The sequence below is a fragment of the Clostridium fessum genome (assembly GCF_003024715.1).
Taxonomy (GTDB): domain Bacteria; phylum Bacillota; class Clostridia; order Lachnospirales; family Lachnospiraceae; genus Otoolea; species Otoolea fessa.
Window position 1 is genome coordinate 919,106 of record NZ_PYLO01000001.1, and the last position, 167,971, is coordinate 1,087,076.

The 167,971-nt window shown below is 48.6% G+C and carries 140 protein-coding genes, 6 tRNA genes, 1 rRNA gene, 1 pseudogene and 2 riboswitches (1 of these 150 only partly in view); of the genes and pseudogenes, 26 read left to right on the plus strand and 122 right to left on the minus strand.

The genetic code is table 11. The features are described from left to right. The 19 genes from C7U56_RS04315 to C7U56_RS04405 all read right to left on the minus strand — a co-directional run. Window positions 1-419: the 5' end (the start) of an LCP family protein gene (locus C7U56_RS04315; protein WP_107000284.1), read on the minus strand. The gene continues 610 nt to the left of window position 1, outside the view; the window shows 419 of its 1,029 coding nt (coding positions 1-419); its start codon is at window positions 417-419; the stop codon falls past the left edge of the window. After that, window positions 416-1,135: a CpsD/CapB family tyrosine-protein kinase gene (locus C7U56_RS04320; protein WP_107000285.1), complete on the minus strand. Its 720-nt coding sequence runs from the start codon at window positions 1,133-1,135 to the stop codon at window positions 416-418. The genes C7U56_RS04315 and C7U56_RS04320 overlap by 4 nt, the downstream gene beginning before the upstream one ends. A 6-nt stretch (window positions 1,136-1,141) precedes the next feature. Then, on the minus strand, window positions 1,142-1,930 hold the full coding sequence (locus tag C7U56_RS04325) for a YveK family protein (RefSeq protein WP_107000286.1): 789 nt from the start codon (window positions 1,928-1,930) through the stop codon (window positions 1,142-1,144). A 153-nt stretch (window positions 1,931-2,083) separates the two neighbouring features. Continuing rightward, window positions 2,084-2,860 (minus strand): CpsB/CapC family capsule biosynthesis tyrosine phosphatase, encoded by a 777-nt coding sequence (locus C7U56_RS04330; RefSeq protein WP_107000287.1) that lies wholly within the window; start codon window positions 2,858-2,860, stop codon window positions 2,084-2,086. 83 nt (window positions 2,861-2,943) lie between these two features. Next, complete coding sequence (locus tag C7U56_RS04335; protein ID WP_146143906.1) at window positions 2,944-3,720, minus strand: AP2/ERF family transcription factor; 777 nt, start codon at window positions 3,718-3,720, stop codon at window positions 2,944-2,946. 675 nt (window positions 3,721-4,395) lie between these two features. Then, a complete protein-coding gene (recN, locus tag C7U56_RS04340) occupies window positions 4,396-6,063 on the minus strand; it encodes a DNA repair protein RecN (protein WP_107000289.1) in 1,668 nt (555 codons plus the stop codon). A gap of 59 nt (window positions 6,064-6,122) precedes the next feature. Beyond that, window positions 6,123-6,572, minus strand: coding sequence for an arginine repressor (argR, locus tag C7U56_RS04345; protein WP_022359930.1), 450 nt, complete (start codon window positions 6,570-6,572; stop codon window positions 6,123-6,125). 14 nt (window positions 6,573-6,586) lie between these two features. Then, entirely contained in the window at window positions 6,587-7,456 is an 870-nt protein-coding gene (locus C7U56_RS04350; protein ID WP_107000290.1) for an NAD(+)/NADH kinase, read from the minus strand. Further along, window positions 7,453-8,301, minus strand: coding sequence for a TlyA family RNA methyltransferase (locus C7U56_RS04355; RefSeq protein ID WP_107000291.1), 849 nt, complete (start codon window positions 8,299-8,301; stop codon window positions 7,453-7,455). The genes C7U56_RS04350 and C7U56_RS04355 overlap by 4 nt, the downstream gene beginning before the upstream one ends. A 42-nt stretch (window positions 8,302-8,343) precedes the next feature. Then, the gene (dxs, locus tag C7U56_RS04360; RefSeq protein WP_107000292.1) at window positions 8,344-10,224 is read right to left on the minus strand and encodes a 1-deoxy-D-xylulose-5-phosphate synthase; all 1,881 of its coding nucleotides are present in this window, start codon (window positions 10,222-10,224) and stop codon (window positions 8,344-8,346) included. Between the two features lie 61 nt (window positions 10,225-10,285). After that, a complete protein-coding gene (locus C7U56_RS04365; protein WP_107000450.1) occupies window positions 10,286-11,176 on the minus strand; it encodes a polyprenyl synthetase family protein in 891 nt (296 codons plus the stop codon). Window positions 11,177-11,181: 5 nt separating this feature from the next. Then, window positions 11,182-11,391, minus strand: coding sequence for an exodeoxyribonuclease VII small subunit (gene xseB / locus C7U56_RS04370; RefSeq protein WP_107000293.1), 210 nt, complete (start codon window positions 11,389-11,391; stop codon window positions 11,182-11,184). Between the two features lie 109 nt (window positions 11,392-11,500). After that, complete coding sequence (gene xseA, locus C7U56_RS04375; RefSeq protein ID WP_107000294.1) at window positions 11,501-12,712, minus strand: exodeoxyribonuclease VII large subunit; 1,212 nt, start codon at window positions 12,710-12,712, stop codon at window positions 11,501-11,503. A gap of 3 nt (window positions 12,713-12,715) precedes the next feature. Further along, entirely contained in the window at window positions 12,716-13,159 is a 444-nt protein-coding gene (gene nusB / locus C7U56_RS04380) for a transcription antitermination factor NusB (protein WP_107000295.1), read from the minus strand. Between the two features lie 429 nt (window positions 13,160-13,588). Then, window positions 13,589-15,043 (minus strand): IMP dehydrogenase, encoded by a 1,455-nt coding sequence (gene guaB, locus C7U56_RS04385; RefSeq protein ID WP_022359938.1) that lies wholly within the window; start codon window positions 15,041-15,043, stop codon window positions 13,589-13,591. Between the two features lie 381 nt (window positions 15,044-15,424). Next, a complete protein-coding gene (groL, locus tag C7U56_RS04390) occupies window positions 15,425-17,050 on the minus strand; it encodes a chaperonin GroEL (protein WP_107000296.1) in 1,626 nt (541 codons plus the stop codon). Between the two features lie 74 nt (window positions 17,051-17,124). Next, the gene (locus C7U56_RS04395; RefSeq protein ID WP_022359940.1) at window positions 17,125-17,409 is read right to left on the minus strand and encodes a co-chaperone GroES; all 285 of its coding nucleotides are present in this window, start codon (window positions 17,407-17,409) and stop codon (window positions 17,125-17,127) included. A 184-nt stretch (window positions 17,410-17,593) separates the two neighbouring features. Beyond that, window positions 17,594-17,950: an Hpt domain-containing protein gene (locus C7U56_RS04400; protein WP_107000297.1), complete on the minus strand. Its 357-nt coding sequence runs from the start codon at window positions 17,948-17,950 to the stop codon at window positions 17,594-17,596. Between the two features lie 12 nt (window positions 17,951-17,962). Next, complete coding sequence (locus C7U56_RS04405) at window positions 17,963-20,077, minus strand: diguanylate cyclase (protein ID WP_333490942.1); 2,115 nt, start codon at window positions 20,075-20,077, stop codon at window positions 17,963-17,965. A 240-nt stretch (window positions 20,078-20,317) separates the two neighbouring features. Here C7U56_RS04405 and C7U56_RS04410 point away from each other — a divergent pair, with 240 nt between their 5' ends. Genes C7U56_RS04410 through C7U56_RS04420 form a run of 3 tightly spaced genes read left to right on the plus strand, consistent with a single transcriptional unit; the run spans window position 20,318 to window position 22,252 of the window. After that, entirely contained in the window at window positions 20,318-20,776 is a 459-nt protein-coding gene (locus C7U56_RS04410; RefSeq protein ID WP_107000298.1) for a hypothetical protein, read from the plus strand. Between the two features lie 18 nt (window positions 20,777-20,794). Next, entirely contained in the window at window positions 20,795-21,559 is a 765-nt protein-coding gene (locus tag C7U56_RS04415; protein WP_107000299.1) for an IclR family transcriptional regulator, read from the plus strand. A gap of 15 nt (window positions 21,560-21,574) precedes the next feature. Next, window positions 21,575-22,252, plus strand: a complete 678-nt coding sequence (locus tag C7U56_RS04420) for a choline-binding protein (protein WP_107000300.1) — start codon at window positions 21,575-21,577, stop codon at window positions 22,250-22,252. 102 nt (window positions 22,253-22,354) lie between these two features. On the opposite strand, the gene hgdB is transcribed toward C7U56_RS04420, so the two are convergent. From hgdB to C7U56_RS04525, 21 genes are all read right to left on the minus strand, one after another. Continuing rightward, window positions 22,355-23,506 (minus strand): (R)-2-hydroxyglutaryl-CoA dehydratase subunit beta, encoded by a 1,152-nt coding sequence (gene hgdB, locus C7U56_RS04425; RefSeq protein WP_107000301.1) that lies wholly within the window; start codon window positions 23,504-23,506, stop codon window positions 22,355-22,357. Window positions 23,507-23,508: 2 nt separating this feature from the next. Beyond that, on the minus strand, window positions 23,509-24,948 hold the full coding sequence (gene hgdA, locus C7U56_RS04430) for a (R)-2-hydroxyglutaryl-CoA dehydratase subunit alpha (protein WP_107000302.1): 1,440 nt from the start codon (window positions 24,946-24,948) through the stop codon (window positions 23,509-23,511). 34 nt (window positions 24,949-24,982) lie between these two features. Next, window positions 24,983-25,777 carry a (R)-2-hydroxyglutaryl-CoA dehydratase activase HgdC gene (gene hgdC, locus C7U56_RS04435; protein ID WP_107000303.1) on the minus strand — a complete coding sequence of 265 codons (795 nt, stop codon included), beginning with the start codon at window positions 25,775-25,777 and terminating at the stop codon, window positions 24,983-24,985. Window positions 25,778-26,213: 436 nt separating this feature from the next. Continuing rightward, window positions 26,214-27,980, minus strand: a complete 1,767-nt coding sequence (locus C7U56_RS04440) for an acyl-CoA carboxylase subunit beta (RefSeq protein ID WP_107000304.1) — start codon at window positions 27,978-27,980, stop codon at window positions 26,214-26,216. 145 nt (window positions 27,981-28,125) lie between these two features. Further along, window positions 28,126-28,935, minus strand: a complete 810-nt coding sequence (gene gctB, locus C7U56_RS04445) for a glutaconate CoA-transferase subunit B (protein ID WP_107000305.1) — start codon at window positions 28,933-28,935, stop codon at window positions 28,126-28,128. Window positions 28,936-28,956: 21 nt separating this feature from the next. Beyond that, window positions 28,957-30,057, minus strand: coding sequence for a CoA transferase subunit A (locus C7U56_RS04450; RefSeq protein WP_022359951.1), 1,101 nt, complete (start codon window positions 30,055-30,057; stop codon window positions 28,957-28,959). Between the two features lie 141 nt (window positions 30,058-30,198). Next, window positions 30,199-31,338 (minus strand): sodium ion-translocating decarboxylase subunit beta, encoded by a 1,140-nt coding sequence (locus C7U56_RS04455; protein ID WP_022359952.1) that lies wholly within the window; start codon window positions 31,336-31,338, stop codon window positions 30,199-30,201. Window positions 31,339-31,349: 11 nt separating this feature from the next. Continuing rightward, window positions 31,350-31,796, minus strand: a complete 447-nt coding sequence (locus C7U56_RS04460) for a biotin/lipoyl-containing protein (RefSeq protein ID WP_107000307.1) — start codon at window positions 31,794-31,796, stop codon at window positions 31,350-31,352. A 183-nt stretch (window positions 31,797-31,979) separates the two neighbouring features. After that, complete coding sequence (locus C7U56_RS04465) at window positions 31,980-32,408, minus strand: biotin/lipoyl-containing protein (protein ID WP_107000308.1); 429 nt, start codon at window positions 32,406-32,408, stop codon at window positions 31,980-31,982. 46 nt (window positions 32,409-32,454) lie between these two features. After that, window positions 32,455-32,751: an OadG family protein gene (locus C7U56_RS04470; protein ID WP_022359955.1), complete on the minus strand. Its 297-nt coding sequence runs from the start codon at window positions 32,749-32,751 to the stop codon at window positions 32,455-32,457. Between the two features lie 466 nt (window positions 32,752-33,217). After that, on the minus strand, window positions 33,218-34,918 hold the full coding sequence (locus C7U56_RS04475; RefSeq protein ID WP_107000309.1) for a glutamine--tRNA ligase/YqeY domain fusion protein: 1,701 nt from the start codon (window positions 34,916-34,918) through the stop codon (window positions 33,218-33,220). 259 nt (window positions 34,919-35,177) lie between these two features. Beyond that, window positions 35,178-35,606: a flavodoxin gene (locus tag C7U56_RS04480; RefSeq protein WP_022359957.1), complete on the minus strand. Its 429-nt coding sequence runs from the start codon at window positions 35,604-35,606 to the stop codon at window positions 35,178-35,180. Between the two features lie 41 nt (window positions 35,607-35,647). Continuing rightward, entirely contained in the window at window positions 35,648-36,217 is a 570-nt protein-coding gene (locus C7U56_RS04485; RefSeq protein WP_107000310.1) for a DUF3793 family protein, read from the minus strand. 222 nt (window positions 36,218-36,439) lie between these two features. Next, window positions 36,440-37,288 carry a YitT family protein gene (locus tag C7U56_RS04490; protein WP_107000311.1) on the minus strand — a complete coding sequence of 283 codons (849 nt, stop codon included), beginning with the start codon at window positions 37,286-37,288 and terminating at the stop codon, window positions 36,440-36,442. Between the two features lie 138 nt (window positions 37,289-37,426). Beyond that, window positions 37,427-37,499, minus strand: a tRNA-Lys gene (locus C7U56_RS04495). Between the two features lie 8 nt (window positions 37,500-37,507). After that, window positions 37,508-37,579, minus strand: a tRNA-Gln gene (locus C7U56_RS04500). A gap of 26 nt (window positions 37,580-37,605) precedes the next feature. Continuing rightward, a tRNA-His gene (locus C7U56_RS04505) sits at window positions 37,606-37,679 on the minus strand. Window positions 37,680-37,706: 27 nt separating this feature from the next. Next, window positions 37,707-37,780 (minus strand) — tRNA-Arg (locus tag C7U56_RS04510). A gap of 187 nt (window positions 37,781-37,967) precedes the next feature. After that, the gene (locus C7U56_RS04515; RefSeq protein WP_333489813.1) at window positions 37,968-38,507 is read right to left on the minus strand and encodes a transcription repressor NadR; all 540 of its coding nucleotides are present in this window, start codon (window positions 38,505-38,507) and stop codon (window positions 37,968-37,970) included. A 47-nt stretch (window positions 38,508-38,554) separates the two neighbouring features. Then, window positions 38,555-39,406, minus strand: coding sequence for a carboxylating nicotinate-nucleotide diphosphorylase (gene nadC, locus C7U56_RS04520; RefSeq protein ID WP_107000312.1), 852 nt, complete (start codon window positions 39,404-39,406; stop codon window positions 38,555-38,557). Then, window positions 39,372-40,586, minus strand: a complete 1,215-nt coding sequence (locus tag C7U56_RS04525; RefSeq protein ID WP_107000313.1) for an L-aspartate oxidase — start codon at window positions 40,584-40,586, stop codon at window positions 39,372-39,374. The genes nadC and C7U56_RS04525 overlap by 35 nt, the downstream gene beginning before the upstream one ends. Window positions 40,587-40,948: 362 nt before the next feature. Here C7U56_RS04525 and C7U56_RS04530 point away from each other — a divergent pair, with 362 nt between their 5' ends. Beyond that, window positions 40,949-41,773 (plus strand): EFR1 family ferrodoxin, encoded by an 825-nt coding sequence (locus tag C7U56_RS04530; protein ID WP_107000314.1) that lies wholly within the window; start codon window positions 40,949-40,951, stop codon window positions 41,771-41,773. A 105-nt stretch (window positions 41,774-41,878) separates the two neighbouring features. On the opposite strand, the gene C7U56_RS04535 is transcribed toward C7U56_RS04530, so the two are convergent. From C7U56_RS04535 to rsmH, 6 genes are all read right to left on the minus strand, one after another. Further along, a complete protein-coding gene (locus C7U56_RS04535) occupies window positions 41,879-46,093 on the minus strand; it encodes a DUF7601 domain-containing protein (RefSeq protein ID WP_181357165.1) in 4,215 nt (1,404 codons plus the stop codon). Window positions 46,094-46,127: 34 nt separating this feature from the next. Then, window positions 46,128-46,928 carry a class B sortase gene (srtB, locus tag C7U56_RS04540; RefSeq protein WP_181357166.1) on the minus strand — a complete coding sequence of 267 codons (801 nt, stop codon included), beginning with the start codon at window positions 46,926-46,928 and terminating at the stop codon, window positions 46,128-46,130. A gap of 199 nt (window positions 46,929-47,127) precedes the next feature. Further along, the gene (locus C7U56_RS04545) at window positions 47,128-51,273 is read right to left on the minus strand and encodes a vWA domain-containing protein (protein WP_181357167.1); all 4,146 of its coding nucleotides are present in this window, start codon (window positions 51,271-51,273) and stop codon (window positions 47,128-47,130) included. A gap of 48 nt (window positions 51,274-51,321) precedes the next feature. Then, window positions 51,322-51,987 (minus strand): AP2/ERF family transcription factor, encoded by a 666-nt coding sequence (locus C7U56_RS04550; protein WP_118524622.1) that lies wholly within the window; start codon window positions 51,985-51,987, stop codon window positions 51,322-51,324. Window positions 51,988-52,232: 245 nt separating this feature from the next. After that, window positions 52,233-53,078: a tyrosine-type recombinase/integrase gene (locus C7U56_RS04555; RefSeq protein ID WP_107000452.1), complete on the minus strand. Its 846-nt coding sequence runs from the start codon at window positions 53,076-53,078 to the stop codon at window positions 52,233-52,235. Window positions 53,079-53,388: 310 nt separating this feature from the next. Continuing rightward, on the minus strand, window positions 53,389-54,447 hold the full coding sequence (gene rsmH / locus C7U56_RS04565) for a 16S rRNA (cytosine(1402)-N(4))-methyltransferase RsmH (RefSeq protein ID WP_107000320.1): 1,059 nt from the start codon (window positions 54,445-54,447) through the stop codon (window positions 53,389-53,391). Between the two features lie 525 nt (window positions 54,448-54,972). Here rsmH and C7U56_RS04570 point away from each other — a divergent pair. Beyond that, window positions 54,973-55,758, plus strand: coding sequence for a MerR family transcriptional regulator (locus C7U56_RS04570; RefSeq protein ID WP_181357168.1), 786 nt, complete (start codon window positions 54,973-54,975; stop codon window positions 55,756-55,758). 234 nt (window positions 55,759-55,992) lie between these two features. On the opposite strand, the gene addA is transcribed toward C7U56_RS04570, so the two are convergent. The 8 genes from addA to C7U56_RS04615 form a co-directional block, all read right to left on the minus strand. Next, a complete protein-coding gene (addA, locus tag C7U56_RS04575; protein ID WP_107000322.1) occupies window positions 55,993-59,820 on the minus strand; it encodes a helicase-exonuclease AddAB subunit AddA in 3,828 nt (1,275 codons plus the stop codon). A 66-nt stretch (window positions 59,821-59,886) separates the two neighbouring features. Then, window positions 59,887-63,354: a helicase-exonuclease AddAB subunit AddB gene (gene addB, locus C7U56_RS04580; RefSeq protein ID WP_107000323.1), complete on the minus strand. Its 3,468-nt coding sequence runs from the start codon at window positions 63,352-63,354 to the stop codon at window positions 59,887-59,889. A 34-nt stretch (window positions 63,355-63,388) separates the two neighbouring features. Beyond that, entirely contained in the window at window positions 63,389-64,891 is a 1,503-nt protein-coding gene (gene rpoN / locus C7U56_RS04585) for an RNA polymerase factor sigma-54 (RefSeq protein ID WP_107000324.1), read from the minus strand. 90 nt (window positions 64,892-64,981) lie between these two features. Beyond that, window positions 64,982-65,320: a DUF1292 domain-containing protein gene (locus tag C7U56_RS04590; protein WP_022358993.1), complete on the minus strand. Its 339-nt coding sequence runs from the start codon at window positions 65,318-65,320 to the stop codon at window positions 64,982-64,984. A 298-nt stretch (window positions 65,321-65,618) separates the two neighbouring features. Then, entirely contained in the window at window positions 65,619-66,152 is a 534-nt protein-coding gene (locus tag C7U56_RS04600) for a hypothetical protein (protein WP_107000326.1), read from the minus strand. 14 nt (window positions 66,153-66,166) lie between these two features. Then, window positions 66,167-66,739: a cob(I)yrinic acid a,c-diamide adenosyltransferase gene (locus C7U56_RS04605; protein ID WP_107000327.1), complete on the minus strand. Its 573-nt coding sequence runs from the start codon at window positions 66,737-66,739 to the stop codon at window positions 66,167-66,169. Window positions 66,740-66,964: 225 nt separating this feature from the next. After that, window positions 66,965-70,327: a TRAP transporter large permease subunit gene (locus tag C7U56_RS04610; protein ID WP_107000328.1), complete on the minus strand. Its 3,363-nt coding sequence runs from the start codon at window positions 70,325-70,327 to the stop codon at window positions 66,965-66,967. Next, complete coding sequence (locus tag C7U56_RS04615; RefSeq protein ID WP_107000453.1) at window positions 70,328-70,816, minus strand: TRAP transporter small permease; 489 nt, start codon at window positions 70,814-70,816, stop codon at window positions 70,328-70,330. 548 nt (window positions 70,817-71,364) lie between these two features. Here C7U56_RS04615 and C7U56_RS04620 point away from each other — a divergent pair. After that, on the plus strand, window positions 71,365-72,393 hold the full coding sequence (locus C7U56_RS04620) for a 3-deoxy-7-phosphoheptulonate synthase (protein WP_107000329.1): 1,029 nt from the start codon (window positions 71,365-71,367) through the stop codon (window positions 72,391-72,393). Window positions 72,394-72,675: 282 nt separating this feature from the next. Here the strand turns inward: C7U56_RS04620 and C7U56_RS04625 are convergent, their stop codons facing one another. From C7U56_RS04625 to C7U56_RS04635, 3 genes are all read right to left on the minus strand, one after another. Continuing rightward, window positions 72,676-73,944 carry a diaminopimelate decarboxylase gene (locus tag C7U56_RS04625; RefSeq protein ID WP_107000330.1) on the minus strand — a complete coding sequence of 423 codons (1,269 nt, stop codon included), beginning with the start codon at window positions 73,942-73,944 and terminating at the stop codon, window positions 72,676-72,678. A gap of 421 nt (window positions 73,945-74,365) precedes the next feature. Further along, window positions 74,366-75,820 (minus strand): pyruvate kinase, encoded by a 1,455-nt coding sequence (pyk, locus tag C7U56_RS04630; RefSeq protein ID WP_267895295.1) that lies wholly within the window; start codon window positions 75,818-75,820, stop codon window positions 74,366-74,368. A gap of 160 nt (window positions 75,821-75,980) precedes the next feature. After that, window positions 75,981-76,823, minus strand: a complete 843-nt coding sequence (locus tag C7U56_RS04635) for a rhomboid family intramembrane serine protease (protein ID WP_107000332.1) — start codon at window positions 76,821-76,823, stop codon at window positions 75,981-75,983. Between the two features lie 352 nt (window positions 76,824-77,175). On the opposite strand from C7U56_RS04635, the gene C7U56_RS04640 reads away from it, so the two are divergent. After that, window positions 77,176-81,432, plus strand: coding sequence for a 2-hydroxyacyl-CoA dehydratase (locus C7U56_RS04640; protein ID WP_107000333.1), 4,257 nt, complete (start codon window positions 77,176-77,178; stop codon window positions 81,430-81,432). Window positions 81,433-81,571: 139 nt separating this feature from the next. Continuing rightward, window positions 81,572-82,057 carry a hypothetical protein gene (locus C7U56_RS04645; protein WP_107000334.1) on the plus strand — a complete coding sequence of 162 codons (486 nt, stop codon included), beginning with the start codon at window positions 81,572-81,574 and terminating at the stop codon, window positions 82,055-82,057. Window positions 82,058-82,097: 40 nt separating this feature from the next. Here the strand turns inward: C7U56_RS04645 and C7U56_RS04650 are convergent, their stop codons facing one another. Together C7U56_RS04650 and C7U56_RS04655 are read right to left on the minus strand one after the other, a co-directional pair. Beyond that, window positions 82,098-82,511, minus strand: a complete 414-nt coding sequence (locus tag C7U56_RS04650) for a sodium:solute symporter family transporter (protein WP_233430181.1) — start codon at window positions 82,509-82,511, stop codon at window positions 82,098-82,100. Beyond that, entirely contained in the window at window positions 82,511-83,446 is a 936-nt protein-coding gene (locus C7U56_RS04655; RefSeq protein WP_233430182.1) for a lactate racemase domain-containing protein, read from the minus strand. The genes C7U56_RS04650 and C7U56_RS04655 overlap by 1 nt, the downstream gene beginning before the upstream one ends. On the opposite strand from C7U56_RS04655, the gene C7U56_RS04660 reads away from it, so the two are divergent. The 12 genes and pseudogenes from C7U56_RS04660 (at window position 83,446) to C7U56_RS04725 (ending at window position 94,392) form a co-directional block, all read left to right on the plus strand. Further along, on the plus strand, window positions 83,446-83,820 hold the full coding sequence (locus C7U56_RS04660) for a TnpV protein (RefSeq protein WP_001129922.1): 375 nt from the start codon (window positions 83,446-83,448) through the stop codon (window positions 83,818-83,820). The genes C7U56_RS04655 and C7U56_RS04660 overlap by 1 nt on opposite strands. A 366-nt stretch (window positions 83,821-84,186) precedes the next feature. After that, window positions 84,187-86,106 carry a tetracycline resistance ribosomal protection protein Tet(O) gene (tet(O), locus tag C7U56_RS04665; protein WP_087378658.1) on the plus strand — a complete coding sequence of 640 codons (1,920 nt, stop codon included), beginning with the start codon at window positions 84,187-84,189 and terminating at the stop codon, window positions 86,104-86,106. A 51-nt stretch (window positions 86,107-86,157) separates the two neighbouring features. Then, window positions 86,158-86,347: pseudogene (locus C7U56_RS04670) on the plus strand (cysteine-rich KTR domain-containing protein). Window positions 86,348-86,818: 471 nt separating this feature from the next. Next, window positions 86,819-87,331 (plus strand): sigma-70 family RNA polymerase sigma factor, encoded by a 513-nt coding sequence (locus C7U56_RS04685; RefSeq protein WP_000241709.1) that lies wholly within the window; start codon window positions 86,819-86,821, stop codon window positions 87,329-87,331. A 94-nt stretch (window positions 87,332-87,425) separates the two neighbouring features. Continuing rightward, entirely contained in the window at window positions 87,426-87,851 is a 426-nt protein-coding gene (locus C7U56_RS04690; protein ID WP_000323895.1) for an RNA polymerase sigma factor, read from the plus strand. An 83-nt stretch (window positions 87,852-87,934) separates the two neighbouring features. Continuing rightward, complete coding sequence (locus tag C7U56_RS16370) at window positions 87,935-88,105, plus strand: hypothetical protein (protein WP_000331638.1); 171 nt, start codon at window positions 87,935-87,937, stop codon at window positions 88,103-88,105. Window positions 88,106-88,563: 458 nt separating this feature from the next. Beyond that, entirely contained in the window at window positions 88,564-89,589 is a 1,026-nt protein-coding gene (locus C7U56_RS04700) for an AAA family ATPase (RefSeq protein WP_001170964.1), read from the plus strand. Window positions 89,590-90,113: 524 nt separating this feature from the next. Further along, the gene (mobV, locus tag C7U56_RS04705; RefSeq protein ID WP_001820668.1) at window positions 90,114-91,079 is read left to right on the plus strand and encodes a MobV family relaxase; all 966 of its coding nucleotides are present in this window, start codon (window positions 90,114-90,116) and stop codon (window positions 91,077-91,079) included. A gap of 8 nt (window positions 91,080-91,087) precedes the next feature. Then, entirely contained in the window at window positions 91,088-91,942 is an 855-nt protein-coding gene (locus C7U56_RS04710; RefSeq protein ID WP_000743700.1) for a ParB/RepB/Spo0J family partition protein, read from the plus strand. A gap of 45 nt (window positions 91,943-91,987) precedes the next feature. Next, the gene (locus C7U56_RS04715; protein WP_001206986.1) at window positions 91,988-92,218 is read left to right on the plus strand and encodes a YdbC family protein; all 231 of its coding nucleotides are present in this window, start codon (window positions 91,988-91,990) and stop codon (window positions 92,216-92,218) included. A 71-nt stretch (window positions 92,219-92,289) separates the two neighbouring features. Next, window positions 92,290-92,481, plus strand: coding sequence for a hypothetical protein (locus C7U56_RS04720; RefSeq protein WP_001820669.1), 192 nt, complete (start codon window positions 92,290-92,292; stop codon window positions 92,479-92,481). Window positions 92,482-92,535: 54 nt separating this feature from the next. Further along, window positions 92,536-94,392, plus strand: a complete 1,857-nt coding sequence (locus tag C7U56_RS04725; RefSeq protein ID WP_001820670.1) for a recombinase family protein — start codon at window positions 92,536-92,538, stop codon at window positions 94,390-94,392. Here the strand turns inward: C7U56_RS04725 and C7U56_RS04730 are convergent. The 10 genes from C7U56_RS04730 to C7U56_RS04780 form a co-directional block, all read right to left on the minus strand. Next, window positions 94,315-94,839 carry a lactate racemase domain-containing protein gene (locus C7U56_RS04730; protein ID WP_107000336.1) on the minus strand — a complete coding sequence of 175 codons (525 nt, stop codon included), beginning with the start codon at window positions 94,837-94,839 and terminating at the stop codon, window positions 94,315-94,317. The two genes, C7U56_RS04725 and C7U56_RS04730, sit on opposite strands and share 78 nt — an antisense overlap. 135 nt (window positions 94,840-94,974) lie before the next feature. Then, window positions 94,975-95,868, minus strand: a complete 894-nt coding sequence (gene xerA / locus C7U56_RS04735) for a site-specific tyrosine recombinase/integron integrase (RefSeq protein ID WP_338108846.1) — start codon at window positions 95,866-95,868, stop codon at window positions 94,975-94,977. Window positions 95,869-96,184: 316 nt separating this feature from the next. Next, window positions 96,185-96,745, minus strand: a complete 561-nt coding sequence (locus C7U56_RS04740; protein ID WP_146143907.1) for a hypothetical protein — start codon at window positions 96,743-96,745, stop codon at window positions 96,185-96,187. Window positions 96,746-96,958: 213 nt separating this feature from the next. Further along, window positions 96,959-97,531 (minus strand): NUDIX hydrolase, encoded by a 573-nt coding sequence (locus C7U56_RS04745; RefSeq protein ID WP_107000338.1) that lies wholly within the window; start codon window positions 97,529-97,531, stop codon window positions 96,959-96,961. Between the two features lie 55 nt (window positions 97,532-97,586). Further along, the gene (gene proC, locus C7U56_RS04750; protein ID WP_022359673.1) at window positions 97,587-98,384 is read right to left on the minus strand and encodes a pyrroline-5-carboxylate reductase; all 798 of its coding nucleotides are present in this window, start codon (window positions 98,382-98,384) and stop codon (window positions 97,587-97,589) included. Between the two features lie 597 nt (window positions 98,385-98,981). Then, window positions 98,982-100,529 (minus strand): ribonuclease Y, encoded by a 1,548-nt coding sequence (gene rny, locus C7U56_RS04760; RefSeq protein ID WP_107000340.1) that lies wholly within the window; start codon window positions 100,527-100,529, stop codon window positions 98,982-98,984. Between the two features lie 220 nt (window positions 100,530-100,749). Next, window positions 100,750-101,358, minus strand: coding sequence for a regulatory protein RecX (locus C7U56_RS04765; protein ID WP_107000341.1), 609 nt, complete (start codon window positions 101,356-101,358; stop codon window positions 100,750-100,752). 95 nt (window positions 101,359-101,453) lie between these two features. Then, window positions 101,454-102,530, minus strand: coding sequence for a recombinase RecA (recA, locus tag C7U56_RS04770; protein WP_107000342.1), 1,077 nt, complete (start codon window positions 102,528-102,530; stop codon window positions 101,454-101,456). Window positions 102,531-102,892: 362 nt separating this feature from the next. After that, window positions 102,893-103,783, minus strand: a complete 891-nt coding sequence (locus C7U56_RS04775; RefSeq protein WP_107000343.1) for a S8 family peptidase — start codon at window positions 103,781-103,783, stop codon at window positions 102,893-102,895. Window positions 103,784-103,854: 71 nt separating this feature from the next. After that, window positions 103,855-104,805, minus strand: coding sequence for a polysaccharide deacetylase family protein (locus C7U56_RS04780; RefSeq protein WP_107000344.1), 951 nt, complete (start codon window positions 104,803-104,805; stop codon window positions 103,855-103,857). Between the two features lie 444 nt (window positions 104,806-105,249). On the opposite strand from C7U56_RS04780, the gene C7U56_RS04785 reads away from it, so the two are divergent. Further along, window positions 105,250-106,656, plus strand: coding sequence for an amidophosphoribosyltransferase (locus C7U56_RS04785; protein WP_107000345.1), 1,407 nt, complete (start codon window positions 105,250-105,252; stop codon window positions 106,654-106,656). A gap of 149 nt (window positions 106,657-106,805) precedes the next feature. On the opposite strand, the gene C7U56_RS04790 is transcribed toward C7U56_RS04785, so the two are convergent. The 8 genes from C7U56_RS04790 to pruA all read right to left on the minus strand — a co-directional run bounded on the left by C7U56_RS04790 (window position 106,806) and on the right by pruA (window position 117,004). Further along, a complete protein-coding gene (locus C7U56_RS04790; RefSeq protein WP_022359681.1) occupies window positions 106,806-107,129 on the minus strand; it encodes a DUF3870 domain-containing protein in 324 nt (107 codons plus the stop codon). A gap of 461 nt (window positions 107,130-107,590) precedes the next feature. After that, window positions 107,591-108,601, minus strand: a complete 1,011-nt coding sequence (locus C7U56_RS04795; protein WP_107000346.1) for a GGGtGRT protein — start codon at window positions 108,599-108,601, stop codon at window positions 107,591-107,593. A 174-nt stretch (window positions 108,602-108,775) separates the two neighbouring features. Further along, window positions 108,776-109,468: an iron-sulfur cluster assembly scaffold protein gene (locus C7U56_RS04800; protein ID WP_022359683.1), complete on the minus strand. Its 693-nt coding sequence runs from the start codon at window positions 109,466-109,468 to the stop codon at window positions 108,776-108,778. A gap of 114 nt (window positions 109,469-109,582) precedes the next feature. Next, window positions 109,583-110,929, minus strand: coding sequence for an MATE family efflux transporter (locus C7U56_RS04805; RefSeq protein WP_333493370.1), 1,347 nt, complete (start codon window positions 110,927-110,929; stop codon window positions 109,583-109,585). A 20-nt stretch (window positions 110,930-110,949) separates the two neighbouring features. Further along, on the minus strand, window positions 110,950-112,347 hold the full coding sequence (gene gltA, locus C7U56_RS04810; RefSeq protein ID WP_107000348.1) for an NADPH-dependent glutamate synthase: 1,398 nt from the start codon (window positions 112,345-112,347) through the stop codon (window positions 110,950-110,952). Beyond that, entirely contained in the window at window positions 112,347-113,237 is an 891-nt protein-coding gene (locus tag C7U56_RS04815) for a sulfide/dihydroorotate dehydrogenase-like FAD/NAD-binding protein (protein ID WP_022359686.1), read from the minus strand. Before C7U56_RS04815 ends, gltA begins: the two co-directional genes overlap by 1 nt. Before the next feature lie 91 nt (window positions 113,238-113,328). Further along, window positions 113,329-114,717 carry a dihydrofolate reductase gene (locus tag C7U56_RS16195; RefSeq protein WP_333493369.1) on the minus strand — a complete coding sequence of 463 codons (1,389 nt, stop codon included), beginning with the start codon at window positions 114,715-114,717 and terminating at the stop codon, window positions 113,329-113,331. Between the two features lie 661 nt (window positions 114,718-115,378). Next, a complete protein-coding gene (gene pruA, locus C7U56_RS04825; RefSeq protein WP_107000349.1) occupies window positions 115,379-117,004 on the minus strand; it encodes an L-glutamate gamma-semialdehyde dehydrogenase in 1,626 nt (541 codons plus the stop codon). 540 nt (window positions 117,005-117,544) lie between these two features. Between pruA and C7U56_RS04830 the strand changes: the two genes are divergently transcribed. Continuing rightward, entirely contained in the window at window positions 117,545-118,168 is a 624-nt protein-coding gene (locus C7U56_RS04830; protein WP_107000350.1) for a hypothetical protein, read from the plus strand. Between the two features lie 425 nt (window positions 118,169-118,593). Here the strand turns inward: C7U56_RS04830 and C7U56_RS04835 are convergent, their stop codons facing one another. From C7U56_RS04835 to pfkB, 10 genes are all read right to left on the minus strand, one after another. Next, window positions 118,594-119,634 (minus strand): L,D-transpeptidase family protein, encoded by a 1,041-nt coding sequence (locus C7U56_RS04835; protein WP_233430183.1) that lies wholly within the window; start codon window positions 119,632-119,634, stop codon window positions 118,594-118,596. Window positions 119,635-119,642: 8 nt separating this feature from the next. Beyond that, on the minus strand, window positions 119,643-119,807 hold the full coding sequence (locus C7U56_RS15890) for a hypothetical protein (protein WP_233430184.1): 165 nt from the start codon (window positions 119,805-119,807) through the stop codon (window positions 119,643-119,645). 420 nt (window positions 119,808-120,227) lie between these two features. Then, on the minus strand, window positions 120,228-121,118 hold the full coding sequence (locus C7U56_RS04840) for a cation diffusion facilitator family transporter (protein WP_022359193.1): 891 nt from the start codon (window positions 121,116-121,118) through the stop codon (window positions 120,228-120,230). A gap of 101 nt (window positions 121,119-121,219) precedes the next feature. Continuing rightward, window positions 121,220-121,304, minus strand: a riboswitch (NiCo riboswitch). An 89-nt stretch (window positions 121,305-121,393) separates the two neighbouring features. Next, window positions 121,394-122,587, minus strand: a complete 1,194-nt coding sequence (locus tag C7U56_RS04845; RefSeq protein WP_107000351.1) for a vWA domain-containing protein — start codon at window positions 122,585-122,587, stop codon at window positions 121,394-121,396. Further along, a complete protein-coding gene (locus C7U56_RS04850) occupies window positions 122,577-123,392 on the minus strand; it encodes an AAA family ATPase (RefSeq protein WP_022359195.1) in 816 nt (271 codons plus the stop codon). The genes C7U56_RS04845 and C7U56_RS04850 overlap by 11 nt, the downstream gene beginning before the upstream one ends. Window positions 123,393-123,641: 249 nt before the next feature. After that, complete coding sequence (locus C7U56_RS04855) at window positions 123,642-124,388, minus strand: DeoR/GlpR family DNA-binding transcription regulator (RefSeq protein ID WP_107000352.1); 747 nt, start codon at window positions 124,386-124,388, stop codon at window positions 123,642-123,644. Window positions 124,389-124,467: 79 nt separating this feature from the next. Continuing rightward, entirely contained in the window at window positions 124,468-126,093 is a 1,626-nt protein-coding gene (ptsP, locus tag C7U56_RS04860) for a phosphoenolpyruvate--protein phosphotransferase (RefSeq protein WP_107000455.1), read from the minus strand. An 80-nt stretch (window positions 126,094-126,173) separates the two neighbouring features. After that, window positions 126,174-126,431, minus strand: coding sequence for an HPr family phosphocarrier protein (locus C7U56_RS04865; protein ID WP_022359198.1), 258 nt, complete (start codon window positions 126,429-126,431; stop codon window positions 126,174-126,176). Between the two features lie 94 nt (window positions 126,432-126,525). Then, window positions 126,526-128,535, minus strand: a complete 2,010-nt coding sequence (locus tag C7U56_RS04870; RefSeq protein ID WP_107000353.1) for a PTS fructose transporter subunit IIABC — start codon at window positions 128,533-128,535, stop codon at window positions 126,526-126,528. Window positions 128,536-128,628: 93 nt separating this feature from the next. Beyond that, complete coding sequence (gene pfkB / locus C7U56_RS04875; protein ID WP_107000354.1) at window positions 128,629-129,549, minus strand: 1-phosphofructokinase; 921 nt, start codon at window positions 129,547-129,549, stop codon at window positions 128,629-128,631. A 403-nt stretch (window positions 129,550-129,952) separates the two neighbouring features. Between pfkB and C7U56_RS04880 the strand changes: the two genes are divergently transcribed. Together C7U56_RS04880 and C7U56_RS04885 are read left to right on the plus strand one after the other, a co-directional pair. After that, window positions 129,953-131,203, plus strand: a complete 1,251-nt coding sequence (locus tag C7U56_RS04880; protein ID WP_233430185.1) for a cell wall hydrolase — start codon at window positions 129,953-129,955, stop codon at window positions 131,201-131,203. A 218-nt stretch (window positions 131,204-131,421) separates the two neighbouring features. Continuing rightward, window positions 131,422-131,976: a hypothetical protein gene (locus tag C7U56_RS04885; protein ID WP_107000355.1), complete on the plus strand. Its 555-nt coding sequence runs from the start codon at window positions 131,422-131,424 to the stop codon at window positions 131,974-131,976. Between the two features lie 150 nt (window positions 131,977-132,126). Here the strand turns inward: C7U56_RS04885 and C7U56_RS04890 are convergent, their stop codons facing one another. The 9 genes from C7U56_RS04890 to C7U56_RS04935 form a co-directional block, all read right to left on the minus strand. Then, window positions 132,127-132,591 carry an Hsp20/alpha crystallin family protein gene (locus C7U56_RS04890; protein WP_022359203.1) on the minus strand — a complete coding sequence of 155 codons (465 nt, stop codon included), beginning with the start codon at window positions 132,589-132,591 and terminating at the stop codon, window positions 132,127-132,129. A 445-nt stretch (window positions 132,592-133,036) separates the two neighbouring features. Continuing rightward, complete coding sequence (locus C7U56_RS04895; RefSeq protein ID WP_233430186.1) at window positions 133,037-133,888, minus strand: tyrosine-type recombinase/integrase; 852 nt, start codon at window positions 133,886-133,888, stop codon at window positions 133,037-133,039. Between the two features lie 254 nt (window positions 133,889-134,142). Next, entirely contained in the window at window positions 134,143-135,882 is a 1,740-nt protein-coding gene (locus C7U56_RS04900; RefSeq protein WP_107000356.1) for an ABC transporter ATP-binding protein, read from the minus strand. A 1-nt stretch (window position 135,883) separates the two neighbouring features. Next, window positions 135,884-137,638, minus strand: a complete 1,755-nt coding sequence (locus tag C7U56_RS04905) for an ABC transporter ATP-binding protein (protein WP_107000357.1) — start codon at window positions 137,636-137,638, stop codon at window positions 135,884-135,886. A gap of 193 nt (window positions 137,639-137,831) precedes the next feature. Beyond that, the gene (locus tag C7U56_RS04910; protein WP_233430187.1) at window positions 137,832-138,491 is read right to left on the minus strand and encodes a TetR/AcrR family transcriptional regulator; all 660 of its coding nucleotides are present in this window, start codon (window positions 138,489-138,491) and stop codon (window positions 137,832-137,834) included. A gap of 126 nt (window positions 138,492-138,617) precedes the next feature. Then, complete coding sequence (locus C7U56_RS04915; protein ID WP_181357169.1) at window positions 138,618-139,217, minus strand: hypothetical protein; 600 nt, start codon at window positions 139,215-139,217, stop codon at window positions 138,618-138,620. A 262-nt stretch (window positions 139,218-139,479) separates the two neighbouring features. Beyond that, complete coding sequence (locus C7U56_RS04925; protein ID WP_107000358.1) at window positions 139,480-139,980, minus strand: DUF1016 N-terminal domain-containing protein; 501 nt, start codon at window positions 139,978-139,980, stop codon at window positions 139,480-139,482. 157 nt (window positions 139,981-140,137) lie between these two features. Continuing rightward, window positions 140,138-140,485, minus strand: a complete 348-nt coding sequence (locus C7U56_RS04930; RefSeq protein WP_107000359.1) for a TnpV protein — start codon at window positions 140,483-140,485, stop codon at window positions 140,138-140,140. Between the two features lie 312 nt (window positions 140,486-140,797). Further along, a complete protein-coding gene (locus C7U56_RS04935) occupies window positions 140,798-141,769 on the minus strand; it encodes a DMT family transporter (protein WP_107000360.1) in 972 nt (323 codons plus the stop codon). Between the two features lie 124 nt (window positions 141,770-141,893). On the opposite strand from C7U56_RS04935, the gene C7U56_RS04940 reads away from it, so the two are divergent. After that, window positions 141,894-142,811, plus strand: a complete 918-nt coding sequence (locus C7U56_RS04940) for a helix-turn-helix domain-containing protein (RefSeq protein ID WP_107000361.1) — start codon at window positions 141,894-141,896, stop codon at window positions 142,809-142,811. Window positions 142,812-142,903: 92 nt separating this feature from the next. On the opposite strand, the gene C7U56_RS04945 is transcribed toward C7U56_RS04940, so the two are convergent. From C7U56_RS04945 to purE, 8 genes are all read right to left on the minus strand, one after another. Beyond that, window positions 142,904-143,992, minus strand: a complete 1,089-nt coding sequence (locus C7U56_RS04945; RefSeq protein ID WP_107000458.1) for a DNA/RNA non-specific endonuclease — start codon at window positions 143,990-143,992, stop codon at window positions 142,904-142,906. Between the two features lie 165 nt (window positions 143,993-144,157). Beyond that, window positions 144,158-144,595, minus strand: a complete 438-nt coding sequence (locus C7U56_RS04950) for a ribonuclease Z (RefSeq protein WP_107000362.1) — start codon at window positions 144,593-144,595, stop codon at window positions 144,158-144,160. 36 nt (window positions 144,596-144,631) lie between these two features. After that, the gene (locus C7U56_RS04955; protein ID WP_107000363.1) at window positions 144,632-145,990 is read right to left on the minus strand and encodes a C40 family peptidase; all 1,359 of its coding nucleotides are present in this window, start codon (window positions 145,988-145,990) and stop codon (window positions 144,632-144,634) included. Window positions 145,991-146,272: 282 nt separating this feature from the next. Continuing rightward, entirely contained in the window at window positions 146,273-146,812 is a 540-nt protein-coding gene (gene rbr / locus C7U56_RS04960; RefSeq protein ID WP_107000364.1) for a rubrerythrin, read from the minus strand. A gap of 190 nt (window positions 146,813-147,002) precedes the next feature. Then, the gene (gene purD, locus C7U56_RS04965; protein WP_107000365.1) at window positions 147,003-148,277 is read right to left on the minus strand and encodes a phosphoribosylamine--glycine ligase; all 1,275 of its coding nucleotides are present in this window, start codon (window positions 148,275-148,277) and stop codon (window positions 147,003-147,005) included. Window positions 148,278-148,287: 10 nt separating this feature from the next. Beyond that, window positions 148,288-148,881, minus strand: a complete 594-nt coding sequence (gene purN, locus C7U56_RS04970; protein ID WP_107000366.1) for a phosphoribosylglycinamide formyltransferase — start codon at window positions 148,879-148,881, stop codon at window positions 148,288-148,290. Continuing rightward, window positions 148,875-149,906 carry a phosphoribosylformylglycinamidine cyclo-ligase gene (purM, locus tag C7U56_RS04975; RefSeq protein ID WP_022359210.1) on the minus strand — a complete coding sequence of 344 codons (1,032 nt, stop codon included), beginning with the start codon at window positions 149,904-149,906 and terminating at the stop codon, window positions 148,875-148,877. The genes purN and purM overlap by 7 nt, the downstream gene beginning before the upstream one ends. Before the next feature lie 38 nt (window positions 149,907-149,944). After that, the gene (gene purE / locus C7U56_RS04980; protein WP_107000367.1) at window positions 149,945-150,457 is read right to left on the minus strand and encodes a 5-(carboxyamino)imidazole ribonucleotide mutase; all 513 of its coding nucleotides are present in this window, start codon (window positions 150,455-150,457) and stop codon (window positions 149,945-149,947) included. Between the two features lie 212 nt (window positions 150,458-150,669). Between purE and C7U56_RS04985 the strand changes: the two genes are divergently transcribed. Beyond that, window positions 150,670-151,557: an RluA family pseudouridine synthase gene (locus tag C7U56_RS04985; protein WP_107000368.1), complete on the plus strand. Its 888-nt coding sequence runs from the start codon at window positions 150,670-150,672 to the stop codon at window positions 151,555-151,557. On the opposite strand, the gene C7U56_RS04990 is transcribed toward C7U56_RS04985, so the two are convergent. The 18 genes from C7U56_RS04990 to C7U56_RS05075 form a co-directional block, all read right to left on the minus strand. Beyond that, window positions 151,554-152,945 carry an RsmF rRNA methyltransferase first C-terminal domain-containing protein gene (locus tag C7U56_RS04990; protein ID WP_181357170.1) on the minus strand — a complete coding sequence of 464 codons (1,392 nt, stop codon included), beginning with the start codon at window positions 152,943-152,945 and terminating at the stop codon, window positions 151,554-151,556. The two genes, C7U56_RS04985 and C7U56_RS04990, sit on opposite strands and share 4 nt — an antisense overlap. Before the next feature lie 228 nt (window positions 152,946-153,173). Further along, window positions 153,174-153,362 carry a hypothetical protein gene (locus C7U56_RS04995; RefSeq protein ID WP_107000369.1) on the minus strand — a complete coding sequence of 63 codons (189 nt, stop codon included), beginning with the start codon at window positions 153,360-153,362 and terminating at the stop codon, window positions 153,174-153,176. A gap of 537 nt (window positions 153,363-153,899) precedes the next feature. Next, window positions 153,900-154,556: a DUF6465 family protein gene (locus tag C7U56_RS05000; RefSeq protein WP_107000370.1), complete on the minus strand. Its 657-nt coding sequence runs from the start codon at window positions 154,554-154,556 to the stop codon at window positions 153,900-153,902. 355 nt (window positions 154,557-154,911) lie between these two features. Continuing rightward, entirely contained in the window at window positions 154,912-156,231 is a 1,320-nt protein-coding gene (locus tag C7U56_RS05005; RefSeq protein WP_107000371.1) for a sodium-dependent transporter, read from the minus strand. A 249-nt stretch (window positions 156,232-156,480) separates the two neighbouring features. Continuing rightward, on the minus strand, window positions 156,481-157,554 hold the full coding sequence (gene trpS, locus C7U56_RS05010; protein ID WP_107000372.1) for a tryptophan--tRNA ligase: 1,074 nt from the start codon (window positions 157,552-157,554) through the stop codon (window positions 156,481-156,483). A gap of 252 nt (window positions 157,555-157,806) precedes the next feature. Continuing rightward, a complete protein-coding gene (locus tag C7U56_RS05015) occupies window positions 157,807-158,874 on the minus strand; it encodes an ABC transporter substrate-binding protein (RefSeq protein WP_233430188.1) in 1,068 nt (355 codons plus the stop codon). A 236-nt stretch (window positions 158,875-159,110) separates the two neighbouring features. Continuing rightward, complete coding sequence (locus C7U56_RS05020) at window positions 159,111-159,851, minus strand: ABC transporter permease (protein WP_107000461.1); 741 nt, start codon at window positions 159,849-159,851, stop codon at window positions 159,111-159,113. 35 nt (window positions 159,852-159,886) lie between these two features. Further along, window positions 159,887-160,639 carry an ABC transporter ATP-binding protein gene (locus tag C7U56_RS05025; protein ID WP_107000373.1) on the minus strand — a complete coding sequence of 251 codons (753 nt, stop codon included), beginning with the start codon at window positions 160,637-160,639 and terminating at the stop codon, window positions 159,887-159,889. 2 nt (window positions 160,640-160,641) lie between these two features. Further along, a complete protein-coding gene (gene tenA / locus C7U56_RS05030; protein WP_107000374.1) occupies window positions 160,642-161,304 on the minus strand; it encodes a thiaminase II in 663 nt (220 codons plus the stop codon). Next, entirely contained in the window at window positions 161,301-162,110 is an 810-nt protein-coding gene (gene thiD, locus C7U56_RS05035; protein ID WP_107000375.1) for a bifunctional hydroxymethylpyrimidine kinase/phosphomethylpyrimidine kinase, read from the minus strand. The genes tenA and thiD overlap by 4 nt, the downstream gene beginning before the upstream one ends. Window positions 162,111-162,291: 181 nt before the next feature. Beyond that, complete coding sequence (gene thiE, locus C7U56_RS05040) at window positions 162,292-162,927, minus strand: thiamine phosphate synthase (RefSeq protein WP_107000376.1); 636 nt, start codon at window positions 162,925-162,927, stop codon at window positions 162,292-162,294. Window positions 162,928-162,981: 54 nt separating this feature from the next. Then, complete coding sequence (thiM, locus tag C7U56_RS05045) at window positions 162,982-163,803, minus strand: hydroxyethylthiazole kinase (RefSeq protein ID WP_107000377.1); 822 nt, start codon at window positions 163,801-163,803, stop codon at window positions 162,982-162,984. Further along, window positions 163,796-164,332: an energy coupling factor transporter S component ThiW gene (thiW, locus tag C7U56_RS05050; protein WP_107000378.1), complete on the minus strand. Its 537-nt coding sequence runs from the start codon at window positions 164,330-164,332 to the stop codon at window positions 163,796-163,798. Before thiW ends, thiM begins: the two co-directional genes overlap by 8 nt. 393 nt (window positions 164,333-164,725) lie before the next feature. Further along, window positions 164,726-164,832, minus strand: a riboswitch (TPP riboswitch). A gap of 458 nt (window positions 164,833-165,290) precedes the next feature. After that, window positions 165,291-166,223, minus strand: coding sequence for a translation elongation factor Ts (tsf, locus tag C7U56_RS05055; protein WP_107000379.1), 933 nt, complete (start codon window positions 166,221-166,223; stop codon window positions 165,291-165,293). Window positions 166,224-166,347: 124 nt separating this feature from the next. Beyond that, a complete protein-coding gene (gene rpsB, locus C7U56_RS05060) occupies window positions 166,348-167,079 on the minus strand; it encodes a 30S ribosomal protein S2 (RefSeq protein WP_022359217.1) in 732 nt (243 codons plus the stop codon). A gap of 322 nt (window positions 167,080-167,401) precedes the next feature. Beyond that, window positions 167,402-167,474: transfer RNA gene (locus C7U56_RS05065), tRNA-Gly, on the minus strand. Between the two features lie 13 nt (window positions 167,475-167,487). After that, a tRNA-Pro gene (locus C7U56_RS05070) sits at window positions 167,488-167,562 on the minus strand. A gap of 131 nt (window positions 167,563-167,693) precedes the next feature. Continuing rightward, window positions 167,694-167,971: ribosomal RNA gene (locus C7U56_RS05075) — 23S ribosomal RNA — on the minus strand; the annotation flags it as partial.

Here is a 167,971-nt window from a genome sequence, read left to right on the forward strand (position 1 = left end):
GTCTCGGTTCCGATTGGGTTTCCAAAATAATCAAAAACCTCGATCTCTGTCATCGTATTTCTCGGAATTAACACAATCTGTGCCTCATCCTTGGCAGCGTCCTGCGCCACTAAAAAGAGTGCATCGGCGTCTCCGCCTTTTCCGGCGACGTTCTGGGCTTCCATCTCCCCCTTGGTATCAACACCTATGCAGAGAATCGCCCGCATCGCCGTGTTGCGGCGGTATTTTTTGCCATTCCAGGTCAAAATTCCATTTGCAAGGTCTTCTTCCTCCTGGCTTTTTGCCTGATCACGGGCTTCAATCGCACGGATTGCCGCTTCTCTTTCTTGATATTTCTGATAAACATGAATGCCGCCCGCTACACAGGCGATTCCTGCCACCGCCCAGGCGATCCACCGGATCATTTTCTGCTTTCTCATTTGACTGGCTCGTTTTCATAATATTTTGTATATTTCGAATATTTACCATAGTATCTGTGATAGTAGCCGCTGCCTGCCATGTCCACACGGTTCAGCACCGCGCCGAGAATCCGGCAGCCGGTCCGCTCCAGCTGGCTTTTGGCTTTCTGCACCAGACGATAGCTAAGCGCACCGCTCTCGACTACCAGGATCGCTCCGTCGCAGCGCTGTGCGATGATCGCACCGTCAATGACACTTCCGAGCGGCGGCGTATCGATGATGATCGTGTCGTACTCATTTCTCGCCCACGCGATCAGCTTACTAAATGCATCCTCGCTCAGAAGCTCTGCCGGATTCGGTGCCATCGGACCGGAGAAAATGATATCCAGGTTCGGCAGGTTCGTGTGATACAGAACCTCCCCTAAAAGCCGCTGCCCGGTCAGGTACTGTGTCAGTCCGTAAATCTGCTGTCCGCCCCCGAAACGGGATACCAACACGGATTTACGGATATCCGCATCGATAAATAACACGCGTCCCTCGGTCTGTGCCATCGAGATCGCAAGCTGGGAGGAGGTCTCACTCTTTCCTTCATCCGGCATTGCACTGGTCAGCATGATGACCTTGAGCCCATTTCCGGAAAACTGGATGTTGGTACGGAGTGTTTTCATTGCTTCCTCATACTGATAATCTCTTTTCTCATCCTGTATGATCTGGATGAATCCGTTCTGAATTGCCATGGTCTCCTACCTTTCCTTCTTATTTTTTCCGGCAAATGGATTGATGATATCCCAGATACCAGAGGTACGTTTTACCTTCTTCTCGCCCCGTCCGTGGATCTTGCTCTCTGGGAGCGTTGCCAGTACCGGCAGTTCCAGATATTTCTCCACATCTTCTTCCGAACGGATGGTGTCATTCAGGATAACCGTCAGTGTAATGTATCCGCACACGATCACTGCGGCAATCAGTGCGCCGATCAGCGCGTTTTTCGTATTGCTCGGGCTGGTTTTCTGTTTTGCCACCTCACCGCTCTCGATGAGTTTCGGCGGCGTCATTTCCATGATCTCGCCGACATAGTCGGATGCCACCTTTGCGGTCATATCGACAATTTTTTTTGCCATCTCCGCATCCGGATCCAGTGCAGAAATGTTTAAAATACGAGTATCCGACGGGTTCTCCACCTTAATTTTTCTGACCAGTTCTTTATAATCCATATCCAGATGAAGCTTATCAACCACCTCTTCCATAACGGAACGACCGGTGATGATCGTCTTGTAATCCTGTGTCAGCTGCGTGCCGATCTGCAGATCGGCTAACGAGGTCAGCGTTGTCTCTTTCGTCAGTACATAAATCTTCGCCGTTGAGCTGTACTGCGGTGTGAGCAGAAAATAGCTGTATGCTCCGCCGATTCCGGCTCCGAGCACCGCCACTGCAATGATGACCCAGAGTTTCCGGAGTAATGCATAAAAGATTTCACCCAGATCGATTACTTCCTCGTCTTCCCATTCTTGTCCTTGATTTTTTCTCTTTTCCATACCTTCCTTTTCCCTTTTCGTATTGTTTTTATCTGTCAGACATTGTTACAATGTTACGGTTCACGCATACATGCCCGGTAACGGAATTTGTCAATGTTCTGTAACCACGTGATTTCGAAAAACATTTGCATTTTTTCGCAAACATCTATTCTTTTACAATTTCTCATCCAGTATGATCTTTTCCGGATTTTCGATCGACAGCTGTCTGGCAAGTTCACTGCCTCCCTTTTTCCGGATCCATGCGATGGCTTTCGCACTGTTGGGAACCCGGTGGCGGTTGCCATGCATGTCGGTTCCCAGAAAACTGATGTAACCGGCTAGAAGTGTCCGGCGGCACCACCTCCGGTCCAGGCGCTCCCTTATTTTCCAGAAATGGCTCAGTTTCGTGAGGCTTCCGTAGTTCATCTGGAGATACGCGCCTTCCTTCATTAGCTCTTCCAGGCGTCCTTTTTCCCGCAGACACTGGTACCGCTCGATATGTGCCAGCACAGGCAGATAGCCCGCCATCGTCAGCTCCCGGACAGCGCCCTCGATCTGGCTCCAGGAGGATGTCGGCAGAAACTCGGTCAGCACGTACCGACTGCCCGCCAGTGTCAGAAGCTTTCCTTCCCGGAGCATCTCGACCATGCCTTCGAAGTATTGGATTTCCTGCCCCCGGTAGAGTTCAAGATCGGGCATCGCCTTCTGGACACGAGCCGCCAACTTCTCCATAAGCTCTTGTATCTGCTGCGGTTTTGTCCGCCAGTGATACGCTACATAGTGTGGGGTGGCTATCACCTTCCGGACGCCCTGCTTATAAGATCTCCGAAGCATCCGGTAACTGAGTGCCATTTTCTCTGCCCCATCATCTATCCCCGGGAGCACGTGTGTATGGATATCCACCACACCCAGCTCTATCTTGTCCGGTCTTCTCTGCGTTTTGCGCGCCATTGCACTTCTCTCCTTAGTCAGTCATTTTTCTGTCTGAATACACGCGAAATAGACAGCTTACACCATCGTTTTTTGCTGTCCACCTACTTCGTCCTGTTCTGATATTGCTCTAAAAATGTGTCATAATACTTTTTCTCTGCTTCCAATCTGGCTTTTACTGCATCCTCATAGTCCACAAATGTCCCAAGGTTATAAACTTTTCCCTGGAACCCGATGCTGGCACGCCATTTTCCATTTTCTCTCCGGTATACACCTCGGTGTCCACTGGTGTTGTTCACTGCCTCTTTCCGGCTCGCGATCCGCTCCAGACAGGTATTTTCTGCAAAATGGATGGATTTGCGCATATTTACTTTTCTCTGTTCCTGCCTAAGGCAGCCACAGCTTCTGGTTTTTCCCAAGCGCAGGTTTTCTTTCTGACAGACACAAAGCTTGCCACAGTCACATTGGCAGAACCACAGGTCTCCCTGGGCTGCCAGTTTGCCTCCCTCTGCAGAAGCCCCGCCTTCTTTTACCACCTCTAAAAGAGGAGAATATTTCTCCCACGGACCAAGAACCTGTAGGCGTCCATAGCGCTTGCCTGTCAGATCCAGCCAGCCGTGTACCTGTTTTCTTTTTCGATAGCAGCCGCAACTTTTGGTGTGTCCTGTCTTCAGATGCGTCCCGGCTACAGAACATATAGTTCCGCAGTCGCATTGACAAAGCCAGTAGGAATGTATGCTTTTCCTCGTATCATCTCTTTTTAAAACCAGAAGATGATCGAACTTCATCCCAACGAGGTTTTCACGTCCCATATACTCCCACTGTACCACATAATATGTATTATGTGGTGCGCGGTCTCCTCCTGTTTTTATAATCAACATAATACTACCATCTAAAGACAAAAAAAACAATCCCTTAGAAGCATATCAGCATAATTTTATAAACTTATGAGTTGCAGGGATTTTGAAAAATTCAGTAAAATCCAGCATTTTTGAAAAAGAAATACCTCTGCTTATTTCTGTATTCCCCTTATGTGCCACATAATACATATTATGTCGTCCTGTTTTTCTGACAATATAAAACAAAATCCCAGAAAAATGGAGGCTTCTATCATGCCTTGTATTTTGTGCAATAATGATTCATTACATTTTTATAGCACATTTATATTTTGTACAGTTGATTTTGTGTGGTTTTCTTTATTTTTATCTTGTTCAACCTTCTGACTGCTACAAAATCAAAAAAGGATGCATTTCCTGTGACCAGATCCTTCAACCATGTTTTTCCATATTCGGCCGGAATATCCACATAAACGGGCATCCCATCCGTATTATAAATACATGTTTTTGCTTTTTGAAATGTCTTTGTTCCAGTTAAGATTTCTGCCGTTCTTATTTTTATCCCTAAAACTTTCTATTTTAACTTTATCATATATACATCTATTCCAAAACCACTTCGACGCAAACGGTCAAACTTCGACCTAATTGGTATCTGGGGATCAAAAAAATGCCGCCTTACGCGACATTTTTCTGAATCCGAATCTTATATTTAATTTATAATCACACCTCCAGCTTCCGCTTCTTTGCCAGCTTCTTCATCTCCTCCGCATTCTGCCGCACGGTCTCGGTGATCTCCGCGCCGCCCAGCAGTCTCGCAAGCTCGTCCACCATCGCCTCGCGGTCTAAGGCGCGGATGGAGGTTGCCGTCCGTCCATCGGACGCGGATTTGCGGATCTCGAAGTGCTGGTCCGCCATCGCCGCGATCTGCGGCAGGTGCGTGATGCAGATGACCTGACGGCATTTAGAGAGGATCCGCAGCTTCTCCGATACCATCTGTGCAGTCCGCCCACTGATACCGGTGTCAATCTCATCAAAAATCAACGTTGGAACCTGATCGGTCTCCGCCAGCACCGTCTTGATTGCCAGCATGATACGCGACAGCTCACCGCCGGACGCCACCATACCGAGCGGCCGAACCGGTTCGCCCGGATTCGTGGAAATCAGGAATTCCGGCTCGTCGATACCGCCCGCCGTGAAATGATCCAGCCGCCTAAACTCCATCTCAAACTGCACATCAAGGAAATTCAGTTCCCGAAGCCCGTCTGCGATCTTCTCCACCAGCTCCCCGGCAAACTGCTTACGCGCTGCTGACAATGCCTCGGAATGTTCTTTCAGTACTGCTTCCGCCTGTTCCAGTTCTTTTTCCGCCCGTTCCCGAAGTTCATCGTAATTCTCCAGTTCCTGCAGTCGCGCTTTCTTTTCTTCCAACGCTTGAAGTACCTCCGGGATCGTCTTCCCATACTTGGTTTCCAGGCTCCGGATCAGGTCAAGCCGCTCCTGTGTCTCCTGAAATGCCGCTTCGTCAAAGGTCATATCGTCCATATATCCGGCGATCTCCCTGGAAAGATCCGAAAGAAGGGAATCTACATCGCACAGCTCGTCACGGATCCCCTTCAATCCCTCGTCAAATGCCATCGCACCATCGATCTCACGGAACGCCCGCGACATCGCATCGCCGGACACCGCGTCATATGCCTGTGAAAGACTCTCAGCGATCCGTCTGGCATTGGAAAACCGCTTAAAATCGGCTGCCACCTTTTCCTCTTCGCCATCCTTTAACGCGGCATTTTCAATCTCCTCGATCTCAAACCGGCAGAAATCCATCTCCCGCAGTCTCGTCTCCTGATCGGATGCAAATGCGGCACATTTCTGTTTTAACTGCATATACAAGCGATAGGCAGCTTCCGTATTCTGTTTGAATGGGAGAAGTTTCTCCCCGCCATACGCATCGAGGATTTCCAGATGTTTTGACGCATTCACCAGCGACTGGTGTTCATGCTGTCCGTGCAGATCGATCAGAAGACCCGTGATCTCCCGCAGCCTTGCAGCCGTTACCGTCTCGTCGTTGATGCGGCTGATGCTCCGGGTCGGTGTGATTTTCTTAGAAATGATTAAAATTCCCTCTTCATCAGGGTAAACATCATGTTCCTTCAGCTGCTCGCGCTTTCTCTCATCATCGATGGAGAAAACCAGTTCAATGTAGGCGCTGTCACAACCCCGGCGGATCATCTCTTTCGGTGCTTTTCCGCCCAGCGCGATCTGGACCGAACCGATGATGATCGATTTTCCGGCTCCCGTCTCACCGGTCAGAATGTTGAGTCCGTCCCCGAACTCCACCTCCGCCGAATCGATCAGAGCCAGATTTTTCACTCGTAAATGATAAAGCATCCGCTTTCCGTTCCTCCTTATCAGCGGTTCCCGCAAAAAATGCGTGAACCCACCTTACCTCATCCCGCAATCAGCTTGCGGATCTTGTCCATCAGAACGATCGTATCGTCCACCGTACGGACTGCACACATGACCGTATCGTCCCCGGCGATGCAGCCGACAATCTCTGAAAAATGGATGGCGTCGAGCGCTGCCGCGACTGCCATCGCCATGCCTGACACCGTCTTGATGACAAGGATATTCTGCGCCATATCCATGGAAACGAAGCTATCGTGCAGAATACGGGTATATTTATCATTGAACGCCGTCTGAGGATGGAAAACCGCATATTTCTGTCCGCCGTTTTCTGTCTGGATCTTAGACAGCTTTAACTCCCGGATATCCCTGGAAACCGTTGCCTGCGTGACATTGTATCCCTCTTTATTCAGATATTCCGCCAGCTCTTCCTGCGTTTCAATCTCATATTTTCCAATCAATTCCACAATCTTGCTGTGACGTTCCATTTTCATGGCTCTGACTCCTTTTATATCTGTTTCATTTTGTTCCGTATATTTTCCAAAAATGGCACCTGTTTGAGCTGTATCAATGTCGTCTCGATCTCTGATTTTGCTATCTCGATTGTATCACCCGGCTCAATATCAACCACCGTATCGCCGTCAAAGCTCAGCGAAACCTTCGTCCGCCCGGTCGTCTGAATCCGCAGACTCAAATGGCTATCCGGCGGCAGAACGATGCTGCGCGAATTGAGTGAATGCGGGCAGAGAGGCGTCAATACCAGCAGATCCGCCTCCGGCGCCACGATCGGACCGCCCGCTGACAGGTTGTATGCCGTCGAACCGGTCGGGGTCGCAACCACCATGCCGTCCGCCGAATACTCATTAAACAGCTGTCCATTGACAGCCAGCTCAAACCGGAACGCATCGATTCCCATACGGTTCAGGACGATATCATTCAGCGCGATATCCTCCATGACGACCTTCCCGCCGGAAATCACGCACCCCTTGAGCATCATCCGGCTTTCCAGACGGTAGTGATCTTCCATCAGATCCCGCATGGCAGGCAGAATGTCCTCCTCATGCCCGATCTGCGTCAGATACCCCAGATGCCCCATATTGATGCCAAACAGTGGAATCTTCCGTCCCGCCAGATCACGCGCCGCCTGAATCAGCGTTCCATCACCGCCCAGACAGATCACACAATCTGTATCCTCCGGCACCGTCCGGCGATCGGTATATCGGTATGCCGCAGCCACTTCTGCGTCCCTGCGAAGTCCATCATGGCGATCCAGACGGATGCAGCGGCAGCCCTGTTCCGCAAAAAAGCTGCAAATCAAACCAGCTGCCTCCTCTACGCGCGGCTTTTCGCGGTTTACAATCAGATAGAAATTTCTCATGTTTTGTCTAACTCCCTGTGAGCTTCCTCAACAACCTGTTCCGGTGAAACCGGACACTCTTTTTCCGCTTTTGCAAGTGCTTCCTCACCAGTCACAGTTTCCTCCGATGCCTGCTCCGGTTTATGCAGGTACAGGAGGTACTCGATATTTCCCTCCGGTCCCTTGATCGGGGAAAATTCCAGATTCCGGATCTCAAAACCGATCTCTGCCGCATATGCCATCACCATCTGAATGACCTCCAGATGCGTGCTCTTCTCGCGGACAACGCCCTTCTTTCCGACTTTCTCACGTCCCGCCTCGAACTGCGGCTTGATCAGTGCAACCACCTCGCCGCCCGGGCTTAAAATCTCCTTGACCGGACCTAAAACCTTCGTCAGGGAAATAAAGGAAACGTCGATCGAAGAGAAATCTACCGGCTCGCCGATATCCTCCGGTGTCACATAACGGATGTTTGTCTTCTCCATGCAGACCACACGCGGATCATTGCGAAGTTTCCACGCCAGCTGTCCATGTCCTACATCGACCGAAAACACCTTGACCGCGCCATTCTGCAGCATACAGTCGGTAAATCCGCCTGTGGACGCGCCGACGTCCATACAGACCTTTTGATCCAGCGTCACTCCGAAATGCGTCATCGCCTTCTCCAGTTTCAGACCTCCGCGGCTCACATATTTTAAGGTAGATCCACGTACCTCGATCTTCGCATTTTCATCGAAGGTCGTACCCGCCTTGTCCTCTTTCTGATCTTCTACATATACAATCCCGGACATGATGATCGCTTTCGCCTTCTCACGGGATTCTGCCAGACCTCTCTTGACGAGAAGTACATCTAACCGTTCTTTCATTCTATGTTCTTCCTTCCGCTGCTGCCACTCTTTTGTTTCCCATCATGCTTCCGCGTCAGTCTGCAGCACACCTTCACGTTTCAGCTGCGCCAGAATCGAATCACTGTCAATTCCCAGCTCATTCCGGAGCACCGACACATTTCCGTGTTCGACGTAGGCATCCGGCAGCGCTATATTAACTACCTTGATCTGCGGATAATGCTTCTGTACATAATCCGTCACCCGCTCGCCGTAACCGCCGCGCAGGACATTTTCCTCCAGTGTCACGATCGTATGATGCGTTCCAGCCAGATGGTCGATCACGTCGGTATCCATCGGTTTCACAAACCGCCCGTTGACCAGCGTACACGGCTGCCCGGCACTCTTTAATTTCTCCCGGATATGCTCTGCCGTGCTGACCATACTTCCGACTGCCAGAAGCGCCGTCCCGCTCTCCTCATACAACATCTCGCTGACGCCATACTCAACCGGTGCCAGAAATTCCTTCAAGCCCCGGTAGGCCTCGCCCCTCGGATAACGGATCGCAATCGGTCCATCGTAGGAGATGGCAAACTGCAGCATCTTTTCCAGTTCCCAGCGGTTCTTCGGCGCCATCACGCTCATATTCGGCACAGAGGAGAGAAATGTCAGATCAAAAATACCCTGATGCGTCTCCCCATCGCTTCCGACCAGTCCCGCGCGATCCACGCAGAACACAACCGGAAGATTCTGGATACAGACATCGTGAATGACCTGATCATATGCCCTCTGTAAAAAGGACGAATACACCGCCACCACCGGTTTCAGACCGGCTGCCGCCATACCTGCCGCCGAGGTAACCGCGTGTTCCTCCGCGATTCCCACATCGAAAAAGCGGTCCGGATATTCTTTCGAGAACCGTTTGAGCCCCGTTCCATCCGGCATCGCCGCTGTCACCGCCACGATCTTCGGATTTTCCGCTGCCAGACGGCAGATTTCTCTGGAAAATACATCTGTATAGCCCGGATGTTCCTTTTTCCGGAGCGGTTTTCCCGTTTCAATATCAAATGGTTCAACTCCGTGAAATGCCGACGGATTCTTCTCCGCCGGACGGTATCCCTTGCCCTTTTTCGTAATCACATGGATCAGTACCGCGCGGTTGATCTTTTTCGCCTCGCTGAAAATACGGATCAACCCCTTAATATCATGTCCATCCACCGGTCCCAAATACGTGATTCCCATATTTTCAAACCACATGCCCGGAATCAGAAGCTGCTTGATGCTGTTCTTTGTCCGGAGCAGCGTGCCGACCAGATCCGAACCGATCATCGGGATACGCGATAACGTGCCCGCCACATTCTTCTTCAACAGATTGTAGCCCTCATCTGCACGAAGATTATTCAGATACCGCGACATACCGCCGACATTTTCCGAAATGGACATATTATTATCATTTAAAACAATAATAAAATTCGTCTTGAGCCGTCCCGCATTGTTGAGCGCCTCATACGCCATACCGCCGGTCAGCGCGCCGTCCCCGATGACGGAAACGATCGAATAATCCTCGCCCAGCAGATCGCGCCCCTGTGCCATACCAAGCCCCGCCGAAATCGAAGTCGAGCTGTGTCCCGTGTCGAACGCATCAAACGGGCTTTCCTTCCGCTTCGGGAAACCGCTCAAGCCCCCATACTGGCGCAGCCCATCAAAATTATCCTTCCGCCCGCTTAAAATCTTGTGCGTATAGGACTGGTGCCCTACATCCCAAATAATCTTATCCTTCGGAAGATTCAGTGCGCAGAACATTGCAATCGTCAGTTCCACCACGCCTAAATTGGACGCCAAATGACCGCCTGTCCGGCTTGTCGTCTCGATCAGAAACTCGCGGATTTCCGCCGCCAGCTCCTTGCGTTCTTCCTCGCTCAACCGTTTTACATCCTCCGGTCCTTTTATCGTATCTAATACCATTCTTTCATCCCCCAAACCGTTTTCCACATCCGCTGTCGTCCCCGGTCTTCGATTGGATTTTTTATTTTTCACGGCTGACCAGCATCTCGATCAGCTCTTCGAGGAATTCATTCTTTCCAGGCAGGGAATAGAGGATATCAACCGCCGTCTCCGAAAGCTGTTTGACATCATGCTTCGATTTCTCGATTCCCTCCAATGTCACATAAGTGGTTTTATTGTTTTTCTCATCGCTCAGAACCGGTTTTCCAAGCACCTCCTGGCTGCTGGTAACGTCGAGAATATCATCCTGGATCTGGAACGCCAGACCGATCGCCGCCGCCATACGCTCTACTGTCCCGCACTCAGCTTCGCTCGCGCCCGCCATCACGGCTCCGATCACCATCGAAGCCTCCAAAAGTGCTCCCGTCTTTAAACGGTAGATAAAATCCAGCTTATCCTTCGGAATCGGCTGATTCGTCAGTTCCACATCCACCGTCTGACCGCCGATCATGCCGTAAATACCCGTTTTTTCGGATAAAATCTGGATACAACGTCCCACCTTTGCCGCATCCGGCGTCATCGCAAATGCCTTTACCGCCGTCTCGATCGCGTAGATCAGAAGGGCATCTCCCGCCAGAACTGCCATATCATACCCATATGCAACCCAGGTCGTCTTTTTGCCACGGCGGTACTTATCATTGTCCATACACGGAAGATCGTCATGAATCAGGGAAGATGTATGAATCATCTCGATCGCCGCCATCAGCGGCTCAATCTCTTTTCCCTGACCGCCAAACAGACGGTATACCTCACGCATCAGAATCGGACGAAGGCGTTTGCCGCCTGCCTTCACGCTGTAATTCATCGCTTCAAAGATCGTTTTCTGATGCCCTTCCTCTGCCGGAAGATAAGAATATACAATCTCTTCCGCTTCTTTGACTGCCTGTGCCAGCCGTTCCTTTGCATTTTCCATCTCTGTCACGCCTCCGTCTCCTCGCCGTTTACGACCATAATCTGTTTTTCAACCTTATCTATCTTTTCACTGCAGGCGCGGACCAGACGCATTCCCGCCTCATACGACGCAAACGATTCTTCCAGCGTGCTGCGGCTGTCCTCCAGCGTCCGCATAATGCCATCCAGACGGTCAAACATTTCCTCGATCGAAAGTTCTTCCTTATTTTCTTCCATCGATCCTGCCTCCTGTTTTATCTAATATACTCTCGGAATCTTTCCTGAAAGAAAACGTGTTCTCAAATCTCTCTGTTATGATTCACACGCAACACAATGAACCACTTTTTTACCCAGGCAGGTTTTCCTGATAAACCTCCCAGATCTCTGCCTCCACGCGTCCATCCGGCAGACGGACGGTCAGCGTATCCCCAGCTTGCAATCCTGTCACTGTCTCCACACGTTTTCCATCTGCATCCGTCACGAACCCATATCCGCCGCTTATCTTTTTTAACGGGGAGAGACCATCCATCCGGCTGCACACCAGTTCCAGACGATGGCGCAGATCGGACACCTTTTTCTCCATCTGGCGCGCCATCTTAACTCTCGCATCTTCCAGATACTGCCGTCTCTCATTTAACTGGCTCTGCGGACTGTGAAGCTGCAGGCGCAGACGAAACTGCTCCAGGCGATAGGCATACTGCTCCGCCTTCTGCTCCATCCGCTTCGTCATCTGCTGTGCCGCCGCAATGCACTGCTGCTCAAACAGGTGGTAATCAAAAACCGCCAGTTCTGCCGCCGCCGAAGGAGTCGGGGCACGCAGATCCGCCACATAGTCCGCGATCGTAACGTCTGTCTCATGCCCGACCGCCGAGATTACCGGCGTCCGGCACGCAAAAATCGCCCGCGCCACACTCTCCTCATTAAACGCCCACAGATCCTCAATCGAACCGCCTCCGCGCCCGACGATCAGCACATCCAGATGCAGCGCATCCAGGGTCTGGATCGCCCGCACGATACTCGGCGCTGCCCCTGCTCCCTGCACCAGTGCCGGACAGAGGACAAGCTGCACGTAAGGGTTCCGCCGTCCCGAGATATTGATAATATCCCGGATTGCTGCGCCGGTGCTCGCCGTCACGATACCGACCGTTTTTGCATACTTTGGGATCGGCGTTTTATATTCCGGGGAAAACATCCCCATTTCTTCTAATTCATTTCTCAGTTTTTCAAAGCGCCGGAATAAATCGCCCGTGCCGTCCAGCGTGATCTCGCTGGCATAGAGCTGGTATCTTCCATCCCGCTCATACACTTCGATACTGCCCTTGACGACCACCTGCTGTCCTTCTTCCAGACGGAACGTAAGTCCCTTCCGCCTACTGGCAAACATAACTGCCTGCATCGCTCCCAGACCGTCTTTCAAGGTAAAATAAATATGACCGGACGTATGATATTTGCAGTTAGAAACCTCGCCCTTGACCGAAATCCGGTTCAGGGCAAAGTCCTGTGCGAACATATTTTTAATGTATGCATTAACCTGCGAAACCGAATATACGCCAGCCATCGCTTATACCAGCTTCGCTAAAATGCCGTTGATAAATGCCGGTGAATCATCGCCGCCGAACTTCTTCGCCAGCTCGACCGCCTCATTGATCGCTACCTTCTCCGGTACATCGTCATCGTGCTTGATCTCGTATAATGCCAGGCGCAGGATCGTCAGTTCCACCTTGCCCATACGGCGGGTAGTCCATCCCTGTGCAACCCCATCGATTGCCTTGTCAAGCTCCGGAAGCACATCCAGAATCTTCTCAACCTTGCTCTTTACGTATCCGCCGTCAAAGGTGTCTAACATCGGATTATGGATGATATCGCCGATTCCGCTCGGAACATCGTCCTCCTCTTTCGGCTCTGTAAAATATACATCCACCTGCTCCTGCATCTCATCCGTCGGGTAAAAATCCGCACAGAAAAGCAGCTTAAAGCAATGTTCTCTCAGTTCTCTTCTGGTCATACTAATCCTCCTGTTACCTGTTTCTATCCGTCTGATACGCCCGATTTGCTGCCTCGGTATCGCAAATATCCCTTTCGTAATCCGCCGCAATCGTTTTCTGAATATCCACAGTCTTTCCTGCATAATTGTTATATTTCTACTATTCTAATGTATCATTATACCGTATCCCCGGTTTTTTCACAAGAGTTTGAGAAAAAGAATCCGCCAAAGTTACTGTTCACGGGTAGGCACTTTTGGAACCGAAAGTGCCGTAAGAAAACGTGGTGGCAGCAGGAATTTGCCGTATTTAAATGCGAAGCCACGGCAAATTCCGTCACTGGGCACGTATGCGTGAACAGTAACCCGCCAAAAAAGCGGCATCCCTGCTGAAGCAGAAACGCCGCTTTTATATCGTTTACAATCTTATCGATTGCTTATGCTATCCAATTTTTATTCATCCACGCTGTAGTTCGGAGCCTCTTTTGTGATGTGGATATCATGCGGATGGCTCTCTTTTAAGGATGCTGCGGAAATCTTGATGAAACGTCCAGTCTCCTGAAGAGTCGGAATATCCGATGCGCCGCAGTAACCCATACCAGCACGCAGACCGCCGAGCATCTGGAATACGGTATCTTCTACCATTCCCTTGTATGCAACACGTCCTTCTACACCCTCCGGAACGAGTTTCTTCGCATCGCTCTGGAAGTAACGATCCTTGCTGCCGTTCTCCATCGCTGCGATGGAACCCATGCCGCGGTATACTTTGTATTTTCTTCCCTGGTACAGTTCAAAAGTTCCCGGGCTCTCGTCGCATCCTGCAAACATGGAACCCATCATGCAGACGCTGCCGCCTGCTGCGATCGCCTTCGTCAGATCGCCGGAATACTTGATACCGCCGTCTGCGATGATCGGAATGCCGTACTCTTTGGCAACTGCGTAGCAGTCCATAACAGCGGTGATCTGCGGAACGCCGATACCTGCTACGACACGGGTCGTACAGATGGAACCCGGTCCGATACCAACCTTGACCGCGTCAACGCCTGCCTCGATGAGAGCTTTTGTTGCCTCTCCGGTCGCTACGTTACCTGCTATTACCTGCAGATCCGGATATGCTTCCTTGATCATTCTGACACAGTGAAGAACATTCTCAGAATGTCCATGTGCAGAGTCGAGAACAACTACGTCTACTTTTGCTTTCACCAGGGCTTCCACACGATCCAGCACGTTTGCAGTGATACCTACTGCCGCGCCGCAGAGCAGACGTCCCTGTGCATCCTTTGCAGAGAACGGATACTTGATCTGTTTCTCAATATCCTTGATAGTAATAAGACCCTTGAGGTTAAAATCCTTGTCCACGATCGGAAGCTTCTCGACACGTGCCTTGGCAAGAATCTTCTTTGCCTCCGTCAGGGTGATGCCCTCCGGAGCGGTAACCAGATGCTCAGAAGTCATGCACTCTTTAATCTTCTTGGAGAAATCTTCCTCGAACTTGAGGTCACGGTTTGTGATAATACCAACCAGTTTTCTTCCCTCTGTGATCGGAACACCGGAAATCCGGAACTTGCCCATCAGCTCATCCGCATCCTTTAATGTATGCTCTGGGGATAAATAAAACGGGTCAGTGATTACACCATTCTCAGAACGTTTTACTTTATCGACCTCCTCAGCCTGCGCCTCGATCGACATGTTCTTGTGAATAATACCAATTCCACCCTGTCTTGCCATTGCAATCGCCATGCGGTGCTCTGTAACCGTATCCATGCCGGCACTCATCAGGGGGATGTTCAGCTGAATCTTCTTGGTCAGATGTGTCGTCAAGTTTACCTGATTCGGAATAACCTCAGAATAGGACGGCACAAGCAGGACATCATCAAATGTAATGCCATCGCCAATAATCTTACCCATTATATTACCCTCACTTTCGTAAATTTTAAACACTGGACATTGAAAACTGTCTGATGTTAATAATTGATTTTAGCAAGTTTTTTGAAATATGTCAACCGGAGAATAAAGGGGTTGACGATAGAATTTACTTACGCCATTTAATTAGTGTATCTTATAAATAATACCAATCAGATAAGTATTAATAATGCAGTCATCCTTAGCCTCATTTCCCTGCCAATTTTTTCACCAAAAAAGAAGGACTGCCACACCTTCGCATAGCAGTCCTTCTCTCCCCTGGCAGCTGCCTGTCAGAGATTCTTTCTATAAATTACCATTTTTATTTTCTACATTCGATACTGCATCTCTGATGTAACATCTTCCGCCATTTTCCGGCTCTCTTACTTACATCATGCCGCCCATGCCAGCGCCTGCTGCCGGACCTGCCGGTGCATCTTCTTTGATGTTGGCAACTGCGGACTCGGTTGTAAGCAGGGTAGATGCAACGCTGGTTGCGTTCTGCAGGGCACTTCTGGTTACCTTTGCCGGATCCAGGATGCCTGCTTCTACCATATCTACGTATTCCTCATTGTAAGCATCGTAACCTACGCCTACCGGGGACTCTTTTACCTTGTTGATGATAACAGAGCCTTCCAGACCTGCGTTTGCTGCGATGTGGAACAGCGGAGCTTCCAGAGCTTTCAGGACGATACGGCCGCCGGTCTTCTCGTCGCCTTCCAGTCCGTCTACTACCCTCTGAACTTCTGCTGCTGCGTGAACATATGCAGATCCGCCGCCTGCGATGATGCCTTCCTCAACAGCTGCCTTTGCTGCGGACAGGGCATCTTCCATACGCATCTTAGCTTCCTTCATCTCAGCCTCGGTCGCTGCACCAACACGGATAACGGCTACGCCGCCAGCCATCTTAGCCAGTCTCTCCTGCAGTTTCTCACGGTCAAAATCAGAAGTGGTTTCCTCAATCTGAGCCTTAATCTGAGCCACACGGTCTGCGATGGCTTTCTTATCGCCGCAGCCATCTACGATGATGGTGTTCTCTTTCTGAACTTTAACGGATTTCGCACGACCAAGCTGATCCATGGTGGTATCCTTTAATTCAAGTCCCAGTTCCTCGGAAATAACAGTACCGCCGGTCAGGGTTGCGATATCCTTTAACATTTCTTTTCTTCTATCGCCGTAACCCGGAGCCTTCACACCAACAACGGTGAAAGTACCTCTCAGCTTATTGACAATCAGGGTGGTCAGCGCCTCGCCCTCAATGTCCTCAGCGATGATGAGCAGCTTGGAACCAGACTGTACCAGCTGTTCCAGCAGCGGCAGAATCTCCTGAATGTTGGAGATCTTCTTATCGGTAATTAAGATGTACGGATCGTCCAGAACGGCTTCCATCTTCTCCATATCAGTTGCCATGTATGCAGATACATAGCCACGGTCAAACTGCATGCCTTCTACCAGATCAAGCTCGGTCTTCATAGTCTTGGACTCTTCAATGGTAATAACACCGTCTTTGGAAACCTTCTCCATCGCGTCTGCTACCATCTGGCCTACTTCCTCATCAGCGGAAGAGATAGCAGCGACTCTTGCGATATCTGCCTGGCTCTTAACGTCCTTCTTCATGCCTTTGATTGCCTCTACGGCTGCATCTGTGGCTTTCTTCATACCCTTTCTCATGATGATCGGGTTAGCACCTGCTGCCAGGTTCTTCATACCTTCGTTGATCATCGCCTGGGCCAGAACGGTTGCGGTTGTAGTACCATCACCAGCTGCATCGTTGGTCTTGGTTGCTACTTCCTTCACCAGCTGTGCGCCCATGTTCTCAAACGGGTCTGCCAGCTCGATCTCCTTCGCAATGGTCACACCATCGTTGGTAATGAGCGGAGCACCGAAGGATTTATCCAGAACTACGTTTCTGCCTTTCGGTCCTAATGTAACTCTTACGGTATCTGCTAACTGATTTACGCCCGCTTCCAGGGCTTTTCTGGCTTCTACGCCATATTTAATTTCCTTTGCCATGGTTATCAACCTCCATAATTTTCTTGAATAAACGTTCCGATCAGCATCTGTCTTCCAGACATCCTGCCCATCGATTAACCGATAACAGCCAGAATATCATTCTGTTTTACAATGACATATTTCTCATTGTCCAGCTCAACTTCTGTGCCTGAGTATTTCGAATAGATAACTTTATCGCCAACCTTTACCTGCATCGTGATTTCTTTTCCATCTACCACTCCGCCAGGACCAACCGCGATTACCTCTGCCTGCTGCGGTTTCTCTTTTGCCTGACCCGGAAGAACGATACCTGATTTGGTCGTCTCCTCTGCAACTAACTGCTTTAATACAACTCTGTCAAATAATGGTGTTAACTTCATTATTGGCTCCTCCTTATCCATCCAAATTTATTCCATCTGATTGCTTTTCTTTCGTAATCAGATATGTATCTTCTTCTTACGAAGTATGTTATAACACGTTCTGTTAGCACCGTCAAGTGTTGAGTGCTAAAATTTTAGTAAATTTTACGGGGAGAACTGAAATATTCCATTTCTCCCCGTTCTATTAATTGCTCTCCTCAAATGCCTTAATCGCCGCAACCGTTTTCTCATAACACTCTTTTACCGATGCAAAATCTGCCTCGTATCCGGTCAGTTCTCTGCCTCTCAGTTTTTCGGTCAGCGCTGCGCTTACCTCATAGAAGGCATCAAAGCCCAGGTTCAGACAGATTCCTTTCAGGGTATGTGCCGCGCGGAATGCTTTCTCCGCATCCTTTTCTTTTAATCCATCCTCCAGATCCTGAAAGCTGGAATCGCTCAGAAACTTGATGGCAAATTTTTCCACCAGCGCCACACCTCCAAAGCGTTTCTGAACTCCTTCAAAATCCCCGCCCATTTCTTTGTAGCATTCCTGAATTGTCATGACAGCCTCCTGTTATTTCTCTTCCTCAGTTTTCATACGGCTCAGCTCCTCGCCCGCAGTTCCATACTCTTTTTCAATCGCCTGCGTCACCGCGCCGAAAAACTTCTTCTGTGAATTGTCATAATGTTCAAATTTCTTATTTTTTCGCTCCGGATCACTCATCTCACTCCGGTATGCTGCCTCCTGCAGCTCCTTTTTAATAGGATCCTGAATCTCACACAGGCACTCAAGCAGGAGCGGGTTAAATGTACCACACTCTCCGTTGCAGATCATCTGCACCGCCTCCTCATGAGAATAAGCCTTTTTATAGACGCGCTCACTTGTCAGCGCATCATACACATCCGCCAGCGCCACCACCTGCGCTGAGATCGGGATCTCCTCCCCTTTTAGACCATCTGGATATCCTTTTCCATCATAGCGCTCATGGTGCCAACGGCAGATCTGGTACGCCACTTTCATCAGCGGCTCATCCTCATACATCTGAAGATTCGCAAGCATGTCCGCACCGATCACTGTATGTTTTTCCATGATCTTACGCTCCTCCGGCGTCAGACGACCCGGTTTATTCAAAATCTTCTCGTCAATTCCGATCTTTCCGATGTCATGCAGGGATGATGCCGTGCTGATCAGCATCCGGTTCGACCAGGACAAGGGATATTTGTCCGTCTTCTTGACGAGCTGTTCCAGAATCATCGTCGTCAATATATTAATATTGAGTACGTGCATACCGCTCTCGCCATTTCGAAATTCCACGATCTCGCTCAGAACACTGATCAGCATCCGGCTATTCTTCTCTTTCTCAAAAACCTGGTTCGTCACCATTGCCACCAGGCGGCGCTGTTTCGCATACAATTTGATCGTATTTAAGACACGCCGGTGTACAACCTCCATATCGAACGGGCGCTTGATATAATCAGAAACTCCCCACTCATACGCCTGCTTGATGACCTCGCCCGAATCTTCGCCCGAAATCATGATAACCGGGATATCCCCGATCAGGTTGTTGCGGTTCATGTATTCCAGAACCCCGAAGCCGTTCATCCCAGGCATGACGATATCGAGAAGAATCAGGGAAATCTTCGTCTCATAACGGTTCAGCATGTCGAGACATGCTGAACCATTTTCTGCCTCCAGAATCTCGAATTCGCCTTTCAGCATTTCTGAGAGAATCATACGGTTCATCTCCGAATCGTCCACGATCAAAATGCGGTAACGACTCGCATTGCGCCGCCCGGCTACCACGATCTCCTCCGGTGTCCACTGTCCATCTTTCTCAGTCACAATCATGTTCTTGGAGGTCTTCGCCTGATACATAAATTCGTCCGCCCGGCACATCGCCTTCCCGACTGTCTCCCCGTTCGTCAGCGTACCGCCGATGCTGACTGACAATTTCAGTTGCGGATATCCTTCAACACTCATGTTGCAGATCAGATCCTGTATCCGATGCAGCTTCTCAACAAATGCCTCCAGACTGATGCCCGGCATCACAAGCAGGAATTCATCCCCGCCATAACGCACCAAGCGGTCCGTCTTACGGATACAGCTTATAATCGCCGCCGACACCGTCACCAGCACTTTATCGCCCGCCACATGCCCATATATATCATTGTAGGTCTTAAAATCATCCAGATCGAGCATCGCGATACCGGCATCCATCCGCTGCTCTTTTAACTGATCTTCAAAATATCTCCGGCTGTAGCTCCTCGTCAGTGCATCCGCATACAGCTCGCGCCTGTAGTGTGCAAATTTCTTAACGAGTGCTTCTCTTCCCTCTGCGTCAAGAAGTGTCTCATCATCCAGACAGGAAATCATCTCCACCACACAGGGAACTCCATCCACCTCCAGATACTTCGCGATGACCTGATACATCTTCAGACCGATAAATTCAAGCTTCATGCACTGTCCCTTCATCGCAAGCGCGCGCTGTGCCGCACAATTCTCACAATTCTTTCCTTTTTCCCAGAACGAATAGCATTTGCAGTCCTCGGATCGGAGTTCCCCGTTCCTCACGTCCATCTTATGGAGTAGATCTTTATCTAAAATACGTACAACCGTAAATATCCTTTCCATCTGTGCAATCATTTGTTCCAATTCCTGCGCCGTCATCTTTGTATTCAAATTCATCATTTTATTTTTATCACCACCTAGCAAATATATAATTTTATTCTACATGATTTCCGGTATGACAACAAGCATTTTTCTCATGCTTCCTGTACATAATTACCGCCCCTGTGTTACTGTTCACGCATACGTACCCCGTAACACGTGATTCACACACTTCCCGTTGTTCACAAAAGATTCCCTTTATTTTTTAGGCGTTTCGTATTACAATAAGGATATCGAATCGTATAGAGAGGAGTATCAACCATGGCAAAAAAACATTTTGGTAAATTACTGACACTGGCAGCTATCGTCGGCGCTGCAGCAGCTGGTGTTTCTTACGTCTTACAGTATAAATCATTCCACAAGGAACTGGATGAGGATTTCCACGACTTTGAAGATGATTTCGATGATTTTGACGATGCCGGCGATAAAGAAGCTTCCAAGGCTTCTGATACAGCTGCCTCCGAACGCAGCTATGTTTCCTTAAATCCGGAGAAAAAGGAAGCTCCGGCTGAGACTCCAGAGGAAACTTCTGAACATTCTGAGGAAAGCGAAAAAGCTCCGGCTGATGCAGATGTCTCTTCCGAAGAACCAGTCAAAACAGAAACCGTCCGCGCAGATGCTCCGGTTTCCGAGGACGGCGAATCTTCTTCCGAGAAAGAAGATTCCGACGCAGCCCCGGATGACAGCACAACCGTGACGGTTGAGGAAATCACAGAATAACACAGGAGGATTCTTTGCATGATACAAAGTCTTCTCCGCGCGATGGAACTTCTGGAACTTTTAAAAGAAGCCAACCACAAATATTCCATCGCAGAACTTTCCGAATCAACCGGGCTTCCGCCCAGCACAATCCACCGGATTTTGCAGACATTTTGTGAAAAAAAATACGTGATCCGCGATGAACACGCGCACACCTACCAGCTTGGTCCCGCCCTCATCTCTCTCGGTCGGGCGGCGGCTGACAATGTGCGGATTCAGGATGCGGCGCTTCCGATTCTCAAGAACCTCTCCTACTGTACCCGTGAGGATTCCTATCTGATCATCCAGGTTGGCGACAAGGGACTGGTACTTGACAAAACGGACGGTCCGAACCACCTCAAGGTCGTCGAAGAATTTGGCTATGAGATGGATCTGCACTGCGGTGCGATCCGCAAAGCGCTTCTGGCTTTCCAGAGCGACGAATACATCCGCCGCTATCTGGACACACGCTTAACCCGTCCTGAGGCATTTCCAAAGGCGGATCCCGCAGAATTGGCAGAAGAACTCCGCACCATCCGTGAGAAGGGCATTGCCGTTTCCCACGGCGAATACGTCCCGGATGCAGTCGGGATCGGTGCTCCCATTTACGGTATTGACGGACGCATTTCCGCTTCGGTCGGAATCATCGCACCGTATTCCCGTATTGAAGATGACACACATCTTCTGCACCTGCAGGATCAGGTCCGCCACAGTGCGGCAGAATTATCCTATTATATGGGACATACATTTAAGCAGGAGAAATAAAGGAGATTTCACTTTATGATTAATAAACGCTTATTTTTAGCAGGCTTAACAACCGGTCTTCTCTCCCTCTCCGCCGCTTTCCCGGCGATGGCAGGAAGCTGGAAAAATGGAGCTGGTGACAATGCTGCCCGCTGGTGGTACGACAACGGTGACAACACCTGGGCGGCAAATGGCTGGCGCTGGATCGACGGCAACCAGGACGGCGTCAGCGAATGCTACTATTTCGACGCCGAAGGCTGGCTTCTAACCTCCACCACGACACCGGACGGCTACACTGTAAACGCAGACGGCGCCTGGACGGTAAACGGCATCGCTCAGAGCCGCCAGACCGCGGCTTCCAATGAATTCGATAACGAAAGCTGGGACGATTTCCAGAACAGCTCCTCCAAAAAGACGAAAAAAACAGCCACCAGCTCCAGCAGGACGCCAGATTCCGGAAGCTCTGACTCCAGCACCGGCTCATCCGAAGATTCTTCCAGCGATGATAGCAGCAATTCCAACGGAAGCTCCGGCAGCCACAGCAATTCCGGAAGCTCCGGTCCGTCCAAAGAAACCTCTTCTACTTCCGGAGACAAAAAGCCGGATGCTCCAAAGAAGAACTCCAAACAGGAACCAGGCAGCGGCTACCGCCAGGGGTCTGTGACGGATGAGCAAATTGCAAATAATAGTTCTTCTGACTCCACTAAGGAATAAATAAATGTATGCCGCAAGGCGCACCAAACAAACGCCCCCGCAAGAAAATCTCCTGCGGGGGCGTTTCTATCTCATCATTCAGTTTCCCAAACGAATCTTCTATTATTTCTGAAGTGCAAGAACGTCAGCGAATGCCTGAATAGCAGTGCTTGCCTGACCGAAGTCTCTCATCTGCTGGTCGATACCCAGTTTGATGTGCGGAACGCCTGCATCGTTCAGAGCTTTCTTCAGGTATGGATACTCCATCTCCTCCGGATCACAGAACTGCTGCATAAACAGTACCAGACCCTGAGCGCCGCTCTCTTTAACCATGTTAGCTACGAACTCACCACGACGGTTCTTGTCAGATTCCGGATCGTACAGAAGTACTTCGTAATCGATGTTAGCGAACTGTTTAGCCAGTGCTCTAACCGGATCCAGCTCGTCTTCCGGAGCGTCTACACGGAAGGAACGTGTCTCATGTGCTACATCATCTGCAGCGATAGCGATGTTGTTCTCTTCGAAGATAGAAAGCAGCTTCGGATTATCACAGATAATACCGGAGGTAACAACCTTGGTTCCCTTCCAGTCACAGACAGGAAGTTTAGCCAGCTCTGCGTTCAGCTCGTTCAGCTTTGCAGTGTATTCCGGCTTCTCCATGAAGTAGAATGCCTTCAGAACTGCGGAACGTTTGGTTGGTGTGATAACATCACAGTGCTCGTTAGCCAGTTTTACGAACTCACGGCGAGCTGCACGGCTCTTGTTGTATACAACGATAGCATCCTGGATGTCAGAATCAGTAATCTTTCTTCCAGCGATCTCTTCCAGATCAGCTTTTACATGGTTGTACTGATCGATACAGAACTGAAGACCAAACTCTTCGAAACGGTTCTGCGGATGAGCTAAGAAGATAACTTTCATCTTGTCGCCCATAGCTACACGGAAGTTCTGGCTCATCGGACGAAGAGTATCACAGATAGTAGGTGTGATAATACCGTCTAACTGATCCATAGTTCCATCCAGCAGCATCTCCAGAGCTAACTGAGCGATGGTGCAGTAGAAAGTAGCGCAGTACTCTTTTGCACGGCTGATGGTCTTAGTGTTGGAACCCCACATCCCCATCGGAACGATACCAGCGGCATATACAAGCTCTTCCGGAGCGTAGTAAGGAAGAACACCAACTACTTTTTTGCCCTGAGCTTTATATTCAGCAAGCTGCTGCTTCGGAGTTGCAGCTTTTACCTTAAATTCTTCTAATAATGCGTTAACACTCATGGTTATTTAGCCTCCTTTGCCTGCTTATTTGCTTCCATTGCCTCAACCAGACCCTCTACACGAGTCTCGTACTGAGCAGCATTGAAGTTACGCGGGTCAGCCTGATCGCCGTCGAAACCAGCACACGGGATACCCAGGTCAGCAGTAAAGCGACGCTGCATCTCAGCCATGTAACCACTCCACGGTTTACAGCTTCTGTTGTAGTGAACCAGAACGCCATCTACCTTGTTATCACGGCAGATGCCTTCACGCCAGTCAACACCCTGCTCGATGCAGACAGAGTTCGGAGCTTTGTAGTAAGCACGAGCCATCTCATCGATGTTGTTGTAAACGAAACCGAATGCCGGAGCATATACAACGGCAGTAACGTTTACACCGTGGGTCTTCAGCGGTTTGAACAGAGCCGGCAGTTTCGGCCAGCACGGAATACCCTCGAACATAACACGGTATTTCTCCGGGAACGGAGTTGTGGTCTCACCCTTCTTAACTGTCTCTTCCAGGTCTTTTGCAAGTAATTCAAAAGCATCACCAGCAGCTACAGTAGCACGTGCAGTTACAACGTCTGCCATGTGGTTGAACAGGTCAAATCCACTATATGGAGCCGGTTTGTACTGCAGGAAATCACAGACTTTCAGCCAAGCCTTAGCGGTACGGTTAGCGTTTGCACAAGCCTGCTCGAACTTCTTCTCGTCGAACTTCTTGCCTGTCAGCTCTTCCAGCTGTTTGATCGCTTTGTCGAACTGAGCGCGAACATATTTAACATTCTCATCATGAACTTCTACTGTATTGTTGTACGGGATATCGATCATGATCAGCGGAATGTTGCACATACGAGCGATGTTCTCATACCATTTTGTCATACAGTTACAGATGTTGTTGCAGCAAAGAACGAAATCCGGCTGCGGAATACGCATCTGACGAATCGGAGAAATAGCCTCAAGACGTTTCTCTTTTTCCGGACCATCCGGGAGTTTTTCAATCTCAAGCAGGTTGTCCAGCTGCAGATACGGAGTCTGAGTCTTCGGATCCTTCTTCGGTTTTCCGTCTTCACCCATCACTACGTTGCCGTCAGCATCTTTTAATGGTTTACCTGTGCTCGGATCGATGATGTATTCACCAGTCTCCGGATCATACTTACGGGATACACGTACACCAGCTGCATATGCAAGGCTGATACGAGCGTAACCGCAGATATCGTTGTCATATCCAAGATCCTCAGCTGCCTGGCACATCAGCTCACCGTAACGGTTAGCTGCGATACCAGCTGCCTGGTTCTCCGGATACATAACGTGTAAATCAAATGCTGCTGCAAGCTCACACGGGAATTTGGAAGAAGACCATCCAACTAACTCGCCTCTTGCTTTGGCCTCACGCGCCTCTTTGTGTACGTCATCTACGACTTTACGAAGCGCAAGAACACCAGGACTAACTTGTTTTGCCATAATAATTATCCTCCATTCTTAAAAATTAACTTAGTTACTTCTGACGGCTGGCTACCTGATATGCCATCAGGGCTGCGCCAAGCGCGCCGTTATACTGTGTCAGCGGGGATGTACAAATCTTTACGCCAAGCTCAGCCTCAAGCGCATCTACTACGCCCTGGTTCTGAGCCACACCGCCTGTCATAACGACATCCGGCACTACACCGATTCGGTGGGCAAGACCCGTGACACGATGAGCCACTGAACGATGAATACCGGCAATGATATCACATTTATCCGTTCCCATCGACAACTGGCTTATAACCTCACTCTCTGCAAAAACCGTACAGGTGGAACTGATTCCTACCTGCTTCTTGGACATAGCGCCAAGACGGCCTAGATCACTTACCTCAACTTCGAGAACGCGAGCCATAACATCCAGGAATCTTCCGGTTCCGGCTGCACACTTATCGTTCATCTGGAAGTTTGTCATGACACCGTCCTCAACGCGAAGAACCTTCACGTCCTGACCGCCGATGTCAATTACGGTATGAACCTTCGGGAAAAGGAAATAAGCGCCCTTTGCATGACATGACAGCTCACTCATCTGCTTATCGGCAATTCCGTCCATCAGAGATGTACGTCCATAACCGGTAGCCAGTGTGAATGCCATATCTTCTTTCTTGAGGCCTGCATCTTCCAGAACTGCCTCGATGGCACGGCTTGGACCGCTGGTACCTGCTCCAACGTCAATCAGAGACTTACCTACGATCTCCTTTCCATCCTTCAGGATGATACATTTGGAAGCTGTAGAGCCTACGTCGATACCTAAAGTGAAAATTTCGCTCATGATGTATCTTTTTCCTTTCAATACTGACTTTCTATGCCTGATTTTTGTTTCAACGATGTTTTGGCAGATCCGTGCTATCACATCGTCTCCACCCATCATAATACCACAAAATCAACTAAAAGTCGCTGTAAAATCTTGAAAATGTTATAAAATAATTCTTAACAAAACTATTACTTATTACTTATCTGCCTGAGTATACCAATAAATCGAGCAAAGGTTCCAGTTCCTTTGCCCGATTTATCTGCAAGCATCCGGCAAAACGGTTCATTTACAGTCATACAGACAAGCCGCTTCGCCAGAGCCTCACACTATTCACACTATCAATTTGTTACTTATCACTATTTACACTATCACTGTCAGCCGCGTACTTACGCGCCTTCTCTTTTTAAAATGTTATCTTAGCGGCACCTATCACAATGCCGTTTTAATTTGATAATTATTTACCGTAGTTGATGAACTCACGAGTAGATCTCGGAGCCAGCATCTGATGCATCGGGCAGATAGCCTGAGCATTCTGATAATAAGCCTCAGTAAATGCCTGGATGTACGGACGAAGATCGGTCAGATCTACGATCTCATCAACCATACCCTGTTTTGTACAGTATTTCGGACGAGATTTGTCTGTGTACATCTGGATCATAGCGTTCATCTTGTCGATGATCGGCTGAAGCGGCTCGCCAGCTTTTTTAGCTTTAACAAGCTTTCTGGAGTACATAGCGTTTGCAGCGGTCTCACCCGGCATTACGTAGTACTCGCAAGCACCTGTACCGATAGAGAATACGTTGGTGTTGTTGCCCTGCGGACCACCCAGAACGTAGTGAGCAGCAGCACTTGCCTTACGAAGAGTAACCTCCAGAGACGGAAGCTTAGCATTCTCGATAGAGTAGATCAGGGACTGACCTAAACCAAGCAGCTCTGCCTTCTCAGCGTCATCGCCTACATCGATACCTGTGGTATCCTGCAGCCAGATAACCGGTGTCTTATCACGAGCACACAGAGTAACGAACTCGTTCATCTTAATCAGACCCTGACGGTACAGCTTACCACCGATACCTACAGAACCCTGTTTGTACTCCGGATAGTTCATGAGTAAGCCCTGTACGTTAGCGATAACACCAACCAGAAGGCCGTTAACTTTTGCAAGACCAGCAACGATCTCCGGACCGTAGCCTTTCTTGTACTCGAAGAACTCACTGTTATCGAACAGACGGCCGATTACATCGTAGATGTCGTACGGACGTTTCTGGTTCATCGGGATGATGCTGTACAGATCCTCAGCCGGAAGCTGCGGAGCCTTCGGGCTGTCAACACGGAAGAACTCCAGGTTGAAGCACGGAAGGTAGTTGATGTACTTCTTGATTCCCTCGATAACGCCTAAATCATCCTCGTAAACTTCACGGAAGAATCCGGTCTCATCATAGTGGATCGGCACGGAACCCGGAGCCGGAACGTGATGTTTGCTGTTCTCGATCTGAGCGTTAACGATCTGCTCTGCTGCTTCCTCATCGATGTAACCCTTCGGGTTCATACCGGAAAGGATACCAGCGCCACCAACTGCCATGTTCGCATCTTTATGAGCGATCAGGATAGTCGGGGAAATGCTGTGGTAACCACCACCTGCCGGGTTGGTTCCGTAGATACCTACGATAACCGGAACACCAAGCTGGTTTAACTCAGCGTTGCGGAAGAACGGTGTACCACCACCACGACGGTTCGGGTATACTTTGTCCTGATTCGGGAACTCAACGCCTGAGCAGTTTAACAGGTATACTAACGGCAGATGCAGCATCTTAGCGGTATCTGCAGCACGGAGCAGGTTATCTGCCTGTCCCGGAACCCAAGCACCAGCCATCTTCTTGTTATCAGAAGCGATGATGTAAACCCATTTGCCATTTACACGGCCAAGACCATTCAGAACGTTAGTTGTCTGGAAACGGTTGTCTTCCGGATTGTAAAGGCTGTTTAACGGGCACCATGTACCTGGATCGATCAGGGCGTTGATACGCTGTGTAGCGGAAAGCTGTCCACGTGCGTTTAACTTCTCTTCGGTTGTGATACCAGCATCAAGAGCCTGCTTAATGGACTCATGGATGTCGTTCTCAACAGCCTTCAGTTCCTGCTCGTTTTCCGGATTCGGATTAACCAGAGCTTTACCAACGGTAGGCATATTCTGGAAATATCCTGGCATTGAATACATATTCATGTCTTCTTTTCTCCTTATAAAATAAAAAATAAAAATGGTTATAAATGAATTGCTTGCGGGACAGTTCGTCTCCTGTCCCGCCTGCAATCAGTAACTAATTAATCGACAGAAATGATATCTGTCTTGATTCCCTATGGAAGGCTAATTACTTAGTCTCCTTCGGAACTTTGATGAATGCCTGACCTGGGTCGATCTCTTCACGAATAACGCGGATGATCTCCGGATCCGGACCTTCCATCAGCTGAGCTCTGGAGGTATCGATCTCGAAACCAGTGTTCTCCTGAACCATTTCCGGAGAGGAGAATGGATAGTAGTAAGCCAGGTACATTCTCTTGGTCTCTTCGTCGAATTTCATGATACCAAGATCGGTAACTACCATCTGCGGTCCACGGTTGCCCGGAAGACCTGCTCTCTCACGTCCGCCAGGGCCGTCCATCCAGCCACAGCTTGTGATGTAGTCAACATGCTCCATGAATCTTCTCTTCTGATGCTGCATCATGATGATGGTGTTGCAGAAGGTAGCGATTCCGTTTGCACCGCCAGAACCGGTGAAACGTGTGGTAGGTTTAACATAATCACCCTTACCAAAGATACAGGTAGAGTTAACGTTTCCGTACGGGTCGATCTGAGCGCCACCGATGAATGCGATCATACGATCAGCATCATGTAACCACTCATTAGCCTCGAAACCTACGAAACGAACGTTTGGCCACTGTACTGCACAGTGAGCCATGAAACGGTTGTCACCTACAGAACGCGGAACCTCGATCGGAGAACAATCCATAAGACCACTCTCTACGATCGGATGGCAGCTCGGGCAAACAACACGTTTTGCCAGGGATGCACCGATTAACGGAAGACCGGTACCAACGATAACGATCTGATTTTCTTTAATATTTTTTGCGATGGCGTAAGCCTGCATTTCCTGCTTTGTATACTTTGTATAATCAGCCATTTTAGATTTTCCCTCCCTCAATTAATGTCTGGTAGAATAGCCAAGATGCGGCTCATTCTTAAGGTTCATGAGGCGAGCGCCGCCCAGTACGTTGAGCAGATCATCCTGATCCTTGCATCCATATACATACTTCTGAAGGTAATCCTTGAAGGTCTCCGGAATCTTGGTGCCGTCAGCAGCATCTTTTGCAGCCTGTGCAGCAACTTCTGCAGCTTTTGCAAGCTTCTCATCTTCCGGCTTAGCAGCAGCAGCCTTAGCAGCTTTGTCTGCAGCCTTCTGAAGCTGTGCCTTAGCATCCTCAGCGTCAAGGTACTTGGAAGCCTTGTCGTACTCTTTCAAGCCCTTATCATCATCATCATAATAGCCGTAGCACTGTGCCGGCCAAGCACCGTACGGTGCACGAACAACGGCGTCTACACACTCACCAAAGATTCTTGTCTTGGTTGGGTCACGACGGATATACTCATCACTTACGATCTCCTCGCAGGTAACGATACAACGTTTTGCAGCTACAGCGATATCTACGTCATGGAACTCATCACCATCGATGATACAGGTTCCATCCGGAGATGCCTGCTGAACATGGATGATAGCGCAGTCAAGCTTCGGAACCGGAACAGCCAGCAGCTTCTCGCCTGGCTCAAGCGGGTTCTCGATCTCTACGCATTTCAGGTTGTCAACACCTTCCATGGTTCTTCTCTTCTCTTCGCTGATACCCCAGAACTTAACAAGTCCGGAGCCCTGCATCATACGTACCGGCAGGTACGGAAGACCCAGAGATGCAGCATGAAGCTGAAGCATCAGAACGTCCTGAGAATAATCCTCATATGTAAGCTCACCCTTCTCGATAGCTGCACGGAAACGACGAGCTACGTTGGTGTAACCAGAGTTTGCAGTATAGCAGTTGATGTAGGCTCTCACACGGCCCTCACCGATTAACGCATCCCAGTCACCACCTGCCGGGCCAGACCAGCCTACAAAACCAGTTTTACCCTGACGAAGGATCTCGTAAACTGCTGCATACGGTTTACGGTTTGTTGTAAATCCGCCGAGACAAAGTACATCGTTGTCACATACATACTTTTCTACGGCATCGTGTAAAGACATTACTTTATTAGCCACAATAAAGCCTCCTTTAAAAAAATTTTCTATAACTACCTATATAAATAAGTAAAAACGGGATCCGGTACTTCCGGCGCTGCGGTCTTTCGCAGGCCAGATGCAGCCAGATCCCGGCTGCAACAGCCAAAAATCAATATTCGATTAACCGAAAATCAGCATGAAGAAACCTGCTGCTACGGCAGAACCGATAACACCTGCTACGTTTGGTCCCATAGCGTGCATCAGAAGGAAGTTGGTCGGATTCTCTTTTGCACCAACTGTCTGAGAAACGCGGGCAGCCATCGGTACAGCAGATACACCAGCGGAACCGATTAACGGGTTGATCTTGCCGCCGGTTACAGCGCACAGCACCTTACCAAGTAGAACACCTCCGATGGTAGCGAATGCGAATGCAAGCAGACCCATGCAGATAATAGCGATGGTCTGAACACGCAGGAAGATCTCGCCGTTTGCGGTTGCACCTACGGTAGTACCAAGCATGATAGTTACGATGTTGCACAGTGCGTTCTGAGCTGTATCAGAAAGACGCTCTGTAACACCAGATTCACGAAGCAGGTTACCAAGCATCAGCATACCAAGCAGCGGAGCTACGGACGGAAGAAGCAGGGAGCAGAACAGTACTACGAATACCGGGAATACAATCTTCTCAACCTTGCTTACCTTACGGAGCTGCTTCATAACAATGGAACGCTCTTTCTTAGTGGTAAGAAGCTTCATGATCGGCGGCTGAATCAGCGGAATCAGCGCCATGTAGGAGTAAGCGGCAACGGCGATCGGAGCAACCAGATCCGGTGCCAGGTTGTTAGCTACATAGATAGCGGTCGGACCGTCTGCACCACCGATGATACCGATAGCAGCTGCCTCACCTACTGTAAACAGACCAGTTGCGTTAGCCAGCATGAATGCAATGTAGATACCAAACTGAGCAGCTGCACCAAGCAGAAGGCTCACCGGGTTTGCAATCAGCGGACCAAAGTCTGTCATGGCACCTACTGCCATGAAGATCAGACACGGGAACAAACTGGACTTAACACCGCCGTAGATGATACGCAGAACACCTGCGGTATACCACGGCTCGCTTTCCTTCATCAGGTCAGCCAACGGCAGGTTTGCCAGGAACATACCAAATGCAATCGGAAGCAGAAGAAGCGGCTCGAACTGCTTTTTAATTGCCAGGTATAATAATACAAAAGCAATGAGAATCATTACACAGCTTCTCCAGGTCAATGCTGCGAAACCCGACTGTGCAAGAAGCTCTTTTAATATTTCAAAAAAGTTCATTACCTAACCTCCTAGTTCAGAGCAACCAGAGCAGCTCCTGTATCAACAGAATCGCCAGCCTTAACAAGGATCTTGCTGACTGTACCGTCTGCCGGAGCAACGATCTCAGTCTCCATCTTCATGGCTTCCATAATAACTACTACTTCGCCAAATTTAACTGCCTGTCCTTCAGATACTTTGATGTTCAGGATTTTACCTGGCATCGGAGCTTCTACGGTAGTTGCGCCCGCCGGAGCTGCTGCCGCCGGAGCCGGAGCTGCTGCCGGTGCCGGAGCTGGAGCCGGTGCTGCTGCAACTGGAGCCGGAGCCGGTGCTGCCGGTCTCTGTACCGGTGCGGATACCGGAAGAACCGGAGCTGCCGGAGCTGCTACACCATTACGATCCAGAGATTTGTAAGCTTCTAATTTTTCTACTTCAACTTCGTATTTCTTTCCATTGATCGTAGCAACATATTTCATAATTCTTTACGTCCTTTCGAATGTTTATCATTACTGTTCACACATGTGTGCCCAGTAATGGGATTTTGCCGATGCTTTGTATTCCAAATCGGCAAAATCTGTTGCCTGAACTGTATCATACAGAATTTTCAGTTCCGAAAATTCCTTTTTGTAAACAGTTGCTATTTATCATAGTATCGTCTATTAGTTCAGGGTAACCAGTGCTGCACCTGTGTCAACGGCGTCGCCTGCTTTGACAAGAATCTGTGCTACTGTACCGTCTGCCGGAGCAACGATTTCAGTTTCCATCTTCATAGCTTCCATCACGATGACGGTCTCACCAAACTTAACTGCCTGTCCTGCAGATACTTTGATGTTCAGGATTTTACCTGGCATCGGAGCCTCTACGGTAGTTGCACCTGCTGCCGGTGCTGCCGCCGGAGCTGCTGCTGGTGCAGGAGCCGGTGCTGCTGGTGCAGGCGCCGGTGCTGGAGCTGCCGGTGCTGCCGGTGCTGCTACTGGAGCCGGTGCTGCTGCCGGAGCCTCGCCGTAACGCGGCATTGGCTCGTATGCATCGATTCTTTCAAGTTCTACTTCGTACTGTTTTCCATTGAGGGTAGCCGTATACTTCATAACTGCTCTAACCTTCCTTTCGATTTCCTTTCATTCCTGTTTCTCATTACTTAACTTCTGTCACGCTCAAGATCTTAAACTTGTCTGTCGGCAATCCGAGGTCATCCCCGATCGTTGCCATCAGCACGGCAAGTAATTCCTTATCAGCTTCATCCGACACAGCCGGTGCTGCTTTCTGTGCTGCGGCCGGGGCCTTAGCACCATCAGAAACAACGGAGCGGAGAATCTTGGAAATTACCATAATTGCCAGAGCCAGACAGATCAGAGCCAGGAAAACTACCGAAAGACCCAGCAGAGAAACGATAACTGACTGCCCGAAAGGCATAGTTGGTTCAGTCCACATTGTGCATTGCACCTCCTTATTTATTTTAGGTTCTGCTTTCTTTGTGAAAAATTATACTTATAAAATTCCACCAGTAAGATTCCGTATTGTGGAATGCATTCCATTTTTGAAAGCAATTTATAAGGGGCTTTTCCCCTTAACTGTAACAAGTGAAGCCACAGATTGACATGATCAGCTCACTTTACTTAAATTATAACAGTAACCCCCCTGATTGTCAACCAAGCCTTTCATAAATTATGCACAAAAAGCAGGGTGTTTTATTAGCAAAAACAACCTGCTTTTTATAGGTTATTACTACATTTTTCTACATTTTTCTTAATAACCCCCGGAAGAATCGCCAAGACCTCTCAAGCATTTTGCTCATATTCTAAAATGTATTCTGAAAGTCCCGTTCTCTCCTTTTTTCATCAGAACAAAGCCGCTTTTTTCTGTATTTTTTTATACATTTTCAAGAGTTGTTCTCGATTTATTTCGGAAGCTTGAAAGAGCTCTTCAGCGAAACAATCCGGTTGAAAACCGGTTTGCCCGGCTCGCTGTCGCGGCAGTCCACGCAGAAGTATCCATTGCGGACGAACTGAAAGCTCTCAAATGCTTTTGCCTCTTTCAGACCCGGCTCTAAGTAACACTCTTTCAGAACGCGCAGGGAATTCGGATTTAAGTTCAGCGTTCCATCTGCATTGAGTTTGCCCTTTTCTTCGTCTACCAAGTTCTCATAGAGACGTACTTCTGCTTTCAGCGCAGTCTGTGCTGCTACCCAGTGAATCGTACCTTTTACCTTCCTTGCATTGAAGCCGGAACCACTCTTCGTCTCCGGATCGTAGGTACAGTGAACAACCGTTACATTGCCGTCTGCATCTTTCTCGCATCCGGTGCAGGTAACAAAGTACGCGTTCATCAGGCGGACCTCATTGCCCGGGAAGAGACGGAAGTATTTCTTCGGTGGTTCTTCCATAAAGTCCTCGCGTTCGATGTAAAGTTCTCTGCCAAATGGAATCTTTCTGGAACCAAGTTCCTCGTTCTCCATATTGTTTGGTGCATCCAGCTCCTCGATCTGTCCTTCCGGATAGTTGTCGATAACAAGCTTGACCGGGTCAAGAATTGCCATCACACGGGACTTCTTTAATTTCAGATCCTCGCGCAGGCAGTACTCTAACATTGCACTGTCGATGGAATTGTCTGCTTTGGAGACACCTGCCAGCTCTACAAAGCGGCGGATGGATTCCGGCGTGTAACCTCTGCGGCGCAGCGCTGCGATGGTTACCAGACGCGGGTCATCCCAGCCATCTACAATCTTATCCTCTACCAGTTTCTTGATATAACGTTTTCCGGTAATGACGTTGGTCAGATACATCTTCGCAAACTCAATCTGGCGCGGCGGGTTCTCAAACTCGCACTCTCTTACGACCCAGTCATAGAGCGGTCTGTGATCCTCAAATTCCAGCGTACAAATCGAATGCGTGATGTGCTCAATTGCATCCTCAATCGGATGAGCGAAATCGTACATCGGGTAAATGCACCATTTGTCCCCGGTGTTGTGATGATGCATATGGGCTACACGATAAATAACCGGATCACGCATATTGATGTTCGGGGATGCCATATCAATTTTCGCACGCAGTACCTTTTCGCCATCCGCATATTTGCCTTCTTTCATCTCCTCAAAGAGCTGTAAGTTCTCCTCGATGCTGCGGTTGCGGTATGGGCTTTCCTTACCAGGATTGTTAAAATCACCGCGGTACTCGCGGATCTGATCAGCTGTCAGATCGCAGACGAATGCTTTTCCCTTTTTAATAAGAAGAACTGCACACTCATACATCTGCTGGAAATAGTTGGATGCAAAAAACAGGCGGTCCTCAAAATCAGCGCCCAGCCATTTTACATCCTCGATGATCGACTCAACAAACTCCGTCTTCTCCTTCGTCGGGTTGGTGTCATCAAAACGGAGATTGAATTTTCCGTTGTATTCTTTTGCCAGTCCAGAGTTCAGAATAATCGATTTAGCGTGTCCAATATGAAGATATCCGTTCGGTTCCGGAGGAAATCTCGTCTGGACATGATCGTAAACGCCCTCTGCCAGATCTTTGTCAATCTCGCGCTCGATAAAGTTCTTGGAGACAGCCTCTTCCTTCTCCTCTCCCTCTGCCAATGGTTTTTTATTTTCTTCCATATACATTCCCTCCGTTGTTTCTTTTCGTAAATTGATACTGTTGTTTGAGTCAAATCAAACAGTTTTATTTTTTATCATATCACATTTTGGAGTTTTCGAAAAGGGGATATTTGCCCACAAAAAAGGAAGCGCCGCGGGAGGACACTTCCTTTTCTGATTTTCAATTTTTAAGCATCTTTATTATGGCAATTTAAGATGTCCTGCGTTCGCAGGTAATTGTACTTCTTCTTATTATATATGTGTTTTTATGCGATTTTACTTATGCGTTTGCAAGAGCCTCGCCCAGTGCCTCGCACTCAGCACCTGCTGCCTCGTCCGGCGTTGCGTTGCAGATTACCGGCTCGCAAGCCATGGTTACGCCCAGAGTCATGCAGTCGCTCTCCCAGGTACGCATCCACTCGCCGTCGCCCCATCCGTAAGAACCGAATAATGCAATCTTTTTGCCAGAGAGAACCGGGCTAACCTCGTCGAACATCGGCTGGAACTCAGACTCCTCTAACTGTTCAGCCCCCATAGACGGGCAGCCAAATGCGATTCTGTCATACTCGCCAGCTTTGTCAGCGCCAAACTCTGCGGAAGTAAATAAATCAGCCTCGCCACCCGCTTTCTTAACGCCCTCTGCTACGTAATTTGCCATAGCCTCTGTGTTTCCCGTTCCGCTCCAGTATACAATTGCTACCTTGCTCATTTTTATTTCCTCCTTGTGAATAATTTACTTACTTAGATTTATTATGCGGCTTTTACAAGCTGAATAATCGGTGTCCCCTGACGGTATTTCTCCCGGCACACTTCCGTGCATTCCCGGTATGAATCAAACCGCCGTTTTGCTTCCTGCGGGTCGCCATACGTCTTCCAGTAACCGCTGCAGGTATAATTTTTTCCCTGATTTTCAATGAATCCAACAACATCCTCAAGCGGATACCCCAGGAAAATGCCAATCTCATGTGGAAAATCATGTTCCAGACAAAGCCGGTTGGAAAGCTGCTTCAAAAAGCCATCGACCGTCTTCTGCATCTGGTAACCAGACTTTTTTAAAAAGTGCTGTACAGATATTTTACCCAGAATAAAGCGAAGCCATTCCTCGCGGTACACCAGAATCAGAAACGCGCCCGTCCGGCTGCACTCTTTAAGCGCCCGCACCTGAAGCCCCGACGGTTCCAGTTCCCGGTTCCAGAAATCAAGCGCTTCCAGGAGTTTATCACGGTTCTGCGGCTGATAGCGGAACAAGTTCGACGGTTTGATGCCACGAAGAGTCGGCGCACACACCTCTACGAATACTTCTTCAAACAATCGTTCCATCTTCCTGCCTCCTGACTGCTTCTCTTAGTTAGCCATATCTACCTTTAGTTAGATATGGCTAACTATCTTTTAAAAAATAAAAGGCTTTTTCTGCCTTCTATTTTCCTTTTCACGGGTTAGTCTTATCTAACTTCAATGAGACTATATCATGAATCACTTACCACGTCAAGCAAATTTTGTTCATTTTTGCTTACTGAGTTTTTTTATCAGTAACATCATTTTCTATCTTTTGGGACGATAAATAATCTCATTCACCGTATACACCGTCACAAATGCCTTCGGATCTGTTTTTAATATATACGGCATGAGCTGTGCATATTCGTTTTTATCTACGATCGTGATAATTTCCGTCTTCGGCTCATTGTCAAACGCGCCGAATCCCTGATAGATCGTCGCGCCGCTGTGAAGCGTATGCAGGATAAACTGGCGTATCTCTTCTTCTTTTTCCGAGATAATGCAAACTCTCTTTTTCAGATTCAGACCGAAAATAAAATGATCCAGCACAATTCCGTTTAAGTATGTACCCAGAATGCCCAGCACCACCAGTTTTTTATCGCTGAAAAACACGGATGAGAGCGCCACACACATGCCTGGAAGCGCCATCGCTTTTCCCAGCTCCATATGGAAATATTTGTTTAAGAGCTTTGCCACGATGTCCAGACCGCCCGACGAGGCATTCATCCAGAACAAAAGAGCCAGACCAACGCTGACAACAAAGATATAGCAGACCGTATCCATCATCGCATCCTGCTTGATCGACACAAAATCCGGAAAAACCTGCTCAAACACCCACAGAAAAACCGGCAGAATCAGTGACGTATACACCGTCTTGACGCCGAACTCGCGTCCGATAAAGAGAAAGCCCACCACCAGAAGCGCCGCATTTAAAATAAAGGTCAGCACTGAAATCGGCAGCGGTATCACATTTCCCAAAAGCATCGCCAGACCGGAAATACTTCCCACCGATACACCGCTCGGAATCAGAAAGAAATAGACGGCTGCCGCCACGACAAAGGTCGCCGCTGTGATCATTGTGTACTCCCCGATTACGCGCATGGACTTTTTTGCCATAACTTAAAACCTCCTCATATTACAATTTCGCGCGAGCGCGCATCATTGGCACGTTAGCGCCTTTTTGTGTAATAGAGACTTCCAAGGGATTTCCCATTACACAAAAAGACACATCGCGTCTGCAATGTGTCTTCGTAATGAGGCATCGGGGATTCGAACCCCGGACAACTTGATTAAAAGTCAAGTGCTCTACCGACTGAGCTAATACCCCATATTTAACTGGGCTAGTTGGATTCGGACCAACGAATGCAGGAGTCAAAGTCCTGTGCCTTACCGCTTGGCGATAGCCCATCAGCAAAAGATCCTTTTAAAAGGAAGGTGGATATAGGGATTCGAACCCTAGGCCTCCAGAGCCACAATCTGGCGCGCTAACCAACTGCGCTATATCCACCATAGGAATCTGTCGAAACAGATTCGACGAGCCTGAAGGGATTCGAACCCCCGACCCACGGCTTAGAAGGCCGTTGCTCTATCCAGCTGAGCTACAGACTCATATTCATTTTGCGATTCTGACCGCTTTATCCGGCACTGTAACCTTTCCCGCACCTGACCTTTCAGCCAACTGCTTGTCTGTCTCATCGACAGCAAAGATAGTATATAACATTTGAAAAAGAATGTCAACAGGAAATTTCATATTTTTTAAAATAATTTCAAAAATTCATTTCTTTTGACTTTCCCCCTATTTTTCCACCTCTTCCTGCTCGTATGACAGGAAGTCCGCCAGAAATCCCTTTTCCCGCAGCGCTGCCTCGATCTCGTCGAGAATCTCCTCCTGATCGGCAGCCACGTGATGGAAATGATAGCCCGATGTCACGTTTAAAAGCGGCGTGGAACGCCCAGTCCGGATATTTTCCACAAATGCCTCAACATCGCGGCGGCTGCGGATATTTAACGGCGCCGATACCTTTCCATAGATGCGGTGGTTGACCATGACATCCAGCACCTCGCCGCCCAGATCAACAATCGTATTCAGCTCTTCGCGCGTCTGCTCGGTCGTATGGCACATTTTAAAGAGGCGTTCCGTCTGGTGCGGCACCTCCAGCACATAACCGCGGGCAGTCGCAAGGACAGGGTGTCCCTCGGTACGCAGAAGCGCGATATCCTGCACCACCACCTGACGGCTCACGCCGACTGCCCGCCCCAGCGCCCCGCCGGAAAGCGGTGTGGATGACTGTCCCAGCATTTCCAGTATTTTCTTTCTCCGCTGTACTCCTGTCATCGTTGTTTCCATCCTGTTTTCCCTGTCCTTTCTTAGTTTTTAAATTTTTATAATGCCCGCAGATGTTTGAGGCTCAGATCCAGAATTGGTGCCGAGTGCGTCAGCGCGCCGCTGGACACATAATCTACGCCTAATTTCGTGATCGTTGCGATATTTTCCTTCGTCATATTTCCGGAACACTCCGTCTCGGCGCGTCCGTCGATGATGCGGATCGCCTCCGCCATCTCGTCCGGGGTCATATTGTCCAGCATGATAATATCAGCGCCCGCTTCCACTGCCTCGCGCACCATATCGAGATTTTCCGTCTCCACCTCGATCTTGCGGACAAACGGGGCATATTTCTTCGCCGCCTCAACCGCCGCCTTAACTCCGCCGGCTGCGTCGATATGGTTATCCTTGAGCATCACGCCGTCCGATAAGTTGTAACGGTGGTTGCTGCCGCCGCCAACCTTGACCGCATATTTTTCAAATACACGCATACACGGGGTCGTCTTGCGCGTATCTAAAAGCGTCGTCTTCGTTCCTTCTAAAAGCTTCGCCACCTGATTCGTATAGGTCGCAATGCCGCTCATCCGCTGTAAATAGTTGAGCGCCGTCCGCTCGCCGGAAAGAAGCACCCGGATGTCGCCGGTGATCACGCCTAAAAACTGCCCTTTTGTGACGGTATCCCCGTCTTTTACCTCAAATTTTGTCTCGGTCGCCTCGTCCAGAAGTTTAAACACGCGCTCAAACACCTGTAAACCGGCGATAATACCGTCTGCCTTGGCTAAGAGTTGTACCTCGCCCTTGCGGTATTCCGGCATGACCGCGTTCGTCGAAACGTCCTCACTGTTGATATCTTCCTTTAACGCCATGCGGATATACTCATCCGCAACAAGCTGCATCGTAATTGGATTCATACTCTTCGTCCTCCCGTCCGGCGATCTTGCCTGCCGCTCTCTCTGCAAATACAAGGCTTTCCAGCAGACTGTTGCTGGCAAGCCGGTTCTTTCCGTGTACGCCGTTGCAGCTCGTCTCACCAACCGCATACAGGTGGTCCATCGTCGTCTCGGAGAAATGATCGACATAGATACCGCCCATAAAATAATGCTGCGCCGGTACGACCGGAGCCGGTTCCTTCGTGATATCGTAGCCCTCTTTTAAGCACTCCTCATAAATGTGCGGAAAATGGTTCCGGATCGTCTCCTCCGGAACTGCCTTAAACGACAGCCATACATGATCGCTGCCTTCTTTTTCCATCTCCTTCTCGATCGCCTGCGTCACCACATCACGCGGCAGAAGCTCATCGACAAAGCGCTCGCCCTTTCCATTTAACAGAACTGCCCCCTCGCCGCGGGTCGATTCTGAAATCAGGAAGCTGCGTCCCGGCTTCTTGCTGTACAGGCTGGTCGGATGAATCTGGACATAATCGAGATGCTCCAGACGCACGCCGTGTTTCTTTGCCACATCCAGTCCATCGCCCGTCAGGCTCGGGAAGTTCGTCGAATGCTTGTAAAGCCCGCCGATGCCGCCGGTCGCCAGAACCGTGTCTTTCGCATGGAGCTTTAAAATATCGCCGGCTGCATTCTTTGCCAGAATACCGGTGCAGATACCATTTTCAACCAAAATATCTGTCATAACGGTATATTCCCGAATTTCTACATTCGGAAGTTCTTTTACACGCGTCTGCAGGGTCGTCGTGATCTCTTTTCCCGTGATGTCCTCATGGAAACAGATACGCGGCTGCGAATGCGCGCCCTCCTTTGTATATTTTAAACTGCCATCTGGATTTTTGTCAAACCCTACGCCTAATTTCAGCAGATTATTTATCACATCCCGGCTGGAACGGATCATGATATCCACACTCTCCTTGCGGTTCTCGTAGTGTCCCGCGCGCATCGTGTCCTCAAAATACGCATCATAATCCGTCTCATCCCGCAGCACGCAGATACCTCCCTGCGCCAGCATGGAATCACAGCTCTCTATATCTTCCTTGCAAATCATTAAGATCCGGTCTTCCGACGGCAGGTTTAAAGCGGTGTACAGACCGCCTACGCCACACCCGACGATGACCACATCATAATTTTCCTCCCAGACCATTTTGTTGCCTTCCTTTCTATACCATACGTTTGCACTTATCTTTTTATCCTGCAGATAGTTCAGCCTTCAAATCGCAAAATACTATCTGCCACTCTATGCTCCTATCGCAAACAGAGTTCTCTTTCAATCCAAAACTTCATTTGTGCATCCGCACCAGTATAGCACATATTTTTTCATGTGACAAGACATATGTAATGATATTTTGGGCGATTCTGCAAAAAACATATTACTATTCACGCATACGTGCCCAGTAACCAAAAAACTCCAGTTTCATTGACAGTCCACCATAAATCCATTAAAATACCTACTATAATAAGGTTTTTGCCGAATTAAATTTAAACATATGAAGAGAAGGTATTTTCATGAAAATCAATCACGTACACGCAGTCTATTTCAGCCCGACCGGCAACGCGAAAAAGGTTGTTACCACGCTGGCGCAGGCCATCGCGGATACACTCGGCGTCCCGATGGATTCCTATGATTTCACGCTGCCGGAAAGCCGCGAAAAAGTTCATACATATGGGGCAGACGATCTGCTCGTCATCGGCACCCCGGTCTACGCGGGACGCATCCCGAACAAGATGCTCCCATTTGTACAGACCCATTTTGAGGGAAATGGCGCGCTCGCCGTTCCGGTGGCTGTCTTCGGAAACCGCAACTTCGACAATGGGCTCATCGAGCTTCGCAATGAATTAGAGGCGCACGGTTTCCACACCATTGCGGGTGCCGGTATCCCGACCGAGCACGTATTCAGCGACAAGCTGGCAACCGGACGTCCAGATGCAGATGATCTCGCACAGATCCATGCATTCGGCATCAAAGCAGCTGAAAAGATCACTTCCCTGACCGAAATCCCAGCTCCGATTGCCGTGCGCGGCGATGATCCGGTCGGACCATATTACACACCGCTCGGCACCGACGGAAAACCGGCTGTCTTCCTGAAAGCCAAACCAGTTACTGATCTGGAAAAATGTACCGGATGCGGCATCTGTGCAACAGTCTGTCCGATGGGTTCTATCCCGGCGGATGCACCGGACACCTGTACCGGTATCTGCATCAAGTGCCAGGACTGCATCAAAGCCTGCCCAGCTGGCGCCAAATACTTCGACAACGAGGCTTTTCTGTCCCACGTTGCGATGCTGGAGCAGAACTATACACGCAGAAGTGAGGCGGAGTATTTTATCTAAAGCTAGCCACATTCCAGCATAGTTTTAGGGCGGCACCATTTTACCGGTGCCGCCCTATCAACCTGCTTTTATGACCGTGGAGTCTTTATTTTTCTATGTCTCGTTCTATTCCTCTGTCTTTTTTCTTCCTGTCATTAATACATAGGCTGCTGCCATCATTCCGACTGTAAGTGCAGTCATCGGCACATTCATCTGATCCTCTCCAGTCTTCGGAAGTCCCTCTTCCGGTACGACCGGCTGAGGTTCTGGTTCAACCGGTGTAACCGGTTCGGTCGGTTCTGCTGCCGGACCAGACGCGGTTGTGGTCGAAGACTTTTTACTGCCAGAACCACTTCCACCGCCGTGACCACCATGACCTCCACCGCCATTATGATCCGGGGTCGGATCTGGTGTTGGAGTTGGATTATCGCCTCCGCTCATGGCATTGACAAATTTTACAACTGCTGTTTCTCCACCAGCGATTGTTCCTACATCTCCTGTTTTCGTCACGGTATAGCCTTCATTTCCGCTCTCTTCCACCGTGTAAGCAGTTCCCTCCGGAAGACCGGCTGCTGACTTGCTCTCGCCGTGCTTTAATGTAAATGTTGCTACATTATCGACAAATTCCATATCGCCATAATTTCCGTTCAATGCAGTGCCGCCCTGCAAGGTTACTTTAAACGTGAACGCTTTTTCCTTGTCTCCGCTTCCGGTGACCTCTTTGGAAACCGTCAGGCTGCCGTACCGGATTGGTGCATTGGTCAGTGTAATGTGATAGGTTTTGTTTTCCTTGTCATATTCTGTACTGGAACTTCCCTTCCATCCTTCCAGCGTTTCTTCTTCCACAATATAGTGACAATCTTCCACCTCTCCATTCGAAACGCATTTTGACGGAAGATCCTCAAACGACGCCGACCAGTTATTCTCCGCATTTAGTTCTGCGTGACTGTCGAGCTTCACTTTTTCACCGCTCGTATCGCCTACGCGGTAGAGATCCACGTACACGTGGTCTGGATGAGTTTCTTCGGTCCATTTTTTGGTTACTTCTACCGCCACATCTGCATATTCCATACCAATCACGACTGGACTGTTCGTTGCAATACCGCCGCCACGCTTGGAAACATTGTCACTGATAACAAGCTGCGCCTCCGAAGACGCCAATTTCTGGTGCTCCTCACTCAACTCTCCATGTAAACCAAATGACTTATTTGTATTGGTATAAATAGCCGGATCCGCTTCTGGATTTCCAGCCTGATAGCGATTTTCCGCCTCATCAGAATACCATCTGATCACACCGCCGCCCAGAGAACGACCGGAAACAGAAATGTGGGTAGTTGCGCTCGGCGGGTTGCTCTGAATCGAGAACTTATCCGGTGTATCGGTTCCTTCATAGCGGATCTCATCTCCTGATGCTTCATAAGAATAGGAAATGCCGCCTGTCTTCCCAGTTGCCTTATTTCCATAAAAAGCGCCGCCCAAAGTTGAATAAACCTCTGTCTCAGAGGTCGGGCACGCCCAGATTCCTGCACCACGCGATGCCCGATTTCCTGTTATCAGAACATTCGTAAGATGAAGCGTTGGATTCTCGTGATTCGTGTAATCAATTCCGCCGCCAAAGCCAGACGATCTATTTTCACTGATCAAACCACTGATTAAATTCACCTGGCTGTTCTTATCCATATTCAGCTTCATACCGCCGCCACGCTGACCCGCTTCATTCTTAGCAATGGTATTTCCTTCCAATGTCAGAACACAATCAGCCGCTCCAAGTACCCACAGCCCGGCGCCATTTCCCATGCTGCCATTTTCTGTAATGACATTGTTCTTCAATGTAACTGTTTTCGATATACGGCTGTAAATCGCACCGCCATCGCCGCCTCTGGCTGCCATCTCTGTAATCCGATGGTTATAAGCATGTGAATTCCGAATCCGGTTGCCTGTCAATTCTGCCGTCTGCACCGCATCCAGATGGATTGCTCCACCATAATCCTTAGATGTATTAGAGAAGAAATAATTTTCATTCAGTGTCACCGTTCCGCGATCTGCAAAAAGCGCACCGCCGCCAAACCAATACTGTCCAGTCGTTCCTGTCATATCAATCGCGCTGTTATAAAACAAATTACACTTCTCCATTTTAACCGCTGCCTGAGAAGTATAGACAGCACCTCCGCTCTGGGCGAAATTTCCCTGTCCACTATATTCTTTGTAATTATTATCTTCTCTTGTAAAATAACCGAAATTACATTTCTCTGCTTCCAGCGTACCTCCATTCATCAAAACAGCGCCGCCGTTTCCAGATAACGCCTGAAAACCTGCCAGAATCGTATTCCTCAGAATGACTGTTCCGCCGTTTGCCTCGATCGCACGGTTATCTGCACCCTTGCCGCTTCCGCCAAGCAGACCATTCAAAACCGTAAAGGTTCCCGATTCCGCAACCGCAAATGCACTGATTGTCTGTTTTGCTTTTGCTTCCGGAACTATTTTTACTTTTACTACTTTTCCATTCAAATCAAGTGTAAGAGCTTTATCAACTGAAACAGCATTTGACAGTCCACAGTTTTTCAGCACCTTCACCGTATCCCTATCATCTGCTGCCGCGAACGCAGCTTCCAGCGTATCATACGCTGCCCCATTTACCTCTGCCACACCGGCAGCTGCCTCGTTTAAAGCCAGCAGAATAGAAAATTCGTTGACGCCAAAGGTCAGTTTTGCTGTTTTTTCACTGTCCTCTGTGCTATCCTGGATTTCAACCTCAGAAAGTTCTGTGATGACATCCTCATGGATATGCAGGATTTTTGTCTCTTCCAGATTTTCTCCTGTCTCACTTTCAACTGCATTCTTTTTAAACTGAATGCTGACCTTGACTTCTTCGGATGGCTCGACTTCCTCTCCTGCCTCGTTTACAAATTTCACATCAAAGGCTGTAAAGGAATCCGCGCGGTATCCTTCTTCATGGATCTGATCGCTCAATGTCTGATGTTCTTCGCTTCCGTCCTTGATCTCTTCTGCTTTCAGCTTTACTTTTTCTTCAAACGCACCCGCCGGTACCGTCAGGGTAAGTACAGCAGAATCTGTATTGACCGTGTAGACCGCATCATCCACACTGCCGGAAAGTCCCAGCTCTGCAGCGGTCGTCACGAATGCAGTAGCTGCCGTATTTTTAAGAAGAACGCTCTCATATGTCTCGCCCTCTAGCCGCTCTGCTCCGTCTTCTATCTCGACTTCCGTCTCCGCATCCGGCTGGTCGGCTGTATTCGTTTCTTTCTCCGATGTCTCATCTTCCGTCTGTATCTCGCTCGCCGTCGCCGGTGCCGCTGTCAGAAACATCTTAAAATGATCCGATCGCGATACCTGCGCCACGTCCCCTGCTTCGCTGCCTGCAGAATCATTCTTTTCATTTTCTGAGCCCGAATCTGCATCCGGCTGACTGTCCTTTTCTTCTGGGGTACCTGTTTTTCCCGCATCACCCGCACCCGAGCCTGCTTCCTGACTCTTTTCCGGCTCGTTTGCCGGGTTCTCTGCTTCTGCCCCGTTTTCTGCTTTATTCGCCGGATTTTCCGCCTCTGAACCTTTTTCCGGTTCACTTGCCGGGTTCTCTAACTTGTCCACCTTTTCCGGAGTTTCCACCGGATTCTCTTTTTCTGGTTCCTGCGAATCTGTCTCTTTTACATTTTCTTTCTTCTCAGACTCTCCAGCCGTTTTATTTGATTTTTCTTCCGCACCATTCGAAATGGAAACTCCCGTTTCTTCGCTTGCTTCCATTTCTTCATCCTGGATCTGCTTCTTTAACTCTTTAGATGAGAGAATCGAAACTTTTCCGCTTCGTTTTCCATCTACCTCTATCTGCCCATATTCTTTCTCAGAAGAACGATTTAACAGCAGAAATAAAATTTCTTCCTCGCCCGTGATCGTATAATGATCCAGATCCTCTTTTTCATCCAGTCTCGCATAGACCTTTAAATTTACCTTTCCGTCCGGTGCTTTCACATCCGGATGCAATTCAAAGAGGGAACCATCTTCCTGAAACAGTGTCTCATACGCTTCTGATTCTTCTCCCTCAAAGGTTAGGGCATCTTCCTTGACCGGTTTTCCTTTCACCGCTTTTAATAGTACCTCACTCAGCTCTTCCTGATCCAGGACAAAATTCTGATTTTCTTCTTCCGCCTCATTCTTTTCCAACAGCGGAGCCGTTGCTGCCAGCGCCGTCGTACTTCCAATACTGGTACTGATCATACTGGTGCACAAACAGACCGACAAAAGACGCTTCATCTGCTTCATTTCTTTATGAAACAAATGATGCCTCTGTTTCCGGCTCCTCCCCTTTGTCTCTAACTTCTTCATATTCTTACCTCCTGTTATAGATCTATTTCCCATTCTATTCTGCCGCCTCATACGCATATAGAATTGTCCGGGCATTGTTAAATTCATAGCTGCATGTCACAAATGAATACAAACGCACGATCGTCCCCTCGACCGGCGCGGACGCGCTCGCGCCCGCTGTCATCTGCTGAATATATGACGCAAATTCTTCTCCCGATGCAAACTCCGTTTTCCGGCGGATCGCATCCGGCGATGTGCAGACAGCCGCCAGGGCTTTTAAATGAATCTCCCGCTCCGGCGTATAAAGAACGATTTCTGAATGCTGATCGAAATAGCCCTGATCCTTGTATCTGGAAATGTCCTTAAACATACTTCCATTCTTCATGTGATGGCCGTACAGCACATTATGCAGGGACGAAAAATCTGCCTGATCGGCATAGTCCAGAAAAATCGTGCCCGCCGTGCTCTTCTGCCCGTTCAGGTCACGGTGCAGGTAATAATCATTGTCCTTCCCCTGAACCACCGGATAATTGATCTGTGTTCCCGGAATCTGAATCCAGGCAACGACGTCCGGATTCTGGGAATCCAGCACTGCGAAATCAATTGCTGACACATATTCTGTCTCCTTTATTGCATCCGTCTCATCTATCTCATTTTCCACTTCTGGCACTTTTTTCTCCGGCATTGTTTCTCCTGTCGTCCCTGCTTCCGACATTCCCACAACCTGAGCGGTCAGCTCTTCATGCGCCTTCTCCTGACGCATTTCATCCCATTTATGCATTGCCACCCCCGCTGTACCGAACGCCAGACAGATGACAGCTATCACAGCCGCTGCTTTCCGTGTCCACTTTTGCATCGTTCCCTCCATCTTTGCCCGTGAAACGTTCTGCGCCTTTATTTGTTAAGCAAATTATATATTTTTATAAATGATGTATTAATTTGCATACAAAACGAAACAGATAACAGCATAGTTTTAGGACAGCGCCATTATTTCTGGCGCCGCCCTAAAAACCTGCTCTTATAACCGGGCAATTTTTATTTTTCTATGTCTCGTCTTACTCTTCCGTCTTTTTTCTGCCCGTCATTAATACATAAGCTGCTGCCATCATTCCAATTGCCAGCAGAGCCATCGGCACATCCATCCGATCCGTATCCCCGGTCTTCGGAAGTCCTTCTGCCGGTACAACCGGCTGAGGTTCTGGTACAACCGGCGTAACCGGTTCCGTCGGCTGTGCTGCCGGTCCCGACGCGGTTGTGGTCGAAGACTTTTTACTGCCAGAACTACTTCCGCCGCCGTGACCGCCGTGGCTTCCGCCTCCGTTATTGCCTGGATTCGGGGTCGGGTTAGGATCAGGTCCCGGTTCCTGGCTTCCATGTTCTACCACATATGATACGGTCGGCTTCGGGAATTCTTCTGGCCGATACTCATTTCCACGGCTGTCTACCGGATACAGGACCGCCTCCTGATTGGTATAGAGCCCTTCATAGTGCTGGCTGCCGTCCCGGTCATATTTTCCATAGGTTCCATCCGCCGTCTTTGGGTTTATCAGTTTTACGGTATAGGTCAGCTGCACCGGTGCAAAGTTTGAAACTGGTTCATTTATATACCAGGTAAACATCTCTGTCTCTGCCTTATTTCCCGCGTCATATACCACTTTAAAACGATAATTCTGCGGTCCCGGTTCTCCGTCTCCAAAATACCAAGTGTTGCCCTCCTGATACATAGAAAGCGCTTTTCCCCCTACTGTCAGCTGGTCTAAGTGATCGAAATCAAAGTTATAATCCTCTTTCACATAGCCCATATAATCTTTCACAACAGAACCTTTATCAACGGCATACAAAATATCATTTTCTATACTTTCAAATGAAACCTGCTTTCCATTCGCGAGGTACCGCATGAAACTCATTCCCCACTCATAGTTACTTGCCGTTCCGGGCGGCGTAATCGGCATCGCATAGCAGTGATATCCTTCCGAAGCTGCCTGTGCGTACGCCTCGTATGAAAGATATAATGCCTTATCGATCGAATTCACATAATTTCCTGCTTCCTCCACCGGTGTAATAAGCGATGCATCCGGTTCCGTTCCATATGGATAGTCGTGTGTATCCTTCTGCTCTGAAAGTCTGGCTCCTATGTCGGTCAGCCATGCATTCCAGTCCGTCGGTGCCTGATTATTTCCATACTTGGATTTCCAGTTATCCGGTCCTGCAAAATGTTTCGGAGAATCTGCCATAAATCCCCAGGCAACCGCCGTCGGATTCTCATTAAACATATAGGTAATACCATCACTGACAACTACCAGTGTCTTGCGTTCATCTGCCACTCCTGTATCCTGGTCTAACATTGATTTACCTGCTAAAATACCTGCGTGAAGATTGGTTCCACTCTTAATTTCCTGACAAATGGCTGCTTCAATCGCCTCATATTGGGTCTCCAGATCCATAAATCCATCCGTATGCGCTTCCTTGTTAAAGAGCACTACTCCCACTTTGACCTTTGCTCCCTTTTCCTGCACTTCTTTCTTGAGGTTCTGAAGCATTTCCAATGCCTGCTCTTTCAGTCCCATGCTGGTTGATTTATCTAAGACAAGCACCACATCACTTACCAGCTGCTCCTCCGCTGACGGCAAGGACAAAGCCACTTGAGACTTAAAATTTTCATCCAGCTGTTCCGCTGTCTTCGATTTAGAAGTTCCTCCCTCTGGAATCGTCGGAAGTTCTCCTCCCGGAATCGTATATGATACAGTCGGTTTCGAAAATACTTCCGTTTTTCCTTTTTCCTGATCGCTTCCAACCGGATGCAGCACTGCTTTCTGGTTCGTATAAAGTCCATCATACTCTTCGCTTCCGTCTTCATCGTACCGTCCATACGATTCTCCTGGATTGTTCTTCGGATTTACCAGTTTTACCGTATAGGTCAGCTGCACCGGTTCATTATTTTTTACCGCCTCATTCATCGTCCAGATGAAATGTTCTCCTCCTTCCTTATCCGACGGATCGTATTCCACCTTAAAACGATATTGAGCTGCATTCACGTCTTCATTTCCAAAATAAACGGTATTTCCATCTTTCCATTTAGAAAGCTCCCTGCCGCCAACAGTCAGACGGTCGATGCTCTTTAAGTCAAAATTGTAGTCATCCTTGACCCAACCCATATAATCTTCCACAGTCGAGTCCCGATCGACGGCATAAAGGATATCATTTTTGATATCTTCAAAACTTACCGTTTTTCCGTCTGCCAGATATTTCACAAAGCTCGGTCCCCATGGATAGCTTTCACCAGCAGATGAACCAATCGGCATCGCATAGCAGTGATACTGTTCCTTCGCCGCTTCCAGATATGCCTCATAGGAAAGATAGAGCGCTTTATCAACGCTATTGGCATATTTTTTTCCTTCATCAGGTGGGGTACATGGCGTTAAATCTCCTGGCTCATATGAATGGTCAAATTCATCGCCCTGTGCATCCATCTGCGCTTTGATTGTACCCAGGCGCTCGTTCCACTCATCCTCCGATAATGCTTTATTATTCCCATATTTAAGAATCCAGTTATCCGGTCCCGCCCAGGAATGTTCTGAACCATCATTCTCAAATCCCCAGGCAACCGCCGTCGGTTTTTCCCCAAAAATATAGGTAATGCCATCGCTTAAAAGCACCAGGCTCTTTCTTCCTGCTGCCACCTGCGTATCCTCATCCAGCATTTTCTTGCCTGCAAGGATTCCAGCCGAAAGATTCGTTCCGCTGCTAATATTCTCACGGATCGCTGCCGCAATCGCATCATACTGGGTTCCCAAATCCATAAAGTCAGACTTGTGCGCTTCTTTATTGAAAATAACGACTCCAACCTTTACTTTTGCGCCATTTTCCTTTGCCTGCGCCTGCAGCTCCTTAAGCATCTCTAACGCCTCATTTTCCAGCTGCACGCTGGTAGATTTATCCAGCACAAACACAATGTCATTTTCCAGTTTTTCCTCCGCTGACGGAAGGGAAAGTGTTACCTGGGATTCAAAATTTTCGTCCAGATTGGTAGCTTTTTTAGACTTCGAAATCTGCCAGTGTGGAATTTCTTCCACTTCCACTGCCGACAAAACAGCTACGTCTGTCAGACCAAGCTCCATCGCGGAAGTTACAAATGCGGCTGCGGATGCATTCTTAATGCCTACCGTTTCATATGAATCCCCCAGAATGCGTTCGAAATTGTCTTCTTCTGCTTCGTCGCCTACAATCGCCTTATTTTTTTCGTTTTCATCGTTCTCGTTCTCTTCTTCTTTTGCATCAGACGGAGATGCCATTGCAGCTGAAGTCAAAAACATCGAAAAATGAGCCGAACGTGATACCTGAACTGAACCTTCGTCCTGGGCGCTGTCATTTTCTGAATCCGATGTATCTGCATCGGATGTATCTGTTTCGAACGCATCCATGTCTGCTTTTTCATTCTCGTTCTCAGAATCCGGTTCCGATAAATCTTTCTTGTCATCCGCTGCTTCCGATTCTTCTTTTATTTGATTGTTACCTGTATCTGAAGCATTTTCCTGCTCCTTTACATCGTCCTCCAGAGCCGTATCCTCTTCTGTGATATCTTCACTTCCTGCCGGAACTGCACTTTCCGGTTCTTTTACCTCATTTTCTATCTCGGTCGGAACCGCTTCCTCTGTCTCCAGCTCAACCTGCTTTTTTACTTCACCAAATGGCGCAACCGTCATCCATGCGCTGGCTCTTCCATCCACCAGAATCCGTCCGGTGCGCTCTTTTGAAGAAGAATTGGTCATCAGGAAAATAATTTCTTCATTTCCGCTGATCGTATACTGATCCATGTCCTCTTCATCCTCTAAGCGGGCATACATTTTCAAAGTAAGCCGGTCGTTTTTCTTCTCGAAATCTGGATGCAGTTCATATAGATTTCCTTCTTCAAACAGTCCCTCGTAGGTTTCTGCCTCATCGCCGGAAAACGTAAATGCATCCTCTTTTACTGTCTTTCCTTTTTTAGCAGCATCCCGGATTGCCTGCCTGAGGACTTCTTTTTCCAATGAAAATTCCTGTCTTTCATCCCCTCCTTCGGATGTGGCAGCTGCAAATGCGGCTGTATTTGCCACGCTTGTGCTCAACATACTGCTGCACAAAAGCACTGACATGAAACGCCTTGACTGACGCCCAAACCAGCCTTGACTGTAACTTTTCCCCTTTTTCTTCGTTTTTTTCATTCTTTTTGCCTCCCGTCTTATCATCAACACAGGTCCCCTTATGCGGATTTAAATACCTCCATTCTGCACCGCTTTCACGCCATGTTCCCGCAAAAATGGCTCGTACAATTCCTCTTCTGCTTTTTTCCGCGCTGCCACCGCATCCTCAAGGTTTACGAAGGTTCCAAGGTTGTACACTTTTCCCTGAAAGCCGATCGCTGCCCGCCACCGGGAATTTTCCCGCTGGTAGACGCCTCGATAGCCGCTTGTATTGTTTGCCGTATTTTTCTGGTTGGCGATTCGTTCCAGGCAGGTTCCGCCTACAAAATGAATCGCTTTTTTCATGTTTTTCTTTCGTGTCTCCGCCTGCAGGCACCCACAGCTCTTGGTTTTTCCCGCGCACAGGCTTTCTTTGGATGCCTCAATCAGGCGTCCGCAGCTACAGACACATTTCCAATATTCACCTGTCCGGTTGGAATTATCCGCCTCTTCAAGCACTTTCAAACGTCCGAACTGACGACCTGTCAGATCGATCCGCCGACTGGACGGAAGTTCCTTCCGATAGCACCCGCAGCTTTTCGTATGCCCTGTTTTCAGATGGGACTCCTCCACGGTTTTTTCTTTCCCGCAGTCACACCGGCACAGCCAGTAATGGCGGCGGCTTTTTTCTGCCTGTTTTATCTCCCGGCAGACGGTCAGGCGTCCATACCGGCGCCCCGTCAGATCTTCTCTCACATACTCCACCTCCCCGGCTGACATAATGGGAATTATGTCATATCCACCTGTTTTGTTTTTTCTTTAATTTGCAAGGTTTTTGTCGGATTTTGGATAAAATATCTGTACTTTCAAGTACTGTTTTTTAACGTCTTTGTAGGTTGAAATTTTTTCTCAGAAGTGATAAACTTGATAATAAAATCATATATTTAGATATGTATGCAGATTTTTTTCATTTCATGACATAATTCCCATTATGTTTTTCGTCAATTTTCCCTATCAATCAACAAACCTAATTCCAGCTGTCTGCGGCACGCTTCACGGCTGCTGATGATCGTATAACGTCTTGTCGTTTCCACGCTGCTGTGACCCAGATAGTCTGCCAGACGGACCAGATCGTGATCGCGCTCATAAAATATCTTGGCAAACAGATGGCGCAGATTGTGCGGATATACCTTGCTCGGAAGAACACCCGCTTCGGTGCAGACGGATTTCATGTCCGCCCACACATTCTGTCTGCGGACTGCCTGCCCGTTTTTTGTGACAAAGATGCTGCCTCTCACAATCCGCTGCTTCTGGCAGTACTGCGTCAGATACAGCATCAGCGACTGCGGCAGCAGGATCACCCGCTGTTTTCCCTTACAGTCGATCACTACTTCCCCCTGTGCCAGCGATTCCGCTGTAATATATGAAAGCTCGCTGATTCGTATGCCCGTGCTCGCGATCGTCTGCAATATCGCACAGAGGCGTTCATCGCCGCGCTCCCGCGCCGCCTTAACTAACTTTTGATAATCGCTGCGCGTCATTTCCTGTCTCTCATCACAGAAAATCCGCTTCTGCACCCGGAACGTGCGGACACAGTATTCCTGTCTTCCGATAAAATGAAAGTAGCTGTTCAGAGACTCAAGCATCGAATTGGCGCTGGACGTTTTATAATGAGCTTGCAGATATTCCTTAAAAGATATAATTGTATTTTTATCCCAGTCTTCATCAGCAAACATCAAAAACTTTCTCACGTCCCTGCAGTATTTTTCGATCGTGTGGCTGCTTTTTTCCTGTTCTCTCAAATAATCCCTAAATCGTTCCAATTCATTTTGTGTTTCCTGTTTCAATGTATTTCCTCTCTTTCTCACGAAACTTTCTCGCGGATTTGTTTTTTTCGCAGCTGTTTTTTCTTTCACAACTGTGACCACTTTTCTATTTTCTGAAAAGTAATCTTATAGTATACGCACCGGAAACAGAAATCTCGCAAAAAAAACATTTTTGCTCTTTTAATCGGATTTTTGCAGAACCAGACATCACTGCGCCCGAAATTTTTTCACATGGACTCTCTTTGATCTTCACAATAAAAACAGGACAGCCGCTCCCATATTGCTCGGAACAGCTGCCCTGTTTTTTCATATATTTTCTTTTATATTCATTTTACTCGTCCGCCCGGATCGCCCAGCGCATCTTCGTCGAGCGGGCACGCGGGTTCTGTACGCACTCCTGCGCGGACGGGCGCACCACATCTTTGGAATATTCTTTATAGATACCGGCGCGATATCCCTCTTTGAGCGCCGCTTTCACCAGTTTATCCTCTCCGGAATGGAAGGTCAGGATCGCTGCCCGTCCGCCCGGTCGAAGCGCATTTGGAAGCTTCTCCATAAACTCATAGAGTACTTCAAATTCCTGGTTTACATCGATCCGGAGCGCCTGGAAAACACGCTGACAGGTCTTCTTGACTGTCTCCTTTTTCTCCTTTTCCGGAAGGAAATCCAATGTTTTTTCAATGATTTCACGGAGTTTCGTGGTCGTATCGATCCGATTTCCACGGCGGATCTCATCCGTGATCGCTTTTGCCAGCTCCTCGCAGTACGGTTCGTCTGAATTTTCGTACAGCATGCCCGCCAGCTCCTCACGCTCGATCGTGTCAAGGCGCTCGGCGGCGCTGATGCCTTTTTCCTGATTCAGGCGCAGGTCCAGCGGTCCATCTACCTTGAACGAAAAGCCTCGCTTCGGATTGTCAATCTGCATCGAAGACACGCCCAGATCGGCTAAAATAAAATCAAAACCACCCGCTTCTTTGGCAATCTCATCGATTGTACAGAAGTTCTGGAGACGGATTGAAAGCATGTCCTCGCCATAGCCCGCTTCTTCCAGGCGTTTCCGCGTCTTGGCGGATTCCTCCGGATCAACATCGGTCGCATACATATGTCCCTGCCCTTTCAGGCAGGCCAGCATTGCCTTCGTATGTCCGCCGTATCCTAGCGTCGCATCAAATCCGACCTGCCCCGGCTGGATCTGCAAAAAGTCCAGAATCTCCTGCACCATAATGGAAATATGCATGCCCGCTGGTGTATTTCCCTTCTGAATCACGTGCTGGATCGTGTCCTGATACTTCTCCGGCTGCAGCTCTTTATATTTTTCTTCAAATTTCTTTGGATATTTTCCTTTATATCTGACACGCCGTTTGTGTGGTGTCTGATTTTCCTGATCCATAAAAGCCTCCCATATCTGCTTAGATTTTCCATTGATTTTCCCATCTGTCAAATCGAAAATCATATTGGTTCAAGCATATATGGAAGGCGTTCAAATGTCAATTCTTTCTTGATTTTTCCAGATAAAACGCAGCATCATAGGTATACAATAAAGGCGTTTTGGTTGAAATGTTTCTCCGGGCAGATGTTTGCAGATGAGCCATCAAATCTTTCTGTATATAAAATACTCATTCTCCCCAATGTCTGACGCTCCTGCCTGCCCGGATACTCCTTTTCAACGTGCATAGTATGACAAATTGTGTGGTGTTTTGCATCGGCTGGATACTTGACACGGCATCCCGCTTTCAATAAAATGATTATATACCGTACATTGATGTACGATACAATCCCTTTTTAGCTAATTTATATAATTTTTACTTATTTTTCATGTAATTATACACAACTATGAGTGTAAAAAATTGCACCAGAATCCTACATGACAAATATACATGATTGCACATCTTATGGATATCTAACAGGAGGTTTTATGACGCACGATAAAAAACGGCTGCTCTCGATCGGCGAGGCAGCCAAAGCGTTGGAAGTGACCCGGCGCATGATTTTAAATTATGAAGACAAGGGTCTTATTCTGCCGGATCAGAGAGACGGTATCAATGGAAACCGTTACTATACAGCAGACACCGTCTCGCGCATCCGGAGCATCCGCATTCTGCAGAATCTCGGTCTGTCGCTGGATGATATCTATGCCTATTATCACGGCACGACGGATCTGGAGCCGCTGATCACTCGTCTGGAAGATCTGCGTGACGAGATCAGCCGGAATATTGAGAAATTAAAAGAACATTCAAAAGGGCACAATGACTTTGAAATCCGACAGATAGAACTTCCCGCCCAGACCGTTTACTGCCAGGATCTGCATTCGACAGAACTTGAAGACAAGAAAGAGCAATTACGTGGCGTCTTCATCAAGGCGATCCGTCAATATGGTTCTGACACCACCCAGCATATGTTTTTCACCGAATACAACCTTTCGAATCCGGGCGATTTTACCTGCTGCATCGCCGTCCCGCCGGAAAGCCGGGGTGAACATCTCGTCACCCTGCCCTGCCAGAAAGCGCTCTGTATCTTTTATCACGGTGCCTATGAAGGTCTTCCTGTAATTGTGAAGCATCTTTGTGCGTATGCAAACAAATATCAGATTCCATTAAAGGGCACCGCCCGCCACCTCTATCTGGAGGGACCGCCCCAGCACAAAAATCCTGAGAATTTTCTGACGCAGGTAGCGGTTCTGATGGCGGATGATACCCTTTAACCAAAACTTATTTCTCTAATTTTATTATTTTAATTCCTCTGGGCGCAGCACGCATTGACCCACTCTATAAAGTTATCGGCCGCGGCAGCCCGCATGGACATAAACAAAGCCCTGATCCGTATAATCCGTAAAACTCCGGTACTCCGTCAGATCCTCCTGCGCCGCATATCCCGGCGTATTGACTGGAAATACGATCGGCTCCGAACGTGCCTATCTGTATCCAGAATCACTGCCTTACACTTCAATCGCCCCAAACCGGAACGAATACAGGTAGCGCTCCGCCACCCTTTTTCCTGTCATCTGTTCTAGTGCGCGGGTATAGTAGCGCACCTGTGCCTCATAGCGGCGGATCAGAATGTCTGAATTTTCCACATAATCTGTCTTATAATCCACCAGAACCAGCTTGCCATCCTCCTCAAAAAAGGCGTCGATGATACCCTGTATCAGAATCCGCTCATCCGAATCCCAGTCGCCCATTTCGCGCGCCGGAATACCGATGACGAACTGTTTTTCCCGGTACAGTTTCCCGGCTGCTGCCGCTCTCTGCATGCGTTTTCCCAATGAACTGGCTGTCAGTTTTGCCAGATCTGAGCCGCGCACCAACGCCGCCGCCTCGGCATCCATCCGCCCCTCAGCCGCCAGCTTCGCCGGAAATGCATTTAACTCCTGTCTCGACATTGCCCGCTCAAACGGCAACAACTGCAACACACGGTGGTACGCTGTACCGCGCGTCGCGCCGCCTTTTTCTTCCTGCTCCTTCTCCATAAACACTGGCAGCGTCGGCAGAAATACCATCTCCTCCTCTTCTTCCTCCATGCCCTTTTTCTTGAGTTCAGAAACGGACATCTTGGTGTTGAGACTCAGATCGTCCAGGTATGGGTACTGGAAATGGTAGTTGCTGCTGATAATCGATTCTATTTGCCTGATATTTTCGAGCCGATTTTGCGTGTTTGGATGATTCTCGTCATTCGACAAATGGCTGTCCTCCCCCGCCAGCCACCGCAGCCACTCTCTCGATAACGTCTGGCGTATCTGCGTGCCGATCTCACGGTCGATCTGGTCGGAAAGCGTTTCCATCTGATATGAAATCCACGGATTTTTTTCCGGAATACTCATCAAAATCCAATCCAGATACGAGGAAGCCAGCGTCAGAATCGTATACGGAATCGCCCCGTGTTCGGTTGCCACTGCGCTCCACTTCGCAATCCGATCCTCCAATTTCCGGGAGGACGCCGTCAGAATCAGTTTTTCCTTCGCACGCGTCAGCGCCACGTAAAGAACACGCAGTTCCTCGCCCAGCGCCTCCAGTTCCATCCGGCGTTTCATCACATTTTTCTTGAGCGTCGGTCCCTTGATGCGCTTCTCGCTGTCCAGATAGTCGGTTCCGATTCCCAGATCCGCGTCGATCAGAAGTTTCCCCCGCGTATCCTGCTTGTTAAAATTTTTTCCCATTCCAGCCACAAACACGATCGGAAATTCCAGTCCCTTGCTCTTATGGATACTCATGATCCGCACCACCGTTCCCTCGGAATCCGCCACCGGCGCCTCGCCAAAATCTGTGTTATATTTTTTCAATTTTTCAATATACCGGATAAAATGGAACACGCCCCGGTAGCTCGTCGCCTCATAGGCTGCCGCTTTCTCCACCAGCATATCCAGATTGCCGCGCCGTCCCGCCCCGCCCGGAAGCGCCGATACATAGCGATAATAGCCCGTTTTGTCGTAAATCCGGTAGAGGAGCTCGTGCATCGGCAGGTAAACAGCTTCCTGGCGGAATGTATCCAGAAGAGTAAAGAGTTTTTGGAGTTTTCGGCGCAGGTTATTCTTTTGAATTAATTTATTTTTTTGAAAACGAAACACATCCGCGATCGACGACTCGTCACTTTCGTCATTCGACTTCACCGGTCCATCCTCGTTCATATACTCCACAACCGCCCGGTAAAGCCCTGCATCCCGCGACCGGTCAACGCCCGCCTTATGTTCCGCCACAATCCACGCCATCTCCTCATCAGAAACGCCGCCAAACGGCGATTTGAGCACCGACGCCAGGGGAATGTCCTGCATCGGATTGTCGATGACTGCCAAAAGATTCAGCACCGTCTCGACTTCCAGCGTATTAAAATATCCCGTCCGAGACTCTGCGACCGCCGGAATCCCCTGCGTCGCCAGCACCTCGATAAATTCTTCCGCCCATCCGCTGACGCTTCGAAGCAGAATCACAATATCCCCGTACTGCGCCCGACGGTAAGCGCCAAGCTCCTTATCCCAGATCGTGATCCCCCGTTCTTTATCCGTCATCTCACGGATCTTTCCGGCGATCATGCGCGCTTCCAGCTCTCTGGCGGTGTAATCGGCTGCCTCATCATCTAACTCGGGGGATTCCGTCTCTTTCTGCGGCTGCACCGACAAATCCACCAGCAAAAGCTCCGTCTTTAACTCATCCAGGCCATCCCGCTCTTCAAAGGCTGCGCCCGGATGCAGTGCCGCATCTTCCGTATAGGATATATTTCCCAGCTTTTCCGTCATGATACGGTAAAAAATCGCATTGATCGATTCCAGTATGTGATCCCGGCTTCGAAAGTTCTGGTGAAGCTCGATCTTCTGGTGCGCGCTCTCCTCCGACGTGTATGTGCTGTATTTTTCCAGAAATAATTCCGGTCTCGCCAGGCGGAATTTATAGATACTCTGCTTGACATCGCCCACCATAAACACATTCGGGCGGTCAAAACGTTCACCGCTGATGCACTGGATCAGCGTCTCCTGAACCAGGTTGCTGTCCTGGTACTCGTCCACCAGAATTTCGTCGTACTGCACGGCGAGCTCATCCGCGACTGTGCCTGGTACGCGCACTGTCCAGGCATTTTTCCCTTGCATCTGATCGGTTTCTTCTGCACTTGAAGTTTCCTCCGCCTCGGAACATTCTGATTCCGGTTCTGTCAGAATCTCCAGCGCAAAATGTTCCAGATCATGAAAATCCACCACATTTTTCTCTTTCTTCTTCGCCCTAAACCGCCGTCCAAATTCCTGCGCCAGCTCCAAAAGTTCCAAAATCCGCTCTTTTCCGGCTTCCATATCCGTAAGCATCTGCTCCGGGGAGGCAAACAGGTACTCTCCTTTTAACTTTTCAACTGCTTTTTTGACCCGACCGCGGCAGTCGGAAACAAGCGCCTTTTTCTCCGGATCGACCTCCCCGTTTTTGCCGCGGATCGCCGCCAGACGCGAAAACGTAAATTGTTCCAATGCCTCCGAGATCGTTTCAAACGAACCGGCTGCCCCGCAGACTGCCTCCGCATGGCGCAGATCTTCCTCGATCATCGGCAGGTACGGCATCGGTCCTCCCGTCTCCTGGCAGATCTCCCACGCCTCCCGAAGCTGTATTTCCCACTCCTGCGCCTGCAATGCAATATCACGCCAAAGGAACTGCATCCACTCCGTCTGCTCCAGCTCTCCCTGTTCGGTCAGGAGCAGCTCCTCACGGCATTTTTCATACCACGCATCCGGCCACGGGTTACTCTGGGCGAAATTGTAGACCTGCATCACATACTCGGCAATTCCACCGTCCGCCTTGCCCGTCGCATACGCGTCCACAAACTCCTCATACCGTTTCCCGCCGTCGCGGTAATAATCTTCCAGCAGCCCATCCATCACATCAGCGCGCATCAGAAGCATTTCGCCCTCATCGCCGACCCGGAATGCCGGATCGATGTCCAGCCGGTCAAAATGTTCCCGCATGACATGCAGGCAGAAGCTGTCGATCGTCGTGATCTGGGCAAACTGAACCAGAACTGCCTGCTGCTGGAGATGTTCATTTTCCGGCTCCGATTCCAGTTTTTTTTCAATCGCCGCCTGGATCCGCTCCCGCATCTCCGCCGCTGCCGCCCGGGTAAAAGTCATGACAAGCAGGCGGTCTATGTCCTTCGGGTTCTCTCCCTCCGTGATCATCTGGATGATCCGCTCAACCAGCACCGCGGTCTTGCCGCTTCCGGCCGCTGCCGACACCAGGAGGCTTTTCTCCCGCCCCTCAATTACCTGCTTCTGTTCCCTGGTCCAATTTACTGCCATTTCTCGCCCTTTCCTTTTTCATGACTGGTTCTTCTTTCATTCCCACAGTCACAGCCAAACACAAACCTACCGTTCCGTTTTCTTATCCTTTTCTTCCATCTTCCCCCAGATCTCCTCCGGGCTCAGCTTATCAAAACGCCGGAACTGGTAGCCGTCCGTTTTCAAATCAAATCCGCACACACTGTGGTACGGGCAATAATCGCACGCCGTTTTCTGGCCGTTTTTGTACGGCGACGCCGCAATGTTTCCATCCAGAATCTCCCGCCCCATATGCTTCATTTTCCGGTTCACATACGCGCCCAACACACGGAATTTTTCTTCCCCTGCCGCCTGCGAACGCCGCTCAACGATCGCCTCATTTTTAATCGAAACCGGCACAACATCCGAATCCGCCGTCGCCTCCTCGCCCAGCCGGTTATCCAGATGTGCCAGTGCCTCCCGATCGCCGTTTACCAGCCCGTTCATCCGCAGTGCCTTCAAAATATCGGCATTCGTCTCCTCCTCCGACTCCACCGGCTTGCGCTCCACCATCGGATCCTCGATATGATAATAGAAAAGCCCCGCTGGAACCACCGTTTTATCCGGGTATTCCCGCCCGATCTTCTCCATCGCCGCATCCATGTAGACGACCAGCTGCAGCTGCAATCCATAATAAATATCCGTCAGGTCAAATTTCGTTTTTCCCGTCTTGTAATCAATGATCTTAAGGTACAGCCGGTCGCCATCCTCGCAGAGATCGATTCGGTCAATCCGCCCGCGCAGATGGATCGCCTCCTCGCTTGAAAGCGGAATCCGCATCGCTCTCAGGTGATCCATCGGTGAAAAACTGACCTCAAACCCGGCTGGCTCAAAATCACCTTTTTTTAGCTGTTCCGTCAGTGCCCAGATCGTCCGATCCGTGATCCGGTATACCTTCCGTTCCAGATACTGGTTCCGGTACGAGCTTCCCAGAATCGCATTGCCGTATTCCTCCGTGACCGACGCCACACACTCCGCCACCATTTTCTGGCGGTCTTCCTCCGAAATGCCGGAAAACCGGCGATTTTCCTCTTTCATCCGCGTGAAATACATGTCGATCGCCGCATGGAACAGATTTCCGATATCCGACGGGGCAATCTCGTACATCTGCCGTTCCGACAATTCCAGCCCATACGAAAGAAAATGTGCATACGCACACGACGCATACAGCTCCATACGCGTCACACTGCCCCGCAGAATCGGGCTATAGAGCGCCCGCGCCGCCGCCTTCCCGATGCCCGTATCCTGATAGGTATAAAATGCAGCATCCGAGAGCGCCTGCATTTCATCCCGGTACGATTCTGACTGAATAAAGTATCGGTACAGCGATATAAACTGGTCATTTTCCCCGCTTTTTTCATCCTGCAGTCCCCGAAGCACCCAGCTCATGCCAAGCTCCGGCGACCAGAGCGCTTCCTTCTCTTCCTTCGGCTGTTCCAGACGTTTCTCCGGAAATAATTTAAGCAGCTGCAGCATCAGACTCGAAGGACGCATCGCTTTTCCCTCGGCAGAGGACGCCGCACACGACAGATAGAGATAGTCCGATGGCTTTGTCAGCGCCAGATAGAGATAAAATCGTTGCAAAAAGCTTTCCTCCCGCGCGGTCGGCGCCAATTCTACCTGCATTTCCCGCAGCGCCCGGCGATCCGCCTCCGAAAGGATCCCGCCGCGTCCCGAAACAGACGGCACTATCCCGTCATTGACTCCGGCAAAAAACAACACTTTTATATTGGAAAGACGGGTTCGCGTGATATCGCCGACCACGATCCGGTCCACGACCGCGGGGATCAGTCCTACCTTGATCTCCGCAAAACCGGCGTCCAGAATCTCTGCATACTCCCGCTGTCCCATGATCTCCTCGCCAAGAAGCGCCACAATCCGGTCAAACAGATCCATCACCAGCCCATACACCTGCCCGTACTCCTTGGCAAGACTCATATCGCCCACTTCTTCAAACTGCTGCGCCATCGCCGCCAGCTTCTGCTCCATCTCAAGTGCTTCGAGAAAATGGACCAGCGCCTCCGTCCGCTCGCGCACCGTTGCTTTGCGGTTGGAAAACACCTCCCGAAGCGGCAGAAATGGTGTGACAACCGCCTCACGGAACTGATTTAACTCATCCAGATTGATAAGCTCTGCCCCCCGGTACACGCGCTCCCATGTACTGTTCCACCGCTTAAACCCGCGGATTCCAAGCGCAATCACATAATTTTCCGCCTGATAGATCACTTCCGGTGAAAGCCCCGCAAGCGGCATCACCAGCCCTGTTTTCAGGAATCGAAACACCGATTCATAGGAAAAGCCCGATTGCAGCACCTCCAGCGCCGCCCGGATTAGTTCCACCATCGGGTTACTTAAAATATTTTTCTTATAATCAATAAAACACGGGATCTGATTCTTCTCAAACTGCCTCAGAATCTCCCGCGAATATGTCTCCAAGTCGCCGGTAATCACCGCGATCTCCCGGTAACGGATGCCCTCCGATGCCACCAGACGCCGGATTTCTCCGCATAAGAAAGAGATTTCCGCCTGCGGGGTTGCTGCTTCAATTAGACGCAGGCTTTCCCGGTCGTGTTCAGCCGCAGCCCCGCTTTCGTTCCCGCTCTCAGAATGATACACCTTTCCCCTATATCGGAATAATTCATTTTCAATAAATCCCAGTTCCGGGCTGTCCTTAAATCTCCACATTGGTTTTTCTTTCAACAAAATATCCTCATCCCGGCTGCATCCGGCAGCTGCAGCACGATCAATCAGACGGCAGACGGTATGACGGCTCATGTAAAAGAGCTTCTGCTGCACGCTCTCGCGGTACGGATTGTCCTCCGGATCCATCGTGACCGTCACGATCACCTTCCGGCAGCACCGGAATAAGAGTTCCAGAAGCTCATACTGGATCGGCGTAAAGCCCGTATAGCCATCCAGCGTCACAACGCTGTCGCGGATGAGCTGTGACTGCGGCAGCACCTGGCAGAGAAGGCTTAAAATTTCTTCTTTTACGATCACTTTTTCCTCGGTATACGCCTGGAATGCCCGGTATAAAACCTGCATATCCAGAAGCTTCTGGCGCAGCAGCGGGCTTTTCGTCTCCCCGATCAGCGTCTCCAGCTTTTCCTCCGTGATGCCGTACTGGAAAAACTCAGACAGCATCGATTTGATCTCGCTGATAAAGCCCGCCTTGTCCAGATGCCCTCCAAACAGGTGCAGATTTCCCCGGACGCCCGATGAGACGCGCCGCAGAACCATCGATTTTCCCATATCATCCAGCACCGCCAGATTTTCAATCGCCAGTTCCTCAAACACCCGGTATGCCAGACGCTCAAAACTGACAATATCGATATTCATCACGCCATGGTTCGGATGCAGCATCACGATCTCTTTCTGCGTCTGCATCGTAAACTGTTCCGGCACCAGAGCAAAAAAACGTTCGTCCGGCTCTTCCATCGACTGACGGATCAGATTTTCATACAATGTCCGTGTCTTTCCCGAACCGGAACCACCGATTATAAATTGCAATGACATAGTTTTCCCTCTGTCTTTCTGTCTATGTTTTCTGTCAGATACCAAAGCACTTCCGCCCGGATGCATCCCGGATTCCCATTTCTTCCCGGTATTTCGCCACGGTCCGCCGCGACAGCGTGATCCCCGCTTCCGCCAGTTTTTCTGACAGCACGCGGTCGCTGAACGGCTTTCTCGGATTTTCCGTTTTGATCAGATGGCGGATTGCCTCCCGCGGATCTTTGCCTGTTTCCATCCGATTCACCACTTCTGCCTGAACCGCCGTTTCTTCCTGATTCGCCGCCTCTTCCCGATCTGCCAGTCTTCCCTTATCCGTCATCCCAAATCCCCCCGCAGCCATGTGTCTTGAAAAGAAATATGACAGCGGAAAGATCCCCCAGCGGCATTGCAGATATTTTTCACGCACTGTCCGGCTCAGCGTCGGCTCGCTGACCCCCAGCGATTTAGCCGCCTGTTTCTGCGTCCACGGAGCCAGTTTTCCACTTCCTTTTGCAAAAAACTCCCCCTGTACACACAAAATCTCTTCTGCCAGCCGCGACAATGTCTGATTGCGCTGCCCAATGCACTGGCAGACCCATTCAGCCTGTCGGATTTTTCCCTCGATGTAGTCCTTCGCCTCCGTCTCGGTATCTTTCTGCTTCATCAATGACAGATAATACGGATTGATGGCAATCTGCGGCAGTGTCTCATCGGAAAGCTGCATTTCAAATCCGTGTTCCGTCTGTGAGATAATTATATCTGGTACAATATATTTATTATAGCTCTCATCCCCATATCCGCTTCCCGGTTTGGGATTCAGCTCCCGGATCCGCGCTGCTGCCAGAAGCACTTCCTCCAGCTTGCAGGAGCATGCACGGGCAAGCTGCTTCATCTGGTTTTTCCCCAGCAGATCCAGATGGTTGGAAATGATGCGTGCCGCCAGAATTTCGGTTCGCATCGTTCCATTCTGAACAATATCAATCACCGCGCCGCCGTCTTCTGCCAGGTAAGACAGCTGCATCAACAGACACTCCTTCAGCGACCGTGCCCCGATACCACACGGTTCCAGCCTGCCAAAATTTTTCCAGATCCGTTCTCCTTCTGTCTCCTCAATTCCCAGCCCAGCGCAGAGTTCTCCAAAATTCACGCTGAGATATCCGCTTGCATCCAGATTTTTGATCATATAGCGGAATATTTTTTCTTCTCTTTTCGTCAGATGCAGCATACACGCCTGTTCCAGAAGCGATTCCAAAAGCCCATCCTGGCTTCGTCCCGGCTCTAATCGTCCCGCCTCTTCTTCCTCATCCTGATAATAGGTCTGGTTCTGGCGGTCAAGGCTGGCAAGTTCTTCAAATCTGCGGATTTTCTCGTTCAGCTCTCCATTTTCTTCCAGCCGTCCGTTCTCCGGCTCCCGCTCTTCCAGATCCACCACCGGATTTTCCAGCGCCATCTCTTCTATGTACTCTTTCAGCTCTATCTGCCCCATCTGAAGAATATTTGCGGATTGTATCATTTTCTGGGACAAGGTCTGTTTGAGCTTTAACTCCTGTTTCAGTTCCATCGTACCACCCCTGAAAAGATGTAAAACGCCCAGATGCCTCGCCGTTTCTGCCTGCGAAGTACCTGGGCGTCCTGTCTTTTGCCTGCCTAATTACTGATCCAGCTCGTCCTCGCCGACCAGCTCATCATATTCCTGCTCGTCCAGAAGCTCGTCAAACGCATCTGCCACGATCTCATACTCATCGTCGTCCTCGATGTTTTCCAGGTTCGGCTGTCCGTTCTCATCCTCGCTGTAACGGTACAGATATACCTCTCCGTCCTCTGCCTCGATGTCATCCATCGGAAGAAGGGCAATATAATCCTTGCCGCCTGCCGGGAAAATCGTCAGAACAACACACTCAATCTCTCTGCCGTCATCCAATGTCAGAGTCACGGTCATCTCCTCGCCGTTGTCGATCTCTTCCTGCGTCATATTCTTATTATCTGCCATATTTTACCTCTTTCTTTTCTATGCCTTTTCTACGTCCCACAAGATCCGTTGGCGGAATCCTGTCTTGACTCCACTGTATCAGAGTATTCTGTAAAAATCAAGACTTGACTTCCTCATTGTCCTCTTCATCTGCCGCCTCGTTACTGTTCACGCATACGTGCCCAGTAACGGAATTTGCCGTGGCTTCGCATTTAAATACGGCAAATTCCTGCTGCCGCCACGTTTTCTTACGGCACTTTCGGTTCCAAAAGTGCCTACCCGTGTACAGTATCGCCGCTTCATTCCGATACGCCGCCATCTATTCCAGCCCCTCATCCGGCACCTGTACGCGCATTCCACGTGCAAATGCCCGGTTTAAGCGGATTGTGTGCCGTGCCAGCGGGTTAAACAGCATATAGATGCAGAATACCGCCTCTATAAATTCGATTGCCGCCGCCGTCACCAGCATGAAAACCAGCGGAAATGGCAGCCACCAGCTCATCTGAAGCAGCGATACGCCGCCCCACACGATACTCGCCCCACGCCCGATCAGCATCAACACCGTAAGCACCGGGCTCTCCCGCAGCATAAGCATATACCAGCCATAAAAAATAAACGGTCCCAAAAGCGTCATGACCGCATTTGTTTTCTCCATTCCATAGACAAATGTCATAATCAGATAAAACAGGCAGTACAGAACCCGCACCCCCGTCAGAATCCGTACCATCCAGTGCAATGCCTCATTCTGCTCCCCGTAACCCGGAAGTGTTTTTTCCATCTGTTTTCCCCACATTGCCCATTCCCGCTGCACTGTAGCGTACTCCGGACGATGCTTTCTCTTTATAAATCCCATTCAGAGTCCCCTCTCTAATATTCAATTCCCCGCCGCGCCAGGATTTTCCGGTCAAACGGATGCTTGATTTTTTCCATCTCTGTCACGTAATCAGCCCGCAAAAGCAGCTCCTCCGGCGGTTTCCGCCCCGTCATCACAACTTCCAGATCCGCTGGTCTGTGATCCAGAAAATCCACTATATCCGCCAGCTCCAAAAGTCCCGAAGAAAGAGAAGCGCAGACCTCGTCCAACACCAGCAGAACATCGCAGGTTTCATTATTCTGTATTTTCCTGCTTCTTGAATCTTCCGTTTTCCCACACCGCTTCACTGCCTCACAGCACGCTGTCTCAAACATACTTTTATAATAATCCGCCGCCTCCCGCTTCACCTCATCGGTCATTTTCCACGTGAATCCAAATGTTTTTTCACAGGGAATCAACGTCACCTCCGGGAGCCGCTTTAAAATCTCCACCTCCCCAGACTGATCCGTTTTTAAAAAGCGGGCAGCAACTACCTGTTTTCCCGCTCCTGCTGCCCGGACCGCCAGACCGATCGCCGCCGTCGTCTTTCCTTTTCCGTCGCCGCAGTACAGATGTACACATCCCATATATTTTTCCTTTTCTTTCTTTTTATCTCGCTTTTCAGCGCACCGATACCAACTATCTTATCATATCAAACTGCCAACCACAATATTTGCCCGATTGAAAATTTACATTGAAATATTTCCCCATATACGCAATCTGGCGGTCTGATCCCAAGGACCAGAACCGCCAGAAAACCAAACTCAATGATTCAATTTTACCAAACTTCTAACTTCAAACTTCTAATTTTCCTATTTGAATGCAGCAACCAGCTCTTCCGCATCCTTATAACCTTGTTTTTTCAGTTCCCCGATATACCACTCGGTTACTGGTTCTACAACCGCCTTGAAGGAATCGATATCCAGATCCTCATACGGGATGACCTCGACACCATTCTTGGACTGCCATCTGGAGAGGATCTCGTCGTCGCCTGCGCGGTTGATCTCGCGCTCGTACTGAACAGCAAGTTTGCCGCACTCATCGACTACTTCCTGCTGCTCCGGTGTCAGGCTGTCGTAAATATCCTGGTTGATGCAGAAGAACAGGCAGTCATAGTTTGCATTCCACATGGAAACGTATTTCTGTACTTCCTGTACGCTTGCCGCATCAATCGCCGGAAGCGGGTTCTCCTGACCGTCTACCGTACCCTGCTGCAATGCCGTGTAAGTCTCGGACCAGTTCATGTTGGTCGCATCTGCGCCCCACAGCTCGTAGCACTTCATCAGAAGGTTTGAACCAGCCACACGCACTTTCAGGTTCTTCATATCTTCCACGGAATGAACCGGGCGCACGCCGTTCGTGAGCTGACGGAAACCATTTTCCGCCATACCCATACAATGCAGGTCATAGGAAGAAAGAATCTCATCCATCTTCTGGCCAGCCTCGCCGTCCAGCTTCGCGTCGGCGTCCTCCACTGAATCAAACAGATACGGCAGCGATACCACGTTGAAACGCGGGTCAAATGCCGAATAAATCAGGTTGCTGTGCATCGAAATCTGCACCGGATCTCCGTTCATCAGCGCCTGGATGCCCTCGGACTGGTTTCCACCGGTCAGCTGATCCGCTGCGTAAACATCTACTTTGACCTTGCCGCCCGTTGCCTGATCCATGAGCTCGCCAAACTTGCGTCCTGCCTGTGCCCAGGTACTGGTTTCTGTCGTGGAACACGTAAAGTTCCAGGTCATTTCCGGCCAGTTCAGGTCACTGTGATCTTCCACCTGATAGGTCGAAGAATTTTCAATGCCCGCCGTCTTAACTGCACTAGCCGCATTTTCAGTAAAGGTGTTTACCAGATCCTCTGCATCATCAAAGCCCTGGGTTTTCAGTTCTCCGATAAACCATTCCGTTACCGGCTCAGCTGCTTTCTTAAAGGATTCGATGTCGAGATCCTCATATTTCAGCACCTCCACACCGTTCTTAGTCTGCCAGCGATCCAGAATCTCCTCATCGCCTGCACGGTTGATCTCACGCTCGTAAGCAACTGCCTTACGGCCTGCCTCATCAACAACCGCCTGCTGCTCCGGTGTCAGGCTGTCATACAGCTTCTGATTGATGCAGAAGAACAGGCAGTCATAGTTTGCGTTCCACAGGGAAACATATTTCTGTACTTCCTGTACACTCGCCGCATCAATCGCCGGAAGCGGGTTCTCCTGCCCGTCTACCGTGCCCTGCTGCAGCGCCGTATACGTCTCGGACCAGTTCATATTGGTCGCATCTGCGCCCCACAGCTCATAGCACTTCATCAGAAGGTTCGAACCAGCCACACGCAGTTTCAGATTCTTCATATCTTCCACGGAACGAACCGGATGTTCGCTGTTGGTCAGCTGACGGAAACCATTCTCCGCCATACCCATACAATGCAGGTCATAGCTTTCTAGGATCTCAACCAGCTTGTCGCCCGCCGGACCATCTAAGACTGCATCCGCTGTTTCAACAGAATCAAACAGATACGGCAGTGATACAACATTGAACCGCGGGTCAAATGCCGAATAAATCAGGTTGCTGTGCATCGAAATCTGCACCGGATCGCCGTTCATCAGTGCCTGGATGCCCTCAGACTGGTTTCCACCGGTCAGCTGATCGGCTGCGTAAACATCTACTTTGACCTTGCCGCCGGTCGCCTGCTCCATGAGCTCGCCAAACTTGCGTCCCGCCTGTGCCCAGGTGCTTGTCTCGGTTGTGGAACACGTAAAGTTCCAGGTCATATCCGCCCAATCCAGATCGCTGTAATCGCCGATCGTGTTGAAATCGTCATTGTCTGTCTGGGTGGTTCCGCTGTCGCCTCCGGCTGTCTCGCCATTTTCAATGGCTGCCGCACTTCCCAGTGCCGCCGGCAGACAGGTCGAAATCTGCGGAATATAAGTAATTATCAGTAAAACAACAATGGAAGCGGCTACCATCGGAACGACTGCCCTGGAAATCTCCTGCAGCGTTACGCGGATACCGTCTCTTAATTTGATGCCGATCGCGACAAACAGGTTGACACCGACCGGAGGTGTTACCTGACCAATTGCCAGGTTGACCGTTGCCATGATACCAAATGCGATCACGTTGTAGCCCAGTGCCTTGCAGACCGGCAGCATGATCGGGATGAAAATGTACATCGCAGAATTTGCATCAATAAAGCAGCCCGCGATCAGGAAAATAATGTTACAAATCAGCAAGAAAGTAAACTGGTTGCCTGCCACTCTTGCTAACAGTTCGGAAGCAGCCGTCGAAATACCGAAACGGGTGCAGACAAAAGAGAACAGCGACGCACACGCTACGATCAGCATGATGCCGCCGGTGGTCTTTGCCGAATCAATCAGAATTTCCCACAGGTCTTTAAATTTTACTTCCTTATAAATAATCATACCGACAAACAGACCGTACACAACGGATACGGCTGCCGCCTCGGTCGGTGTAAAGATGCCTCCGTAGATACCGCCCAGAATGATGACCGGCATCAAAAATCCCCAGAATGCATCCTTAAATGCGTTCCAGCGCTCTTTTGCAGATGCCTTCTCTACGTTGGACGGCACGACATGATTGCGGCGTACCTCCAGCATAACGACAACTACCAGAGCCAGACCCATCAGGATACCCGGAATGATGCCTGCCATAAACATATCTCCGATGGAAACACCTGTGATCGACGCGTATACGACAAACGCGATACTCGGCGGGATGACGATCGCGATGGAACTGGAAGTTGCCATCAATGCCGTCGAGAAGGCTGCGGAGAAACCGCCCCGCTCTATCATCGCCGGAATCAGGACCGCACCCAGGGCCGCTACCGTCGCCGGACCGGAACCGGAGATCGCGCCGAAGAAGCAGGCTACGATGATACACACATTCGCAATGCCGCCTTTTCTGTGACCGACACATGTGTCAACGAAACGGATCAGGCGCGTGGAAATCCCCGCCTTCGCCATGATATTTCCGGATAATACGAAAAACGGAATCGCCAGCAGCAGGAATTTACTGATGCCGGAGTAAATATTCGTCGCTACAATCGTTAAAGAAGTACCGGAATACAGGATCGCCGCTGCGGAAGAAAGTCCCAGACAGACGGAGATCGGCACATTCAGCACCAATAATACGAAAAAGGTAATAAAAAGAACTGCGCTAACCATTTACTTGTCCTCCTTTTTCGTACACTCATCGAGACAGAACTCGATAAAATGAAGAATCATGCACGCCGAACCGATCGGTACAAAGGACCAGAAGATCCACTCCGGCCAGTTCAGCACAAAGGTACGTTTCTGGTTCGCAAGCTGCGCCAGTACCTTGTCCATGCCATAGTAAAATAAGATTCCCATAAAAAGAACCGAAAAGATCGTAATCAGAATCATGACCGGCTTCTTTGCTGATTTCGGCAGACGCTCTGTTACCAGATTTAAGCCTACCAATCCGCCCTCACGCGCAGACAGCGCCGCGCCAAGCAGTGTAATTAATACGAAAATGGCAACAACCAGCTCCTCTGTAAAGGACCAGGACTGGTGAATCACCTTACGGGAAAATACATTTCCCACCGTCAGTACAAGGATCAGGAGCATCGTGACTACCAGCACGGTTTTCTCAACCATCGCCACAATATCCATCAGCTTTTTATATCCTTTCATACTGCGCTCTCCTCCTAAAATAAGTATCTCATTTTTCCACATTTCTGTCGGCTGTACGCATTCATCTGAACGTTTTTGTGTCATAGGACGCAATTTCCTAAGGCATAAAAAAACGCCCCCAGATAATAGGGACGAATGAAGTGCCAGATTTCTGCTAAATGTTCTGTTTTTCTCGGAAAACACGCAAACATATGCAGCACCAAACAAACAAACGCTGCTCCCGCTTGTGCGGGATTCGTACAAAAACAGTGACCGCCGCGCCCTTGCTCTCAGTCAATCGAGGCATGAACGGTTCCGTTTTCATATGGAACAATATCAAACTAAAATTAAATATTGCTGATATGGAATATATTCTACACTTTTTTAATAAATACGTCAACCATTTTTATAGACTACGGTCTATTTAATAAAAGCTGCGTAAAAATAGCATAAAAGAAATAAAATTCTTTTCCCTCAACCTATTGATGATTTGATTTTTCTATACTATAATAAACATCATACGCTTTAAAGTGCGAAAATCTTTTAGACAATACAGGAGGATGAAACTCATGGGATTTGAATATGTCAGCAAGCTGCCGACCCCGGACGAGATTCGTGCACAGTTTCCACTGGCACCGGAGCTGGCCGCAGAAAAAGCTCGAAAGGACGCTGCTATCCGTGACGTCTTTACAGGCGACAGCGACAAGTTTCTTGTCATCATTGGTCCGTGCTCTGCTGACCGGGAAGATGCGGTTATTGATTATGTAAACCGACTTGCCAAGGTACAGGAGAAAGTGAAGGACAAACTGATTCTGGTTCCTAGAATCTACACCAACAAACCTAGAACAACCGGTGACGGCTATAAGGGACTTTTACACCAGCCAAATCCGGAAGGTAAGCCAAACTTATACCAGGGTCTGATCGCGATCCGCAAACTTCATATGCGTGTGATCGAAGAAACCGGCTTCTCGACCGCAGACGAGATGCTATACCCGGAGAACCTGACCTACCTTTCCGACGTTATGTCCTATGTTGCAGTCGGCGCACGTTCCGTTGAGAACCAGCAGCACCGCCTCGTTGCCAGCGGCATCGACGTACCGGTCGGCATGAAGAACCCGACCAGCGGCGCACTCTCCGTCATGCTGAACGCCGTACACGCAGCACAGCACGGTCATGAGTTCATCTACCGCAGCTGGGAAGTAAAGACACAGGGCAACCCGCTGACCCACACCATCCTGCGTGGTGCTGTCAACAAGCATGACCAGTGCCTGCCGAACTACCATTACGAAGACCTGAAGCTGCTCTTGGACCTCTACAACGAGCGTGATCTGAAGAATCCGGCCTGCATCATCGATGCAAACCACTCCAACTCCAACAAAAAATACATGGAGCAGATCCGTATCGTCAAGGAAGTACTCCACAGCCGTCGTCACTCCGACGATATCCGTAACTTCGTCAAAGGCGTCATGATCGAAAGCTACATCGAACCAGGCAGCCAGAAAGTTGGCGAACACATCTACGGAAAATCCATCACCGACCCGTGTCTGGGATGGGAGGATTCCGAGCGTCTGCTGTATGAAATGGCTGAAGGATTATAAAAAATAGGTATCTGTACTGAACAGTTACAAAATTAGAAATATGTAGAAAAAAAGTCCGGTGGAAAAGCTCCGCCGGACTTTTTTTCGTTAGGAATTCGGATTTCAAAAAGGTTAAAGGATTAAATCTTTTGTATCATGCATTTATTATGGTTATAGTATATCATGCCTCTCTCCAAAATGTTTGTATTCTCTTTAAATAAATTATGAAGAAATTCTTAAGATTCACCATTTCGATGCAATAAAAATCGTCTTTCCTGCATTATATTAATTTAACGTTCTTTTTTACTGCACATCCTTAAACAGATCACAAAAATCAAAGGTCGCAAAATAATCCTTCGGTGTCTCTGCCCGGCGGATCATCTCCACGGAACCATCCTCTTTCAGGAGCAGTTCAGCCGAACGCAGCTTTCCGTTGTAATTGTAGCCCATCGAAAAACCATGTGCGCCGGTATCATGGATGACAAGGATATCGCCCATATCAATCTTCGGAAGCATCCGGTCAATCGCAAATTTATCATTGTTCTCGCACAGGGAACCGGTTACATCGTATTTGTGGTCGCACGGCTCGTTCTCTTTTCCCATGACCGTGATGTGATGGTATGCGCCGTACATCGCCGGGCGCATCAGGTTGACTGCACACGCGTCCACACCGATATACTCTTTGTAGGTGTGTTTCTCATGGATTGCCGTTGTCACAAGGCAGCCATACGGCGCCAGCATGAAACGTCCCATCTCTGTATAAAGCGCTACATCGCCCATGCCAGCCGGAACCAGAACTTCCTCATAAACCTTGCGGACGCCCTCGCCGATTGCAAAGATATCGTTCGGCTCCTGATCCGGGCGGTAAGGAATGCCAACGCCACCAGACAGGTTGATAAATTTAATATCTGCGCCAGTCTCTTCTTTCAGCTTGACCGCCACCTCAAACAATACCTTCGCAAGCATCGGATAATACTCATTTGTAACCGTATTGCTTGCAAGGAAGGCATGGATACCGAAATGTTTCGCACCTTTTGCTTTCAACACCTTGAATGCCTCAAATAACTGCTCGGTTGTCATACCGTATTTCGCATCGCCTGGGTTGTCCATGATATCATTGCTGATCTTGAACAGTCCGCCCGGATTGTAACGGCAGCTGATCGTCTCCGGAATATAACCGATCGTCTTCTCCAGGAAATCAATGTGCGTAAAATCATCAAGGTTGATGATCGCGCCCAGCTCGGCAGCCATCTTGAATTCCTCCGGCGGTGTATCGTTGGAGGAGAACATGATCTTCTCGCCATCGTACTTCATCGCCTTTGCCATCATAAGCTCTGTCAGCGAAGAGCAGTCCACGCCGCATCCAAGTTTCTTTAAAATATCAATTACAAATGGGTTCGGTGTTGCCTTTACAGCAAAATACTCTCTGAATCCCTTGTTCCAGAAAAATGCACGCATCAGGCGCTCGCCATTCTCGCGGATTCCCTTTTCATCATACAGGTGGAACGGTGTCGGGTATGTTTTCTTGATCTCCTCCAGCTGCTCCCGTGTTACAAATGGTTTCTTCTCCACTTTTACATCCTCCGAACTAAAATCTACATATAAAACCTAAAAGTCTGGACTACCGGGAACATACACTACTCCCGGCACGCCCAGACTCCTTTGTCCTGCTACTATTTATACACCAAAAACCGTGTTTTATCAACTGATTTCCCTGATTTCCCGAAAAACGCCCACAAATGGACGGTATTTTGTTACTGTTCACGCATACGTGCCCAGTAACGGAATTTGCCGTGGCTTCGCATTTAAATACGGCAAATTCCTGCTGCCACCACGTTTTCTTACGGCACTTTCGGTTCCAAAAGTGCCTACCTGTGAACAGTAACTGGTATTTTTCTCCTTTTCTCCGCCAGGACACAGACTCCGGACAAATTGAATCATTTTCCAGATACATCTATGAACCGGGCACAGATTCAGGCGCAGAATCCAGTTTCTACTCTACCACAATTACACGCATGATATTCGTATCGGCTACCGGTTCATGGCGGTTGGCACGTGTCACCACACCCGCGGTTGCAACCACAATCTCACCCTCTTTGACGATACCTTTCTCTTTCAGCAGTTCCACCGATGCAAATAAGAGCGCATCCGTCGATTCGGCGCGTTTTGCATGGAACGGCTTAACACCCCAGTAGAGCTGCATCTGGCGGACAGCCGTCATGCTCGGGGAAAGTCCTGCGATCAATGCTTTCGGACGCCATTTCGAAAGCATTCTCGTCGTAAATCCGCTGACACTCGGCGCCACAATGACCGGCGCTTCCAGATCGGAGGCGGTCGCTACAGACGAATAACATACCGTATTAGATATATTTCGAAGGTTTTCCGCCGATACCTTTCTTCTCTGGTAGAACATATAATCCAGATATTTCTCCGACTCCTCGGCGATCTGGCTCATCATGCGGACTGCCTCGATCGGATAACTTCCCATCGCAGTCTCGCCGGACAGCATAACCGCATCGGTTCCCTCGTACACTGCATTCGCCACATCCGATACCTCGGCACGCGTCGGACGCGGGTTGCGGATCATTGAATCGAGCATCTGGGTCGCCGTGATAACGACCTTGCACGCTAAGTTACACTTGCGGATGATCATCTTCTGAATGTGCGGAACCTTCTCTGCCGGTATCTCCACGCCCATATCGCCCCGGGCTACCATGATGCCGTCGCTCGCCTCAATGATGGAATCAATATTTTCAATTCCTTCTTCATTCTCGATTTTCGCGATAATTTGCATAGCAGAACCTTTTTCATCCAGAATCTCCCGGATCTCGCGGATCGCATCGGCATTGCGGACGAACGAAGCCGCCACAAAATCAAAGCCTGCATCCACGCCGAAACGAATGTCTTCCTTATCTTTATCGGTCAGCGCCGGAAGCTTGACCCGTACTCCCGGTACATTGACACCCTTCTTCTCGCCCAGCTCGCCGCCATTTTCAATCCGGCAGACGATGTCTGTTCCATTGACCTCCCGCACGTGCAGCTCAATCAGGCCATCATCGATCAAAATGCGGTCGCCCGGCTTTACATCCTCCGCCAGCCCCGCATAGTTGATGTAGCCGCGTGTCTCATCCCCCACAATCTCCTCGGTCGTCAGAGTATACAGATCGCCCTCTTTCAGCGTCACTTTCTTTCCATCTTTTAATTTGCCGGTACGGATTTCCGGTCCCTTGGTATCCAGAAGCGATGCGATCGGAATCCCCAGCTCCTCGCGCACACTTTCCAGAATCTCCAAACGATGTCTATGCTCCGCATGATCGCCATGCGAAAAGTTAAAACGTGCGACATCCATGCCATTTAACGCCAACTCCTTCATAATCTCCCGGTTATCGGTGTTTGGTCCCATTGTGCAGACAATCTTTGTCTTTTTCATGCCGTTATTCCTCCTCATATTCTGTCATTTTTTTAAGAATTTTCCCATCAGCGAATCATTTATAGGCTCTTTTGTATGCTTTATCCAGCCTATTTAAATCCCCTGCGTAACTGTTCAGTAAATGCGCAGACCTGCTGAACAGTTACTCCCCTGCTAAAAAACAATCCACCGCCTGATTCTATTTAGAATCTTTCAATTCTTCTTCGGTCACGTGTTTGTGCGTATACAGATGATCCATGCAATATTCCAGATTTCCCGCACACTTCGAACAATAGCGGAACTCCAGGTTCGGATCGTCCTTCTCGGTACGTCCGCAGACCGCGCATTTGTGGCGGGTCAGGGAAATTTTCTGGATCTGCGCTTTCTGCATCTCGTTTTTGAACTTCTGCTTGCGAACCGCCTCTTTCGGGCTGATCTTCCGGTAGTTACGCGTCATCAGGAAGAAAATGATAAAATTGAGCATCGAAACAACAATCTCAATTTTCGCGATAATGCCACCCGTTAAGAAACTGTAGACCAGAAGCGCTCCGTACATCATTCCAAGGTATTTCGCCCGGATCGGAATGAAAATCAGAAGGAACTGCATCTCCGGGAAGGTGCAGGCAAACGCCAGAAACAGCGATTCATTTAAGTAATACGGGGACATCGGCACCGAAAAGCCGGTCACACCGTACACCAGGAATGCCGCAATGATGTGTCCCAGCACGCCCATAAAGAAAAACATATTAAATCGGAAGGTTCCCCACACGCGTTCCAACGTCGATCCAATCGAATAATAGAGATACATCGCGAGCAGCGCAAAGAGGACGCCCGACTGAGGCGGGCATACGAGAAAGGTCACGATTCTCCATACCTGTCCCCGCAGGATCGCCGCTGCATCAAGCGCCAGATACTGCACGTAAAAATACGGATTAAACAGGCTCATCACAAATCCAGCCGCATACATCATGATGATATAGTACATCAGATTCGGGATCGCAAACCGACCGAATTTGCGCTCTAATTTTCTAAAAAAATTCATAATTCACATCCTTTGCCGTTTTCCTTTCATTATAGAGAGCGGCGGATTCTTTGTCAAATTATATTGTCGCTTCCACCACGTTATCTTACGACACATTCGGTTCCAAAAGTACCCGCCTGCGCTCTATAATGGCTGCATTCCAACTCAGAAAAAGCGGTATTTTCCACGCAGAAAATGCCTTTCCTTGTACAGGAACGCCCTTCTCCCATTATGCGCGATATTAACAAATTTTGCACATTTTTAGCATCTTTTTAACGCACCCTACCGATTGTTTTCTTCCTTATTCTATGTTAAAGTATAGCCGAATACATGTGTAATACAAAGGAGGGAAGGGGCACTGCCCCGATTGTACATGAATTCCTGTAAAAAATTAGGAATCGACATCGGTTCCACAACGGTTAAAGTATCTATTATTGAAGACGGCGGTACGCTTCTTTTCGCCGATTATAAACGTCATTTTGCAAACATACAGGAGACGCTCGCGGACCTGCTCCGTGAGGGTGAAGAGAAACTTGGCGCACTGACCGTTGAGCCGGTCATCACTGGTTCTGGCGGTTTAACACTTTCTAAGCATCTGGGCATTCCATTTGTCCAGGAGGTTGTGGCGGTTGCCACATCCCTGAAGGATTATGCCCCGCAGACCGACGTTGCCATCGAGCTTGGCGGCGAGGATGCGAAAATTATTTATTTTACCGGCGGCATCGACCAGCGTATGAACGGAATCTGCGCCGGAGGCACCGGCTCTTTTATTGATCAGATGGCTTCGCTGCTTCAGACGGACGCATCCGGTCTTAATGAGTACGCGAAAAATTACAAGGCAATCTATCCGATCGCGGCGCGCTGCGGCGTTTTCGCCAAGACGGATATCCAGCCTCTCATCAACGAAGGCGCAACCAAAGAGGATCTGTCCGCCTCCATTTTCCAGGCGGTTGTCAACCAGACCATCAGCGGTCTGGCATGCGGCAAGCCGATCCGCGGCAATGTTGCGTTTCTCGGTGGACCGCTTCATTTCCTCTCGGAGCTGCGCGCGGCATTTATCCGCACCCTGAATCTGGGGGCGGACCAGATCATTGCCCCGGATCACTCGCATCTGTTTGCGGCGATCGGCGCGGCGATGAACTCTGATCCGAAGACAACTGCCAGCCTGCACGATCTAATCGAACGGCTTTCCCACGGCATCAAGATGGATTTCGAGGTAAAGCGGATGGAACCCCTCTTTACTGATGAAGCTGACTATGAAAAATTCAGAACCCGCCATGCAAGTCATGACGTCAAAAAAGGTGATTTAGCGACCTACGAAGGCAACTGCTACCTCGGCATTGACGCCGGTTCCACCACAACCAAGGTGGCGCTTGTCGGCGAGGACGGCTCTCTTCTATACCGCTTCTACAGCAACAACAACGGCAGCCCGCTGGCGACGGCGATCCGCGCGATGCAGGAGATCCACGACCAGCTTCCTGAGAAAGCACAGATCGCTTATTCCTGCTCCACCGGTTACGGTGAAGCGCTCTTAAAATCTGCCCTGATGCTGGATGAGGGCGAGGTCGAGACGATCTCCCACTACTACGCAGCGGCGGCATTTGAGCCGGATGTAGACTGCATCCTTGATATCGGCGGTCAAGATATGAAATGCATCAAGATCAAGGACGGCACCGTAGACAGCGTACAGCTCAACGAAGCTTGTTCGTCCGGCTGCGGCTCCTTTATCGAGACATTTGCTAAATCCTTAAATTACAGCGTACAGGATTTTGCCAAGGAGGCACTCTTTGCCAAAAATCCGACCGACCTCGGTACCCGCTGTACTGTTTTCATGAACTCTAACGTCAAACAGGCGCAGAAAGAGGGCGCTTCCGTCGCAGATATTTCTGCCGGACTGGCTTACTCCGTCATCAAAAACGCCCTGTTTAAGGTTATCAAGATTACCAACGCCTCCGATCTCGGAAAACACGTGGTCGTACAGGGCGGTACCTTCTATAACGATGCGGTTCTCCGCAGTTTTGAGAAGATCTCCGGCTGTGAGGCAGTCCGCCCGGACATTGCCGGTATCATGGGTGCCTACGGCGCGGCTCTGATTGCCCGTGAGCGCTACGATGCTTCCAAGACGACCACGATGCTGCCGATCGACAAGATCTTAAGCCTGACCTACAAGACGACGATGGCACGCTGCCAGGGTTGTACAAACCACTGCGTCCTGACGATCAACCGTTTCGATGGCGGACGTCAGTTCGTGACCGGAAACCGCTGTGAGCGCGGACTGGGCGGCAACAAACAGAAAAAAGACATTCCGAACTTATTCGACTATAAATACCACCGTATGTTCGATTATGAACCGCTGACCGCCGATCTGGCGCCGCGCGGTACCGTCGGCATCCCACGTGTCCTGAATATGTATGAAAACTACCCGTTCTGGGCAGTCTTCTTCAGGGAACTGGGGTACCGCACCGTTCTGTCCCCGAAATCGACAAGACAGATCTACGAACTTGGTATTGAATCAATCCCGAGCGAATCCGAGTGCTACCCGGCAAAACTCGCGCACGGTCATATCGAATGGCTGATCCGCCAGGGACTGACCTACATTTTCTATCCGTGCGTTCCTTACGAGCGCAACGAAACCCCGGAAGCGGGAAATCACTACAACTGCCCGATGGTCACATCCTACGCGGAAAACATCAAAAACAACGTAGAATCCCTGACGGATCACAAGGTACATTTCCGGAATCCGTTTATGGCATTTACAAATGAGGAAATCCTGACAAAACGTCTGGTCGAAGAATTTACCAGGGATCAGTCGATCCCGGAGAAAGAGATCCGCGCCGCCGCTCACAAGGCATGGCAGGAACTCATCGCCTCCCGTCAGGATATGGAAAAGAAGGGCGAGGAAGTCATCGCCTGGTTAAAAGAAACCGGACACCACGGCATCGTGCTGGCAGGCAGACCGTACCATGTAGATCCGGAGATCAACCATGGCATTCCGGAACTCATCACTTCCTACGGTTTTGCCGTGCTGACCGAGGACTCCGTCTCCCATTTAGGACGCGTTGACCGTCCGCTGATCGTCACCGACCAGTGGATGTACCACTCCCGCCTCTACGAGGCAGCTTCCTATGTGAAGACACAGCCAAACCTGGATCTGATCCAGCTCAACTCCTTCGGATGCGGTCTGGACGCAGTTACTACTGATCAGGTCAATGATATTCTGACCCGCTCCGGCAAAATTTATACGCTGCTCAAGATCGACGAGGTCAACAACCTCGGCGCCGCACGTATCCGTGTGCGCTCCCTGATCGCCGCAATCCGTGTGCGCGAGATGCGCCACTACCATAAACCGATCGTTTCCAGCGCATACAGCCGTGTTTATTTCACGAAGGAAATGAAGAAAAACTACACAATCCTCTGCCCGCAGATGTCGCCGATCCATTTCGACCTCATCGAACCGGCAGTCCGAAGCTGTGGTTACAACCTGGAGGTACTGCAGAACTCCGACCGTACCGCTGTCGACACAGGACTTAAGTACGTCAACAACGACGCCTGCTACCCGTCCCTGATCGTGGTTGGTCAGATCATGGATGCGCTGCTCTCCGGCAAATACGACTTAGAGCACACAGCCGTTATCATGAGCCAGACCGGCGGCGGCTGCCGTGCTTCCAACTATATCGGCTTTATCCGCCGTGCCTTAGAGCGCGCCGGTATGCCGCAGATTCCGGTTATCTCGTTAAATGCCAACGGCATGGAGACGAATCCGGGCTTTAAAATCACCCTGCCGCTTCTTACCAAAGCAATGCAGGCGGTTGTCTACGGCGACCTCTTCATGCGTGTTCTCTATGCGACCCGCCCATACGAAGCAAAAGCCGGCTCCGCCAACGCCCTGCATGAGAAATGGAAAGCAATCTGCATCAAATCACTGCAGAAACGTTCTTTATCCATGGCAGAGTTTAACCGCAACATCCGCGGTATTGTTCATGACTTCGACGAACTTCCAAGACGCAATGTCCAAAAACCGAGGGTTGGCATTGTCGGCGAGATCCTGGTAAAATTCTCCCCGTTAGCAAACAACCACGTGGTAGAGCTTCTGGAAGCCGAGGGTGCCGAGGCTGTAATGCCGGATCTGCTTGATTTCCTGCTTTACTGCTTCTACAACAGCAACTTCAAAGCCGACAATCTGGGCGGCAAACGTTCCACCGCACACCTGTGCAACATGGGAATCTCCCTGCTGGAGTATTTCCGCCGCACCTGCCGCCGCGAACTGGAACGCAGCACACATTTCCTTCCGCCTGCACGGATTCAGGATCTGGCGTCGATGGCGAAGCATTACGTTTCCCTCGGCAATCAGACCGGCGAGGGATGGTTCCTGACCGGCGAGATGCTGGAACTGATTCACAGCGGCACGACGAACATCATCTGCACCCAGCCGTTCGGCTGCCTGCCGAACCACATCGTCGGAAAAGGCGTCATCAAGGAACTGCGCGCCAGCCATCCAGAGGCGAATATCATCGCCGTAGACTACGATCCGGGTGCCAGTGAAGTCAATCAGTTGAATCGTATCAAACTGATGCTTTCCACCGCACAGAAGAACCTGTCAGAAGGGAAAAAAGATTCGAGAATTGGATGATTTTGGATAAAATTTCCAGCTGACTTTTAAAGACGTCTGTGCTATAATAAATTTATATGGAGTTTAAGATAGGCTATGGATTCCATAGCCTATCTTCTATATAGGGGAACAAAAAGACAGACTAAAAGGAGATCTCAGGATGAAATCAAAATTATTCCTCTGCGCGGCTCTGGCTGCGGCTCTCTACGTGACGCCGTCTTATGCAGCTGATTATTCCGCACAGGTTGTGAGTTTTTCTCAGGAGGACCCGGACAACCTCTCCATCGAGCTGACCGGCTCCAAAGTAATTACCGACGATTTTTCATTCAAACTTCCATCCCAGGCATTTTCGAGACTCATCATGGTTCCGAGCGGGGATTCCTACGAGGTATATGAAAAAACAGCCTATGAAGCCAACGGAGGCGGACTTCTCTTCCGCATTCTCGCATTTGAGGACACGCATTACCGCGATTTAAACGGCTGCACCATCTTAGGCTTCTGCGGCAACAAGATCTTCATTCTGGATCCGCACTACGACGAGCAGTATGCCAGCGACAGCGAAGAATATACACAATGCAAAGAAATCGTGACCTCGATCAAGAAGAGTTTCATTTCCTATATCAAAGACGCCGGGACGGTTGAGTAGCATCGAATCGAATATAAATATGCAAAAAGAACGTCAAATTCTAAGTTTTTCGCTTGGGTTTGACGTTCTTTTTTACTTTAAACTCTTCTATTTTTGGCTCTTCTATTTTCGTCTTTGTGCCATAGAGGTCCCTTACAAGACCGCTGATGGTCGTGTACTGGCTTCTACGCAGGTAACGGACTGCCAGCATAGAAGAAACAACCGCGCCGATCGCCCATGCTGTATCATACCAGCCTGCCGACAGCCCCACGGTAAAAGCGTTCTCCGCGATACCGATCGTCGAAGCGCCGCCGATCGCCAGACCCGCGATACTAGCTGCCACGACAAACGCATTATTTTTTCCTTTATATAAAAGGAAGTTCTCTGAATCCTTTTTCTGGCTGTAAGACACATAGATACTGATGCCAAACAGCAGAAGCACATATAAAATAACAATTAGCAGCGGAATATTCATTACTTCGCGCCTCCATTTTCCTCTGCCTCGCGGCAAATACGCTCGTAGGCTTCCTTTGTCTGCGGGAGCACGCTTCCGCCGTACGGAATTACATATACATCTTTTCCGTTAAAGTCTACCTCTGCCAGCAGATCCTTCATATCTTTAAACGATCTTACGCCCATATCCCGAACCAGCTCCGGCTCCATGGAAGACAGAAGCAGCGTCTTCGAACGACGGATGGACTCGCAGGCTACGTAGAAAATATAGCCACCGATGGTGAAAGACGCACGCAGTGCCTCATCCAGGCATCCCTTAGAGAAAGGCTTAATCCAGTCGAAGAAATCCTTGGAACCGCTTCCCTCCGGGCATTCCGCCAGCATAATGAGTGTACCGCCCTCTTTGACCGCTCTCGATGCGTTAAACAGCGTCTTGGTGGACTGATAAAAATTCAGATCCTTCGGGAAACCGCCGCAGCTTGCAATTACGACATCTGCCTGATAGTCGATCGGCAGTCCGTATCCCTTCTGTACATAACTGCAGCTTGCCTGCCATGCCTTGTCAAACTCACCACAGAATAAACCGCTGTGGCGGGAAGACGTATCTACCACGATATTGATACCGAACGTAACATGCACCATGGCACCTGCCTCGCGCATATCCAGATTGATCGGGTTGTTCTCCACCAAACCGCTGCCGACACGCACATCCGTCATCGGTTTCTCCGGATCCAACGCACGCTCATGGTTCATGCGGATCGTCTCACGGGAAGCAATACCTGGAACGATGCTCTTTCTTCCGCCGCCGTAGCCTGCCATCAGATGGTGCACCGTACCGCCGATGCAGATGACCTTTCTGCCGACTGCCAGCGGATTGACCGATACACGCGTTCCGAAGGATGTAGGACGGATTTTGCGGACATTCAAAATAAAAAAGAATGTGGAGGTAACAGACAATGGCAAAATCATTATTTGAGGAACTGGGCGGCAAATACGAAAGGCAAGGGGATTATTTGATACCGTGCTTAACTGTACCCGCCGAAGAAGAACAGGCAATAGGCATCTGGGGGCAACGGCATTTAGATTATCTAAAACAGTACCGTAAAGTTACATACACCAATCTTCTTACAAGCGGCAGGCTAAACGCCTACCTTGCCGACATCAACAGACAGGCACAGGAACGCTTTGAAAGGCTCATAGAGGGTATGAAACAGGCACAGGGCATAACGGAACAGCTAAAGGCAGAAAACGCCTTAGAATGGACAGGATGCCTCAATAACATAAGGGCTTGTGCGAGGGAGATTGTGGAAAAGGAAATTATTTTTGCATAAACAGATGATTAGTGGCAGGGGGAAATCCTGCCGCTTTTTCTGCTTTAGTTTGTCAGCTTGACAAATAAAGGGTTAAGGAATATAATTAGATTCAGTATTATACAAGGAGTTAATAAATATGCGGCAAGGTATTCTTAAATAAACTGTCAATTTGATAGTGGGAACAAAAAGTAGCAGTCCCGTTTCACTTTTAATATGGGGCTTAGTTTTTTGTACCCAGTTTAAGAATACTTTTATCATGTAATTTTATATGCCCGAAAACATATAAGTGTTTTGGGGCTATTGGAGTTATTTACCCAGTGATAGGAGTATTTATCACTGGGTATTTTTATGCCCTTTTTTGGGTGTTGATAGGAGGAAAATCACATGAAAATAATTAACTTAGGCATTCTGGCTCACGTTGACGCAGGAAAGACAACATTAACGGAAAGTTTATTGTATACCAGTGGTGCAATTGCAGAACTAGGGAGCGTAGATGAAGGCACAACAAGGACAGATACAATGAATTTGGAGCGTCAAAGGGGAATCACTATCCAGACAGCAGTGACATCTTTTCAGTGGGAGGATGTAAAAGTCAACATTATAGATACGCCAGGCCATATGGATTTTTTGGCGGAAGTATACCGTTCTTTATCCGTATTAGACGGAGCAGTATTATTAGTTTCTGCAAAGGATGGCATACAGGCACAGACCCGTATACTGTTTCATGCACTACAGATAATGAAGATTCCGACAATTTTTTTCATCAATAAAATTGACCAAGAGGGGATTGATTTGCCAATGGTATATCGGGAAATGAAAGCAAAGCTTTCTTCGGAAATTATAGTGAAGCAAAAGGTTGGGCAGCATCCCCATATAAATGTAACGGACAATGACGATATGGAACAGTGGGATGCGGTAATTATGGGAAACGATGAACTATTAGAGAAATATATGTCAGGGAAACCGTTTAAAATGTCAGAACTGGAACAGGAAGAAAACAGGAGATTCCAAAACGGAACGTTATTTCCCGTTTATCACGGAAGCGCTAAAAACAATCTGGGGATTCGGCAGCTTATAGAAGTAATTGCCAGTAAATTTTATTCATCAACGCCTGAAGGTCAATCTGAACTATGCGGGCAGGTTTTTAAGATTGAATATTCAGAGAAAAGGCGGCGTTTTGTTTATGTGCGTATATATAGCGGAACATTGCATTTGAGGGATGTTATTAGAATATCTGAAAAAGAGAAAATAAAAATCACAGAGATGTATGTTCCGACAAACGGTGAAATCGTCCCGGCTGACCATGCCTGTCCGGGAGAAATTGTTATTTTAGCTGATGATACTTTGAAACTGAACGACATTCTGGGAAATGAAAAACTCCTGCCTCACAAAACATGGATTGATAATCCCATGCCATTACTTCGGACAACGGTAGAGCCGCAAAAGCCGGAGCAAAGGGAAGCCCTGTTAAATGCCCTCGCAGAGATTGCTGATACAGACCCTCTTTTGCATTTTGACATTGATACTGTTACACATGAGATTATGTTATCTTTTTTGGGGAATGTGCAGATGGAAGTCATTTGTGCCATCCTTGAGGAAAAATATCATGTGGAGGCAGAAATAAAAGAGCCTACTGTTATATATATGGAAAGACCGCTTAGAAAAGCAGAATATACCATCCACATAGAAGTCCCGCCAAATCCTTTCTGGGCTTCTGTCGGGTTGTCCATAGAGCCGCTCCCTATTGGAAGCGGAGTGCAGTATGAAAGCAGAGTTTCACTTGGATATTTAAATCAATCGTTCCAAAATGCGGTTATGGAGGGGGTTCTTTATGGCTGCGAGCAGGGGCTGTATGGATGGAAAGTGACAGACTGTAAAATCTGTTTTGAATATGGATTGTATTATAGTCCTGTAAGTACCCCCGCAGACTTTCGGCTGCTTTCCCCTATCGTATTGGAGCAGGCTTTAAAAAAAGCAGGGACAGAACTATTAGAGCCATATCTCCACTTTGAAATTTATGCACCGCAGGAATATCTCTCACGGGCGTATCATGATGCTCCAAGGTATTGTGCAGATATTGTAAGTACTCAGATAAAGAATGACGAGGTCATTCTGAAAGGAGAAATCCCTGCTAGATGTATTCAAGAATACAGGAACGATTTAACTTATTTCACAAATGGGCAGGGAGTCTGCTTGACAGAGTTAAAAGGATACCAGCCAGCTATTGGTAAATTTATTTGCCAACCCCGCCGCCCGAATAGCCGTATAGATAAGGTTCGGCATATGTTCCACAAGTTAGCTTAACAGCTTGCAAAAGTCATATAAAATGAGATTTGAAAGGATTAGAGACTAATTATGATGAAATGCGAATGGATATTGTGTCCTGTTTGTGGGAGCAAAACCCGTAATAAAATTAGGAAGGACACTGTTTTGGAGAATTATCCCCTTTATTGTCCAAAATGCAGACAAGAAAGATTGATTAAAGTTGACAACTTGAAGATAACTGTCATCAAAGAGCCAGACGCTTAAGACGCAGAGCCGATGAAATTGTGGAACAATTCACGAATCATCGGCTCTTTTTGTTTCGTATTTGAAAGAACAAACTCACCAAATAAAAAAAACGATATTCGGGTGGGTTATTTTGTTATACCCTAAATTACCCTCTGAATTTGTTTTTAAATTTGGAGGGATTTTTTTATGTCCTTTTTTCGGGCAGTTATCTATCTGCTCATACGAAGCAAAATTTATCAATACATAGCATATCAGAGAACGGCAGGAAACCAGTTAAAAAAATTTCTGCCAGTGCAACGGTACTTCTCACCTTGAAAGTAGAAGTACAATCTCCATACAATAGAATTACTATTTCCTATAACCGTAAAGGTCACAGAGCCTTTGCGGTTTTTCTTTTGTCGATTTTTGTTGGAAAGTGCCGTAGGGCTGTTTCTGATATGCGGTGTCGTTCTCCGCCTCTCCATCTGGATTTTTTACATTTCAAAAATTCAGATGGGAGGTATTTATGGTGAAATATGCACCAAGAAAGGTATATATCAGAGAAAGTGGCGGCTATGTGGAATTATCCTACACGGAGTTCTGCCGTTGCAGGGAATCCGACCAGACCTATATGGACAAGCTGTTTATCCCCATTCAAGGCTGTCTGCTTGAAGTCGTGAGGGAGCAATACACAGACTTCTACCGTGACAAGGAACGGTGGCGTTATCTGCAAAAATTAGATACAAAGAATAGACTGCTATCTCTCGACGGATTTACGGACAGCGAGGGGAATCCTCTGGACTTTATCACTGATGAAGCGGTGGACATTGCAGAAACCGTTGTCAATGCGGTCATGGTGGACAGGCTGAAAGCCGCCCTGCCTTTGCTGTCGGATAGTGAACAGGAGCTGATACAGGCAATCTTTTTTGACGGACTTTCCGAGCGTGAAGTCGGGGCGAGGTTGGGCATAACCCAGAGCGTTGTAAACAAACGCAAAGCCAGAATCCTAATAAAACTAAGAAAGATAATAGAAAATTAAAATTTAAGGCGTTCAGCCCCCTTGTTTTTTCCTTTGGGAAGATGAGGGGGCTTTTCTCTGCCCTCTCAATCAATTCTGATTGGAGGAAGTAAGAATGGCATACAACCACGGACGGGAGGACAGGAAATGGCGTATCTGGAAAGAAGCGGAGGAAAAGCTGCTGCGTGAGTGCGGCGTTGATGAAGCGACCATTGAGCAGATACGCATGGCGGACAGGGCAGACTTCAATTCCAACAGGCGGTTTTACCGATGGACGAATGACGTTGCGGAATATCTTGAGGACATGGCAGGCAGGGAGCGGCAGGCGGAAGTGGGTACGGTTGCGGAGTTACTGGAAGAGATTGAGAGCGAAAATCTCTATCAAGTATTAGTCACGGTGGACGGGCGTACCTTGAAAATCGTCCTGCTGAAAATGCAGGGGTATTCCACAAAGGAGATTGCCCCGCTTGTGCATTTGACGACTGGTGCCATCTATGCGAGGTTAGACCATCTGCGGAAGAAGCTGCGGAAAATTTTATAGCTTCTAAAACAGCCTGCCATCCTGCGGGCTACTGGGTGAGGGATGGAAATCCCCTCACTCATTTTTTGCAGGAGGACAACAGGATGGCATACAGGGTTAAGGCATACACGCTTCGGGAGGAATCCACGGAAAGCGGCACAAGGTATTTTATCAGCTTTAAGGACGGGCAGGGCAAATCCCACGAGTTGGAAGTGTCGGAACAGTTCTTTATGGAGTTTCGGCAGATGGAGCGCAGGAACAGGAATCTTTTCTAATGGGACGAGCGGCACAGGGAGTTTAACGAGGTATGGGACGAAACCCTTTACAGACGGGCGTTGCGTGTGCCTAAGAGCCTTGATGAACGCATGGTTGAGGAAGAACGGAATGAAACGCTCTATAAGGCGGTTGGGAGCCTTCCAGAGATACAAAGGCGGCGTTTCCTGCTCTACTACGAGTATGAGTTCAATTTTTACCAAATCGCCGCTATGGAGCATTGCACCGCTTCGGCAATACAGAAATCTGTTGCGATTGCAAAGGAGAAAGTAAAGGTGGAAATTGAAGAAATATCTCCAACCGTGACCGACACCGCCCGAAAAAGAAATCTGTTTTTTATTTGTGTGGGATTGGCGGCATTACATACTCTCACTTTTTTCCGTGGGAGTAAATCTATTTTTAAGGAGGTCAACGCCTATGTGCAACGAAAACAAAGACACCGCCCGAAAGGAGGAAAGCCATGCAGAAGTTACAGACAGTCAACGCCGAAACGCTCCTTTATGAACCGCTTGAGAAACCATCCTTTGTGGTGGACAGCCTTATCCCGACAGGCTTATCGCTGTTCTGCGGCTCACAGAAGATAGGCAAAAGCTGGCTCATGCTGAAGCTATGCTTATGCGTGTCGCAGGGAATCCCTTTATGGGATATGCCGACAATGGAGGGCGATGTGCTTTACCTCTGCCTTGAGGACACGTTCTGCCGCATACAGGACAGGTTATTTCGTTTGACGGACGAAGCAAGCGGGCGGCTCCACTTTGCCGTGGCAAGCTGCAAGCTGTCAGACGGTCTTATCGTGCAGCTTGAAGATTATCTGAAAGATTACCCAGACAGCAGGCTCATTGTCATTGATACCTTGCAGAAAGTCCGTACAGCTTCAAAAGACAATGCCTATGCAAGCGACTATGGGGACATCTCCCTCATCAAAGACTTTGCCGACAGGCACTCTCTGGCGGTCATTGTCGTACACCACATCCGAAAGCAGAATGACAGCGACGTGTTCAACAAGGTGTCTGGGACGACAGGATTAACGGGGAGTGCGGACGCTACCTTTGTTCTGGAAAAGGAGAAACGTGCGTCTGACACCGCCAAGCTGTATGTGACGGGCAGGGACACGCCTTATCAGGAATACACGCTGCGTTTCCGTGATTGCCGTTGGGAGCTTGTGGAGCGGAAAACGCAGGAGCAGCTTGCGAAAGAAACGATACCAGATGTCCTTTTTCGGTTGGTGGATTTTATGAGGGATAAGGAAGAATGGATAGGCACGGCAACGGAACTGTTAGCCGCTATGGGGGAAACGGAAACCATACCCACGGTGATTACGAAATGGCTGAATGAATACCGCACCACATTTTTAAGCGAGAACCGTATCTGCTACCAGTACAGCCGCAGGAAAGACGGCAGGCGGATTGCCCTTGCAAGGAGGGCGGGTGACAGCGGTGATGGTGGTGACAGCGATATTAGGATACCCCCCTGTTACTGTCATTGACGCTTAAAGCCATGTAAAGCTGGCGGCTCTGCCCTGCGGGTGACAGCAGTGACGGTGGTGACAGTGATTTTAGGATACCCTGCCGCTGTCATCCCTACGGGAGAACACCCCGTAAACGCAAAATGCAGGCGTGAGATTTACTCGCCCTTTTCGGTCGTGTAAAACCACCCCTGCGGTCAGAAAAATCATTCCGATTTTTCCGACTGCGTTTACAGGGTGTAACACACTACACTTTGCCCTGCAAAGTCGTGTGCCAGACGTTCCCTCTGGACTCCCTTAAGGCAGGGCTGTGCCCTGCTATCCTACGCCTTACGGCTTCGGATAAAAGAATGGCGGCATGACGGTGACGGCTCTTGCGAGGGGGGTATCCCAAAAACACCGTCATCATCGACATGACCGTCATGCAGGGGGTGAGGGTGACAGTTGCGGCAGTCGGCAGGGGGTATCCCAAAACTGCTGTCACCACCGTCACCGCTGTCACCCCAAAGGACGGTCACCCGCCGAAAGAAAGGAGGAATCCGCCTATGCCTTATGCAATCCTGCGTTTCCAGAAACGAAAAGCGGGCGGCGTTGCGGCTTGTGAACGCCACAACGAGCGGAAGAAAGAAGCCTACAAAAGCAACCCAGATATAGATATGGAACGCTCTAAAAACAATTACCATCTCATAGCACCACCAAAGTACACCTACAAGAAAGAGATTAACCGCATGGTAGCCGAAGCGGGGTGCAGGACAAGGAAAGACAGCGTGATGATGGTGGAAACGCTCATCACAGCTTCACCAGAATTTATGAACCAGTTACCGCCCGAAGAACAAAAAGCGTATTTCCAGACGGCTCTTGACTTCATTTCGGAGCGTGTTGGAAAGCAGAATATCCTCTCCGCTGTCGTCCATATGGACGAGAGAACGCCCCATATGCACCTCTGCTTTGTGCCGATTACGCCAGACAATAAGCTGTCAGCGAAAGCTATCTTAGGCAACCAGAAATCATTATCCGAGTGGCAGACCGCCTACCATGAGCGGATGTCCTCACGGTGGAATCAGCTTGAACGGGGGCAGTCCTCAATGGAAACCAAGCGGAAACACGTCCCCACATGGCTCTATAAATTAGGCGGCAGGCTTGATAAACAGTATGAAGAAATCGTGTCTGCCCTATCCGACATCAACGCCTTTAACGCAGGGAAGAAAAGGGATAAAGCGTTAGATTTACTCTCTGCATGGCTGCCAGACGTGGAGAAATTCTCTAAGGAAATCGGGAAACAGCAGGCGTATATCGACAGTTTGAAAGAGAGAATTGGGCAGGAATCAGACTATGCGGGGCGTATGCGTGATGAAAAGTACGAGCAGGAACTAAAGGTGCAGAAAGCGAATCAGAAGATATTTGAATTGCAGAGAACCAACGAGCAGATGGGGCGGCTGCTGTCAAAAATACCGCCCGAAGTGTTGGAAGAATTGCAGAAAAATCATAGAAGCAGAGCGAAAGAAAGGTAGATATGTGAATGAAGAAACAGGATTTTAAGGTGTTAAAGACCAAAGACTTGTACCCGTTCCCCGACAATCCGTTTCATGTGGCAGAAGATGAAACACTGTCAGAGTTAGCGGAAAGCATCAAGGAATTTGGCATTGTCACGCCGATAATCACACGCCCGAAAGAGGACGGGGACGGTTATGAAGTGATTGCAGGACAGCGGCGTGTCCGTGCTTCTGAACTTGCAGGGATAAATACCGTGCCTGCGTTTGTCCTGCCCTTAGACCGTGACCGAGCCATCATCACCCTTGTAGACAGCAATTTGCAGCGTGAGAATATCCTGCCATCGGAGCGGGCGTTTGCTTACAAGATGAAATCCGAAGCCATGAAGCGGCAGGGTTTCCGCACAGACTTAACCTCGTCACAAGTTGTGACGAAGTTGCGGACGGACGACAAGGTGGCACAGGGCTTCGGCGTGGGCAGGATGACCGTGCAGCGTTTTATCCGCCTGACGGAACTGATACCGCCGATTTTGCAGATGGTGGACGAGGGGAAAATCGCCCTCACGCCTGCGGTGGAACTGTCCTTCTTGAAGAAAGACGAGCAGGAAAACCTCTTTGCCACGATGGAGAGCGAAGAAGCAACGCCCTCACTCTCACAGGCACAGCGGATGAAACAGTTAAGCCAGAGCGGGCGGCTTGACATGGATACGATATTTGCGATTATGACGGAGGAAAAGGGCAACCAGAAAGAAACCTTGAAAATCAACACAAGCAAGCTGAAAAAATACTTTCCGAAGAACACAACGCCGAAGCAGATGGAGGAAACCATCATCAAACTTTTGGAGCGTGAGTTGCAGAGGAAACGCAACCGTGACAGCCGCTAATCTTCTTTTTTCGGGAAGTAAATACAGAGAGTTGAGGTATGGAGAATGAGAGAAATCCAGTATGAAATCGTAAAGGAAATCGCAGTATTGTCTACGGGCGACAGTGGCTACACAAAGGAAATCAATCTCATTTCATGGAATGGGAAAGAGCCGAAGTATGACATCCGCAGCTTTTCCCCGAACCGTGAAAAGTGCGGCAAGGGAATCACGCTGAACGCTGATGAAGCGGCGGCACTCCTTAAAGCATTACAGAAAGAATTAAACAGCGAGGATTAATGGTATCTGATTGGCAGGGCGGGGACATTTCCAAACTCTTCCCTGCCCTGTCTGGAAAGGAAGATTTAAGTATGGGCGAGGATAAGAAAGCAGATAAAAAGAGAAAGCGTATCGTGCCAAAAGCACCAGTGCAGATGATAATCAGCCGTGAATATGTCGGCACACAGACCGTTACAGAAGCGTTTGTCCCGATTATCTCCGAGGATATTCGGAAGAAGATTGCCGAGGGCGACACCTTCGACAATGAGGGGCTGTCCGCTTAGAATGTACGCAATGGGACATGAAAACAGATAGGACAGATACGGAGGTTTTACAGTATGGCAGGAATCAAAGAAGAAAAGAAAATCTATTTAGTCGGCATTTATTGCCGCTTATCTAAAGACGATGGTACGGATAACGAGAGTGCGAGCATTGCGACACAGAAATCCATCCTCACGGATTATGTGAAAAAGCAGGGATGGCACATAGCAAAAACGTATGTGGACGATGGTTATTCTGGTACAAATTTCCAAAGACCAAGTTTCCAGAATATGATAAAAGACATTGAAAGCGGTCTGATAAACTGCGTGATTACGAAAGATTTATCCCGTCTGGGGAGAAACTATCTTGATTGTGGGTTATATCTGGAAGTTTTCTTCCCAGAGCATAACGTGAGGTATATAGCGGTCAATGACGGCGTAGATACCTTGAATAAATCTGCTATGGACATCACGCCTTTCCGCAACATTTTAAACGAAATGTATGCCGCTGACATATCTGTTAAGATAAAATCGGCATATCGGGCGAGGTTTCAACAGGGGAAATTCATGGGAACTACCGCCCCTTATGGCTATATCAAAGACCCTGCCGACCACAACCATCTGCTGATAGATGATAAAGTGGCACATGTTGTAAAAGAGATATTCGACCTTGCATTAAAAGGGAATGGAGTTGCCAAAATTTGCAGACATCTTAATAAACAGCATATCCTACGCCCTGCCGCTTATGCGGCGGAGCGTGGCGAAACAGGCTTTGAACGTCATTTTGAGGGGAACGAGGACAAACGCTATATTTGGAGTGGGAACAGCGTGAGGAGCATTTTAAGAAGCCCGATATATGCGGGAAATCTTGTAGGCTACAAACGGATTGCCGCCAATATGAAAAGCAAGAAACGCCCCTCTAAGCTGCCCGAAGAATGGGAAGTGATACCCAATACCCATGAGGGAATAGTCACGCAGGAGGAATTTGATATTGTCCAACAGCTTATTACAAGTCGTAGGCTTCCACAGAACAAGGGAGGATTTGTAAATATTTTTGCAGGCGTTATCAAGTGTGTGGACTGCGGATGTGCTCTGCGGGCAATGAACGTACACAGGAGGAAACGCCCAGAGATTATCGACTGTGTACAGTATTCATGTAATAATTATGCAAGAAACGGAAGAAGCGAGTGTAGTGCCCACAATATAGAAGCAAGGGATTTATTCAATGCCGTTCTTGCCGACATCAACTGTTTTGCGGATATGGCAGTGAATGATGAAAAGGCGGTCAGGGCCATAGAAAAGCGGCTCACGGAAACAGACCAGAGCAGGGCGAAAGCATTAGAGAAAGAACGTAAGAAGCTGAACAAACGCCTTGCGGAACTGGACAGGCTGTTTTCCTCTCTCTACGAGGATAAGGTCATGGAGCGTATTACCGAGCGGAATTTTGAGATGATGTCGGGGAAATACCAGAAAGAGCAGCTTGAAATTGAAGCAAGGCTGAAAGAGGTGACGGAAACTCTTAATGAAAGCTACGAGAAATCACGGGGAATCCGTGACTTCCTCGCCCTTATCCGAAATTATCAAGGCTTAAAAGAACTGGATGCAACAGTTATAAACGCACTCATAGACAAGATACTTGTTTCGGAGCGTGAGAAGATGGCAGACGGAACAGTGAAGCAGGAAATCAAGATTTACTATAAATTCATCGGCTTTGTCGATGAATTACATATCATACCTACAAAACGGTGGGCAGCAATGCCCGCTAAAAATTGTACGGTGTGCGGCGTTGAATATGTCCCGGGCTCTGGTGCATCAAGGTATTGTCCTGCTTGTGCCAAGAAGATACGGAGGGAGAAATCAAACGAGAGCAAACGCAGGAGCAGAGAACAGAAAAGGATAGCATGTATGAACTGTCCGCAAAAAATGACCGACTGACGTCGTACCGATGTATACCAGATCCGACGCATCACAGTCATGGTCAGTCACGCTCGCTACATGGTCGTAGACAAACTCGCTTGCAAGTTTTCTGCGGTCCTCCGCCGTATTCTTGCGGTGTGTTCCCAGTGCAACCACAACCGCAATCTGGTCATATCCCACGCCCATCTCATCGTGCAGATATTTTACCAGGAGCTCGCAGATCACGTCCTGACGCATCCAGAAACGCGTCATATCACTGATCACGATCGTAACCGGATCGGTCGGTGCAATCAATTCCTTTAACGGCTTCGTGCCAATCACACCATCCGTCACACAATGCAGAAATTCTGCTTTTATATCTTCAATGACCCGCATCTTATTTTCATACAGGTATTTTACACTCTTCGCTCCGTCAACCTCAAAATCGACCGCCGACGTTCCGTACTTTAAATGTACTTGCTCCATTGTCTTTCTCCTTCACATTTCCTCATCTGCGTTAAACATTTGCACTTTAAACCACTAAAGCATATAATAAAGCACCTGTTTTGTCAAGTCTTTCACAAAACAGGTGCTTTATTTTTATAATTTATATGATATTTTTCAATCTTCCCGGTACGCCGCATACATCTGCGTCGTCGCCATATCCGAATGTCCAAGAATCGTCTGAACCGCCCGCATGTCTGCACCTCTCGCAATCAGGTGCGCCGCAAAGGAATGGCGCAGCGTGTGCGGCGTGATATCTTCCTCAATCCCGGCTTTCTCGCCGTAATATTTGATAATCTTCCAGAATCCCTGCCGGCTCATCGCGCCGCCCGTACAGTTGACAAAGAAATAGTCCGATCCCTTTCCACGCAGCAGCTCGTTTCTCGCATGTTCCAAATACTCCTCCAGCGCTGCTTTCGCCGAACGTCCAAATGGGATCGTCCGCTCCCTCTCCCCGTCGCGACAGACCAGAAATCCAATGTTCATATTGATATCTTCCATCTGGATCCCTATAAGCTCTGACACCCGGATTCCGGTCGCATATAAAAGAGCCAGCATCGCCTTGTCCCGAATCTCCTTCGGTGTCTGCCCGGATGGCTGTGCCAGAAGCGCTGATACCTGATCGACACTCAGGACCACCGGCGCCTTTTTCTCCACTTTCGGCGCATGCAGACTTTCCGCCGGGTTCCGCCGGATGCATGCCTGCATACATTCATAATTAAAAAACGCTTTCATCGCCGCCATCATCCGTGAAATGGTGGTAGGCGCCTTTCCCTGCTCTTCCATATGAAGAATATATCCATGCAGGCTGGTCTTTGTCACCTTCGCCGCCTCCCGGATCTCTTTCTCCTCCAGATAAGTAATCATCTGCATCAGATCTCTCCGATATGACTGTACGGTATTTTCTGATGCCTGTTTTACCTCCCGCAGGTACTGTTCAAATCTGTCTACTTCCCCTCTCATACTTCCCCAATCTATTCTCGTAACCATTTCCGCCATTCTTTTATTCACGGCATTTTCTGCCAAAGCCCCAGCCTGCAGGGCAAATATCGTTCCGCGGCAATCCTATCGATTCCTCCATCTGAACCATCCATTCTCCTGAGGTTTTCTCACCCTATCTGCAACTTACCTTCTTCTCCACAAACAGGGCTTTTATCGTCCGCAGGTATCATTATATCTACATTTTCCCATAAAATCAAACATAATTTTCCCCACTTTTCCTACATTTTTCGACTGATTTACATAAAAATACAACATATGGTGCGTCCACTTTTTTCACCCCCATATGTTGTAAATTTTGAATTATATTTTTATTCGGACAGCCCCATTAAAATGGGCAGTGTGAGACCAGTAATGATACAAAACCAGGATTCAGCCACACTTCCAGCGCAGTTCCCATCCCCAGCACCAATAAAAGGATTAAAAATCCAGCCGTCCGTATCCGCCTCTCCTTTGCAAGCGCCCAGGAAAGAAGCAGCCAGAACACAGGAATATAAAACACCACCTGTGGAAATAACGTTGCCACAAATACAGGCAGTCCCCAAAAACCGCCCCAGCCAGTAAATCCTGCCAGCAGCCATGCCTGCTCCAGACCTAAGACGAGACAAGCACCCCACGCAGCCAGACATGCGACCGGCGTCATACCTGCCAGCCACAGCATCAGCGCCATCCCTGACCGCTGCAGCCAGACCTGAAAAAACAAAGTTCCCCGGCTGGCTGCCTTCATTCCGGCGTTTAGATGCCAACCGGCACCCGATGGATCTCCAATTCCTTGTCCAAGCCTCGCTGCCAGCACACTTTCCAGCCCGGCATGTCCGCTCCCGGACGAAATTTGAAAACAAACGGCTGCTATCGTCCCCAATACAATCCCAAGGATCCAAAAAAACACTGATACATCCCAGGTACTTAAAGCCGGAAGCCGGAATCTCCTTTTCACATGCAATCCCTGCCTATTCCTTTGTTACCTTATCTGTATTCAGTGTTTTTTATAATATGCCTTTATATCTGCCTCTATATGCTGTTAGCTTCATGCGTCTTTCAGCGTTTAATCCATATATTTATTTCATCACAGATGCTCACAGTGCTTCGCTGATCCTTATTTTTACTTCTGTCCTGCTTTGCAGGCATACGCCAGAATCGCGGACACAGTCTTTCCATCCGTCAGCTCTCCTGCGTAGATCCGTTTCAAAAGGTCGGAAAGTTCCCACGCCTCTACCTCAATCTCCTCGTCCGGGTCAAGATGCTGATGGGTTTTCTTGAGATCGCGTGCCAGAAAAATATCCAGCGCCTCATCACAGAACGCGATCGTTGTGTTGACGCTCATCAGATATTCCAGATGATCACAACGGTAGCCCGTCTCCTCCTCCAGCTCGCGGTACGCGCAGTCAATCTTCGCCTCATCCAGCGAATCCAGCTTACCAGCCGGAATCTCCAGTGTATAGCGGTCCAGCGCATTGCGGTACTGACGCACCATGAGAATCTTTCCATCCTCCGTAACCGGAAGCACCGCTGCCGCGCCGTCATGATGGATAAAATCCCATTTTGCCTGATGTCCGTTTACCTCGACGGTATCTTCGTACATTTTCAAGATGGTTCCCTGATATTTTAACTCTCGTTTCAGGCGTTTGACCGGCACGGACTCCAGCGATGCCTGCTTTTCTACTTTCTGTTCCATATTTTCTCACCCTTATATCCAGGTTCCTTCTGGGTTCTTTTTCAACATTTTTTCACTATTTCAGGTCGATGCACTTCTCATAGCATGCGTCACATGCCTTGATAACCGCATTCCGCAAACCATACTCCTCCAGGACGCTGACCGCATAGATCGTCGTGCCGCCCGGCGAGCAGACATCATCTTTGAGTGCGCCCGGATGCTTGCCGGTCTCGAGTACCATCTTCGCACTGCCGACAACGCCCTGCGCCGCCATCCGGTAAGCCACATCTCGCGGCATGCCGTACTTAACGCCCGCATCTGCCAGCGCCTCGATGAACATATAGATGTATGCCGGTGCACTGGAACTGATACATACAACCGCATTCATCATATATTCCGGAACGATCTCCATCATACCAAAAGATTCAAAGAAATTGCTGATCATCTGCTTTTCTGTCTCTTCAAACAGCTTCTTGTCGTAGCAGACACCTGTCATACCCTCGCCGATCAGCGCCGGCGTGTTCGGCATCGCACGCACGATACGGCGGTCACCGCCCAGCTTCTCGTTGACACTGTCAATCGTGATACCCGGTGCAATCGAAATAATAATATTTTCTTTCGTTACATGGTCCTTGATATCTGCCAGTACATTGTCATAAAACTGCGGTTTTATAGCTAATACGATATATTTTGCATTTTCCGCACAATCCTGGTTTGTGTCAACCGCCTTGACACCTGTCTCTTTCTCTATCTGTGCCACTCTCCGGCGGTTCAGATCCGTAAAAGTGATGTCTTCCGTTTTATATTTGTTCAGCAGGCTTCGCATGATCGCATAGCCGATATTTCCCATTCCGATAAAACCAATTTTCGCCATAATCTTTGTCTCCCTCCATATGCCATCCGGCACTTCCCTGCCGGATGAGCCTCCATTTGTTGTCTGACTGCAGCTGCTCTTTCCAACAGCCACATCTGGCTTTCTATTCAGCATCTTGATAACGGTTCAATCTTCTTACCATTACGCCACAATAAATGCATGAAGCTGCTAAATAATCACTATTTTTCAACTCTATCATGCTATAATACTCGTCTTTTGGACAGTTTGCAAGCAAAATTTCTCCGCCTGCCTTCACGCTCACGATCCTTTATTTTACCCTGCTCATGCAAATTTTCAGTCTGTCCGAAAAACAGAGTTTCCGTTTTCCGCTTCATGAAAAAAACCTGTATTTTTCTGTTTTTCTTTCTCTCTCAAAAAAGATGTAAAGAATGTGCCTTGGCACATTCGGGCGTCTCGCGCGGTCGCTTGCGACATGTTTCTTCTTCGCGCGAGTGCGCATCCTCGCGGAGCGTTTTTTTGTTTCATAGGACGCAATTTCCCATGAAACAAAAAAGTCTTATGAATGTAATGTATCTTCATCCATAAGACTTTTATTTTCATGCTCAAGTTTACTCCATGCAGCCCTGCTGCCGGGTTTTATTTGGCGTACTCGGTAACTCTCGATTCACGGATTACATTGACCTTGATCTGTCCCGGATACTGTAACTCTTCCTGAATCCGCTTTGAAATCTCTCTCGCCATCAGAACCATATCATCGTCGCTGACCTGTTCCGGTACAACCATGATACGCACCTCACGACCTGCCTGAATTGCGTAGGATTTATCAACACCCTTATAGGAGTTCGTGATATCCTCCAGCTGTTTCAGACGGTTGGTATATGTTTCCAGAGTCTCTCGTCTCGCACCTGGACGTGCCGCTGAAATCGTATCAGCTGCCTGTACCAGACATGCAATCAAGCTCTGTGGCTCTACATCGCCGTGATGGGCTTCCACTGCATTGATAACGGTTGCGGACTCTTTGTACTTCTTACAAAGCGCCACACCCAGTTCTACGTGGGTTCCCTCCTGCTCGTGATCGACTGCCTTTCCAATATCATGTAATAAACCTGCACGTTTGGCGGTCCGTACATCGACGCCCACCTCAGCCGCCAGAAGTCCGGCTAACTGTGCAACCTCAATCGAATGCTTCAATGCATTCTGACCGTAACTTGTCCGGAATTTCATCTTACCAAGCAGCTTGACAAGTTCCGGATGGATACCATGAATGCCAACTTCCAGAAGAGCCGCTTCGCCCTCTTCGCGCATCATGTTTTCCACTTCTTTCTGTGCCTTCTCTACCATCTCTTCGATTCTGGCTGGATGAATCCGTCCATCCACAATCAGACGTTCCAGTGCAATACGCGCTACCTCTCTCCGGATTGGATCGAAGCCAGACAGGACAACTGCCTCCGGCGTATCGTCGATGATCAGTTCCACGCCCGTCAGAGTCTCCAGTGTACGAATATTTCTTCCCTCACGTCCGATAATTCGTCCCTTCATCTCATCATTCGGAAGCTGTACGACTGATACGGTTGTCTCAGCCACATGATCCGCAGCACAGCGCTGAATCGCTGTCACCACATAATCCTTGGCTTTCTTCTCTGCTTCCTCTTTCGCTTTCGCCTCGAGATCTTTGATCAGCTTCGCCGTATCATGCTTTACATCTTCTTCCACGGAACGCAGCAGATATTCCTTTGCCTGTTCAGAGGTTAAACCGGAGATCTTCTCCAGTTCCAGCATACCTTTCTCATAGAGAGCCTCTGCCTCCGCAGTCTTTCTCTTGAGTGCCTCCTCCTTGACATTCATACCCGCTTCACGCTTTTCCATCGCTTCTGCTTTTTTGTCCAGGTTTTCTTCTTTGCTCAGTACACGTCTTTCATAGCGCTGAAGCTCAGCTCTTCTTTCCTTTGTTTCTTTCTCAAGCTCATTCTTTGTCTTTAACGACTCTTCCTTCGCTTCAAGGAGAGCTTCTCGCTTCTTTGTCTCAGCAATTTTCAATGCTTCATCTATTATTTCCCTGGATCGTTCTTCTGCGCTTCCAATCTTCGCCTCATATGTCTTCTGGCGATGCTGGTTCGCAACGACCCAAGTAATAGCTGCTACAATAACACCTGTAACGATAACCGCAATTATTACTTGTGACACAGGAGCACCTCCTTATTTAGTTTTCATTGTACGAAAATACAATACTATAATTTTAAACGGTTTTATACAGTATGTCAAGCAGAATAAGCGCTTCCTAACCAGCTTCCTGAGACACCTTCAGACAGCATTCTGTTCTGTTTCATAATACATTTGCACGTTCACAGTCATGAAACAAAATCCATTCAAAATTATCTTTGGTAAATGACTCTGCGCCTGAAAGTCAACTAAGTGCATCCTCCTGCTCCTTCATCTCTCTCCGGATATCTTCCCATGAAAATCCCCGCCTCATCAGATAGGCAATGATCTTTTTTTCCTCCTCCGGCGCTGTCTCTCCCGCCCTGTAATGCTTCTTCTCAAGCAAGACGCGGATTGCCTCGCCCGAATCATGTTCTGTCTCTTCCAGCTGCTCCCGGATGATCTCGCGCGATATGCCTTTTCGCTGCAGGTAAAGCTTCAATTCCGCCTGGCTTTTCCGCTTTCCATGAACCTGCAGGTAATTCGCCGCATATCTGGCATCGTCCACAAAATGATATTCCTGCAAAAATCCAATCGTCTCCTGCACGATCGAATCCGGATACCCGTCCTGGAAAAGGCGGCGGCACATTTCTCCTTCCGTCCGGTCCTGCACCTTCAAAAGATTCAGCGCCCGCTCATGTGCCCGGCGGCTTAAAAGATCCAAAAGCTCCCTCTCCGTTCTTTCTTCCAAAACCGCGCCCTCACAGACACCGTATTTTTCTAATTCCCCATTATATAAAAGAAAGGCAAAGTCCTCATCCGTGAAAACTTTGCACTTTCTCTTATCCAGGGATTCTACGCGTTCAATCCGCATATACAGCCCCTTTTCATAGCTACAGTTCACACGCTGCCAGCTGTAACTTTTCCTGTCACTGTTCACACATATGTACCCTGTAACAGGATTTTGCTCTATTTTTCGTCCTCTGCGTCCACTCCTACCGGCGGAAGCTCCGTCGGTGCTTCCTTGGACGCCTCCGGCACCATCGTGTCTTCGGAAAGTCCGTATTTGACACGTACCTTGTTCTCAATCTCAAGGCAGATTTCCGGATTTGCTGCCAGGAAATTCTTCGCGTTCTCGCGTCCCTGACCGATCTTGCTGCCCTCATAAGCATACCAAGCGCCGCTCTTCTCCACGATGTTCTCCTTCGCCGCCAGATCCAGGATATCGCCCTCACGGGAAATACCTTTTCCGAACATGATATCAAACTCTGCCTCACGGAATGGCGGAGCAATCTTGTTCTTCACAACCTTGATGCGGACACGGTTTCCAATCACTTCGCCACCCTGCTTCAGAGACTCAATTCGGCGGACATCCATGCGGACAGAAGAATAGAACTTGAGTGCCCGTCCACCGGTCGTAACCTCCGGGTTTCCGAACATGATACCAACCTTCTCACGCAGCTGGTTGATAAAGATAACGATACAATTTGAACGGCTGATTGCTGCGGTCAGCTTTCTGAGTGCCTGCGACATCAGACGTGCCTGCAGACCTACGTGGGAATCACCCATCTCGCCGTCAATCTCTGCTTTCGGAACCAGTGCGGCAACCGAGTCCACAATCACGATATCGATCGCACCGGAGCGCACCATCGTCTCGGTAATCTCAAGCGCCTGCTCGCCGTTGTCCGGCTGGGAGATATACAGATTATCGATATCAACACCGATCTTCTTCGCATATGCCGGATCGAGTGCGTGCTCTGCATCGATAAATCCAGCGATACCGCCTCTCTTCTGTACTTCTGCCACCATATGCAGGGCAACCGTCGTCTTACCACTGGACTCAGGTCCGTATACCTCGATGATTCGTCCCTTCGGAACACCGCCCAGTCCCAGTGCAATATCCAGGCTCAGGGAGCCGGTCGGAATCGTCTCTATATTCATATTCGCACCAGAATCACCCAGCTTCATCACTGAGCCTTTTCCGTATGCTTTCTCAATCTGTGTCAACGCAGCATCCAATGCTTTCAGCTTGTCTTCTTTATTCATCTTTCCCTCCAAAACGCCGCTCCGCGGCCAATCACGAACAAATGTTCTAAATTTAGTTCTATCATAGCGGATCCGGCTGTAAATGTCAACTGTTTTCTTTTGGTTTTCCCCCGGACGCACTGCAGGATGCTGCCGGATCTATAACCTGATTCTGCGATTCAAAGTATCTACAATTATATCATTTTCCGGCTGGTTCTGTCTATTATTTTGACGAGAAAAGCTGCTGCCAGAACTGTATCATACGGAATTTTCAGTTCAGAAAATTCCGTACGATACAGTTACGCTGCCACCATTACTGTTCACACAAAACCTTCCGTTGCAAAAATGCCTGCCTGTACACGTCATATGGCACCGCCCCGCTTCTACTCTAACAGCCGCCCGATATCCAGCGCCCCCCAGCCCTGTTGGTTGCGCGGCAGCTCCAGATCCACTGCCCGCTCTTTAAAGCGAAGCTTCACATCCCGGTTCGTCATGTCCGGGTTCTGCTCCAGCAGAAGCGCCGCCGCCCCCGCGACAAGCGGCGTAGACATGGACGTCCCGCTTTTAAAACGGTACCCGTTCCGCCGCAGGTTACAGCTCACAATCCGTGATCCAGGCGCCACAATGTCCGGCTTGCAGATGCAGGCGTCCGTCGGCCCCCGCCCCGAATAGTCCACCATCCGGTTGCCTGCCACCTCTACCTCCCGGTCATCATCCGCACATCCCACCGTGATGACCTTCCGGCTGATCCCCGGCGTTGTGATCGTGTGCGCGGCTGGACCATTATTTCCCGCTGCCACCACGACCACATACCCGGCATCCCACGCCGCATCGACACCGCGCACCAGCGCCGAATCTTCGCTCATTCCCTTCGGTGTAAAGGAGCCAACCGATATATTGATAATCCGGATCCCGTACTGGCTGCCATTCTGGCGCACCCAGCGAAGCCCTGCCAGCACATCCGATACATACCCATTTCCCCTCTGATCCAGCACTTTCAGGCAGACCAGCTGCGCCCCCGGCGCCACACCCTGATAGCGTCCCGCCGACGCCGTGCCGCTGCCGGCAATCATCCCTGCCACATGCGTTCCATGCCCATTGTCATCATACGGCTGCTGTTTTTTCTTAAGGAAATCCCGAAATCCGTAAACGCAATTTTCCAAATCCGGATGCAGAAATACCCCTGTGTCCAGGATCGCCACCCCGACGCCTTTTCCTGTCAGTCCTCGTCTGTACGCCTCATTGCAATGAATCCATTCTCTCGCCCGGTTCACAGGAAAAAGCCCCCATATTCTTCCCTTACTGTTAGAATATGGGGGCTTTCGCCGTATGTGAATGCAGCCTCTTATTTGTGGAAGCTGTAATAGACGGTTCCGCCTGCCAGTCCACCGCGGAACTGCGCCAGCTCACTGACCGTCACCAGCTGATAGCCGCGCTCCACAAGCGCCGGAATGATCGTGACTGCCGCGTCACCGGAAGCATTGTAAAGCTCATGCATCAGAACCACCGAGCCATCTTTTACCTGGTTTAACACGGTCTGCACCGACGAAGCCGCATTGCGCGTCTTCCAGTCCAGCGTATCCACATTCCAGAGTACGATCGGCTGGCTGATATTGGCAAGCACAGTGCTGTTTTTTCCACCGCCCGGAAGACGGACTGTTTTCGGTGCCTCGCCTGTGATCGCGGCAACCGCCTGATTGCAGGCCTCCACCTGCTGACGAATCTCCTGTGCGCCTAACTTCTGGAGATACTTGTGATCCTGCGTGTGATTTCCAATCTCATGCCCATTGGCATACATCCGCTGAATCTCACTCTTATAGGAATTCACACGGTTTCCGACCACATAAAAGGTCACACGGCCGCCGTACTGTTCCGCGCAATCCATGATGCGGTTTCCAACCGGGGCATACGGACCATCATCAAAGGTCAGTGCCACCATCGGTGCATTCGGATCGATATAACGACCGCCGCTGGCTACCATTCCATCCGGAACCTGGCTGTCCCCCTGCTCCGTTCCCTGTGTCTCAGAAGCAGTCTGTCCGTTATTTCCTGTCTCCTGGTTCTCTGTTGTCTGCTGTCCTTCCGCTGCGCCAGCATGATTCTCGCTGCCAGCAGCCGTCTGTGCATCCCCCGCCTCATTCTGGGAACCGGACGCCTGCTCCCGCCTCTGAATCAGCTCCATATCCGATGCCGGTCCGGACGGCACATCATCCGCATACGCCGCAAACGACGCCCCTACCGTACAGACCGCCGTAAGTAACAGTGCTGCTGCTCTCATTTTCCATGTTTTTCTCATACCGCTCCAAACCCTCCAAATCGTTTTCTTTTTCTTCTGCCATTCCGATGCAATCCGGAACAGCCGACCATGTGACATACTCACGTACAATGGTTTTATTATATCACACTCTTTCTTTATTAAGAACACTTCGTCCCATTTTACTTCTTACATTTTTCTGACAAGGTTAGTGTTCACGCATACGTGCCCGGTAACGGAATTTGCCGTGGCTTCGCAATTAAATACGGCAAATTCCTGCTGCCGCCACGTTCTCTTATGACGCTTTCGATCCCAAATGTGCCTGTAAACAGTTCCAAAGAATATTCATAAGTATTTTTAATAAATATTTCATATTGTGTAATACACCTAATATATGCTATGATAAAAATGATGTCGTTACGCATCACAACGCGTGCAACGTAACACATGGAGTTTATTGACAAAAGAGTTGAAAGGAAGTAACAAATGGGCGGATTTTTTGGTGTCACATCAAAAACAAACTGTACACTGGATCTTTTTTTTGGTACGGACTATCATTCCCATCTGGGAACACGACGCGGTGGTATGGCGGTTTATGGAGAAAACGGTTTCAGCCGTTCTATCCACAATATCGAGAATTCCCCGTTCCGTACAAAATTCGAGCACGATGTCGATGAAATGCAGGGTAACATGGGCATCGGCTGTATCTCAGATATGGAACCGCAGCCTCTGTTAATTCAGTCGCACTTAGGAAGCTATGCCATCACCACAGTCGGCAAGATCAATAATGAAAAAGAGCTGATTCAGGAAGCATTTAAGAAAGGGCATATTCATTTCATGGAAATGAGCGGCGGCAAGATCAATGCAACCGAGCTGGTCGGCGCCATCATCAGTCAGGCAGATTCCCTTGTTGAAGGTCTGAAACTGGCACAGGAAAAAATCAAGGGTTCCATGACCATTCTCCTGCTGACCCCGGAGGGCATCTATATCTCCCGTGACCGCCTCGGACGTACCCCGGCGATCATCGGACGCAAAGATGGTGCGTTCTGTGTTTCCTTTGAAAGCTTTGCATACATCAACCTTGGATACACGGACTACAAAGAACTGGGACCGGGCGAGATCGTCCGCATGAACGCCGACGGCGTAGAGGTACTCAGCCCGGCTCGCAAGGAAATGAAAATCTGTTCTTTCTTGTGGGTTTACTACGGTTATCCGACCTCCTGCTACGAAGGAATCAACGTCGAGGAAATGCGGTACCACTGCGGTCGTATGCTTGCCAAACGCGATCAGTCCGACGCCGATCTGGTAGCCGGAATCCCAGATTCCGGTATCGCGCATGCAGTCGGCTACGCCAATGAATCCGGCATTCCATTTGCCCGTCCATTCATTAAATATACCCCAACCTGGCCACGTTCCTTCATGCCGACCACCCAGAGCCAGAGAAACCTGATCGCACGTATGAAGCTGATCCCGGTAGACGCCCTGATCCGCGACAAGAGTCTGCTCTTAATCGACGATTCCATCGTCCGCGGCACCCAGCTCGGCGAAACAACCGAATTTCTGTATCAGAGCGGTGCCAAAGCAGTACATATCCGTCCGGCTTGTCCGCCGCTGCTGTTTGGATGTAAATATCTGAACTTCTCCCGCTCCAATTCCGAGCTGGACCTCATCACACGCCGCATCATCCGCGACCGTGAGGGCGACAATGTTTCCCCGGAGCTTCTGGATGATTATGCAAACCCAGACAGCCAGAATTATAAGGAAATGGTCGAAGAAATCCGTAAACGCTTAAACTTTACCTCCCTGCAGTTCCACCGCCTCGACGATTTAATCGAGTCGATTGGTCTGGAACCGTGCAAGCTGTGTACGTATTGCTGGAACGGAAAAGAATAATGTTGTAGAATACGTTTCTATGATAACCAAAATGGCAGCCCATCAATTTCTGCTGATGAGCTGCCATCTTTATTCTGTTAATTCTCTGCCAATCGTTTTATCAGCACCGTGCCTTTATAGTTTATACAAGCACACCGCCAATACCCACATCACTTCTGCCCTGTCACCATCATATAACGGTTATGTGCGTCCTTCAGACAGGCAATGAGCGGCTTCTGAGTCAGTGCAAAATACCTTTCCCGGATACTCTGCTGCATCTCGTCCAAATCCGTTTTCAAACTCTTTCCAAGCAGCATCGACACAACAAAATTGCGCGTCACCGACAAAATCGTATTGCACTCCAGATCAAGAATCTTTCCCGTCGCCCGTTCTACTACAAAACTCACATAAAACTCGCCGTGCAGGCTGTAAATCGCGTCCTCCTTGCTCGGTTTCGCCTGACCTACAACCAGAATCGTATCATCCTTATACATTATATCGTTTCCCCTTTTCTTCGAAACTGCCCTGATAAAAGCAGTTTCATCCATATACTGGTTTTATGATACCATGTTCTTAGGAAAGGTACAAGCTACGCTTCCTCGGAACCATATAAAATATGTAGGATTAGTTACTGTTCACGCATACGTGCCCAGTAACGGAATTTGCCGTGGCTTCGCATTTAAATACGGCAAATTCCTGCTGCCACCACGTTTTCTTACGGCACTTTCGGTTCCAAAAGTGCCTACCCGTGAACAGTAACTAGGATTACAATACATCATAAAAGGAACCAAACGCTCTCACGAGAAAAGGGATCGAAATCGACCCCTTTTCCCACTCTTCTTAGGTTAACAAGTATGGTTAACAAATAGTTAACAAGTAATTAACAAATGATGTACTTTTTACTGCTTTTTACCACATCTAACCACCCTTAAAACCCTTGAAAAATCAATATTTTTTAGAATTTTCCAGCTGTAGCTGCTTCCTCAATCGAAACTGCAACCGCCACAGTAGCGCCAACCATCGGGTTATTACCCATACCGATCAGACCCATCATCTCTACGTGAGCCGGTACGGAGGAAGATCCTGCGAACTGTGCATCGGAGTGCATACGTCCCATGGTATCAGTCATACCGTAAGAAGCCGGACCTGCTGCCATGTTATCCGGGTGAAGGGTACGTCCCGTACCGCCGCCGGATGCTACGGAGAAGTATTTCTTGCCTTTCTCTACGCATTCCTTCTTATATGTACCTGCTACCGGATGCTGGAAACGGGTCGGGTTGGTGGAGTTACCGGTGATGGAAACGTCTACGCCCTCTTTCCACATGATCGCTACACCCTCGGTAACGTCATTTGCACCATAACAGTTTACTTTCGCACGAAGTCCCTTGGAGTAAGATTTTCTCCACAGTTCTTTCACTTCGCCTGTGTAATAATCCATCTCTGTCTCTACATATGTAAAGCCGTTGATACGGGAAATGATCTGAGCCGCATCTTTGCCAAGACCGTTTAAGATAACGCGAAGCGGTTTTTTACGGACTTTGTTTGCTTTCTCTGCGATACCGATCGCACCCTCTGCGGCTGCAAAGGACTCATGACCTGCCAGGAAGCAGAAGCAGTCGGTCTCTTCTTCCAGAAGCATCTTACCTAAGTTTCCATGTCCCAGACCTACTTTACGCTGATCTGCTACGGAACCCGGAATACAGAATGCCTGCAGTCCCTCGCCGATCGCTGCCGCCGCATCGGCAGCTCTGCGGCAGCCTTTCTTGATTGCGATTGCCGCGCCTACCGTGTAAGCCCAGCACGCATTTTCAAAACAGATTGGCTGGATCTTCTTTACCTGATCGTATACATCCAGTCCGGCATCCTTCGTGATCTTCTCAGCTTCTTCGATCGAAGCAATGCCATAGCTATTTAATACGGAATTGATCTTGTCAATTCGTCTCTCGTATGATTCAAATAATGCCATTGTGATGTTCCTCCTTAACTATGTACCCTGTGATTATTTGTTACTGTTCACGCATACGTGCCCAGCAACGCGATTTTGCCGATGCTTCGCATTCCAAATCGGCAAACTCCGATGTCAGAAATGTATCGTACGGAATTTTCAGTTCAGAAAATTCCTATCTATGTACAATAACAATTATTCCTGTCTCGGATCGATAATCTTAACTGCATCGTCTACACGGCCGTACTGACCTTTTGCCTTCTCATATGCAGTGGTCGGATCGTCGCCCTTCTTGATGAAGTCGGTCATCTTACCTAAGTTTACAAACTGGTAACCAATGATCTGATCTTCTTCATCCAGTGCAATTCCTGTTACATAGCCTTCTGCCATCTCAAGGTAACGCGGACCTTTTTTCAGAGTTCCGTACATCGTACCTACCTGAGAGCGGAGTCCTTTTCCAAGGTCTTCAAGGCCGGCACCAATCGGAAGCCCCTCTTCAGAAAACGCACTCTGCGTTCTGCCATATGCGATCTGGAGGAACAGCTCACGCATGGCGGTGTTGATTGCATCACAGACAAGGTCTGTATTTAATGCTTCCAGTACGGTTCTTCCCGGAAGAATCTCTGCTGCCATCGCTGCAGAATGTGTCATACCAGAACATCCGATCGTCTCTACCAGAGCCTCCTGAATGATACCTTCCTTAACATTCAGGGTCAGCTTACAAGCACCCTGCTGCGGCGCACACCAGCCAACACCGTGTGTTAAACCGGAAATATCCTTTACTTCTTTGGACTTAACCCACTTTGCTTCCTCCGGGATCGGAGCAGCGCCGTGATTTACGCCCTGGGCTACTGGACACATATTTTCTACTTCTTGTGAATAAATCATTGTAAGACTCCTTTCGAAATGATTGGATTTTGTACTTTGTTAATTTTATCACATCAATCCTGTCCCTATTATCTCACGAAATTCTCAATTCGTCCATAGGTTTTTTGTAACTTTTCAGACGGTTTTCTCAATCTTCTTTCTCTCCAAAAAAACATACAAAAACACGACAAAACTAACGAACAGAATACATCCCTTTACCATGCTGGAAATACTTAACGCCCACCAGATACCGCTAAGTCCCATCACAGAGGACAACAACACCGCCACTGGGATGCGCGCGGAGGTAAAGGTCACGCTGACGATCGACGGATACAGCGTCCGCCCCAGACCGGAAAACGCACCGATCGAGGTCTGTTCCACCATCATAAACATCTGGCTCAGTCCCACGATCCGCAGGTAATTGACGCCGAGCGCCATGACCTCTTCTTCCTGCAAAAAGATCGAGAACAGCGGACGCGCCATTCCGATCAGCAAAAATGTCGTGCAGAGTCCCCACGCCGCCGTCATCGCGATCGCACAGAAATAGCCGCGGCGCACACGGTCATACCGCTTCGCCCCATAATTCTGTCCGAGGAATGCATTGACTGCCGCCGAAAAGCCATCTCCGACCATCCAGGAAACGGATTCAATCTGACTGCCAACACGCTGTGCCGCCACTGCCAGATCACCCCATCCGGTGATAAGGCGGGTCAGAATCATCGAAATTCCTGCGTAAATCAGGTTCTGCACCGCCGACGGCACACCGATCCGCACGATCTCCCTCCAAACCTTCACTGGAACCAGCACCCAGAGACGCAGATGCGGAAACAGCACCTTTTCCCGCAGGACTGCCTTGAAAAACAGGAGGCTTACGAGCGCCTGTGCCGTGACCGTCGCAGCCGCTGCTCCGCTGACTCCCAGTTCCGGAAATGGTCCGATTCCAAAGATCAGCACTGGATCCAGTACAACATTGAATACAAGCCCCGCCACGTTGACGATAAACGGAGTCCGGCTGTTTCCCGCCGCCGTCAAAAGTCCGGTCAAGATCGCATTTAGATAAGAAAAGATCACAAGCCCACAGGCGATCCGCACATACCATTCTGCCTGTGCAATCACCTCCGGGCTGTTTAATTTAAAAAATCCAATTAACCGACTGGCTCCAAAGAGCGAAACCAGCCCATACAGCACGGCAAACAAAATCCCCAGCTGCAGCGCACCTCTCGCATACTGCGCCGCACTGTCATTTTCTCCCGCACCAAGACAATGGGCGGTCTTTACCTGACCGCCCGTTCTCGCCAAAATCGCAAATCCCTGGGAAAACCAGGTATACATACCTGCCGATCCCACCGCCGTGACAGCACCTGCCCCGAGGCGTCCGATCCACGCCATATCAGTCAGATTGTAAAGCATCTGAACCAGAGAGGTCGCCATGATCGGAAGCGCCAGCCGGGTCAGTGCCGGGGCGATTGCTTCATTCAGCAAATCTACATGATGAGATTTCATTATTTTGCAGAAAGATACTCGTCGATGCCTCTTGCACCTGCTCGTCCGGCTTCCATCGCGAGAATAACCGTAGCCGCGCCAGTCACTGCGTCGCCTCCGGCGTAAACGCCCTCTTTCGTTGTCTTTCCATTGCTCTCATCCGCCACGATACATCTCCAGCGGTTGATCTCCAGACCTTTGGTCGTATTGGAAATCAGCGGGTTCGGGGAAGTACCCAGCGCCATGATAACAGTATCTGCATCGATCGTGAAATCAGAACCGACCACCTCAACCGGACGTCTTCTTCCAGATTCATCCGGCTCGCCAAGCTCCATACGGCGGCATACGATGCCTTTGACCCATCCGTTCTCATCCTCGAGAATCTCAACCGGGTTGGTCAGAAGGTCAAAATGGATGCCCTCCTCTTTTGCGTGATGTACTTCCTCCACACGTGCCGGAAGCTCTTTCTCACTTCTTCTATATACAATATGAACTTCTGCACCGAGACGAAGAGCCGTTCTTGCCGCATCCATCGCTACGTTTCCGCCGCCGACTACGACTACCTTCTTTGATTCCATGATCGGTGTGTCATAATCATCGCGGAATGCCTTCATCAGGTTATTTCTGGTCAGGTACTCATTCGCAGAAAATACGCCGTTGGCATTTTCACCCGGAATACCCATGAACTTCGGAAGTCCGGCGCCAGAACCGATGAATACTGCCTGGAAACCTTCTTCATCCATCAGTTCGTCGATTGTGATAGATTTTCCGATAACTACGTTTGTCTCAATCTTAACGCCCAGCTTGCGGACATTCTCGATCTCCGGCTGTACAACGCCGTCCTTCGGAAGACGGAACTCCGGAATGCCGTAGGTCAATACTCCGCCCGGCTCATGAAGTGCCTCGAAAATGGTTACTTCATAGCCCAGTTTTGCCAGATCGCCTGCACAGGTCAGACCTGCAGGACCGGAACCGATGACTGCTACTTTCTTTCCGTTTGTCTTCTCCGGCGCTGCCGGTACAAAACCATGCTCACGGGACCAGTCTGCCACGAAGCGCTCAAGTTTACCAATGGAAACCGCCTCGCCCTTGATACCGCGCACACACTGTCCCTCACACTGGGATTCCTGTGGGCAGACACGTCCACAGACTGCCGGAAGTGCCGAAGAAAGTGCGATGACTTTCGCTGCCTCCTCAATATTTCCCGCTTTTACTTCCTGGATAAACGCCGGAATATTGATGGAAACCGGGCATCCAGCGATACATTTTGCATTTTTACAGTTCAGACATCTCTCAGACTCCGCAACTGCTTCTTCCATATTATAGCCGAGACATACCTCTTTAAAATTAGTCGCACGTACCTTCGGATCCTGCTCTCTGACCGGCACCTTTTTCATCATATCTCTCTTTGCTTCCATTATTTGTCACCTCCGCACTGTCCGCATCCGCCGTGATGAGTATCGCCCTCTTTCAAGCGCAGCATCGCTCTGCCTTCCTGAGTCTTATAAATTCTCTGACGTTCCATCGCCTCGTCAAAATTAACAAGATGTCCATCAAACTCCGGTCCGTCTACGCAGGCAAATTTGACCTGGTCGCCTACGGTGACACGACAGGCACCACACATACCGGTTCCATCTACCATGATCGGGTTCAGGCTGACAATCGTCGGAATCTCCAGTTTTTTCGTCAGCAGGCAGACAAATTTCATCATGATCATCGGTCCGATTGCAACACAGACATCGTACTTGCGTCCCTGTTTTTCAACTAAATCCTCGATGACACCTGTAACCATACCTTTAATGCCAAAGCTGCCATCATCGGTTGTGATGTAAAGGTTTCCGGCTGCCTTCTCCATCTCCTCGGTCAGGATCAGCAGATCTTTGGTCTTAGAACCTACGATAACATCTACATCAATGCCGTGCTCATGCATCCATTTTACCTGCGGATAAACCGGAGCCGCACCGACACCGCCGGCTACGAAGAGGTATTTCTTCTTTTTCAGCTCTTCTACATCCTCATGGATAAACTCGGACGGATTTCCAAGCGGTCCTACGAAATCATGGAATGCATCCCCAGCCTTGAGGGTGCTCATCTTCTCGGTAGAAGCTCCCACGGTCTGGAATACGATCGTGATCGTTCCTGCCTGACGATCAAAATCACAAATAGTCAGCGGGATTCTCTCGCCCTCTTCGCCCATCTTGACGATGACAAATTCGCCCGGCTCACATGCACGCGCTACACGCGGTGCTTCTACAACCATCAGATAAATCTTATCTGCCAGTTTTTCAGCTTTTAAAATCGGGTACATTCTATTCCTCCTTACAGTTATATGAACATTTTATTGTTTGACTTTTCAGAATTCTCAATTATTTTACCACTTTGTCCTATTTTTGACAACCTTAGAGCGATTCCTTTTCCAGCTTCCGATATTCCCTGAATTCATAGCACAAATTGAAAAATGTCTGCTCGCCGCTTCGTCTTACCAGTTCCCAGCCTTCTTTCTCCAGATCAACCATATGTGTGTCTGCCACATAGGAAAAATCAATCCAGGTGATCTGCGCTGTGTCGCAGAACGGAAGGAACTGCCGGTAAATCGACTCGCCGCCGATGATGACGACATCTACATCTGTCAGATGTTTTTCCTGTTTCAGCTCGTCAATCCGCACCAGCGCCTCCTCGACACTGTGGCAGATCTCTGCCCCCTTTACGCTCAGAGCCTTCTTTTTTGTCAAAATCAGGTTGATTCTGCCATCCAGCGGTCGCTGAGCCGGGAAAGTCAGAAACGTTTTATAGCCCATCACGATGATTTTTCCCATCGTTTCCTGCCGGAATAATTTCTGATCCACCGGGATCACCGTCAGCATCTGCCCTTTATTGCCGATACCCCAGTTCCGATCCACTGCCGCAATCAGCTGAAAATGTCTCGGAAACCGTTCCGGAAACTGTCTTTTGAGTGTCTTCATCATGCTCGCCGCATTGATATAGAATGCCTCGTCTGGCTGTTCTTTCTTATCTACATGAGAATGGAACACGCGCTCCATCTCCCGAAGCGCCGTCTCTTCTTCCGGGAACCGGTTCATAATATCAATCATTGCATCACGGCTGTCACGAAGCTTCTGCATCAGGACATCCCAGATCGTCGCCTTATCCGCTTCACTGACAAAGCCATAGTGGTTTAAAATAATCTCTTTTGCATCCAATTCCGATGAATACTCGATGGATTCTTCTGCCGCCTTATAGTCTACCAGAAACGACGGCATATAACTCCCATCATGCCCCATGACGCCTACCGTTTCACTGCACAGCATCAACTCATCGTCAATCAGGTAAGACATGGAACATTTCGTGTGGCCGATCGTCGCAAACGCGTAGATCGTATGGTCGCCCAGTTCGATCGTCTCACCGTCCTCCAGCGATACATCAATCTGTAAATCTGCATCGTCATATTCCGAATCCCATGGAAGCCCCGCCGCTTCTGCCGCCTCGCCGCTTAGACGCCGGATCGTCTTCAAAGCGCCCGGTTTCACTAAAATTTCTTTTGCGCGCTCGGAAGCATATGCTTTCACCCCCGGCCATGCTTTCCGCACCGCCGGAAGCCCCGCTACATGATCATAATGGGAATGGGATAAAAGAACCGCGTCTAACTCTGCATCGCCCAGTTCTCTTTTTATATTTTCCACCATCTGATCGGCAGCATACGCCATCCCCGCCTCGAACAGGAGATTGGCTTTTCCCTTTATCAAAAACACCGCACCGCTTCCGCAGCCAGATACATCGATCACCGTCATTGCTTTCTCATCCTTTTTGTTTGAATTTAAAATCGAACCGAGAAAATTTGAACAAAAACAAATCCTCAAATCCATATTTCGTATTTGATTTTACTGGATCTTTATGAAAAATACAAGGACTGGTTCAAATCAGATGAATGTAAGGAATAATAGGGTAACTGTTCACAAATAGGAATTTTCTGAACTGAAAATTCTGTACGATACAGTTCTCGCAGCAGATTTTGCCGATTTGGAATGCGCAGCATCGGCAAAATCCCGTTGCTGGGCACACATGTGTGAGCAGTAACATAATGGGATTTTTAATAACAGAATGCCGCAATTTCATTCCAAACAAACGGAACAATATCTGAGCGGGTGTGGCTGGGATACTCGGACAGATTTTCTAAATTATAAAAAGGATCGGCACCGATATGAAATCGTGTGTTTCGTTACACAGATTCCGGATCAGCGCCGATCCTCTGGGTGGTTGGTTTTAATTTAGTAAATTATGGGGAAGAGCTGCACCCCAGCATGCTCAGTGGCTTCAGCGTGCTCAGTGCCCCAGCTCAAAAAAGCTGCGCTTTTCTTCGCTGGACGGGCTGCGCCCTATAAATCAGTCCAGCAAGACAGTTCCTTATGTGCAAGCACAACGTTCCTGTCTTACTGCCCTGCTTTGCACTGCTTATGCCTCAACCATGTACGGATATGTTACATCCAGGCACGGTACTCTGAGTTCTTTGATGGTTCTCGGGCTTAACCAGCGATACATGTTGATCTCGCTGCCGGCTTTGTCGTTGGTTCCGGATGCTCTTGCACCACCGAACGGCTGCTGGCCGATAACTGCACCGGTCGGCTTGTCGTTGATGTAGAAGTTTCCGGCTGTTCCTTTAAGTGCATCTTCCATCTTAACGATAGCTTCGCGGTCATCTGCAAAGATTGCTCCGGACAGACCATAGGACGTTGCGGTATCGCAGCTTGCCAGAGTCTCATCCAGTTTGTCATCCGGATATACATATACGGTCATAACCGGTCCAAAAATTTCCTCTACCATAGTCTTGAAATCTGGCTTCTTAGCCTCAATCAGGGTCGGATATATGAAATATCCCTTGGAATCATCGTATCCTCCGCAGATAACTTCTGCATCCTCGGATGCTTTTGCATAGTCGATGTACTCTTTGTTGGTCTTGAATGCAGATGCATCGATAACAGCGCCCATCAGGTTTGTGAAATCGGTTATATCGCCAATTTTAATCTTCTCAATCTCTGCCAGCATACCCTCTTTAACCTGCGGCCAGATGCTTGCCGGAACAAATGCACGGGAAGCTGCGGAGCACTTCTGTCCCTGATACTCGTAGGATGCTCTTGTCAGAGCTGCTACCAGACCCGGTACGTCTGCGGAATTGTGAGCAAAGATGAAGTCCTTTCCACCAGTCTCGCCAACCAGACGCGGATATGTTTTGTATTTCTTGATGTTCTCGCCTACTAAGGAGTAAACACCGCTGAACACTTCGGTAGAACCTGTGAAATGGAATCCTGCCAGGTTCGGATCGCTTAATACGTACTTGCTCATGTCAGAACCACGGCTCGGTACGAAGTTGATAACACCTGCCGGAAGTCCTGCAGCCATCAGGGCCTGCATTACATAGTAGTTGGAAAGAACTGCTGTGGTAGCCGGTTTCCAGAGAACTACGTTACCTGCGATCGCCGGAGCGGTCGGAAGGTTAGCACCGATGGATGTGAAGTTGAATGGGGAAATCGCGGTTACGAAACCTTCCAGCGGACGGTACTCGATGCGGTTCCAAACATTCGGTGTGTTGTTCGGCTGTCTGTCATAAATCTGCTGTAAGTAGTATACGTTGAAACGAAGGAAATCAATCAGCTCGCAGGTATCAATCTCAGCCTGATATGCGGTCTTGCTCTGTCCTAACATGGTAGCTGCATTTACTTTATCTCTCATCGGACCAGCGATTAAATCAGCTGCTTTTAAGAAGATAGATACGCGGTGTTCCATCGGCATCTCGGTCCATGCTTTTCTGGCTGCCAGAGCTGCTGCAATTGCATCCTTTAACTCTTTCTCACCGCCGGAAGCTGCTTCTGCGATTACATGAGCATGGTCATGCGGCATAACTGCTTTGGTCTTTCTCTCTGTCCAAACTTCCTTACCACCGATGATCATCGGAACCTGAACAACCTGTGCGGACTGGCGCTCCAGCTCTTTCTTTAAGCTGGCTCTCTCCGGGCTTCCTGGAAGATATGCTTTTACCGGCTCATTTTTCGGCATCTCTACTTTGAAATATCCATTGCTCATTGCTCATCTCTCCTTTTTGAGATTTTGTCTCATTCGTGATTATGATATGAAATTTTTTCTCACTTCATTTTCGTAAAATCTAATTTTTTCTTTTCAATTTTCATATCAGTGAATTTCTATGGCTAAATATTAGCACGTTTTTCATTTTATGTCAATACTATTTCATATTTAAAAATACATATTTTCATTATGTTTTTCTGTGCATATCGCATAATATCTTTGCTTTTTCCTGTATTCTGTTTTGGATTGTAATTTTTATCGATCTTACTGTTCACGCATACGTGCCCAGTAACAGAATTTGCCGTGGCTTCGCATTTAAATACGGTAAATTCCTGCTGCCACCACGTTTTCTTACGGCACTTTTGCTTCCAAAAGTGTCCACCCGGGAACAGTAACTATCGATTCTTGTAATTCTGTATGTTTTTTTATGCTTTGTTTACGGGACATGGTTTTTGTGGTATACTGATCCCGCCTGAAACAACTCACAAAAGTGAGTTTATCCTGAAAATAATTCACTTATATGAAAAAAGGAGTTTGATTATGCTTAAATTAGAACGTACCAGCGTCATGAATCTGGAAAATGCCATGCGCGGTGCCCGCAATCCGATGAACAGCTGGGGACGGATGGACAGCTTTTATGATGAGAATGGCGAATATAAACTGGGACCGAACGATCTCGACCTTGCGAAACGTCTCCGCAAAGCAGGCAGCGACCACCGCAAGTTTCTGCGCCAGGTATTTGTCTCAGTCGATGTGACCGCACCTCTCTACTGGTGGAAAGAATATGATACTTATAAAGTAGCGACCGTCGCCAATTCAACCAGCACGATGCACAAAATCGCCAGCAAACCGTTTTCGATGGACGATTTCAGCTGCGACCACATGACAGCCGGAACACGCGCATTTATGGAAACAGTTATCGCCAAGCTGGAGGAAATCCGCCTGCGTTATCTGGAGACAAAGAATAAGGATGACTGGTATGATATGATCCAGCTGCTGCCGAGCAGTTATAATCAGATGCGGACTTGTTCGTTTAATTATGAGACACTGATTAATATTTATTATGCCAGAAAGGATCATAAGCTGGCGGAGTGGCATACATTCTGTGACTGGATCAAGACTTTGCCGTATGGGGAAGAATTGATTATTGGGGAAGGAAAATAGATAATTAGTTTGATTTTCGTGAGAGGGACGGAGAAAAAGCCGCCCGGGCAAAAATGATCAGGTTTCGAGGACTGGGATTTTCTAGGCATCTTCGGTTTGATTAAAAACAGAAAGAAATCCTCACAAAGCAAGTTTGTTGCGGTTTCTTTCAACATCAAATCCGAATCTGCCAAGTAAATCCACAGTCTCGAAAATTCCATTTTTGCCCGGGCGGCTTTTTCTCCTGTTTATTGGATGATAACTTGGTAAAATTTAAGATCCTGGTGTCATCCAGCGCATGAATGCGGCTGGATGACGGCGTAGGATCTTTTTTCGTTCCGTATGATAAATTACTTTGTCCACCATCTACTTTCTTATCTAACTATATTCAAGAAAGTCCCCCATGTCTTTCTTCTAAATACTGAATGTGCGCTTAGAAGAAATGTTTAGTTATGGCAGAGAACTGGCATTCCCTTGTATACTTTCTCGTAGAGAAGTTTTGCTTTATCAACCGGCAGATTGATGCAGCCGTGGCTGCCGGAATACTGGTAGATGGTTCCGCCGAATTTACTTCTCCAGCTTGCGTCATGGAAACCGATGCCGCCGTTGAATGGCATCCAATAGTCTACGTGACTTTCATATTCATATGTGCCGTCTGCCCGTTTGGCGCCGCGCAGAACGCGGTCGGCCTGCTTGTAGGTCAGGCTGTAAATACCTTCCGGGGTTGTGTAGTTTTTGGATACGTTTCCGGTTACGCACGGAGCATCCCAGGTCAGGGCGCCGTTTTCATACATATATACATGCTGGGCGCCGAAATCAACTTCTGCGTAGGTATTGCCCCAGTCTGCGTCTGAATGGCTGGCTGCCTGCTGGGAGAACTGGACTTCACGTTCCTGATTGATACCTGTCCGCGCCATCAGAACCAGATTGTCTGTCTCTGCAGTCTGGTCAATCTTCCATCCATAAGGGCCTGTCAAGGCTACCTCTTTTCCGGAAGTGGTATGGAAAGTACGGGTAGTTCCAGCTGTGTCGTATTTCGCTGCCAGCGCCTTGATGTAGGCAGCTGCCTTATCGCGGTCTACAGTAATGCCATTCTCGCCGCCTGTATACCAGCTGACATATTCAGTACCGGACAGTGTCTCGGTTGCATCACCGATATGGAAGGTGATGGTCGCATTTTTAGCCTGGTTCATCTGGGCGCAGAGTGCTTTTAAGGATGCATCGTCGGAAGTCACCTGGATCGGTGTGTAACATCCCAATGCTTCCAGATCGATCTCTGTCATGCCGGAGGCGATCGCCGCATTGATCGCCGTCTGTACCTTTGCCTTATCCACAGATTCTCCCTTTACTTCCGGAACAATCGTGAAATCTTTTCCTTCTTCCCAGGCGGATATATGGGCATCTACCGTCGGCGCTACACTATCTGACATACAATTTAAGGAAGCAATGCGGTTTGCAAGCATCGTCTGATCGCAGGAAAGCGGCATCGCGATCGTCAGCGCTCCTGCTCCAGCTTTGCCTTCGCTTCCTCATTGCTCATTCCGCCGACTGCGACGCCATTTACACTTGTTCCATTTGCAAAACTGCCATCTGCCAGTACTGGCTGTGCAAACATCAGCACCAGTGCAGCTGCTGCACCAGTCATTTTAAGTATACTCATACTTTTATTTTTCATTTTTTCACAAACCTCTCTGCCGCGCCATATGGCTGCGGCCTGTATATATGGATTCTGAATCCTTATTATAGCAGAGTCGGAAAAAAAGTCCAGACCGATTCTAAAAAAGATCGTCAAAAGATCCGATTCGTAAGAATTTCTTAACGGTTCCTTTTTTCTTTCCTTTTTCTTTCATTTTTTCCATATTCATGATTGCAGTTTTTCCATTTTGCAGTATGATGGTATTCATTGCAAATGGGAAGTATAACTTTCAGGACGTCCTTAAAAATGTTTAAAATTTTCATGTTCCCAAAAGCGCCAAAAGGACCGCCGCATCTGGCATGCCCTCTTCTAAGTAAACAAGATTTTTATTGTTATCTTGGTCTGCTTAAAAGGACATATGCCAGTCTGCGGCAGTCCTTCTTTCTATTTCCGGTCAATTTCCGGATTGACATGCACCATAATGTGTTTTACCTTCGGAAATGTCTTTTCAATGCTGTTATGCACCACCTCGGCAATCTTGTGCGCCTCCCGCAGCGGCATGGAACCATCTACCTCAATCTCAATGTCCGCATAAATTTTATTGCCAAAGATGCGCGTCTGAAGCAGGTCAATCCGCGCCACATCTGGATTCTGAAGAACGCAGGCGCGCAGCTGTTCTTCAGTCTTCTCATCACAGGAATGATCGACCATTTTATCCATCGCATCTTTAAAAATCTCATACGCCGCTTTCACGATAAAGACGAAAATAACCAGGCTCGCGATCGGATCCATGACCGGAAATCCCATTCTCGCGCCCACGATTCCGACCAGCGCACCGATCGAGGAAAACGCATCGGAACGGTGATGCCATGCATCTGCCATCAGTGCGCTGGAATCAATCTTTTTCGCATAATATCGGGTGTACCAGTACATCGCTTCTTTACTGACAATGGATATAACAGCCGCTGCCAGCGCCAGCATCCCCGGAACCTGCAGGTGACTGTATTCTCCCTTGAGCACGTCCGTAAGCGCCTCCACGCCAATCCCCAGACCTGTCATAAAAAGAACCATCGAGAGGACAATCGCAGCCACACACTCCATCCGCTCATGTCCATACGGGTGCTCCTTGTCCGGCTGTTTGGACGACAGCTTAATTCCAATCACCACGATCATCGTGCTGAACACATCGGACGCCGAATGGATACTGTCACTGATCATCGCATTCGAATGTGCGAACACGCCGGCTAACAGCTTCATAAACGCCAAAAGGATGTTCACTACTATCGTTACAAAAGACACTTGATTTGCCACCTTCTGAAAATCATTCTGTTTCATATTCGTTACCTCCAAAAAATATCTCATGGCACTAACGATAGGTGGGTGCTGCAAACCCATAAAAAAGTATAAAAAAACACCCACGAACCAGTATGAGTAGCTACTGTCCCGTGGATGAAACTAACTTCCACTGTCGCTTCTGCGACCCGACCCCATGATATTCACGGTCTGCTCAGTTTGTACTGTAGTTTGATATGCAGTGCAAAGAGTCTATGATGAATAATAGCACAAATTTACTTTGTTGTCAATATCGGGGAACGCCCCTTTTTCCATATTTATTTTTTCAATTCCTTAATTCCAGCCTCAAGTCCTGCCGCCGTCAACGGAAACATCGGAATCTCCTCGCGGATCAGACTGATCGTGTACGCACCGTAGGCATATGCCCAGTTATTTTCCCGCATCGGGTTCAGCCAGATCGCCGACGGAAAACGCCGGTGCATCTCCTGCAGCCAGTAAATGCCTGTCCGCTCGTTGCTGTGGAAATAGTCGAGACTGCCGCCGCGGTACAGAAGTTCCGACGGCGCCATCGACGCATCCCCGACCAGAATTACCTTGTATTCCGGTTTCAGGTTGTGAAAGACCCACTCGGTCGAGATCTTATCCCTCCAGGAGCAGGACGGCGTCGTAAACAGCTGATCGTAGAAACAGTTGTGGAAATAATAAATCTTCAAATCCTTAAAATGGGACGACTGATTGACCGCCTGGAACAGCCGGTTGCACAGATCCGCATATGCCCACATCGACCCGCCGCTGTCCATCAGAAGCAGAAGCTTCGTCTGGTTCTTTCTCGGGCGCTCCATGACGAGCTCCAGACGTCCGCCTTCGTCACAGGTCTTCTCGATCGTTTTCTCCACATTGAGTTCCGTTTTCGGTCCATCCTCACGGCAGGATAAAAGACGCAGCTTTTTGAGCGCCACCTGGAACTGCCGGATCTGGATAACCGCATCGTCGCGGAAATCGCGGTAATTCCGCTGTTCCGCCACCTGCAGCGCGCTCCGGTTTTTGCCCGGTCCGCCCACGCGGATGCCCTTCGGGCTGTAACCGGAATGTCCAAATGCCGACGTACCGCCGGTTCCAATCCACTTATTGCCGCCGTGGTGCTGCTCATGCTGCTCTTTCAGTCGTTCCGCCATCATTTTACGGATATCGTCCAGATCAAGTCCCGCAAACCGCGCATCGACCTCATCCTTATCATACGGCGTCTGCGCGTGCGCCTTGGCAAGCCAGTCTAAGACCTCCTTAGGAAGTTCCTCAAACGTCTGCACATTTTTAAAATATGCCAGAAATGCCTGGTCAAATTTGTCATATTCAGACTCTTTTTTGACCAGAACCGCCCTCGCCATATAGTAAAACTCCGTCAGGCTCGCGTCGTTCAGGTTCATTTCCAGCGCATCCATCAGGCTGTTCCACTCATTGAGGCTCGTCTTCATCCCGTAAGAACGGAGTAGATACAGAAAATCAGTAAACATATCGGTTATTCTCCACCAGCTTTAAATCCTCTGTCTTTTTTAAGAGTACCCCCGCAAACGGGATCTCCTTTTCCAGCTTTTCCACCGGCACGCCGCCGATCACAAGCGCCTGAATCCAGTCCAACACCTCGGAGGTACTCGGCTTCTTCTGCAGGCCGCGCAGATCGCGCACCCGGTAGAAGGCGTCCAGCACGCCGTCGATCAGCTTCTGGTCGAGATCCGGGTAATGTGCCTTGATGATCTTCTCCATCATCGGCTGCTCCGGGAATGCAATATAATGGAAGATACAGCGGCGCAGGAACGCATCCGGCAGCTCCTTCTCCGCATTGGAGGTAATAATCACAATCGGACGGTGCTTCGCTTTGACAGTCTTTCCCGTCTCTGGAATGTAAAATTCCATCTTGTCAAGTTCCCAGAGCAGGTCGTTCGGAAATTCCAGATCCGCTTTATCGATCTCATCGATCAAAAGAACCGTCTGCTTTTCCTTCTCAAATGCCTCTCCCATCTTTCCGAGGCGGATATATCTGGCAATATCATCAACGCCGTCCGCACCAAACTGGCTGTCGTAAAGACGCTGTACCGTATCGTACACGTAAAGACCGTCTTGTGCGCGGGTCGTCGATTTAATATTCCAGATCAAAAGTTCCATATCGAGGGATCTGGCAATCGCCTCCGCGAGCATCGTCTTTCCAGTGCCCGGTTCTCCCTTGATTAAGAGCGGCTTTTTGAGCGCCGCCGCAATGTTAACGCTGCGGATCAGTTCATCCGAAGCGATGTATTCGTCACTGCCGTGAAATTGCTGCATGGTAAATTCTCCTTTTAGAAAGTTCTCCTTTTACATAACTGTAAACACTAACAAGGGCGGCATAACGATTCAGGATCCATGCTGACTGCGATCGGTTCGGATCCATCGTTCCTCCCGATCGTCATACATAATCCTGCCCGTTTGCCGCCCTATTGATTTTCTATAAATATAGCAATATTCTAATAGTTTGTCAAATCGTATATATGTTAGGATTTCATTAGAAAAACACGATTGTTACTGCTCACTATTCTACTTTGCCACCCGGATATTCTTGCTGCCGCTAAATCCTTCCGGCGGCTCTGTCTCCGTGAGGATCGTCGCTTCTTCAAACACCCCGAACGTCACCGAACTTACCATGCCGAATTTCTGGCTGTCCGCCAGCACATAGCAGCGCTCTGTCTGACGCATCGCCTCTTGCTTGACTAATGCCTCGTTCGGATCCGGCGTCGTGAAACCGTGGCGCTTGCTGACGCCGTTGGTTCCAAAAAATCCCTTTGTAAAATGATAGCCCTGGATCGTCAGGATCGCCTGACTTCCGATGACCGCCTCCGTCGTGCCCTTTAACTCACCACCAATCAGAATTACGCGGTTTCCGGCGGCTGCCAGCCGTTTGGCATGTGATACCGCATTCGTCACAAACGTGGCGCTGCGCGCCGGAAGATAGTCTAAGATATACCCGGTCGTCGTGCCCGCGTCCAGATAGACAAAATCATCCGGCTGGATAAGTCCCGCCGCAAACTGGGCGATTCTCCTTTTCTCCTCCTGCTGCAATTCCATCTTCTGTGCCACTGACGGTTCGGTTCCCGTAAATGTCCCGTCTGAGGACACCGCGCCGCCAAACACCTTGGTCAGGCGCCCCGCCTTGTCAAGCGCATTCAGATCCCGCCGGATCGTCGATTCCGAAACTCCCAGCACCTCTTTAATCTCAGGAACTGTCACACTCCTCTTTTTATCCAGAAGTTCCAAAATCAGTTCGTATCTTTTTTCTGTCAGCATGACTCTTTTCCTTTCATCTTCTGCTGTGGTTGAACTTTTTTAGCTCAATTTTTCACTTCTCTCTGTCTTAATATTCTTATCAACTGCAGCTGCTTTCGACAATGACCTTCCGAATCGGCAGCACACGCCCCGGCGATACGGAAAGCTCATCCACACCCATTTTCAGGAATTCTTTTGTCAAACTCAGATCCGCGCCCAATTCGCCGCAGATACCTGCCCAGATGCCCTCGGCGTGCGCATTTTCGACAACCATGCGGATCATCGCCAGCACCGCCGGATGGTGCGGATCGTAAAATGCATCCAGCTCCGGATTCTGACGGTCAACTGCCAGCGTATACTGGGTCAGGTCGTTCGTTCCGATGCTGAAAAAGTCCACTTTTTTCGCCAGATCCCGGCTTACCATGACTGCCGCCGGGGTTTCAATCATAATGCCCTGCTTCGGGTCGCCAAACTGGAGATTCTGTGCGGTCAGCTCCGTCTTGACCTCCTCGACAATCTTCGCGATCGCCTCGACCTCCCAGACACTTGTGATCATCGGATACATGATCTGGAGATTGCCATAGGCACTTGCCCGAAACAACGCGCGAAGCTGTGTCTTGAAAATCTCCGGTCTTGTCAGGCAGATACGGATCGCCCGGCAGCCCATCGCCGGATTTTCCTCTTTTTTCAGTTCAAAATAATCGCACTGCTTGTCCGCGCCGATGTCCAGCGTGCGGATAATGACCGGTTTGCCCGCCATCGTTTCCGCTACCTGTTTATATACCTGGAACTGCTCCTCCTCCGTCGGAAATGTTTCTTTTTCCAGATACAAAAATTCGCTGCGGAACAGTCCGATGCCCGCCGCATCGTTCTGAATGACCGACGCCAGATCCTTGCTGTTGCCAATGTTCGCATACAGGCGGATCTTCTTGCCATCCATAGTGACTGTTTCGCGCCCTTTCAGTGTTTGCAGCAGTTCTTTCTTCTCCTGTTCCTCCCGCTGCCGTCGGCGCATTGTTTCCAATGTCTCCTCATCCGGTTCCACATACAGGACTCCGTTAGTACCATCCACAACCGCAAATTTCCCATCTACCGTCTCATCGAGCGCCACGTCTGTTCCGATCAGCGCCGGAATGCTCATCGTACGCGCCAGGATCGCCGTGTGGGAATTGACGGAACCGTGTACCGTCACAAAGGATAGCACCTTGTCCTTTTCAAGCTGTACCGTCTCCGATGGCGCTAAATCATCTGCCAGAATAATCACCGGCTCGTCCGTATGGATGCCCTGACCTGCGCCTCCGGACAGAACGCGCACAATCCGCTCCGAAATATCTTTGACATCCGCCGCGCGCCCGCGCATATATTCGTCCTCCATCGCCGCAAACATCTGGGCGAAATTGTCACCGGTCACCGCAACCGCATACTCGGCATTGACCTTCTGCGTATCGATGATATTCTGAACCGCGTCCAGATAGTCCTCGTCCTCCAGCATGATCTGGTGAATCTCAAAAATCGCCGCATTCGCCTCGCCAACTTCTTTTACCGCCTTTTCATACAACTCGCCGAGCTGGCGGATGGACTCCTGAACCGCCGCATTAAACCGCGCTTTTTCCTGCTCTGTATTCTCTATTTTCGTCCGTTTTACGGTCTGCTCGCCTTTCTGATACACACATATTTTTCCAACTGCGACACCGCCAAATACACTTTTTCCGCGATACGTCTGCATGATCATTCCCCTTTCCATTGATCCATTATCGAAAAATGCCGCCATGTAATAATCCCTTACATCGCGGCATCTTTGTTAAACTACATATTTTCCTTCATAAACTGGCTGACTGCCTCATAAGCTGCTTCTTCGTCCTCGCCCTCAAAGGTCAGGGTTACTTCCTGTCCGTTCTTTACCGCCAGTCCCATGATACCGAAAATCTTTTTGCAGTCGCCGCTCTTTCCATCTTTCGCCAGCTTGATCGTACTCGTAAACTGTTTTGCCGCCTTTACCAGTTCACCTGCCGGGCGTGCATGGATTCCTTCCGGGTCTGTAATGGTATATTTAAACTCTTTCATGATGATGTTCTCCTTCTCATTATAACCTATTTTGATTGATTTGACCAAAAAATTTCTAATAAAGATTCACATTCCGTCAAAAAAATTTATTTATCTATTCTTCTACATTCTTCTTGAGAACTCCTAAGAGTACCGTCGAGATCGCCATGCCAACCACCAGTGCCAGCAGGTAGAACAGCGGATTTCCCATGACTGGGAATACGAAGATTCCGCCATGCGGCGCCATCAGCGTACAGTTAAATAACATGCTCATCGCTCCCGCAACACCCGAACCGACGATGCAGGCTGGAAGCACGTGTACCGGATCGGACGCTGCAAATGGAATCGCGCCCTCCGTGATGAATGCCAGACCCATGATGAAGTTGGTCGGTCCTGCCTCGCGCTCTTCCTTTGTAAATTTCTTCTTAAACAGCATTGTTGCCAGCGCAATCGCACACGGCGGTGTCATACCGCCAATCATAACAGCTGCCATCACATCGTAGTTGCCGGAGGCGATTGCCGCCGTACCAAATACATATGCCGCCTTGTTGAATGGACCGCCCATGTCGATCGCCATCATCGCCGCCAGCACAAAACCAAGAATCAACTTACTCGAACCACCCATGCTGCTCAGACCATTGTTTAACGCCATATTGATCGCGCCCATGACCGGCTCTACGACGAAGCTCATAACCAGTCCGATGAGCAGGACGCCCACAACCGGGTAAATCAGGACCGGAGCAATCTTTTCCAGTGCCTCTGGAAGATTCTCGCACGCTTTCCGAAGTGCCAGAATCAGATATCCGGCAATAAAACCTGCCGCCAGGGCGCCAAGGAAACCTGATTTTCCCTGAGAAGCAATCATGCCGCCGACAAAACCGACTGCCAGCGCCGGGCGGTCTCCGATCGCCATCGCGATGAAACCAGCCAGAATCGGGAGCATAAAGCCAAATGCCACACCGCCGACATTTTTAAACCATGCCGCCAGCGGGGTAATCGTACCAAAGTTTACACGCTGGTCGAGCGGAAGTGCATTCATATCCACACTAAAACCATCAATCAGAAACGCAATCGCAATCAGGATGCCGCCGCCGACTACAAATGGAAGCATGTGGGAGACACCATTCATCAGCTGCGTGTAAATCTGGTGTCCGACACTGCCCGATTTGCCGCCAGAGGCTGCCTTTGCCGGGCTGCTGCTTCCAGATGATGCTGCGTGGTAAACCGGTACCTCCCCGGACGCCGCGCGCTCCAAAAGCTCCGGTGCCTTGCTGATACCGTCCGAAACCTGACATTCGATCACTCGTTTTCCGTCAAACCGATCCATCGGCACCTGTGCGTCCGCTGCCACGATGATGCAGTCCGCCGCCTCGATCTCCTGTGCCGTCAGCACATTTTTTGCTCCGGCTGAACCGCGCGTCTCAACTTTGATCTTCCAGCCCTTCGCGCGTGCCGCTTTTTCCAGGCCTTCGGCTGCCATGTAGGTGTGCGCGATACCGGTCGGACAGGAAGTAACCGCTAAGATCTTCGGTCCGGCTGTCTGTTCCGTCTCTGCACCCGCTTTTTGCGCCTGAATCTCCTGACCACCTGCTTGTGCGGCATTCTCTCCATTTGTATCTGCCGCTTCTTCGACGGAATCAGCCGCCAGTCTCTCATCGATGCCTGCCTGTTCTGCATCTGCCTTATCAATAATGGAAAGAAAGTCTTCCACCGAAGAGGCATTTCGCAGGGAATCTGAGAAATTCTCGTCCATCATGAGAACGGAAAGCTTGCTCAACACATCCAGATGTACGTTATCTTTTGTATTTGGCGCTGCAATCAGAAACAGCAGAGTGACCGGTTCGCCGTCCAGGGAGTCGAAATCCACGCCATTTTTGATGACCATCGCCGCCAGCCCCGGCTTTTTGACCGCATCACATTTTCCATGAGGAATTGCAATCCCCTCGCCGATACCGGTCGTGCTCTCTTCTTCTCTTGCATAAACCTGCTTGCGGAATGCTTCGACATCCGACAGCTTTCCGCTCGCCGCCATCAGCTCTACCGCCTTGTCCAGTGTCTCCGATTTGCTGGTGGGTGCCGCATCCAGCGATATACTTCTCGGATCCAGTAAATCAGTAATCTTCATATCTGTTGCCTCCCTATTTATGCCCGAATGTCAGGTATGCATTGCATATCCGGCAGTACATTCTGCCAGCTTCAAAAATGTCTGCATACAACCTCATCCGATTTTTGTGATTTTACAGGTCTCATACACTTTCTTTATCTCATCCTTCGTCGCCAGCTGCTCCGAAAAGGCGCTCGCGCTTCCAGCTGCCAGTCCCATGCGGAAGGCGTGTTCATAATCTCCGCTCTCCCCGTATCCGGCCAGGAAACCGGCTACCATCGAATCTCCGGCTCCGACACCATTTTTCAAGGTTCCCTTCGGTGCTTCCGCCGCATAGACGCTTCCATCCTCCGCCAGAAGAACCGCGCCCTTGCCTGCCATCGAAACCAGCACGTTGACCGCACCTTTTTCCTGCAGCTTCTTCGCATACGGAACAACTTCCTCCCGCTCCGAGAGCTTCACGCCGAAAATGTCTCCCAGTTCATGATTGTTCGGTTTGATTAAAAATGGATGGTGTCCCAGCACATTGAGCAGCAGATCCTTGGTCGCGTCCACAACAATCCGGACGTCCCTGCCATCCAGGCGCTCCATAATCTTCTGATAAATATCATCCGGCATCGACGCTGGAATACTTCCAGCCAGCACCAACGTATCATCCGCCCCCAGCCGGTCAAGCTGGGTCATCAGCGCATCCACCGCTTCCCGCGGAATCCTCGGTCCCCGACCGTTGATCTCAGTCCCGTCGATGGATTTCAGCTTCAGGTTGATGCGGGAGACTCCCTCATCCAGGGAAATAAACTCGGCTTTCACGCCCAGCTGCTCCACTTCCTTCCGAACCTCCTCGCCGACAAACCCGGCAGTAAAGCCAAACGCCGTATTGGCAATTCCAAGGTTTTGAAGGACCGTCGAAACATTGATTCCCTTTCCGCCCGGAAGCAAAAGCTCCGAATCTGTCCGGTTGGTCAGTCCGAGCTTAAAATCGCTCACTGACACAATATAATCTAACGATGGATTAAAGGTTACCGTATAAATCATAAGCCTTCATTCCTTTCTTATCTTGATTGATTCTGACTGTATTATAAAATCATTTTCATTCAAAATCAATCAAACTTATTCACAAACATGCTGCCTCTTTTTGGGTTATATTGCACAATTTTGATTTTTTATGATTGTTTTTGATTGATTGTTTCGTGTGAATTCCGGCGAAACGATTGCTGTCACTGATGGAATAGTGTTTCCAAAAACATCATTTTTACTCAGCTTCATCTCCTCTTCTAATCGTAAAATCCGCCTTTGTTGACAAGGATTTCCCCATTTGCTATAGTAAATGAAGAATTTTGTAATATCTTTGTAATATTTCCAAGATGTTTTTATATCAGAAAGGATATACGATATGAACGATTCCCCTTTGAAACCTGCTTCTTCCAGGCGCAAAAAAATGGATAAAACAATGATGGCGATCTATTTCCTGATCCTTTTTATTGTGGCCGGGGCGGCTCTGCTGGTATTTCTATGCCTCTCTAAACCTTCTGATAAGAAGAACAAAGCAGGCTCTGATCCTTCCATCGCTTCTTCCAGCACCTTAAAAAACAGTCATCAGACCGGCACCGATGCTAAAAGTACAGCGAAAGCCAAAATCAAAGAAGAAAAGCCGGTCGATCCGTATGAAAATCTCGCGGTCGCCAATGTGGATGATGCGCTGAACCTGAGAGAAAAACCAGATACAGATGCCAAGGTACTCGGCACCTGCTTCCGCGGAGGCGGCGGTACCATTTTAAAACGCAAAAATGGCTGGACAAAAATCCGCTCCGGTAGGCTGGAGGGATGGCTCAAGGACGATTATCTTGTATTTGGCGATGATATCAAGCCGCTCGCCAAAGAGCTCGGTCTCTATATCGCTACCGTCAGCACACAGACACTCCATGTACGTGAGGAAGCCAGCACGGATTCTGCCATCGTCGGTCTGGCTGCCGCGGAAGACTACTATCCTGTACTGAGTCAGGAAACTGGATGGGTCAAAATCCAGCTTTCCGTTGACACCTCCGGTTACGTTTCTTCTGATTATGTCACAATCAGCGTCAAGCCAGGACGCGCAATCAGCATTGAGGCTGAGATGGCAGCGCTGGAGGCGGCACGGCAGGCTGCTGAAGAAGCTGAGCAGGCATCCAGAGCCGCCGAGGAGGCCCAGATTGCAGCCGCAAAATCGCAGGCAGAAGCAAACGCGGCTAAAGGTTCCTCCCAGACTTCGGGAAAATCTGGAAATTCTGGAAGCTCTTCGAAAAAGAGCACGGCTGCACCAGCCGCTAAATCATCCTACGTGATCTCCGCCTCCGAGAGCGACGTTTATCTGCTCTCCGCCTGCCTCACGATGGAAGCCAACGGCGGATCCTATGAAAGCTATCTGGCAGTCGGAAGTCTGATCGTCAACCGCGTCAAATCTGGCAAATGGGGCAAATCCATCTCCAGCGTCATCTACGCGGACGGACAGTTCCCAGGCGCGACCTCCGGCCTGCTTGACAAATATCTCGATAGAGGACCGTCCTCTACTGCCACCAAGGCGGCAAAGGCAGCGCTCGCCGGGGAGAATCAGATAGGCGACTACCTTTATTTTACCTCGACCAAATCAGCAAACTACGACAGCTACTCCAGCTATCAGGTGGTTGGTGGGAATTGTTTCTATAAAAAATAAAAGGCTAAAAAAGGCGGATTTAAACGCATTACATTAAACCTCATATACATTCCCATCGCCTTATGATATGATAATCATATCAGCCAAACATACAGGCAGAGGACACCTACTGTCCATACCTTATTGATAGGTACTCTCGGAGTCTTTCCTGCAAATCATCTCACAACATTAAGCACAGAAAGCTTCCGGGAGTCCATTGATTGCAAATGGAGGAAATTATGAGAAAATCAATTTATACCTTGATGGTTTCCACTCTCATCGCAGCCGCCAGCATGACCGCCTGCTCCAGCCAGCCGTCTGAAACAACTGCCGCTGAATCCACACAGGAAAACGATACATCAGCAGAAAGCAGCGATGCCAGCGAAACAACTACTGCCGGAGAAAAAGAAACCGCCCAGACAACGGATGCAGATTATGCAGAAGACGAGACTCTGAGCGAAAAAGAAATCACAGAACTTTACCGTGGTTTTGCCAGATCCCTTCAAAGCATCATCGCCAATAAAAATATGAACGATTTAGCCGAGCTGCTTGTCTATCCGTCCTACATCGGCATCGATGACGGGATTGTCGTAAATAACAGAACTGAATTTATGGCTCTTGACGCAGACAAGGTATTTACCGACGCGCTGATTGAGGCAGTCAAGACAGCCGATGTTTCTTCCACCGAACTGACCAAGGCAGGTTTCATCGTAGGCGATCCATCCGGTAAACCGGCAGTTACCTTTGGTCTGGACAAAGAGGGATCTATCGGTATCACAGGTATTAACTACTAATCAGATATAAAATAGTGAAAAAGAGCGCCGCAACACTCACAAACCGGCTTTCCATTTCTGGTAAAACCGCTCCATGAGTGCCGCAGCGCTCTTTTCTACGTTACAGCCAGACAACTGCATCCATCAATCCGGCTGACTGCTTCTTCTACATTATCCTTCAATCGCAATATATTTTTTCTGCTCGACTTCCGGTTTTGCTTCTTTCTTCGGAACAAAAATCTTCAAAATACCATGCTTAAATTCCGCCTTGATATCTTCCTCTGTTATATCATCACCGACATAGAAGCTTCTCGCACAGGAACCTGCGTAACGCTCTCTGCGGATGTAACGACCGGACTTTTTCTCCTTCTCGTCCTCATCCAGTCCCTTCGCAGCCTGAATCGTCAGATTACCATCTTCCAGGGAAATCGAAATCTCTTCTTTCTTAAATCCCGGCAGATCCATCTCCAGCTCATAGCCGTCTTCCATTTCCTTGATATCGGTCTTCATCAGGTTCTGTCCATGGCGTCCATACAGCTTTTTCTCTATCTTCTGTCCGGCGTTATCATCATAAAACGGAAAATCATTAAAGAAATCATCAAACAAATTTTCTCCAAAAATACTCGGCATTAACATAAGTCATCTCTCCTTTTCTAACTTCATTTCATTATGTTTATTTACCAACATTTTCGGAACCGGGACGGTCTGGGAACTTTTCTTTTCTTCCTCTTCCTTCGTTCTGGCTATGTTATAGCACTTCTTATTAGCACTGTCAAGAGGCGAGTGCTAATTTTTTTGTGAAGAATTTGTGAACGCTACGAGCCATGCACATTTCCATGAAAGAGCCATCTTTCAAGCTTGCTTGATAAAGATGGCTCTTTCATGGAAATGTATAGGGCGACAGCTCTACAGCGAGGGAAGTCTTTCCCGAGCTGTGCATGGCGTATGCCACTACTTCACAGGGATTTTTCACTTACTTTCGCACTCAATTTTCTTGGTTTGACCACATTTTTACAACAAATTCTTGGAAAAATATATTCGTCTGATTTTCTTACCACATTTTACGACAACAACTTATGGTTTATACCACAGCAGGTACGGTTTCTGGCAGGTTCATTTTAGACATCTCATTCTCCACATGAGACTTATCTGAAATATGATTATAGACATTCATTGTGATCTGTGCATCTGAATGGCCCATCACATACTGCATAACTTTGGGATTGACATTGTTCTCACCCAATCTGGTACATCCCGTATGACGAAGGGTATGCGATGAAATAGGAGGCATCAACTCCGGCTCTCGCTTCTCTTCTTCTGCCAATTTGCTTTCTTTTTTATTATAGGCATTAACAATATTTTTCAGAAAGCTGTTCACTCCCGCTGGCATAATCGGACGTCCATGCTTTGTATTAAAGATGAATCCACTGCGTCCACCTATCTCAACATTACTCTGTAAACCAAACATTAGGTTCAGTTCTCTCTGCTTACGGAACGCATCATATACCATCTGTGTCATAGGAATATTTCTGATTCCTGCATCCGTTTTAGTTTCTGAATCATGGAAACAATATCCGTCATCACCTTCATAATACACAAGCTGTCCACCTACATGGATCTCCCGGTTCTTCATGTCCACATCTGACCAGGTTAAGCCGATGGTTTCACTCACTCTCAGGCAAGCCCCAAACATAACCTGCATCATTGGAAGATGAGGCTTATACACATTACTCTGTTCAACAAACTTCAAAAGTTTTTCCTGCTGTTCCAGTGTCAATGCTTCTTTCTCCTTTGCCGGAGCCCCATAATCTCCAAGTGTTCCTGTTACTGGATTCTTGCGGATAATCCCATCTTCCACTGCCAGTTCAAAACTGGGATTCAATAAGCCATAAAGACCTTTGATCGTACTGTGTGCCAGTCCTTCATCTGGCAATGCAGAAAAGAACGTCCTTACGTGAGATGTCTTAAAATCCACAACACGTAGCAAAACTTAAATTCACTGCATTTTTCCTCTTTGGCAAAAGGAAAAGCACTGTAAAACCCATAATCCAACGGTTTTCAGTGCTTTTTTCATATTACATTATTGAATATCCCTCATTCTGCCTATATAAGTGAAACTTAGCGAAACTTAAATTAAATCTCTTTCAGACAATTCAATTTGGATATTCACCGACTGTGGATTATTTCTCAGTGCACCAGTTTCCAACTTACCGCCTGCTGCCTTGCATCCACAAATCTCTTATAAATACCTTCCTGTTTCATTAATTGCTCATGTGTTCCCTGCTGTGCAATTCTTCCTTTTTCAACAACCACAATCTGGTCTGCATGTCTGACTGTTTTTAATCTGTGGGCAATCATAATAATCGTTTTTTCCTTTGTAAGTGCATCTACTGCATCCATCAGCTCCTTTTCATTCTCCGGATCAACATTTGCCGTTGCTTCATCCAATATGACGATTGGCGCATCCTTCATAATCGCTCTGGCTATCGAAATACGCTGCTTCTCACCACCGGAAAGTGTGGCTCCTCCTTCTCCGATCACTGTGTCATATCCATTCGGAAGTTTGCTGATGAAATCATGACAACATGCTTTCTTCGCCGCTTCCACCACTTCCTCATGACTTGCATCCTGGCGTCCGAATTTAATATTATTCTCAATGGTGTCTGCAAACAAATACACCGACTGAAACACAAATGAGAAATTACTCATCAGACTGTTCATGCTGTAGTCTTTTACATTCACACCTCCAAGTGTCACTTCCCCGGAATCCACATCCCAGAACCTGGCAATCAGATTGCAAAGTGTTGATTTTCCTCCACCAGATGGTCCAACGATTGCTGTCGTCGTTTTCTGCGGAATAGAGAGCGATATATCATCAATGATCTTCCGTTTGTCATAAGAAAACGAAACATTAGAAAGTCTGATATCGTAATTTTCCGGCTGTATTTCTTTACCGTCGATATCCATGGTATCCAGCTCCAATATTGCATTTGCTTTATCTACACATACGCTTACCACATGTAAAAGAGAGGAATAATTTCCTGCACATTCCAGACTGGCATAAAGCATAAATGCTGAAATTGTCATACCGATCGCATAGACCGCACTCATAGTTCCATTAATATAAAAATATGCACTGCAAGCCACGATCACAGCACCTGTAATTTTGGTTATCACACTTTGCAGAAAATGATAGGGCACAAACAGCATTTCCATCTTTGTATTGATCTTTTCACATGCTTCATTTGCATCATTTAATCTTTTCGCCTGTTTCCCAAGCAAGTTATATGATTTAACTTCTGATATTCCCTGCAGATACTCCATGATCTGGTTTACAAGCTCCATATCGCATACCACTTTTTGCTCTGAATCTTTTTTACCCGCATTCTGCATCACAGAATTGACCCCAAAGAAAATAAGTACTCCTGCTGCAGCTATCAGTCCAATTCTCCAGTCAAAAATAAACAGCATAAGAATGATCATTGATGTTTCCAGAATTCCCTGCATTGTCAGCATAACCACTCTCGCAGCCACATCGCCAAGTATTTCCATTGTATTGGTTGTAATGGAAGAAATTTCCCCGATACTATTGGAATTGAAATACCCCATCGGCAGATATCGCAGATGTTCTGCAATCTTGATTCTCATAAAAGCACTTGCATTATATCCTCCCTCTGTCTGAAGCACTGTAGAGTATCTCTTGCAGATTACGTCGACTACAATTGCAAGAACCATAATCGCAACGGAGCCTCCAATATATTTTCCTGTCGGTTTCCCACTCAGCAGACCAATCAGTATGTACATAATAGCCGGAATCTTCATTGCTGAGGCAAGAGCCTCTATGAGTCCGCTCACTATCGACAGTTTAAATTTATTGCCATTTTCCCTGCCTGAAAAACGAAAGAATTTTGCCAGAATCCCAAACATATCATTCTCCCTCCTTCACCGTATCTTTTACAGAAATATGGGCATTCCACATTTCCTTATAAAGCGGGCATGACACCAGAAGTTCCTCATGTGTGCCATGTGCTGTTACATTTCCATCATTTACAACAAAGATCTGGTCACTGTCCTTAACAGTAGAAAGTCTGTGTGCTATTACGATCAGGGTCTTCCCTGCTACCAGTTTTGCGATAGAATTCTGCAGAATTGCCTCATTTTCCGGATCTGTGTAGGCAGTTGCCTCATCAAGGATCACGATCGGAGCATCCTTTAACATTGCTCTTGCAATGGAGATACGCTGCCTCTCACCACCTGACAGATGTCCTCCTGCACCTCCTACAACCGTATCAAATCCATTCTCCAACTGCATGATAAATTCATAGCATCCACTTTTCTTTGTCACCTCGATGATCTGTTCATCTGTAGCATCCGGATTTCCCTGTCTGATATTTTCACGGACTGTTTCATTAAACAGATAATTGTCCTGTGCAACATATGCAATTTTCCGATTAAAATCTGCAAATGCCAGTTCTTTGACATCAACTCCACCGATTTTGATGCTTCCGGAATCCACATCCCACAGGGACGCAATCAGCTTTGCGATGGTCGACTTGCCGCTTCCGGAAGGTCCTACGATTGCATTTACCGTTCCTGCTTTCAGCTCCATAGTTACTCCGTGCAGGATTTCTTTGTCGTGATAACCAAATCTGACATCTTCAAGAGTAACGGAGTTATCTTTTGGAACACTTTTACTTTTCTCTGGACGTTCAAGCTCCGGCTGTTCCAGAATTCCTGCCACTTCACCAACAATCACTCCGATCTTGCCAAGATCATCTGTATAGGAACCCACTGTGATCAACGGTCCAACGATTCCAAGTGATAAAATAATGCAGATGACAAAATCTGAAATCGCAAGTGTTCCATTGGCTACATAATGTGCCCCAAACGGCAACACCGTAAGAAGCGTATAAGGTGTGACCACCATCATCAGTCCATGAAAGATCGAGCACCGTTTCATCCAGGAAATAAAGGAATCTGCATAAGCCATAGCCGCCTTTGTAAATTTTGCATAAGAACTTTCTGTCTTTCCAAATGCCTTGATCACTTCGATTCCGTCAATATATTCCACTGCCGCATCATTCAGATCTTTTGTTGTCTGAACCGTTCTCTCGAAGCTTGGTTTATAATCCAGCATCATTCCAAAATAGGAAAGAAATCCCACTATAACCGGCACCAATGACCAGAGTGCCAGTCTCCAGTCTGTCAGGAAGAAATAAATCAAAATCACAATCGGTGCCAGCAGATTGGACGTGAATTCCGGGACAATATGCGCCAGTGTTGTCTCGATACTGTCGATTCTTTCCACCATAATATTTTTAAATGTACCGGAAGGTGTGTCTTTCACATAGCCAAGAGGTACCCGCGCCAGCTTGTCACAGCAGGATTTTCTTATATTTGCAAGTACTGCAAACGTTGCTTTATGTGACAATGCTGTCGAAAGTGAATGAAGCAGTTCTGCAATGATAAACGATAATGCAATCAGAACCGCTTTTGCAAGATATATTTCAAACTCCTTTTCACCATTTAAAAACAGCTTTACTACATCTGCAATAATAAAATACGGCAAAATCTTAAAAATCACATTTCCTATTGCAAGTAACACACTCCACACATAGGCAATTCTTTTTTGTCCGGCCCACGTCAGGATCCAGCTGACTGCCGACTTCTTTTTTTCTTTCACATCTTTTCACTCCTTACGTTCGTTTTATTGTTTCGTTTTATTATTTTACCTTCTGTTAGTTCGAGCTAACCAACATATAATAAAATAGGTGGTCTACTGGCATCAACCACCTGATATTATTATCCTGGCTGAACTTTATTCAGAAATCCAGAACCTGCAACACACATAACCTATTTCAGAATTCCTGCATCAGTTATACTGGAAATTCAATATTCCACAATCGTTCCCAGCCACCTGTATTAAATTCTTTCAGTTGATGTACATTTTTCTTTGCAGTCTCCCTGTCTATATCATGCTCAATGATCTGAAATACTGATGAAAAAAATCCCGTATAGATCATATGCATAAGGCTTTCCTCTACAATCGGTATTTTTACACCGTTCTCTTTCATCTTTTCCATATAATTCAGGCTGGACTTCATTTCCCGCTCTACCATATTGTGTATGAATAATTCAAATTTTCCACTGTCTCCGCATTTCAACAATAATCTGAAATTATCATAATGATCATAGATATAATCAACCATCTGCTCCATCCCATCACTGGATGTATCCGACATATTCCTTGTCTGATCACTGGCAGAAAGCTTTTCAAACTCCTCAACGATCTGGTCATAAATCTGATAAATATGTTCCATATAAGGATCCGTCAGTGCATCAAAAAGTGCCTCTTTCGTCGGATAATATTTGTAAAATGCGCCAGTAGTAAGTCCTGCATCTTTTACAATATTTCTTAAAGATGCTCCTGTCAAACCATCTTTCAGAAAATGTTTTCTGGCTGTATCTAATATGTTTTTCTGTGTATCTTCTGCTTTCGTCGACATTCTTTTCGTATCCTCTAAACTTCTTTTCAAAATATAACAGTGCTATATAACACTGTTATATTTTAACTCCTTACAGGAATTTGTCAAGTCTTGGTGTTTCAATTTTTTATTTTCCTCGTGTATTCAGTTTCCACTCCGCAGATGCTTTCTGCAGTTTTACAAGTCTGTTCTATTCAGACAGATTTTCTGTTCCTCAGATCGTCGTTGCTCTGCTGAAGCGATTGATTCAGCTTCTGCGTTTCGGACAATTCGGTTGTCAGACACTGAATTCCTACGGTTGATTTCCGAACTTCTTCTCGCAATCTCTGCCTGTCGGACAAGATCGTCTGTCTCTCTTCTTCCAGCATCTGTATCTGCTTTTTCTGTGTCCGCATGAACTCTTTCGCTCTCTCGAAACTCTGCATTAGAAGATCTTTTTCTACTTTGAGCTTGATCGGTGATTCCTCCGGCAGCTGCGATGGCTGTGTCAAGTTCTCTGTAATAATTTCTAAGTTCTTCGGCTGCTCTGCTTTCTCTGATTTCAATATCTCTGGATTTTTTCCTATTTCTATCAAATTCATTCTCTAGTCCCTCCTTGCTGATATCCAGATGAAATGTTTTTGACAGATTGCTGTCTCTCACCTTCTTCCCATCCTGGTTCTGAAAAGTAATGTGCTTCCGTTTCTCTGTCCAATTTACATTCCATCCAAACTGTTTCATTTTTTCCTTAAACTTTTCTTTGCTGATACAATTTTCCAGTGCTTTTAACACTGCCATTGCACAATCCGCTACTAAGCTGTCTTTCACCTGCTGATGGAACAGGTTATATTTATCTTTGCTCCATGCAATGACTTCCCCTTTTTCAATCTGGCTTCTTATTCTTGAAATGGTGATTACTCATTACCGTAAAATTCTTAGTTCTCTCTACACGAAAAATCTGTGCCATTCTATCTCACTTCCTTTCCAGACAGAAAAAGACGCAAGCCACATTTCTATGACTCACGCCTTTCTCTGCACTTCATTATTAAATTGAAAATTTCTATTCTTCTTTCCTTTCTTCTGGTTTCTTCGATATTGCAGTTCGTTCATAAAGCATGGATTTTTTTCTTTCACGCAGTGTTCGCACTGACCAGTTTTCCTGCATACACATTGCAGCATAAAAATCTCTTTTTAACTCATCTTGTATTGGCAGAATCTCTACAAAATGCGACCAGGTCAATTGTTGCGACAATGTCGCAACTTTTTCGAAGTCAGGAAATTCCTGATAAAACTTAATCATTCTTGAAATTGATGTTTTATCAAATCCCGAACCATACTCCTGTTCCAGCCGTTTACTGACTTCTGCAACAACCTTTTTTCCATACTCAGGCTTATTATTTCCAGTTAACTCCACACTAAGTCTTTTTCCAATTCCCCAATTAAGAGAAATAATGGCATCATTCACAACTTTTTTTACATTAGTTTTCTTTTCCCTGATTAACGCATTTATTTCATCATAAATATTATCAATATTATCTGCTATTAATATCTCTTTTTTCATTATCGATCCCCTTCTATAACTTGAAATGCCAAATTGGCATTTCAAAACTGTCCCAACTGCTTACTGTTATATTACCCTATTTTTCTCATTCTGCCTACTGCTTTTTCATGGTCACATATAATAATGAGGTCGCATTCCACGACCTCATCACCTTCATTTAAACATAAATCAATTCCTTGAGAATAATTTCTTCCGCAATCGCTCTGTGCTGATTAACAGCTCTTACCCAGGTCATCTGATCTGCTTCTTTATCCGGCAGTGGTTCTTTTTCTTCTAACTGCTTCAGAATTACCTTTTCCCATTCTCTGGCTGCCTTGTCCACTTCCAGAAGATGCTCTCCAATGGTGTCCTGCAGAAGCATCACCTGATAAGTTGAATTTCGATGGTTTTTCAGATAATCTCTGCGAAGAAAACCATACTTGCCAAGTTGCTCCATCTGTTCACCGGATTTATAGGTGCGATTCGGGATTAGATATCCATTTACATTTGTATACGTTAATTTCATTTTATTAGCACTCTCCATTTCTCATCTTTTTTTGACCACAAATTTACGACATTTACGACAAATCTGACACTGCTTTACAATACCAGACAAAATGGCTGATGCCCCGGAAAGCCTGTAAAACAGGCACTTCTAGGATACACAAGACAGAACAAAAATCGACTTCCATTATCAATAGGTGAGTGCTAATTATTTGTGAATATTTTGTGAAATTATCAATCCTTTTTCTCTCTATTGATACTGCCACACTAGAGAGGATAGGAGAATTCTTGCAAAGTGTTGTTAAAAAAGTAAATCTCTAATATTATTCTTATACTATTTCATAATCAAAACCGTCGCCAGAATACAGACGAATCCAATCAACTCTGCCGGTGTAAAAACGGAATTCAGCCAGACCGCTGACAGGCACGCCGCCGTCAGCGGTTCCAGGCAGGCAAGCACCGAAGCGCGCACCGGTCCCGTCAAAGAAACTCCCTTTAAAAAAAGAGTATACGCAACCGCACTTCCCAGTATCACAAGCACACCCAGATAAAATGCGGCATGACCGTCCAGCCCCGCCGGAACTTCCCAGATGCGGACGGCTCCCGATAGAAACACGCCGCCGATAAACATTCCCATCCCGGTTGCAGGAATACTTCCCCACTGCTTCACCGGATTTTTTGAAAGCAGGAAATACGCAGCTGCGCCGACACCTCCCATGATTCCCCAGAAAAGTCCCTTCGCCGTCAGTTCCATGCCGTCCAGTCTTCCTCCCGTCGCGATCAGCCAGACTCCAAAGAATGCCAGACAGATACAGAAAAACGTCCGTTTCGTGGGCAATGTACGTTCTGCCGCGCATACAAAGACCGCCACGAAGATAATCGATAAATTCTGCAGCACCGTCGCCGTTCCCGAATTGGTCCATTTGATTGCATTTAAGTACGCATACTGGGACAGCACCAATCCCAGAAACGAAAACAGCACCATCTGAGCCATCGCTTTCTTATCCTGAACCAATGCCCGCACCGGCAATTTTCCCTTCGCAGCGGCAGCAAGCAGAAGAATCGTCCCCGCCCCCAGCATTCTAAGCGCCGTCACCCACGCCGCATCGATCGGGTAGGATGAAAACAGTGCCTCCCCGCATGTTCCCGAAAATCCCCAGCTAGTCGCACCGATCATGCAGCAGAGAGCGCCGAGGCGGGCAGACGAAGAAGGAACTTCTGTGGAATTTGATGCCTGTTTTTCTGTGGCATGATTCGACTCCTTGATGTTCATTTGATTCTTTCCATCTCTATTTCTTTTTAACATCTTTCATTTCTCCACTATTCTTTTATGAGTTTCGTTCTTTTTCATTGACTTTATCATTATATCGGTATTATCTTTATTTATATATAAAAATATCGGCTTATTTTTTCATTATATTGAGGTTATTATGATTACAAACTATCTTTCCATAAATTCTGACCGGGAGGAAAACCTGATTCGTATTTTCCCGGATTTTCCGGTTTCGGTGTACCGAACCGACTTTTCCGATCCGTCTTATCAGCTTGTGAGCTGGCACTGGCATGAAGATTTCCAGTTCTGCCTGGTCGAGCGCGGCGAGGTCTGTTTTCAGACGCCTGGTTCCAGATTCCCAATTTCGTCCGGCTGCGGTATTTTTTTTAACCGGCGGCTCGTCCACAGCGCTTTGCCATTGACGACGGATTCCTCCTACTACTGCATCAATTTTTCCCCGGCGCTTCTGACTGCTGCCAGCGGGGCTGCTTTGTCGGATGCGATGGTTCTGCCCCTTTTGAATGAGGAAACCTTGTCTTTTTTCCAGTTTGACGCCCTCACCCCCGACGGCTCTCTGCTGGCGGACTCCATCTGCCGTATTTTACAGCTTTCAGAGAATCACACACCTGAAAGCTCGTTTCAGGTATATGGTATCCTGTTTTCCCTCTGGATCATCGCCTGGCGCTTTCTCCGTCAAGACGAATCCACGTTCAATAAACGCGGTGATACTTCTGCCGCCAACAGCCGCCTGAAAGAGATTTTTCACTACTTGCAGGCGCATTACTCGCAGAAAATCACCCTGCGCGAGATCTCTGACGCAGTCTGCCTCTGTCCGGAAGAATGTGAACGTTTTTTCAAACGGATGACTGGCATCACGATTTTCCAGTATCTCCTTGAATACCGGATCAAAAAAAGCCAGGAGCTTTTGAACAACTCCCGCCTATCTATCGCGGAAATTGCCCAAAGCTCCGGCTTTACAACACAAAGCTACTATTCTTCCTGTTTCAAACGCCTGACCGGATGTACACCGGGGGCGTATCGTAAGCGGAAAATTTCTCTTATAACTTTTCTTTAAGGAATTGCTTCTTCTTGAAACTTCCTTAACCGTGTTCTCATCCGATTCTTTCCATACACAGCACAAACGAGACACTTTGCATCCCTGTTTTATCAGGGATTGCAGTTCTTACATGGTTCATATCCCTCTGCAATCACTTCATCGCGCGTACCGGTAAATTCCTGCCGGTTTGCCGCCTTCATCTGGGTGACAGATGTGCAGCTTGGAAGGTGAAATTTTTTCGAGTTGGTATTGAGAATGTAGGTCTGAACCGTCGCACTGCTTCCAGAGGATCCAGCGCCGCCTCCCGACGAACCAGCTGCTCCCGATCCAGCCGATTGATTCTGGCTGCTGCCATTTCCAGCCGTTCCCTGTCCGGCTGTGATTCCCGCACTTCCAGAGCCGTCCGCCCAGCTTTCTCCTGTCGCATAATCGATCGCAATACCAGGCTGGACATTATAGACGTACACGCAGAACAGCACTCCCTCGCCCTGATCCTCGACGGATTCCGCCTCCATCAGGACGCCGGAGGCAACCAGATTATTGCCCTCAAAAACCGGCGTTACGCGGTACATGACATGGTTTCCGGTTTCTTTCACATAATCGGCTGTCAGATTTTCAAATGGCAGCATTCCCTGTACGTTCAGATAGCGGGTTCCGGTAATCAGGTTTTTGACATTAGCATTCTCCGCCGTAAGCTGGTAGCCGATCAGATGACAACGGTTATAGAGATACTTTCCATCCACATTGTCATACTTCGCCGTATGCCAGCCCGTCGGCTTGACTTCCCCGATCGAGCCGCGCTTCTCCGTCGGCATCGTATCCTGCGAAACCGAAGCATATGCCACGCCGCAGCGCCCCAGGCTGTCCAGATCACTGTAACTCTCAAACGATACATCCGTCAGGTCCGCATCGGTAAAATACGGCACATTTCCATTGACCGCCACATACGGATGACCGGAATATGCCGGTACATCCGCCAGATTAAATGACGTTCCTGAAGCAGAAGATACACGGTTTCCACCATTTTCTGACGATGACACCGCCTGTGAATCTCCGTCCGCACTTTCCGCCTGATTTTCCTCCGCGCTGACACTTCCGTTTCCATTCAGACTTCCCTCTGGAATCTCCTGCGCGCACGCTGAAACAGACAGCATCGCCGCTGCAGCCAGCCCCAGAAGCCACATTTTCAATTTTCTCATATGAATTTCTGCCTTTCCGTTTAAGCCTATCCCTTTCAGAGCCATGTAGATTTGCGCGTTCTGGCGCCTGATTTTCAGGTGCAGAACCGGCTCTTTTTTATATTTGACTTGTTTTTTATGTTTTTCTTACTCTTTTATATTGTACTTACTTTTTATGTATATTTTTTACCTGCGCACATACCGCTCTTCTGTGATTTTCTCATGCGAGGAACCCGCATATTCCTGCGTTTCTGCCAGCTTCCAGCTGCCCAGATCCATCTTAAAATACATATCTGCCGGATAATCCCGGTTCCAATGACAAAGAATCACTTCTTCGATCCGGCTCTCATACGGAACAACATCCTTGTCCTCGACAAAACAGTACTCTCCCGGCCCCGCCTTTTCCAAAAACGCTTCATCTGCCTGAATCTGCCCGGATTGTTCCTGTTCTTTCGGCATATTTCCATTCACCTGTAAAAACTGTTTCTGGCTGTATGCATTCATCCACAGTTTTTTCCCACCTGTCAGCTCCAGAATACGCTTTCTAAGCACGCGGTCCTGGCTCTGCCGTCTGTGATTGAACATCATGCCGTTCTGATTATCCACACATACAATTATCTTCATCTCTCTTTTTCTCCCTTTTTCTATCTGCTGTACGCTTCATGTTTCCCAAGGAATCAAAACAAGCGTCAGCTCCTCCATCCAGGTCCGCAGATTGGGACGCCTGACTGCCAGCGTGTTGACAATCACCGATCGTACACGCACCGGCATCGTTTCTCCTTCTTTTACCAGCCTGCTCACATCGTTTATGACATAAAAATTGCCATTCTCATATCCCAGATACATCATCACATGTCCCGGAAAATATAGAAGTGTGCCCGGTTCTAATGCTCTTAAAATCTGCTCTTTTTCTGAGCAGCACCGCCCTGCCAGCTCTATTTTTCTAACTGGCATCTGCAGCTGACCGGTCGTATTGCGAGGCAGGATCCATCCAAAACAGCGGTACACTTCCCGGATATAGGAAGAACAATCCCGGCTTTCCAGCATCCCGCCCCAGCCGTAGCGGTCTCCCAGGCACTTGAACGCCTGTTTAATAATTTCCTCATTTGTCAAGCTCAAATATCCCACCGATACGTCCCGGCTCATCGGAATCAATCCTTTTTGCCGGAAGAAACTGCCATCCGGGGCGCGGCATGGAAGCCAGACGATGTAATTATTCCAAGACAGTCTGTTCTGTACTCTCTGTTCTGCCTGTGCTTCTGTTGTCTCTATTACCGCTCCTATCCCTTTTTTTCTGTTTGTTTCTATTGTTTCTTTTATCTCTGGGATTCCTTCTTCCACGCACAATTCCAACACCGTCCCCATCCGAAGCCGGTATGCACTGGTTCCCGGATAGACTGCACTTGCTTCCAGCCAGACCATATCCCCTGTCACTACTAACGGATGGATCGGAAATGCCGCCATCAGCCATTCCGCCCGGTTCCGACAGACTGCCACCGACTCTGCCGATATCCAGCCCTCGCTGCATTCATTCCGGACATACAGATAACCCTCCTCCTGCACCGAACCCAAAATCAAAAGCGCTTCCCCGACCATACAGAGACAAAGTGCTGCCTCATCCCACTCCGGATCGGATGGATCCTCCTCATCAGCTAAAAAAGTCTCCATCGGAAACTGTTTGATCAACCCCTGTGAAGTCGCGATTCCATATTTGATATGAACATTTTTATCCACGGAATTTTGAGCATCACGCACAGTCCAATTTATCCCCTGTATCCCAAATGATAAGAAATTTCCACACCATTTATCATAAACAACTCTCTCTTCTTTGGCAAAGGCTTCCTTTTTCAAATCATGCATTTCCGTTCCATATGTCCGTAAAATCCGTGCATTCAAATTTTCAATTTCTTCCGGCGTCATTTTTACTGATTCTGACACATTTTCTATATCGATCCAATGCTCTGCCTGGCATTGTTCCTTCGAAACATCTGGTGCGAATGATAAAAAAGACGATCTCATATGAACTGATCCAAAACAGCCTGCTTAATTTTCGTATCTTTTATATGATGCATCTTCCTTTTTTATACACAATAAGGAATCGGCAGCCCCCCAGCTGGCGTCTCGTCGTTTCCGAAAGTGCCCCCAGCTGACTGACCAGCAAATCCATCAGATCCTCGCCGTCCATGGCATATCCACTCTAACTCACATTACTGATACTCAATCACATACCAAATCCAGAACTACCTCTTGCGTCTCACATTCCCACAAAAGGCATCTGCTTCCACGATTGAGTCCCCAGATTTAGTAATTCTCCGCATGAACCTCGAAATAAGCCTGCGGATGTGCGCATACCGGACAGACTTCCGGTGCTTTCTCGCCTACTACGATATGACCGCAGTTGCGGCATTCCCATACCTTCACTTCGCTCTTCTTAAATACTTCCTGTGCTTCCACATTGTGAAGCAGGGCACGGTAGCGCTCTTCATGGTGCTTTTCAATCTCCGCTACCATACGGAATTTCGCTGCCAGTTCCGGGAATCCTTCTTCCTCAGCCGTCTTGGCAAATCCATCATACATATCTGTCCACTCATAGTTCTCGCCGTCTGCAGCAGATGCCAGATTCTCTGCGGTATTTCCCAGACCGTCTAATTCCTTAAACCACATCTTTGCGTGTTCTTTCTCATTGTCTGCGGTCTTTAAAAAAAGGGCGGAAATCTGCTCAAATCCCTCTTTTTTTGCCTTGGATGCAAAATAGGTATATTTATTTCTTGCCTGTGATTCACCAGAAAAAGCCTCCCTCAGGTTCTTTTCCGTCTGGGTTCCTGCATATTTGTTAGCCATTGCATTGTCCTCCTTTTAATTGCATGAAAACAGTTCATCTTTTCTTTCTATTATAGCACGCTTGAATGTTTTTAATATGTTTTTCAAAAGCATTTTTTTCCAACATCCAGACAAAAACAGGGATATCAGACGTTCAAATCTGATATCCCCGTTTCTTTTCTAAATAGGAATCTACTACCTACCGCTTCCCCTACGCCTCATCAATCGCATGCCCGATATCATGGCGCATATATTTGTTAGCGAAATCGATCCACTCGGTCGCCTTGTATGCGTTGGCGCGCGCCTCTTTCAGGTCTTTGCCCTTTGCAGTAACGCCCAGCACTCGACCGCCGTTTGTCACGATGTCGCCGTCCTCATCAAACTTCGTGCCCGCGTGGAATACATAGTATCCGTCTGCATCCTTGAACTTCTCCAGACCGTGAATCTTGAAGCCCTTTTCATATTTCACCGGATAACCATCCGACGCCAGAACAACACAGACTGCCGCATTGTCCTCAAATTCAAGCTCAATCTGATCCAGGGTTCCGTCGATACATGCCTCAAAGACTTCCACGATATCGTTCTTCATGCGCGGCAGGACAACCTGTGTCTCCGGATCGCCGAAACGCGCATTGTATTCCAGCACCTTCGGACCATCTTCGGTCAGCATCAGACCGAAGAAAATGATGCCCTTGAAGGTACGTCCTTCCTTCTTCATCGCGTCAACCGACGGCTGATAGATGTACTTTTTGCAGAATTCGTCTACTTCTTTTGTGTAGAACGGGCTTGGCGAGAAGGTTCCCATACCGCCTGTATTTAAGCCCTGATCGCCGTCCAGCGCCCGCTTGTGATCCTGGGAGGAAGTCATAATGCGGATCGTATCGCCATCGACGAAGGAAAGGACAGAAACCTCGCGTCCTGTCATGAACTCCTCGATGACCATCTGATTGCCGGCAGAACCAAACTTCTTGTCCTCCATGATCTCCTTGACGCCTGCCTCTGCTTCCTCTAAAGTATTGCAGATCAGAACACCTTTTCCAAGTGCCAGACCATCTGCTTTCAAAACGATCGGCATCTTAGCTGTCTGTAAGTATTCCAGCGCCTTGTGCGGATCGGTAAAAGTCTCATAGGCTGCGGTCGGAATGTTGTATTTCTTCATCAGATCCTTGGAAAATGCCTTCGATCCTTCCAGAATCGCCGCATTTTTTCTCGGTCCAAATACACGCAGGCCCTGTGCCTCGAACACATCCACGATACCGCCAACCAGCGGATCGTCCATGCCAATCACGGTCAGATCAACCTCATGCTCTTTCGCAAATGCCGCCAGCTTATCAAATTCCATCGCACTGATCGGCACACACTCTGCATACTCTGCGATTCCCGCATTGCCCGGTGCACAATAAATTTTATCTACCTTCGGACTCTGAGCCACTTTCCATGCGATCGCATGCTCACGTCCGCCGCTGCCAACGATTAAAACTTTCATGTTCTTCTCCTTATATTCTTCCGTTTGCAATCGCATCGATCGCCTGCGGAAGCAGTACCCACTCTGCCTGTTCCATCACGCGCTGCTGCAGCGTCTTCGGCGTATCATCCGGCTGCACCTCTACGGCTTTCTGGAAGAGGATCGGACCGGTATCGGTTCCCTCATCCACATAGTGAACCGTCGCGCCCGTCACCTTGACGCCGCGCGCCAGTGCCGCCTCATGCACCTTCAGTCCATAATAGCCGACGCCACAGAAGGACGGAATCAGGGACGGGTGGATATTGATAATTTTATTTCTGTATGCCTCGATCATCGCCGCCGGAATCTTCACAAGAAATCCAGCCAGAACGATGAGATCCGGCTTACACGCCTTGACGGTCTCTAAAAGCGCTTCATCGAATGCATCTCGCGTCTCATACGCCTTTGGAGTCACAACAAACGCCGGGACACCGTGTTTTTTCGCGCGCTCAATCGCATAAACGCCCTCATTGTTGCTGATAACCGCTGCAACCTCTGCGTTCGTGATCTTGCCGTTATCAACCGCATCCAGGATTGCCTGCAGATTTGTACCGCCGCCAGACACCATTACAACGACTCTTAGCATAATGTTACTCCCTTTTCTCCTGCCTCAATAGAACCGATGATGTACGGTGTATCGCCAGCGGACTTCATTGCCTCCATCGCACGCTCTGCATCAGCCGCATCGACTGCTACAACCATGCCGATACCCATATTGTAGGTATTGTACATCATGTGCTCCTCGATATCGCCTTTCTTCGCCAGCATACCGAAGATCGGCGGAATCTGATAGCTGTCTTTCTTGATGACTGCGCGAACACCGTCTTTCAGCATACGCGGAACATTCTCATAGAATCCGCCGCCTGTGATATGGCTGCACGCTTTCACAGTCACGCCTGCATTCTTCACTGCTTTCAGCGCCTTTACATAGATACGGGTCGGTGCCAGAAGTGCCTCGCCAAGCGTGGTTCCCAACTCCTCATAGTAGGTCTCCAGTCCCTCTTTGTTGAGTTCCTTCTCAAATACCTTGCGGACCAGGGAGAAACCATTGCTGTGAACGCCGGTGGATGCCATACCGATCAGTACATCACCCGGTTTCAGGTTTTCGCCGGTAATCATGTCTTTTTTATCAACCACACCGACAGCAAAACCAGCCAGATCATAATCTTCCTCCGGCATCAGTCCCGGATGCTCGGCTGTCTCGCCGCCGATCAGAGCTGCCTCCGACTGTAAGCAGCCTTCTGCAACGCCTTTTACGATATCCGCGATCTTTTCCGGATAGTTCTTGCCGCAGGCAATATAGTCCAGGAAAAACAGCGGCTCGCCACCTGCACATGCAATGTCGTTGACACACATCGCAACCGCGTCGATACCGATCGTGTCATGCTTGTCCATGATGATCGCCAGTTTTACCTTGGTACCACAGCCGTCCGTACCAGATAAGAGAACCGGATCTTCCATCTCTTTAATCTTTGCCAGGGAGAATGCACCGGCAAAGCCGCCCAGACCTCCCAGCACTTCCTCACGCATCGTTTTCTTTACATGCTCTTTCATCAGTTCTACCGACTTATAACCAGCCTCAATATCTACTCCGGAATTCTTGTAATCCATGGTTTTCCTCCGTATGTCCTTGTTTATATTTTTAATGTTTATTTCTGTGCCAGATACTCTTTATGTCCCAGTTTCTGTAATTTCTCATCCTTACCGGCTACTTCATTCTTCATCTCCTCGGAGTATGCCTTTAATTTCGCTAACAGCTCCGGATCGGAAGTTGCCAGAATCTTGGCTGCCAGAATACCCGCGTTCTTACCGCCGTTGATCGCTACCGTTGCAACCGGAATACCGGATGGCATCTGTACGATCGAATACAGAGAATCAACTCCGCCTAAATCCGAGGTTTTCATCGGAATACCGATCACCGGCATCGGGAACAGTGCCGCGCACATACCCGGCAGATGTGCTGCCTTGCCAGCACCTGCAATGATAACCTTAAAGCCTTTCTCCTCAGCGGATTTTGCATAGTTAAAAAAGATGTCTGGCTCACGGTGTGCAGAAATGATTGTCATTTCATAATCAATCCCCATCTTGTCCAGAAAATCTGCTGCCTGTGCCATGATCGGCATGTCCGAATCGCTTCCCATTACAATTCCTACTTTTGCCATCGTTCATTCTCCTTTTCTCTGCATTGCATTTATTAGTTTTACTTATAAGTGATTTGAATAAAAACACCCTTACTTATTAGTAATGATACTAGGTTTTTCATGGCAAGTCAATAGGGTTTCGAGAATCCTTCAAAAAATACTATGAGATTGCAGCCTCCTTGCTTTTATGTTATCCTTATTGGCATCACAATGATTACAAAGAGGTTCCCTAAATGAAACGGACATTATCATACACCATTACAAATAAAAACAAGGCCGACACCATCGGTGCCTTCCTGCGCGATGCCGGATATTCCCGCCGCATCCTCATCGAGCTCAAACAGAACCCTGAGCAGATCTGCCTGAATGGGACTCCATCCTGGCTGAACACACCGCTTCAGATCGGAGACACCCTGACACTCTTTCTCCCGGACGAACCCGTTTCCTCAGATATTCTTCCGGTCAATCTTCCGATCGATATAGTATATGAAGACGAAGATCTCATAATACTCAACAAAGCCGCCGGAATGCCTGTCCACCCGTCCCAGGGACACCATGAAAATACGCTGGCAAACGCCCTCGCGTACCGGTTTGCCTCGCGCGGCGAACATTTCGTGTTCCGTGCCGTGAACCGCTTAGACCGCGACACCACCGGTCTTCTGCTGATCGCCAAACATAAAATAAGCGGCGCATTTCTCTCCGCCATGACTGCAAAAAAAGAGATACGCCGTGAATATCTCGCGATTGTTGCCGGTAAACCAGAAGAATCCGGCACCATCGATCTGCCGATCGCCCGAAAAGATGGTTCCACCATCGAACGCTGCATCGATATGGATCATGGGGAACACGCCGTCACCCATTACCGGTGTCTCGATTACCGGGACGATCTCGGCTGCTCCCTCGTCCGGCTTCGCCTGGAAACGGGGCGCACCCACCAGATCCGGGTCCACATGAAAGCCATCGGGCACCCACTTTTAGGGGATTTTCTATACAACCCGGATTACCGCTTCATCGGACGGCAGGCGCTTCACTCCTATACGGTGGCATTCCGGCATCCGATCACAGGGGAAGCAATGGAGTTTACGGCTCCGATGCCGGAGGATTTTTCCTTCTTCTATTAATACTGCTTCCGCAGTCCCTTCGGATAATGGTTTTTCAGCGTCCCGCCGCTCTTCTTGCCCCATCCGAGCGAATACCCGTCCACACTCACAAGGCACCAGCCTTTTCCGGCGTCTTCCTCAGAAAGCTGGATCGTCTCGCCGCGCAGGTATGCCGCCGTCTCCGGCGCGTCGGCAGACAGGTTCACGTTCTGTTTTACCTCCGATGGATGCAGGGCAAGTGCCAGCGCGTGGGACGGCTCAAAACGGTTTTTCTTAAATTCTCCCATCTGAAGCCCCGGGCGAAGCACCCGCAGCCCCTTAAAATCGACCATCTCCTCCGGCGTCCGGTAAAGCTGATCGCCAAACATCGTCATCGTACTGTCCGCTGTCCATTTCTTCGGCTCAATAAATATCTCTTTGCAGAAATCCTCATAGACTGCCAGAAGCTTCTTGTCCTTCATCGAAGCCGGATATTTACGCTTCACGCTCTCCGGCTCGCCCGTTTTTCGAAGAAGTGCCGCATAATGGCCTTCTCCCTCGGTCCGGTGCGGCCAGATACGGACCGTTTTCTCGATTCCATCCGTCACGCCCGCCCCCCAGGCTGGAACGCCGTGCGAAAGTCCCGGATAGTCCGGCGTTTCCTCTAGCGCAAACTCTGGATGTGCCTCTAAGAAACGTCCGATCGCCTGCTCGTCCTCCTCCGGCGCAAACGTACAGGTGGAGTACACCAGCCGTCCGCCCGGTTTCAGCATCATCGCCGCATTTTCAAGAATCTCCTGCTGCCGCCCAGCACAGCGATGCACATTCTCCGGGCTCCATTCCGTGACCGCCGTCTCATCCTTGCGGAACATTCCCTCGCCGGAACACGGTGCATCCACGATGATCCCATCAAAAAATGCCGGAAAATACTTCGTCAGCCGCCCGGAATCTTCATTTGTCACAACCGCATTCCGGATTCCCATGCGCTCGATATTCTGCGAGAGAATCTTTGCACGCGCCGGATGGATCTCATTGCTCACCAGAAGTCCTTCTCCGCCCAGTCTCGCCGCCGCCTGCGTCGATTTTCCGCCCGGTGCCGCACAGAGATCCAGAATCATTTCCCCCGGCTGCGGGTTTAAAAGCGAAGCCGCAATCATCGCGCTCGGCTCCTGAATATAGTAAACGCCCGCATCGTGGTACGGATGACGCCCCGGACGATCCTCCGCCCCATAAGCGAATCCCTCCGCCGCCCACGCAACCGGATTCAGAGAAAATGGAGCCGTCTTAGCAAATTCCGCCGGATCCGTTTTCAGTCCGTTCACGCGCAGTCCCTGTGAGCGCTCCTTGTCGTAACTGGCGATAAACGCATCGTACTCCCTGCCGAGCATCTGTTTCATTCGTTCAGTAAATGCTGCTGGTAAATTTATCATGGTTTTGTATTATCCTTCTTAATCAAACATATAATTCATCTTTCCTAAATAATAATACTATTACATAAACAGCAATTCCGTCAACTATTTCTGCCTCTTCTTTCCAGTATCTTTTCCGCCCCATTTACCCACACTATCCTCATGATTCGATGGATATTTACGTTCGTTCTCCTCCCTTTTTTGAGTTTCTCACTCACACGCGGAAGCAATCTGTTTTCCTCCAATTTTTCAAGCATCAGCATTGCACTGCACCGGCGCGGGGAATTTTTTCTCTGGTGCCTGCTCTGCGGCGGCTTTTTCTACTCCCAACTCTCCCTGTACCGCCCCCGCCAGGCAAAATGCTGCCTGCTTCTCCTCACTGCCGCTGCCCTGCTGCCCTATGCCCCGGAGCACCTCCCAGTCTGTGCTATCCTTCACACGCTTCTGGCGCTGGCGGCTGCGCTGTTATTTCTTTATAATCTGTTTTATTTAATCTTGCAGCTCTATTTTTCGTCCCCAGCTCCTGTCCATTATTCCCAAAGAACCTCCAATACTGCCTTTTTCAGCAAATTGACTCACTCTCTGGATTCTCCTGCTGCCCGTGGGCGTCTCTGCCTTCTGCTCCTCTGGATTTCATCCGTTTTCTGTCTGGACAGCTGGATTTTATCGGGAATCATCAACAGTGCCATGGAGATTTGCCTGACCTTAACCGCTGGCGTACTGTTCTGGCTGTTTTTTCCTTCACTACGCCTGGCATCGAATCATCCGCATTCCCTGTTGTAATTCTTGCAAAGCGTTTTTAAAACATCTCCCTATCAACAAAAAAGCCAGTTCTATATCTCTCTTAATACACCAAAGATATAAAAACTGGCTTTTTACCATTCTTAGATTTTTATACCTGCTCCCTCATTTTAAGCAGATATGGTATGTAAACTTCCCGTCATACAGAGCCGGAAACTTCACCGAACGCCCACCTTAGTACACAATCTTGTACTCGCTGGAACCTTCTCCGTTTACCACATAGTAAACGGCACGCTCTTCCGGTTTAACATACAGGGTCAGAACCTCAATCTCTTCCTCTTTATGTCCCAGAGCTGCATATGCTTTCTTTGCTTCTGCCTCCAGCTTCTCGATAGAAATCTCAGAGCCTGCGTACTGTACGTATGCAACTGTCTTTACTTCCTTCTTCGCAGCTGTCTTCTTTGCTGCAGTGGTTGTCTTTGTGGTTGTCTTTGTAGTTCTCTTTGCAGTTGTTTTCTTTACGGTCACATCTGTCTCCTTTTTCCCTGCGGCTGCTGCCATCTCTTTCTTCTCTGCGAGAGCGGTCTCCTTCTTCTGTACCGGCGCTACGGCTGTCTCTTTCTTTTCTACATGTGCCAGTGCAGTTTCCTTTTTCGGAACGGATGCTACTGCCGTCTCTTTTTTCTCCACCGCTGCAACAGCTGTTTCCTTCTTTGCCACTTCCGCTACCGCTGTCTCTTTCTTTGCGACTGCTGCCACTGCCGTTTCTTTCTTCGCCACTTCAGCTACGGCTGTCTCTTTTTTCTCCACAACAGACGGAACCTTTTTCTCTTCCGTTGAAACAGATTTCTTTGCCGCTGTCTTGGCTAATGTTTTCTTTCTCGGAACCATATATCTCATCCTCCTTCTCTGCTTTCTCCACAACGTCTTCCGGCTTGTGATTCTGTGCACACTCACACGGCGCAGTTTTTCCGCCTGCGGCAATGCCTCATATCCGATTCATTCCCGACAGTCGAAGTAGGGACACCGCCCAATCACATCCTTGTCATTCTGCGGTATCCCCATAATTTAATTGTCTTATATTCAAGTTTCCCTAAGTTGTCTGTCCGTCCAGATTATCACAAAATGGTCTTTTTCCTGCCCTTGATCCACCATCAAGCACATCCTGTCCCTGTTTCCATGACCTTGTCTGAACTTTAACAAATTATACGGCAATTTCCTGTTTTTGTCAACAAAACCGCTCTTCCTACCGAATCGCCAAGTACAAATTATAAAATCCAGTTACACTGACGATTCCCACCATAATCGGCGTCAGGAATCGGATGCAGAACACCCAGAGTTTTCCCAGACGGAACTTCGTACCGTCCGCCTCGATCTCCGCAAGCAGATACTCCGGTTTCCATTTCCAGCCTACATAGTAGCACATCGTGAGTCCACCGAGCGGCATCAGGATATTATCCGTTACCAGTCCGGCGAAATCAAAGACCGACTGATTCAGGATTGTGACATCACTCAGGACGCCGAAGGACAGCGCACTCGGAATGCCAAGCAGCGTGATCGCCGTACCAATCACAAGCGCCGCATGCTTGCGTTCCCAGCCCAGCGAATCAATCGCAAAAGAGGCACAGACTTCCAGAAGTGCGATCGCACTCGTAACGGCTGCGAAAAAAACCAGCGCAAAAAACAGGATTGCAAAGAAAGTTCCCCCCGCAATATTCGCAAATACCATCGGCAGTGTGCCGAAAATCAGTCCCGGTCCCTGTCCCGGCTCCAGACCGAAGGCAAATACTGCCGGAAAGATCGCGATACCCGCGAGAACCGCAATCACGGTGTCCAGACCACCGACGATCATACAGCTTTTTGGAATATTTTCCTTTCCACTCAGATAGCTTCCGTAGGTGATCGTGATACCCATGCAGAGACTCAGGGAATAAAACACCTGTCCCAGTGCCGCGCTGATAGAAGAAAGCGTGAACGCCGAAAAATCCGGCTGGAAGATAAATAACAGTCCCTTTGAAGCTCCCGGAAGCGTCACACCTCTAAAAATGATGACAAACAGCAGAACCAGAAGCATCGGCATCATCAATTTACTCGCTTTCTCAATGCCATTGATGCCAAAATAGCAGACTGCTATTGTCGCTGCCATAAATACAATATGCCAGATCACCGGCTCGCTGCTGCCGATAAAGGCGTTAAAATCCGGCGCTGCCGCCGTCGTCACATAGCTGGCAATATACTTTAAAATCCAGCCGCCGATGACGCTGTAATAACTCAAAATAATAAACGCCGCCAGTACACCGAATATACCGACAATCCGTGCGTGCGGATGAATGTCCGCATACGCCTGCACCGGATCATGCCGCGTCTTCCGTCCCAAGGACATTTCCGTGATCATAACCGGAAGTCCGAGAACGACGATAAAAAACAGATACGCAACCAGAAATGGAAATCCACCGTTCTTTCCCATCAGATATGGAAATTTCCACAGATTTCCCAATCCAATCGCCGCCCCAGCCGTCGCCATAATAAAGCCCAGCTTACTCGCCCATTGTTTGTTTTTACTCATGTGTAGCCCTCTTAGTATTCTTTCATTTCATATTTGATATAGCCTTGCGTTATAACGCAATACAGACTATTATATCGAATTTTAGGGACTATGTAAACCGTTTTTAAGTGGGAATCACGCAAAAAAGCCTGTCCCCCGACACCTTTCCCATACCAGAAGACAGACTTTTCTCTATTTCTTAATTCAATTCATTTCCGGCAGCACACTCCCGGCATTTCAGAAAGCCGCGCCGAATTTCCACTTTTTCTCTTAGTCCCCGATCGTATCGATCAGACTGTCATCATCAAAGTAATTGATCCGCATTGAAGCCTTCACATCGCGAAGCGTCTCAGCAGCCTTCGCCTCTGCTGCCTTGCTTCCCTCTTTCAGAATGTCAAATACATCCGGGATTCTCTTCTCCCATTCCTGGCGTCTCGCACGGATCGGAGACAATTCAGCCTGCATAACGTTATTTAAGAATTTCTTCACCTTCACATCGCCCAGACCGCCTCTCTGGTAATGTGCTTTCAGCTCGTCCAGGTTCTGGTAATCCGGCAGGAACTCTGCAAAATACTCCTGACGGCAGAATGCATCCAGATAGATGAAGACCGGATTGCCCTCGACTTTACCCGGATCCTCGACACGCAGGTGATTTGGATCTGTAAACATGGACATAATCTTCTTCTTCACATCTGCTTCCGAATCAGAGAGGTAGATGCAGTTTCCAAGTGATTTGCTCATCTTTGCCTTTCCATCGATACCCGGCAGACGCAGACACGCCTTGTTGGACGGAAGCAGAATCTCCGGTTCCGTCAGAGTCTCGCCGTACACGCTGTTGAATTTATGGACGATCTCCTTGCACTGCTCTAACATCGGCATCTGATCCTCTCCAACCGGAACGGTCGTCGCGCGGAATGCAGTGATATCCGCCGCCTGGCTAATCGGATAAGTAAAGAATCCAACCGGAATGCTTGCCTCAAAATTACGCATCTGAATCTCTGCTTTTACGGTAGGATTTCGCTGTACACGGGATACCGTAACCAGGTTCATATAGTAGAAAGTAAGCTCTGTCAGCTCCGGCACCATCGACTGGATAAAGATGGTGGATTTCTCCGGGTCAATTCCACAAGCCAGATAGTCCAGGGCAACCTGCAGAATATTTTTACGCACCTTTTCCGGGTGATCGGCATTGTCCGTCAGTGCCTGCGCATCGGCAATCATAATATAAATCTCATCGAACTTGCCGGAGTTCTGAAGTCTCACTCTCTCGCTCAGAGAGCCAACATAATGTCCGACATGTAAGCGTCCTGTAGGACGATCGCCGGTTAAAATAATTTTCTTCATCTATTTGTTTCCCCTTCCATTCTGGTGTTTTTTCTTTAATGGATTTTTGCGCGTGACTGTTAAGGTACTGAACAGTTACGAAAATATTATATATCCTGGCTGGCAGACTGTCAACATTCTGAGACTCCATCTGCCCCAGTAACTCAGTAACTCTGTTACCATTCTTGCATATATGTGTTAAACACCAGAATTTCCAGTTCCGGAAATTTACTTGCTCTGCGCAAACAGCCAGTCTCTGACTACTTCTGACTCTTACTCCTGCAGGTTTACCATCACATCCGAAACATCCACTTTCTTATCGATCAGCCCGCTCTCGCTCATCCAGTCGATGTTTTCCTGCCAGCACTCTTCGGTCTGGGTCAGGAACGGAACCTCATCGCTCTCCATGAGCGGCAGAAGTGTCTCACAGGACTTCTCCTCCACGCTCTGGGTCAGAGGGAAGTTTTCCTCATTCTGATTATTCATCAGGATTGCCAGGCAGCCATTCGGATCGTTCTTAAAGTCTTCAAAGCCCTTCTTCGATGCGCGTAAGAATCCTTCCAGAACTTCCGGCTCCTGCTGGATCATTTCGTTGTTGGCAAGGAATACTTCCTCATAATAATTCGGGATTCCATATCCAGCTGCCATGAAGTAGTTGACATCAAAGCCTTCTTCCTCCATCTGCGGAACCTCATGGTTAACAAGGCATCCGATCGTCGCATCCACATTGCCGGTCGTCATAGAACTCATCAGTTCAAATCCGACATCGATCAGGTTTACATCCGATGCATCCGCTCCCACATATTCCATCATGCTCTTGACAACCGCCTCGCTGAGTGCTGTTCCGCCGTAACCAACGGTTTTTCCAACCAGATTTTCCGGTCCTGTGATATTCTTATCCTTTAAAGAAAGAACGACACTTAACGGGGACTGCACGATCGCACCGATGGATTTGATCTTCGTTCCCTGATTGGCAACCGCCTGGATCACATCCTGCTGATAGTACATGCCGATCTCCGCCTTTCCAGCCGCTACCAGTGATAACGCATCGTTCGCATTGGCCGGAAAACGCACTTTCACATCCAGTCCTTCTTCCGCATAATAACCGCGCTCGATCGCCGTATAAATAAAGGTATGGATCGCATTCGGATACCAGTCAAGAACCACATTGATCTCCTTAAGATCCTGACTTTTTCCATCTTCCGAGGTCTGTTTCGCATCCGTGCCCTCTGCCTGAGCAGCTGTCTCACTCTTTTCGCTGGCCGTTCCACATCCGCCAAGTGTCATCATTCCCATCACTGCTGCCATCACTGCGGCAGCCATTTTCATTCGTTTTTTCATCTCATATCCTTTCATTTTTACAAATTTCCGTTTATATTTCCCTATCACTTACCTGTTTTCCAGTTCTTTTGGCATATGACTTGCTGGATTCACATACCAATCTCAAAGATCTGCACTTCTTCACGAGTAGCTTTTTTGTGAATACACTTTTTTCGGTCTGCAGCACACATTTCAAAAATACAGACTTTTCAATATCCGCACACATACTTCAAAATTTCATCCTATATCACAATTTCCTACTCATTCCTCCAGAAAATCATCCGCTTTTCAAGCAGCGAGACAACCCACGTTGCCGCCATCGCCACTACCGATAAGAGCAGAATCGGTGCAAATACACCGGCTCCATCTAACTGGGTCATCATTCTCCGGCTGAAATATCCGAGTCCGCTCTGGGCGCCCAGCCATTCTCCAATCGCCGCTCCGATGATCGACAGCGGTACCGCCATCTTGATCGCTGAAAAAAAGTACGGAAGCGTCGCCGGAATCTTTAATTTCAAAAAGATCTGACGTTTATCCGCGCCAAATGTAAACAAAAGTTCTTCCATTTCCGTCTTCACCGACCGGAACCCGTCAAATACCGTGATCGTGATCGGGAAAAACGTAATCAGCACCGTTACCAGCACCTTGCTCCAGATCGTGTAGCCAAACCAGAGGACAAACAGCGGTGCCAGCGCCGTCGTCGGAATCGTCTGGGAGGCGATGATCAGCGGATACAGCGCCTTTCTTGCCGTCTCACTGGCATCCATCAGCACAGCCAGTCCCACGCCCAGCACGATCGAGATCAAAAGTCCAATCACGACTACCGACATCGTCGCCGGCAGATGTGCCGTAAATAATGGACCCCGAAGTTCCCACAGCCGTACAACCACCTGAACCGGAGACGGGAGAATATAGGCCGCATCAATCCCCATAGCCGCCACCTGCCATGCAAACAGAAGCACCGCCACCAGAATCAGGGCTGGAAGATTCGCATTCATCCGGCTTCCCATTTTATTTGTTTTTTTCTGTTCCATCACGCCTTCTCCTTCTTAAGCATTCCGATGAGTTCTTCCTTTAAGGACAGAATCTCCGGTCTGCGAAGCTCTTCCCGGGATCGCGGATATCCCGCCGGAACCTGGATGGAGCGCAGATGTGTGATCGGTGACTGTTCCACCACGAGAATCCGGCTGGACAGAAACACCGCTTCTTCCACATCATGCGTGATGAAAAGAACCGTCTTTTTCTCCTTTTCCCACTGTTCCAGAAGCCACTCCCGCATAGACAGTCTTGTCAGATAATCCAGGGCTGAAAACGGCTCATCCAAAAGCAGAAGGTCTGAACCCGTCAGAACCGTTCTCGCAAAGGCGGCTCTCTGGCGCATACCGCCGGAAAGCTCTTTCGGCGTCTTATCTCCCCAGTCTGCAAGTCCAACCGATTGAAGCGCATCATCCGCTTTTTTCTGCATCTGTTCCTTCGAATATCCGCCCTGAATCTCCATCGGAAGCATCAGATTCTCCCGCACGGTACGCCATGGAAACAGCAGATCCTGCTGCGGCATATATCCACAGTAATTTTTCTTCGTTTCGATCGATTCCCCATCCACCCGGATCACACCGGAAGCCGGGGTAAGAAGCTTATTTACCAGCCGGAAGATCGTACTTTTTCCACAGCCGGAAGCGCCGATGATGGACACAAACTCCCCATCCTGGACTTCAAACGACAGATGGTCAATGATCGAAAAATCCTCTACCGCATATTGGAAACGCACGTTGTCAAATGTAAGCATATTTACCGCCTCATTTCCCACGCCATATCCCAGAATGCCGCTTCATAGCGGGAGCAGGCCACAAAAATATCCACCAGATGTTTCTTTTGTTTCTCAGACAGATCCTCTGCCAGACGGTTCATCCACTCTACAAGGACTTCATTTTCCTTGTGGTAAGACTCGGAAGCGTATCCCCGGATCCACTCCCCATAAAATGGATGTTTGTCGGCATCCGGTCTGTCTGCTGCGATTTTCTTCGCAATCCATTCATAACTGAGGGCGCAGGACAATATCGCTGCTGCCGCCTCCGGCGCGCCCCCCTCATAAGCGATGCGAAGCATATAAGAAGTATAAGAAAGGTTATCCAGAGCGACCGGCGTCTGTTCCGCCTCTTCTCTGGTTATCCCCAAACGTTCCATGTAAGCACGGTGAATATCCATCTCCCCATCCAGAATCGAGTGGGTATATCCGGCAAACAGGCGCATAAATGCGAGATCCGTTGATTTTGCCGCCCCGATGGAAAACACCTTTGTGTAATCAATCAGATACAGATAATCCTGTATCATATAATATTTGAATTTATCATGATCCAGACTGCCGTCCGCAATGCCTTTTACGAACGGTTTTTCATTGTAACCAGCCCAGATCTCCTTTGTGGCTTCCAAAAGCCTCTCTGTCATTGTCATACGCGTTCCTCCGCAAATCCTTTTCCCCGGAAATCAAATCCATGATCCATCGGACCGGATCCTTTGCCGAGATCCAGCATCGCTCCCAGTGCGCCGGAAATATATGCCTTGGCACGTTCCACCGCGGTGTCGAGATCATAGCCCTTCGCCAGATTGGATGCAATCGCGCTGGACAGGGTACAGCCCGTCCCATGGGTGTTGGAATTGTGGATGCGTTTTCCGTTAAACCAACGGTATCCGCCGTCCCGGTATAAAAGATCGTTGGCATCATTTAACTGATGTCCGCCCTTGCAGAGAACCGCACAATGGTACGTTTCACTGATCCATTTTGCTGCCGTAATCATATCGTCGGCAGACTTAATTTCCATTCCTGATAAGACCTCCGCCTCCGGAATGTTCGGTGTCAGAACCGCCGCTAATGGAAAAAGCGATTCTTTCAAGGTGTCGATGGCGTCGTCGCTGATTAACTTTGCTCCGCTCGTCGCCACCATAACCGGGTCCACAACAATGTTTTCTGCCTGGTACTCACAAAGCTTCTTCGCAATCGACTTGATCAGTCCGGTTGAAGAAACCATACCGATCTTTACCGCATCCGGACGAATATCCGTAAATACGCTGCCAATCTGCTGTTCCAGAAATTCCGGGGTTACCTCAAAAATCCCCTGGACGCCGGTTGTGTTCTGGGCCGTCAGCGCCGTGATCGCACTCATTCCATATACTCCATTGGCGATCATCGTCTTTAAATCGGCCTGGATACCGGCGCCTCCGCTGCAATCACTTCCAGCGATTGTTAATGCTGTCTTCATAATTAACTCCTTTCAGGCATCAATAACTTTTATAAGGCGACACAAGGTGGTGCCCCCAATGTGCCGCCATAAAAAACTTTTTGCAAAGTTTCTTACCATTTTTTAATGAAGCTTTTTTCACAAGCTTTTTCTTATAAACTTTTTCATGCCATTTTTTGACAAAATGACAACGTTTTCATCTTTACAGGACCTTTTTTACAGCTTCCTTCAGTTCCTCTGCTGCCTTTTCAATATCATCGGCCGCAAACAAGGCGCTGACCACTGCAATGCCGTCCACACCTGTTCCTTTTAACAGTTCCAGATGTTCTTTATTCAGTCCGCCGATCGCAACAACCGGAATATCGACTGCCTGACAGATCTTGGCAAGCATCCCCGGCGTCACGGCATCGGCGTCCTTTTTGGTTCCCGTCGGATAGATGGCTCCGACTCCCAAATAATTCGCCCCATGCTTTTTCGCAAGAAGCGCCTGTTCTACATTTTTGCAGGAAACGCCGATGATCTTATCTGATCCCAGCTTTTCCCGGACCTTTCCCGCTTCCATATCGCTCTGTCCCACATGGACGCCGTCCGCATCCACCGCCAGGGCAATCTCCACGTTGTCATTGATCACAAACGGAACCTGATACTTTCTGCAAAGCATTTTAAGCTTCTTTGCCTCCTCCAGAAACTCCGCCTCGTCAAGCTCCTTTTCTCTCAGCTGGACAAACGTCGCCCCGCCCTTCAAAGCTTTCTCAACCTGACTCTCCAGAGTTTCCCCCTTCAGCCATGCGCGATCTGTCACCGCGTAAAGCAGCATATCTTCCGGTCTGCAGTTCATCTGCATTTCCTCCTTCTCTCAGCTGTTCTTATAAAAACGGACACTAAAGCTCTATTATCTTACTTCAAATTTTGCTCCAGCCTCCAGCGCTTCTCCGTTCATGCGATAAATAGCATCAATAATATAATTCCGATAAGTCGCATTGCCGTCCAGTTCACTTAAACGGGCGTATGCCGTCTCCCCGGCCAGTCCCATCGCGCAGACTGCCGTAGCAGCTGCCTCAAGCGGCTGTTCCTGGTTGGCTGTCACAAAGGTCGCCGTCAGAGCCGAGAGCTGACAGCCGGTTCCCGTGATGGAAGACATCTCCGGACGACCGTTGTAAATGCAGTATGCCTTCTCCGCATCCGCCACAATGTCGATCGCACCGGTGATCGCAACGACCGCATTCATCTTTCCGGCAAATGCCTTCGCAAAAGCTGCCGCCTCGTCCAGATTTTCCTTCGTCACCCGGTCTGCCAGATCGGCATCCACGCCCTTCGTCGTTCCATTTCCAAGTGCCAGTGTCTTGATCTCCGAAATGTTCCCGCGGATCACGGTAAACCTGACTTCCTTTAAAAGCTGATTGGCGGTCTCTGTTCTGAGTTTCGACGCACCGGCGCCTACCGGGTCTAAAACTACCGGATGACCCAGCTCATTTGCCCGCTTTCCGGCAAGCAGCATGGATTCGATGGTCCGGCTGTTTAATGTGCCGATATTGATATTCAGTCCGCCGCAGATGGTCTGGATATCCGAAACTTCGTCCTTATCATCCGCCATGATCGGGGACGCGCCGCATGCGAGTACCACGTTGGCACAGTCATTGACAGTCACGTAGTTCGTAATGTTGTGGATTAACGGACATTTTTCTCTTACATTATCAAATATTTCTTTAAACATGTGCTGGCTTCTCCTCTCTCAGTGCTTCCTGCATTCCTGCTAAAATATTGGCTTTCTTTAAACTTAAAATCAGAACCGCGCTTATGATCGCGCCTCCCGCGGTCGAGATCAAAAACGGAACCACATAGGCATAGACAGCCAGTCCCGCCGCGCTCTTTCCCATCAGGAAAACTGCCACCGGATATGCTGCAAATCCGCCCAGAATGGACGTTCCAAGCACCTCACCGATCAAAGTTGCGAACACACTCTGCGTTTTCTTGTAAACCAGTCCGCAGATCAGGGCGCCAAACATACTGCCCGGAAATGCCATCAGGCTTCCAAGTCCTAACAGATTTCGGATCAGCGCCGCTGCAAAGGCCGCTCCCAGTCCATAGCCCGGTCCCAGAAGAACGGCACACAGGATATTTACCATATGCTGTACCGGGGAACACTTGCTTCCGAACACCGGAACGGAAAATAAACTTCCTACGATGGCAACGGCACAGAATACAGCCGCAATCGCTAGTTTTTTCGTGTTTGTCTTATTCATTTTTCTTCTCCTTCTTTGAAAATTTGCAACTGTTCTGTTTCTTTGATATTCTTGAACAGTTACGAACAATTTACGTTTTCTGCATGAAATTCGGTCGATACTCTCTGGTATCCTCTCACGCCGGAACACGGCTTCCCATCGCTGCCTACAAAGCTCAGGGCGCTCCCCCTCAGCTCGCCGCACACATGCGGAATACGTTCCCCCTTTCAAAGAATTTAATTTTAAAAGAATGTGCCCTGGCACATTCCCGCGCCGAGCGCGGTCGCTTGCGACATGATTCCCTTCCGCCGCAGTGCGATCCCGCCCGGTAGGACTTTTTATATAACAGGAAATTTCAACGGATTTTCCTGTTATATGAAAAAACAGGAGATACCCCTGCGGATATCTCCTGTAAAAATTCATCTCATGACTTCCTACGACGGCATTATCCGCATCAGGTTAAAGGGTCGAAGTTCGATTACTTCCTCTCAGCCCGCTAACGAGCTCCCCTGTTTTTATCAAATTTGCAATGTTTCCATGCTGAACCATCGCCAGACTTATTATAGCGCATCTGGCGAAATTTTCAAGTGCGACTTTCTGGTGCACTTTTATCCCCTATCCTTTCACGATCAAGGTCAGCGTAAGCGCCCGCCAGATTCCGGTGAGTCCCATAATGCCACCCAAAAGAATCGCTAATGGGATCCTGAGACCGGTAAATGTAATGCTGAGCAGACTGCAAAGGTGCGTCTGCAATCAGCTGAGGCGTTCCATTCATGTTATTACACAAATCCCCCAAAACCTCTACACAACTCACTACACACTTTTTTACACAATTCGCATAAGAAGATAGAATAAATTGCAACAAGTTATATAAAAAAGTATCAAAAAACAGTACACAAAAAAAGTGCTGAAACCCAGCATAAATACTAGGGTTCAGCACTTTTTAACAAGTTATATGAAGTTATAACAAGTACTTTGCTTACTGTGCCATCTGCTTTGCAACTTCCTCTGCAAAGTTCTCTTCCTTCTTTTCGATACCTTCGCCAGTCTCGAAACGAACGAACTTCTTAACAGTGATCTTCGCGCCATTCTCTTTAGCAACCTGAGCTACATACTGAGCTACGCTCTGCTTGCCATCCTCAGCCTTAACATATACCTGATCCAGAAGACAGATCTCTTTGAGCTCTTTCTTAATACGACCCATAACCATACCGTTGATGATCTTGTCGTTTGCATCCGGCTTCTCGTTCTTAGCTGCTACAGTCAGGATCTCTTTCTCTTTTGCGATGTAATCTGCATCTACTTCGCTGTCGTTGGTGTACAGCGGTTTCAGAGCTGCAGCCTGCATAGCTACGTTCTTAGCCATCTCTTTGATTGCATCGTTTACAACGTCAGTCTCAACGTCTACCAGAACGCCGATCTTGCCGCCTGCATGGATGTAGGAAGCAACGAAACCATTCTCCTCAGCTAACTGAGCAAAACGACGGATCTTCATGTTCTCGCCGATGATGGAGATCTGGGAAGACAGAGCCTCTGCAACTGTCAGGGACGGATCCTTTGCCCATTTTTCAGCCAGGAATGCGTCAATATCTGCTGCGCTTGTGTTCAGCGCCTGCTCAGCAACATCAGATACATAGTTCTGGAACTTCTCGTTCTTAGCTACGAAGTCTGTCTCTGCGTTTACTTCTACTACAACTGCCTTCTTTTCATCAGCGGTAACCTTAGTCATAACGATACCCTCTGCTGCAATACGGCCAGCTTTCTTAGTAGCGCCTGCAAGTCCTTTTTCTCTCAGGAACTCAACAGCTTTGTCCATGTCGCCATCTGTAGCTGCAAGAGCTTTCTTACAGTCCATCATACCAGCGCCTGTCATTTCACGTAACTCTTTTACCATTGCGGCTGTAACTGCCATCTTAAATCCCTCCGTGTATATAAATTCAGGTACACGTTCGTATACCCGCGCGGAGCACGCTTTTATGCGGAAAACCGCGGCGTGCTCCTGGTCTTTTGGTTTCAGTTTTTAATTTTGGGGTTAATTAAGCCTCTGTAGCCTCTGCTTCGCCCTCTGCTGCAGCTGCCTCAGCCTCGCCCTGCTTAGCTTCGATAACAGCGTCTGCCATTCTGGAAACGATCAGTTTTACGGCACGGATAGCATCATCGTTACCCGGGATTACATAATCCAGCTCTTCCGGATCACAGTTGGTATCGATGATACCGATCAGCGGAATACCCAGAGTATGAGCCTCCTGTACGCAGATTCTTTCCTTCTTCGGATCTACTACGAAGATAGCATCCGGGATCTTCTTCATATCTTTGATACCGCCCAGGTTCTTCTCCAGCTTCTCCCACTCTTTTTTCAGCTCGATAACTTCTTTCTTCGGCAGAACGTCGAAAGTTCCGTCCTCAGACATAGCCTCGATCTGTTTTAATCTAGCGATACGGCTCTGGATGGTCTTGAAGTTTGTCAGCATACCGCCTAACCATCTCTCGTTTACATAGAACATACCACATCTCTCAGCCTCGGTCTTGATAGCGTCCTGAGCCTGCTTCTTTGTACCAACGAACAGGATTGTGCCGCCGTCTGCTGCGATATCGGATACTGCCTTGTAAGCCTCATCTACTTTACCTACAGATTTCTGAAGGTCGATGATGTGGATACCATTTCTCTCGGTGTAGATGTACGGAGCCATTTTCGGGTTCCATCTTCTGGTCTGGTGTCCAAAATGTACACCTGCTTCGAGTAACTGCTTCATTGAAATAACGCTCATGTTTCTTTCCTCCAATTTTGGTTTTTCTTCCGCCGTCTTCTCATGCTTTCCGCGGGGACTCATAATGAGCACCGTCCTGCGCAAATCCGACCGGCGTGAATTTTCAGCCTTTATACTATATCACAGGCAAGGTATACATGCAAGTGGAAATTAAAAAAATCACGCATTTTCCTTCATTTTTCTTTGTTTCTTGAATTTCTTCCAGCAAGCATATACGGAATGATAATACAAAACCTTCAGTAAAAACTTTTAGCAATTCTATGTAAATTAAAAGCGGGCTCCGAAAACCTCGGAACCCGCATAAATCCTAGAAATAAAAAAGAGCGCGAGACGGGACTCGAACCCGCGGCCTCGACCTTGGCAAGGTCGCGCTCCACCAACTGAGCCACTCGCGCATATTTGTAAGAATCGGGGTGACAGGATTCGAACCTGCGACCTCCTGGTCCCAAACCAGGCGCTCTAGCCAAGCTGAGCCACACCCCGTCATCCACGTTTATATTTGATTTTCTTGAACGTTTATATACCTTCAAAACTGCACACTGAATTTCTTCTACTTTCTATCTTTCATCCTTTTAGGAAATAACTTCCTCTTTCCTATCCTTAACCATAACCTTTTGGTTAAGCCCTCGACCGATTAGTAACAGTCAGCTTCACGTATTACTACGCTTCCACCTCTGCCCTATCTACCTCGTCGTCTTCAAGGGGTCTTACTACTTGCGTATGGGATATCTCATCTTGAGGGGGGCTTCACGCTTAGATGCCTTCAGCGTTTATCCCGTCCCGGCTTGGCTACTCTGCCATGAGCCTGATGGCTCAACAGATACACCAGAGGCCAGTCCACCCCGGTCCTCTCGTACTAAGGGCAGCTCCTCTCAAATATCCTACGCCCGCG

Bases quoted from the DNA above. Each gene is read 5' to 3' on its own strand.
- C7U56_RS04320 (WP_107000285.1), bottom strand. From the start codon at position 1,135: ATGGCAATTCAGAACGGATTCATCCAGATCATACAGGATGAGAAAAGA.
- C7U56_RS04325 (WP_107000286.1), bottom strand. From the start codon at position 1,930: ATGGAAAAGAGAAAAAATCAAGGACAAGAATGGGAAGACGAGGAAGTA.
- C7U56_RS04330 (WP_107000287.1), bottom strand. From the start codon at position 2,860: ATGGCGCGCAAAACGCAGAGAAGACCGGACAAGATAGAGCTGGGTGTG.
- C7U56_RS04335 (WP_146143906.1), bottom strand. From the start codon at position 3,720: ATGTTGATTATAAAAACAGGAGGAGACCGCGCACCACATAATACATAT.
- recN (WP_107000289.1), bottom strand. From the start codon at position 6,063: ATGCTTTATCATTTACGAGTGAAAAATCTGGCTCTGATCGATTCGGCG.
- argR (WP_022359930.1), bottom strand. From the start codon at position 6,572: ATGAAAATGGAACGTCACAGCAAGATTGTGGAATTGATTGGAAAATAT.
- C7U56_RS04350 (WP_107000290.1), bottom strand. From the start codon at position 7,456: ATGAGAAATTTCTATCTGATTGTAAACCGCGAAAAGCCGCGCGTAGAG.
- C7U56_RS04355 (WP_107000291.1), bottom strand. From the start codon at position 8,301: ATGAAAGAACGGTTAGATGTACTTCTCGTCAAGAGAGGTCTGGCAGAA.
- dxs (WP_107000292.1), bottom strand. From the start codon at position 10,224: ATGGTATTAGATACGATAAAAGGACCGGAGGATGTAAAACGGTTGAGC.
- C7U56_RS04365 (WP_107000450.1), bottom strand. From the start codon at position 11,176: ATGGAAAATGCAAAGGAACGGCTGGCACAGGCAGTCAAAGAAGCGGAA.
- xseB (WP_107000293.1), bottom strand. From the start codon at position 11,391: ATGGAAGAAAATAAGGAAGAACTTTCGATCGAGGAAATGTTTGACCGT.
- xseA (WP_107000294.1), bottom strand. From the start codon at position 12,712: ATGGCTGGCGTATATTCGGTTTCGCAGGTTAATGCATACATTAAAAAT.
- nusB (WP_107000295.1), bottom strand. From the start codon at position 13,159: ATGACCAGAAGAGAACTGAGAGAACATTGCTTTAAGCTGCTTTTCTGT.
- guaB (WP_022359938.1), bottom strand. From the start codon at position 15,043: ATGGGTAAGATTATTGGCGATGGCATTACATTTGATGATGTCCTGCTT.
- groL (WP_107000296.1), bottom strand. From the start codon at position 17,050: ATGGCAAAGGAAATTAAATATGGCGTAGAAGCCAGAAAAGCCCTGGAA.
- C7U56_RS04395 (WP_022359940.1), bottom strand. From the start codon at position 17,409: ATGAAGTTAACACCATTATTTGACAGAGTTGTATTAAAGCAGTTAGTT.
- C7U56_RS04400 (WP_107000297.1), bottom strand. From the start codon at position 17,950: ATGACAATTCAGGAATGCTACAAAGAAATGGGCGGGGATTTTGAAGGA.
- C7U56_RS04405 (WP_333490942.1), bottom strand. From the start codon at position 20,077: ATGATGAATTTGAATACAAAGATGACGGCGCAGGAATTGGAACAAATG.
- C7U56_RS04410 (WP_107000298.1), top strand. From the start codon at position 20,318: ATGGCAAAAAAACATTTTGGTAAATTACTGACACTGGCAGCTATCGTC.
- C7U56_RS04415 (WP_107000299.1), top strand. From the start codon at position 20,795: ATGATACAAAGTCTTCTCCGCGCGATGGAACTTCTGGAACTTTTAAAA.
- C7U56_RS04420 (WP_107000300.1), top strand. From the start codon at position 21,575: ATGATTAATAAACGCTTATTTTTAGCAGGCTTAACAACCGGTCTTCTC.
- hgdB (WP_107000301.1), bottom strand. From the start codon at position 23,506: ATGAGTGTTAACGCATTATTAGAAGAATTTAAGGTAAAAGCTGCAACT.
- hgdA (WP_107000302.1), bottom strand. From the start codon at position 24,948: ATGGCAAAACAAGTTAGTCCTGGTGTTCTTGCGCTTCGTAAAGTCGTA.
- hgdC (WP_107000303.1), bottom strand. From the start codon at position 25,777: ATGAGCGAAATTTTCACTTTAGGTATCGACGTAGGCTCTACAGCTTCC.
- C7U56_RS04440 (WP_107000304.1), bottom strand. From the start codon at position 27,980: ATGAATATGTATTCAATGCCAGGATATTTCCAGAATATGCCTACCGTT.
- gctB (WP_107000305.1), bottom strand. From the start codon at position 28,935: ATGGCTGATTATACAAAGTATACAAAGCAGGAAATGCAGGCTTACGCC.
- C7U56_RS04455 (WP_022359952.1), bottom strand. From the start codon at position 31,338: ATGAACTTTTTTGAAATATTAAAAGAGCTTCTTGCACAGTCGGGTTTC.
- C7U56_RS04460 (WP_107000307.1), bottom strand. From the start codon at position 31,796: ATGAAATATGTTGCTACGATCAATGGAAAGAAATACGAAGTTGAAGTA.
- C7U56_RS04465 (WP_107000308.1), bottom strand. From the start codon at position 32,408: ATGAAGTATACGGCTACCCTCAATGGAAAACAGTACGAAGTAGAACTT.
- C7U56_RS04470 (WP_022359955.1), bottom strand. From the start codon at position 32,751: ATGTGGACTGAACCAACTATGCCTTTCGGGCAGTCAGTTATCGTTTCT.
- C7U56_RS04475 (WP_107000309.1), bottom strand. From the start codon at position 34,918: ATGGAAGAAAATAAAAAACCATTGGCAGAGGGAGAGGAGAAGGAAGAG.
- C7U56_RS04480 (WP_022359957.1), bottom strand. From the start codon at position 35,606: ATGAGCAAGGTAGCAATTGTATACTGGAGCGGAACGGGAAACACAGAG.
- C7U56_RS04485 (WP_107000310.1), bottom strand. From the start codon at position 36,217: ATGGAACGATTGTTTGAAGAAGTATTCGTAGAGGTGTGTGCGCCGACT.
- C7U56_RS04490 (WP_107000311.1), bottom strand. From the start codon at position 37,288: ATGGCAAAAAAGTCCATGCGCGTAATCGGGGAGTACACAATGATCACA.
- C7U56_RS04515 (WP_333489813.1), bottom strand. From the start codon at position 38,507: ATGACAGGAGTACAGCGGAGAAAGAAAATACTGGAAATGCTGGGACAG.
- nadC (WP_107000312.1), bottom strand. From the start codon at position 39,406: ATGAATCCAATTACGATGCAGCTTGTTGCGGATGAGTATATCCGCATG.
- C7U56_RS04525 (WP_107000313.1), bottom strand. From the start codon at position 40,586: ATGGTCTGGGAGGAAAATTATGATGTGGTCATCGTCGGGTGTGGCGTA.
- C7U56_RS04530 (WP_107000314.1), top strand. From the start codon at position 40,949: ATGAAAATCAATCACGTACACGCAGTCTATTTCAGCCCGACCGGCAAC.
- C7U56_RS04535 (WP_181357165.1), bottom strand. From the start codon at position 46,093: ATGAAGAAGTTAGAGACAAAGGGGAGGAGCCGGAAACAGAGGCATCAT.
- srtB (WP_181357166.1), bottom strand. From the start codon at position 46,928: ATGCAAAAGTGGACACGGAAAGCAGCGGCTGTGATAGCTGTCATCTGT.
- C7U56_RS04545 (WP_181357167.1), bottom strand. From the start codon at position 51,273: ATGAAAAAAACGAAGAAAAAGGGGAAAAGTTACAGTCAAGGCTGGTTT.
- rsmH (WP_107000320.1), bottom strand. From the start codon at position 54,447: ATGGATCAGGAAAATCAGACACCACACAAACGGCGTGTCAGATATAAA.
- C7U56_RS04570 (WP_181357168.1), top strand. From the start codon at position 54,973: ATGACGCACGATAAAAAACGGCTGCTCTCGATCGGCGAGGCAGCCAAA.
- addA (WP_107000322.1), bottom strand. From the start codon at position 59,820: ATGGCAGTAAATTGGACCAGGGAACAGAAGCAGGTAATTGAGGGGCGG.
- addB (WP_107000323.1), bottom strand. From the start codon at position 63,354: ATGTCATTGCAATTTATAATCGGTGGTTCCGGTTCGGGAAAGACACGG.
- rpoN (WP_107000324.1), bottom strand. From the start codon at position 64,891: ATGGAACTGAAACAGGAGTTAAAGCTCAAACAGACCTTGTCCCAGAAA.
- C7U56_RS04590 (WP_022358993.1), bottom strand. From the start codon at position 65,320: ATGGCAGATAATAAGAATATGACGCAGGAAGAGATCGACAACGGCGAG.
- C7U56_RS04600 (WP_107000326.1), bottom strand. From the start codon at position 66,152: ATGGGATTTATAAAGAGAAAGCATCGTCCGGAGTACGCTACAGTGCAG.
- C7U56_RS04605 (WP_107000327.1), bottom strand. From the start codon at position 66,739: ATGGGATGTGTACATCTGTACTGCGGCGACGGAAAAGGAAAGACGACG.
- C7U56_RS04610 (WP_107000328.1), bottom strand. From the start codon at position 70,327: ATGGTTAGCGCAGTTCTTTTTATTACCTTTTTCGTATTATTGGTGCTG.
- C7U56_RS04615 (WP_107000453.1), bottom strand. From the start codon at position 70,816: ATGAAAGGATATAAAAAGCTGATGGATATTGTGGCGATGGTTGAGAAA.
- C7U56_RS04620 (WP_107000329.1), top strand. From the start codon at position 71,365: ATGGGATTTGAATATGTCAGCAAGCTGCCGACCCCGGACGAGATTCGT.
- pyk (WP_267895295.1), bottom strand. From the start codon at position 75,820: ATGAGGAGGAATAACGGCATGAAAAAGACAAAGATTGTCTGCACAATG.
- C7U56_RS04635 (WP_107000332.1), bottom strand. From the start codon at position 76,823: ATGAATTTTTTTAGAAAATTAGAGCGCAAATTCGGTCGGTTTGCGATC.
- C7U56_RS04640 (WP_107000333.1), top strand. From the start codon at position 77,176: ATGAATTCCTGTAAAAAATTAGGAATCGACATCGGTTCCACAACGGTT.
- C7U56_RS04645 (WP_107000334.1), top strand. From the start codon at position 81,572: ATGAAATCAAAATTATTCCTCTGCGCGGCTCTGGCTGCGGCTCTCTAC.
- C7U56_RS04650 (WP_233430181.1), bottom strand. From the start codon at position 82,511: ATGAATATTCCGCTGCTAATTGTTATTTTATATGTGCTTCTGCTGTTT.
- C7U56_RS04660 (WP_001129922.1), top strand. From the start codon at position 83,446: ATGGCAAAATCATTATTTGAGGAACTGGGCGGCAAATACGAAAGGCAA.
- C7U56_RS04685 (WP_000241709.1), top strand. From the start codon at position 86,819: ATGGTGAAATATGCACCAAGAAAGGTATATATCAGAGAAAGTGGCGGC.
- C7U56_RS04690 (WP_000323895.1), top strand. From the start codon at position 87,426: ATGGCATACAACCACGGACGGGAGGACAGGAAATGGCGTATCTGGAAA.
- C7U56_RS16370 (WP_000331638.1), top strand. From the start codon at position 87,935: ATGGCATACAGGGTTAAGGCATACACGCTTCGGGAGGAATCCACGGAA.
- C7U56_RS04700 (WP_001170964.1), top strand. From the start codon at position 88,564: ATGCAGAAGTTACAGACAGTCAACGCCGAAACGCTCCTTTATGAACCG.
- mobV (WP_001820668.1), top strand. From the start codon at position 90,114: ATGCCTTATGCAATCCTGCGTTTCCAGAAACGAAAAGCGGGCGGCGTT.
- C7U56_RS04710 (WP_000743700.1), top strand. From the start codon at position 91,088: ATGAAGAAACAGGATTTTAAGGTGTTAAAGACCAAAGACTTGTACCCG.
- C7U56_RS04715 (WP_001206986.1), top strand. From the start codon at position 91,988: ATGAGAGAAATCCAGTATGAAATCGTAAAGGAAATCGCAGTATTGTCT.
- C7U56_RS04720 (WP_001820669.1), top strand. From the start codon at position 92,290: ATGGGCGAGGATAAGAAAGCAGATAAAAAGAGAAAGCGTATCGTGCCA.
- C7U56_RS04725 (WP_001820670.1), top strand. From the start codon at position 92,536: ATGGCAGGAATCAAAGAAGAAAAGAAAATCTATTTAGTCGGCATTTAT.
- C7U56_RS04730 (WP_107000336.1), bottom strand. From the start codon at position 94,839: ATGGAGCAAGTACATTTAAAGTACGGAACGTCGGCGGTCGATTTTGAG.
- C7U56_RS04745 (WP_107000338.1), bottom strand. From the start codon at position 97,531: ATGGAACAGAAAGTAGAAAAGCAGGCATCGCTGGAGTCCGTGCCGGTC.
- proC (WP_022359673.1), bottom strand. From the start codon at position 98,384: ATGGCGAAAATTGGTTTTATCGGAATGGGAAATATCGGCTATGCGATC.
- C7U56_RS04765 (WP_107000341.1), bottom strand. From the start codon at position 101,358: ATGCGGATTGAACGCGTAGAATCCCTGGATAAGAGAAAGTGCAAAGTT.
- recA (WP_107000342.1), bottom strand. From the start codon at position 102,530: ATGAATAAAGAAGACAAGCTGAAAGCATTGGATGCTGCGTTGACACAG.
- C7U56_RS04780 (WP_107000344.1), bottom strand. From the start codon at position 104,805: ATGAGAAAAACATGGAAAATGAGAGCAGCAGCACTGTTACTTACGGCG.
- C7U56_RS04785 (WP_107000345.1), top strand. From the start codon at position 105,250: ATGGGCGGATTTTTTGGTGTCACATCAAAAACAAACTGTACACTGGAT.
- C7U56_RS04790 (WP_022359681.1), bottom strand. From the start codon at position 107,129: ATGTATAAGGATGATACGATTCTGGTTGTAGGTCAGGCGAAACCGAGC.
- C7U56_RS04795 (WP_107000346.1), bottom strand. From the start codon at position 108,601: ATGGCATTATTTGAATCATACGAGAGACGAATTGACAAGATCAATTCC.
- C7U56_RS04800 (WP_022359683.1), bottom strand. From the start codon at position 109,468: ATGATTTATTCACAAGAAGTAGAAAATATGTGTCCAGTAGCCCAGGGC.
- gltA (WP_107000348.1), bottom strand. From the start codon at position 112,347: ATGGAAGCAAAGAGAGATATGATGAAAAAGGTGCCGGTCAGAGAGCAG.
- C7U56_RS04815 (WP_022359686.1), bottom strand. From the start codon at position 113,237: ATGTACCCGATTTTAAAAGCTGAAAAACTGGCAGATAAGATTTATCTG.
- C7U56_RS16195 (WP_333493369.1), bottom strand. From the start codon at position 114,717: ATGACGGTGATCGATGTATCTGGCTGCGGAAGCGGTGCGGTGTTTTTG.
- pruA (WP_107000349.1), bottom strand. From the start codon at position 117,004: ATGAGCAATGGATATTTCAAAGTAGAGATGCCGAAAAATGAGCCGGTA.
- C7U56_RS04830 (WP_107000350.1), top strand. From the start codon at position 117,545: ATGCTTAAATTAGAACGTACCAGCGTCATGAATCTGGAAAATGCCATG.
- C7U56_RS04835 (WP_233430183.1), bottom strand. From the start codon at position 119,634: ATGCCGCTTTCCTGCGATCAGACGATGCTTGCAAACCGCATTGCTTCC.
- C7U56_RS15890 (WP_233430184.1), bottom strand. From the start codon at position 119,807: ATGAGTATACTTAAAATGACTGGTGCAGCAGCTGCACTGGTGCTGATG.
- C7U56_RS04840 (WP_022359193.1), bottom strand. From the start codon at position 121,118: ATGAAACAGAATGATTTTCAGAAGGTGGCAAATCAAGTGTCTTTTGTA.
- C7U56_RS04845 (WP_107000351.1), bottom strand. From the start codon at position 122,587: ATGTTTACTGATTTTCTGTATCTACTCCGTTCTTACGGGATGAAGACG.
- C7U56_RS04850 (WP_022359195.1), bottom strand. From the start codon at position 123,392: ATGCAGCAATTTCACGGCAGTGACGAATACATCGCTTCGGATGAACTG.
- C7U56_RS04855 (WP_107000352.1), bottom strand. From the start codon at position 124,388: ATGCTGACAGAAAAAAGATACGAACTGATTTTGGAACTTCTGGATAAA.
- ptsP (WP_107000455.1), bottom strand. From the start codon at position 126,093: ATGCAGACGTATCGCGGAAAAAGTGTATTTGGCGGTGTCGCAGTTGGA.
- C7U56_RS04865 (WP_022359198.1), bottom strand. From the start codon at position 126,431: ATGAAAGAGTTTAAATATACCATTACAGACCCGGAAGGAATCCATGCA.
- C7U56_RS04870 (WP_107000353.1), bottom strand. From the start codon at position 128,535: ATGAAGATTACTGATTTACTGGATCCGAGAAGTATATCGCTGGATGCG.
- pfkB (WP_107000354.1), bottom strand. From the start codon at position 129,549: ATGATTTATACGGTAACCTTTAATCCATCGTTAGATTATATTGTGTCA.
- C7U56_RS04880 (WP_233430185.1), top strand. From the start codon at position 129,953: ATGGATAAAACAATGATGGCGATCTATTTCCTGATCCTTTTTATTGTG.
- C7U56_RS04885 (WP_107000355.1), top strand. From the start codon at position 131,422: ATGAGAAAATCAATTTATACCTTGATGGTTTCCACTCTCATCGCAGCC.
- C7U56_RS04890 (WP_022359203.1), bottom strand. From the start codon at position 132,591: ATGTTAATGCCGAGTATTTTTGGAGAAAATTTGTTTGATGATTTCTTT.
- C7U56_RS04900 (WP_107000356.1), bottom strand. From the start codon at position 135,882: ATGTTTGGGATTCTGGCAAAATTCTTTCGTTTTTCAGGCAGGGAAAAT.
- C7U56_RS04915 (WP_181357169.1), bottom strand. From the start codon at position 139,217: ATGGCAGTGTTAAAAGCACTGGAAAATTGTATCAGCAAAGAAAAGTTT.
- C7U56_RS04925 (WP_107000358.1), bottom strand. From the start codon at position 139,980: ATGAAAAAAGAGATATTAATAGCAGATAATATTGATAATATTTATGAT.
- C7U56_RS04930 (WP_107000359.1), bottom strand. From the start codon at position 140,485: ATGAAATTAACGTATACAAATGTAAATGGATATCTAATCCCGAATCGC.
- C7U56_RS04935 (WP_107000360.1), bottom strand. From the start codon at position 141,769: ATGTTAAAAAGAAATAGAGATGGAAAGAATCAAATGAACATCAAGGAG.
- C7U56_RS04940 (WP_107000361.1), top strand. From the start codon at position 141,894: ATGATTACAAACTATCTTTCCATAAATTCTGACCGGGAGGAAAACCTG.
- C7U56_RS04945 (WP_107000458.1), bottom strand. From the start codon at position 143,992: ATGAGAAAATTGAAAATGTGGCTTCTGGGGCTGGCTGCAGCGGCGATG.
- C7U56_RS04950 (WP_107000362.1), bottom strand. From the start codon at position 144,595: ATGAAGATAATTGTATGTGTGGATAATCAGAACGGCATGATGTTCAAT.
- C7U56_RS04955 (WP_107000363.1), bottom strand. From the start codon at position 145,990: ATGAGATCGTCTTTTTTATCATTCGCACCAGATGTTTCGAAGGAACAA.
- rbr (WP_107000364.1), bottom strand. From the start codon at position 146,812: ATGGCTAACAAATATGCAGGAACCCAGACGGAAAAGAACCTGAGGGAG.
- purD (WP_107000365.1), bottom strand. From the start codon at position 148,277: ATGAAAGTTTTAATCGTTGGCAGCGGCGGACGTGAGCATGCGATCGCA.
- purN (WP_107000366.1), bottom strand. From the start codon at position 148,881: ATGCTAAGAGTCGTTGTAATGGTGTCTGGCGGCGGTACAAATCTGCAG.
- purM (WP_022359210.1), bottom strand. From the start codon at position 149,906: ATGGATTACAAGAATTCCGGAGTAGATATTGAGGCTGGTTATAAGTCG.
- purE (WP_107000367.1), bottom strand. From the start codon at position 150,457: ATGGCAAAAGTAGGAATTGTAATGGGAAGCGATTCGGACATGCCGATC.
- C7U56_RS04985 (WP_107000368.1), top strand. From the start codon at position 150,670: ATGAAACGGACATTATCATACACCATTACAAATAAAAACAAGGCCGAC.
- C7U56_RS04990 (WP_181357170.1), bottom strand. From the start codon at position 152,945: ATGATAAATTTACCAGCAGCATTTACTGAACGAATGAAACAGATGCTC.
- C7U56_RS05000 (WP_107000370.1), bottom strand. From the start codon at position 154,556: ATGGTTCCGAGAAAGAAAACATTAGCCAAGACAGCGGCAAAGAAATCT.
- C7U56_RS05005 (WP_107000371.1), bottom strand. From the start codon at position 156,231: ATGAGTAAAAACAAACAATGGGCGAGTAAGCTGGGCTTTATTATGGCG.
- trpS (WP_107000372.1), bottom strand. From the start codon at position 157,554: ATGAAGAAAATTATTTTAACCGGCGATCGTCCTACAGGACGCTTACAT.
- C7U56_RS05015 (WP_233430188.1), bottom strand. From the start codon at position 158,874: ATGAAAAAACGAATGAAAATGGCTGCCGCAGTGATGGCAGCAGTGATG.
- C7U56_RS05020 (WP_107000461.1), bottom strand. From the start codon at position 159,851: ATGAATGCGAATCTTCCAGCCCTGATTCTGGTGGCGGTGCTTCTGTTT.
- C7U56_RS05025 (WP_107000373.1), bottom strand. From the start codon at position 160,639: ATGCTTACATTTGACAACGTGCGTTTCCAATATGCGGTAGAGGATTTT.
- tenA (WP_107000374.1), bottom strand. From the start codon at position 161,304: ATGACAATGACAGAGAGGCTTTTGGAAGCCACAAAGGAGATCTGGGCT.
- thiD (WP_107000375.1), bottom strand. From the start codon at position 162,110: ATGAAGACAGCATTAACAATCGCTGGAAGTGATTGCAGCGGAGGCGCC.
- thiE (WP_107000376.1), bottom strand. From the start codon at position 162,927: ATGAACTGCAGACCGGAAGATATGCTGCTTTACGCGGTGACAGATCGC.
- thiM (WP_107000377.1), bottom strand. From the start codon at position 163,803: ATGTTTAAAGAAATATTTGATAATGTAAGAGAAAAATGTCCGTTAATC.
- thiW (WP_107000378.1), bottom strand. From the start codon at position 164,332: ATGAATAAGACAAACACGAAAAAACTAGCGATTGCGGCTGTATTCTGT.
- tsf (WP_107000379.1), bottom strand. From the start codon at position 166,223: ATGGCAGTTACAGCCGCAATGGTAAAAGAGTTACGTGAAATGACAGGC.
- rpsB (WP_022359217.1), bottom strand. From the start codon at position 167,079: ATGAGCGTTATTTCAATGAAGCAGTTACTCGAAGCAGGTGTACATTTT.